This is a genomic window from Micromonospora sp. 067-2 (genome assembly GCF_046549295.1).
Lineage (GTDB): Bacteria > Actinomycetota > Actinomycetes > Mycobacteriales > Micromonosporaceae > Micromonospora.
Map to the genome: position 1 here is coordinate 1 of NZ_JAJPWB010000006.1, position 230,686 is coordinate 230,686.

The 230,686-nt window shown below is 70.9% G+C and carries 198 protein-coding genes, 2 pseudogenes and 2 riboswitches (1 of these 202 cut by a window edge); of the genes and pseudogenes, 85 read left to right on the forward strand and 115 right to left on the reverse strand.

Features of this window, described 5'->3' with window-relative positions; translation table 11 throughout:
• Positions 1-370: polysaccharide biosynthesis protein (locus ACLJN9_RS15330; RefSeq protein ID WP_410812006.1), on the reverse strand; the 370-nt coding region annotated here is incomplete at its 3' end.
• A gap of 303 nt (positions 371-673) precedes the next feature.
• Here ACLJN9_RS15330 and ACLJN9_RS15335 point away from each other — a divergent pair.
• Both ACLJN9_RS15335 and ACLJN9_RS15340 read left to right on the forward strand, forming a co-directional pair.
• Positions 674-2,680, forward strand: a complete 2,007-nt coding sequence (locus tag ACLJN9_RS15335; RefSeq protein ID WP_410812007.1) for a heparinase II/III family protein — start codon at positions 674-676, stop codon at positions 2,678-2,680.
• Entirely contained in the window at positions 2,677-3,864 is a 1,188-nt protein-coding gene (locus ACLJN9_RS15340; protein ID WP_410812008.1) for a glycosyltransferase family 4 protein, read from the forward strand. The genes ACLJN9_RS15335 and ACLJN9_RS15340 overlap by 4 nt, the downstream gene beginning before the upstream one ends.
• Positions 3,865-3,903: 39 nt before the next feature.
• Here the strand turns inward: ACLJN9_RS15340 and ACLJN9_RS15345 are convergent, their stop codons facing one another.
• On the reverse strand, positions 3,904-6,051 hold the full coding sequence (locus ACLJN9_RS15345; RefSeq protein ID WP_410812009.1) for a bi-domain-containing oxidoreductase: 2,148 nt from the start codon (positions 6,049-6,051) through the stop codon (positions 3,904-3,906).
• Positions 6,052-6,251: 200 nt separating this feature from the next.
• Here ACLJN9_RS15345 and wecB point away from each other — a divergent pair, with 200 nt between their 5' ends.
• The 3 genes from wecB to ACLJN9_RS15360 all read left to right on the forward strand — a co-directional run bounded on the left by wecB (position 6,252) and on the right by ACLJN9_RS15360 (position 11,534).
• A complete protein-coding gene (wecB, locus tag ACLJN9_RS15350) occupies positions 6,252-7,334 on the forward strand; it encodes a non-hydrolyzing UDP-N-acetylglucosamine 2-epimerase (protein ID WP_410812010.1) in 1,083 nt (360 codons plus the stop codon).
• 83 nt (positions 7,335-7,417) lie between these two features.
• Positions 7,418-10,525, forward strand: coding sequence for a M14 family zinc carboxypeptidase (locus ACLJN9_RS15355; protein ID WP_410812011.1), 3,108 nt, complete (start codon positions 7,418-7,420; stop codon positions 10,523-10,525).
• Between the two features lie 97 nt (positions 10,526-10,622).
• Positions 10,623-11,534: an NAD(+)/NADH kinase gene (locus tag ACLJN9_RS15360; RefSeq protein ID WP_410812462.1), complete on the forward strand. Its 912-nt coding sequence runs from the start codon at positions 10,623-10,625 to the stop codon at positions 11,532-11,534.
• 46 nt (positions 11,535-11,580) lie between these two features.
• Here ACLJN9_RS15360 and pgm read toward each other — a convergent pair whose 3' ends face one another.
• Positions 11,581-13,227: a phosphoglucomutase (alpha-D-glucose-1,6-bisphosphate-dependent) gene (gene pgm, locus ACLJN9_RS15365; protein ID WP_410812463.1), complete on the reverse strand. Its 1,647-nt coding sequence runs from the start codon at positions 13,225-13,227 to the stop codon at positions 11,581-11,583.
• Positions 13,221-14,453 carry a glucose-1-phosphate adenylyltransferase gene (gene glgC / locus ACLJN9_RS15370; protein WP_410812012.1) on the reverse strand — a complete coding sequence of 411 codons (1,233 nt, stop codon included), beginning with the start codon at positions 14,451-14,453 and terminating at the stop codon, positions 13,221-13,223. The genes pgm and glgC overlap by 7 nt, the downstream gene beginning before the upstream one ends.
• 72 nt (positions 14,454-14,525) lie before the next feature.
• Here glgC and glgA point away from each other — a divergent pair, with 72 nt between their 5' ends.
• A complete protein-coding gene (glgA, locus tag ACLJN9_RS15375) occupies positions 14,526-15,734 on the forward strand; it encodes a glycogen synthase (protein ID WP_410812013.1) in 1,209 nt (402 codons plus the stop codon).
• Positions 15,735-15,747: 13 nt separating this feature from the next.
• Here the strand turns inward: glgA and ACLJN9_RS15380 are convergent, their stop codons facing one another.
• The gene (locus ACLJN9_RS15380) at positions 15,748-16,326 is read right to left on the reverse strand and encodes a dihydrofolate reductase family protein (protein WP_410812014.1); all 579 of its coding nucleotides are present in this window, start codon (positions 16,324-16,326) and stop codon (positions 15,748-15,750) included.
• 70 nt (positions 16,327-16,396) lie between these two features.
• Positions 16,397-17,344 carry an inositol-3-phosphate synthase gene (locus ACLJN9_RS15385; protein WP_410812015.1) on the reverse strand — a complete coding sequence of 316 codons (948 nt, stop codon included), beginning with the start codon at positions 17,342-17,344 and terminating at the stop codon, positions 16,397-16,399.
• Positions 17,345-17,515: 171 nt separating this feature from the next.
• Here ACLJN9_RS15385 and ACLJN9_RS15390 point away from each other — a divergent pair, with 171 nt between their 5' ends.
• Positions 17,516-18,763, forward strand: a complete 1,248-nt coding sequence (locus tag ACLJN9_RS15390; RefSeq protein ID WP_410812016.1) for a DUF222 domain-containing protein — start codon at positions 17,516-17,518, stop codon at positions 18,761-18,763.
• A 60-nt stretch (positions 18,764-18,823) separates the two neighbouring features.
• Here ACLJN9_RS15390 and ACLJN9_RS15395 read toward each other — a convergent pair whose 3' ends face one another.
• Positions 18,824-20,062, reverse strand: coding sequence for an MFS transporter (locus ACLJN9_RS15395; RefSeq protein WP_410812017.1), 1,239 nt, complete (start codon positions 20,060-20,062; stop codon positions 18,824-18,826).
• Between the two features lie 205 nt (positions 20,063-20,267).
• Here ACLJN9_RS15395 and ACLJN9_RS15400 point away from each other — a divergent pair.
• A pseudogene (locus ACLJN9_RS15400) lies at positions 20,268-22,343 on the forward strand (maltotransferase domain-containing protein); the annotation flags it as partial.
• A 170-nt stretch (positions 22,344-22,513) separates the two neighbouring features.
• Positions 22,514-24,616 carry a 1,4-alpha-glucan branching protein GlgB gene (glgB, locus tag ACLJN9_RS15405; RefSeq protein ID WP_410812018.1) on the forward strand — a complete coding sequence of 701 codons (2,103 nt, stop codon included), beginning with the start codon at positions 22,514-22,516 and terminating at the stop codon, positions 24,614-24,616.
• Positions 24,617-24,635: 19 nt separating this feature from the next.
• Here glgB and ACLJN9_RS15410 read toward each other — a convergent pair whose 3' ends face one another.
• On the reverse strand, positions 24,636-25,676 hold the full coding sequence (locus tag ACLJN9_RS15410; protein ID WP_410812019.1) for an App1 family protein: 1,041 nt from the start codon (positions 25,674-25,676) through the stop codon (positions 24,636-24,638).
• 123 nt (positions 25,677-25,799) lie between these two features.
• Between ACLJN9_RS15410 and ACLJN9_RS15415 the strand changes: the two genes are divergently transcribed.
• From ACLJN9_RS15415 to ACLJN9_RS15430, 4 genes are all read left to right on the forward strand, one after another.
• A complete protein-coding gene (locus tag ACLJN9_RS15415; protein ID WP_410812020.1) occupies positions 25,800-27,419 on the forward strand; it encodes an ArnT family glycosyltransferase in 1,620 nt (539 codons plus the stop codon).
• A gap of 67 nt (positions 27,420-27,486) precedes the next feature.
• A complete protein-coding gene (gene yaaA, locus ACLJN9_RS15420) occupies positions 27,487-28,284 on the forward strand; it encodes a peroxide stress protein YaaA (RefSeq protein ID WP_410812021.1) in 798 nt (265 codons plus the stop codon).
• 112 nt (positions 28,285-28,396) lie between these two features.
• A complete protein-coding gene (locus ACLJN9_RS15425; protein WP_410812022.1) occupies positions 28,397-29,089 on the forward strand; it encodes a hypothetical protein in 693 nt (230 codons plus the stop codon).
• A gap of 61 nt (positions 29,090-29,150) precedes the next feature.
• Positions 29,151-30,128 carry a TAXI family TRAP transporter solute-binding subunit gene (locus ACLJN9_RS15430; RefSeq protein WP_410812023.1) on the forward strand — a complete coding sequence of 326 codons (978 nt, stop codon included), beginning with the start codon at positions 29,151-29,153 and terminating at the stop codon, positions 30,126-30,128.
• Between the two features lie 12 nt (positions 30,129-30,140).
• Here the strand turns inward: ACLJN9_RS15430 and ACLJN9_RS15435 are convergent, their stop codons facing one another.
• From ACLJN9_RS15435 to ACLJN9_RS15445, 3 genes are all read right to left on the reverse strand, one after another.
• Positions 30,141-31,577: an ATP-binding protein gene (locus tag ACLJN9_RS15435; RefSeq protein ID WP_410812024.1), complete on the reverse strand. Its 1,437-nt coding sequence runs from the start codon at positions 31,575-31,577 to the stop codon at positions 30,141-30,143.
• Positions 31,578-31,586: 9 nt separating this feature from the next.
• On the reverse strand, positions 31,587-32,243 hold the full coding sequence (locus ACLJN9_RS15440) for a response regulator transcription factor (RefSeq protein WP_410812025.1): 657 nt from the start codon (positions 32,241-32,243) through the stop codon (positions 31,587-31,589).
• A gap of 87 nt (positions 32,244-32,330) precedes the next feature.
• A complete protein-coding gene (locus ACLJN9_RS15445; protein WP_410812026.1) occupies positions 32,331-32,642 on the reverse strand; it encodes a hypothetical protein in 312 nt (103 codons plus the stop codon).
• A 114-nt stretch (positions 32,643-32,756) separates the two neighbouring features.
• Between ACLJN9_RS15445 and ACLJN9_RS15450 the strand changes: the two genes are divergently transcribed.
• Positions 32,757-33,095 (forward strand): DUF952 domain-containing protein, encoded by a 339-nt coding sequence (locus tag ACLJN9_RS15450; protein WP_410812027.1) that lies wholly within the window; start codon positions 32,757-32,759, stop codon positions 33,093-33,095.
• 60 nt (positions 33,096-33,155) lie between these two features.
• Here ACLJN9_RS15450 and ACLJN9_RS15455 read toward each other — a convergent pair whose 3' ends face one another.
• The 3 genes from ACLJN9_RS15455 to ACLJN9_RS15465 all read right to left on the reverse strand — a co-directional run bounded on the left by ACLJN9_RS15455 (position 33,156) and on the right by ACLJN9_RS15465 (position 38,037).
• A complete protein-coding gene (locus tag ACLJN9_RS15455) occupies positions 33,156-34,913 on the reverse strand; it encodes a CDP-glycerol glycerophosphotransferase family protein (protein ID WP_410812028.1) in 1,758 nt (585 codons plus the stop codon).
• 222 nt (positions 34,914-35,135) lie between these two features.
• A complete protein-coding gene (locus ACLJN9_RS15460) occupies positions 35,136-37,202 on the reverse strand; it encodes a DUF6077 domain-containing protein (protein ID WP_410812029.1) in 2,067 nt (688 codons plus the stop codon).
• Between the two features lie 235 nt (positions 37,203-37,437).
• Positions 37,438-38,037 carry a TetR/AcrR family transcriptional regulator gene (locus ACLJN9_RS15465; RefSeq protein ID WP_410812464.1) on the reverse strand — a complete coding sequence of 200 codons (600 nt, stop codon included), beginning with the start codon at positions 38,035-38,037 and terminating at the stop codon, positions 37,438-37,440.
• A 217-nt stretch (positions 38,038-38,254) separates the two neighbouring features.
• Between ACLJN9_RS15465 and ACLJN9_RS15470 the strand changes: the two genes are divergently transcribed.
• The 4 genes from ACLJN9_RS15470 to ACLJN9_RS15485 all read left to right on the forward strand — a co-directional run bounded on the left by ACLJN9_RS15470 (position 38,255) and on the right by ACLJN9_RS15485 (position 43,306).
• The gene (locus ACLJN9_RS15470; protein ID WP_410812030.1) at positions 38,255-39,148 is read left to right on the forward strand and encodes an ABC transporter permease; all 894 of its coding nucleotides are present in this window, start codon (positions 38,255-38,257) and stop codon (positions 39,146-39,148) included.
• A gap of 4 nt (positions 39,149-39,152) precedes the next feature.
• The gene (locus tag ACLJN9_RS15475) at positions 39,153-39,959 is read left to right on the forward strand and encodes an ABC transporter ATP-binding protein (protein ID WP_410812465.1); all 807 of its coding nucleotides are present in this window, start codon (positions 39,153-39,155) and stop codon (positions 39,957-39,959) included.
• A 133-nt stretch (positions 39,960-40,092) separates the two neighbouring features.
• On the forward strand, positions 40,093-41,610 hold the full coding sequence (locus tag ACLJN9_RS15480) for a D-ribitol-5-phosphate cytidylyltransferase (protein ID WP_410812031.1): 1,518 nt from the start codon (positions 40,093-40,095) through the stop codon (positions 41,608-41,610).
• Positions 41,611-41,635: 25 nt separating this feature from the next.
• On the forward strand, positions 41,636-43,306 hold the full coding sequence (locus tag ACLJN9_RS15485; RefSeq protein WP_410812032.1) for a CDP-glycerol glycerophosphotransferase family protein: 1,671 nt from the start codon (positions 41,636-41,638) through the stop codon (positions 43,304-43,306).
• Between the two features lie 4 nt (positions 43,307-43,310).
• Here the strand turns inward: ACLJN9_RS15485 and ACLJN9_RS15490 are convergent, their stop codons facing one another.
• From ACLJN9_RS15490 to ACLJN9_RS15510, 5 genes are all read right to left on the reverse strand, one after another.
• The gene (locus tag ACLJN9_RS15490) at positions 43,311-44,057 is read right to left on the reverse strand and encodes an alpha/beta fold hydrolase (protein ID WP_410812033.1); all 747 of its coding nucleotides are present in this window, start codon (positions 44,055-44,057) and stop codon (positions 43,311-43,313) included.
• A gap of 166 nt (positions 44,058-44,223) precedes the next feature.
• Positions 44,224-45,078, reverse strand: a complete 855-nt coding sequence (locus ACLJN9_RS15495; RefSeq protein ID WP_410812034.1) for a C39 family peptidase — start codon at positions 45,076-45,078, stop codon at positions 44,224-44,226.
• Between the two features lie 233 nt (positions 45,079-45,311).
• Positions 45,312-45,453: riboswitch (cyclic di-AMP (ydaO/yuaA leader) on the reverse strand.
• 285 nt (positions 45,454-45,738) lie between these two features.
• Entirely contained in the window at positions 45,739-46,506 is a 768-nt protein-coding gene (locus ACLJN9_RS15500; protein WP_410812035.1) for a hypothetical protein, read from the reverse strand.
• A 135-nt stretch (positions 46,507-46,641) separates the two neighbouring features.
• Entirely contained in the window at positions 46,642-47,088 is a 447-nt protein-coding gene (locus tag ACLJN9_RS15505; protein WP_410812036.1) for a hypothetical protein, read from the reverse strand.
• Between the two features lie 83 nt (positions 47,089-47,171).
• Positions 47,172-48,377 carry an acyltransferase family protein gene (locus ACLJN9_RS15510; RefSeq protein ID WP_410812037.1) on the reverse strand — a complete coding sequence of 402 codons (1,206 nt, stop codon included), beginning with the start codon at positions 48,375-48,377 and terminating at the stop codon, positions 47,172-47,174.
• Positions 48,378-48,686: 309 nt separating this feature from the next.
• On the opposite strand from ACLJN9_RS15510, the gene ACLJN9_RS15515 reads away from it, so the two are divergent.
• Positions 48,687-49,871 (forward strand): glycosyltransferase family 2 protein, encoded by a 1,185-nt coding sequence (locus ACLJN9_RS15515; protein WP_410812038.1) that lies wholly within the window; start codon positions 48,687-48,689, stop codon positions 49,869-49,871.
• Between the two features lie 131 nt (positions 49,872-50,002).
• Positions 50,003-51,055: a pseudaminic acid synthase gene (gene pseI, locus ACLJN9_RS15520; RefSeq protein WP_410812039.1), complete on the forward strand. Its 1,053-nt coding sequence runs from the start codon at positions 50,003-50,005 to the stop codon at positions 51,053-51,055.
• Positions 51,056-51,178: 123 nt separating this feature from the next.
• Here pseI and ACLJN9_RS15525 read toward each other — a convergent pair whose 3' ends face one another.
• Genes ACLJN9_RS15525 through ACLJN9_RS15540 form a run of 4 tightly spaced genes read right to left on the reverse strand, consistent with a single transcriptional unit; the run spans position 51,179 to position 53,933 of the window.
• On the reverse strand, positions 51,179-51,670 hold the full coding sequence (locus tag ACLJN9_RS15525; protein ID WP_410812040.1) for a hypothetical protein: 492 nt from the start codon (positions 51,668-51,670) through the stop codon (positions 51,179-51,181).
• Entirely contained in the window at positions 51,654-52,409 is a 756-nt protein-coding gene (locus ACLJN9_RS15530; RefSeq protein WP_410812041.1) for an SDR family NAD(P)-dependent oxidoreductase, read from the reverse strand. The genes ACLJN9_RS15525 and ACLJN9_RS15530 overlap by 17 nt, the downstream gene beginning before the upstream one ends.
• Positions 52,402-53,685 carry an AMP-binding protein gene (locus tag ACLJN9_RS15535; protein ID WP_410812042.1) on the reverse strand — a complete coding sequence of 428 codons (1,284 nt, stop codon included), beginning with the start codon at positions 53,683-53,685 and terminating at the stop codon, positions 52,402-52,404. Before ACLJN9_RS15535 ends, ACLJN9_RS15530 begins: the two co-directional genes overlap by 8 nt.
• Positions 53,682-53,933 carry an acyl carrier protein gene (locus ACLJN9_RS15540; RefSeq protein ID WP_410812043.1) on the reverse strand — a complete coding sequence of 84 codons (252 nt, stop codon included), beginning with the start codon at positions 53,931-53,933 and terminating at the stop codon, positions 53,682-53,684. Before ACLJN9_RS15540 ends, ACLJN9_RS15535 begins: the two co-directional genes overlap by 4 nt.
• Before the next feature lie 99 nt (positions 53,934-54,032).
• Here ACLJN9_RS15540 and ACLJN9_RS15545 point away from each other — a divergent pair, with 99 nt between their 5' ends.
• The gene (locus ACLJN9_RS15545; protein WP_410812044.1) at positions 54,033-54,542 is read left to right on the forward strand and encodes a GNAT family N-acetyltransferase; all 510 of its coding nucleotides are present in this window, start codon (positions 54,033-54,035) and stop codon (positions 54,540-54,542) included.
• Positions 54,543-54,651: 109 nt separating this feature from the next.
• On the opposite strand, the gene ACLJN9_RS15550 is transcribed toward ACLJN9_RS15545, so the two are convergent.
• Entirely contained in the window at positions 54,652-56,385 is a 1,734-nt protein-coding gene (locus tag ACLJN9_RS15550; RefSeq protein WP_410812045.1) for a hypothetical protein, read from the reverse strand.
• Between the two features lie 357 nt (positions 56,386-56,742).
• Between ACLJN9_RS15550 and pseB the strand changes: the two genes are divergently transcribed.
• The 7 genes from pseB (at position 56,743) to ACLJN9_RS15585 (ending at position 64,286) form a co-directional block, all read left to right on the forward strand.
• The gene (gene pseB, locus ACLJN9_RS15555) at positions 56,743-57,726 is read left to right on the forward strand and encodes a UDP-N-acetylglucosamine 4,6-dehydratase (inverting) (protein WP_410812046.1); all 984 of its coding nucleotides are present in this window, start codon (positions 56,743-56,745) and stop codon (positions 57,724-57,726) included.
• Positions 57,723-58,880: a DegT/DnrJ/EryC1/StrS family aminotransferase gene (locus tag ACLJN9_RS15560; RefSeq protein WP_410812047.1), complete on the forward strand. Its 1,158-nt coding sequence runs from the start codon at positions 57,723-57,725 to the stop codon at positions 58,878-58,880. Before pseB ends, ACLJN9_RS15560 begins: the two co-directional genes overlap by 4 nt.
• Before the next feature lie 10 nt (positions 58,881-58,890).
• Positions 58,891-59,739 carry a hypothetical protein gene (locus ACLJN9_RS15565; protein ID WP_410812048.1) on the forward strand — a complete coding sequence of 283 codons (849 nt, stop codon included), beginning with the start codon at positions 58,891-58,893 and terminating at the stop codon, positions 59,737-59,739.
• Positions 59,729-61,543, forward strand: coding sequence for a class I SAM-dependent methyltransferase (locus tag ACLJN9_RS15570; protein WP_410812049.1), 1,815 nt, complete (start codon positions 59,729-59,731; stop codon positions 61,541-61,543). The genes ACLJN9_RS15565 and ACLJN9_RS15570 overlap by 11 nt, the downstream gene beginning before the upstream one ends.
• A gap of 65 nt (positions 61,544-61,608) precedes the next feature.
• Positions 61,609-62,331, forward strand: a complete 723-nt coding sequence (locus ACLJN9_RS15575) for a cytidylyltransferase domain-containing protein (protein ID WP_410812466.1) — start codon at positions 61,609-61,611, stop codon at positions 62,329-62,331.
• Positions 62,328-63,491, forward strand: coding sequence for a PseG/SpsG family protein (locus ACLJN9_RS15580; protein ID WP_410812467.1), 1,164 nt, complete (start codon positions 62,328-62,330; stop codon positions 63,489-63,491). The genes ACLJN9_RS15575 and ACLJN9_RS15580 overlap by 4 nt, the downstream gene beginning before the upstream one ends.
• 159 nt (positions 63,492-63,650) lie before the next feature.
• The gene (locus ACLJN9_RS15585) at positions 63,651-64,286 is read left to right on the forward strand and encodes an alpha-ketoglutarate-dependent dioxygenase AlkB (RefSeq protein WP_410812050.1); all 636 of its coding nucleotides are present in this window, start codon (positions 63,651-63,653) and stop codon (positions 64,284-64,286) included.
• A 7-nt stretch (positions 64,287-64,293) separates the two neighbouring features.
• Here the strand turns inward: ACLJN9_RS15585 and ACLJN9_RS15590 are convergent, their stop codons facing one another.
• The 3 genes from ACLJN9_RS15590 to ACLJN9_RS15600 form a co-directional block, all read right to left on the reverse strand.
• Positions 64,294-64,707, reverse strand: coding sequence for a TrmH family RNA methyltransferase (locus ACLJN9_RS15590; protein WP_410812051.1), 414 nt, complete (start codon positions 64,705-64,707; stop codon positions 64,294-64,296).
• Positions 64,708-65,069: 362 nt separating this feature from the next.
• The gene (locus ACLJN9_RS15595) at positions 65,070-67,553 is read right to left on the reverse strand and encodes a DNA topoisomerase (ATP-hydrolyzing) subunit A (protein WP_410812052.1); all 2,484 of its coding nucleotides are present in this window, start codon (positions 67,551-67,553) and stop codon (positions 65,070-65,072) included.
• 22 nt (positions 67,554-67,575) lie between these two features.
• Entirely contained in the window at positions 67,576-69,633 is a 2,058-nt protein-coding gene (locus tag ACLJN9_RS15600; RefSeq protein ID WP_410812053.1) for a type IIA DNA topoisomerase subunit B, read from the reverse strand.
• A 284-nt stretch (positions 69,634-69,917) separates the two neighbouring features.
• Here ACLJN9_RS15600 and ACLJN9_RS15605 point away from each other — a divergent pair, with 284 nt between their 5' ends.
• Complete coding sequence (locus ACLJN9_RS15605; protein ID WP_410812054.1) at positions 69,918-71,174, forward strand: hypothetical protein; 1,257 nt, start codon at positions 69,918-69,920, stop codon at positions 71,172-71,174.
• A gap of 118 nt (positions 71,175-71,292) precedes the next feature.
• Here the strand turns inward: ACLJN9_RS15605 and ACLJN9_RS15610 are convergent, their stop codons facing one another.
• On the reverse strand, positions 71,293-71,463 hold the full coding sequence (locus ACLJN9_RS15610) for a hypothetical protein (protein ID WP_410812055.1): 171 nt from the start codon (positions 71,461-71,463) through the stop codon (positions 71,293-71,295).
• 201 nt (positions 71,464-71,664) lie between these two features.
• Between ACLJN9_RS15610 and ACLJN9_RS15615 the strand changes: the two genes are divergently transcribed.
• Together ACLJN9_RS15615 and ACLJN9_RS15620 are read left to right on the forward strand one after the other, a co-directional pair.
• The gene (locus tag ACLJN9_RS15615) at positions 71,665-72,297 is read left to right on the forward strand and encodes a hypothetical protein (protein ID WP_410812056.1); all 633 of its coding nucleotides are present in this window, start codon (positions 71,665-71,667) and stop codon (positions 72,295-72,297) included.
• 149 nt (positions 72,298-72,446) lie between these two features.
• Positions 72,447-72,815 carry a hypothetical protein gene (locus tag ACLJN9_RS15620; RefSeq protein ID WP_410812057.1) on the forward strand — a complete coding sequence of 123 codons (369 nt, stop codon included), beginning with the start codon at positions 72,447-72,449 and terminating at the stop codon, positions 72,813-72,815.
• A gap of 51 nt (positions 72,816-72,866) precedes the next feature.
• On the opposite strand, the gene ACLJN9_RS15625 is transcribed toward ACLJN9_RS15620, so the two are convergent.
• The gene (locus ACLJN9_RS15625; RefSeq protein ID WP_410812058.1) at positions 72,867-73,802 is read right to left on the reverse strand and encodes a DUF72 domain-containing protein; all 936 of its coding nucleotides are present in this window, start codon (positions 73,800-73,802) and stop codon (positions 72,867-72,869) included.
• Positions 73,803-73,929: 127 nt separating this feature from the next.
• Here ACLJN9_RS15625 and ACLJN9_RS15630 point away from each other — a divergent pair, with 127 nt between their 5' ends.
• On the forward strand, positions 73,930-74,436 hold the full coding sequence (locus ACLJN9_RS15630) for a DinB family protein (RefSeq protein WP_410812059.1): 507 nt from the start codon (positions 73,930-73,932) through the stop codon (positions 74,434-74,436).
• A gap of 24 nt (positions 74,437-74,460) precedes the next feature.
• Here ACLJN9_RS15630 and ACLJN9_RS15635 read toward each other — a convergent pair whose 3' ends face one another.
• A complete protein-coding gene (locus tag ACLJN9_RS15635; RefSeq protein WP_410812060.1) occupies positions 74,461-74,970 on the reverse strand; it encodes a mycothiol transferase in 510 nt (169 codons plus the stop codon).
• Between the two features lie 77 nt (positions 74,971-75,047).
• Between ACLJN9_RS15635 and ACLJN9_RS15640 the strand changes: the two genes are divergently transcribed.
• The gene (locus ACLJN9_RS15640; RefSeq protein WP_410812061.1) at positions 75,048-75,563 is read left to right on the forward strand and encodes a 2'-5' RNA ligase family protein; all 516 of its coding nucleotides are present in this window, start codon (positions 75,048-75,050) and stop codon (positions 75,561-75,563) included.
• 92 nt (positions 75,564-75,655) lie between these two features.
• On the opposite strand, the gene ACLJN9_RS15645 is transcribed toward ACLJN9_RS15640, so the two are convergent.
• Positions 75,656-76,891, reverse strand: coding sequence for an MFS transporter (locus ACLJN9_RS15645; protein WP_410812062.1), 1,236 nt, complete (start codon positions 76,889-76,891; stop codon positions 75,656-75,658).
• Between the two features lie 230 nt (positions 76,892-77,121).
• Here ACLJN9_RS15645 and ACLJN9_RS15650 point away from each other — a divergent pair, with 230 nt between their 5' ends.
• The gene (locus tag ACLJN9_RS15650) at positions 77,122-77,307 is read left to right on the forward strand and encodes a hypothetical protein (protein WP_410812063.1); all 186 of its coding nucleotides are present in this window, start codon (positions 77,122-77,124) and stop codon (positions 77,305-77,307) included.
• Positions 77,308-77,314: 7 nt separating this feature from the next.
• Here the strand turns inward: ACLJN9_RS15650 and corA are convergent, their stop codons facing one another.
• Positions 77,315-78,658 (reverse strand): magnesium/cobalt transporter CorA, encoded by a 1,344-nt coding sequence (gene corA, locus ACLJN9_RS15655; RefSeq protein WP_410812064.1) that lies wholly within the window; start codon positions 78,656-78,658, stop codon positions 77,315-77,317.
• Positions 78,659-78,702: 44 nt separating this feature from the next.
• Positions 78,703-78,813: riboswitch (SAM riboswitch) on the forward strand.
• Between the two features lie 32 nt (positions 78,814-78,845).
• On the opposite strand from corA, the gene ACLJN9_RS15660 reads away from it, so the two are divergent.
• The 4 genes from ACLJN9_RS15660 (at position 78,846) to ACLJN9_RS15675 (ending at position 81,533) form a co-directional block, all read left to right on the forward strand.
• The gene (locus ACLJN9_RS15660; protein WP_410812065.1) at positions 78,846-78,986 is read left to right on the forward strand and encodes a hypothetical protein; all 141 of its coding nucleotides are present in this window, start codon (positions 78,846-78,848) and stop codon (positions 78,984-78,986) included.
• Between the two features lie 103 nt (positions 78,987-79,089).
• Complete coding sequence (locus ACLJN9_RS15665) at positions 79,090-79,971, forward strand: ABC transporter substrate-binding protein (RefSeq protein WP_410812066.1); 882 nt, start codon at positions 79,090-79,092, stop codon at positions 79,969-79,971.
• A 45-nt stretch (positions 79,972-80,016) separates the two neighbouring features.
• On the forward strand, positions 80,017-80,793 hold the full coding sequence (locus ACLJN9_RS15670) for an amino acid ABC transporter permease (RefSeq protein WP_410812067.1): 777 nt from the start codon (positions 80,017-80,019) through the stop codon (positions 80,791-80,793).
• Positions 80,790-81,533 (forward strand): amino acid ABC transporter ATP-binding protein, encoded by a 744-nt coding sequence (locus tag ACLJN9_RS15675; protein WP_410812068.1) that lies wholly within the window; start codon positions 80,790-80,792, stop codon positions 81,531-81,533. The genes ACLJN9_RS15670 and ACLJN9_RS15675 overlap by 4 nt, the downstream gene beginning before the upstream one ends.
• A gap of 11 nt (positions 81,534-81,544) precedes the next feature.
• Here the strand turns inward: ACLJN9_RS15675 and ACLJN9_RS15680 are convergent, their stop codons facing one another.
• Both ACLJN9_RS15680 and ACLJN9_RS15685 read right to left on the reverse strand, forming a co-directional pair.
• Positions 81,545-83,119 (reverse strand): Na+/H+ antiporter, encoded by a 1,575-nt coding sequence (locus ACLJN9_RS15680; protein WP_410812069.1) that lies wholly within the window; start codon positions 83,117-83,119, stop codon positions 81,545-81,547.
• A gap of 110 nt (positions 83,120-83,229) precedes the next feature.
• Positions 83,230-86,589: a BTAD domain-containing putative transcriptional regulator gene (locus ACLJN9_RS15685; RefSeq protein ID WP_410812070.1), complete on the reverse strand. Its 3,360-nt coding sequence runs from the start codon at positions 86,587-86,589 to the stop codon at positions 83,230-83,232.
• A gap of 152 nt (positions 86,590-86,741) precedes the next feature.
• On the opposite strand from ACLJN9_RS15685, the gene ACLJN9_RS15690 reads away from it, so the two are divergent.
• The 3 genes from ACLJN9_RS15690 (at position 86,742) to ACLJN9_RS15700 (ending at position 88,835) form a co-directional block, all read left to right on the forward strand.
• Positions 86,742-87,620, forward strand: coding sequence for an alpha/beta fold hydrolase (locus ACLJN9_RS15690; protein WP_410812071.1), 879 nt, complete (start codon positions 86,742-86,744; stop codon positions 87,618-87,620).
• A gap of 373 nt (positions 87,621-87,993) precedes the next feature.
• Positions 87,994-88,443: a hypothetical protein gene (locus ACLJN9_RS15695; protein WP_410812072.1), complete on the forward strand. Its 450-nt coding sequence runs from the start codon at positions 87,994-87,996 to the stop codon at positions 88,441-88,443.
• Positions 88,440-88,835, forward strand: a complete 396-nt coding sequence (locus ACLJN9_RS15700) for a hypothetical protein (RefSeq protein ID WP_410812073.1) — start codon at positions 88,440-88,442, stop codon at positions 88,833-88,835. The genes ACLJN9_RS15695 and ACLJN9_RS15700 overlap by 4 nt, the downstream gene beginning before the upstream one ends.
• A 23-nt stretch (positions 88,836-88,858) precedes the next feature.
• Here ACLJN9_RS15700 and ACLJN9_RS15705 read toward each other — a convergent pair whose 3' ends face one another.
• From ACLJN9_RS15705 to ACLJN9_RS15720, 4 genes are all read right to left on the reverse strand, one after another.
• Entirely contained in the window at positions 88,859-91,036 is a 2,178-nt protein-coding gene (locus ACLJN9_RS15705) for a hypothetical protein (RefSeq protein WP_410812074.1), read from the reverse strand.
• A gap of 74 nt (positions 91,037-91,110) precedes the next feature.
• Positions 91,111-92,313, reverse strand: coding sequence for a low temperature requirement protein A (locus tag ACLJN9_RS15710; protein ID WP_410812075.1), 1,203 nt, complete (start codon positions 92,311-92,313; stop codon positions 91,111-91,113).
• A gap of 111 nt (positions 92,314-92,424) precedes the next feature.
• Positions 92,425-93,198 (reverse strand): TetR/AcrR family transcriptional regulator, encoded by a 774-nt coding sequence (locus ACLJN9_RS15715; protein ID WP_410812076.1) that lies wholly within the window; start codon positions 93,196-93,198, stop codon positions 92,425-92,427.
• A 74-nt stretch (positions 93,199-93,272) separates the two neighbouring features.
• Positions 93,273-94,901 (reverse strand): MFS transporter, encoded by a 1,629-nt coding sequence (locus tag ACLJN9_RS15720; RefSeq protein WP_410812077.1) that lies wholly within the window; start codon positions 94,899-94,901, stop codon positions 93,273-93,275.
• Positions 94,902-95,143: 242 nt separating this feature from the next.
• On the opposite strand from ACLJN9_RS15720, the gene ACLJN9_RS15725 reads away from it, so the two are divergent.
• The 3 genes from ACLJN9_RS15725 to ACLJN9_RS15735 all read left to right on the forward strand — a co-directional run bounded on the left by ACLJN9_RS15725 (position 95,144) and on the right by ACLJN9_RS15735 (position 98,294).
• Complete coding sequence (locus tag ACLJN9_RS15725; RefSeq protein ID WP_410812078.1) at positions 95,144-96,436, forward strand: histidine kinase; 1,293 nt, start codon at positions 95,144-95,146, stop codon at positions 96,434-96,436.
• Positions 96,424-97,089 (forward strand): response regulator transcription factor, encoded by a 666-nt coding sequence (locus ACLJN9_RS15730; protein WP_410812079.1) that lies wholly within the window; start codon positions 96,424-96,426, stop codon positions 97,087-97,089. Before ACLJN9_RS15725 ends, ACLJN9_RS15730 begins: the two co-directional genes overlap by 13 nt.
• 143 nt (positions 97,090-97,232) lie before the next feature.
• Entirely contained in the window at positions 97,233-98,294 is a 1,062-nt protein-coding gene (locus ACLJN9_RS15735; RefSeq protein WP_410812080.1) for a Gfo/Idh/MocA family oxidoreductase, read from the forward strand.
• Between the two features lie 120 nt (positions 98,295-98,414).
• On the opposite strand, the gene ACLJN9_RS15740 is transcribed toward ACLJN9_RS15735, so the two are convergent.
• Both ACLJN9_RS15740 and ACLJN9_RS15745 read right to left on the reverse strand, forming a co-directional pair.
• On the reverse strand, positions 98,415-98,633 hold the full coding sequence (locus tag ACLJN9_RS15740; RefSeq protein WP_252419515.1) for a hypothetical protein: 219 nt from the start codon (positions 98,631-98,633) through the stop codon (positions 98,415-98,417).
• Between the two features lie 159 nt (positions 98,634-98,792).
• A complete protein-coding gene (locus ACLJN9_RS15745; RefSeq protein ID WP_410812081.1) occupies positions 98,793-99,881 on the reverse strand; it encodes a hypothetical protein in 1,089 nt (362 codons plus the stop codon).
• On the opposite strand from ACLJN9_RS15745, the gene ACLJN9_RS15750 reads away from it, so the two are divergent.
• On the forward strand, positions 99,847-100,593 hold the full coding sequence (locus tag ACLJN9_RS15750) for a hypothetical protein (protein WP_410812082.1): 747 nt from the start codon (positions 99,847-99,849) through the stop codon (positions 100,591-100,593). The genes ACLJN9_RS15745 and ACLJN9_RS15750 overlap by 35 nt on opposite strands.
• Positions 100,594-100,882: 289 nt before the next feature.
• On the opposite strand, the gene ACLJN9_RS15755 is transcribed toward ACLJN9_RS15750, so the two are convergent.
• Positions 100,883-103,543: an AAA family ATPase gene (locus ACLJN9_RS15755; protein WP_410812083.1), complete on the reverse strand. Its 2,661-nt coding sequence runs from the start codon at positions 103,541-103,543 to the stop codon at positions 100,883-100,885.
• Positions 103,544-103,652: 109 nt separating this feature from the next.
• Complete coding sequence (locus tag ACLJN9_RS15760) at positions 103,653-104,759, reverse strand: NYN domain-containing protein (protein ID WP_410812084.1); 1,107 nt, start codon at positions 104,757-104,759, stop codon at positions 103,653-103,655.
• Positions 104,760-104,978: 219 nt separating this feature from the next.
• Between ACLJN9_RS15760 and ACLJN9_RS15765 the strand changes: the two genes are divergently transcribed.
• Positions 104,979-107,015, forward strand: a complete 2,037-nt coding sequence (locus tag ACLJN9_RS15765; RefSeq protein ID WP_410812085.1) for a glycosyl hydrolase family 28-related protein — start codon at positions 104,979-104,981, stop codon at positions 107,013-107,015.
• Positions 107,016-107,060: 45 nt separating this feature from the next.
• Here the strand turns inward: ACLJN9_RS15765 and ACLJN9_RS15770 are convergent, their stop codons facing one another.
• The 5 genes from ACLJN9_RS15770 to ACLJN9_RS15790 form a co-directional block, all read right to left on the reverse strand.
• Positions 107,061-107,696, reverse strand: a complete 636-nt coding sequence (locus ACLJN9_RS15770; protein ID WP_410812086.1) for a CG0192-related protein — start codon at positions 107,694-107,696, stop codon at positions 107,061-107,063.
• 125 nt (positions 107,697-107,821) lie between these two features.
• On the reverse strand, positions 107,822-108,907 hold the full coding sequence (locus tag ACLJN9_RS15775) for a cellulose binding domain-containing protein (RefSeq protein ID WP_410812087.1): 1,086 nt from the start codon (positions 108,905-108,907) through the stop codon (positions 107,822-107,824).
• 131 nt (positions 108,908-109,038) lie between these two features.
• Positions 109,039-110,088: an NAD(P)H-dependent flavin oxidoreductase gene (locus ACLJN9_RS15780; RefSeq protein ID WP_410812088.1), complete on the reverse strand. Its 1,050-nt coding sequence runs from the start codon at positions 110,086-110,088 to the stop codon at positions 109,039-109,041.
• A 63-nt stretch (positions 110,089-110,151) separates the two neighbouring features.
• Positions 110,152-111,246, reverse strand: coding sequence for a hypothetical protein (locus tag ACLJN9_RS15785; RefSeq protein ID WP_410812089.1), 1,095 nt, complete (start codon positions 111,244-111,246; stop codon positions 110,152-110,154).
• 295 nt (positions 111,247-111,541) lie between these two features.
• The gene (locus tag ACLJN9_RS15790) at positions 111,542-112,651 is read right to left on the reverse strand and encodes an RICIN domain-containing protein (RefSeq protein WP_410812090.1); all 1,110 of its coding nucleotides are present in this window, start codon (positions 112,649-112,651) and stop codon (positions 111,542-111,544) included.
• Between the two features lie 367 nt (positions 112,652-113,018).
• On the opposite strand from ACLJN9_RS15790, the gene ACLJN9_RS15795 reads away from it, so the two are divergent.
• The 4 genes from ACLJN9_RS15795 (at position 113,019) to ACLJN9_RS15810 (ending at position 115,997) form a co-directional block, all read left to right on the forward strand.
• Positions 113,019-113,291: a hypothetical protein gene (locus tag ACLJN9_RS15795; RefSeq protein ID WP_410812091.1), complete on the forward strand. Its 273-nt coding sequence runs from the start codon at positions 113,019-113,021 to the stop codon at positions 113,289-113,291.
• A 354-nt stretch (positions 113,292-113,645) separates the two neighbouring features.
• Positions 113,646-114,053: a GntR family transcriptional regulator gene (locus tag ACLJN9_RS15800; protein ID WP_410812092.1), complete on the forward strand. Its 408-nt coding sequence runs from the start codon at positions 113,646-113,648 to the stop codon at positions 114,051-114,053.
• A 67-nt stretch (positions 114,054-114,120) separates the two neighbouring features.
• A complete protein-coding gene (locus ACLJN9_RS15805; RefSeq protein WP_410812093.1) occupies positions 114,121-115,011 on the forward strand; it encodes an ABC transporter ATP-binding protein in 891 nt (296 codons plus the stop codon).
• Entirely contained in the window at positions 115,008-115,997 is a 990-nt protein-coding gene (locus ACLJN9_RS15810; RefSeq protein WP_410812094.1) for an ABC transporter permease, read from the forward strand. Before ACLJN9_RS15805 ends, ACLJN9_RS15810 begins: the two co-directional genes overlap by 4 nt.
• Before the next feature lie 91 nt (positions 115,998-116,088).
• Here the strand turns inward: ACLJN9_RS15810 and ACLJN9_RS15815 are convergent, their stop codons facing one another.
• The 4 genes from ACLJN9_RS15815 to mmsA (ACLJN9_RS15830) all read right to left on the reverse strand — a co-directional run bounded on the left by ACLJN9_RS15815 (position 116,089) and on the right by mmsA (ACLJN9_RS15830) (position 121,461).
• The gene (locus tag ACLJN9_RS15815) at positions 116,089-117,351 is read right to left on the reverse strand and encodes an ROK family protein (protein WP_410812095.1); all 1,263 of its coding nucleotides are present in this window, start codon (positions 117,349-117,351) and stop codon (positions 116,089-116,091) included.
• A 112-nt stretch (positions 117,352-117,463) separates the two neighbouring features.
• The gene (locus tag ACLJN9_RS15820; RefSeq protein ID WP_410812096.1) at positions 117,464-118,564 is read right to left on the reverse strand and encodes a substrate-binding domain-containing protein; all 1,101 of its coding nucleotides are present in this window, start codon (positions 118,562-118,564) and stop codon (positions 117,464-117,466) included.
• Positions 118,565-118,618: 54 nt separating this feature from the next.
• Positions 118,619-119,917: a multiple monosaccharide ABC transporter permease gene (gene mmsB / locus ACLJN9_RS15825; RefSeq protein WP_410812097.1), complete on the reverse strand. Its 1,299-nt coding sequence runs from the start codon at positions 119,915-119,917 to the stop codon at positions 118,619-118,621.
• Positions 119,914-121,461: a multiple monosaccharide ABC transporter ATP-binding protein gene (gene mmsA, locus ACLJN9_RS15830; RefSeq protein WP_410812098.1), complete on the reverse strand. Its 1,548-nt coding sequence runs from the start codon at positions 121,459-121,461 to the stop codon at positions 119,914-119,916. Before mmsA (ACLJN9_RS15830) ends, mmsB (ACLJN9_RS15825) begins: the two co-directional genes overlap by 4 nt.
• Positions 121,462-122,210: 749 nt before the next feature.
• Between mmsA (ACLJN9_RS15830) and ACLJN9_RS15835 the strand changes: the two genes are divergently transcribed.
• Positions 122,211-122,471 carry a hypothetical protein gene (locus ACLJN9_RS15835; protein WP_410812099.1) on the forward strand — a complete coding sequence of 87 codons (261 nt, stop codon included), beginning with the start codon at positions 122,211-122,213 and terminating at the stop codon, positions 122,469-122,471.
• Positions 122,472-122,482: 11 nt separating this feature from the next.
• On the opposite strand, the gene ACLJN9_RS15840 is transcribed toward ACLJN9_RS15835, so the two are convergent.
• On the reverse strand, positions 122,483-122,875 hold the full coding sequence (locus ACLJN9_RS15840) for a PPOX class F420-dependent oxidoreductase (protein ID WP_410812100.1): 393 nt from the start codon (positions 122,873-122,875) through the stop codon (positions 122,483-122,485).
• Positions 122,876-123,023: 148 nt separating this feature from the next.
• Positions 123,024-123,446, reverse strand: coding sequence for a hypothetical protein (locus ACLJN9_RS15845; RefSeq protein ID WP_410812101.1), 423 nt, complete (start codon positions 123,444-123,446; stop codon positions 123,024-123,026).
• Positions 123,447-123,718: 272 nt separating this feature from the next.
• On the opposite strand from ACLJN9_RS15845, the gene ACLJN9_RS15850 reads away from it, so the two are divergent.
• Positions 123,719-124,975, forward strand: a complete 1,257-nt coding sequence (locus tag ACLJN9_RS15850) for a family 16 glycosylhydrolase (RefSeq protein ID WP_410812102.1) — start codon at positions 123,719-123,721, stop codon at positions 124,973-124,975.
• A gap of 174 nt (positions 124,976-125,149) precedes the next feature.
• Positions 125,150-126,172: a DUF4331 family protein gene (locus ACLJN9_RS15855; RefSeq protein ID WP_410812103.1), complete on the forward strand. Its 1,023-nt coding sequence runs from the start codon at positions 125,150-125,152 to the stop codon at positions 126,170-126,172.
• A gap of 74 nt (positions 126,173-126,246) precedes the next feature.
• On the opposite strand, the gene ACLJN9_RS15860 is transcribed toward ACLJN9_RS15855, so the two are convergent.
• Together ACLJN9_RS15860 and ACLJN9_RS15865 are read right to left on the reverse strand one after the other, a co-directional pair.
• Positions 126,247-126,477 (reverse strand): DUF2188 domain-containing protein, encoded by a 231-nt coding sequence (locus tag ACLJN9_RS15860; RefSeq protein WP_410812104.1) that lies wholly within the window; start codon positions 126,475-126,477, stop codon positions 126,247-126,249.
• A gap of 108 nt (positions 126,478-126,585) precedes the next feature.
• The gene (locus tag ACLJN9_RS15865) at positions 126,586-127,242 is read right to left on the reverse strand and encodes a M23 family metallopeptidase (protein ID WP_410812468.1); all 657 of its coding nucleotides are present in this window, start codon (positions 127,240-127,242) and stop codon (positions 126,586-126,588) included.
• A 99-nt stretch (positions 127,243-127,341) separates the two neighbouring features.
• Here ACLJN9_RS15865 and ACLJN9_RS15870 point away from each other — a divergent pair, with 99 nt between their 5' ends.
• Entirely contained in the window at positions 127,342-128,055 is a 714-nt protein-coding gene (locus ACLJN9_RS15870) for a hypothetical protein (RefSeq protein WP_410812105.1), read from the forward strand.
• 53 nt (positions 128,056-128,108) lie between these two features.
• Positions 128,109-128,696, forward strand: a complete 588-nt coding sequence (locus ACLJN9_RS15875; RefSeq protein ID WP_410812107.1) for a TetR/AcrR family transcriptional regulator — start codon at positions 128,109-128,111, stop codon at positions 128,694-128,696.
• Positions 128,697-128,775: 79 nt separating this feature from the next.
• Here the strand turns inward: ACLJN9_RS15875 and ACLJN9_RS15880 are convergent, their stop codons facing one another.
• The 4 genes from ACLJN9_RS15880 to ACLJN9_RS15895 form a co-directional block, all read right to left on the reverse strand.
• Positions 128,776-130,101 (reverse strand): hypothetical protein, encoded by a 1,326-nt coding sequence (locus tag ACLJN9_RS15880; RefSeq protein ID WP_410812108.1) that lies wholly within the window; start codon positions 130,099-130,101, stop codon positions 128,776-128,778.
• 14 nt (positions 130,102-130,115) lie between these two features.
• A complete protein-coding gene (locus tag ACLJN9_RS15885; protein WP_410812109.1) occupies positions 130,116-131,642 on the reverse strand; it encodes an alkaline phosphatase D family protein in 1,527 nt (508 codons plus the stop codon).
• Between the two features lie 145 nt (positions 131,643-131,787).
• Positions 131,788-132,777, reverse strand: a complete 990-nt coding sequence (locus tag ACLJN9_RS15890) for a TolB family protein (protein ID WP_410812110.1) — start codon at positions 132,775-132,777, stop codon at positions 131,788-131,790.
• On the reverse strand, positions 132,774-134,054 hold the full coding sequence (locus tag ACLJN9_RS15895; RefSeq protein WP_410812111.1) for an MFS transporter: 1,281 nt from the start codon (positions 134,052-134,054) through the stop codon (positions 132,774-132,776). Before ACLJN9_RS15895 ends, ACLJN9_RS15890 begins: the two co-directional genes overlap by 4 nt.
• Positions 134,055-134,276: 222 nt before the next feature.
• Between ACLJN9_RS15895 and ACLJN9_RS15900 the strand changes: the two genes are divergently transcribed.
• Positions 134,277-135,653 carry a DNRLRE domain-containing protein gene (locus ACLJN9_RS15900; protein ID WP_410812113.1) on the forward strand — a complete coding sequence of 459 codons (1,377 nt, stop codon included), beginning with the start codon at positions 134,277-134,279 and terminating at the stop codon, positions 135,651-135,653.
• 103 nt (positions 135,654-135,756) lie between these two features.
• On the opposite strand, the gene ACLJN9_RS15905 is transcribed toward ACLJN9_RS15900, so the two are convergent.
• The 18 genes from ACLJN9_RS15905 to ACLJN9_RS15990 form a co-directional block, all read right to left on the reverse strand.
• Positions 135,757-136,746, reverse strand: a complete 990-nt coding sequence (locus tag ACLJN9_RS15905) for a zinc-dependent alcohol dehydrogenase family protein (protein WP_410812114.1) — start codon at positions 136,744-136,746, stop codon at positions 135,757-135,759.
• Positions 136,743-137,597 carry a carbohydrate ABC transporter permease gene (locus ACLJN9_RS15910; RefSeq protein ID WP_410812115.1) on the reverse strand — a complete coding sequence of 285 codons (855 nt, stop codon included), beginning with the start codon at positions 137,595-137,597 and terminating at the stop codon, positions 136,743-136,745. Before ACLJN9_RS15910 ends, ACLJN9_RS15905 begins: the two co-directional genes overlap by 4 nt.
• Positions 137,594-138,550 (reverse strand): carbohydrate ABC transporter permease, encoded by a 957-nt coding sequence (locus ACLJN9_RS15915; protein WP_410812116.1) that lies wholly within the window; start codon positions 138,548-138,550, stop codon positions 137,594-137,596. The genes ACLJN9_RS15910 and ACLJN9_RS15915 overlap by 4 nt, the downstream gene beginning before the upstream one ends.
• Positions 138,551-138,613: 63 nt before the next feature.
• On the reverse strand, positions 138,614-139,978 hold the full coding sequence (locus ACLJN9_RS15920; protein ID WP_410812117.1) for an ABC transporter substrate-binding protein: 1,365 nt from the start codon (positions 139,976-139,978) through the stop codon (positions 138,614-138,616).
• 52 nt (positions 139,979-140,030) lie between these two features.
• Complete coding sequence (locus ACLJN9_RS15925) at positions 140,031-140,792, reverse strand: DeoR/GlpR family DNA-binding transcription regulator (protein ID WP_410812118.1); 762 nt, start codon at positions 140,790-140,792, stop codon at positions 140,031-140,033.
• Between the two features lie 444 nt (positions 140,793-141,236).
• Positions 141,237-142,487, reverse strand: coding sequence for a multiple monosaccharide ABC transporter permease (gene mmsB, locus ACLJN9_RS15930; RefSeq protein ID WP_410812119.1), 1,251 nt, complete (start codon positions 142,485-142,487; stop codon positions 141,237-141,239).
• On the reverse strand, positions 142,484-144,022 hold the full coding sequence (mmsA, locus tag ACLJN9_RS15935) for a multiple monosaccharide ABC transporter ATP-binding protein (protein ID WP_410812469.1): 1,539 nt from the start codon (positions 144,020-144,022) through the stop codon (positions 142,484-142,486). Before mmsA (ACLJN9_RS15935) ends, mmsB (ACLJN9_RS15930) begins: the two co-directional genes overlap by 4 nt.
• 84 nt (positions 144,023-144,106) lie before the next feature.
• Complete coding sequence (gene chvE, locus ACLJN9_RS15940; RefSeq protein WP_410812120.1) at positions 144,107-145,252, reverse strand: multiple monosaccharide ABC transporter substrate-binding protein; 1,146 nt, start codon at positions 145,250-145,252, stop codon at positions 144,107-144,109.
• A gap of 219 nt (positions 145,253-145,471) precedes the next feature.
• On the reverse strand, positions 145,472-146,482 hold the full coding sequence (locus ACLJN9_RS15945; RefSeq protein WP_410812121.1) for a LacI family DNA-binding transcriptional regulator: 1,011 nt from the start codon (positions 146,480-146,482) through the stop codon (positions 145,472-145,474).
• Between the two features lie 202 nt (positions 146,483-146,684).
• Complete coding sequence (gene yjfF / locus ACLJN9_RS15950; RefSeq protein WP_410812122.1) at positions 146,685-147,674, reverse strand: galactofuranose ABC transporter, permease protein YjfF; 990 nt, start codon at positions 147,672-147,674, stop codon at positions 146,685-146,687.
• Positions 147,671-148,747: an ABC transporter permease gene (locus ACLJN9_RS15955; RefSeq protein ID WP_410812123.1), complete on the reverse strand. Its 1,077-nt coding sequence runs from the start codon at positions 148,745-148,747 to the stop codon at positions 147,671-147,673. The genes yjfF and ACLJN9_RS15955 overlap by 4 nt, the downstream gene beginning before the upstream one ends.
• Positions 148,744-150,285, reverse strand: coding sequence for a sugar ABC transporter ATP-binding protein (locus tag ACLJN9_RS15960; RefSeq protein WP_410812124.1), 1,542 nt, complete (start codon positions 150,283-150,285; stop codon positions 148,744-148,746). The genes ACLJN9_RS15955 and ACLJN9_RS15960 overlap by 4 nt, the downstream gene beginning before the upstream one ends.
• 155 nt (positions 150,286-150,440) lie before the next feature.
• Entirely contained in the window at positions 150,441-151,439 is a 999-nt protein-coding gene (locus ACLJN9_RS15965; protein ID WP_410812125.1) for an ABC transporter substrate-binding protein, read from the reverse strand.
• Positions 151,440-151,635: 196 nt separating this feature from the next.
• Entirely contained in the window at positions 151,636-152,424 is a 789-nt protein-coding gene (locus ACLJN9_RS15970; protein ID WP_410812126.1) for an ABC transporter permease, read from the reverse strand.
• Positions 152,421-153,377, reverse strand: coding sequence for an ATP-binding cassette domain-containing protein (locus tag ACLJN9_RS15975; RefSeq protein WP_410812127.1), 957 nt, complete (start codon positions 153,375-153,377; stop codon positions 152,421-152,423). The genes ACLJN9_RS15970 and ACLJN9_RS15975 overlap by 4 nt, the downstream gene beginning before the upstream one ends.
• 41 nt (positions 153,378-153,418) lie before the next feature.
• Positions 153,419-154,264: a DUF4097 family beta strand repeat-containing protein gene (locus ACLJN9_RS15980; protein ID WP_410812128.1), complete on the reverse strand. Its 846-nt coding sequence runs from the start codon at positions 154,262-154,264 to the stop codon at positions 153,419-153,421.
• Between the two features lie 59 nt (positions 154,265-154,323).
• The gene (locus tag ACLJN9_RS15985; RefSeq protein WP_410812129.1) at positions 154,324-154,845 is read right to left on the reverse strand and encodes a hypothetical protein; all 522 of its coding nucleotides are present in this window, start codon (positions 154,843-154,845) and stop codon (positions 154,324-154,326) included.
• 76 nt (positions 154,846-154,921) lie between these two features.
• Positions 154,922-156,136, reverse strand: a complete 1,215-nt coding sequence (locus tag ACLJN9_RS15990; protein WP_410812130.1) for an FUSC family protein — start codon at positions 156,134-156,136, stop codon at positions 154,922-154,924.
• A gap of 230 nt (positions 156,137-156,366) precedes the next feature.
• Here ACLJN9_RS15990 and ACLJN9_RS15995 point away from each other — a divergent pair, with 230 nt between their 5' ends.
• The 5 genes from ACLJN9_RS15995 to prfH all read left to right on the forward strand — a co-directional run bounded on the left by ACLJN9_RS15995 (position 156,367) and on the right by prfH (position 162,795).
• Entirely contained in the window at positions 156,367-158,598 is a 2,232-nt protein-coding gene (locus ACLJN9_RS15995; RefSeq protein ID WP_410812131.1) for a hypothetical protein, read from the forward strand.
• 79 nt (positions 158,599-158,677) lie between these two features.
• Positions 158,678-159,331, forward strand: coding sequence for a class I SAM-dependent methyltransferase (locus tag ACLJN9_RS16000; protein WP_410812132.1), 654 nt, complete (start codon positions 158,678-158,680; stop codon positions 159,329-159,331).
• Positions 159,332-159,540: 209 nt separating this feature from the next.
• A complete protein-coding gene (locus ACLJN9_RS16005; RefSeq protein WP_410812133.1) occupies positions 159,541-160,692 on the forward strand; it encodes an ice-binding family protein in 1,152 nt (383 codons plus the stop codon).
• 259 nt (positions 160,693-160,951) lie between these two features.
• Positions 160,952-162,139 carry an RNA ligase RtcB family protein gene (locus tag ACLJN9_RS16010; RefSeq protein WP_410812134.1) on the forward strand — a complete coding sequence of 396 codons (1,188 nt, stop codon included), beginning with the start codon at positions 160,952-160,954 and terminating at the stop codon, positions 162,137-162,139.
• The gene (prfH, locus tag ACLJN9_RS16015; protein ID WP_410812135.1) at positions 162,136-162,795 is read left to right on the forward strand and encodes a peptide chain release factor H; all 660 of its coding nucleotides are present in this window, start codon (positions 162,136-162,138) and stop codon (positions 162,793-162,795) included. Before ACLJN9_RS16010 ends, prfH begins: the two co-directional genes overlap by 4 nt.
• Positions 162,796-162,894: 99 nt before the next feature.
• On the opposite strand, the gene ACLJN9_RS16020 is transcribed toward prfH, so the two are convergent.
• Entirely contained in the window at positions 162,895-168,504 is a 5,610-nt protein-coding gene (locus ACLJN9_RS16020) for a GH92 family glycosyl hydrolase (protein WP_410812136.1), read from the reverse strand.
• Between the two features lie 182 nt (positions 168,505-168,686).
• The gene (locus ACLJN9_RS16025; protein WP_410812137.1) at positions 168,687-169,166 is read right to left on the reverse strand and encodes a VOC family protein; all 480 of its coding nucleotides are present in this window, start codon (positions 169,164-169,166) and stop codon (positions 168,687-168,689) included.
• Between the two features lie 45 nt (positions 169,167-169,211).
• Here ACLJN9_RS16025 and ACLJN9_RS16030 point away from each other — a divergent pair, with 45 nt between their 5' ends.
• Entirely contained in the window at positions 169,212-170,600 is a 1,389-nt protein-coding gene (locus ACLJN9_RS16030) for a serine hydrolase domain-containing protein (protein ID WP_410812138.1), read from the forward strand.
• A gap of 46 nt (positions 170,601-170,646) precedes the next feature.
• Here ACLJN9_RS16030 and ACLJN9_RS16035 read toward each other — a convergent pair whose 3' ends face one another.
• The 8 genes from ACLJN9_RS16035 to ACLJN9_RS16070 all read right to left on the reverse strand — a co-directional run bounded on the left by ACLJN9_RS16035 (position 170,647) and on the right by ACLJN9_RS16070 (position 179,084).
• Entirely contained in the window at positions 170,647-171,129 is a 483-nt protein-coding gene (locus ACLJN9_RS16035) for a class I SAM-dependent methyltransferase (protein ID WP_410812139.1), read from the reverse strand.
• Positions 171,130-171,466: 337 nt separating this feature from the next.
• Positions 171,467-171,763, reverse strand: coding sequence for a DUF6582 domain-containing protein (locus tag ACLJN9_RS16040; protein WP_410812140.1), 297 nt, complete (start codon positions 171,761-171,763; stop codon positions 171,467-171,469).
• A gap of 113 nt (positions 171,764-171,876) precedes the next feature.
• Positions 171,877-173,127 (reverse strand): MFS transporter, encoded by a 1,251-nt coding sequence (locus tag ACLJN9_RS16045; RefSeq protein ID WP_410812141.1) that lies wholly within the window; start codon positions 173,125-173,127, stop codon positions 171,877-171,879.
• Between the two features lie 354 nt (positions 173,128-173,481).
• Positions 173,482-174,246 (reverse strand): hypothetical protein, encoded by a 765-nt coding sequence (locus tag ACLJN9_RS16050; RefSeq protein ID WP_410812142.1) that lies wholly within the window; start codon positions 174,244-174,246, stop codon positions 173,482-173,484.
• A 173-nt stretch (positions 174,247-174,419) separates the two neighbouring features.
• A complete protein-coding gene (locus ACLJN9_RS16055) occupies positions 174,420-175,973 on the reverse strand; it encodes a polysaccharide lyase family 1 protein (protein ID WP_410812143.1) in 1,554 nt (517 codons plus the stop codon).
• Positions 175,974-176,752: 779 nt separating this feature from the next.
• On the reverse strand, positions 176,753-177,367 hold the full coding sequence (locus ACLJN9_RS16060) for a dihydrofolate reductase family protein (RefSeq protein ID WP_410812144.1): 615 nt from the start codon (positions 177,365-177,367) through the stop codon (positions 176,753-176,755).
• Positions 177,368-177,523: 156 nt separating this feature from the next.
• Entirely contained in the window at positions 177,524-178,669 is a 1,146-nt protein-coding gene (locus ACLJN9_RS16065; protein ID WP_410812145.1) for an RNA polymerase sigma factor, read from the reverse strand.
• A gap of 7 nt (positions 178,670-178,676) precedes the next feature.
• Positions 178,677-179,084: a YciI family protein gene (locus ACLJN9_RS16070; protein ID WP_410812146.1), complete on the reverse strand. Its 408-nt coding sequence runs from the start codon at positions 179,082-179,084 to the stop codon at positions 178,677-178,679.
• Positions 179,085-179,265: 181 nt separating this feature from the next.
• Here ACLJN9_RS16070 and ACLJN9_RS16075 point away from each other — a divergent pair, with 181 nt between their 5' ends.
• The 5 genes from ACLJN9_RS16075 (at position 179,266) to rph (ending at position 184,744) form a co-directional block, all read left to right on the forward strand.
• Complete coding sequence (locus ACLJN9_RS16075) at positions 179,266-179,985, forward strand: hypothetical protein (RefSeq protein WP_410812147.1); 720 nt, start codon at positions 179,266-179,268, stop codon at positions 179,983-179,985.
• Positions 179,986-180,022: 37 nt separating this feature from the next.
• Positions 180,023-180,157: a hypothetical protein gene (locus tag ACLJN9_RS16080; RefSeq protein ID WP_410812149.1), complete on the forward strand. Its 135-nt coding sequence runs from the start codon at positions 180,023-180,025 to the stop codon at positions 180,155-180,157.
• Between the two features lie 13 nt (positions 180,158-180,170).
• Positions 180,171-180,773 (forward strand): class I SAM-dependent DNA methyltransferase, encoded by a 603-nt coding sequence (locus tag ACLJN9_RS16085; protein WP_410812471.1) that lies wholly within the window; start codon positions 180,171-180,173, stop codon positions 180,771-180,773.
• A 132-nt stretch (positions 180,774-180,905) separates the two neighbouring features.
• On the forward strand, positions 180,906-181,841 hold the full coding sequence (locus ACLJN9_RS16090; protein ID WP_410812150.1) for a hypothetical protein: 936 nt from the start codon (positions 180,906-180,908) through the stop codon (positions 181,839-181,841).
• 284 nt (positions 181,842-182,125) lie between these two features.
• Complete coding sequence (rph, locus tag ACLJN9_RS16095; RefSeq protein WP_410812151.1) at positions 182,126-184,744, forward strand: rifamycin-inactivating phosphotransferase; 2,619 nt, start codon at positions 182,126-182,128, stop codon at positions 184,742-184,744.
• Between the two features lie 70 nt (positions 184,745-184,814).
• Here rph and ACLJN9_RS16100 read toward each other — a convergent pair whose 3' ends face one another.
• The 5 genes from ACLJN9_RS16100 to ACLJN9_RS16120 all read right to left on the reverse strand — a co-directional run bounded on the left by ACLJN9_RS16100 (position 184,815) and on the right by ACLJN9_RS16120 (position 189,596).
• Complete coding sequence (locus ACLJN9_RS16100; protein ID WP_410812152.1) at positions 184,815-185,699, reverse strand: ABC transporter ATP-binding protein; 885 nt, start codon at positions 185,697-185,699, stop codon at positions 184,815-184,817.
• Positions 185,696-186,739, reverse strand: coding sequence for a FecCD family ABC transporter permease (locus ACLJN9_RS16105; protein WP_410812153.1), 1,044 nt, complete (start codon positions 186,737-186,739; stop codon positions 185,696-185,698). Before ACLJN9_RS16105 ends, ACLJN9_RS16100 begins: the two co-directional genes overlap by 4 nt.
• The gene (locus tag ACLJN9_RS16110; RefSeq protein ID WP_410812155.1) at positions 186,736-187,524 is read right to left on the reverse strand and encodes a class I SAM-dependent methyltransferase; all 789 of its coding nucleotides are present in this window, start codon (positions 187,522-187,524) and stop codon (positions 186,736-186,738) included. The genes ACLJN9_RS16105 and ACLJN9_RS16110 overlap by 4 nt, the downstream gene beginning before the upstream one ends.
• Positions 187,521-188,543, reverse strand: coding sequence for an ABC transporter substrate-binding protein (locus tag ACLJN9_RS16115; protein WP_410812156.1), 1,023 nt, complete (start codon positions 188,541-188,543; stop codon positions 187,521-187,523). Before ACLJN9_RS16115 ends, ACLJN9_RS16110 begins: the two co-directional genes overlap by 4 nt.
• Positions 188,544-188,648: 105 nt before the next feature.
• Positions 188,649-189,596, reverse strand: a complete 948-nt coding sequence (locus ACLJN9_RS16120; RefSeq protein ID WP_410812158.1) for an Lrp/AsnC family transcriptional regulator — start codon at positions 189,594-189,596, stop codon at positions 188,649-188,651.
• A 70-nt stretch (positions 189,597-189,666) separates the two neighbouring features.
• Between ACLJN9_RS16120 and ACLJN9_RS16125 the strand changes: the two genes are divergently transcribed.
• Positions 189,667-190,449 carry an inositol monophosphatase family protein gene (locus tag ACLJN9_RS16125; protein WP_410812159.1) on the forward strand — a complete coding sequence of 261 codons (783 nt, stop codon included), beginning with the start codon at positions 189,667-189,669 and terminating at the stop codon, positions 190,447-190,449.
• 21 nt (positions 190,450-190,470) lie between these two features.
• Here the strand turns inward: ACLJN9_RS16125 and ACLJN9_RS16130 are convergent, their stop codons facing one another.
• The 3 genes from ACLJN9_RS16130 to ACLJN9_RS16140 form a co-directional block, all read right to left on the reverse strand.
• On the reverse strand, positions 190,471-190,902 hold the full coding sequence (locus ACLJN9_RS16130) for an SRPBCC family protein (protein ID WP_410812160.1): 432 nt from the start codon (positions 190,900-190,902) through the stop codon (positions 190,471-190,473).
• 37 nt (positions 190,903-190,939) lie between these two features.
• Entirely contained in the window at positions 190,940-191,413 is a 474-nt protein-coding gene (locus tag ACLJN9_RS16135; protein ID WP_410812161.1) for a MarR family winged helix-turn-helix transcriptional regulator, read from the reverse strand.
• Positions 191,414-191,619: 206 nt separating this feature from the next.
• On the reverse strand, positions 191,620-191,835 hold the full coding sequence (locus ACLJN9_RS16140) for a DNA-binding protein (RefSeq protein WP_410812162.1): 216 nt from the start codon (positions 191,833-191,835) through the stop codon (positions 191,620-191,622).
• Between the two features lie 998 nt (positions 191,836-192,833).
• Here ACLJN9_RS16140 and ACLJN9_RS16145 point away from each other — a divergent pair.
• Positions 192,834-193,118, forward strand: coding sequence for a hypothetical protein (locus tag ACLJN9_RS16145; RefSeq protein WP_410812163.1), 285 nt, complete (start codon positions 192,834-192,836; stop codon positions 193,116-193,118).
• A 128-nt stretch (positions 193,119-193,246) separates the two neighbouring features.
• On the opposite strand, the gene ACLJN9_RS16150 is transcribed toward ACLJN9_RS16145, so the two are convergent.
• The 4 genes from ACLJN9_RS16150 to ACLJN9_RS16165 form a co-directional block, all read right to left on the reverse strand.
• A complete protein-coding gene (locus ACLJN9_RS16150; protein WP_410812164.1) occupies positions 193,247-194,167 on the reverse strand; it encodes a peptidase inhibitor family I36 protein in 921 nt (306 codons plus the stop codon).
• A gap of 88 nt (positions 194,168-194,255) precedes the next feature.
• Positions 194,256-195,032, reverse strand: coding sequence for a peptidase inhibitor family I36 protein (locus ACLJN9_RS16155; RefSeq protein WP_410812165.1), 777 nt, complete (start codon positions 195,030-195,032; stop codon positions 194,256-194,258).
• Between the two features lie 53 nt (positions 195,033-195,085).
• On the reverse strand, positions 195,086-195,949 hold the full coding sequence (locus ACLJN9_RS16160) for a peptidoglycan-binding domain-containing protein (protein WP_410812166.1): 864 nt from the start codon (positions 195,947-195,949) through the stop codon (positions 195,086-195,088).
• 197 nt (positions 195,950-196,146) lie between these two features.
• Positions 196,147-197,145 (reverse strand): NBR1-Ig-like domain-containing protein, encoded by a 999-nt coding sequence (locus ACLJN9_RS16165; RefSeq protein WP_410812167.1) that lies wholly within the window; start codon positions 197,143-197,145, stop codon positions 196,147-196,149.
• Between the two features lie 293 nt (positions 197,146-197,438).
• Here ACLJN9_RS16165 and ACLJN9_RS16170 point away from each other — a divergent pair, with 293 nt between their 5' ends.
• Positions 197,439-198,455 (forward strand): hypothetical protein, encoded by a 1,017-nt coding sequence (locus tag ACLJN9_RS16170; protein ID WP_410812168.1) that lies wholly within the window; start codon positions 197,439-197,441, stop codon positions 198,453-198,455.
• 323 nt (positions 198,456-198,778) lie between these two features.
• Positions 198,779-199,717: a DUF4394 domain-containing protein gene (locus ACLJN9_RS16175; RefSeq protein ID WP_410812169.1), complete on the forward strand. Its 939-nt coding sequence runs from the start codon at positions 198,779-198,781 to the stop codon at positions 199,715-199,717.
• A 115-nt stretch (positions 199,718-199,832) separates the two neighbouring features.
• On the opposite strand, the gene ACLJN9_RS16180 is transcribed toward ACLJN9_RS16175, so the two are convergent.
• The gene (locus tag ACLJN9_RS16180) at positions 199,833-200,876 is read right to left on the reverse strand and encodes a GlxA family transcriptional regulator (RefSeq protein WP_410812170.1); all 1,044 of its coding nucleotides are present in this window, start codon (positions 200,874-200,876) and stop codon (positions 199,833-199,835) included.
• Between the two features lie 333 nt (positions 200,877-201,209).
• On the opposite strand from ACLJN9_RS16180, the gene ACLJN9_RS16185 reads away from it, so the two are divergent.
• The 3 genes from ACLJN9_RS16185 (at position 201,210) to ACLJN9_RS16195 (ending at position 203,570) form a co-directional block, all read left to right on the forward strand.
• The gene (locus ACLJN9_RS16185) at positions 201,210-201,848 is read left to right on the forward strand and encodes an HD domain-containing protein (RefSeq protein ID WP_410812171.1); all 639 of its coding nucleotides are present in this window, start codon (positions 201,210-201,212) and stop codon (positions 201,846-201,848) included.
• Positions 201,849-201,914: 66 nt separating this feature from the next.
• Entirely contained in the window at positions 201,915-202,853 is a 939-nt protein-coding gene (locus tag ACLJN9_RS16190) for an NADP-dependent oxidoreductase (RefSeq protein ID WP_410812172.1), read from the forward strand.
• 87 nt (positions 202,854-202,940) lie between these two features.
• Entirely contained in the window at positions 202,941-203,570 is a 630-nt protein-coding gene (locus tag ACLJN9_RS16195; RefSeq protein WP_410812173.1) for a VOC family protein, read from the forward strand.
• A gap of 68 nt (positions 203,571-203,638) precedes the next feature.
• Here ACLJN9_RS16195 and ACLJN9_RS16200 read toward each other — a convergent pair whose 3' ends face one another.
• Positions 203,639-204,136, reverse strand: a complete 498-nt coding sequence (locus ACLJN9_RS16200) for a YcxB family protein (protein ID WP_410812174.1) — start codon at positions 204,134-204,136, stop codon at positions 203,639-203,641.
• A gap of 170 nt (positions 204,137-204,306) precedes the next feature.
• Between ACLJN9_RS16200 and ACLJN9_RS16205 the strand changes: the two genes are divergently transcribed.
• Entirely contained in the window at positions 204,307-205,026 is a 720-nt protein-coding gene (locus ACLJN9_RS16205) for an RICIN domain-containing protein (protein ID WP_410812176.1), read from the forward strand.
• Between the two features lie 115 nt (positions 205,027-205,141).
• On the opposite strand, the gene ACLJN9_RS16210 is transcribed toward ACLJN9_RS16205, so the two are convergent.
• Positions 205,142-206,431 carry an MFS transporter gene (locus tag ACLJN9_RS16210; protein ID WP_410812177.1) on the reverse strand — a complete coding sequence of 430 codons (1,290 nt, stop codon included), beginning with the start codon at positions 206,429-206,431 and terminating at the stop codon, positions 205,142-205,144.
• A gap of 33 nt (positions 206,432-206,464) precedes the next feature.
• Here ACLJN9_RS16210 and ACLJN9_RS16215 point away from each other — a divergent pair, with 33 nt between their 5' ends.
• A complete protein-coding gene (locus tag ACLJN9_RS16215; RefSeq protein WP_410812178.1) occupies positions 206,465-206,764 on the forward strand; it encodes a hypothetical protein in 300 nt (99 codons plus the stop codon).
• Between the two features lie 41 nt (positions 206,765-206,805).
• Positions 206,806-207,345 carry a GNAT family N-acetyltransferase gene (locus ACLJN9_RS16220; protein WP_410812179.1) on the forward strand — a complete coding sequence of 180 codons (540 nt, stop codon included), beginning with the start codon at positions 206,806-206,808 and terminating at the stop codon, positions 207,343-207,345.
• Positions 207,346-207,408: 63 nt separating this feature from the next.
• On the opposite strand, the gene ACLJN9_RS16225 is transcribed toward ACLJN9_RS16220, so the two are convergent.
• Both ACLJN9_RS16225 and ACLJN9_RS16230 read right to left on the reverse strand, forming a co-directional pair.
• Positions 207,409-207,801, reverse strand: coding sequence for a nuclear transport factor 2 family protein (locus ACLJN9_RS16225; RefSeq protein WP_410812180.1), 393 nt, complete (start codon positions 207,799-207,801; stop codon positions 207,409-207,411).
• A gap of 107 nt (positions 207,802-207,908) precedes the next feature.
• The gene (locus ACLJN9_RS16230) at positions 207,909-211,250 is read right to left on the reverse strand and encodes a S8 family peptidase (RefSeq protein WP_410812181.1); all 3,342 of its coding nucleotides are present in this window, start codon (positions 211,248-211,250) and stop codon (positions 207,909-207,911) included.
• 223 nt (positions 211,251-211,473) lie between these two features.
• On the opposite strand from ACLJN9_RS16230, the gene ACLJN9_RS16235 reads away from it, so the two are divergent.
• On the forward strand, positions 211,474-212,772 hold the full coding sequence (locus ACLJN9_RS16235) for an MFS transporter (protein WP_410812182.1): 1,299 nt from the start codon (positions 211,474-211,476) through the stop codon (positions 212,770-212,772).
• A gap of 193 nt (positions 212,773-212,965) precedes the next feature.
• On the opposite strand, the gene ACLJN9_RS16240 is transcribed toward ACLJN9_RS16235, so the two are convergent.
• The 5 genes from ACLJN9_RS16240 to ACLJN9_RS16260 all read right to left on the reverse strand — a co-directional run bounded on the left by ACLJN9_RS16240 (position 212,966) and on the right by ACLJN9_RS16260 (position 216,516).
• On the reverse strand, positions 212,966-213,193 hold the full coding sequence (locus ACLJN9_RS16240; RefSeq protein ID WP_410812183.1) for a hypothetical protein: 228 nt from the start codon (positions 213,191-213,193) through the stop codon (positions 212,966-212,968).
• Between the two features lie 361 nt (positions 213,194-213,554).
• Positions 213,555-214,247 (reverse strand): hypothetical protein, encoded by a 693-nt coding sequence (locus ACLJN9_RS16245; protein ID WP_410812184.1) that lies wholly within the window; start codon positions 214,245-214,247, stop codon positions 213,555-213,557.
• 324 nt (positions 214,248-214,571) lie between these two features.
• A complete protein-coding gene (locus ACLJN9_RS16250; protein ID WP_410812185.1) occupies positions 214,572-215,174 on the reverse strand; it encodes a dihydrofolate reductase family protein in 603 nt (200 codons plus the stop codon).
• A gap of 13 nt (positions 215,175-215,187) precedes the next feature.
• Entirely contained in the window at positions 215,188-215,742 is a 555-nt protein-coding gene (locus ACLJN9_RS16255) for a dihydrofolate reductase family protein (protein ID WP_410812186.1), read from the reverse strand.
• A 3-nt stretch (positions 215,743-215,745) separates the two neighbouring features.
• Complete coding sequence (locus tag ACLJN9_RS16260; RefSeq protein ID WP_410812187.1) at positions 215,746-216,516, reverse strand: hypothetical protein; 771 nt, start codon at positions 216,514-216,516, stop codon at positions 215,746-215,748.
• A 74-nt stretch (positions 216,517-216,590) separates the two neighbouring features.
• Here ACLJN9_RS16260 and ACLJN9_RS16265 point away from each other — a divergent pair, with 74 nt between their 5' ends.
• Positions 216,591-217,493, forward strand: a complete 903-nt coding sequence (locus ACLJN9_RS16265; protein ID WP_410812188.1) for a LysR family transcriptional regulator — start codon at positions 216,591-216,593, stop codon at positions 217,491-217,493.
• A 1,936-nt stretch (positions 217,494-219,429) separates the two neighbouring features.
• On the opposite strand, the gene ACLJN9_RS16270 is transcribed toward ACLJN9_RS16265, so the two are convergent.
• Positions 219,430-220,350: an alpha/beta fold hydrolase gene (locus ACLJN9_RS16270; RefSeq protein ID WP_410812189.1), complete on the reverse strand. Its 921-nt coding sequence runs from the start codon at positions 220,348-220,350 to the stop codon at positions 219,430-219,432.
• A 501-nt stretch (positions 220,351-220,851) separates the two neighbouring features.
• Between ACLJN9_RS16270 and ACLJN9_RS16275 the strand changes: the two genes are divergently transcribed.
• From ACLJN9_RS16275 to ACLJN9_RS16285, 3 genes are all read left to right on the forward strand, one after another.
• Entirely contained in the window at positions 220,852-221,265 is a 414-nt protein-coding gene (locus tag ACLJN9_RS16275) for a hypothetical protein (RefSeq protein WP_410812190.1), read from the forward strand.
• A 537-nt stretch (positions 221,266-221,802) separates the two neighbouring features.
• On the forward strand, positions 221,803-222,726 hold the full coding sequence (locus tag ACLJN9_RS16280; protein ID WP_410812191.1) for an AEC family transporter: 924 nt from the start codon (positions 221,803-221,805) through the stop codon (positions 222,724-222,726).
• A 101-nt stretch (positions 222,727-222,827) separates the two neighbouring features.
• Complete coding sequence (locus ACLJN9_RS16285; protein ID WP_410812192.1) at positions 222,828-223,712, forward strand: class I SAM-dependent methyltransferase; 885 nt, start codon at positions 222,828-222,830, stop codon at positions 223,710-223,712.
• Between the two features lie 492 nt (positions 223,713-224,204).
• Here the strand turns inward: ACLJN9_RS16285 and ACLJN9_RS16290 are convergent, their stop codons facing one another.
• Both ACLJN9_RS16290 and ACLJN9_RS16295 read right to left on the reverse strand, forming a co-directional pair.
• Positions 224,205-224,720 (reverse strand): LURP-one-related/scramblase family protein, encoded by a 516-nt coding sequence (locus tag ACLJN9_RS16290; RefSeq protein WP_410812193.1) that lies wholly within the window; start codon positions 224,718-224,720, stop codon positions 224,205-224,207.
• A gap of 141 nt (positions 224,721-224,861) precedes the next feature.
• Positions 224,862-225,131, reverse strand: a complete 270-nt coding sequence (locus tag ACLJN9_RS16295; RefSeq protein WP_410812194.1) for a hypothetical protein — start codon at positions 225,129-225,131, stop codon at positions 224,862-224,864.
• Between the two features lie 123 nt (positions 225,132-225,254).
• Between ACLJN9_RS16295 and ACLJN9_RS16300 the strand changes: the two genes are divergently transcribed.
• Positions 225,255-225,599: a pentapeptide repeat-containing protein gene (locus ACLJN9_RS16300; protein WP_410812195.1), complete on the forward strand. Its 345-nt coding sequence runs from the start codon at positions 225,255-225,257 to the stop codon at positions 225,597-225,599.
• A gap of 307 nt (positions 225,600-225,906) precedes the next feature.
• Entirely contained in the window at positions 225,907-227,010 is a 1,104-nt protein-coding gene (locus ACLJN9_RS16305; RefSeq protein WP_410812196.1) for an FUSC family protein, read from the forward strand.
• Positions 227,011-227,293: 283 nt separating this feature from the next.
• On the opposite strand, the gene ACLJN9_RS16310 is transcribed toward ACLJN9_RS16305, so the two are convergent.
• Complete coding sequence (locus tag ACLJN9_RS16310) at positions 227,294-227,656, reverse strand: VOC family protein (protein WP_410812197.1); 363 nt, start codon at positions 227,654-227,656, stop codon at positions 227,294-227,296.
• Positions 227,657-227,857: 201 nt separating this feature from the next.
• Here ACLJN9_RS16310 and ACLJN9_RS16315 point away from each other — a divergent pair, with 201 nt between their 5' ends.
• The gene (locus ACLJN9_RS16315) at positions 227,858-228,679 is read left to right on the forward strand and encodes an NAD-dependent epimerase/dehydratase family protein (RefSeq protein WP_410812198.1); all 822 of its coding nucleotides are present in this window, start codon (positions 227,858-227,860) and stop codon (positions 228,677-228,679) included.
• Between the two features lie 475 nt (positions 228,680-229,154).
• Here the strand turns inward: ACLJN9_RS16315 and ACLJN9_RS16320 are convergent.
• Both ACLJN9_RS16320 and ACLJN9_RS16325 read right to left on the reverse strand, forming a co-directional pair.
• Positions 229,155-229,541: pseudogene (locus ACLJN9_RS16320) on the reverse strand (VOC family protein); the annotation flags it as partial.
• A gap of 364 nt (positions 229,542-229,905) precedes the next feature.
• Positions 229,906-230,686: the 3' portion of an NADP-dependent oxidoreductase gene (locus tag ACLJN9_RS16325; RefSeq protein ID WP_410812199.1), read on the reverse strand. 113 nt of this gene lie beyond the right edge of the window; only the last 781 of its 894 coding nucleotides appear in the window; its start codon lies off the right edge, out of view — the gene reads right to left on this strand; its stop codon occupies positions 229,906-229,908.

Below are 230,686 nucleotides of genomic sequence, written 5' to 3' on the forward strand. Positions count from 1 at the left end.
TCACCACCGAACTCACACCACTACGCTCAGCGGCCTCCACCACATTCGCCGAACCCAACACATTCGTCCGCACCGCCTCCAACGGAAAAAACTCACACGACGGCACCTGCTTCAACGCCGCAGCATGGAAAACAAAATCCACACCACGACACGCCCGCACCACCGAGTCATAATCCCGCACATCACCCACGTAATACCGCACCCGCTCATCACCGAGCACCCGCCGCATCACATCCTGCTTCGCCTCATCACGACTGAGCACCCGCACCTCACCCACATCACGATCAAGCAAACGCCCCACCATCGTCCGACCAAACGAACCCGTACCACCAGTGATCAACACCCGGCGCCCAGCAGCCGAAAAAGTCAACACCACTCCTCAACGTCACCAATCCACACCGACCACGTTTCACCACACGACACACCGATGACCCGCCCCAACACACCCGCAACGACCCCACAACCACCCAGGAAGCGGATGGAACGTCCCGATTGTCCTAGCATCGCCCGTCTGTGGACGCACGGGTGCAGTTGAGATGAACTAGGTTAAACATCACTATTAGCCTGATATGGTCGCTCGCATTGCCTCGGGTCGCTTGAGCTCAATTCCCGAAACAACCTCGAATTCCGGCAGACCGCGACCGCCTCCGTCGCCATAGCCAAGGGGAATCTGATGGTAAGAACCGATCTGCGCGGCATCGCGACGGACATGCGTGCCCTGGGTCTGTCGGCACCGCTCCGTGCGGCCTACGAGGCATCCAAGCGCAGCGGGTTCCACGCCGTTCTGTTCCGCGACCGGACGCAGCGCCACCGCCCGGCCACGCTGGTGCCACTGACCGGCCTGATGCCCGTCAGCGACGAGGCACAGCGACGCTGCCTGGACGACGCCGGCACCGTGCTACGCGACGGACTGCGGGTCTTCGGGCGCCGGGTGGCGACCGGAGTGTCGGCGCCCTGGTGCACCGACCCACTGACCGGGCGGCGGTGGACGGCGGACGAACCGTGGTGGCGGATCGACATCCGTTCCAAGGCGCGCCTGTCGGACGTGAAGCACACCTGGGAGGCGGCACGCCATCGTGACCTGGTCGTCCTGGCGCGCGCCTCCCGTCTCGACCCGGCAGGGCCGTGGTTGGACGGGCTCAGTCGCCTGCTGCGGTCCTGGTGTGCGGAGTCCCCACCGGAGCGCGGCGTCAACTGGTACTCCAGTCTCGAACTCGCGCTGCGTGCCATCGGCTGGAACCAGATCCTCACCCTGGCCGGCGAGCGGCTTCCCCGCGACACGGTGACCGCCATGGAGCGGCTGCTGCTGGCCAGCGCCCGGCACCTGGTGGTCGAGCTGCCCTACACGGTGAGCAGCATGCGCAACAACCACATGCTCGGCGACGCGCTCGGGCTGATCCTGCTGTCGCGCATGTTTCCCACCGCTGGACGAGCACGATGGTGGGCGCGTACCGGCGAGAGGATGTTCGCGGCTCAGCAACGCCGGCACATGGCACCCGACGGTCGGATGATCGAGGATTCGCTGTCGTACCACCGCTTCGTCCTCGAAATGCTCGTCATTCGGGTGCTGCTCGGCGACGCGCCGACGGCCGTACACCGTGATCTGCATGCCGCGAGCCTGCACCTGGCCCGGCTCGGAGTGTTCGACGGCGACATCCCGCAGTACGGCGACTGGGATGAGGGACGCGTTCTGGCGTCCTCCGGCGACCCGCTCGACGTGGCCGGCTCCACCGCACTCGGCCTCGCGCTGTGCGGCGAACGGCTACCGACCCAGTGGTACTCCGCCTTCGACGAGCTGGCGTGGTACGCGCCGACACCTGCGTGGGAGGCGACACCGGACGGCGCGGCCGCGTCCAACCGGGTCCGGTACGCACCGTCGACGTCCGGCGGCATAGCGCCGGTCGAGCGCGGGCCGTGGCGGGTCTGGTTCAAGGTGGACGGCGGCCCCTCGCACGGCCACGCCGACCTGACCTCCGTCTGGATCAAGCACAGCGACCGGTGGTTGATCGCCGACCCCGGCACGGGCACCTACAACGGTCCGCTGGAGGTCCGCAACGGGCTGCGCACCTCCGCCGCCCACCCCGTGCGCCGTCCGGACGGGCAGGACCAGCTCGTACCGCACCGCGCCTTCCGCTGGATCCACACCGCCCGCGGGTACGTCGGGCCGCCGCTCGTCCTGCCGGACCGCACCATCGTCTTCGGTTGGCACGACGCGTACGCGCGCGGCGAGCACCCGGTACGCGTCGGTCGGGCCGTCGTGGTGGCCGACGAGTACGTGGCGATCGTCGAGTTCGCCGACCCGCCGGATGCCGCCAGATCCTGGTCGCTCACGATCCCGCTGCATCCCGACGTCACGGTGGAGAACGACACGCTGGTCGTCGGCGACAGCAAGCTCGGCCTCTTCGGGTTGGACGGCTCTGAGCCGGTGCGCGGGCGGGCGGCGCCGTTCGCGGGCTGGCACAGCCGGACGTACGGGCGCTGGGAGCCAGCAACGTGGATCACCTGGGAAAGCCCGGCCGACACCGTCGTCTGGGGGCTCGGCACCGTACCCGGATCGCGGCCCGAGCCGAACGTGCTCGACGGTCTCGGGTTCGGCGTCACCTGGAGCGACGCCGACGCGTCCCTCACCGTCACCCACCTCGGATCAGGGGAAGTACACCACGTGAGAGCGCCACGATGACGCACCGCAGAGTTCTCGTCCTCAACCACTTCGCCGTGTCCCCGGGCTATCCGGGCGGCACCCGGCACGTCGAGCTGTTCAGCCGGCTGACCGGATGGTCGTATGTGATCATCGCGGGCCGACGCAACATGATCAGCGGAAAGCCGCAGCGCGCGGAGCCGGGATTCCTTCCGGTCGCCGTGACGCCGTACCGGCGCAACGGCCCTGGCCGGGTGCTCAACTGGGCCAGCTACGCGGTGACGGCCACGGTCGCCGGCCTGCGGCAGCCCCGCCCCGATGTCGTGTACGCGTCCTCGCCCCACCTGTTGGCCGGCCTCTCTGGCTGGGTCGTGGCGTCGCTCCGGCGCACGCCGTTCGTCCTGGAGGTCCGGGACCTCTGGCCACGAGTTCTTGTGGACATGGGCACTCTGTCGGAGACGTCCGTGGCGTACCGGACGCTGGAGCGCCTGGCACAGTTCCTCTACCGACGCTCCGACCGCATCGTGATCATGGCGCCCGGCGTGCGGACGGCGATCGAGCGTACGGGCATTCCGGCCGAAAAGATCGTCTTCATTCCCAACGCCGCCGACCCGGACGACTTCGTGCCCGGCGCCGACCGCGACGAACTGCGGCGGCGGTACGGATTCACCCGCCGCACCGCCGTCTACGCCGGGGCGCACGGCCCGGCCAACGGGCTCGACCTGCTTCTGGCCGCCGCCAGGGCGGTGCCCGAGATCGATGTCGTGCTGGTCGGGTCGGGTGTCGAGAAGCCGCGCCTGCAGACAGCGGCGCTCGGCGTCGCCAACGTCCGCTTCCTCGACCCGGTGCCGAAGACCGAGATCCCCGACCTCCTGCACGCCGCGGACGTCGGCGTGCACGTGCTCGCCGACGTCGACATGTTCCGCTCGGGAGTCAGCCCCAACAAGGTGTTCGACTACATGGCCGCCGGACTGCCGATCGTGACCAACAGCCCGGGGACCGTCGGCGACCTCGTTCTGGGTGCCGACTCCGGGTACGTGACCCTGCCGGGCCACCTCGCCCACGGCCTCGGCCAGACGGTGCAGGCGAGCCCGGACGAATTGGCGAAGATGGGCGCGGCCGGCCGGCGCTGGATACGGGACAACCAGTCCCGCACCGCCATGGCCCACGCCCTCGGGTGCCTGCTCGCCCCGCTCGTCGACGACCCCGGCGAGGCAGCGTGCTGACCCACGTCCGCGCGCCCGGCGGGCTCTGCCCCTACCGCATCAGGAGTTGAACGCGGCGCTCACGCTGGTTCCGGGATCCACCTGCGTGGGCAGCCGCGACGCCTGTTCCTCGATGCCCGCCAGGGCAGCGATCGCGGACAGCGCCGCCCTCGTCGCGCCGAAGGAGGCTTCGAGCTCCAGCTTGTCGGGCGCCTCTCCGGTGATCACCGCGCGCACGTGGGTGAGAAGATCCTGATGCCCCTTGCCGGTGGGTGCCCGCTTCACGTCCCGGCCGTCGATCTCCAGGCACCGGAAGTCGTCGATCACCACGGTGTGCCCGCGGCCGAGGATCTCCAGGCGTTCCTTGGAGGTACGCCGGTGCCCGCGGGTGCAGTACGTGATCGTCGCCGTCGAGCCGTCCGGGTATCCCAGCAGGACACTCACGTCCTCCTCCAGCCCAGGCTCGCCGCGGCCACTGCCGTACGCGTGCACGACGCGGGGCTGCTCGCCCACCAGCCACGACGCGAGGTCGATGAAGTGGCACACCTCGCCGCGCACCCGGCCGCCCTGGCGCCGGTCGTGGTACCAGTGCGAGTCGGGCAGCGACCCGGCGTTGACCCGGTAGGCGATGGTCACCGGCCCCGAGCCGGCCTCCAGGACCTTCTTCGCCTGCACGACCATCGGCGCGTACCGGCGGTTGAACCCGACGAACAGGTGACCCGAGTTGCGGTCGTACGCGGCCACGACGTCGTCGAGTTCATCCTGCGTCAACGCGAGCGGCTTCTCCACGAACACGTGCTTGCCGGCGTCGAGCGCCCGCACGACCAGGTGGGCGTGCGAATCGTGGCGGCTGAGGATGAACACCACGTCGATGTCGTCGCGGGCCAGCAGGTCCTCGGCGGTCGGTACCACGACGGCGATGCCGTTGCGCTCGGCGGCGTGACGCGCGGACAGCCCCTTGGCGGACGTGATGGCGACGAGATCGTCCGCCCAGCCCGCCGCCCTGAGCGCGGGCAGGAACGTCGCCTTGGCGTAGTTTCCGGCGCCGACCAGCCCCGCACGCGTCGACACCGAACTGCGGCGCGGCCTGATCGTGATCGTGCGCCGGGACGGCTGCGCGGGAGCGGAGTAGCTGAGCTGCACCGCGAGTGCGCGGGGGTCGGCGGCCAGCACCTCGTACGCCGACAGGGCGCGCTCCACGTCGAAGACGTGCGTGACCAGGTCGTCGACCGTCACCCGACCACCGGCCACCAGGTCGAGATAGGCCTCGATGTTGCGCCGCGCCGTCCACCGCACGTGCCCAACCGGATAGTCGATGCCCCACTCCTCGTAGCTACGGTCGTAGCGACCGGGCCCGTAGCTGCGGGCGAACCGAAGGTCCAACTCACGCTCGTAGAACCGCCGACGGTCGAGGTGCAGACCGACGTCACCGACAACGACCAGCCTGCCGCGGTCACGGGTGATCTCGGCGCTGCGCGCGACCGGCTCCGACGAGGGTGTCGCCGCGGTGATCAGAACGGCGTCGACGCCTCGGCCGCGGGTCAGTTCCAGAATCTGTTCCGTTGTCGCCGCGCCGGCCTCGACGAGGCCAACCGCACCGCCGGACCCGGCCAGGTCCGCGGTCCACTGCCGCAGGTCGATGCCGACGACGGTGAGCCCCGAGGCGAGCGCCAGGCGTACCGTCAACTGTCCGACCAGGCCCAGGCCGACGACGGCGACCGAGCCGCCCACACCCACCTCGGCCTGACGCAGACCCTGCAGAGCGATGGCCGCAACCGCGCCGAAGGCGGCGGCCTGGTCCGACACCGGCTCCGGGACGGGCACCGCGAGCAGACCCGGCACCGCCTGGTACTCAGCGTGGCCCACCGACGCGGTGGCCACGCGCATCCCCGGTCTGATGCCGTCGGTCGCGGCGCCGGCGGAGACGACGACGCCCGCCGCGCTGTAGCCGAGCGGCATGTCCTCGTCGAGCCGACTGCGCACGGCGGCGAGTGTCGAACGGACACCCCCGGTGCGAGCCCGGTTGATGACCTGGCGGACCAGATCCGGCCGCGCCCGGGCCTTGGCCAGCAGACTCGCCGACGCCAGCTCACGCACGGCTCGCTCGGTTCCGGCGGAGAGCAGTGACCTGCGCGTCGCGACAAGGACTTCGGTGGCACCCGGCTCGGGCTGCGGAACCTCCACGATCCTCAACTCGCCGTCGGACACGGATTGGACGATCTGCTTCACAGGGGCCTGCCTGCCTTCGGGGAGTAAGAACATCGCTCACGCGGCAGGTCGCCCTCAGGCAGCGCACACCGCGGCACATCCAGCAATCGACATCGTATAGCGGTTAGGGGCATCAAACCGCATAACTTGTACTATTGGCGCGCCCCCTCTGATTCGCGCCGAATTCCACGAGGAGACACATGTCAGCCGACGCCGTTCTGCACGTCGCGGGTGCACGCCCGAACTTCCCCAAGGCAGCGCCCGTGATCCGCGCGCTCGACCGGCACGGCGTCCGGCAGCGCCTCATCCACACCGGACAGCACTACGACGACCGGATGTCGGAGGTCTTCTTCCGCCAGCTGGGCCTGCCCGAGCCCGACATCAACCTCGGTGTCGGCTCGGGAAGCCACGCGAGCCAGACCGCGGCCGTCATGACCGGTCTCGAGGAGCTGATGCTCGCCGCCCGCCCGGCGCTGACCGTCGTGTACGGCGACGTCAACTCTGCGCTCGCCGCGGCCCTCGTCGCGGCCAAGCTGGGCGTGCCCGTCGCCCACGTGGAGGCGGGGCTGCGCAGTTTCGACCGCTCGATGCCGGAAGAGATCAACCGTATCGTCGTCGACCACGTGTCCGACCTGTTGTTCGCCACGAGCCCCGACGCCGTGACCCAGCTCGCGGACGAGGGGATCGCGGCGGAGAAGGTCCACCTGGTCGGCAACCCGATGATCGACACTCTGCTGGCCAACCTCGACCGCTTCGACGTCGACGCCATCCGTACCGCGCTCTCGCTGCCCGACCGCTACATCGTGGCGACGCTGCACCGTCCGGGCAATGTCGACGACGCGGCGGACGCGGTCGACCTGGTGAAGGCGATGCACGCCGTCGCCGACCACCTTCCCGTCATCCTGCCGCTGCACCCACGCGGCCGGGGCCATCTGGAGAACGCGGGGTTGCTGTCGCACCGGGCGCTACGGGTGGTCGAGCCGCTGGGTTACCTCGAGTTCGTCAGCCTGGTCCGCGGCGCGGCGGTCGTCGTCACCGACTCCGGTGGGGTGCAGGAGGAGACGACGATGCTCGGCGTACCCTGCCTGACGCTGCGCCCCAATACCGAGCGCCCGATCACGATCACGCACGGCACCAACCACCTCGTGACCCGGGCGGCGCTCGCCGAGACGGTGGCGAGCCTGGTGGCAGCCGGACGACCCGCGGTGTGGCCCACGCCGCCACTCTGGGACGGCTCCGCCGGCGAGCGCATCGCGCGGGTCATCACGGACCTGCTCAGGTAGGCGACCAGGCCTATCGAACTATTGACATCCATCACGCCTACCCGAAGGCTCGCCGCTAGAGGTCCTTCACTCGAGGAGGCGCGATGAGACCGAGACGACTGGCGATGGCCGTCGTGGTCACCCTGGTCGGCGCACTGGCGCTGACCTCACCGGCGAGCGCGCGACCCCCGTCCGATCCGGGCGCCCGCGACGCTCTCGAGGTGTACGTCGGCACGTTGGACGCCCAGCAGCTGGACCAGCTCCGCGCGGCGGGGGTGGACCTCGGCCACGACGCGGCAGCGGATGCCTCCGGACACACCACGGTCGAGACGGTGCTCAGTCGCCGGCAGGCCAAGCGGCTGACCGACAAGGGCGTGCCGCTGTCGGTGAAGAAGGTGCGCGGCAAGGACGCCTCCCAGCTGCTGCGGGAGCAGTCGGCGGCCGGTTGGTCGGCATTCCGCTCGTACAGCGAACCCGGTGGCATCCGCGACGAGATCACCGCGACCGCGGCGCGGTTTCCCAGGCTCGCGAAGGTCGAGACCATCGGCCGGAGCCAGCAGGGCAAGCCGATCCTCGCCGTGAAGGTCACCAAGAACGCCCGCACGGTGCCCGACGGCCGACGACCGGCGGTGCTCTACGCCGGCGCGCAGCACGCCCGAGAGTGGATCACGCCGGAGATGAACCGTCGGCTGCTGCACCACGTGCTCGACAGCTACGGCAGCGACAGGGAGATCACCCGTCTCCTCGACACCACCGAGCTGTGGTTCCTGCCGGTGGCCAACCCGGACGGCTACGACTACACCTTCACCCCCGGCAACCGGCTGTGGCGCAAGAACCTGCGGGACAACGACGGCGACGGGCAGATCGGCCCCGGCGACGGCGTCGACCTCAACCGCAACTTCAGCTACAAGTGGGGGTACGACAACGAGGGCTCGTCCCCTGATCCGAACAGCGAGACCTACCGGGGCCCGGCCCCGAACTCGGAGCCGGAGACCAGGGCGCTGGACCGGCTGTTCCGCCGGGTCGGCTTCGAATTCCTCGTCAACTACCACTCGGCGGCCCAGCTGCTGCTCTACGGAGTCGGCTGGCAGGTGAGCACCCCCACCCCGGACGACGTGATCTATCAGGCGATGGCCGGTGACGACGCCCACCCGGCGGTGCCCGGCTACGACCCGGACATCTCCGCCGAGCTGTACACCACCAACGGTGACACCGACAGCCACGCCACCGTCAAGTACGGCACGTTGGGCTTCACGCCGGAAATGTCCACGTGCGAGTCCGCCTCGGCGGTCGACCCGGACGACCAGTGGCGCCCGGAGGACTGCGTCAGCGACTTCATCTTCCCCGACGACGAGAAGCTGATCGCCGGCGAGGTGGCCAAGAACCTGCCGTTCGCGCTGGCCGTGGCGAAGTCGGCGGCGGACCCGGACGACCCGGTGTCGGTGGTCGGCCGGAGCACACCGGACTTCGTGGTGGACGCCTTCGACACGTCGTACGGGCGCACGCAGCAGGTCGCCTCGGTCACCCGGCGGGCGCTGAAGGACGTGCGGATGCACTACGTGGTCAACGGCGGCCGGCCGAAGACCAGCAAGGTCCGCGAGTGGCGCGGCGGTGAGCGGTACGGCGACACGAACGACGACTACTACGCCGAGCTGCGCGGCACGGTCACCGGCACGAAGCCGGGCGACCGGGTCGAGGTGTGGTTCACCGGCCGCAAGCCCCGTGCCGGGGTGGTGGCCAGTGAACACTTCACCTACCGGGTGCACGACGACATCGGCGGCGACGTGCTGGTCCTCGCGGTGGAGGACGTCACCGGGCTCAGCCCGACACAGACCGGCACGACCGCGAAGTACGCCGACGAGATCGCCGCGTCGCTGACCGCCGCCGGGCGCACCAGCGACGTGTACGACTTCGACGCGAGAGGGCGCAAGGCACCCCATCCGCTCGGTGTGCTGTCGCACTACAGGGCGGTGGTCTGGGAGACCGGCGACGACATCATCCCGCGCTCCCCCGGCCAGGTCGGCGGCACCGCGGCCAAGGCGGCGTTGGACACCGAGCTGGCCGTCCGCGACTACCTCAACGAGGGTGGGAAACTGCTGGTCAGCGGCCAGTACGCGCTGTTCGCGCAGGGCGCCAACGGGTCGTACCTGTACCACCCGGACGCGCCGCCGGAGTGCACCGACGCGGAGGATCCCACCTGCCTGCCGCTGTTCAACGACTTCCAGCAGTACTGGCTGGGCGCCTTCACCTACGTCAGTGACGGCGGCACCAGCCCGGAGGGCGACCCGTACCCGGTCGCCGGTGACGACGGGGCGTTCACCGGGTTCGGCGGCCAGCTCAACGCGCCGGGTTCGGCGGGGAACCAGGCGCACACCGCCTCGTTCCTGACCACGTCGAGCTTCCTGCCGCCGGACCAGTTCCCGCAGTTCGCCAGCTCCGCACCGGTGGGCTGGGTCCGGCCGGGCGGCGCGCCGTTCGATCCGCGTACGGGCGACTGGTACCTGTACAGCGGCCAGGCGGACGAGTCGTACAAGCGGCTCACCCGCACCGTTGACCTCACCGGGGCGAGCAGCGGCGAGTTGCGCTTCTTCACCTCGTACGACGTGGAGGAGAACTGGGACTTCCTCTTTGTCGAGGCGCACGAGGTGGGCACCGACAACTGGACGACCCTGCCGGACGCCAACGGCAAGACCGGCACGGTCACCGGGGAGAGCTGCGCCGGCGGTTGGGTGGAGCAGTTGCACCCGTTCCTCGGCCACTACCAGGGGGCGGACTGCTCCCCCACCGGCAGCACCGGCAGCTGGAACGCGGCCACCGGCGCCTCCGGCGGCTGGAAGGAGTTCGTGGTCGACCTGTCCGGCTACGCCGGCAAGCAGGTCGAGCTGTCGATCTCGTACGCCTCGGACTGGGGCACGCAGGGTCTCGGCGTGTTCCTGGACGACGCCCGGGTGGTCGTCGACGGGTCCACCGTCGCAGAGACCTCGTTCGAGTCGGCCGACCTGGGCGGCTGGGCGGTGGCCGGCCCGCCGGCCGGCTCCGGTGGCAACGTCACCGACTGGTCACGCAGCCAGCAGGCGTTCGAGGAGGGCTGCGCGGTGACCACCGCGGACACCGTGTACCTGGGCTTCGGTCTGGAGGGCCTGCCCCCGGCGGCGCGCGACGATCTGGTCGCCCGCTCGCTGAGCCACCTCTTCGGCCCGGATCGCCGCTGAGCGCGAAGGTGCGCCGGCGGCTCCGGGCCGTCGGCGCACCTTCGCGGTACGCCAGGCACGGCTGCCGCCGATGTGGTGAGCTGTACGGGTGTCGGGGCTGGGTCTGGTGCTGCACCCCACCCGGGATGTCACCGAGGTGGTCGGAATCATCGAACGGTGGGCGACGCGCCACCACAAGTCTCTGGTGGTCCGTGCGGAGGACAAGCACCGCGTGCCGGCGAGCGTCGAGCCGGTGCCGGCGGACGAGGTGGCCGCCCGCGCCGACGCGTTGATCAGCATCGGTGGTGACGGCACGATGTTGGGAGCGCTGCGCTCGGCCATCCTCGACCCGAAGCCGGTGCTGGGCGTGCACCTGGGCCGGCTGGGGTTCCTCGTCGAGGTCGAGCCACCGGAGCTGCCCGAGGCGCTGAGCCGGTTGCTGTCGAAAGACTTCACCATCGAGTCGCACGCCTGCCTGGCCTGCGACGTGTGCGGCGACGACGTGGTGGCCTTCAACGACATCGCGCTGGTCCGCAAACCTGGACGCAGTTTCGTCAGCGCCACCCTGGCCATCGACGGCCAGCAGTACGGTTACTACCGCTGCGACGCCATCGTGGTCAGCACGCCGACCGGCTCCACGGCGTACAGCTACGCTGCCGGCGGCCCGCTGGTCTCCCCGGCGGCGGACTCGGTGGTCATCACCCCGTCGGCGCCGATGGCCGGCATCTCCCGGTCGGTGGTGCTCTCGCCGCAGGAGAAGATCCGGCTGGAGTTGGAGCCCAACTCGTCGGAGGTCGTGGTGGAGATGGACGGGTTGATCTTCCGCGACGCGGCAACCGAGGGTGCCGTGGACATCAGCTACCGCCGCAACGCCGGCCTGGTGGTCCGCCTCGATGCGCTGCGCTACCAGGAACGCAACCAGTTGAAGATGAGCCTGCTCGACCTGCCGTTCCTGCCCGAACAGTTGCGCGAGCTGCTGCCCGACGAGCTGCGGCGACGCAACGATCGCGAGATACCGCCGCCCTGCTGACCGGGCCACCGCCCACCCCCGACGGGTGGGCGGTGGCGACCTGTGCTCAGGCCTGCGCGAGCACTCCGTCGACCAGGTCCTTGGCCTCCTGCTGGATGCGCGCCAGGTGCTCGGGGCCCTGGAACGACTCGGCGTAGATCTTGTAGACGTCCTCGGTGCCGGAGGGCCGGGCAGCGAACCAACCGGACCGCGTGCTGACCTTGAGGCCGCCGATCGGCGCGTCGTTGCCGGGGGCGCTGGTCAGCGTCGCGGTGATCGGCTCGCCGGCCAACTCGGTGGCGGTGACCTGCTCCGGTGAGAGCTTGCCCAGCACGGCCTTCTGTTCCCGGGTGGCCGGGGCGTCGATACGGGCGTACGCGGGCGCGCCGAACCGCTCGGCCAGCTCCGCCCAGTGCTCGCTGGGGCTGCGCCCGGTGCTGCCCAGGATCTCGGCGGCGAGCAGGCAGAGCAGGATGCCGTCCTTGTCGGTGGTCCAGGTGGAGCCGTCGCGGCGCAGGAACGACGCGCCGGCGCTCTCCTCGCCGCCGAAGCCGACGGCGCCGTCCAGCAGCCCGGGTACGAACCACTTGAAGCCGACCGGCACCTCCAGCAGCGGCCGGCCGAGGTCGGCGGCGACCCGGTCGATCATCGACGAGGAGACCAGGGTCTTGCCGACCGCGGCCGACGGACCCCAGGCGGTGCGGGTGCGGAACAGGTGGTTGATCGCCACCGCCAGGTAGTGGTTGGGGTTCATCAACCCGGCGTCGGGGGTGACGATCCCGTGCCGGTCGGCGTCCGCGTCGTTGCCGGTGGAGATCTGGAAGTCGGCACGGGCGGCGATCAGCGACGCCATGGCGTTCGGCGAGGAGCAGTCCATTCGGATCTTGCCATCGCCGTCCAGGGTCATGAACCGCCAGGTCGGGTCGACCGTCGGGTTGACCACGGTGAGGTCCAGTCGGTGCCGCTCGGCGATCTCACCCCAGTACGCCACGCTCGCCCCACCCAGCGGGTCCGCGCCGATCCGGATGCCGGCGTCGCGGATGGCGTCGATGTCGATGGCGGTGGGCAGGTCGTCGACGTAGTGGGCGAGGAAGTCGTACTCCCCGGTGGTGTCGGCGGCCCTGGCCCGCGCGTGGGTGATCCGGCGGACCTCCTTGAGCCCGGCGGCGAGGATCGTGTTGGCCCGGTCCTGGATCCATCGGGTGACGTCGGTGTCGGCCGGCCCGCCGTTGGTGGGGTTGTACTTGAAGCCACCGTCGTCCGGCGGGTTGTGCGACGGGGTGATGACGATCCCGTCGGCGAGCCCGCTGGTGCGCCCCCGGTTGTGGGTGAGGATCGCTTGCGACAGCGCCGGGGTGGGGGTGTAGCCGTCGCGGCTGTCCACCAGCACGGTGACGCCGTTGGCGGCGAGCACCTCCAGGGCGTCCACCGCGGCCGGCGCGGAGAGCGCGTGCGTGTCCCGGGCGAGGAAGAGCGGGCCGTCCAGGCCCTGCTCACGTCGGTAGTCGCAGAGCGCCTGGGTGACCGCCAGGATGTGGTCGGAGTTGAACGCGTTGCGCAGGCTGGAGCCCCGGTGACCGGAGGTGCCGAAGGAGACCTGCTGCGCCGGGTCCGCCGGGTCGGGGTGTTCGGCGTAGTAGGCCGTCACCAGACGCGGCACGTCGACCAGGTCGGCGGGCTCGGCCTGCTGGCCGGCACGGGGATGCGTCACGATTCCACCTTCTGGCCCTTGCCGATCACCACGATGCCGTTGTCGGAGACGGTGTAGCGCTGCCGGTCCTTTTCCAGGTCGACGCCGATCTCGGCGCCCTCCGGGACGAACACGTTCTTGTCGAGGATGGCCCGCCGGACCACCGCGTGCCGGCCGACCTCGACACCCTCCATCAGCACGGAGCCCTCGACGTGCGCCCACGAGTGCACCCGCACCTTCGGCGAGACGATCGAGTTCTCCACCAGCGAGCCGGAGATCACCACACCCGGGGAGACCATCGACCCGACCGCACGGCCAACCCGCTCACCCCACTGGTGTACGAACTTCGCCGGCGGCCACGGCGGCTGCTCGGTGTAGATCGGCCAGTCGAAGTTGTACATGTTGAACACCGGGTGCACGTTGATCAGATCCATGTGCGCGTCATAGAACGAGTCGAGCGTCCCCACGTCACGCCAGTAGCCGCGGTCCCGGTCGGTGCTGCCCGGCACCTCGTTGTCGCGGAAGTCGTAGACGTTGGCCTCGCCACGCTCGACGAGCATCGGGATGATGCTGCCGCCCATGTCGTGCTTGCTGCTCTTGTCCTCCGCGTCGCGCTCGACCGCCTCACAGAGCGCCCGGGTGGTGAAGACGTAGTTGCCCATCGACGCGTAGATCTCGTCCGGCGCGTCGGGCAGGCCGACCGCGTCGGTGGGCTTCTCGCGGAACGCTCGGATCCGCTTGCCGTCCTCGCCGACCTCGATGACGCCGAACTGGTCGGCCATCGACAGCGGCTGGCGGATGCCGGCGACGGTCACCGCGGCGCCCGAGGCGATGTGGTCCTCCACCATCTGCCGCGGGTCCATCCGGTAGATGTGGTCGGCGCCGAAGACGATCACGTAGTCGGGCTGCTCGTCGTTGATGAGGTTGAAGCTCTGGTAGATGGCGTCGGCCGAACCGGCGAACCACCAGGGGCCGCGACGCTGCTGCGCGGGCACCGGGGTGACGTAGTTGCCGAGCAGCGTGGACATCCGCCAGGTCTTGGTGATGTGTCGGTCGAGGGAGTGGGACTTGTACTGGGTCAACACGACGATCTTGAGATAGCCGGCGTTGGCCAGGTTGGAGAGGACGAAGTCGACCATGCGGTACATCCCGCCGAACGGGACGGCCGGCTTGGCCCGGTCCGTGGTGAGTGGCATCAGGCGCTTGCCCTCCCCACCCGCCAGGACGATCGCGAGCACCTTGGCAGCCATGCCCCGACGCTATCCACCCGCGTCCCACTTCACCACTCGTACGGGCACGTTTCTGCACTAGGGTGCGGGGTCATGACGGAACCCACCCCGCTGCGCGTCGACCTGCTCACCCGCGAGTACCCGCCGGAGGTCTACGGCGGCGCCGGCGTGCACGTCGAATACCTGGCCCGGGAACTGCGTCGCCTCGCCGACGTGCGGGTGCACTGCTTCGGCCTGCCGCGCACCGAGCCGGGCGTCACCGCGTACCCCGAACCGCCCGGCCTGACCGGCGCGAACGCCGCGCTGCGCACGATGGGCGTGGACCTGGAGATGGCCGCCGGAACGGCCGGAACCGACGTGGTGCACAGCCACACCTGGTACGCGAACCTGGCCGGGCACACCGCGAAGCTGCTGCACGGTGTGCCGCACGTGATGACCGCGCACAGCCTGGAGCCGCTGCGGCCGTGGAAGGCCGAGCAGCTCGGCGGCGGCTACACGCTCTCCTCGTGGTGCGAGCGCACGGCGGTGCAGGCCGCCGACGCGGTGATCGCGGTCAGCGGCGGGATGCGCCGCGACGTGCTGACCGCCTACCCGGAGGTCAACCCCGACAAGGTCCGGGTTGTCTACAACGGCATCGACACCGTCCAGTACGCCCCGGACGCGGGCACCGACGTGCTGGATCGGCTCGGCATCGACCCGTCCCGCCCGAGCGTCGCGTACGTGGGAAGGATCACCCGCCAGAAGGGTCTGCCCTATCTGCTGCGGGCCGCCCGGGAGCTGCCGGCGGACACCCAGCTGGTGCTGCTCGCCGGCGCACCGGACACCGCCGAGATCGCCAGGGAGGTCGAGGAGCTGGCCGCCGAACTGCGGGCCAACCGCTCCGGCGTGGTGTGGGTGGCCGAGATGCTGCCCAAGCCCGAGGTGATCCAGGTCCTCACCCACGCCACCGTCTTCGTGTGCCCGTCGGTGTACGAGCCGATGGGCATCGTCAACCTGGAGGCGATGGCCTGCGAGACGGCGGTGGTGGCAACCGCCACCGGCGGCATCCCCGAGGTGGTGGCCGACGGCGAGACCGGTCTGCTGGTGCCGATCGAGCAGGCCGGCGACGGGTCCGGCCGGCCGCTGGATCCCGAGCGGTTCGTGGCCGACCTGGCCGCGCGGATCAACGAGCTGCTGGCCGACCCGCAGCGCACCGCGCGCTTCGGCCTGGCTGGCCGGAAGCGGGCGGTGGAGCACTTCTCCTGGGACGCGGTGGCCCGGCAGACCCTGGAGGTGTACCGGTCGGTCGGGGCGACGGGCTAGGGCTGTGACCGGCTCACCGGGGGGTGGGGCGGTAGACGAGTTCCTGGGTGTGGCCGTCGAGTGTCCGGCTCTCGAGCAGCTCGAGGTCGACGTCGCCCGCACCTGCGAGGATCGGGCTGGTCCCGGTTCCTCCGGAGATGGCGGGAAAGATCGTCACCTGCAGGCGGTCGACCAGGCCGGCGGCCATCAGTGCCCAGTTGAGCGACAGGCTGGCCTGCGAGCGCAGTGGCAGGTCCGACTCCTCCTTCAGCCGGGCGACGATGTCCACGGCGTCACCGCTCACGATGGTGGCGTCCGGCCAGCCAAGGGTGTCCCGCAACGTCGAGGAGATCACCGTCGCCGGCATGCGCATCGCCCGGACGTTCCATTCGTCGAGCGTGTGGGGATCGATGCCTGAGGACATGATCTGGGCGTTCTCCCGGAAGGTGGTGGCCCCGAAGACCATCCGCTGCTCGGTGCCGAAGAGGGCGGCGCGGTGTTCGAGCAGCTCGGGGCCCTGCTTGCCCCAGTAGCCGCCCCAGTCCGCGCCGTCGGCGTAGGAACCGTAACCGTCAAGGGTGGAGAAGACGTCCCAGGTGTACACGGCGGTCATGTGAGTTTCCTTCTCTGATCTGCGGTCATGGTCAGCTCGGGTACCAGACCCATACCCGCGATGAACCCCTTCAGATCGCTGCGCCGGGCGGGGACTTGAGCAACGAGGCCGCCTCGGCCAGATAGCCACCGCGCCCGTCGCGGAGCGCGCTCGCTGCCAGGCGTACCAGATCGATGGTGACGCCGGCGGCGCCGCTCGGGTCGTGCACCGTCAGTTTCACGTCGAGGCTCACCGCCGTCTCGGCCCATCCCTGCGCCTCGATGTTGAGGTGCGCCACCTTCTGCGATCGCAGCTGCGACAGGTATCCCAGTGGAGCCACCTGCACCTTGTCGTCGGCCGCCGACAACGCGTTGAGCTTGGACCGCGCCTTGGTGTTGGGGTTCTCGACCAGGTTACGGAAGTCCTCGGTGCCGCCCAGGTTGACCTGGTAGGAACTGGTCAGGGTGAGGCCCCGCTCCGCGAGCAGCCGCAGCAGCGCGTTGTGCACCACCGACGTGCCGAACTGGCTCGCCAGGTCGTCGCCGAGCAACGGCAGACCGGCCGCCTCGAACCTGGTCAACCAATCGGGATCGCGGGCAAGCGCGTCGGACGTGGTGTTGATGAAGGCGACGCCGGCTCGGCAGGCGGCCTCGGCGTAGGCCCGGACCGTTTCCGGCCGGCCGCTCGGTGCCGAGTAGAGCAGCACCTCCGCGCCGGCCAGCTCCGCCGCGATCCGGTCCACCCCGCCCGCATCGACGAGACCCCTGGTCACCGGGACATTCGCCGTGGGCAGATCGCAGTCCAGGCGGGGGAAGTTGTTGGGCGGCAGGAAGATCGCCTCGGTCAGGTCCCTGCCGATCTTCTCCGCGGAGGTGGCGAAGGCCGCGACGATGTCGACGTCACCCACCCCGAGCCCGTCGATGATCGGCCGGCGGACACCCACCAGGCTGCCGGTCCGACCGTGGAGAGCGATCCCCTGCACCAGTGCCGACGTGTTGTTGCCGACCCCCACGACCGCAACCCGCACCCGCTTGATCACGGACGACAGATTACGTCACGTCGCCGGATCCGTTCGCCGCCGAAAAGGCGAGCCCGCCCTCCGCGGCGCATTCGACAGGGGCGGAAGATCCACGAGACCGGCCGCGGGTGTCCCCTCGGTGGCCGCCCAGGAGACCCGATTCTTGTCGTACGTCTGTTCTAGTCTCGGTTGGTGGTCGAAGAGTTGGCGCAGGCAGAAGCCGCGGTGGCGGCGTGCGTCGACGCGGGCGCCTGGGCCAGGTCGGAGTCGGATCTGGTTGCGGCGCTCGACACCGCGCACCGGTTGGAGCAGCGCCTCGCGGCGGTGCGGCTGGCCCTGGTGTGCGAGTTGGACGGGCGGGGCACGGCGGTCGCGCAGGGCGCGTCGTCGACAGCGGTGTGGCTACGCGAGCGGCTGCGGCTGACCATTTCCGCTGCCCGCCGAATGGTCGACCTGGCCGCCGCTCTGGACACCGGCGCCTCGGGCGTGCGCGACGCGCTCGCCGAGGGGCGCATCAGCGCCGAGCATGCCCGGGTCATCACCGACGCGGCCACGACCGTGTCGGCATCGGCCGGTGTCGAAGCCACCGACAAGGCCGTCGGCCTGTTGATCGACTGGGCCGGGCAATTCGATCCGGCGCTGCTGCGCAAACTCGGCGGCCGGATCCTCGATCATGTCGCTCCCGACGTCGCCGACGCCGCCGCCCTGGCCGCGTTGGAGGCCGACGCCCGCCGCGCCGCCCGTGACCGGCACCTCACCCTGTCCGAACAGACCGACGGGCGGCTGCGCCTCACCGGCATCCTCGACACCGAGGCCGCTGCGCTGCTGCGCGCCGCGATCGACCCGCTCACCGCACCCACCGGCGACGACACCCGCACCGCAGGGCAACGCCGCCACGACGCCCTCGCCGACGTGTGCCGCCTTGCACTCCGCACCAACGACCTCCCCGAACACGGCGGCGATCCCGCACAGGTCGTGGTCACCACCAGCTACGACACCCTGCGCCAGCACCTCGACGCCGGCGCCCTCGACACCGGCCTCCCGCTCACCCCCGAGGCGGTGCGCCGCCTCGCCTGTGACGCCACCATCCTGCCCACTGTGCTCGGCAGCACCGGGCAGATCCTCGACGTCGGCCGACAACGCCGCCTCATCACCGGCCCCCTCCGAGGCGCCCTCGTGCTACGCGACCGCGGCTGCGCCTTCCCCGGCTGCGACCGCCCACCCCGCTGGTGCGACGCCCACCACATCCAACACTGGGCCGACGGCGGCCCCACCAGCCTGGCAAACGCAGTCCTGCTCTGCGGCCACCACCACCGACACCTGCACCACAGCGACTGGGTGGTGCGACTCGCCGGCGACGGCCACCCGGAATTCGTTCCACCGGCCTGGCTCGACCCGGACCAGCTACCCCGGCACAACCACTACCACCGACGCACGTGAGCCCCGGTCCACCGCCCGTCGCCCGCCATCTGGGTAGCTGCCCTGACTTGCCGGAGCGATTCACACCCGGGCTTCTACGGGTTGCGGGGCGGCGTCGAGTGGCAGGTCGCGCAGCCGACGGATCGGGGTCGACAGATAGATGATCGGGGACAGCACGGTGAGCGCCCCGACGATCAGCAGAGTGGTGCGGGCGCCGATCGGCCCGGCCAGGGCGCCGGCGAGCAGGCTGCCGAGCGGGATGGCGCCCCAGGAGACGAACTTGACCGTGGCGATCACCCGCGAGAGGAGCTCTGGCGGGCTGGCGAGCATCCGGTAGGTGCGGGTGGTCACGCTGAGCACCACCGTGGAGCCGGCGAAGATGAGGTTGCCGGCGGCGAAGGCGAGGTAGGCGGCGGTGCCGGTGCCCAGCGGGATGATCAGCGCGCCGCCCACGCCCACGAAGGCCGCGACGATCAGGCCGCGTGCGGTGCCGACCCGATCGGTGAACCAGGTGGTCAGCGCGGCGCCGACGAGCGCGCCGAGGCCGTCGGTGGCCACCAGCAGCCCGACCGTGAGCGGCGAGGCGTGCAGCTCGCGCACCAGGTAGTACGGGAAGAGGGCCAGCATCGCGCCGCACACGAAGTTCGTCGCGGTGGCGTCCCACATGGCCGGCCCGATGATCGGGTGTCGGATCACGAAGTGCCAGCCCTCGCGGATCATCGTGACCATCGGTGGCCGTTCGGCCGGTCGCTGCACCCGCCGGGCCGGAAGGGTGCGCAGCAGCACGGCGGAGATCAGAAAGCTGACGGCGTCCACGAGGAGCGTCGGCACCGCACCCAGCAGCTGCACCGCGAGCCCGCCCATGGACGGCCCGCCCAGCTGGGTGGCGGCGTGCGTGCCGGAGTTGAGGCTGTTGCGGGCCTGCAGCTGCGCGGCCGGCACGATCTCCGGCAGGAAGGTCTGGTTCGCCACGTCGAACAGCACGTTGGCGAAGCTCACGACCAGGGCGACCGCGACCAGCTGGGCCACCGTCAGGGTGTCGAACCACCAGGCCAGGGGCACGGACGCGATCGCGAGGGCGCGAATGAGATCCAGGGCGACCTGCATGCCGCGCAGCGCCACGCGCTGCACGATCACCCCCGCCGGCAGGCTGATCAGAAGGTACGCGAGATAGCCGGCCGCCGTGATCAGGCCCATCTCGAAGGCCGATGCGTCCAGCACGGTCAGTGCGGTCAGCGGCAGGGCCAACCCGCCGACCGCCGAGCCGAGCTGACTTGTCGTGCCGGCAACCCACCAGCGCCAGAAGGCAGTAAGTCTCATAATGGAACTGACTATAGTGGTGGGTGGGCGGCGAGACGACCCCGCCGATGCGGAGCGAGATGCGAGTGCACCGGGGCGAGGGCTGGTTCGTGGCACCGGAGCCGCCGCGACCCGGAGCCGCCACGACCCAGAGCCGCCGCGACCCAGCGTGTGCGGACCCTCGCCTTGCCGCGCGCGAGACGATCTCGCACAGTAGGTTTGCGGGGTGACTGGACGGTTCCCGATCGAAGACGTCTCCCCCGTCGTCTCGTGCGGGCGGTACCCGGCAAAGGCGGTGGTCGACGAACCGGTTCCGGTGTCGGCCCGCGCCTACCGGGAGGGGCACGACGCGCTGGGCTGCAACGTGATCTGGACCGGCCCGGAGGGCACCACGAGACCGTTCACCCGGATGCGTCCGGGTCAGCCCGGCCAGGACCGCTGGCACGCCACCATCCACCCGGACGCGGTCGGCGCCTGGACCTTCACCGTCGAGGCGTTCCAGGACCCCTATCTGACCTGGCAGAACGCGGTGACCAAGAAGGTCGCCGCCGGGCAGGGGCCGGCCGAGTTGGCCAACGACCTGGCCGAGGGCGCGCGGGTGCTCACCGCCGCCCGTGACCTCGTTCCGGCCGCCGACCGGGCCGGAGTCACCGCGGCGCTCACCGCGCTGGTCGACACCGACCTGTCGCTGCCGCAGCGCGTCGGCCCGGCGCTGGGCCTGGCCGACCTGCTCTGGGCGTACCCGCTGCGCGAGATGGTCACCGCAGGTGACACGTACACCCTCTGGGTCGACCGGCAGCGAGCCCTCTTCTCCGCCTGGTACGAGTTCTTTCCCCGCTCCGAAGGGGCGGCGGGTGGTCGCTCCGGCACCTTCGTGACCGCCACCGAGCGGCTGCCGGGCGTGGCCGCGATGGGCTTCGACGTGCTCTACCTGCCGCCGATCCATCCGATCGGCCGGGTCAACCGCAAGGGCCGCAACAACGCCCTCACCGCCGGGCCGGACGACGTGGGCTCGCCGTGGGCGATCGGTGCCGCCGAGGGCGGCCACGACACGATCCACCCCGACCTGGGTACGCCGGCAGACTTCCGGGCCTTCGTGACCGCCGCGGCGGCGCAGGGCCTGGAGGTGGCGATGGACCTGGCGTTGCAGTGCGCACCGGACCACCCGTGGGTCACCGAGCACCCGGAGTGGTTCACCACCCGGGCCGACGGCAGCATCGCGTACGCGGAGAACCCACCGAAGAAGTACCAGGACATCTACCCGGTGAACTTCGACAACGACCCCGACGGCATCCGGGCCGAGGTGCTGCGGGTGGTGCTGCACTGGGTCGGCGAGGGCATCCGGATCTTCCGGGTGGACAACCCGCACACCAAACCGTTCGACTTCTGGCACCGGCTGATCGCCGAGGTGAAGGCCGTCGACCCGGACGTGCTGTTCCTGGCCGAGGCGTTCACCCGGCCCGCCATCATGCACGGCCTCGGCAAGATCGGCTTCACGCAGTCGTACACCTATTTCACCTGGCGCACCACGGCCGCCGAGATGCGGGCGTACTGCGAGGAGCTGGTCGTCGCGGCCGACTACATGCGGCCCAACTTCTGGCCGAACACGCCGGACATCCTGCACGAGTCGCTGCAGCACGGTGGCCCGCCGATGTTCAAGATCCGGGCGGTGCTGGCCGCCCTGCTCTCGCCCTCCTGGGGCCTGTACGCGGGCTTCGAGTTGTTCGAGCACGTGGCCCGGCCGGGCGCCGAGGAGTACCTGGACAACGAGAAGTACGAGCTGCGCCCCCGGGACTGGGCCGGTGCCGAGGCCCAGGGCCGCTCGTTGGCCCCGTTCCTGGCCACGCTCAACCGCGTACGCCGGAACAACCCGGCGCTGCACCAGCTGCGCAACCTGCGCTTCCACGACATCGACAACCCGGCGCTGCTCTGCTGGTCGAAGCACGACCCGGAGACCGGCAACGCGGTCATCGTGATCTGCTCGTTCGACCCGCGAGCCGTGCAGTGGGGCAACACGACGCTGGACATGCCGGCCCTCGGCTTCGACTGGCACGAGCGGTTCACCGTGCACGACGAGCTCACCGGCACCACATACGACTGGGGTCAGCGCAACGCGGTGCGTCTCGACCCGTACCTGCAACCGGCGCACGTGCTGACCGTGCGCCGCCCGAGCACCCCGACCGTGCCGGAGCCGGCGGGCGTCGAGGCGGCGGACCTCACCGTCGCCGAGGTGCCGGACGACCTCTCCGGCGGCACCGCACCGACCGGTCCCGCGCCGGCCGACGGCGCCCCGGGCGAAGCCGCCCCGGGCGAGGCCGGTTCGAGCGAGGCCACCCCGGGCGAGGCCGGTTCGGCCGCCGCGGCGCCGGAGGCAGCCCCTCAGGTCATGCCCGTCGGGAAGCCGCCGCAGCGGTCCAAGCCCAAGACCAAGATCAAGCAAACCCCGCCCCGCCGCGGCCGGAAGGATCCCCGATGAACGAGCTGATCAGGGGCGTCACGCACGACCCGCACGCGGTGCTGGGCGCGCACCCCGCCGAGGGGCAGACCACCATCCGCACACTGCGGCGTGGGGCCGGCGACGCGACCGTACTGGTCGACGGCGACCGGCACCCGATGAAGCGGGTCCACGACGTCGGCCTCTTCGAGGCGGTGCTGCCCGGCGAGGTTCTCGACTACCGGGTCGAGGTCGACGGCACGGTCCACGACGACCCGTACCGCTACCCGCCGACCCTCGGTGAGCTGGACCTGCACCTGATCGGTGAGGGCCGGCACGAGCGGCTCTGGGAGGCGCTCGGCGCCCGGGTCTTCGACGAGGGCGTGGCGTTCTCCGTGTGGGCGCCCAACGCCCAGGGCGTCCGGGTGGTCGGCGACTTCACCGGCTGGTCACCCGACGACGGCTGGCCGATGCGCTCGCTGGGCTCCAGCGGGGTGTGGGAACTGTTCGTCCCCAATGCCCGGGTCGGTGCCCGCTACAAGTACCGGGTGCTCGGCGCCGACGGGCGGTGGCGGGACAAGGCGGACCCCCTCGCCGCGTACGCCGAGGTGCCGCCGGCCACCGCGTCGGTGGTGCACCACTCGACCTACCGGTGGTCCGACGCGGACTGGCTGGCCCGCCGCGCGCAACGGCGGCCGCACCAGGAGCCAATGAGCGTGTACGAGGTGCACCTCGGCTCGTGGCGGCCCGGACTGAGCTACCGCGAGCTGGCCGAGCAGCTCACCGCGTACGTCACCGAGCTGGGCTTCACCCACGTGGAGTTCCTGCCGGTGATGGAGCATCCGTTCGGCGGTTCCTGGGGCTACCAGGTCAGCGGCTACTACGCGCCGACGTCCCGATTCGGTGACCCGGACGACTTCCGGCACCTGGTCGACCAGCTGCACGCCGCCGGGATCGGCGTGATCCTGGACTGGGTGCCGGCGCACTTCCCGAAGGACGAGTGGGCCCTCGCGCGCTTCGACGGCACACCGCTCTACGAGCACCCCGACCCGCAGCGTGGCGAACACCCCGACTGGGGCACGTACGTCTTCGACTTCGGCCGACGCGAGGTCCGCAACTTCCTGGTCGCCAACGCGCTCTACTGGTGCGACCAGTTCCACGTCGACGGGCTGCGCGTGGACGCCGTCGCCTCGATGCTCTACCTCGACTACTCCCGGGAGGAGGGCCAGTGGTCTCCCAACCGGTACGGCGGTCGGGAGAACCTGGAGGCCATCGCGCTCATGCAGGAGGTGAACGCGACCGTCTACAAGCACCACGCGGGCGTGCTGATGATCGCCGAGGAGTCCACCGCCTGGCCGGGAGTGACCCGGTCCACCGCGGAGGGCGGGCTGGGCTTCGGGTTCAAGTGGAACATGGGCTGGATGCACGACAGTCTCCTTTACACCTCGAAGGACCCGATCTACCGCCAGCACCACCACCACCAGCTCACCTTCTCCCTGGCGTACGCCTGGAGCGAGAACTACGTCCTTCCGATCAGCCACGACGAGGTGGTGCACGGCAAGGGCTCGCTGGCCGGCAAGATGCCCGGCGACACCTGGCAGCGGCTGGCCAACGTGCGGGCGCTGCTGGCGTACATGTGGGCGCACCCGGGCAAGCAGCTGCTCTTCATGGGCTCCGAGCTGGCCGACGACCGGGAGTGGAGCGAGGAACGCGGCCTCGACTGGTACCTGCTGCACGACCCGGCCCGCGCCGGGGTGCAACGGCTCGTCGCCGACCTCAACCGGGTCTACCGGGCCACCCCGGCCCTCTGGGCGCAGGACACCGAACCGGCCGGGTTCCGCTGGATCGCCGGCGACGACGTCGCCAACAACACGGTGGCGTTCGTGCGGATCGCCCCGGACGGCTCGACGCTGGTCTGCGTGGCGAACTTCTCGGCCCAGCCGCTGCACGACTACCGGGTCGGGCTGCCGGCCGGCGGTGTCTGGACCGAGGTGCTCAACACCGATGCCCGGCACTACGGTGGGTCGGGGGTGGGCAACCTGGGCGAGGTACGCGCGCAGGACGTGCCGTGGCACGGGATGGTCGCCTCCGCCGCCCTCCAGGTGCCACCGCTGGGCGCCGTCTGGCTCCGCCAGAACTGACCTCGCCCGCTGCGCGGCGTCAGACCAGGCCGGCGTCGCGCAGCAGCATCCACAGGCCTGCGCCGTCCGGTGCGGAGAGCCACTGCTGCCCCACCGGTCCCGCCGACGGGCGACCGGCCGGCGCGGGCAGAACGCCGGCCAGCACCGACTGGGTCGGGGAGAGCCGGCGGATCGCCACCCCTGCGACGTTCTCCGGGTGGGCGGCGGCGAACTCCCGGTAGATCTCCTGGTCGTGCTGGCCGTCGTCGCCGACCAGCAGCCAGCGCACCTCGGGAAACTCCCGTGCCAGCCTCGCCAGGGTGGACCGCTTGTGCTCCATCCCGCTGCGGAACCAGCGGTCGGCGGTCGGACCCCAGTCGGTGAGCAGCAGCGGCCCGGCCGGATAGAGGTGCCGGGACAGGAACCGGGTCAGCGTCGGCGCCACGTTCCACGCGCCGGTGGAAAGATAGAAGACCGGCGCGCCGGGGTGCGCGGTGACCAGTCGCTCGTAGAGCACCGCCATGCCGGGAACCGCGTTGCGGGCGTGCTCGTCCAGCACGAACGTGTTCCACGCGGCGAGCAGCGGCCGGGGCAGCGCGGTCACCATCACCGTGTCGTCGATGTCGGAGAGAATGCCGAACGTGACGTCCGGGTCGAGGATGCGCACCGGCGCGTCGACCGGTTCGGCGTCCGGGACGCTGAGCCGGATGGTGCCCCAACCGGGTGACAGGTCGGCCTCGACCAGCGTGTCGACGAAGCCGCTGCGGTCGGCCCGGGTCTCGTGGCGTACGCCGCCGGCCTCGATGGTCACGGTGACGTGCTTGGCCGGCAGGGTGGTGAAGCTACGCCAGCCGCGGACCTTGTCCAGCCGGCCCCGCTGACGCGTGTCCGGTCGGCCGAGCAGCACCCGGCACATCACCCGCACCCAGCCCGGTGCACCGTAACCGGTGTAGGCGACGATGTTGACCCGCCAGCCCGTGCGCCGCAGCCGACGCTCCACGAGCTGGTGCACGGCGTCCTCGATCCGCGCGGCCCGGTGCAGGTTCGGCACGGCCAACTGGCCGGCGGGAGTGGGTGGCACGCGCCAACCCTGCCACACGTCGACGGCCACGGCCACGCGAGCCGGCGCCCGCTGCGCCGAACCACCTCGACCGGCCTGCCGTCCGTGAAACACTCCGGACGGGACGACGACGGGGGCGCGGTCGTGTCGACACCAGAGCAGCACCGTGGGCGACGGCGCCCGCGACTCGACCGACCGGCGCTCGTCGCGCTGCTGTTCGGGCTGGCCGGCATCGCGTACAGGCTGGTCCTCACGCTGTACACCGTGCCGGTGTCGAACAGCGACGAGGCGACCTTCGGCCTCGCCGCCCTGCACATCGGGCAGGGCCGGGCGCATCCGGTCTTCCTCTACGGCCAGCACTACATGGGGATGCTCGAGTCGTACCTGGCCGCGCCGCTGGTCGCGCTGACCGGGCCGAGCTGGCCGGTGCTGCGACTGCCGATGCTCGCGCTGTACGCGGTCTTCCTCTATCTGATCCACCGGCTGACCCGTCGGCTCTGCGCGCCGTGGTTCGCCACCCTCGTCGTCGGCCTGCTGGCGCTCGGCCCGGAACGGGTGGTGCGCGATCAGCTCAGCGTGGTCGGCGGCCGGCCCGAGGTGAAGCCGGCGGTGCTGCTGATGCTGCTGATCACCGTGGGGCTGGCGGCCGGCACGGTACGCCGTCGGCGACTCGCCGTCGCCCTGTTCGGCCTGCTCGCCGGGTTGGCCACCTGGTCGGACTGGCTGATCCTGCCCTACCTGGCGGTGGCCGGGCTGGCGCTGGTCTGGGCGGTGCGGCGGGAGCTCCTCGGCTGGTCAGGCGTGCTGCTGGTGGCGGGTTTCGTGGTGGGGGTGGCGCCGATGCTCTGGGACAACCTGCGGGCGGCGCCCGGTGACGATTCGCTGTCGGTGTTTCGCGAGATCAGCTCGAAGGCGGGCCCGGTGCCTGGATGGTCGGACCGGATCCGGGGCGGCCTGCTGGAGGGGGTGCCGCTGGCGCACGGGCTCTGCCCGGTGGACGGGTGCGGCCGCTGGCAGCAGTTGTTCGGTCTGCTCTACCCGGTGCTGCTGGTGGGCGCCGGGGTGCTCGCGGTGCTCGCGTACCGCCGGGCCGCGGGCGCGCCGCGCGGGGAGCGGGTCCGGCCGGTCGTGCAGCTCGCCCTGGTCGTCGGCGCCGCGTTGACCCTGCTGTCGTACGTTCGCACCCCGCTCGCCGCGACCAGCCCGCTGGAAAACGCCCGCTACCTGTCGGTGCTGCAGCTGTCCCTGCCGGCAGTGCTCTGGCCGCTCTGGGTGGCCGCGGTCGCCTGCTGGCGCGGCACGGTCGGGGCGCTCGGTCGGCTCACCGGCGCGCTGGCCGCCGCCGTGCTGGCCGCTCTGACCGCGACCACGCTGGTGGTCACCGTGCTCTTCGCGACCACCGGCTTCCGGGCGTCGCGAACTGAGGAGCGCGAGGCCCGTCAGTTGGCCTCCGCGCTGCGCACCAACGGCCCACACGAGGTGTACGGGGACTACTGGACGTGCAACCGTCTGATCTTCAACACCGACGAGTCGGTGGTCTGCGGGGTGCTCGACAGCGACCTGTCCCCCGGGCAGAACCGCTATCCGCCCTACTGGCGGCAGGTCGGGCGGGCGCAGCGGCCCGGCTACGTGGTGGAGGTCGACTCACCGATGGAGCGGCGGCTGCGGCGGCTGCTCGCCGACCGGCTCGACGCCACGCCGGTGCGGCAACTCGGCGGCTATCGCGTGTACCACCCCGACACCCCGGTGCGGCCCTGGCGGTAACGGCGGGTCGTACGCTGGCCCGGCCGGTGCAGCGGAGCGCCGCCGTCCCGCCCGTCGAGGAGATCCGATGCTCATCCTGCTGCCGCCCTCGGAGGGCAAGGCCGACGCCGGCACCGGGCGACGGTGGGACCCGGACCGGCTCGCGTTGCCCGAGCTGAACCCGGCCCGGGAACGGGTGCTGGACGCCCTGGTGACGCTCAGCGCCGGCCCCGATGAGGCGGCGGCGCTGACCGCGCTGGGGCTCAGCGAGGGCCAGCGCGGCGAGGTGCGCCGCAACGCCCGGCTGCGGGTGGCGGCCACCGCGCCGGCCGCACAGGTCTACACCGGGGTTCTCTACGAGGCGCTGGAGCTGGCGTCGTTGCCGGCGGCGGCACAGCGGGCGGCCCGACGATCGATCCTGATCAGCTCCGGCCTGTGGGGCGCGGTCCGGCTCGCCGACCGGATTCCGCCGTACCGCTGCCCGATCGGCGCCCGACTGCCCGGCGTGGGGGCGCTGTCGGCGTACTGGCGGCCGCTGCTGGCGCCGAGGATGGCGGTCGCGGCAGGCGCCGGACCGGTGCTCGACCTGCGCTCCGGCGCGTACGCGGCGATGTGGACGCCGCGCGGAGAGCTCGCCGAGCGGACGGTGACCGTGCGGGTGCTGCACGAGCGGGAGGTCGACGGTGTGCCGGTCCGCTCGGTGGTCAGCCACTTCAACAAGGCGACCAAGGGGCGGCTGGTCCGTGACCTGCTGGTCGCCGGCGCCCGACCGCGTACCGCGGCGGAACTGGTCGGCACGCTGCGCGAGCTGAAGCACACCGTCGAGGAGCACGCCGGCCCAGCCGGCCGGCCGCGACAGGTGGATCTCGTGGTCACCGACCTGTAGAGGCGCCGTCGCCCAGCCGCAAGATTTCCTCAAGGCTGGGCGGGATCGGTTCCGCAACGGCGGCGCAGGGGTCACGGTAGGGGCACCCAGACTCCGACAAGGGAGCACCTCGTTGGCCCGCGAACCCGCCCTGCTCGACCGGCCCCGCTCGCCGGCGACGCCACCCCCGCTGGACTGGCTGACCCTGGGCGACGCGTTCGAGGCCGCCTGCCTGCTGCGGTGCACGCCCCCGCCGACCGCCGCCCGGCCGGGCGCGACGCTACCGGCACACTCGCCCGGGGTGGAGTTCAACCGCGAGGACGCCGCGCAGCGGATGCGGCAACTGCTGGCCCGACTGGACATCCCGGTCAGTCACGAGGCCGCCGTGGGCGGCCTCCGGCGCCGCTACGAGCTGCACCGGCTCTGGGTGCCCCGGGAGCACCACGGCGCGTACGCCCGGATGCTCGACGCCGGCTGGTGGCAGGGGCGTCGGGAGTTGCTCGGCGGGCCGCTCCCCGGCGCCTCACCGGCGCGTCGGCGATGGGTGTCCCAGCTCGCGGCGGCGGCGTGGCGATCGGCGCTGCTGGCCGGCGGGAGGCATGTCCGCCGGCACATCCTCGGCGTACGGCTCACCGACCGGGAGTTGGCCGCGGTGCTGATCCGTGGCGCGGCCGTCCTCGACGTGCCGGCCGTGCTCCGGCCCGGCACGGGATGTTTCCTGGTCAGCGTCGCCGACGGGCCGGACCGGCAGCGGATCCTGCGCAGCGCGGCGATGGAGGCGGCCCGGGGCGCGGCGCCGGAGCGCGCACGCCGCCCGGCCTGCTGATCCGGTGCTGCCGCGCCGCCGACCGAAACGGAGCTTGCGCGCGGGAGTCCGACGGCGCACAGTGCACCGCGTGAGTCGTACCTCGTCCGGCCGGTCCGCCCACCGCCACGCGGGGACGGCGGCGCTGCTGGTACTGCTGCTGGCCACGACCCTGACCGGTGCCGCCGGCTGCCGGGACACCCCGGCCGCGCCGCTGCCGATCCGGATCGCCACCGGCAGCCCGACCGCCGTGTACTACGCCTTCGGGCAGTCCCTGGCGGCCATCCTCAACCGGGAGCTTCCCGACGAGGTACGGGCCACGGTGGTGATCACCGCTGCCTCGGCGGAGAACGTCCGGCTGGTCGGCTCCGGTGCGGCCGAGCTGGGCTTCACCCAGGCCGACGTGCTGCCCGCGACCACCGGGGGCAGCCCGGCGTTCGACGCGATCGCCCGGGTGTACGACGACCAGCTGCACCTGGTCACCACGGGCGGCGGACCGATCCGCACGGTCGCCGACCTGCGCGGCCGGCGGGTGTCCGTCGGCGCCCCCGGATCGGGCACCGAGATCACCGCGACCCGGCTGCTGGAGGTGGCCCGGCTCGGCGGCGACGAGGTACGCCGGGAACGGCTCGGGTTGGACGACTCGGTGGCCGCGCTCCGCTCCGGGCGGATCGACGCGTTCTTCTTCTCCGGTGGGCTGCCGGTGCGGGGCATCGCGGACCTGGCCTGGCGCAGCGCCACCCGGATCGTGGACCTCAGGGAGTGGACGGAGCCGCTGCGATCCCGCTACGGCCAGGTCTACGTCTCCCGGGACATCCCCCGCTCGGTGTACGGCGTGGATCCGGTGACCACGGTTGCCGACCCGAACTACCTGATCGTGCGGGCCGACCTGCCGGAGTGGTTGGTCCGGGAGGTGACCCGGCTGCTGATGGAGCGTCGGGCCGAGCTGGGCGCCGCACATCCGGCAGCGGGGCGGATGAGCCCTCGCTCGGCGATCGTCACCGCGCCGCTGGCGCTGCACCCCGGCGCCGCAGCCTGGTACCGCGCGGCCAAACCCTGACGACCCGGCTCGCTACCGGGCGGGGGCGGGCCTGCGCTCGGTGGCTGGCTCCTCGTGCGCCGGACCGGCTTCGGGGCCGGGCGGGAATGCCGGAAACCACAGGCCGGCGACCAGCCCGCGGGTCTCACCCGGGCGCATGGTGAGTCGCCCGTCGGAGGCGTCCACCAGGACAGCGGCGATGGTCAGGCCGAGGCCGGCGCCGTCGACGTTCTGCGCGTCCGGCGCCCGCCAGAACCGCTCGGTGGCCTGACCGAGCTGACTCTCGGTCATACCCGGGCCGGTGTCGCGCACCTCCAGAGCGACCCCGTGGTCACGCCGGGCAACGGTCACGGTCACCGCCCCGCCGGCACCGCTGAACTTCACCGCGTTGTCGATCAGCGCGTCCAGTGCCTGGTCGACGGCCGTCGGCACGGTCAGCGCGTACGCCGGAGCGTCGGTCGTGGCGAGCCGCAGCGCGACCGACCGGTGTCGGGCCAGCGGCGCCCACGCGGCGACCCGGGACGCGGCCACCGCGGCGGCGTCCACGGTGACCCGCTCGTTCTCCTCGCGTTCGGCGCGGGCCAGGGTGAGCAGCGCGTCGAGCACCAGCGCCAGCCGGTCGGTCTCCTCCAGGGCCAGCCGGTGCTCGGAGCGCCCGTCCGGGTCGGTGAGGTGGGGACCCAGCTCCTCCACCCGCAGCCGCAGCGCGGTCAACGGATTACGCAACTGGTGACTGGCATGTGCCACGAAGGCGCGCTGCCGGTCCATCACGTCGGAGACCACATCGGCCATGTGGTTGAAACTCGCCGCGAGCCTGCGCAGCTCCGGCGGACCGAGCCGGTGCAGCACGCGCGCGCCCCGGTCGCCCTCGGCGATCTCGTGGGTGACCGCGTCCAGCTCGGTGACCGGGCGCAGCACCCAACCGGCCAGCCCGAACGCGGTGAGCACGCAGGCCAGCATGGCGAGCAGACCGGCCAGGGCGAGCAGCACCCACCAGGTGGCGACGGCCTGGCGGATCGCGGTGGCCGGGGTCACGATCACCACCGCGCCGAGCACCTCGCCACCGTCGTTGATCGGCACCGCCACCACCACCGGGCCCGCCGTCCACGGCCAGACCGGCCCGGGAGCGCTGGTCTGCTGCCCGGACAGCGCGATGTCCAGGGCGGTGGTGGTCCCCGGGACGGGCTGCCAGCTCGCCGAGGCGACGACGGTGCGCCGGTCCCGGTCGATGACCGCCGCGCCGATGGCGTACAACTCGTCGTAGCTGCGCAGCTCCGCCTCGAGGGGATCCGGCCCGCCGCCGCGCAGCGCCGGCCCGGCCAGCGAGGCGAACCGGGTGGCGTCGGCGAGCCGGTCGGCGCGTACCCGGTCGGTCTCGCGACTGGCCAGGGTTGCCGCCAGCGGAGTCTCCAACGCGATGAGGACGAGCACCATCAGCAGCAGGTAGCTGATCACCAGTCGACGGCGCACGGCATCCCCTCACGCATCGCGTAGCCGGTAGCCGACCCCGCGAACGGTCTCCACCAGGCGGGCGTCGCCCAGCTTGCCGCGCAGGGACCCCACGTGCACCTCGACGGTGTGCCGGTCGGCCCAGGTGGTGCCCCAGGCGTCGAGCAGGATGCGGTCACGGGGCACCGCCACCCCGGGCTGGCGGGCCAGCGAGAGCAGCACGTCGAACTCCTTACGGGTCAACGTGACCTCGCGGCCGCCCACCGTCACCGTCCGGGCGGCCACGTCGATGCGTACCGCACCGGCCTCGATGTGGTGCCGCTCGGGTGCGGCGTTCGCGGCCCGGCGCAGCACCGCCTCGATCCGGGCCTGCAGCTCCACCATCGAGAACGGCTTGACCACATAGTCGTCGGCGCCGAGGCGCAGGCCGAGCACCCGGTCACGTTCCTCGCCCCGCGCGGTCACCGCGATGATGCCGAGCTGGCTGCTGCGTCGGCGCAGCTCCCGGCACAGGTCGGTGCCGTCCCCGTCGGGCAGGGTCAGATCGAGCAGCACCAGGTCGCACGGTGCGGCGGCGAGCGCCGCGGCGACGGTGGACGCGTGCTCGACCTGGTATCCGCGGCGGGTGAGGGCGGAGGAGAGCGCGGCAGCGACCCGGCGGTCGTCCTCCACCAGCAGGATCCGCACCCGTACCCCCGTCCACTCGCAGCGCCGTCCTGCGAATGGTGGCAGAAGCCCGCCGCGAGCGGGAGTGCCGCCTGCCCGGCCGTCCTCCTAGAGGCCGAACACGTCGTCGGCGACGGCGTCCCGGACGCCGTCGCTGAAGCCCCGGAAACCCGGGTCGTCGTGGCGGGCCGGCACGCTGGTGACGTTGACTCCGCTGGCCTGGGTGACGGCGTCGACCAGGGGCGGATAGTCGATCTCGGCGTCGGTGAAGGCGTCGTCGTCCGCCTCGGCCAGGTTGATCACGTGCTGTACGTCATCGGACGGCGTGTCCGGGTCCTCGGCCCACTCGCCGCCCGCCCGGTAGCACTCGTCGTACAGCCCGCGCTGGCTGTCGGTCCAGTCGTCGTCGTAGCTCGCCATCGTCCATCCCTCCGCGGCCGCTCCACCTGAGCATGCCCGCTGGGGGGCGACGACCGCGGCGGTACCGGCGAAAACCGGGCGGGGGCCTCGGGGTCGCGCACGTAGGCTGCCGTGGTGATCTACAAACTGCTGCCGAGCACGGAGTGGGACGACGCGCTCGCCGCCGGTGCCTTTTCCGGCACGGCGATGGACCGCGACTCCGGGTTCATCCACCTGTCCGGTCCCGACCAGGTGGTCGAGACCGCCCGGCGGTACTTTGCCGGGGCGATGGGGCTGACCCTGCTGAGCGTCGACGACGACCAGCTGGGCGAGGCGTTGCGCTGGGAGCCGTCGCGGGGCGGGCAGCAGTTTCCGCACCTGTACGGTCCGTTGCCGGTGACGGCCGTGGCGGCGGCGCGGTCACTGCCGGCGGACGTTCCGGTCGCTGACGCGTTGGCTGCCCTGCTGGGCTGACACGGCCGCGCCCGGCCCGACGGGTGTCCGGGCCGGGCGCGGAAGGTCGAATGCGAGGGCTCAGCGGGAGAGGCGGCCGATCTCCTCCTGGAACCGGTCCATCGGGTTGGCCTCGGCGGGGCCGAGCAGGTAGGTCTTCAGCTCCCGGCGGGCCTCGGTCATCGGGTCGTCACCGGCCCGGGTCACCGCCACGATCTTCTCCAACTCGCCGCAGTCCCTGGAGAGCAGGTACGCGGCCCGCGCGGTCGGGTACTCCCGGCGGAACTCGTCCTCGGGCAGGCCGGCCGGGTTGGCCACCACGTACGGTCGTTGGCTCTGCACGAAGTCGGAGACCACACTCGACACGTCACTGACCAGCAGGTCGGTCTGGTTGAAGCAGTCGAACAGCGCCGGCGTGCGACCGGTGACCACCAGGTGGGCGGTCCCGTCCAGGGAGGTCGCGTTCGGGTTGCCGCCGGCTGCCCGGATGGCGCCCACCACCCGCTCGTGCACGACGGCGGCCGCCCTGGACCGGGACCCGGTGAGCGGGTGCGGCTTGTAGATCAGACGCACCCGGGGGTTGGTGGCCAGCAGCCCCTTGACGATTCGCTCCCCCATCAGCACCAGCGAGGTGTGGTACGGGTCGTCGTCGAGCCAACCCTCCCAGGTGGGCGCGTAAAGGACGGTGAACGGCCGGTCCACCGACTCGGCGCCGAAGGTGTGCACCCCGGCCAGTTGCGGTCGGCCGATCTCGACGATGTCCGAGTCGAGCACCCCCACGCCGGCCCGTGCGTACCGCTCCCGGCCCGCCAGGCCGGCGACCCAGACCTCGTCGTACACCTTGCTGTACGGGTTGACGCTGGCCTGCTTGTCGCTGTCGCCGTGCCCGACGAAGACGTGCTTCATGCCCGGATCGCGGAGCAGGTGGATGTTCGCGCCGACGTTCGCCGAGTAGAGCGCCGTGCGGACGCTGGTGAACTCGAGGTTCATGAAATCCACGCCGGCCGGAACGCAGATCACCGGTAGCCGCGTGTCGGCCAGTTCCAGGAAGGCATCCCGGTTGCGCATCAGCACCACCGCGCGCTGGTCCAACGCCTCAGTCGGCGCGAGCCACATGTTCGCCTGGTAGACGTCCTTGGCGGGGCCGGCGAAGTAGAGCGCGACCTCGGGCCGGTGGGTGTCCAACCACCGCTGGACGGCGGGCAGCAGCGAGCTCTGTTCCGCACCCCGTCCACGGACCCAGGTCAGCGCGATGATCGCGCCCACCACGCCGGTCAACGCCACCGCCACGACGGCGGCGACGAAGAACGGCGTCGCGTCGTGCTGCACCGCGGCGGCCACCGCGGCCGGCACCAGCAACACGTTGAGCAGGGGCATCCGGTCGCCGGCGACCGCCGCCGCCCAGATCGGTGGCTGGGGGGCCGAGCGCAGCGGACCCAGGTCGATGTTGCGCACCATGGCGGAGAGCGGGTCACGACGCTCGATCATCGTGGAGAACGCCCCGGCGAATACCGAGACGACCCATACCGTGGCCGGAAGAACGAGCAGCACGGTCCGCTCGGCACCGGTGAGCGGCACCTCGGCGGTGACCAGCAGCACGGCCGAGAGGTCCCGGGTCAGCTGACGGTACGACCAGTGCAGGCCGACCTTCTCCAGCAGCAGCTGCGACGTGGGTGACCAGCGGGCCACGGCGAACTCACCGAGCACCGCGACCAGCCCGGCGACGGCGAACAGGCCAATCCAGCCGAAGGTGCCAGCGACGAGCATGACCAGGTAGGACAGCACCAGTAAGCCGCTTTGGGCGGCAACTCCGATACGTCCTGTCAACGTGCCGAACAAACGAGTTCGCTCCCTACGAGATTGGCGACCGGCGTGAGCTGGTGAAATCTCCGAGGCCGGAGGCATTGGGCCGACGGTCGGGGCCGAACTCCTGGATTGCGGTGTCGCACGCCTGCCCGACGCGCGGCTGGCCGACCTCCGGCGCGTGACTGCGACCTTAACGCGAGACGGCGCGGAGGCATCGGCCGGGTATCGGCTGACATTCCGGTCAAACGCCGGTGGTCAGCCGCCGTTGGCGGTCGACCGGGTCGTCGTGGTGCGGTAGCAGATCATGCCGCCTGGCGACTTGCGTGAGGCGACCTTCACGAGGCCCAGGGCGGGCGCCGCGGCGTTGGCGGCCGTGTTGACCCTCCACAGACACACCGCGCTCACGTCGACCCGGCGCAGGGCGGCGTCGACCTCGGCAACGGGTACCGGTTTGGTGCCGTCGGCGAAGTCGCCCAGTAGCAGCCGGTCCTTGGCGAAGGGAGTGTCGATGCCGTAGTCGGTGAGGTAGAGGTCCCTCGCCATCACCACCCGGACCCGGGTGGTGACCTGCGGCATGGCCCGCATGACGGACGTGGGAGCGAGCACCAGACCCTGCGGCAGGTCCTGTCTGGCGATCCAGAAGGACACCTCCTTGCGCGTCTCCGGCATCCGCCAGCTCGGCTTGTCCCGAAGGACGTTGCCCGTCCACATCGGCTCGCCCAGGGTGGCGAAGCTGAGCACCAGCGCCACCGGAAGCCCGACGGCGAGGACCCGGTTCGCCCAGGTCAGCCGGGGCAACCGGGGCAGTCGGATCGCCGCCAGCAGGCCGACGAGCAGGGGCACCGGAATGATCCACGGCACCCGCCACAGCACCGCCGCCAGCCCGGTCAGCTCGGCCCCCACGACCAACACGCCGGGGATGAGCAGGATCGTCACGGTCAGCGCGGCGCTGGCGCTGAGCAGTCGCGGCACACCGCGCCGGAGCAGCAGCGGGGAACCCCACAGGGCCAGGCCGCCGATGACACCGAGCACACCGAGCCACAGGCTGAACTCGTAGACGGTCCGCGGGTCCTGCACCTCGGTGTACGTGGCGATCACGTTGTCGAGGCCCTTGGTGGTCAGCCGGGTGAGCAGGCCGGCCAGGAGTGGGTAGGCCGCGGCGGCGGCGAAGCACAGCGCCGCCTCACGGGGTCGCCGCATGACCAGGAGCGCGGCCGCGGCCGTCGCCGCCAGGAGTGGCAGCAGGATGACCGCGGTGGTGGTCAGCCCGACGGCAGCGACCGAGAGCAGCGCGAGCAGACCGAGGGCACGCCGGGATCGGGTCTCCAGGAAGTCCGTGAGGTACACCCAGGCGAGGGGGACGAGCGCGTGCACGAAGACACCCTTGCCCTGCGTGAGCCGGGGCAGGTGGTAGGTGTTCAGCGCGTCCGGTGCGCCCGCCACCAGGACGATGTAGGCCAGCGCCACGCCGAAGACCAGCAGCGGGCGCCTCGGTGCCCAGCGCAGGACCAGCCGCCACAGCGCGAAGATCACGAAGACGGCCAGCACCGGAAGCATGAGGTACCAGGTCGCCGAGGCGGCGTGCACGTGCAGGGCGCGGGCCAACGCCCCGATGAACACCTCGAAGGAGGGGATCGGGGGGTTCGCCGTTCCACCGGGGAGGACACCCTCGGTGAACAGGAAGTCCCGGAACGGGATCTCGTCGCGTTCGGCCACCCAGACCGACTTACCGACGTAGAAGACGTCGTCGAGGGACACCCGGGCGATCAGCGTTGCGAACCATGCGGCGGCCAACGCGACGACGGTCACCACGTACCCCTGCAGCGGCGTGGTCGTCGGACCGTCCGCGGCGGCGGAACCCGCCGGCTCGGAGGTGCGGGACCGGGCCGTGGCGATGTGCACCCGCAGGGACGCCCACGCGGAGACGACCGCGACCGCCCCGAGGGCCATCGCCAACCACCAGGTGAGTCGACCGCTGCCGAGGGCGGCGAGGATGGCGGCGGCGGCCGTCGCACCGACCGGGAGGGAGTAGCGCCGGAGCAGTGCCGGCCAGCTGGCCCCGGGCGACTCGGCCGACCCGGCCGACCCGGCGACCGCCCCGGCGGTCGACGTTTTCGGGTGGACGGTGCGGCGCGCGCGCAGCCGCCACCCGACGACCACCGTGATCACCATGGTGACCACCCAGGCCACGAAGACGACGGAAGGGCGCAGGTCGAGGGCCAGGTTGAGGTGGTACAGGAGTGTCCAGAGTGCGAAGGAGACGATTGCACCGTCGGTGAGGACGACCGGCAACGCGGCCACCGCGGCGTTGATCCGTCTCATCGGGCCACGACCGGGATCCGATCGGCGGTCTCCCGGCGCCCAAGGCCCCGCCCGGTCGGCTGACGCGGGCGCCTCAACAACCTCTTGGACTTCCGTCACGAGCCGTCCTTGTCGTCTGTCCGTACACGCAGGGGGCCGGACCGCCCTGGCATCGGCACGGGATGGTCTCCGAATTGGCGGGTGCATCTTACCGGGCGCACACCGGACAAGCGGGGACGCCCGAGGGCAGCGCGAGTCACGTCCCGACTGCCATGTCGTGCTGGCGGGGTAGCGCGCTCTCCCCTCCGAGCCCCGCGGCGACCGACTCCACCAGACGATCCAGGTAGCTGTCGGTCAGCGGGAGTCGGGCGATCGCGAGTCGCCAGTAGAGCGGACCCACGATGAGGTCGACGGCGGCGTCCGGGTCGGTGTCGGCGGGCAGGTCACCCCGCTCGACGGCGCGCGTGACCAGCCGGCCGCCGATCTCCTGCTGCCGGGCGTACAACACCTGGCGCAGGCTCTGGTCGATGCTGGGGTTGCGAGCGGCCTCGGCCAGCAGGTCCGGGATGATCTGCGCGGCCAGCGGATGGCGCAACGCGTGCGCCACCACCTGGAACAGCAGCGCGAGGTCGCCGCGCAGGCTGCCGGTGTCCAGCGCCGGCAGTTTGCCGTGCGCCGCGGCGGCGACGACCTCCAGCACCAGGTCGAGCTTGGAGTTCCACCGCCGGTAGACCGCCGTCTTGCTGACGCCGGCCCGGCGGGCCACCGCCTCGATGGAGAGCCGGCCGTAGCCGACCGCGGCGAGCTCCTGCATGAGCGCGCGCCGGATGGCCGTGGTGATCTCACCACGGAGCACCGCCGCGCCGGCCGGGGCGCGCCTCTTCTCGGTGGTCAACAGGGGCTCTTCTCGCAGGTCACGACGGCCAGAGTAGCGCAACGACGGTACGGTTGCGTCGCGACGTGTTTCGGACTACTGTCCCTGCAGCGACGAGGCGGCGCTCCGCGCACGGTTCCCACTAGGATCCCATCGTCGCGAGCAACCCGTCGTCCCGAAAGATCGGAGCGCCATTTCCATGGCCACCACCGCGCTGGTCGACCCCGAAACGGGCCTGACGCAGGCGCAGCTGGCCGCTCGGCATGGTCTACGGGTCGCCGGTGAGCGTCCCAGCCTCGCCGAGTACAGCCGCCGACTGTGGGCCTACCGGCACTTCATCGCCGCGTACGCCAACGCCAAACTGGTCGCCTCGTACAGCAACGCCAGGCTGGGTCAGCTCTGGCAGGTGCTCACCCCGCTCACCAACGCGGCGGTCTACTACCTGATCTTCGGGGTGGTGCTGAGGCAGAACGAGATCCCGAACTTCATCGCCTACCTGACCACCGGGTTGTTCATCTTCAACTTCACCCAGAGCGCGGTCCTGGCCGGCACCCAGTCGATCAGCAGCAACCTGGGGCTCATCCGGGCGCTGCACTTCCCCCGGGCCAGCCTGCCGCTGTCGACCACGTTGACCCAGTTCCAGCAGCTGCTGGCCTCGATGGTGGTCCTGATCGGCATCGTGCTGGTCACCGGCGAGCCGATCACCGCGAAGTGGTTGCTACTGATACCGGCGCTGCTCCTGCAGGCGGTGTTCAACGCCGGCGTGGTGCTGCTGGTGGCCCGGATGGGCGCCAAGGCGAGCGACCTGAAGCAGGTCATGCCGTTCATCATGCGCACCTGGATGTACGGCTCCGGCGTGCTCTACAGCGTCAGCCTCTTCGATCGGCTGCCCGCCTGGGCGACCACGCTGGTGCAGTACAACCCGATGCTGGTCTACATCGAGCTGGCCCGGTACGCGCTGCTGGAGCAGGCGCCACTGCTCAACGAGTCGGCCACCCAGCTCTGGCTGGTCGGCGGGGGCTGGGCAGTGGTGGCCGGGATCGGTGGCTTCATCTACTTCTGGCGCGGCGAACAGGAGTACGGCCGTGGTTGAGCACATGCACGTCGCCAACGAGGCGACCGCGACACTGACCGCGGCGCAGGAGCGCATCCCGACCGTGGTGGTGGACGACGCGCACATCATCTACCGGGTGCACCAGGGCGCCGCCGGTGGCACCACGCCGGTGGCCGCGCTGCGCCGGCTGGTCAAGCGCACCAACGCGCCGAACGTCCGCGAGGTGCACGCGGTGAAGGGGGTCTCGTTCACCGCGTACCGGGGTGAGGCGATCGGGCTGATCGGCAGCAACGGCTCCGGCAAGTCGACCATCCTGCGCGCCATCGCCGGCCTGCTGCCGGTCAACGGGGGCGCGATCCACACCCAGGGGCAGCCGTCGCTGCTGGGTGTGAACGCGGCGCTGCTCAACGACCTCTCCGGTGAGCGCAACGTCGTTCTCGGCTGCCTGGCCATGGGGATGCATCCCGACGACGTGGCCAAGCAGGCCGAGGGGATCATCGAGTTCTCCGGGATCAACGAGCGGGGCGACTTCGCGAGCCTGCCGATGCGGACGTACTCCTCCGGCATGGCCGCCCGCCTGCGCTTCTCCATCGCCGCGGCGAAGAAGCACGACGTGCTGCTCATCGACGAGGCCCTCGCCACCGGTGACAAGGGCTTCCGCAAACGCAGCGAGCAGCGGGTGCGGGAGCTGCGGGAGGGTGCCGGCACCGTGTTCCTGGTCAGCCACCAGCTCTCCTCCGTCCGCGACACCTGCGAACGGACGATCTGGCTGGAATCGGGCGTCCTACGGATGGACGGGCCGACCGACGAGGTCATCCGGGCGTACGAGGAGTACGCGAACAGCAAGTAGGCAGCGGCATCGACACGGCGCCGTCGACCGCGTCGCCCCCGTTGGGGCGGCGCGGTCCGCGCGTTAAGGTTCATTCCGTCGCCGCTCGGGCGGAACCTTCCGTTAACGCATTCCTGAGAGTGAGGATCCGGCAATGACGCAGGACCAGACCACTGGCCCGGACGCCGCAGCGGAGACCCCGGCACCGTGGCGGCCCTCGCGGACGGTGGCCGTGGTGCTGGCTGGCGGCACCGGGACCCGGCTGGGCCTCGGCATCCCGAAGCAACTGCTGAAGATCGCCGGTAAGCCGATCATCGAGCACACCCTGGCGGTCTTCGAGGCCGCACCGGAGATCGACGAGATCATCGTGCTGATGGCCACCGGGCACCTCGAGGACGCCCGGCAGATCGTCGAGAAGGCCGGCCTGCGCAAAGTCACCAAGGTGATCGAGGGCGGCGACACCCGCAACGCCACCACCCGGATCGCGCTGGACGCGGTCGGCCCGGCGGACTGCAACATCCTCTTCCACGACGCGGTACGCCCGCTGCTCAGCGGTCGGATCGTGCGCGAGTGCGTCAACGCCCTCTGGACCTACGACGCCGTCGACGTGGCCATCCCGTCCGCGGACACGATCATCCAGGTGGACGAGAACGACTGCATCACCGACATCCCGGTGCGTTCCCGCCTGCGTCGCGGGCAGACTCCGCAGGCGTTCCGCTCCCCCACCATCCGCGAGGCGTACCGGGTCGCCGAGGGTGACCCCGACTTCGCCGCCACCGACGACTGCGGCGTGGTGCTGCGCTACCTGCCCGGCACCCCGATCAAGGTGATCGACGGCTCGGACGAGAACATCAAGGTCACCCATCCGGTCGACGTGCACCTCGCCGACAAGCTCTTCCAGCTCGCCGCGGCGCAGGCACCCCGGCTGACCGACCACCGCAGCTACAGCGAGGAACTGACCGGCCGCACCATCGTGGTGTTCGGCGGCAGCTACGGCATCGGCCACGAGCTGAGCGAGCTGGCCCAGCGCTATGGCGCGCAGGTCTTTCCGTTCAGCCGCTCGAGCACCGGCACCCACGTCGAGCGCACCGAGGACGTCGAGGCCGCGCTGAAGACCGCCTTCGAGGCCACCGGCCGGATCGACCACGTGGTGGTCACCGCCGGGATCCTGGAGAAGGGCGCCCTGGCCGAGATGGACGAGGCGACGATGGATCGCGTGCTCCAGGTCAACTTCGTCGGCCCGGTCACCATCGCCCGGCAGGCCCTGCCGTACCTGCAGCAGACCAAGGGCCAACTGCTGCTCTACACGTCCAGCTCCTACACCCGGGGGCGTGCCCGCTACGCGCTCTACTCGGCCACCAAGGCCGCCCTGGTCAACCTCACCCAGGCGCTCGCCGACGAGTGGGCCGAGTTCGGCGTACGAGTCAACTGCATCAACCCGGAGCGGACCGCCACCCCGATGCGGACGCGGGCCTTCGGCGAGGAGCCGGAGCACACCCTGCTCGCCGCGGAGGCCGTCGCCCAGTCGTCGCTGGACGTGCTGATCTCCGAGCTGACCGGTCAGGTGATCGACGTACGCCGGTCGCCCGGTGAGACTGCGCCGCCGACCGTGCCGGTCCAGTCCGTTCCGGGTCTCCTCGCGGCGCCGGCCGGCGCGACCTCCGCGAGCTGACGCCGACCGCGGCGAACGGAGCGACATGCGGGGTGACCTCGTCCGCAAACTGGCGGCGCGATGCCTGAGCACCGGCCTGGCCGTGCTGGCCTTCGTCGTGGTGGCGCTGACCGGCGCCACCGGATGGGGGCTGGCTCTCGCCGTCGCCGCGCTGGTCGCGGCGGCCGCTGAACAGCGAATCCGGCCCGGCGCGGACCTCGTCGCCGAGACGGCGCTGATCTCCGCCGCGGTCCTGGTCGGCTACTCCCGGCGGCTGGACGACGGGCTCGACCCGGCGCTGGTCGCCACGGCGCTGGTCCTGCTGGGGCTGGTCCTGCTGGTGGGGCCGCTGCGGACCGCCGGCAACCTGGAGATCCGCGCCGCCAACCTGCCGGTGCGCAGCTGGGCCCCGGTGCTGGCCGACCACCTCGGCGCCGTCCTGCTCGGGCTGCTCGCCGTGGTCGGCCTGGCCGCCGCCCTGGCCCTGCCGGTAGCCGTGGCGCTGGTCGCCAGCGTGCTCGTGGCCGCCGGAGCCGGGGCGGTCGCCCTGGACCTGGCCCGGCGGCGGTTCCGGCCGACCGCCGGTGGTGGGGCGGTCGGCCGCGCGCTGCGCCGGCACCAGCCGGAGTTCCTGCTCTACTTCTCCGCGCCGCCCGGCTCCGAGTACCAGGTCACCATGTGGCTGCCGTACCTGGAGCGGATCGGCCGACCGTTCCTGGTCGTGCTGCGCGAACCGGAGTTCCTGGCGTCGATCGCCGCGGCCACCGACGCACCGGTGGTCTACTGCCCCACCCCGCGGACGTTGGACGAGGCGCTGGTCCCGAGCCTGCGGGTGGCGTTCTACGTCAACCACGGTGCGAAGAACAGCCACTGCGTCCGGTTCACCCAGCTCACCCACGTGCAGCTGCACCACGGTGACAGCGACAAGGCCCCGAGCGCCAACCCCGTGTCGGGGATCTTCGACCGGATCTTCGTGGCTGGTCCGGCCGCGATCGACCGGTACGCCCGAGCCGGGGTTCGGATCCCGGCGGAGAAGTTCGTGGTGGTGGGCCGCCCGCAGGTCGAGTCGATCGAGGTACGCCACGAGCCGGTGCGCGGACTGGCGCACCCGACCGTCCTCTACACCCCGACCTGGACCGGGCACCACGCCGACGCCGACTACTGTTCGCTGCCGGTGGCGGAGGATCTGCTGCGGCGTCTGCTGGAGCGGGGCGCCACGGTGATCCTGCGGGCCCACCCGTACACCGCGCAGAACCCGGCCTCGGCCCGGCAGCTGGGCCGGCTGACCGACCTGCTGGCCGCCGACCGGGCCCGTACCGGGCGGCAGCACGTGCTGGGCGCGGCGGCCCGGGAGCTGACCCTCGCCGAGTGCGTCAACCGCTCCGACGCGCTGGTCTCCGACGTGTCCGGGGTGATCTCCGACTACCTCTACTCCGGCAAGCCGTACGCGGTCACCGACATGCGCGACGAGGGCGACCAGTTCGTGGAGCGCTTCCCGCTGGCCGGCTCGGCCTACGTGCTGCACCGCAATCCGTCCAATCTGGACGAGGTGCTGACCGCCCTGCTGGACACCGACCCGCTGGCCGAGACGCGCTGGGCCACCCGCCGCCGCTACCTGGGTGACTTCCCGGCCGAGTCGTACGCCGAGGCCTTCCTGACCGCCGCCCGCCGGGAGCTGGTGCCGGCGAGGCCGCTGGCCACCTCCACCCCGGTGTAACGGCTCACCGGTACGCGTCCAGCAGCGCCGACACCGCCGCCGGGTCCTCCACGTGCGCGTTGTGCCCGAGCCCGGGCAGCGTGGCGACCGGTACGCCGAACTCTGTGAGCTGCGCGTCAGTGACCATCGGGTCGTGCTCGCCCCGGGCCAGCACCACCGGCGCGTCCGTCGCCGCCAGCAGCCCGGCGAGGTCGGGCTCGCCGACGGCGAACGCGGTCGGGTCCATGGCCAGCCGCCACCGGCCGTCGACCTGGCGCAGCCCGGCGTCCACCACGGGGTCATCCGGCGGGATCAGGCCGGTGAGCCCCGAGACCCGTAGGTAGCGGCGAGCCGCCTCGGCGCGGCTGGCGAACCAGCTGACCGGGCGGGCCGCGAGGTCGGCGGCGCGGGTCAACTCGTCGGGTGACCAGACCGCCTTGATACCCAACCCGACCACCGCGTCCACCGGCGTGCCGGCGGCGCGGGCTGCCAGCGCCAGGCCGACCACCCCGCCCAGGGAGTGCCCGAGCACGACGACGCGGTCGTCCGCGGCCAGGCCGTGGCCGATCCGCTCCGCAAGGCCGTGGAAGGAGTACGACGGCAGCGGTGCCGACCAGCCGTGACCCGCGAGGTCAGGTGCCAGCCACCGCCCAGGCCAGTTCCGCTCCAACAGGGGAACCCAGGGCAGCCAGACTTTCCCGGTCGCCCCCATTCCGTGCAGCAGCAACAGAACCGGTCCGCGACCTGCTCGACCACCTGGATCGTCCACCACGGCCGCAGTCTCCCACGGTTCGCCGGGCGGTACGAGCGTCGTCACCGGCGACGAAGTCCCGCCACCAGGCCCCGTACGGCGTCGTCAGCCACCGATCGCATCTCCGGGAACGCCGCGGGCGCCGGCCCCTCGTGGGGGGACGGCGCCCGCGGCGTCTGCGCCCGGGTCAGGCGGAGTAACCCCGACTGGCGATCCAGTTCGCCAGGTCGATCGTGGTGACCCAGTACGCCGGGTCGGCCGCGTTCGCCGAGTCGGCGATCCGCACGGTCCGGCCGCTGTCCTTGTAACCCACCACCGCGATGTAGTGACCGCCTCCGTAGGAGTGCCAGCCACCGTCGGTGTCGGTGGCGTCCCCGACGACGTTGGCGACCACGCCGCGACCGTCGGTGATCGCCCGGACCACGTCGGCCTGGAGCTGGTCCATCTGGGCGGAGCTGGGCGCGCCGTCGAACATCCGTGTCCGGTACGGAGAGCCCTTGACCTCGTCGTTCAGCGCCCGCGTCGTGTCCAGGGCCGAGTTGGTGCCCATCTCGGTGGTGCCCAGCTCAACGGCCAGCTCATCCTGGGTGCGATCGATGCCGGTGGCGCTGAGGGCGTTGCGGGTGGCCGCCGGACCGCAGTTGTAGAAGGTGTTCTGCGCCTCGTAGTCGTAGTCGAGCACCTTGGTGGCGGGCGGCTTCGGCGGCTGCGGCTTACGGGTCAGATCCGGGTTGCTGCTGGCCTTGGCGGCGGGCGACGCGGCGCTGGTGGCCGGCGCGGGCGCCACGGTGGTCGCCGCGGCGCTGCCCGAGGGGGTTGCGACACGCGCCTCGCCACGGGAGGCAACGGTGCCGCTGCGCATCTCGGCGGCCGTGGTCGTGGTGTGCTGGCTCGCCGTGGCGTCATCGGTGCCGGCAAGCAGGGTGCCGGTGGTCGTCGCGACGGCGAGGGCCGCGACGGCGGCAGCGACGATCTGGTACGGACGCTCGGTGCTGAGGCGGCGGAGCTGACGCTTGAGGGTGTGCTTCACGGGGTCCTCCACGGATCAGGGGGAGAGCGGCACACCGGGGCCGGACCGGTATCCGGGCAGGCGCCAACGCGCGGACAGTGGTCCGCGGCTGATGAACCGCTCAGGGGAACGCCCGGCGCGGCCGGGCGGAGGGGCGGTGACCCGGGGGGGTCAGCTCACCGTCACCGGACAGATGAGCGGGGGCACCGCGGCGCCGTGGAGGCGGGGGAACAACCGAGGGGTGGAGAGTTGCTGCACGAGGAGGGAGCTCCTTCCGACACCGCCTACCGGGTTAGCTGACGGATTCGGGCGGGAAGATCGCCCTACCGCGGGCCGTGGCTCGCGGATTCACCCCGGACTTGCTGATGGGTCCCCGGTTCGTTCATCACGATTGAGCGGGTCGGCGCGGCGTCGCCTCTTGCGAACGGTAACCGCGCCAGACGGGACGACACTACTGGTCGACTCGCACCCTGCCAAGCAAGGTTCACCTGCGTAAACCCGAGCTGGTGCAGCGATTTCTGCGCGTACTGCCACTGACGTGACTCGATGGGACAACCGGTTACGACGGCGCCTGCGGGCGGGAACCGGACAGGCCGTCGGCAACGGTGCCGAATTCGCGGGAACAATCCCGTCATTCGCGCTGCGCGACCGATTTCGAGCAGGCGTGACCGGGCTCACATACTAATTCGAGACTCAGCCAATCCGGGCCGGCCGCCACCACGTGCTGACCGTCGGACGGAGCGTCGCGGTTCTCGTTCCACGAGCCGGCACCGGATCCGGCCGCAGCCGGGCCGCCGCCGCGTACGCCTCCTCGGCGAGCGTCCGGGCCGAGCACGCGGCCAGTTCCGCGTCCCGCCACGCCGACCGCTCCCGCCCGGCGGCGGCTCGGTGGTCGGCCAGCCTCGCGTCCCGGACGGCCCGGCTGAGCAGCACCTCCTGCTCCACCGGATGCAGGCGGGGATCCCAGCCGTGCCGGTGCCCGAACACCTCACCGAGCTGCCGCATGGACAGGTCTCCGCGCCAGTGCGCCGCCATCGCCGCACGATGCAGGTAACGCTCCCGGGCGGCGTACTCCGCCGGGGTGTTGGGCGTACGCGGAGTCGGTAGCGCACCCGCGCCGGCGAAGCGACGCGCGGCGGCGTCCGCCTCGTCGTACCCGGCCCACGTGCTCTCCACCTGCTCCTGAGCGGTCAGCCAGTCGGCACGCCGCCGCCGGGCGGTCTGCGCCGCCCCGGCGGCCGCGACGGCCACCTCCTCGGCGTACCGGCGCAGGTCGGCGGCCTCGGCGGCGGCCGCCTCCCGGGCGGTGGGCGCCGGGGCGGCGTCGATGGCCGGCCGTTCGTGCTCGGGGCGGGCGACCAGCACGACGAGCATGGTCAGCGCGAGCAGGAACAGGGCGGACCAGATGGCGGCGGCCCGCGGCACCTCGGTCAGGAACTGGTAGAAGACGACGGTCTCCATGGTGTGCACCTCGGGAGGAAGCGATGCGATGGGATCCGCCAACGGGCCACCGGCGACCACAGCGGGGTCACGGGTCGGCGAGCGCGGAACGAAGAGGTCGACAGGCGCGGCGGGCGGGACGTTCGTCCCGGTGGCTCAGCGCCCGGGTGGGGCCCGGGACGCCCGGCTGACCGGGCCGTCGCTGCGGGGCAGCCGGTCGGAGTCGACGGCGTGCGCCGGTTCGGTGCCAGCGCGGACGGCCTGGGCGCCGGGGGGTGTCGCCTGCCCATCGGTCGACCGCGTCGGGCCGGCCTGCCCGGCGGCGCCTTCGTCGGCCGCCGGGTGCACGAGGCCGTCGACCGGCACGGCACGGCACGTCGACGTGGTCGGCCCGGCGGTGAACGTCGACGGCCCGGCGGTGAACGTCGACGACCCGGCGGTGACGGCGGACGACCCGCTGGTGATTGCGGCCGGCGTTGGCAGCCCGGCGGGCGACGTGCCCGCGCCGAGCGCCAGGGCGGCCACGACGGCGAGGCTGGTCAGCACACGTGTCGCCCAGCGCGCCACCCACCACAGCGGACAGGTGAGCGCGACCGGAAGCACGTTTCCACGCTACCGCCGTGGTCGAGTGGGCGCATCGACGACGGGCGTGTCGGCCCGCGCCGCGCCGACCAGGGTGGACGGTGTCAGCGCGAGTCGACGTAGGCCGGGCGGTCGCCAGGTGCGCCCGTCTCGTCTGCCCCCGCGTCGCGAGTCACCTCGGCGTCGCCGGTCCGCTGTCGGGGAACGGCCGCCGGGCGTGCCGGGCGACGCGGCGCGAGCCGGCGCATCAGCGGCGTCTCGACGAAACGGTGCAGCAACCCGGCGAGGAGCAGGTTCACCAGCAGGAATCCGAGCACGGCCGCCGGGCCGCGCCAGCCGCCGAAGCCGGTCCCCCAGTTCCCGCCGGAGCGCAGAACGGTCGTCATCACCAGGACGTGCACCAGGTAGAAGGCGAACGAGACCTCGCCGAGCCACACCAGCGGACGGGACCGCCACGGCGAGCGCAGCCCGCGCACGTCGGCGTCCGCGGCGGCGGTGATCACCAGCAGGTACGCCACCGCGAGCAGGGTGGTCCACAGCTCGGCGCGGATCCACTGGGTGGCGGCGAACCAGGTGGCCACGAAGATCACGCTGGCTCCGGTCAGCCCCGGTCCCCGCCAGAGGCCGCGGCGCATCAGCTCGGCCGCCACCGCGCCCAACCAGAACTCCAGTGACCGCACCGGCGGGAAGACCTGGGTGAACCACCAGCGGCTCACCTCGGGCACCAGGTGCTGGGCCGGCCAGAGCGCGAGGATCAGCAGCGGCATCGCGACGACCAGCGTCCAGAGCACCGCCGGCCGGGCCCGGCGCAGCAATGGCAGCGCCAACGGCAGGCAGAGGTAGAAGAAGATCTCGCAGGACAGCGACCAGCTCACCGTGTTGATGCTGTAGAACCAACCGGGCCGGGGATCCCAGGCCTGCAGCAGCAGCAGGTTCTCCAGCGCGGCGGCGGGCAGCACCGGGTCGGCGAACCACCAGGCGACCAGCAGCGCCGCCGCCCACAGCACCAGGTGGTTCGGATAGATCTTGGCGACCCGACGCCGCCAGAAGGTCCGCCGGGAGTCCCCGGGGCGGGCCGACCAGACCAGTACGAAGCCACTGAGAATGAAGAAGAACTGCACCCCGGACAGGCCGAGGGTGAACAGCGTGTCGATCCACGTCTTGTAGTCGGGCTCGTTGATGATCCGCATGGTGGCGGCGTGGAAGCCGAAGACCAGCAACGCGGCGATCCAGCGCAACCCCGTCAGCGACGGTAACCGGGCGGCGGTGGACGCGGGCCGGGCCGCCGGTTCGGCGACGGCGCTCGTCACGCCGGGGTCCCGGCGCTGCGAAGGATCACCAGCACGTGTGTCTTCTCCTCGGCACGGCGCCGGACGACGCGACGGCGACGCCCACGACGGCCTGGCGGGGCCGCACCGGGGCACACTACCGGGTCACTCCAGGCTCAACCGGACGTGTCCCAAAGCTGCCGGACGTGCGCAGGCCGGCGCGAGCGCCCAGCGTCGGTGCCGGTCGGTGGGCTGGCGTTAACCTCCCGCTCCGCGCAAGTTCAGGGACTCCACCTTCGTCGGCCACGTCAGGTTCCGGGGCCGGTCACCCGGATCGTCGAAGGTGGCGGCGTGGTCAATGAGCCGACGCCCGCACCGCTGCTGAGCATCGTCGTGCCCGTGTACGGCGTCGAGGCATACCTGTACCAGTGCCTGGAGTCGATTCGGGCCGACGTACCGGCGGGCGAGGCGGGCTCGGTCGAGCTGATCGCCGTCGATGACGCCTCCCCGGACGGCTGCGGGGCGATGCTGCGGTCGTACGCCGGTGGCCGCGACGGGGTCAGCGTCGTCCACCTGAGCAAGAACGTGGGCCTGGGCCTGGCCCGCAACGCCGGCCTCGACGTCGCCACCGGTCGGTACGTCTGGTTCGTCGACAGCGACGACTGGCTGCCGCCGGGGACCATCGCGGCGGTGCTGGACCGGCTGCGGCAGCACCAGCCCGACGTGCTGATGCTGGACCACCTGCGGGTGCACGAGGACGGCCGGCGCGAGGTCGACGGCAGCAGTCACCTGCTGCGCGGGATGCCGGGCGTGGCCCGCCTGGCCGACCAGCCGCAGCTGCTGCGCGTCCAGCACACGGCGTGGAACAAGGTGATCCGCCGCGCCTTCCTGGACGAGCTGGAGCTGCGGTTCTTTCCCGGCTGGTACGAGGACATCCCGTTCAGCCACCCGCTGCTGATCGGCGCGGAGAAGATCTCCGTCCTCGATCAGGTCTGCTACCTGTACCGGCAGGGTCGGCAGGGTGCGATCACCTCCACCCGCAGCGGCCGGCACTTCGACGCGTTCGCCCAGTACGAGCGGCTGATGGACTGGGTTCAGCGGCGGCATCCGGACCAGCAGTTGCAGGCCGAACTGTTCGAGCTGATGATCAGCCACCTGTTGGTGGTGGTCGGCAACGACGATCGGCTGCACCCGCACCTGCGCCGGGCCTTCTTCCACCGGGTGGCCGAGCAGCACCGCCGCTACCTGCCCGCCGGTGGCTACGCGGTCCCGCCGGGCGTGGCCGGGCTCAAGCACCGCCTGGTCGGTCGCGGTGACTACCTGGCGTACTCGGCGCTGCGCCAGGCGCATCGGGTCGCTGGCCGGCTGCGGCGCACTGGCCCGGCGGGGGGCGCGGACAACGGTGCCGGGCCAGCCCGCACCGGCGATGACCCGGCGCGACCGGCCGACCAGACGACCGCGACGGGCGACGGACGCGCCGCCGCAGACGCGGAGGCGGACCGGATCGACGCGCTGGCCGGGCGCCGCCTGCCGTGACATCCACCGCACGCCACGCCGGGAGCCGGGTCGGCTTCCGGCACCCTGGTTTTCCAGGTCCTCCGCCCGCAGGGCGGACGACGACAGCACCACCGCACCTCGGTGCGGGCGTAGATTGAGCAGAGGTCGGAATGACGGCGACAATCAAGATCGGACCGCACGCGGTAGGTGCCGGCGAGCGGCCCTTCGTGGTCGCGGAGATGTCCGGTAACCACAACGGCGACCTGGACCGGGCGCTGGCCATCGTCGACGCGGTGGCCGAGAGCGGGGCACACGCCCTCAAACTCCAGACGTACCGGCCGGACACGATCACCATCGACGTCGACACCCCTGCGTTCCGCATCTCCAGCGGGCACGAGCTGTGGGGCGGGGAGAACCTGTACCGCCTCTACGAGCGGGCCCACACCCCGTACGAGTGGCACGCCGCGATCTTCGAGCGGGCCCGCGCACGCGGCCTGACCGTCTTCTCGTCGCCGTTCGACGCGACCGCCGTGGAGCTGCTCGAGTCGCTGGACGCGCCGGCGTACAAGATCGCTTCATCCGAGCTGGTGGACCTGCCGCTGATCCGGCTGGTGGCGAGCACCGGCAAGCCGATGGTGATCTCCACCGGAATGGCGACGGTCGCCGAGATCGACGCCGCCGTGCGGACCGCCCGGGACGGTGGCGCGGCGGGCATCGTGCTGCTGGCCTGCACCGCGTCCTACCCGGCGCCGCCGGCCGACAGCAATTTGCGCCGGTTGCCGGTGCTGGCCGGCGCGTTCGACGTGCCCGTCGGGCTCTCCGACCACACGCCCGGCATCGGCGTGGCGGTCGCCTCGGTGGCCCTGGGTGCCTGCTTTCTCGAGAAGCACGTGACGCTGGACCGGGCCGACGGTGGTGTGGACTCCGACTTCTCCCTGAACCCGACGGAGCTGACGGCTCTCGTCGAGGAGTCGGGGCGGGCGTACGCGGCGCTGGGCGGCACCGCGATCGGCCCGACCCCCGCCGAACGGGAGGGACTGCGGTTCCGCCGTTCGCTCTTCGTGGTCGAGGACGTACGGGCCGGTGACCCGGTCACGGGGCGCAACGTCCGCTCCATCAGGCCGGCCGGCGGGCTGCCCCCGATCGAGATCGACCGGGTGCTGGGCCGCACGTTCGCCACCGACGTCCCACGGGGCACCCCGCTGAGCTGGGACCTGATCTGACGGTCGAGCGCCCGGCACGATGGTGACGGAGCGCCAGCGTCCGGCGCGCGTCGCTCAGCGAACCACGCCGGCCCTGCGCCGGATCGCGCCGGACCCGGTGGGCGTACCGCGCGGGGCCGGTGCTCAGCAGGCGGGAGCGAAGCCGACGGTGACCACCAGGTCGGCCACCCACAGGGTGCGCCAGAGCGCCGCGTTGTTCGCCGGCGCGCCCAGCCCGTGGCGGCGCCACCAGGTCGCCATCGGTACGCCGGCCAGCTTGCAGCAGCACTCGGCGCGGGTCCACCGGGCCCAGAAGTCCGCGGCGCCGAACCGTCGTGCCAGCGCCGGGGGCACCGGGGCGTCGGCGCGCTCCGCGTCGATCGCCACCCGCCACCCGGGCGCCGGCGGGCCGTACCAACCCACGCAGCGGCCGTCGTCGAGGTGACTGCGGGTGATCGCGTCGGCCAGCACAGCCGCCGGGCCGATACGCAGGTGCCGTTCGGCGGCGACCAGCAGTCCCGGTACCGGGCGGGGCCCACCAGCCCCGTTCGGGCTCGACGGTGCGGCCGGGACGTCGGCAGACGGCGGCCCGGCCGCTTCCGGCGCAACCTGGCGGCGGTCAGATGGAGGCGGCACCGTCCACCACGATGACCTGGCCGTTGATGTTGGTGTGCGCCCGGAGCAGCATCCGGACCACCGGTACGACCTCCACCGGCTCGGTCAGGTGGCCGGTCGGGGTGCGGCGCACGATCTGGTCGAGCTGGGTCGGGCCGAGCACCGCGGACATCTCCGAGGCGAAGAAACCGGGAGCGACCGCGTTGACCAGCATCCGACCACCCAACTCGCGGGCGAGCGAACGGGTGGCGGCGTCCATGCCGCCCTTGGTGGCCGAGTACGCGACCAGGCCCGGAAAGCCGCGCTGCGCGCAGATCGAGGTGATGTTGACGACCCGGCCGCGGATCCCCCTGCCGAGCATCCGCCTGATCACCAGCCGGGTCAGCTGCAACGGGGCGGTCAGGTTGGTCTCGATGATCCGGGCGATGTCGTCGGTGGCGGTGTGCACGTGCAGGGAGTCCTGCCCGACGGCGGCGTTGTTGACGATGCCGTCGATGGTGCCGAGGCGCTGCTCCACCTCGCGGACGAAGACCTGGGCGGCGCGCAGGTCGGTGACGTCCACCGAGCCGACGTGCACCCGGTCGGGGTGCTCGGCGGCGAGCTTCTCCAGTTCGGGGGTGACCGTACGGGCGAACGCGGCCACCCGTACGCCCTCGTCGAGCAGGTCGGTGACGATGGCCAGGCCCAGCCCCCGGGAACCGCCGGAGACGAGGACGACGGAGCTGGGCGGGACGAGCTGGGTGTCGGCGAGGTCAGACATCGCTCTTCAGGGTCTCCTTGACGGGGATCTCGGTCAGCACGCGGATCCGGCGTGGCACCGCGTGCTCGGGCAGCCGGTCGGCGCACCAGCGGACCAGTGCGGCCTCGTCGGGTACGCCTGCGGCGGTGTCGCCGGACTCCTCGGCGGGGGCGAGGACCACCTCGGCGACCACCATCCGGCCGAGCACCGGCGCGCGCCGGCCGGTGACCCGGGCCCAGACCACCCCGGGATGACCGGTCAACACACCGCGGACCATCCCGGCGGAGACCTTGCTACCGCCAACGTTGATCTCGTCGGTGTCCAGCCGCCCGGTGATCAGCACCCGGCCGTCGGCCACCTGCACCCGGTCGCCGGTGCGGACCGGGCCGGCCAGCCCGACCCCGTGGTACGGCGAGGTGACGACCAGTTCGTCGGCACGGACCGACAGGGTCGGCCGGCCGGGGGTCTCCCGGTCCAGCCAGCCGACCGGGAACCCGGCCCGCCCGTCGTGCACCACGATGGACGCCCCCACCTCGGAGGACGCGTAGATCCAGGAGATCCGGGCGGCGGGAAAGATTTCCCGCAGCTGGTCCAGGATCGCCTGGTCCACCGGCTCCCCGCCGAGGGTGATCTGGCGCAGCGGCACCCGGGCAAGCGCGGCGGCGTCCCGGTGGAGGGTGCGGCGCCAGAAGGTCGGCGTACCGGACGCGGCGTCGACGCCGTGCGCGGCGGCGACGGCGGGCCAGTCGTCCAACTCGTCCGGCTCGACGACGACGAGGTGCTGACCAGGCTGGGTCAGTGACAGGGTGACCACCTGCCACCAGGCGTACGTGCCGGGGGCGTACGGGCAGAGCCAGGTCCGGTCCGGCTGGTCGGCCCGCACCGTGGTGAGGGTGTCCAGGGTGTGCCCGACCCGCTTGGGACGGCCGGTCGAGCCGGAGGTGAGCAGCCAGAGCCGGCCGGGCTCGGCGGCGCGCGGACGCGACGGCGCGCTGGTGTGCGCGCCGTCGTCGTCGAGGACGGTCACCGTGAACCCGGCCTCCAGCAGGTCCGTGCGCATCGCCGCGTCGACCCGGCTCGCAGCGCTGAGCAGCAGCTCCGTACCGTGCCGTGCGTGCTGCGCAGCGGCAGCGAGCGCATGACCGGCGGAGTACGCGAGCACGGCGGCGGGATCGGGCAGCGTCGGCTTCGGCACCGTCCGCCAGGTCAGCGCGGTGCCGCCGACGACGAGCCGGTTGTCGACGCCGGACGGTTCCGGGGGCGCGGCGGCCGGGGGGCGAGGTGTCGCGACGGTCACTGGTGCTGCAGCTCGACGAGGAAGTCGAGGACGTCGGAGACGGTGGCGATGCGGCGCAGGCCGGGGGCGTCGAAGTTGAGCTCCTCCCCCGTCTCGTCCTCTACCCGCAGGGCCAGCTCGGAGAAGTCCAGCGAGCGAAAGCCAATCTCCCGCAGCTGCGCCCCGTCGTCGTCGGGCAGCTCCTTGTCCTGGTTCTTCAGCACCTGAGCCATGAGGTCGCGGATCTGCGCGCGACTCAATTCGTTCATGCGCCGGAGTCTACAACCCCGCTAATGGATATTCGATTTCCCGGTGCGCCCGGGTAGGGTGCCGGAACGGACGTGAACAGGTCGGAAAGGAAGAGGCACGTGCTGCGCGAAGCGACGGTGGACGACGTTCATCTGATGTTGTCCTGGCGTAATCAGGGAACCAACCGTCAGGTCAGCAAGACCAGTCACCACATCACCGCCGACGAGCACGCCCGGTGGTGGTCGACGGTCGCCGCGGACCCGTCGCGGCGGGTGCTGGTGTACGTCCGCGACGACCTGCCCTGCGGGGTGGTCACCTTCTTCGACCTGCGTCTGGACAGCCCTCGTACGGGCGCCTGGGGCTTCTACCTGGACGCCGACGGGCTGGCCGAACGGAACGAGACGTTGCCCGCCTGGCTGGCGGTCATGCGGGAGGCGGTGGAGTACGCCTTCGACGGGCTGCACCTGGACCGACTCGACGGTGAGGTGTTGGCGCACAACACCGTCGTACGGCAGATGAACCGTCGTTTCCGATTCGTCGAGGGCACGCCGCGCCAGGAGCGTTCCGATGGCCGGGAAATCACCGTCATCCCGATTTCCCTGGCCCAGGCCGACCGCCGTCGGCGCTGACCACCCGCACCCATTCCGATAATCGTCCGAAGCCATTAACCGCCCGTGCCTCCGGTGGACATCCCCCGTTAACGAAAATTGATGTCCACCGGAGCGCGGGAGCTGCGGATCAGGCCCGCCGCCAGGCCGCCCAGTGCTGACCCACGTTGCCGCCGAGCCGCACGAAGCCGTACTTCGCGCCGTCCCAGTCGTCGGGTTGACCGGGCGCCCAGCGGGCGAACACGACCTGCGCCGCGGCCGGCGGCTGCTCGCGGAACCACCGCACGTCCGTCCAGGTCACCTGATGGCTGAGGTTGAACCGCTGGATGTAGTGCACACCGGTGGAGGCCCACACCCGCTCGCCGGGACGCACCCCGACGTCGGCCACCCAGGGGGTCGGCGCCGTGCTCGCCACCATCGGGCGCACCAACCGCTGGTCGATCACCTGCATGGTGGCGAGGTTGACCACGACCAGGGCGCCGAGCATCGGCAACCGCAGCCGGCGTACCCGGAGGGCCGCGACGAGCAGTACGCAGCCGGCGATGCCGATCAGCGACCCGACGACCGGTCGAAACTCACGCCAGCCTCCGGTGAGCGCCATCAGGTCCGGCGCGCCGAAGCCGCCGTAGCGCAGCGAGTGACCCCGGCTGGCCACGTACGCGAGCCGGACGGCGACCAGCGCGCCGCCGGCGACCAGCAGCGCCACCGCGACGGCGGCCCGGCGCAGCACCACCCGGCGTCCGGCGGTGAGCAGCACCCCGAGCCCGACCAGCAGCCAGAACGGCGCCAACATCTGCACGTAGCGGCCGTAGATCGCGTCCAGCGGCTTCCCGGTGATGCCGGCCAGGATCAGCGACGCGCCGCTGGCCACCCCGACGCTCACCACCAGTGCCACGCCCATCGTCCAGCGGGTGGCGTCGCCACGCCGGGGACGCCACAGCTCCCGGACGGCAGCGGCCCAGGCGACCCCGGCCATTCCGAACGTGATCACGACGAGGTACCAGAGCTGGGTGGTGACCGCCGCGCCGACCCGGACCACCCCCGCGCCGGAGGCGACCGCGTCGAGCATGCTGCCGCCCGGGGTGCTGCCGAGCAGGTAGACCTTGGTGCCGAGCAACCGGATGCCGGCCTCGTTGACAAGTGCCATGGCGAGCACCGGCAGCAGCGCGGCGAGCACCACGGCCGGCGTGATCCGGCGGCGGATCAGCAGCAGCAGCACCAGCCCGGCGTGCACCGCCACGATCACCAGTCCGCGGGAGTGCAGGAGGTGGAACGCGCCGACCAGCAGGCCCACGGTGGCCGCGGCGAACGGCCCGGGCCGCTCGATCCAGCGGTGCACGGCGAGCAGCCAGGCGACCACCAGGGGCGCCATCACCGCGTCGATCATGGCGACGTTGGCGTAGAAGGCGGTGGCGGGCAGCGTCGCCGCCACCACGGCCCCGAGCAGCGCGTACGACCGACGTAGCTGCAGCAGTCGCCGGCCGAGCAGGTACGCCAGGGGCAGCAGCGTCGAGTTGGCCATCGCGTTGATCAGCTGGACCAGGCGGTAGCTGTCGCTGAAGTCCCGGTGGCCGAGGAACGCGGGCGAGATCAGCATCGGGTAGCCGACCCGGCGCAGCAGGTTGTTCTCGCTGCTGAAGCCGCCCGGCCCGCCGGCCAGCGCGCGGGCGGTGTTCAGATAGCTGTCCTCGTCGGTGTGCGCGATCGGCAGCACGATGTGCCGGGACAGCCACATCCGCCAGGCGACGCTGAGCACCCAACCGAGGAGCAACAGCACCGGGACGAGCCAGCGCCGCGCGGGCGCGGGCGGCTGCGTTCCGGCCGGGACCGCCGGCCGTTCCATCACGTCGCTGCCGGATGCCATTCGTCGCCTCCTGAATTCGCCGGCCTGACCGGTTCCGCGCGGACCGGTGGGCACGCCGGTGACGCTCGGGGTGAACCTTTCGCACCGGGCCGGTGCGAAGAACGAGGAAACGCGGCAACCGGCAGCGCGCAGAGGCGGACGGGTCGCTCGCGCGGCCACTGTAGCGGCCCGATCGAGCCTGGTCAGGCCGCTTCGCGGACGGACGCAAGTGTTCGCCCAGCCGGTGCCCGGCATTCACGGGGGCAGGGGAAGCGGTTAACCCGCGAGCGTCGGTCCGTTAACCCGCCGCGGTTAGCGTCTCACCCCGGTCGGCCGGCCGAGGGCCGCCGATTCATCCACGATCACGGGAGCGCCAAATTGAGTGAGTTGAATGGGTCATCCATTCTGATCACCGGAGGAACGGGTTCCTTCGGCAGGACCTTCCTCCGGCACATCCTCACCGAAGCCGACCCCGCCCGGGTGGTGGTGTTCTCCCGCGACGAACTCAAGCAGTACGAGCTGCGTCAGCAGCTCGGCGACGACCCTCGGCTGCGCTGGTTCATCGGTGACATCCGGGACCGGCACCGCCTCACGCGGGCGATGCACGGCGTGGAACACGTGGTGCACGCCGCCGCCCTGAAGCAGGTGGACACGGCGGAGTACAACCCCTCCGAGTACATCGCCACCAACATCACCGGCTCCCAGCACGTGGTCGACGCCGCGATCGAGGCCGGCGTCCGGAAGGTCATCGCCCTCTCCACCGACAAGGCCTCCAGCCCGATCAACCTGTACGGCGCGACCAAGCTGGTCGGTGACAAGCTGTTCGTCTCGGCCAACCACTACGCCGCCCACCACCGGACCCGGTTCGCGGTGGTCCGCTACGGCAACGTGGTCGGCAGCCGTGGCTCGGTCGTCCCGCTGTTTCGTCGACTGGCCGCCGAGGGCAAGAGCCTGCCGATCACCGACAAGCGGATGACCCGTTTCTGGATCACGCTGGACCAGGCCGTCCAGTTCGTACTGGACTCGTTCGACCAGATGCAGGGCGGCGAACTGTTCGTGCCGCGGATCCCCAGCATGCGGATCCTCGACCTGGTCGAGGCGGTCGCCCCGGAGGCCACCACGCACGAGATCGGCATCCGGCCCGGCGAGAAGCTGCACGAGGAGATGATCGCGCCGGACGACAGCCGGCGGACGCTGCGCGCCAAGGACCGGTACGTCGTCCAACCGACCATCGCCGGCTGGGGCTACCAGCCGCCGGTCGACTGTGAGCCGGTGCCGGACGGCTTCGCCTACCAGTCGGACACCAACGACGAGTGGCTCAGCGTCGACCAACTGCGTGAGATGCTCGGCCTCACGGCATGACGGGAATGCTCCCGTACGGTCGGCACTCGGTCACCGAGGACGACGTCGCGGCCGTGGCCGGCGTCCTGCGCGGCGACTGGCTCACCACCGGGCCACAGGTCGACGCGTTCGAGGCCGACCTCGCCCGATGGACCGGCGGCGTCGGCGTCACGACCGTGTCCAACGGCACGGCGGCGCTGCACGTGGCGTACGCCGCCGCCGGGGTGGGTCCGGGTGACGAGGTGGTCGTGCCGCCGATGACGTTCGTGGCGACCGCCAGCAGCGCGACCGCCCTCGGCGCGAAGATCGTGTTCGCCGACGTCGAGGACGAGACCTTCTGCCTCGACCCGGCTGCGGCCGCCGCCGCGGTCACCTCACGGACCAGGGTCGTCTCCGCGGTCGACTACGCCGGCCACCCGGCCGACTACGACGCGCTGCGCAAGTCCATGGTGGGCTCCGACGCCCTGCTGCTGGCCGACGCGGCGCACTCGATCGGCGGGACGTACCACGGCCGACCGGTGGGCTCGCTTGCCGACCTGACCACGTTCTCGTTCTTTCCCACCAAGAACCTGACCACCGCCGAGGGCGGCGCCGTCGCCGCGCTGGACCCGGCCGTGCTCCGGCGGGCCCGCCGGTTCCGCAGTGTCGGGGTGGTCCGCGAGGGCGACGACCTGCGGTTCCCCGACGAGGGCGGCTGGCACTACGAGGTCCACGAGTTCGGGCTGAACTACCGCCTGCCGGATGCGCTGTGCGCCCTGGGACGCAGCCAGCTGCGCCGGCTCGGCGAGTTCAAGACGCGGCGGGCCGCCCTGGTCGCCCGCTACGACCAGGCACTGGCCGACCTGGACGGCGTACGACTGCCGACCCGGAAGTCATGGGCCGACCCGGCCTGGCACCTCTACCCGATCCGCGTGCTCGACGGACGCCGCCGCGAGGTGTACGACAGGATGCGCGCCGCCGGCATCGGCGTGCAGGTCAACTACATCCCCGTACACTGGCATCCGGCCTTCGCCGACCTGGGCTACCGACGCGGATCCTGCCCGGTGGCCGAGTCGTTCTACTCCCAGCAGCTGTCGCTGCCGCTCTATCCGGGACTCAGCGACACCGACCAGGACCGCGTCATCGACGCGCTGACCGCGGCCCTGCGGGCCGGCTCGGTGCGTTCCGCCGCCTGATGGGAACCTGATGCACCACGCCAACCACTTCTACGGCCACGCCCACGTGCTGGCCCGGTACGCCGGCCTCGGCGACCGGCACCCACCCCGGATCAACGGGTACGTGCAACACGGCTGGAACATCGGCGACGGCCTGGCCCCCGGCCACCCGTACGCCGATCGCACCCCGAGCCTGCTCTGGTCCGAGCAGACCCGCCGCCGGGCCTGGTCGGTGGGTCGACGCAACGTGGTCGTGATCGGCGCCCCGTTCGTCTACCTGCTGGCCATGCGGCCGGAGGAGCCGCCGGTCGAGGAGCGGGAGGGCACCATCTGGTACCCGTTCCACGGCTGGGAGGGCCAGCACGTCAAGGGTGACCACCGAGCCCTGATAGCCCGCATCCAGAACACCGAGCCGGGCCCCGTCACGGTCTGCCTCTACTGGCACGAGTACCGGATGCGCTCCGTCCGCCGCCTCTACGAACGCGCCGGATTCCGGGTGATCTGCCACGGCTACCGGGGGCACTGGTGGAAGGACACCGACCCCGAGTTCCTCGACAACCAGCTGACCGAGCTGCGTCGGCACCGCCGGGTCGCGTCCAACCGGCTGACCAGCGCCATCTTCTACGGCATCGCAGCCGGCTGCGAACCGGCGGTCTACGGCGACCCGATGATCCTGTCCAATGAGGATCCCACCTTCGGCGGGACCGCCCGGATCCGGCGGCAGTGGCCGGAGCTGCACTCCGCCGAGGTCGACCTGCCCACCGCGATCGAGATCGCCCGCGCCGAGCTGGGCACCGACCACCGCTGCACGCCGGCCGAGCTGCGCGAGCTGCTCGGCTGGGCGGACCTCCAGGAGGAAGAGGAAGACCGTGACGACTGAGACGGCATCCGCCGGCCGGATCTCCCTACCCGGCGGCGAGATGCTGGCCTGGTCCGACCTACCGACGCAGCGGTTGGCCGACGGGGGGCCGCTGGCCGCGCTGGCCGCCCGGATCGTGCCGGCCGGTGCCCGGGTCCTGTTGGCCGGGCCGCACGAGCCGGCGCTGCTGAACAGGCTCGCCCACGCCGAGGTGACCTGCCTGCTGCGCAGCCACCCGGACGCGGTGGCGCTGGCCCAGCGGGCCGCCGCCGTTGTGGTGGGTGGGCCGGGCGGACTGCCCGACGACACGTACGACGTGGTGATCGCCGGCGCGGGGCTCGACGCGGTGGAGTCGGTGGAGGGCACCCGGTTCGGCTGGAACGGGGTGCTGGCACGCCTGACCGCCGCGGTACGGCCGGGTGGCGTCCTGCTGCTGCGCCTGGACAACCCGCTCGGCCTGCACCGTCTGGTCGACACCTCCGCGTGGTACGCCGACCGGAACGACTCCGCCTGGGCGATCGGCGGGGTGCTGGACCGCGCGCACCCTGCCAACCGGGAGCAGCTGCGCGACCGGCTCACCGACGCCGGGCTGCTGCCGACCGCCTGCTGGGCCGCGTACCCCACCGTCGGCAGCCCGACGGCGCTGCTCGACGCCGACCAGCTCGACCGGGACGCCGGGTCGGGGCTCTTCGACGCGGTGCTGCACGGCGCCTGCGCGGGCGGCTCCACCACCGGGCCGGTGCTGCAGGACCCGGCCCGACTGGCCGTGGACGCGCTGCACGCCGGGCGCGCCGCCGACCTCGCGCCGGGCTGGCTGCTGCTGGCCCGGCGACCCGGCGGCCCAGCATCCCCGGCCGCCGACGGGGAGCTGCCGACGGTGCTCGCGCAGACCGGGCCGCCCGGGATCGGCGTCCTCGAGGTGCTCTCCGGCCCGTCCGGCTGGCGATGGGGGCTCGCCGCGCCGACCACCTCGAACGAGCCGGCCGCCGCGCCGTTCGCGAGCCGCGAGGCCGCGTACCGGGACGCCGACGCGCTGTCCGGACCGGTGCCGTCCGGACGGCTACTGCGCACCGTGCTCCTCGACGCGGCCCTGCGCCGCGACCTGGCGACGCTGCGCGCGCTGCTGCGCGGGTACGCGGGCTGGCTCGCCGGCCAGGCCGACGACGACGGCCGGATCGCCGGAGCGGCCGCGCTGGCCAGCACCGACAACGTCGTCGTCGACGGGGACCGCTACGCGGTGCTCGAACCGAGCTGGCGGGCCACCGCCGCGCTGCCCGGCGACGTGGTGCTGGCCCGCGGGCTGTGGCGCTTCGCGGCGGACCTGCTCACCGGGGGGTACGCCCACCCGTGGTCGTCGACGCTCGACGTGGCGGGCCTGACCGTGGTGCTGGGCGGGCTGGCTGGCCACGACCTGGCCCGGGAGACCGTGGCGCAGGCGGTGGAGGCCGAGGCGGCGATCAGCGCGGCGCTGCACGGGCTGGACTCCGACAAGCGGGGCGACCTCGCCACCAGGCTGCACGGCATCGAACCCACCGACCCGCCGATCGGCGCACACAGCTATCAGCAGCTGCGGGAGGCGTGGCTGCGCCAGCGCGAGGAGATCAGCCGGCTCACCTCCCTGTCCAGGTGGAACGACGAGCTGCTCACCTCGCGGGAACGGGCGCTGCGCCGGGCCGAGACGACAATCGGCCTGCTCAGCGGGTCGCTCAGCTATCGCGTCGGTCGGCTCGCCATCACCCCGGCCCGGCTGGCCAAGCGGGGCGCCCGAGCCGCCAAGCGGCGGGCCGTCTGGGCACTCGCACCCAGGCAGGAGGAGCAGCAGTGAGCAGCCACGACAGCGCCCCGGACGCGGCACCGGCCCCGGGTGCCGTCGACGGCGGCGGGCCGCGGATCGTCGGAGTCGTGCAGGCCCGGATGGGGTCCGCCCGACTGCCCGGCAAGGTGCTTCGCCCACTCGCCGGGCGTTCCGTGCTGGGCCGGGTGGTCCGCGCCGCCCAGGAGAGCGCCGTTCTGGCCGACCTGGTGGTCGCCACCAGCACCGATCCGGTCGACGACGCCGTGGTGGCCGAGTCCGCGCGACTGGGCGTGCCCTGCCACCGCGGGCCGGTCGACGACGTGCTGGGCCGCTTCGTGGGCGCGTTGGCGGCGCACCCGGGCGACGCCGTCATGCGGTTCACCGCCGACTGTCCGCTCCTCGACCCGGAGATCATCACGCTGGTCGCCTCGGTGTACCGCGCGGTGCCCGGGCTGGACTACGCGAGTACGTCGATCGCGCGCACCCTGCCCCGCGGGCTCGACGTCGAGATCATCCGCGCGGAGACACTGCGTACTTTCGACCGGCTCGCCACAGGTCACCACCGGGTGCACGTGACCTCGTACGCGTACACCCATCCGGAGCTGTTCCGGGTGCTCGGGGTGACCCTCACCCCGGATCGCTCGGCGCTGCGGCTGACCCTCGACACCGAGCAGGACTGGGCGCTGGTGAACGCGGTGATCAGCCATTTCGGCGATGTCAGCGTGCCCTTGGCCAAGCTCGCCGACTGGCTCGACGGCCGACCCCGGCTGCGCGCCCTCAACGCCGACGTACGGCAGAAGCGACTGGAGGAGTCCTGAGCACGCTACGGGTCGGGCTGCGCTGCGACGCCGGGCCGGCGCGCGGCGTCGGGCACCTCGTCCGCTGTCTGGCGCTCGCCGAGGAGTTCCTGGCCCGGGGCGCCCACGTCGCGGTGTTCGGCGCGGTCGAGCGGCTCGACTGGGCCACCGCCGAGCTGGCCGCGCGGGGCATCCCCCTGCATCCGGGCCCCGAGACGCCGGCTGAGCTGGTCGAGGCCGCCCGTCGGCACGAACTGGACGTGCTGGTCCTCGACTCCTACGAGCTGGACCCGGCCGGCGCGGGCGCACTGCGCGCGGCCGGCGTCTACACCCTCGCCCTGATCGACGGGGACAGTCGGGGCCAGGACGCGGACCTCTACCTCGACCAGAACTTCGGTGCGGAGCTGCCCGGGCTGGGGTCCGGAGCGGGGCTGGGTTCGGCAGCGGGGCTGGCTACCGGGGCGGGGCCGGCTGCCGGGGCGGGGCCGGCTGCCGGGGCGGGGCCGGCTGCCGGGGCGGGGTTGCCCGGCCGGTTGCTCGCCGGGAGCGGGTACGCCCTGCTGCGCGACACCGTGATCAGCGCCCGGCCGCCGGTCGCCCCGCCTGCCACGGCGGTCAGCCGCCCCCGGGTGCTGGCCTTCTTCGGCGGCACCGACGCGGTCGGCGCGGCCCCGGTCCTGACCCGGGTGCTGGTGGCCACCGGTCACCCGATGGACCTCACGGTCATCGTCGGGCGACCCGAGATCGAGGCCGAGGTCGAGGACGTCACCCCCGGCCGGGGGCAGATCATCCGACCGGTCCCACCCACCACCACGCTACCGGCACTGATCACGGAAGCCGACCTGGTGGTCAGCGCCGCCGGCACATCCACCTGGGAACTCTGCTGCCTCGGCGCACCCAGCGCACTGGTCTGCGTGGTCGACAACCAACGTGCGTCGTACACCCGGGTGGTGCGGCACGGCCTGGCCGCCGGCCTCGGCGAGTTGCCGGAGCTGACCGCTGGCGGCGTCGCCGGGCGGGCCGCCCGCGCGACGGCGGCGCGGACCCTGCACGGGCTGCTCAGCTCGCCGCAGCGGCGCGCGACGCTCGCCACGCGCGCCTGGTCCACCGTCGACGGGCAGGGCCGGGCACGGGTGGTGGACGCGGTGTTCGACGCCGTACGCGCCGCCGTCGCCGGCTGATCGCAGAAGGTCGAGGTCACGCTCGATCCTGGAAACAGTCCTCTCGAACCGCGCGAGAGGCCACCGCATCCAGGATCGAGCACGATCGTGGCGAGGAGGAGCGGGCGGGCACGGTCCACGGCTAGCACGGGTGTACGAAAGTGCTGCTAGGGTGGCTGCATGACGCAGGCCGCCTACCAGCCGTCGATGCTCGACCTGGCCGACGCCGGGCCGACCCTGGGGCCGCTGCCCGGCCAGATCCGCCGGCACCAGCTCAGCCGGGGCGCCTGGGTCGACCACCTCCCCGGCTGGGTGCGCGGCTCCGACACGGTCCTCGACACCCTGCTCGCCGAGGTGCCGTGGCGTGCCGAACGGCGCACCATGTATGACGCCGAGGTCGACGTGCCTCGCCTGCTCTGCTGGTACGACGGCGCAAGGCAACTCCCCCACCCCGTGCTCACCGCCGCGCGGGCCGCGCTGACCGGGCACTACGCGTCCGAGTTGGGCGAGCCCTTCGTCACCGCCGGCATGTGCCTCTACCGCTCCGGGCGCGACAGCGTGGCCTGGCACGGCGACACCATCGGCCGCTCGGCGCACACCGACACGATCGTCGCGATCGTCTCCTTCGGAGCACCCCGACCGCTGCTGCTACGCCCGCGCGGCGGCGGCGAGAGCCTGCGCTTCCCGGTGGGCCACGGCGACCTGATCGTCATGGGCGGCTCCTGCCAACGCACCTGGGAACACGCCATCCCCAAGACCACCCGCCCCGTGGGCCCGCGAGTCAGCGTCCAGTTCCGTCCCCACAACGTCGCCTGATCCGGGGCTAGAGGAGGCCGGCCAGTTTGTAGAGGACCAGGGAGCCGGCTACCGCGACGTTCAGGCTGTGGCCATGGCCGACCATCGGAATCTCCACCGCCGCGTCCAGCTGGTCGAGCGCCTCGGGCGGGATGCCGGTCGCCTCGTGCCCCAACAGCACGACGGTGCGGCCCCGAGCGGCGGGCAGATCACCGAGCCGAACGGCCTCGTCAGCCAGTTCCACCCCGAGGACCCGGGTGCCGGCGGCCCGTTCGGCGGCCAGCCAGCGCAGCGGACTGCCGACCCGGTGGACGCAGCCCGGTTGGCGCAGGGTGTTGCCCCGGGCCACGGCCTCGTCCACCCAGCGGAATGGAGGCACGGCGAGGCAGGCACCGACCGCGTCGCACGTACGTAACAGGGTGCCCAGGTTCGCGCCGTGCATCGGCCAGAGTGGGGCGGCGATCAGGTGACCCCAACAACGGTGTGGCCGGGGACGACGGGCGGCGCGCAACTCACGCCTCGGTCGGACCCGGATGGCGGCGCTCACGCCGCGCCGGCGACTCCGCCGGACAAAGCTGAAATCATGTTGAGGGGTGCTTAGCGGCGCACCCAGACCCTCACCGACGACAGAGCCGCCACCATACCGCGCTGGCGGACGCCCCAGTTGGCATGATCGTGCTCGATCCAGGATCGAGTGGAATCACCGCGTCTGCGATGCCACTACTTCCAGGATCGAGCACGATCTTCGGCGGGCCGGGCACGCCGAGCGCGCCCGGGGACGGCGCGACAACCCGAGGCGGGGGGTTAGTCGCGTTCGATCAGGTGACCTACCACCGTTGGGCCGAGCATCACCGCGAAGCCGGAGCCGTCCCGACGCGGGTCGGCCGCCGGCAACTCCACCGGCTCGCCGGTGCCGGTGGCGCCGACCGGACGCGGCCCCACCCAGGCGACGGCCACGTCCGTCTCACCCTTGAGGAAGCGATGGGCGCGCACCCCAGCGGTCGCTCTTCCCTTCGCCGGGTACGCCCGGAACGGCGTCACCTTGACCGTCGCCCCGGTGGAGGTCACCACCATCGGCTCACCGTGCCCCGGATCGTCGGTGCGTACCGCGCCGAAGAAGGCCACCCGCGCCCCGGGGGCCAGATTGATGCCGGCCATGCCGCCACCCTTGAGACCCTGCGGGCGGACCAGCCCGGCGGCGAACCGCAGCAGCGACGCCTCAGAGGTGACGAAGGTCAGCGTCTCGGCACCGTCGGTCAGCCAGGTCGCCCCGACCACCTCGTCGCCGTCGCGCAGGCCGATCACCTCGAACTCGTCGGAGCGCACCGGCCACTCCGGCACACAGATCTTCACCATGCCCTGCCGGGTGCCCAGCGCCAGCCCGGGTGAACCGTCCGCCGGCCCGCCGAGAGGGGCCAGGCCGACCACCGTCTCTCCCGGCGCCAACGGCACCAGCTCGGCGGCGGACATACCGCCTCGCAGCGACACCGTGCCGGCCTGCTCGGGCAGCACCGGCAGCGGAAGCACGTCGACCTTGAAGGCCCGACCGGCGCTGGTCACCAGCAGCACCCGACCCCGGGCGGTGGAGTGCGCGATCGCGCGTACGGTGTCGTGCTTGATCCGGCCGTTGCGTCGGCGCCCCTCGGCGCTCTCCTCCGACTCGGCCGCGGTCCGGGCGACCAGCCCGGTCGCTGAGAGGATCACCTGACACGGGTCGTCGGCGACCTCCAGCGGCCCGGCCGGCGCGGACGCGGCCAGCACCTCCTTGAGGTCGCCGTCGACCAGCGTCGTCCGCCGTTCGGTGCCGAACTGCTTGACCACGGCGGCCAACTCGTCGGAGACCAGCTTCTTGAGCACCCGCTCGTCGTCCAGGATCGTGGACAGCTCGGCGATCTCGGCGCGCAGCCGCTCCTGCTCGGCCTCCAGCTCGATCCGGTCGAACTTCGTCAACCGGCGCAGTGGAGTGTCCAGAATGTAGGTGGCCTGGATGTCGGAGAGGCCGAACCGGCTCATCAGCCCGTCCTTGGCGGCCTGCGCGTCGTCACTGCTCCGGATCAGCCGGACGACCTCATCGATGTCCAGCAGTGCGATCAGCAGGCCGTCGACCAGGTGCAGCCGCTCCTGGCGCCTACGCCGGCGGTACGAGGTGCGCCGCGTGACCACCTCGTACCGGTGGGCCAGGAAGACCTCCAGCAGCGCCTTCAGCCCGAGGGTACGCGGCTGCCCGTCGACCAGCACCAGGTTGTTGACACCGAAGGACTGCTCCAGCGGGGTCAACCGGTAGAGGTCGGCGAGCAGAGCCTGCGGGTTGACCCCGACCTTGCACTCGACGACCAGCCGGGTGCCGCTCTCCCGGTCGGTGAGGTCCTTGACGTCGGCGATGCCGGTCAGCCGCTTGGTCTTGGTGACCTCGTTGGTGATCGCCGCGATGACCTTCTCCGCGCCCACGCCGTACGGCAGCTCGACCACGGTGATCGCCTGGCGGCCACGGCTGCCCTCCAGGGGGCCGATCTCCACCTTGCCGCGCATCCGCACCACGCCGCGCCCGGTCTCGTACGCCCGGCGCACCTCGTCCAGGCCGAGCAGCACGCCACCGGTGGGCAGGTCGGGGCCGGGAACGTACTCCATGAGCTTGTCCAACGTGGCGTCCGGATGGTTGATCAGCCAACGGGCGGCGGAGACCACCTCGCCGAGGTTGTGCGGGATCATGTTGGTGGCCATCCCGACCGCGATGCCGGACGCGCCGTTGACCAGCAGGTTGGGGAAGGCCGCCGGAAGCACGGTCGGCTGGGTCAGCGAGCCGTCGTAGTTGGGCTCGACGTCGACGGTGTCCTCGCCCAGCTCGCCGACGAGCAGCATCGCCTCGCGCGACATCCGCGCCTCGGTGTATCGCGCCGCCGCCGGTCCGTCGTCCGGGGATCCGAAATTGCCATGCCCGTCGATGAGCGGCACGTTGAGCGAGAAGTCCTGCGCCATCCGGACCATCGCGTCGTAGATCGCGGTGTCGCCGTGCGGGTGGTAACGACCCATCACGTCGCCGACGACCCGGGCCGACTTGACATGCGACCGGTCCGGACGGAAACCGGCCTCGCTCATCGCGTACAGGATCCGTCGGTGCACCGGCTTGAGGCCGTCGCGGGCATCGGGCAGAGCGCGGGAGTGGATGACCGAGAACGCGTACTCCAGATAGGAGTCGGACACCTCGGTGACCAGCGGGTTGTCGAAGACCCGCGCGCCCGCCTGGTCGAACGAGGAGAGATCGACCTTGTTTTCCTTACGGCGTGCCATGGTTCAGCTCTTCCTTCTGCCGTCAGGCGTCGATGGCGTCGCGGTCGACCCGGTCGGCGGAGTCGATGAGCCAGTTCCGGCGCGGCTCGACCTTCTCGCCCATCAGCAGTTCGAGGATCCGCTCGGCGGCGTCCACGTCGTCGAGGGTGATCCGACGGACGGCGCGGGTGGCCGGGTTCATCGTGGTGTCCCACAATTCGTCGGCGTTCATCTCACCGAGGCCCTTGAAACGCGGAATGGGGGTGACGATCTGCTTGCCGGCCTTCTCCAGCTTGCGGACCGTCGTCTCCATCTCTGCCTGCGTGTAGGTGTAGACGGTCTGCGGGTTGCGCCCCCTCGTTGTGATCTTGTGCAGGGGCGGCATCGCGGCGTAGAGCCGGCCGGCCTCGATCAGCGGGCGCATGTACCGGGCGAAGAGGGTGATCAGCAGCGTCCGGATGTGCGCGCCGTCCACGTCGGCGTCCGCCATGATCAGCACTCGACCGTAGCGCAGGGAGGTGAGGTCGAACGTACGCCCGGAGCCGGCGCCGAGCACCTGGACGATCGCCGCGCACTCGGCATTGTCCAGAACCTGCTGGAGGTTGGCCTTCTGGACGTTGAGGATCTTGCCTCGAATCGGCAGAAGCGCCTGGTATTCGGACGATCGTGCCATTCTGCTCGTTCCGAGGGCGCTGTCGCCCTCCACGATGAACAGCTCACTACGTGCCACGCCGGTGGCTCGGCAGTCGACCAGCTTCGGCGGCATCGACGCGCCCTCCAGGGCGGTCTTGCGCCGGGCGGCGTCCTTCTGCTGCTTCTGGGTGAGCCGCACCCGCGCCGCGTCGACCACCTTCTGCAGGACGGTGCGCGCCTCGGCCTTGGTGCGCCGGTCCTCCAGCCACGCCTTGATGTGTGCCTCGACCAGGGTGTGGATCACCTTGGTGATGCCGGTGGTGGAGAGCTCGTCCTTGGTCTGCGAGGTGAACTGCGGCTCGGGGATGCGCACGTGCACCACAGCGGTCATCCCCTCCAGCACGTCGTCCAGGGTCGGCGGCTCCTCCTTCGCCTTGAGCAGCCCCCGGGTGTTGCGGACGGCGTCGGCGATGGTGCGGACCAGTGCCCGCTCGAAGCCCTTGCGGTGGGTGCCGCCGTGCGCGTTGCGGATGGTGTTGGTGAAGCACTCCACGGTGCGCTCGTAGCCGGTGCCCCAGCGGAACGCCACCTCGACCTCGGCGCGGCGCTGCACGTTGGACTGCATGACGCCGTTGGCGTCGGCGGCGTTCTCCCGGTATGTCCCTTCGCCGGTCACCAGCAACATTCCGGAGACCGCCCGGTCGCCGGCCGGAGCGATGAACTCCACCATGTCGCTGAGCCCGTTGGGATAGTGGAACCGCTCCTCGGCGGGCGCCTCCCCGGTCAGGTCGCGCAGCAGATACTCCACGCCGGGAACCAGGAAGGCGGTGTTGCGCAGCTTCATCCGGACCGCGTCGACGTCGAGCGCCGCGCCGGTCTCGAAGTAGCGGGCGTCGTGCCACCAGCGGATCGAGGTGCCGGTGGCCTGCCTGCGCTTCATCGCGCCGACAACCTGGAGCCCGGGGCCCGCGGTGAACGGCGCGTCCGGGCCGTCGCCGTCGAAGATCCCCGGCACGCCGTGCCGGAAGGACATCGCGTGGATCTTGCCGGCCCGACGGACGGTCACGTCGAACCGGCGGGACAGCGCGTTGACCGCTGACGCGCCGACCCCGTGCAGGCCGCCGGAGGTCTTGTAGCCGGAGCCGCCGAACTTTCCGCCGGCGTGCAGCCGGGTGAGCACCAGCTCGACCCCGGAGATGCCGGACTTGGCGTGCACGTCGGTCGGAATGCCCCGGCCGTCGTCGTCGACCTGCACCGAGCCGTCGACGTGCAGCGTCACCTCGACGTTGGTGGCATGACCGGCGACACCCTCGTCGGTGGAATTGTCGAGGATCTCGTTGACGAGGTGACCCACGCCACGGCTGTCGGTGGAACCGATGTACATGCCGGGCCGCTTGCGGACAGCGTCCAGCCCCTCGAGGTGCGTGAGGTCATCGGCCCCGTACAGGGTGTCAGGCTCTGCGGTCAACTGGTCGTACTCCCCGGTCTCGGCGGTGTGCTGCCGCTCACCGGCGAGATCAGCCGGCGTGGCGCGCCGCAGCGAGCCTAGCCCGAGGTTGGGACAACTCCTGGAGCACCTACGCGACCCGCCGCGCGCCAGCCCCCGGACGTGAGCCACGGAACAGCTTTGTCGCCGTGAGCGTCGCAGCAGTGATCGAACGATTCTGGTACGGGGCATTGACGCCCTTGACGCCGGGGTGATCTGATCGCGCTCTCAGAGAATCTTTCATCTTTCGATGGATGGGAGCCCCCATGTCCAGGTTCCGGCGTACCGCGCTCGCTGCGGCACTCACGATCGTCACAGCCGCGCTGTCGACCGCCGTCGCACTGCCCGCCCCCGCATCCGCCGCGCTGCCCACCGCGGCGGTGGCCCTCGGCGACAGCTTCATCAGCGGCGAGGGCGCCGGGGCGTACACCCCGGTGGTCGACGTCAACGGGGTCGCCCAGGGCTTCCCCGGCTGGACGGCGCCGAACAACAACGCGTACTTCTGCCACCGCTCGGCAAACGCGTCGCTGAACCAGGCCGACCTGCCGGGCATCCAGAACCGGTTCAACCTGGCCTGCTCCGGCGGCCAGCCACACGACATCGCCACGGCGTCGGCGGCGCGCGAGAAGGGCCGCACGGTGGCCGCGCAGATCGACCAGCTCCGCGCCGTCGCGCAGACCCAGGACATCGATCTGGTGCTGCTCGGGCTGGGCTCGAACAACAGCTCGTTCACCTTCGGCAGCGTCGCCGAGAAATGCGCCAACCGGTTCATCGCCGACGCCTGGACCGGCTGGTGGGAGTTCTGGGCGTACCTCGGTGGTCCGGTGGAGCAGAAGCCGTGCACCGACGCCGACCTGGCCACCGCCGCACAGTTCAGCGCCGCCACCGCGGAGACCACCGCCGCGGTACGCCAACTGCTGGCCACCCTGGACCAGGTGGACGCGGACGGTCAGCACCGGGTCGTGTTCCAGGACTACACCAACCCGCTACCGCTGGACCTCGAACCGACCTTCCACACCCAGGACGGCCGCGACGACACCCGGGACAAGTTCCGCGACCTCGGTGCCGAGCGGTACGCGGCCGGCTGCCCGATCCACCGGGCCAGTCTCGCGCCCGGGCACCGCTTCTCGCAGGGCCTGGGCACCCTCGTGAAGTCGACCCGGGACACCCTGGCCGCCGAGTTCCCCGGTGCCGACCTGGTCTATCTCAACGTGCAGCGGGCCTTCGACGGTGCCCGGCTCTGCGAGTCGCCGGCCAGCCCGAGCGGCGCGCTGGCCACCCCGATCCGTCTGCAGGACGGCGCGAACGGCACCTTCGTCACCAGCCTCTCCGGCAAGGACAAGATCGCCATTCAGCGGATCGCCAACACCTGCGTCAGCTACTTCCAGACCTGCCAGGAGTCGTGGCACCCGAACGCCACCGGGCACCAGGTGCTCGGCCAGTGCCTGAGCGGCGCCGCCACCACCAGCGCACGATCGGTGGCCTGCGTCCGCGCCGGCGACGGGACGATCTCCGTCTCCTGAACCGGTCACGTGTCCGGAGGCCCCGCCACCCGGCGGGGCCTCCGTCGCGTCGAAACGGTGCCAACCGCTCGAACCCGCCGGACCGTGCCGACCGGTCGCCCGGCGGGACCGGCCGGGCTCACTCGTCCTGATCCAGCGGCACCAGCTCGCCGTCGCGCTCCACCCGAACCTCACCGGGGTCCTTGCGCGGGGCGACCTCGGCGGTGGTCCTGTGCGGGTCGTTATCCGGATGCATGAGCACCGCATCGGTCTTGGCGGTCTTCTCCCGGCTCTCGTCCGGCTGCGACATCCCGTTTTCCCCTCTCCGTCAGCGTCCCTCCGGCGTCTACCCACCACCGACCGGACGACTCCTGCCGGTGGCCGCCCGGTACGGCGACGACCCGGATGTCCCCGGCGTGCCGGGGCGACCTCGGATCGGCCGGCACGGGCCGGGGTTAGCGGCCCGGGCGGTGGGTAAGCCGCAGCGCCCGACACGGCGGAAGGGGATCACATGTCCGAACGGCACACCGCACTGCGCTCGATGCACGATCTGGGCCTGGCGGCCTGGTTCGGCGGCTCCCTGATGGGAGCCTTCGGCGTCAACGGCGCAGCGGCGAAGATCAGCGACTCGACCCAACGACTTCCGGTCGCGTCGGCCGGATGGTCCAAGTGGACCCCGGTCAACGCGGCCGCGATCGGCGCGCACCTGGCCGGGGCCGTCGGCGAGTTGGTGACGGAGAGCCCACGGGTCGCCAGCCAGGCCGGAGTGGCCCGGGCCAGCACCATCAAGACCGCGCTGACGATCGGCGCGCTCGCGGTGACCGGTTACAGCCGGTTGATCGGCATGCGGTTGGAGAAGGCGGGTGCCCCGCCGGTCAGCGGGGCCACCGAGCCCAACCACCAGACCCCGGCCAGCGTGGCCTCCTCGCAGCGGCAGATGAAGCTGCTCCAGTGGGCGATTCCGGCGCTGACCGGAAGCCTGGTCGTGGTCACCGCGTACATGGGCGAGCAGCAGAAACCCGGCCAGGTGTTCCGGGGAATGCTCGGCCGGGCCGGCGGTCTGTTCAGTGCCCCGAAGGGGATGGCCAAGATGGCCGGCATGAGCATGGGCGGCAAGCGTCAGATGGCGATGGCGGGCCGCTGAGGAACGGACCGGACGGCCATTGCCCCGCCGCTCCTGTTCGGCGGGGCGATGGTCGACCGGCCGCAGGGACCGGTACGCCACGGGGAGGGCATCGGCCCTGACCCGCGCAACCGTCCGCCGGTGGCGGCGGACCGACGAGCGAGGTGGCCATGACGGCGTACGAGGGACGCAGCGGCGGTGACCGGCTGGAGCCGGAGGCGGTTCAGCCGTGGAAGACCGAGGACGGCTTCGACGCCGAACCGCCGTGGGGCGCGGGCGAGGACTCGCCGATGGACGAGGGCAGCGAGACGACGGCGGTGCCCGAGGGTCGACGCGGAGAGCGGGGCGCGGGCGCACCGGCGGGCCGGACCAACCCGGCCGGTCGGCACGGCTTCGGCTCGGTCGAACCCACCCGGACCACGGCGGCCGGCCCGGGCGCGCCGCCGGACCCGGCACCCAGTGGACGGTCCTTTCCCGACGACGCGGACATCAACGAGCGCAGCCAGGACGCGCTGCGCACCCGCGGCCGGCGATCCTGACACCATCCGCGACGCTCATCCGGGCTAGGTGACACCGACGGCCGGCACGGATCACCTGGTGGACGCGACCCGGTCGGGCACGGTCGGCCGGTCGACACCGACCGCCGGCCGAATGATCGTCTCGGTCAGCAGCTGCGCCAGCCGGGTCGCGTCCCGTTGGGCCTGACCCGCGCAGCAGTTGTTGAACAGCACGTGCAGTTCGTCGGCCGGACCGGCCAGCTCGGCCAGCAGCCCGGACCAGTGCCGCAGCTCCTCCTCGGCGTACGCATAGCGGAATTTGTCCTGTTTGTCACCATCGTGCCAGGCGTCGCTGTGGCCGTGGAACCGGACGATCGCCGGCTCCGCCGTGGTGGCGAGGATCGGTGGCACCGACGACGGATGCCCCTGCGGCATGTCGACGCAGACCAGCGAGAGGTCGTGTGCGCGGAGCAGGTCCAGGGTGTCCACGGTGGCTCCCGCGTCGAACCAGGACCCGTGTCGCAGCTCCACCGCGACCCGCCACGGCCGGCACCGCTGCGCCAGCTCGACGATCCGGCGCTCGGCGGCGGCGCCGCGCACCAGCCACGGCGGGAACTGCAACATCACCACCCCCAGCTTGCCGGCGGCCGCGATCGGCTCCAGCGCCGCCCGGAACCGGGACCACAACTCGTCGTACGCCCGCTCCGGCAGGTCGCGGCGGCGGATCCGGCTCGGGCCGGTGGCCGGGCGCAGGTCGCGGGGCAGCGCTGCGACCGGCGTCGGGTGACCCGTGAAGAGGCTGAACGCCTTGACGTCGAAGGTGAACTCGGGCGGCGTGGCGTCGACCCAGCCCTGGGTGACCTCGGGCACCGGGATCGCGTAGTAGGAGGTGTCCACCTCGACCAGCGGAAACCGACCGGCGTAGAAGCCCAGCCGGCCGGCCGGCGTGTTGGCCGAGCGCGGGTACCACCCGGAGCGCAGCAGCGACTGGTCGGCCCACGAGGACGTGCCCACCCTGATGACAGCCATGTCACTCAGTGGACCGCCCCGTGCTCGGATCGGCAACCGCTGGCGGCGGCGCGTCGTGTCGGGCCTGGACTGTCGGTGCATCGCCCTACGCTGACACCGAAGCGGACCGTGACGGAAGGGGCGGCACATGACCAGCACCGAGCAGCAGCTCACCGGGGAGCGGGCCGACCTGCTGCAGACGCTTCGCCGGCACCGGGGTTTCCTGTTGCAGACCGTGGACGGGCTGTCCGACGAACAGGCGGCCACCCGCAGCACCGTCAGCGAGCTCTGCCTGGGCGGTCTTGTCAAGCATGTGGCCGGCACCGAGGAGCGGTGGATACGTTTCGCCGTGGGTGGCGCGGAGGCGATGCAGCGCGAGGACGTCGACTGGACCGGTCAGTTCCAGATGGCGTCGGGCGAGACCCTGGCCGGTCTGGTCGAGCGGTTCCAGCAGGTGGCCGACCAGACCGACGAGTTGGTCGTCACGCTCGATCTGGACGCGGCGCATCCGCTGCCGCAGGCGCCCTGGTTCGAGCCGGGGGCGAGCTGGACGGTCCGCCGGGTGCTGCTGCACGTGATCGCCGAGACGTCCCAGCACGCCGGGCACGCCGACATCCTGCGCGAGGCGATCGACGGCGCCAAGACGATGGGGTGACGGCCCTCGCCGGCCGATCGCCTGTCAGTCCGCCCCGATGAGGCCACGGATGTAGGCGGCCTGGCCAGCGTGCTGCAGGTCGTCGTCGACGACGCTGACCAGTCGCACCCCGAGGGTGACGGGAGGATCCCACGACTCGTCGACAACCCGGTCCAGATCCGCCGGCCGCAGCCCGGCCAGGAAACGCCCGGTCCGTGCCGCGACCGCGTCGTAGTAGTCGACCAACACCTGTGCGCTCTCCGGTCGCACCGCCGCGACCTGCTCGGCCGAGTAGCCGTAGCCGGTGTCGTCCGGGTCGGTGGCGAGCCCGAACCGGCCCGCCCAGTCGCCACTGGCCCACACCTGGTCGGCGTCGAGCAGGTCGGCCACGTGGTGGTCCTGGATCCTGGTCAGGTGCCAGACCAACCAGCCGATCGAATTGACGCCGCCGCCGGGCGTCCAGCGCAACTGCTCGGGGCTGAGGCCGTCGACCGCCGCCCGGACGAGGTCGGGCAGCCGGTCGTACGCCTCGGACAACAGGTCACTCACGTCCACGGTTCACGCCTCCTGGTTCGTCCCCGATCAGGTACCGCCGACGCGGGCGGCCAAACCTCGGCCGCTACGGTGATCAAGTGGTCGCGGCGTTGGAGCTGTATCTGGACCCGGACGCCACCCGGCGGATCCGGGCGCTCTGGGACGCGCTGGAGGCCGAGGGCGTGCAGAGCATGCGCTCGCTGCTGGAGCAACGCCACCGTCCGCACCTGTCACTCGCGGTGGCACCCCGTTTCGACCCCGAGCAGGTCGCCACGGCTCTGCGCGGCACGGTCGTGGCCGCCCCGCTACGACTCGACTTCCAGCACGCCGGCCAGTTCGTCGGCCGGGTGCTCTGGCTCGGCCCGGCGCCCACCCCGGAGCTGCTGGTTCACCACCGACTGGTGCACGACCGGCTCGCCGCCGCCGGCATCACGCTGGTCGAGCACTACCAGCCGGGGCGCTGGGTGCCGCACTGCACCCTCTCCATGCGGGTGCCGAACGCGCTGATGGCCGCCGCGGTGCGCCGCTGCCTGGAGGTGTTGCCGCTGGCCGCGACCGTGGTCGGCGCGGCGCTGACCGACCACGCCCGCGGCATCGCCCACCCGCTGCCCTGACCGGTCGCAGCCCTGACCGGTCGCAGCCCTGACCGGTCGCAGCCGTGGGTGAGGTGCTGCGGCCGGCCGAGCGCAGACAGTGTCCATCCAGGTCAGGGGTTGCGCCGCCGTCGAGCGGCGACGGCGGCGCTCAGCGCGGCGGTGAGCGTGACCGTCGCTCCGGCGAGCAACAACCGGCGAGGGCCCTGGGGGGCGAGCGCCCCGGCGAGTCCGGTGCCGAGCGACGCGGCGGCCACCTTCAGCGCGGCTGTCGACACGAACACCTGCGCCCGCGCGGAGTCCGGCGCGTACGCCGACCGGGCGGCCAGGGTCGCCGCGAAGAGCGGCGCACTCGCCGCCCCGGCCAGCGCGAAGGCGACGACCGCCGTTCCGAACCCCGGCACGGCGGCGCAGAGCGCCACCGCCACCGCACCGAGCACGGCCCACCGAACCGTGATCCGTTCCGGCTCACCCCGCAGGGGAAAGGCCGTGACCAGCAGCGAGGCGGCCAGATTGCCGCAGCCGTAGGCGGCGGCGAGCACCGCGCCGGAGACCGCCTCCCGGCCGAGGTTTGCGGCCAGGGCGACCGCGAGCACCGACACCGCGCCACCGGTGAGCGCGGCGACGGTGGTGACCCCGGTGACGCGCCTCAGCGGTCCCCTTCCGAGCACGGCCCGGAACACGCCACGGTCGCGCGGGACACCGGGCTCGGCCGGGCCGTTCGCCGACGCGTCCGGTGGAGGCGCTGCCGGCAGCGTGCGCACCAGGGCTGCCGCGAGCAGGGTGGCGACGCCCAGCCCGAACAGGGACATCCGGGGGCCGGCAATCGCGGCGAGGGCCGCCACGACCGCCGGGCCCGCACTGCCACCCACTCCGTAGGTCACCGCATCCCAGCCCTGCCCACGCCGTTGTGCCCGCTCGCCCGGGTCGAGCAGCGCGGCCAGTCGGCTGCTCAGCCCACCGGTCAGCAGCGGCCCGCAGGCACCGGCAACGATCAACAACGCCGCGGACACGCCAACCGGTGCCCGGCCGAGAAGCAGCGCAGTGGTCGTGACCGCGCCGGCATAGGTGGCGAAGGCGACCGCGAGCAGGCCCCGACCGTCCCGCGCCCGGTCCAGCGCCCGGGCGAGCACCGGCCCGAGCAGGTGCGGCGCGGTCAGGCAGGTGGCGAGCAGCCCGCCGAGCAGCGCCGGGCGGTGCGCACCGACCTCGGGAAGGGTGGCCAGCAGCACCACCCCGACGGCCGCACCGGCATCCGCGCCCCGGGCGAGCGCCGCCGCGACGAGGTAGCGCGGCAGCGCCCGAGGGCCGCGGTGGACCCGCGCCGTCGTGCCGAGACATGCGCTCACCCCTTCCCCGCTACCCAACTCGCCGCGGAACGCAACCTCGACGCGGCGTGCGACCGGCCCGACGACAGTCGGGAAACCGAAAACAGGCGGTGCCGAGGCGCCCGACTGTGGGATGGTGCGAGGTGGATGTCGTTCCCGGTGGCCGCCTGCCCACGCGCGGCGGCCCGGCCGGTGGCGCGGGCGCACGGTGGCGCCGCCCGGAACGGCTTCGACGACGAGAGGCGTTGCCCATGCAGGCTCAGCGCAGGCCACCGCGGACGGAGCGGAGCCAGACCAGGGACGACCGGACCGGCGGGGGTATGACCGGGGCGGCCACGCCACTGACCATCTGGGCCGCTGCGGTCCTGCTCGGCCGGATCGGCGCCGGCGAGGACGACAGCGAGGACGAACGGCACATCCTTCGCGGCATCGAGTGACCCCCGGTCACAGCCAGCCGCGCCGCTTGAAGATCAGATAGAGGGTGCCGCAGACCAGCACCATCAGCAGCAGCGCGAACAGGTAGCCGAAGCGCCACTGCAACTCCGGCATGTGGACGAAGTTCATCCCGTACACCGTGCCGATGAGCGTGGGCGCGAACAGGATCGCCGCCCACGAGGAGACCTTCTTCAGCTCCTCGTTCTGTGCGTAGCTGGCCGCCGTGAGGCTGCGCATGTCCTCGTTCTGCTGCTGCGAGACGAGGGTGGCGTTGACGGTGAGGATGTTCTGCAACAGGTGCCGGAAGCCGTCGACGCGTTCCACGACCTGGGTGAGGTGGTCGATCACGTCGCGCAGATAGCGGCGCAGCTCCTGGTCGGGGCCATAGTTGCCCGCGCCGGCCGCCAACGCGTCGAGCACGTGGAGCAGCGGGCGGGCAGCCCGCTGGAACTGGATGACCTCGCGGCTGAGCCCGTAGATGCGCCGGCTGGCGTTCGGGTCGCCACCGAAGACTTCGGTCTCGATCTCGTCGATGTCGTTCTCCAACCCGGCCACCACGGGCGCGTAACCGTCGACCACCTCGTCCAGGATGGCGTACAGGACCGCCTCCGGGCCCTGACCGAGCATCTGCGCGTCGGCTTCCATCCGCCGCCGCACGGCGGCCAGATCCGGTGCCTCGCCGTGCCGGACGGTGACGACGAACCCCGGCCCGATGAACAGGTGCAGCTCGGAGAACTCGACCTCCTCCCGCACGTCGTCGTAGCGGGCGGCCCGCAGCACCACGAAGAGGGTCTGCCCGTACCGCTCCAGCTTGGGCCGCTGGTGGGCGTTGATGGCGTCCTCGACCGCCAGGTCGTGCAACCGGAACTCCCGCGCCAGCGAGGTGATCTGCCCGATGTCGGGTCGGTACAGACCGATCCAGGCCATCGCCTCGTCCTGCTCCTGGAGGCAGCGGTATGTCTCGGCGAGACCGGCCGGCGACGCGAAACGATGGCCCCGGATGTAGATGGCGCTGTCCACCAGGCCCCCGGTGGCCGACCCGGCCGGCTCCTCGCCCGGCGGCTCGCTGCCGCGCGTCTCGTGCTCGTCGAGCTGGCGGCCGAAGCCTTCGCCCGGGCGGAACCGACGGCCGCCGACCATGATCCGCTCCCTCCCCGGAGGCATCCACCGGCGGTTGCCCGAACCGCCCGGCGGTGGGGGCAGGGACGCCGGGAGGCGCTGCTTCCCCCGTGCCCGGAGACCGAAACCCACCGGGGCGGCGGTGATGCCGAGCGTCACCGGAGCCGCCGCCCACACGTTCACGCGGGTTGACCCGTCGGTCGGGACGTCGTCGCTGAACGTGAGCGTGATCATAGCGACTGGACGATACGTCGGTTCCGGCTGCTAGCCTCGTGTCAGGTCATGAGCGCCAGCGCGAAGCCCCGGCTCGCTGGCCGGCAACCCTCCTCCGCGGTGGGGTGCCCCGGGTGAAGACCAGGCACCGACGGACGTCGGTGCAAGCGTGGCCTGGCACCCAGGTCAGCACAGACCCGGGAGAACCATGCGAATCCTCAGCACCGCCCCACCGGCCGACGCCGCGGACATCCGCGCCGGTCGGCTCTCGCCGGCACTGACCCGGCGACGGCACGTGGACATGATGCGGGTGTGCAGCGCCGCCTGTCGCTGCCACGCCGCGCGCTAGCGCGCCCCCTCCCCAGACCCATCCCAGCGGTACGCCCACCGGGCGCACCGTTCGGCGGCGCACGCCTGTGCCCGCCGGAACGAAACTCATTTCGGAGACACCTGTGCGAATCCTTCCTGCCCTGACCCGTGCCGCTGCCCTCGGCGCGGCCACGATCCTCGCCGCCACCGCGCTCACCGGCTGCGGCGGCGACGACACCTCGTCCGACGCCACCGCCAACCCGTACGGCCTGACGCAGGCGGGCGTGCTGCGCGCCGGCACGCTCACCGACGCCCCGCCGAACGTGTACCTGAAGGACGGTAAGTTCACCGGCTTCGACAACGACCTGCTGACCGCGGTGGCCGGCAAGCTCGGCCTGAAGGTCGAGTTCGTCGGCACCGACTTCTCCGCGCTGCTCTCCCAGGTCAACAACCGCAAGTTCGACGTCGGCAGCTCCTCGATCACGATCACCGAGGCGCGGAAGAAGACGGTCGACTTCGGCAACGGCTACGACTTCGGCTACTTCGGCCTGGACGTTCCGGCCGGCTCGCCGATCACCAACTTCGACCAGCTCACCGGCAAGCGGGTCGTGGTGGTCCAGGGCACCGTCCAGGACGACTACGCCACCGGCAAGCAGCTCAACCCGGTGCGGGTGCCGGACTACAACGGCGCGATCAACCAGCTGAAGGCGGGCACGGCCGACGCGTGGATCGCTCCGGCGGAGATCGGCGAGAAGTCGGCTGCCGACAGCAGCGGGAAGATCACCGTGGCGGCCAAGCAGCTCAGCCCCGCACCGACCGCCTTCGCGGTCGCCAAGGGCAGCGACAAGCTCCGCGAGGCACTCAACAAGGGCCTCGACGAGGTCATCGCGGACGGCACCTGGAGCCGGCTGCAGTCGCAGTACTACCCGGGCCGGCCGATCCCGGCGGACTTCAAGCCGGGCAGCGGCACGGTGGCGGTGCCGGCCGCACCGTCGGCGTCCGCGTCCGCGTCCGCAGCGTCCTGACACACCACCGGTGACGAACGAGCAGGGCGGTAGGAGAGGCAACCGATGGATCCGTTGAGCACCCTCTGGGAGACCTTCTTCGACTGGGACTCCATGCGCGAGGCGCTGCCCGAGATGCTGACCGTCGGGCTGCCCAACACGCTGATCCTGGCGGTCTCCGCCGCCCTGCTCGGTTCGGTGCTGGGTCTGCTGCTGGCCGTTGCCGGCATCTCCCGCAGCCGGTGGCTGCGCTGGCCGGCGCGGGTCTACACCGACGTGTTCCGGGGGCTGCCGGCCGCGGCGACGATCCTCCTGATCGGCGTCGGGCTGGCGCCGCTGGGCATGGAGATCTGGGGGCCCGAGCCCTACCCGCTGGGCATCCTGGCGCTGTCGCTGATCGCGGCGGCGTACATCGGGGAGATCTTCCGCTCCGGCATCCAGTCGGTGGAGGCAGCCCAGTTGGAGGGCGCGCGGGCGCTCGGCTTCTCGTGGGCCGACTCGATGCGACTGGTGATCATTCCGCAGGGCATCCGGCGGGTGCTGCCGGCCTGGGTGAACCAGCTCATCGCGCTGATCAAGGACTCCAGCCTGGTCTACTTCCTCGGCCTGGTGGCCAGCCAGCGGGAGCTGTTCCGGATCGGGCAGGACTATGCGGCCACCACCGGCAACGAGTCCGCGCTGCTGCTGGCCGGGCTGTTCTACCTGGCGTTGACCGTGCCGCTGACGCACGTGGTCAACTGGATCGACCGGCGGCTGCGCCACGGCCGGCCGGCGGCTGCGCCAGCCGACGAGGACGATACCGATCTGACGCTGTCCGGCTCGACCGAAGGGGTCCAGCGATGACCACCGGCACGACCACCTCGGTCAGCGTCGACGTCCGGGACGTGCACCTCGCCTTCGGACCGAACCGGGTGCTGCGCGGGGTCGACCTGACCGTGCCGCGCGGCGCGACGGCCTGCGTGATCGGCCCGTCCGGGTCGGGCAAGTCCACCCTGCTGCGCACCATCAACCGGCTGATCGAGCCGGACCACGGCGACGTGCTGCTGGACGGACGCAGCGTGCTGCGCGACGACCCGGACGCGCTGCGGCAGCGCGTCGGCATGGTCTTCCAGCAGTTCAACCTCTTTCCGCACATGAGCGTGCTGCGCAACGTCACCCTGGCACTGCGTCGGCTGCGCAAGCTCGACGAGGACGAGGCGGTGGCGGTCGCCCGGGCCCAGCTGGAGTTGGTGGGGCTGGCCGGCAAGGTCGACTCACGGCCCGTGCAGCTCTCCGGCGGCCAGCAGCAGCGGGTGGCCATCGCCCGGGCGCTGGCGCTGCGGCCGGAGGTGATGCTCTTCGACGAGGCCACCTCGGCCCTCGACCCGGAACTGGTCAAGGGGGTGCTCGCCGTGATGGCCGACCTGTCCGCCGGGGGCATGACCATGGTGGTGGTCACCCACGAGATGGGCTTCGCCCGGCAGGTCGCCGACACCGTCGCCTTCATGGACCGGGGCGTGGTGTTGGAGGCCGGCCCGCCGGAGGCCGTCTTCGAGCGGGCCGAGCATCCACGGCTGCGCCGATTCCTCGATCAGGTGCTCTGAGCCGCCGGGGCTCACTCGACGCTTCCGCGGCCCAGCAGCCGGATCTCCTCGTTGTCCAACGCGGCCTGGAGGTCCTGCAGCACCAGGTCGTCGATCTCCCGCCTGTCGCGCAACCGGGTGACCTCCCGCCGCTTGTGGTCGAGGACGCCGAGGCGCAGGAGGCGGTCCAGGCGGCGTTCCTCCGTGGTACCCGCGCCGCTCTCGTTGACGTCATCGAGGTGCCGCTGGTACTCGGCCTGCAGCCTGCGTACCGTCTCCTCGCCGGCGCCGACCTCGGCGGCGACCTGCGGTAGCGCGGCCAGGCCAACCTCGGCGGCCCGCTGCCTGGCCTGTCGCAACTCGTCGGCCCGCTCGGGGTCGCCGGTCAGTCCCGCCCACCGCACCACGAGCGGAAGGGTGGTGCCCTGCACGAGCATGATCATCACGATCACCAGTGCGGTGACGAAGATGATCAGATCGCGTTCGGCCACCGGTCGGCCGGCGACGGTCACGGTCGGGACCGCCAACGAGGCGGCGAGGGAGACGGCACCACGGAAACCGGACCAGCCGGCCACGGTCCCCACCCGCCAGCTGGTCGGCCCGCCAAGTTGGTCCACCGGCCGGTTGGGCAGCAGCCGCGCCGATTCCACCGTCAGGTAGACCAGGACCAGCCGGGTGCCGACGACAACCACGGCGACCACCACCGCGATCAGCAAGGCCCTGGTCGGTGAGGTGCTGGCGATGCGCCTCACCGCCTGGGGTATCTGCGTACCGAGCAGGACGAACAGTCCTCCGTTGATGAGAAACGTGGACAGGTCCCAGAACGCGTACGCCAGCACCCGGGACCGGGCGCGGATCACCCGTGGGCCGGCGTAGGCCAACACCAGGCCGGCGACCACCACCGCCAGCACACCACTGGCGTGCACCGAGTCGGCGAGCAGGAACGCGGCGAACGGCGTCAGGACACTCAGCGCGCCCTCGCGCAGCGGATCATCGAGCCGCCTGCGGATCAGCACCGCGATGCCGCTCACCAGCAGGCCGGCGATCACGCCGCCGGCGGCGGCGCCGAGGAACTCCTCACCGATGCCGAGCGCGCCCGGCGCCGCGCCACCGGTGAGCAGACCCACCGTCACCGCGAACAGCACCAGGGCGGTGCCGTCGTTGATCAGGCTCTCCGCGTGCAGGGTGGTCAGGAGCTTGCGCGGCAGCTGCTTGGCCAGCCCGGTGACCGCAGCGGCGTCGGTCGGTGCGAGGACCGCCCCGAGCACCCAGGCGGCGGCGGGGTTCACCCCGAACGCCTGCGCGGTCAGCGACACCGTGACCATGGTGAGCACGACCAGCACCACGGCGAGCAGCCCGATCACCGGAAGGTTGGCCCGGATCTCGCGCAGGCTGAGGGTGAGGCTCTCCCGGTAGAGGATCGCCGGCAGGAAGATCAGCAGCACCAGATCCGGTTCCAGGGTCAGCTCGGACAGCGGCGGCACCAGCCCGAGCAGCACCCCGAACGCGATGAGCAGGACCGGCGGCGCGACGCTGTACCGGCCGCCGAGCGTGGTGCCGACCAGGACGGTGACGCCCAGCACCACGATCAGGACGAGCACCTCCACGGCGTACCCCCTCGATCCCTGGCCGACGGTGGCCGCGCCGGTGGTTCCATCTGACCGCACCCACAGGCCCGGTTCGCGGGAAAGCGGCAAGTCGCCTGAGGTGACGGTGCTCAGGCCGGGGACGCGGCGCGGCGTGCGCGGGCGGTGACCACACCGGCGGTACGGCGGTGCGCGGCCGCCTCGTCGGCGCGGCCCAGGGCGGCGGCCAGGTCGGCGAGGTGCCCGGCCACCGGGCCGAGGGTGAGCACCCCGCTGCCCGCGGCCAGCTCGGCGGCGGCCGGTCGAAGCTCGGCGGCGACCCGTTCCATCGTGGCCCGGTCGTCCAGGGCGAGCGCGGCCCGGGCGGTGAGGCAGAGCCGTGCCTCCCGCAGCAGGTCGTGCGGCCCGATCGGGAGTGTCCGCAGGGCCGCGCCGGCGGCGACCCACTCGCCGTCGGCGAGCAGCAGCAGCGGTCGGACCCACGGCTCGTGCGGGCCCCAGTCCAGGCCAGCCCAGTCCCCGCCACCGAGAGCCGACATCGGCCCGTCGTCGCCGCCGGACCCGGCGCGGTTGTCGTCAGCGGCGTCGGCCAGGCGCAGGCCGAGCAGTGCGAGCGGAAGCAGCCCGCGGCTCAGGCCCGGCATGCCGTCGGCGGGCAGGTGGTCGGCGGCCGCCCGGTAGGCGTCCGCCGCGGCGGCCGACTCGCCGTCCAGCGCCAGGCGCAGCGCGGCGTACCACCGGGTGAAGAGGCCGACCAGTGGCAGTTCGTACCGCTGCGCGAGGCGGTCGGCGGCGCGGGCGTGCGTGTCGGCGCCAGCCCGGTCGGCCGTCGCGCAGCAGGCCTGCACCCGGACGAGGTGACCCAGCACCTCGAAGGTCACCAGGTGCTCCCGGGCGGCGACATCGATCAGGTCGGCGCCGATCCGGGCCCGTTCGTCGGCCATGCCGACCCGGTGGAAGGCGTGCATGAAACGGGCGTTGAGTGCGAAGGCCAGCAGCCCAGGGTCGCCGATGGCGCGTGCGATGGCCTCGGCCTCGTCCGCCGCCCGGCGGCCACTGTCGGTGGTGGTACCGCGCAGCTCCAGCGCCAGCGTGCTCAGCAGTCGGCTGCGCTGAGCCGAGCCCTGCCCCGCGGGTGCGGCCAGGGCGCGCTCGGCGGCCCGGGCGATCCTCCCGGCGAGGCCGTCGTCGTCGTTGCGGGTCCAGATGGCCGGCACGACGAAGCCGGCCAGCACCTCCCCGATCAGATCGGGGTCGCCGACGGACTCCGCGTCGTCGATCGCCTCGGCCCGCCGTCGCCGCGCCTCGGCCAGTCGGCCCGTCACGGCCAGCGCGCGCCCCAGGCCGAGCACCGCACCGAGCCGCTCGCGCCGGTCGGCCCCACCGCAACGGTCGTACGCGTCGATCGCCTGCCCCCACAGGCGCGCCGCCTCGTGCGGGTTACCACTGCGCTCGGCCTGCTCGGCGGCGACGCGCGCGTACCCGGCGGCGCGGCCTGCGGCGACCGGTCCACCGGCGCGCAGCAGGTGGTGCGCGAGCGTGGCGGGCTCGGCGTGCCGCCGTTGTCCCAGCGCCTCGGCGACGGCGGCGTGCCAGGCGGCGCGCCGCGGCGCGGACAGGTCGGCGTAGAGCGTGTCGCGGACCAGGATGTGGGTGAAGCGCAGCCGCCCGTCGACGCCCTGCTCGGTGAGGAAGCCGGCTTGCAACGCGCGGTCCACGGCGTCGAGCAGGGTCGTGGGATCGTCGGTGAGCGTACCGAGCACCTCGGTGTCGAGGTCCCGGCCGAGCACGGCCGCCTGCCGCAGCACCGTGCGGGTCGGCGGGGGCAGCTGCGCCAGCCGGTGCCGGATGACGTCGCGTACCCCCGGCGGCACGGCCGCCAGCGCCAAGCCACCCTCGGTGGCGTACAGCTGGGCCAACTCTCGGACGAAGAACGGGTTGCCGCCGCTGCGGTGGTGGATCAGCCGCACGGTGGGTGGGTCCAGCTCCGGCCCGGCGACGGCGCGGGCCAGCTCCCCGGTCGCCGGCGCGGACAGGCCGGCGAGATATTCCCGGACCGGCTCCAGCCCGGCCGCCCGGGCCAGCGTTGCGGTGAGCTCCGGGCTGATCTCGGTGGCCCGGTAGGTGCCGAGGAGCAGCACCGGCCCGCTGACTGGCCGGGCGCCGGTGAGCAGCGCGGTCAGCAGGTCCAGGGTGTCCCCGTCGGCCCGGTGCAGGTCGTCGAGGACCAGCAGCACCGGCCCCCGGTCGGCGACCACCGAGACCAGCGATGCCACCGCGCGGTGCCGGCGGAACCGCGCCACGGCGGGATCGCCGGCGCCTTCGGTCGCGTCTGCCGTGACGGAGCCGTCCACGATCGGGTCTGCCGCTCCGGCGAGCGTGTCGGTGATCTGCGTCCATGGCCAGGCTGCCGGTGCGCCCTCGTACTCCGGGCTGCGCCCCCACGCCGTGGTCCAGCCCTCGGCGGCCAGGCGCCGGGTCAGCGTCTCGGCCAGCGCCGTCTTGCCGGCGCCCGGGTCCCCGCTGAGCAGGGCGAGCGTGGGTCGGCCGTTCCGAGCGGCTGCCCCAGCGGCCCGCCACAGACGGTCCAGCTCCGCGTCGCGGCCGACGAACGGTCGCTCCTGCGCCGGACCGCCCGGTCCGACCGGTCCGGGCAGCTCCGTCCGGGCGGCGACCTGGGCCGCGGCCGGCTCGGCCTCCAGGGTGAGATGTGGCGCCTGCGCGAGGATGTCGGCTTCCAGCCGCCGCAGTTCGGGCCCCGGGTCCACACCCAGCTCGGCCACCAGGACGTTCCGGGCCTGACGCAGCGCGGCCAGCGCCTCACCCTGCCGGCCGGAGCGGTACCGGGCCATGGCGAGCAGCCGCCAGGCGTCCTCGCGGAGCGGATGGCCGGCGAGGTGGGCCGGCAGTTCGGCGGCGGCCTCGTCGGGCCGACCCAGCGCCAACAGCGCCTCCGCCCGCCGCTCGACGGCGAGCAACCTCAGCTCGTCCAGCCGGTTGATCTCCGCGATCGCCCACGTCTCGCCCGCGACGTCGGCGTACCCGGGGCCGCGCCAGAGCCCCAGCGCCACGTCCAACCCGGCCAGGGCCGGTGCCGGACGTCCCGTCGTCAGCAGCCGGCCCGCCTCGGCGACCGCCGTCTCGAACCGATCGGCGTCCACCGCCTCCGGGGCGGCCCTCAGCACGTACCCCGGAGGCTCGGTGACCAGGAGCCGGGGTGGCTGCCGGGGCGGCCGGTCGGGCTCCAGTGCCCGGCGCAGGTCGGCGACGAAGGTGCGGATCGCGCCGACCGCCCCCTCCGGGGGCACCTCCCACAGGTCCTCGACGAGGCGGTCCACCGGCACCATCCGACCCCGGGCGACCAGCAGCCGGGCCAGCACCAGGCGGTGCCGGGGTCCCCCGAGCCGGACCGGGCCACGCCCGGTCGCAGCGGTCACCGGTCCCAGGACGCCGAAGGTCACCGCCACGGGTGCCGTCGGCTGCCTGGTCATGGCACCAATCTAGGCAGGTCCACGTGGTGGACCGCAGCCGCCGGCACTGATCGGACACTGACCGGTTGCTGATCTCCACGGGGCAGGCTCGACGTCGGACGACGACGACGGGCACCGCCCGGCGCCGGCCCTCCCCCTTCAGGAAGGTTTTCATGGACCCCAGCATCAACGGATTCGACTACCGACGTGTCGCCGTCGCCGACGGCGTGACGCTCAACGTCGCCGTGGGCGGCTCCGGGCCCGCCGTCGTGCTGCTGCACGGCTTTCCGCAGACCCACCTCATGTGGCGGCACGTCGCGGCGGACCTGGCCGCCGACCACACGGTCATCTGCCCCGACCTGCGCGGCTACGGCGACAGCGACAAGCCCGTCGACATCGACGGCGACGTGTACGCCAAGCGCACCATGGCCACCGACACCGTGGCGCTGGCCGCCGCGCTCGGTCATGAGCGCTTCGCGCTGGTGGGGCACGACCGGGGCGCCCTGGTGGCGTTCCGCGCCGGCCTCGACCACCCGGATGCGATCAGCCACCTCGCCCTGCTCGACGGGTTGCCCACCCTGGACATGTGGGAGGTGCTGCACGGCACCACCGCCGCGGTCGCCTTCCACCTCTACCTGATGGCGCAGCCGCCCGGCCTGCCCGAGGAGCTGATCGGCGGGAGCCCGGACGCCTTCTTCGGCCACTTCCTCGACGTGTGGAGCCGCGACCCCGGGGCGCTGCCGGCGGACGTGCGGGCCGCGTACCTGCGCGCGTCCCGGGCCGCGGTCACCTCGATCGTCGCCGACTACCGGGCGTCCGCCGGCGTCGACGTCGCCCACGACACCGCCGACCGGGCGGCCGGTACCCAGCTGCGGATGCCGGTGAGCGTGCTGCAACAGGACTGGGGCGCGGCGCTCGGCTACGACGCGGCCGGGGTGTGGCGAGCCTGGGCGCCGGACCTGGAGCACCGGACGGTCACCTGCGGGCACTTCATGGCCGAGGAGGCACCGGCGGAGGTGGTCCGGGCGGTCCGCGCTCTGCTCGCCCGCTAGTCAGACGACCGGCCGGTCACCATGCCACAAAAGTAAGATTTCCGACACCGGCCGTTACTCCGTGGCACGGTGGCCGGCCGGCAGGCCCCTCGTCCGCCCGGAGCGCGATAACCGCTACCGCATTCCTGGAAAACGCCCCTGACCTGCGGATATGTGACGTTGCACAGGTGGACGCACAGTGTGCGCGGGTGATACACAGGCAGTAACCGGCCAGCCAACGGCGGCGAGTCGACCCCTCTTCGACCCACGACCGTCCGCACCCACCGCCACCAGGGGCCTTGCCGCTCGGACCGCAACGAACAACGTGATCCCCGTACGGCACGACCCACCAGCCACCGGCGGGTGAACGAAGGTCCCCGACCAAGGAGTTGCCGTGGGAATCCTGCGCATCCGGTCCCGGCACCAGCCGTTCGAGATCGCCGCCCTGTCGATGGCCCCCGTCTGCGGTGTCCTCCTGCTGCTGCTCGACGTCCGACCCACCTCGGTGCAGATGTCCATGCCGGTGCCGATCCAGATCGGCTGGGAGAGCAGCCTGATCCTGGTCGGTGTGGGCGGCCTGTTGGGCATCCTGTGGCCCGGCCGGCTCGCCACCGGGCTCGGCATCGAACTCGCGTCGGTGCTGGTGCTGGGCACCATCAGCGGCATGTACACGACGGCGCTGCTGGTCGCGGCGGGCCGGCAGGCCGTCGCGGCGGCGTCGTTCATCGCCGCACTCTCGATCGGGTCCCTGTGGCGGGCCGCCCAGATCGCCGTCGACCTGCGCCGGCTGGCCCGGGCAACCCAGTGCGTGGGCGGCGCGTCCGTCAACGGCGGTGCGTCGTGATCTCTGCACCGGCACCCAACGCACCCGCGTGGCTGCAGATGGCGCTCAGCGTGTTCGGCATCCTCGGCGGCTCCACCGGCCTGGCGGCCATCGCCACCGTCGTGGTGCAGCGGGGCAAGTTCAAGGCGGACGCCGCCGACACCCTCACCGAGGCCGCCCTCACCCTGGTGCAACCGCTGCAGACCCGGATCACCGAGCTGGAGGACCAGGCGTTGAGCGCCCGGTCCGAGCTGGGGGTGCTGCGCGAGCAGGTCAACCAGCTCCAGTTCGTGGTCCGGGTGCTGACCCGGACGCTGGACCGGTGGCGGGCCGCGATCCGCGCGCCGGACGCCACCCTGCGCAAGGTACGAACGGTGGTCGCGGAGTCCGAACGCCTACCGGAGGACCGGTGACGAGCGCGTCCGGACGGCCGGTTTCAGCTACGACCCGGATCACGTAGACGCCCGGCGAGCTCGCGCACCGCCGCCCGGAACTCCGGATCGGACTCGCCCGGCTGGTGCCCCCGCAGTGGTGACGGCCGACGCTCCCCCGCCGCCGGCGCCAGGTCACTCGGGTCCCGCAGCCGCCGATCGACCCGCCCGGCGGGGTCGGTGGTGTCCGGCGGCGGATCGCCGGGCCGGCGCGCGGCGAAGATCCAGCCGCCGACCGGATCGGTGTCCCGCCACAGGTTCAGCCACCGCCACCCGATCCGCTCCCCCACCTCGCGGAGCACCTCGTCATTCAGGTACGCCGGAAACAACCGGGCGTACAGCCGGCCCAGCGGGGACCCGTACGTGAGCAGCGCGACCCGTGCGCGCACCTCCGAGGGCAGCCGCAGCACCGCGAGGGCCAGCAGCGCCGAGCCGTGGCTGTGCCCGCAGAGCAGCACCCCGGCGTGTCGCCCGGCGAGCTCGGTGATCCGGTCGACCAACTCCGGCACCGCACGGTCGGCGTAGCTGGGCGGCGCGAACGGGTGGGCCGCCCGGGGCCAGAAGGTGCCCAGGTCCCACAGGATCCCGACGTGCCGACGGAACCACGCCGTCCGGTAGGCGAGAATCCCGCCCAACAGTAGGGCGAACACCACGCCGGCGGTGAGGTAGCTGCCCACGGCGAGGCCGACACCGACGGACCCGGCGGGCAGCCCGAAGAGACGCCACGCCAGCCCGTCCGGTTCGAGCCCGAACAGCCCGAGAACGCTCGTGGCCAGGCCGATCGTCGCCAGCACCGCGTATGCGACGGCGAGCGTTCCCCACCACTCGGTGAACCGCGCCCGGGCGATGGCCCTCGTTCCCATTCGTAGATCCTGCGCAGCACCCGGCGGGGGTGCCGGGAAGTCCCGGGCGGTGATCGTCCTCGCGGCACGCCACCGTGGTCGCCGCGACGTGAGCGTCATCGCGCCGCCCAGCACCACGGCCGCGCTCACGTGGAGGAAGAAGGCCAGGATCGTCCACTGGTACGGCAGCGGCGGCTCGCCGTCACCCTGGTAACCGTCGAGCAGTTGCCCGCTCTGATAGACCAGATCAGCGAAGAACGCGCCGGACAGGCCGACCGCGATCGCCGCGATGACCGCCGCACCGAGTCCATGCGGCAGCGGGGCGCGGCGGTCCCCCCGAACGTGGTGCCACAGCACCGATCCGCTCAGCACCACCAGCAGTGCCATCTGACCGAACGCTGCCCAGTTGACGATCCGGTCGTAGCCCGGCAGCGCGTCCGACGACGGCCAGTCCCGCCCGTCCAGGGCGACGACGGCGAGAGTCGCCACACTCGCGGCGTACGCCACCGTTCGTAGCGTTGCGGCGGTGCGGACGGCCGCCCCCGCGGTCGCCGCGCCGTCCAGCAGCCCGGGAACGGCGAGCAGGCCGACGCCGACCACCAGCACCGCACCGCTGAGCGCCAGCAGAACGGTCGTCCAGACCGTCGGACCGCCGCTGGAGCGGGCCGTGAGCAGCGTCAGGTCCAGCACGGCCAGCGCCACGGCCACGTGGATCGCGCGCAGCCGTCCCACCAACGGCTCGACCGCCCACAGCGGGTGGCGGGGCGGACGGGGTCGGCGGGTGCCGAGCAGGCGGACGAGGACGACGGCGGCCACCGGCAGCAGAGCCAGCACGGCCAGTCGCTGCCCCGTCTGCCGGCCGTCGAGCTCGGCCGATCCGGTGGAGGGAGCCGCGCACCGGGCGGCACCGAGACACCGCCAGGCGAGCAGGTCGAGCGCGACACCGGCGGTCGACAGCACGTACAGCGCGGTGAGGTTGAGCGCGAGGAGCCGGCACAGCACGGTGACCCCGGCGCCGATCCGCCGGCCCGCCGGCCGCATCCAGACCGCGACGTTGCTGAGCATGAACGGCAGCAGGAAGACCAACGAGAGCGTCCGGCCGGCGGTGCCCGAGGGCAGGTCACCCCACCGGTACGCCTCCACCGTCACTCCGTCCGGGTCGGCGTCGCCGAGGCGCTCGGGCACCGGGCGGTGGAAGCCGCCGCTGGGGTCGCCGGCCACCTGCCGGACGTGCGCCCGGTAGAGGATCCGCTCCGGGCGTGCCCCGGAGATACCGTGCACGCGCAACTCCACGATGTCGTGCCGCCCCGGCCCGTCGCGGCGCCGTGACCCCTCAGACATCACGTCGCCGTTCCCGCGCCGCACGACCAGCGGTCCGTGGTCGACGAGGTGCCGGAGCCGTCTGCCCCGGGTGGCTACCCATGCCGCCGCCGGTCGGCGGCTGTGCCCGCGTCGGCAACTCGGCGGCGGTGCCTCCGGTCGAGCCGCGTCTCGGTCACGATCATCAGCAGGAGCAGGCCGGTGATGAGCGTGGCGGTGCCGAGCAGCGGCAGTTCGGCGCTCGCGAAGCCACCCACGACGAATATCGGCAGCCCGATCAGTCGGGGCCTGGAGAGGCTCCCGTCGACCACCGCCGAGAGCAGGAGCTGGCCGAGCAGGAACAGCGCCGGGCCGGTGACCAGGAGGGCCCGGGGAGCCGCGTCGTCCGACCGCGGGTTGGCGATCATCAGCTCGATGCCGATCGAGGTGGCCAGAACCCCGGCGATCATGACGAGGTGCAGATAGCCGGCGAGCAGCGCCAGACGACTGCCGGGCGGCCCTGCGGCCTCGATGGCAGCGCCCAGCCGGCCGCCGGTGGGCCTCAGGTAGATCCGGGCGAGGGCCGCCGCAGCCACGAACGCCACGGCGAACGCCGAGGTGCTGTCCGGGTGGAAGCCGGCGTTGCCGTAGGTGATGCCGGACATCAGGATCAGCTCGCCCAGCGCGATGATGAAGATCTGCTGGTAGCGCTCGGCGAGGTGCTCGCCATTCACCTGGAGGTCCGGCCACGAGCTACGGCCCAGCCGGGGCGTGGGCCAGCCGAGCCCGGCCAGGGCGTACTCCATGACCAGGGCGAGCGCCCAGAGCACCTCCCGGGCCGGGGCGACGGCCGCCCCGAGCACCCAGAGCACCCCGGAGACGGCGAACCAGAGCGCCACCCGCACGCTGCGTCGCTGCACCGGGTGCCCCCGCAGGGCGGGGATCAGCAGGGCCCCCCGACCCAGGTGGATGGCCACGTAGGCGACGGCGAACACCAGGGCCTGTCCGCCGAACGCGGTCGGCACGGCGGCGGCCATCATCAGGCCGCCGAACATCACCCCGAGCAGCAGGACGACGATCAGCGGGGCACGCGGGTCGAACCAGTCGGCCGACCAGGCGGTCACGAACCACACCCACCAGATCGCCGCCAGTAGCAGGAGCACCCGGAAGCCGCCGTTGAGACTGAGGTCGTCGAGCAGAGCCCTGGACAGCCGGTTCAGCGCGAAGATGATGGCCAGATCGAAGAACAGTTCCAGGAACGACGGCCTTCGAGGGTTCTCCCTGCGCTGCAGCAGCCGACTGGAAAACCCGCCAGCCATCGCCATCCTTCCGACCTCCGATGCCACCGCCGTCCCAGTCGTACCACCCGGTTGGACGCCCCGGGCGGGCTTGGCTGATCGGACGACGCCGGGCGGGTGGATCGGGTCGGGCTAGGGCCGCCCGGCGGCCGCCCGTTCGGCGACCACCACCGAGATGCCGTCGAGGACGCGTTGCAGGCCGAACTCGAAGGCGTACTCCGGCCCGTACGCGGCGCCGTGCTGCTGACCCGCGGCGGTGCCGACCCGCGCGGCGGTCGGGTAGCTGCCGGCCGTCATGAACGTCTCCAGCCAGGGTGCGTGCGACTGCCACCACTGACCGTCGGTCATGCCGGTCTCCCGCTCCAGGTCGACCACCTCGGACGCCGCGCGCGCGGCGCTCTTCACGTGCCCGAGGACGAGGGTGAGCACCGCGTCCATCTCCACGTCGGTGAGCCCGATGTCGGCGACCGCGGTGAGCTCGTGGTCGTACTTCGCCAGCAGGTGGGGGCCGAGCACCGGCCGGGTCGTCTCGGCCCGCAGCATCCAGGAATGGCGCTGGTAGAGGGCAAGATTGTCCCGGGCGACGCGCTCCAGCCGGGCCCGCCAGTCCCCGGCGACGGCGGCGCGGGTCATCTCGCCGTAGACCGAGTCGATCATGACGGCGACGAGTTCGGCCTTGCCCGGCACGTAGGTGTAGACCGACATGGTGCCGACGCCGAGCCCCTCAGCGACCCGGCGCATGGTCAGCGCGTCGAGGCCCTCGGCGTCGGCGATGCCGATGCCGGCGCGGACGATCCGGTCGACGCTGAGCCCCGGCCCGGCGCTGCGGCTGGTCGGCTCCCGGGTACGCCAGAGGATGGCCAGGCTGCGGGCCGGGTCCGCGGTGGCCTTGCGCTCGCTCGCCATAGTGCCGTCATGCTAGCCGCACGCGCCGGAGGTCGTACTCGACCGCCTGAGCGCTCGCCGGCAACGGCGTCGGATCACACCGCCTCGTGATCGTCGCGCAGCGTCGGGCCGGCGGCGGCCGGCACCAGGTGACGCACCACCGGTACGCCGTCGGTCAGCTCCCGGGCCCGATCCTCGGCCCGGCGGTCCTCGTCGGTCAGTCGGCCGCCGTGCTGGCGCAGGTGTTCGTCCCAGGACGGCACCAGGTACACCTCCACGAACCGGTCGGTGGTCTCGGCCGGCCGGAACAGCCCCCACCGCATCGCGCCGGTCCGCTGGCGCGCACCACGCACCAGGTCCATCGCCGCCAGGAACGGCTGTGCCCGCTCCGGCGCAACCGTGTACTGCACCATCACCAGCACCGGCCCCACCCAGGGATCCGGCTCGCGCGCCAGGTGCAGTTGCGGCCAGTAGGCCGCCGGGTCACGGTTCACCGCTATCCGCAGATCCGGTAACGGCCAGATCAGGCTCGTCAGCGTGCCGACCAGCATCAGCGCCGCCGCCGCGAGATAGGCGAGCACCAGCCCGGCCATCTCGGCCACCAGCCCCCAGATGAGCGCGCCGGCCGCCTGCCCGCCGGCGAAGCACACCTGGTAGACGGCCAGACCGCGGGCCCGTACCCAGCTCGGCAGGAAGAGCTGCATCTCGGCGTTGACATTGGCGAGCACCGTCACCCAGGCCATTCCGGCCGGAAGCAGGGCGACGAGCACCAGTGGCACCACCCGCACGGTCGCGACCACGCACAGCGAGATGATGAACAGCACCCCGGCGATGACCAGCAGCTGGTTGGCCGGCAGACGGGTCCGGATCACGGCCAGCAGCAGCCCACCAGCGACGGCCCCCACCCCGAGGGCGGCCAGCAGCAGCCCGTACCCGCCGGAGCCCAGGCCGAGCATCCGGTCGGCCACCAGCGGCAGCAGCGCCCAGAGCGCGCTGGCCGGAACCACGAAGACCAGCGCACGGCGAAGCAGCCGACGCACCGTCGGGGAGTGCCGCACGTAGCGGCTACCGGCGCGAAGCGCGGCCGTGAAACGCTCGGGCACCTCGACCGCTCGGGCGTTGCCCGGCCGCCAGCGCACCAGGGCGTACGTGAAGATCAGGAACGCGATGGCGTTGAGCGCGAAGACCGGGGCGACGCCGGTCCGCGCGATCAGGACGCCGGCCAGCGCCGGCCCGACCGCCCGCGCCACGTTCACGCTGATCGAGCCGAGCGCGGACGCCGACCGCAGCTGGTCCGGTGGCACCAGCTCCGGGATCACCGCCGCCCAGGCCGGAAGGGTGAGCGCCTGCCCGACCCCGAAGGCGAAGGTGAGGGTGAGCAGCAGCGCCGGCGGCATCCGGTTCGTGACGGTGAGCAGGGTCAACGCCACCGCGACGGCCACCAGGAACAGCTGCACCGCGATCAGCAGGTGCCGGCGGTCGACGTTGTCGGCCAGCACACCGGCGGGAAGTGCCAGCAGCAGCACCGGCAGCAGGCTGGCGGTCTGGACCAGGGCCACCAGGGTGGAGGCGTTGGAGTGGTGGATCAGCAGCCACTGCGCACCGACCGTCTGCATCCAGGTGCCGACGTTGGCGGCGAGCAGGGCCAGCCACAGGTTGCGGTAGGCCGCCGTCCGCAGCGGCGCCCACGTCGAGACCGGACGCTCGGCCGCCGCTGTCACCACCGCCCGTCCGTGCACCGCACGCGCCGGCCACCGACCAGCACGAACGTCTTGGCACCCATGTCACTCCAGCCGCCACCAGCGCAGGTCGCGCGGTGCCGCGCGACGGCCCGTTCTTCCCCATTCCGGCCGTGACACACCCGTTCCCGCGCCGGTGTCCGGCCGAGAGGTAGGGCTGGGCATACCTCAGAAGTGGTTCTGGACGGCTGGGTCGACGACGGCGCCGGCGATTAGCGTCATGCGCCATGACCCCGGAACACCCTCGTCACCTGGCCGACGCGCTGCGCCGCCGCGGCTGGCTGATCTCCGCCTGGCCCTGGCGTGCGCTGCTCTACCTGGTCAGCACCATACCGATCGCCGGCGTGGTCGCCGTCGGCCTGCTCGTCATCGTCGCGCCGCTGCTGGCGGCCCTCAACGGCATCTGGCTGCGCGGTCGGCCGCCGGAGGTCGGGCTCCTGCTGTTCCTTGCCGTCGGCAGCCTCACCCTGCTGGCGCTGGCGCCGATCGCGAGCTTCCCGGTGGCCGCCGTCGAGCGGTGGCGGCTCGGCCTCGTGGACGGTCGACCGTTGCCGCCGTCACCGTGGCAGGGCCTGGCCGCCCGCTACCGCAGCACCGCCGGCTGGCGGGAGGTGGCGTACGTGTTCTGGCTGGGCGGGTTCGTACCGGTCGCGTACTGGGTCTTCCTGTTGCTGGTGCTCCTCGACCTCGGGCTGGTCGCCAGCCCCTGGCTCGCCGGCGACGCCGACGAGGTCATCGTGCTCTGGGGCACCGTGGACACCGGCGGCGAGGCCGTCCCGTACGCGATCGTGGGGGTCCTGCTCCTCCCGGTGCTCTGGTACGTGGCCGGGCTGCTCGCCGCCGCCCAGGCCGCCGTGGCCCGGTGGGCGCTGACCCGGCCGGTCGACGCGGCGGCGCTGCGGGAGGTCGCCCGGTCGCGGACCCGGCTGGTCGGCGCGTACGAGGCCGAACGTCGTCGCATCGAGCGCGACCTGCACGACGGCGCGCAACCCCGGCTGACCAGCCTCACCCTCCAGCTGGGTCTGGCCCGGCTGGACGTGCCCGAGGACTCCCCGGCGGCCCGGCCGCTCTCCGTCGCCCACGACGAGGCCCGGGCTCTGATGGTGATGCTCCGGCAGCTGGTGCACGGCATCCGGCCGCAGAGCCTCACCGATCTCGGTCTGGCCGGTGCGGTACGGGAGCTGGCCGACGCGTCCACCATCGCCGTCACCCTGCGCGCCGACCTGGACGGCGAGTTGCCGGAGATCGTCGAGACCACCGCCTACTTCGCGGTGTCCGAGGCGCTGGGCAACGTGGCACGGCACGCCGGGGCGAGCCGCGCCGAGGTCCGCCTCGTCAGGGCCGGCCCGAACCTCGTCGTCGAGGTCTCCGACGACGGTCGTGGCGGCGCCGATCCGGCCCGGGGTACCGGCCTGACCGGTCTCGCCGACCGGGTCGCCGCCGCGGACGGTCGGCTGCTGCTGGCCAGCCCGGCGGGCGGGCCCACCCGTGTGCGGGTGGAGCTGCCGTGGCGCCGGTGACCCGGGTGGTGCTGGCCGAGGACGAGGTGCTGCTGCGCGAGGGTCTGGTCGCGCTGCTGACCCGCTTCGACTTCGCGGTGTGCGCCGCCGTCGGCTCCGCGCCGGAGTTGCTGGACGCGGCCCGCGCCCACCGCCCGGACCTGGTGCTGACCGACATCCGGATGCCACCCGGCCGGCGCGACGACGGGCTGCGCGCAGCCGTCGCGCTACGCGCCGAGCGGCCTGAGCTGCCGGTCGTCGTGCTCAGCCAGTACGTGCAGACCGGGTACGCCGCGGCGTTGCTGGACAGCGGCGACGGCCAGCGGGTGGGCTACCTACTCAAGGACCGGGTGGCGGAGGTCACCGACTTCGTCGACACGCTGCGTCGGGTCGTCGCCGGTGGCACCGCCATCGATCCGGAGGTGGTCCGGCAGCTGCTGCACCGTCCGCGCGACCCGCTGGCCGCCCTCTCCGTCCGGGAACGTGAGGTGCTGGCGCTGCTGGCCGAGGGCCGGTCCAACGCGTCGATCGCCGCCCGGCTGTACGTCACCGAGGCGGCGGTCGGCAAGCACGTCGGCAACATCCTGCTGAAGCTCGACCTGCCGCCCAGCGACGACACCAACCGCCGGGTGCTCGCGGTGCTCACCTATCTGCGCGCCGATCCGGCCAGCTGACCAGCGCGCTGGCGCCGCCGAGGGCGACTGGTCCGGGCCGTCGTTGCCAGGCCGGGCACGGGTCCGGCCTGACCGGCCTGGGCGTAGATTCGCTCAGCGGGGCCGCCGTCACCGGGACGCGGACCGGAAGACGGGAGTACGGCATGGCGGAGGCGCTGCGGGTCGGTCTGCTGGGTTACGGGCTGGCGGGCCGGGTGTTCCACGCACCGCTGGTCGCCGCGACCCCCGGGTTGCGGCTCGACGCCATCGTGACCCGGGATCCGCAGCGACGCGGGCAGGCCCGACACCATTATCCGGACGCCCGCCTGGTCGACGACGCCGACGACCTGTGGCGTAGGCCCGACGCGCTGGACCTGGTCGTGGTGGCGACGCCGAACCGGCAGCACGTGCCGATGGCCCGGGCAGCGGTGGCCGCCGGCCTGCCGGTCGTCGTCGACAAGCCGTTGGCCCCGACCGCCGCCGAGAGCCGGGCACTGGTGGAGGACGCCGACCGTCGGGGTGTGCCGCTGACGGTGTTCCAGAACCGCCGCTGGGACGGTGACTTCCTGACCGCCCGCCGGCTCGTGGAGCAGGGCGAGTTGGGGCGGGTGCTTCGCTTCGAGTCCCGGTTCGAGCGTTTCCGTCCGACGATCAAGCCGGGCTGGCGGGAACTCGCCGGTCCCGAGGAGGCCGGCGGCGCCCTCTTCGACCTTGGCGCCCACCTCGTCGATCAGGCCGTGCAGCTCTTCGGCCGGGTCGACCGCGTCTACGCGGAGGTGGACCGTCGTCGCGCGGGTGCCGCGGTCGACGACGACGCGTTCGTGGCGTTGACCCACGCCAGCGGGGTGCACTCACACCTGTGGATGGGCGCGGTGACCGCTCAGCTCGGTCCGCGGCTGCGGGTGCTGGGCGATCGGGCCGGCTACACGACGTACGGGCTGGACGTGCAGGAGGCGGCGCTGCACGACGGCGGCCGTCCGGGCCAGCCGGGCTGGGGCGAGGTCCCGCCGGAGCGGTACGGCCTGCTCGGCGTCGACGGCGACCTACGGCCGGTGCCCACCGAGGCGGGCTCCTACCAGAGCTTCTACGGCCAGGTGGCTGCGGCGCTGCGGGACGGCACGCCGATGCCGGTGGATCCGCGCGACTCGGTCGCCACCGTCGAGCTGATCGAGCTGGCGCACCGGTCGGCGGTCGAGAGGGCGGTGCTGACGGTCCCAGCCGTCTGACCGCACGGCGTCGACGTCAGCCGGCTGGCTGGAGTGTTGGGGACGGGACCGAGCGCCGGGCCGGCCGATGAGCGCGCCGGGCTGGTGCCCGGGGCGTCGCCGGCCCGGCCCGGTGCCGGATCAGCGCTTCAGTTCGCGCCAGGAAGGGTGGGTGCCGCGCCAGGCGTCGGCCAGGATGGCCGCCGAGGCCCGGCTCGGGCACTGCTGCACCCGCTCACGACCCGACGCCCCACCGATCTGGGCGCGGACCTCCCAACCCTGCCCGTCGGTGCGGATGTACACGTCCCGACGCCCGCGCGGGGTCGTGTCTCCGTTCCACCAGTGTTCCTCCACCATCATTCGCCGACCGTATAGCAAATTCCGGCCAAGGGGTACGTCGCAGGTGGGCTGTTACCACCTCAATACCCGCAATTCAGTCACATTTCAGTCCGGCCGCCGATGGGGAGGAACCGTCCCGGCAGGTCCTCCCCATCCTGAGCGGCGGATCAGCTCCGCGGATCAGATACCGTTGAGCACACCGGCCAGTGTGTTGGCCAACTTGTCCTGCCCGGAGGGGCTGGGGTGCGGCGAGCCGCCCTCCGCGGTGACCTGGATGTCGCCGGGGGTGAACGGCGGTGGGAACGCCACCCGGACGGCCGGGTCGAACGGGACACCGAGTTGCACGGCCCAGTTCACGTCGCTGATCACACCCCGGACGGTGCCCACCCAGAGCGGGTCGATCAGCGGTTGCAGTGTCGACACCGGCGCCGCCGGCAGGTAGGAGTGCGTCCCGGTCGGCAGCCAGGACCTGAGCTTTGCCCAGGCGTACTGGCCGATGTCGACGTTGGCCGGGGTGATGTCGTAGTAGAGCATCCACACCACCTTGTCCGCCCCGGCGGCCAGCAGCGAGTTGACGATCGCCGTGGCGTCCGCGGTGATGCCGGCGTACTGGGCCGGGCCGTCGTAGCGCGGCACCCCGACGTTGATGTAGTAGTCCTCGCCGACCGGCAGGTCGAGCCAGAAGTTGCAACCGCCGCCGTTGGTGACGATGCCGCCCTTGCCACCCACGGCCGCCCACTCGAAACGGAACACGCCGTACGGGTTCAGTGTCTCCGCCGCGAACTCGAGGGCGCGACACATGGTCAGTCGGGTCAGGACGGTGGTCCAGTTGGTGTTGTTCACCCCGCCCGTGGTGGCGTGGTAGGCGTTGTGCCCGTCGGACTTGGCCTTGGCGATGCGGGCGGTGGCCAGGCCCAGTGGACTGGCCACCCGCGCCCACGCGTTGCCGCACGCGTCGGGGCCGGCGCGACCGGTGATGATGTCGCCCGTGCCGTATCCGGTGCGCGCGTAGTTGTCGTAGTCGACGATGCTGCCGTTCATGTCGAAGTAGCGCCGGGCGTAGCTGTAGACACCGTTGTTGCCGGGCATGCCACGGTCGTCGAACGAGGTCATCGGGCAGCCGGGGCCCACGCCGAAACCGAACTGGTGGTGCGACGAACTGACCGAGTCGCCGGTGACGGTGAGCACGGTGTCATCCTCGACCGTCTGCACCTCCCGGCAGCGGATCCGGTCCTTGTTCGCGTCCACCAGCGTGGGGTTGCCGTTCACCGTCGGGCAGCCGGTGGGCGGCGGGGGTGGCGGCGGAGGCGGTCCCCCGGTCGGCCCGTCGGTCGGGTCCGGCGATTCGGTCGGCTCCGCCGAGCCGCTGCCGCTGGGCGACGCCGAGCCGCTCGGCGAGGCACTGTCGGACGGCGACGAACTACCCGACGGCGATCCGCTGCCCGACGGAGACGCGCTCTCCGACGGAGAGGCGCTGTCCGACGGCGACGCGCTGTCCGACGGAGAAGCGCTGTCCGACGGCGACGCGCTGTCCGACGGCGACGCGCTGTCCGACGGCGACGCGCTGTCCGACGGAGAAGCACTGTCCGACGGAGAAGCACTGTCCGACGGCGAAGCACTGTCCGACGGCGACGCGCTGCCGGACGGCGAGGTGCTGCCCGACGGCGACGCGCTTCCCGACGGACAGGGCGAGTCGGTGGGCGAGGCCGTCGAGGTGGGTCCGGTGCCGGTCGGCTGCGGGGCGGTGGCGGTGCCGGCCGGTGCCCGCCCGGCGACCGGCTCGAGCGTCACCGGCGGCCGGGTGGCCCGGGTCGGCGACCCGGAGGTCGAGGCCGACGATGAACCGGTCGGGTCCGGACAGTCCTCGTCGGCTGTCGCCTTCTGGCTGCGGATCTTCGCGAGCCGCGCCTCGACCTCTGCGGGAAGCTTCCCGCCGGGCTTGACACACGGATCCAACAGCCAGGTCGTGCCCTCCAACTGACGGGTGCACGGCGGCGACTGGTACGACACCGCCTCGGGTCTCGCGGCGGCCGGGGCGGCTGGGGCACCGCCGGCGGTCGGGGCGATCACGGCGCCGGCCACGGCCACCACCACCGCCACCCCGGCGGCGAAGAGAGCGTTGTGGACGTGCGGCGACCTGATGGGTCGCGATCCTGGTGGCCCGTTCGGATTCGATTGGCTCATGCCGTCCTCCAGGGACTGAGTGCACCGGTAGGTGTTACCGCACGGTAGGCACGAGTACGGGAGCCCGGTAGATCAGTCGTCCTTACCTACTGTGGAGGATGGATCGCGTCCGGTGACCCGTCCGGCACCGCCAGCCGCTCGTGCCCGAGCACCACGGCCAGCTCACGACGGTTGCGCACGCCCAGCTTCGCGAAGACCCGGGCCAGGTTGTTGTTGACGGTGTTGACCGAGAGCCCCAACCGGTCGGCGATGCTGCGGCTCGGCAGGGTCACGGCGAGCTTCGCCACGTCCTGCTCCCGCCGGGTCAGCGACGCCTGTTCGGTGCCGGGGGCGGTCGAGGTGAGCAACGGTGTCCGGACGGCCGCGCAGCCCCGGGCCAGCGTCGCGGCCCGCTGCGCCACCGCCAGCCGCGGCCGGCCACGACGGGCGTACGCGCGGGCGGCGGCCCCGAGCGCCTCGGCGGCGAGCAGGGTGTGGCCGCGGGAGACGAGATCGTCCGCGGAGGTCTCCAGAGCCGGCCCGTCATCGTGGATGAGCCCGTCGGCGGCGCTGGCGAGCGTCGACGCCAACCCGCCCAGCCGGTCGGCGAGGCCGGTCAGCCGGTCCCGCACCGACTCCGGCGCACCCAGCCGCGCGCACTCGTAGAGCGCCACCGCCTCGATCGTGGGTTGTTCGCTGCCACTGGCCAGGTCGGCCGCGTGCCGGGCGGTGCGGGTCGCCGCGGTGAGGTCGCCCTCGGCCACCTCCACCCAGGCCCGGTTCAGTTCCACCCACGGGTGGAAGATCCGGTTGGCGGTCCGCTCCCGGGCGTCGGCGGCAGCCAGCCAGTGGCGGGCGCCGGGCAGGTCACCGAGGAGGGCACGGACGCCCGCCAGCTCGGCCCAGTACGTCCGTACCAGGTGATACTGGTCGTTCTCCTCCACCAGCGCGATGGCCTCGCGCAGGTCGGCCTCGGCGGCGTCGAGCCGGCCCTGGGCCTTGGCGATGATCCCCCGGAACCCGGCCCACACGGCGGCCATGCCCCTCGCGTCGCTGGCCACCGCGGCGCGGTAGCCGCCGTCGGCGAGCACGGCGGCCCCGGTCAACTCACCCGCCGCGTACCGGGCGTAGCAGAGCCCGAGCCCGACCTGGGCCTCGTTCCACGGCATCGGTTCGGGCTCGGCGGCCAGCACGGCGCGGCCCTGCCGCGCCAGCTCCTCGGCGAGGCCGAGGCGGCCGAGCATCCCGGCCGCCGACGCGGCGCCCATGGTCGCCCAGCTCGCCGCGCGCACGCCGGTGTCGGCGCGGGCCAGCACGGCCTGGCCGACGTCCAGCGCCGCCTGGCACCGGCCGTCGTAGAACAGCACCCAGGACCGGGTGGCCTCGGCCAGGTCGTGGCCCGGTGAGTCGGTCGGCACCATCCGCAGCGTCTCGTGCGCCTCGTCGATCCGGTCCAGACCCCAGTAGAGCAGCCCGGCGCGGGTGATCGCCCAGATGGCGAGGCGCTTGCTGCCCGGCGGCGGGGCCGGCGGGAGCATGTCGAACGCCTCCTGACTGCGCGCCTGGTACTGCAGGACCCGGGCGAGCAGCCACTGCGCCTCCCAGCCCTGCCCCGCGTCGTACGCGGTCCGGGCCAACCGCTCGGCCAGGTCGATGTCGAACCGGTCGATCGCCTGACGGGCGGCGGCCAACGCGATGCCGGGATGCCGGACGCTGCCGGAGCGCAGCTGCCAGATGCCCGCGACCAGCGCGTCGTCGCGACGGCGTAGCGGCATGTTGGCCAGCACGTCGGCGAGCTGCCCGAAGACGGTGCGGGACCGGCTGGCCGGCATGCTGGCACGCAGCGCCTCGCCGTAGAGCGGGTGGGCCATCCGCAGCGCCGTTCGGCCGCCGGAGCGCTCCGCGACCGCCATGCCGCTGCGCTCGGCCGCCTCGGTGGCAGCCGGGGCGGCGATCCGTTCCAGCACGGCCAGGGAGAGCGGTTCGCCGCAGGCCACCACCTCCAGCACCTGACGGGCGGCCGGTTCCAGCGCCCGCAGCCGGGCGCTGACCAGCTCGGCCAGCCGTGGGCTGCCCGACGCCGTGCCACGCCAGCGCCAGATCCCTCCCGACTCGCGTAACCCTCCGGTGTCCAGCGCGTCGGCCAGCAACTCCCGCAGCAGCAGCGGGTTGCCGTCGGCGAGGTGCAGGAGCCGCCGGCGGCTGATCGCGTCGAGCGGCCCCGGCGCCGCCTCGTCGAGGAGGTGGTCCACCGCGGTGGCCGGCAGGGGGTGCACCTCCAGCCGTCGACCCGACCCGCTCCAGAGCGAGGTGAGGGCGTCGGAGAGTGGTTCACCGGCCCGGACCGTGGCCACCGCCACCGCCAGGCGGTGCACGGCAAGCTGGTGCAGCAGCCCGGCCGAGGGCTCGTCCAGCAGGTGTGCGTCGTCGATGCCGATCACCACGGGTCGGCCGCCTCCGCGCCGGGCGAAGTCGCGTTCCACGGTGGCGACCAGCCCCACCGAGTCCGCGCGTGGCCGGATCGGCGCGGGTATGAGGTGGGAGACCGCGCCGAACGGGATCGACCGCGCCGCGCCGGTCGCGGAGACCCAGTGGCACTGGACCCCGTCGTCGGCGGCCCGGGCGAGGGCCTCCCGCAGCAGCCTCGTCTTGCCCACCCCGGCGTCACCGACCAGGACCAGCCCGGGCAGCTGCGACGACACCACGTCCCCGATGGTCTTCAGCTCGTCGTCGCGGCCGACGAGTGTCCATTCGCCACGTCCCGGCATGCCGACCCTCACCTCGCCTCCGGGGCAGCCCCACCACCACCCTAGGGGCTCACCCACCACCTCCGCTCGACAGTGGTCGATGGCCGGCGGCGTCGGTCGGAGCCCGAGCTCATCCCCGCGCGCTGAGCAGGTAGTCGTCGGCTTCCGGGCTCCAGCGCAGGTCGACCACGCCAACGGTGGCGGCGGCCTTGCAGAACTGGAGGAAGCTGCGGTAGCCGAGCTTCTTCTCGCTGAAGTCGGGGCGGGCCCTGCGCAGCTGGTTCTTCAGCCCGGACAGCGCCACCGGGTTGCCACCGCTGCCGAGTTCCGCCACGACACCGCGGAGCAGGCCGAAGGCCACCTCACGGTCGCCGTGCTCGGGCAGCGAGACCTCGGGATCGCCCTTCGCGGGGCCTTCGGCCAGCTCGATGACGTTGTTGCCGGCGAGGTGACGCAGCAGTTCGCCGAACGTACGGAACCCGTAGTCGGACTCGCTGAACGTCGGGTCCTTGCGCAGCAGGGTGCGCTTGAGCCGGGAGGCCGTCACGTCACCGCTGGCGCTACCCTGCAGGCCGGCCACCGTCTGGGCCACCAGCACGGCAAGGGCGTCCACGTCCCGGGCGGGCTCCTCCCCCACCGGCCGGCGGTCCACCTCCCGCTCCGGCTCCCGCTCCACCTGCTCGCGCTCCGGCTCGGACGGTCGCAGGTCCGGGCCGGACTGCCGCGCCGGGCGACCGCGACGGCTGCTGGTCGGCGGGATGTCCACACCCTCCAGCCGGTCGTAGTAGAGGAACTCGTCGCACGCCGGCGGAAGCAGCGCCGAGGTTGACCCCTCGACACCGACGCCGATGACCCGCTTGTTCAGCTCGCGGAGCTTGTGCACCAGCGGGGTGAAATCGCTGTCACCGCTGCAGATCACGAAGGTGGAGATGTAGTCGCGCTCGAAGGCCAACTCGATCGCGTCGACCGCCATCTTGATGTCGGCCGCGTTCTTGCGGGAGGCGCCCATCCGCTGCGGGATCTCGATCAGCTCGACGTGCGACCTGGTGAGCATCCGGCGGTCCTCGTCGAAGTACGACCAGTCGGCGTACGCCCGCCGCACCACCACCCGCCCCCGTTCGGCCAGCGCGTCGGCGATGGGCCGGAAGTCGAAGGCTGCGCCGCCACGGTTGTCGCGCGCGCCCAGGGCGAGGTTCTCGTAGTCCAGGAAAAGGGCGATACGGTCTTCTTGATCCACGCCGGCCAGCGTACGCCCGGTGGAACCGGCCCGGGCACAGCCGACGAACGACACGGCAATTCGATGACCGTTCAGTTCTTGCGATCAAACTGTCGCTTCTTTTCGCCGTTCGATTGGCGTCTTGCAGCAACATGTTCGATGCTGGCATCATGGCGATCAATGTCGGGCGCGGGGGGCGCCGGGCGGACCTCCACCACCACCCACACAGGAGGGTCACCGATGTTTCGGAGCAACATGGCGGCACGGGGACGTCCAGGCCGACCGGCCGCCGCGGTGGTCGCGCTCGCGACCGCCCTCACCACGCTGGTCGCCGGGTCCACCACGGCCGTCGCCGGTCCACCCGCGTCCCCCGCGGCCGCGCCGGTGGTCACCCGGGCCGCGCTCGACCCCGCGCTGGTCGCCGGGCGCGGCGCCGACGTCGACTTCGTCGAACAGGAGGCGGAGAACGCCCGCACCAACGGCGAGATCATCGGCCCGGACCGGTCGGCCTACACGCTGCCCGCGGAGGCCTCCGGCCGCCGGGCCGTCCGGCTCACCCCCGGGCAGTACGTGGAGTTCGTCCTGCCCAGCGCGACCAACGCGATCAACGTGCGGTACAGCATCCCGGACGCGCCGCAGGGCGGCGGGATCACCGCGCCGCTCGGTGTCGCGGTCAACGGCAGGCACGTCCGCAGCATGACGCTGACCTCGCAGTACTCGTGGCTCTACAACCAGTACCCGTTCTCCAACGACCCCCGGGCCGGGCTGCTGCACCCGGACTGGTGGATCACCGAGTGCTCGTGCGTCCCGTCGACCACCACGCCGTACCCGACCATCAGCACCCCGTTCCGGCCCACCCACTTCTACGACGAGCAGCGCCTCCTGCTCGGGCGCACCTACCGGGCGGGTGACCGGATCCGGCTCACCGCGCCGAGAGGCAGCGCAGCGGCGTGGACCGTCATCGACCTGCTCGACAGCGAGTTGGTGGCGCCGCCGCACGTCCGGCTGCTCGCCGCGAACGTGCTGGCCTTCGGCGCCGACCCCACCGGCCGGCGCGACTCCGCCGACGCCCTGGACCGGGCCATCGCCTTCGCCCGCCGCACCCACCTGACGGTCTACATCCCGCCGGGTGTCTACCAGGTCAACCGACACATCGTCGTCGACGACGTGACCATCGAGGGTGCCGGCAGCTGGTACACCGTCATCAAGGGACGCGAGGTGGCCCTGCCGACACCCGCCCCGGACGGCTCGGTGCACACCGGCGTCGGCTTCTACGGTCGGGACGCCGCCGACGGCGGCAGCCGCAACGTCCACCTCTCCGGCTTCGCCATCCAGGGCGACGTCCGGGAGCGCATCGACACCGACCAGGTCAACGCGGTCGGCGGGGCGATGAGCGACTCGACCATCGACGGGCTCTACCTGCACCACACCAAGGCCGGCCTGTGGTTCGACGGGCCGATGACAAACGTCCGCGTCACCAACAACATCGTCGTCGACCAGATCGCGGACGCCCTCAACTTCCACACCGGTGTCACCGACTCGCTCGTCGCGCACAACTTCGTCCGCAACACCGGCGACGACGGCCTGGCGATGTGGTCGGAGAAGACGGCCGACTCACGGAACACGTTCGACCACAACACCGTGCAGTCCCCGACGCTGGCCAACGGCATCGCCATCTACGGCGGCACGGACAACACCGTCTCGCACAACCTCGTCGCCGACCCGGTCCGCGAGGGCAGCGGCATCCACGTCGGTGCCCGTTTCGGCGCGGAGCCGTTCGCCGGGCACCTGTGGATCACCAACAACACCACGGCCCGCGCCGGCACGTACGAGTTGAACTGGAACATCGGCCTCGGCGCGATCTGGTTCTTCGCCCTGGACCGGAGCATCGACGCGACCATCGAGGTGGTCGGCGACGCATACCTCGACAGCACGTACAACGCGATCATGCTGGTCAGCGACTGGCCGGTGAAGGACCTCTACTCGATCACCAACGTGCACTTCCGGGACATCCGGGTCGACGGCACCGGCACCTCGGTGGTGAGTGCCCGTTCGGCCGGGTCGGCCTCGTTCGCCAACGTGGACGCCCGCAACGTGGGGGCGGTCGGCGTCAACAACTGCGGGTCGTTCCACTTCACCCCGGCCGGCTCGGAGTTCGCGCTGGCCGATCTCGGCGGCAACGACGGCGGCTGGCTGGCCCCGTGGTTGCTGCCCAACACCATCACCTGCAACGACCGGCCGCCGGTCTCGCCGCCGCCACCGCCGGCGCGGTGGTGAACGCGGCGGGCGGCCCGACCTCTCGGGCCGCCCGCCGCCGTGGCGTCACACCGGTCGGGCGTACGCCAGCGGCACGCTCGCCGTCTGTCCGTTCCAGCTGCCGCTGAGGGTGGCCCCGGAGGCACCGGCGTCACCAGTTCCCGGCCGGCGGATGACGAGCAGCTCGACGGAGTCGGTGACGATCAGCGCGGTGTCCTCGTCGACCACTCGTCGCAGGGGGCCGACCGGGGCCAGGTCGGTGTCCCCGGCGCCGCTGACGGAGACCGTCATGGTCGGCTCGCGCACCTCGCGCCGGCCGTCGACCTCGAAGTACTGCTCCGCCTGACCGGTGCCGGTGAGGATGGCCAGGGCCAGGGCCACGGCGTACGCCGGGTCGGCGCAGCCGTCGTAGACCCATCGCGTGCCGAGCACCGAGTGTTCGGTGGTGCCCACCAGCGACTCGTCGGCGCCGTGCAGGGGCGCGGCCCGGTAGGTGAGCGGGACCTGGTGGACCGGGCCGTCGGTGGTGCCGACCAGCATCGTCTCGATGCCGACCTCGTCAGCCGGGTCATCGAGGCGGTAGGCGGCCTGGATCAGCACGTCGGCATCCGCCGGTCCCTGATACCAGGGTCGGCTGGGCAGCCAGGTCGTCAGCAGGTCGAGCTTCGAGGGGCGCAGTGTCGCCCGGTGCAGCAGTGCCATTGCGCCAGCCTAGGGACGACTGGCCGTCCCGGCACCCCCCGGTTCGCGGCCGCCGGTCGTCGCCGGAGAGCACCGGTCGACGGGGGCCGATGGTCGTCGCGGAGGCCCCGCCGCCCCGCGCGGGGTCACAGGCCCGCGCAGGGAGCGCCGCCCACGGTGCAGCCCTCCGGTTCCCTGGCCTTCGGCCGACTGTCGCGCACGTCGAAGCGGAACGTCTGCGACCCACCGGCCGGCACCGCCGACCCGGTGAACGTGATCGCCGGCCCGTCCTGTCGCCAGTCCGCGCCGTCGACGTCGTCGACGCTGCTGCCCTCGGCGAGGGTGACCACCACGGCCCACTGCTCCGCCGGTGCGCTGCCCGGGTTCTCGACCACGACCTCGCCGGTGAAGCCGAACAGACGGCCGGATTCGGTGTCGTAGCGGGCGGTCAGCGGCGGCGGCGGGGGTGGCGGAGCCGACGCCGCGGTGCGGGAGGGCCTCGCCGTGGGGGTACGACCTGGACGGGCCGTCGGCGACGCGGTCCGCACCGGACGCGCGGACGCCGCGCTCGGGGTGTCGGCGGGCGTGGCGTCCGCAACGGTCGACGTCGGCGAAGCCGCCGGAGGAAGCGCGGCGGCGCGGTCCTTCTCGGCCGGCAGAATGACCCACGCCGCCAGCCCGGCCAGCGGTACGGCCCCGGCCAGCACGGCGACCACGGTGCGGCGACGGCGACGCGCGCGGGCGGTTTCGTCGCCGAGTGGGCCGATCGTCGGCAGTTCGGCCGTCAATCCGGCCGCACCTCTACGGAGGTCGACCTGTTGGAAGGCGAGCCAGTCGAGAATGGCCGGCAGGCGCACGGTCAGCGACTGGCGGATCTGCTGCTCGCGCGGCTCGAGCTGCTCGGTGGGCCAGACACCGTGCGTCGTGACCTCCCGGACCGCCAGCCGGCAGCCCTCCCTTGTGGCGGTGAGGCCACAGGTCAGCTCGGTGAGTCGGCCGGCCTCGTCGCAGCGCAGCGCCAGCAGCTCCGGCTCCCGCCGCTCGGTGACCTCGACCTCGACGTCCGCGTCGAACCCGGGCAACCCGGCCGTCTGCAGCACCAGCCGATCGGGTACTCCCGCCACCGTCTCGGCCTCGGCGAACCACCGACCGAGCAGTTTCCGGTCGGTGAGTGCGAGCCAGACCCGGTCGGGCGGGTGGGACAGGTCGACCTGCGCGCCGATCTCGATCACGGCGCGACTCTACGGGTTTCGCGTCCGGCCCGTCCGGCCCGCCCAGGTCTCCGGCGCCCGCCCGCCGGGGTCTCCGTCGGCCGCCCGTTCCGCCCGCCGTCGGCCGCCCGTCCCGCCGCCCGGTCGTCCGGTCAGCCCCAGTGTGTCGACCGCTCGGCCGCCGTCGCCAGCGCGGCCCGGGCGTCGGCGCTCAGCTCGGCGATCAGCTCGGCCGCCGGCACCTCGCGAGCCAGCGGGTGTGCCTGCCCGGCCCAGAGATTGGCCACCGAGGCGTCACCGTCACGCCGGGCGGCGGCGAGCAGCGGGCGGGTCAGGTGCAGCACCTGCGGGTAGCCGGGCGGCGCCGCCGCGTCGTGCCGGCGCAGGAACTCGTTGACCACACCACGCGCTCGTTTGCCGCTGTACGCCCGGGTCAGGGCGGTCGGAGTCGAACTGGCGACCGCCGCCCGGTGCATCGGTGAGCTGCCGGCCTCGGGGCAGCGCAGGAAGGCCGTGCCGAGCTGGGCGCCCGTGGCGCCGGCGGTCAGCACGGCCGCCAATCCCGGACCGTCGACGATGCCGCCGGCGGCCACCAGCGGGCGGTCGCAGACGGCGGCCGCCAGCCGGAGCAGCGGCAGCAGCGCGTAGTCGTCGTCGTCCGGCACACCGCCGCGGTGCCCACCGGCCTCGGTGCCCTGCACCACCACGACGTCCACACCGAGCTCTGCGGCGGTCGTGGCGGCATCCGGTCGGGTGACGGTGGCCCACACCTCGGTGCCCCGCTCGCGCAGGGCGGCCACCGCGGCACGATCGGGCAGCCCGAACGCGAACGACACCACCGGAATCGGGTCGGCGAGCAGCGCGGCCAGCTTCTCCGGGTACCCGTCGTCGTCGCCCACCGGCTCGCCCAACCTCACCCCGCGCTGGCCGGCCTGCGGGGCGAGCCGGTCCGCGTACGCCCGGATGGCAGCCTCGTCCACGCCGCTGGAACCGGGCAGGAAGAGGTTGACGCCGAACGGCCGGTCGGTGCGTGCGCGGACCTCGGCGATGTCTGCGGCAAGCCGCCCGGTGTCGATCATGCCGGCCGCCAGGAAGCCCAGACCACCCGCCCCGGAGACGGCCGCCACGAGCGCTGGCGTGGACGGGCCGCCGGCCATCGGGGCGGCGACGATCGGGTGGCGCAACGCGGACAGCACGGACATCCACCCATCCTGTCGCATCGGCCCGGTCCAACGGGTCGAGGTGTGCCCTGCCCGGGCCGGCGGTCAGCGGTTGTCGGCGCGCCGCCAGCGCAGCACTCCGGCCAACCCGAGCACCGCCAACAGGATCCCGGCGCCTGCCACCACCGGCCAGATCCGGTTGACCGTGTCGACCATGTGTCCGGCCGCCGGGCGGCCTGGGGCGGGTGCCACCGGGCCCGCGGTGGTGGGCTCCGGCGGCCGCGGGGACGCGGACGGTGCCGTGGTGGTGGGGTACCGCAGGATCGCCGGGCGGGTGCCCGACGGCTGGTCGGCTGACTCGGAGATGGTGAGCAACCACCGACCGTCGCGGCTGTAGGTGATCGACTCGCCCTGGGGCTCGTCCGGCAGCGGGGTGATCCGCGCGGTGCCGGTGGTCAGCGCGGCGACGACGTCGCCGGCACGCACGTCGTACTCGAAGGCGTCGGCGTAGCTGCGCAGCACCACCCGCCGCCCGTCCGGCGCGCTCGCCGCACCGGTGACCACACCCCGACCGAGAAAGGAGTACGGGTTGCTGGTCGTGCTGGCCGGTAGGGCCACCCGGCCGACCGGGGCCAGCGGCGTCGTCGCGGCCGGCCGCAGCGCGGTGGTCGGCGCGTACAGGCCGACGGTGCCGCCGCCCCCCTTCGTGATGATCAGCGGCCGGCCGGCCGAGTCGAGCAGCAGAGCCTCCGCGTCGTGCGGGCCGTCCGGGTAGGTCATCCGGTGCAGCACCGGCTGGTCCGCGCCCGGCGCGAGTCGCCACAGCGCGATCGTCTGCCGGGTGCGGTCGTTGTCGCCGATGTCGGCGACCCAGACGGTGCCGTCCGCGCCGACCGCCAGGTCCTCGGTGTCGCGGGGACGGGAGGGATAGGCGATCGTCCGCACCACGGTGCAGCGCCGGTCGAGGAAGAAGATGCGGCGGGCGGCCTCGCTGTCGGAGCCGTCGTTGACCACGACGTAGCCGGTGTCCGTGGCGACCATCCCGGAGATCTCGTTGAGTCGCTCGTCGCGTACCTCGCAGACCGGAGTTCCGGCTCCCGGCGCCACGGCGACCGCCGCGCCCGGGGCCAGCGCCACCGCGCCGACGACGATCGTGACCAGCGCCGCCCCGGCGCGAGCATGCCGCTTGCGTACCCCCATCGCCCGCTCTCCTCGTCGTGGCCGTGGCCCGGCCGTCCCGTCAATCCTGGCTGATGCCGGCGACAGGTGTCGCGCATCAACGGGACACGACCCGATCCTTGCCCACGCCTCGGTGATCTTTCCACTCACTGATCACCTGGTTCGGGCTGGGCCAGCCGGCGGCCTCCCTCCTCTTCCTGGTCGGCGCACGTGTGCACGCTGCCCGCGTCGGAGCTGGCCGCAGAGCCCCGCCAGGACCGGTCGTCGGTGGCGCTGATCGGTTGACGCGCCGGCCGGGACCGGTCCTGGCGGTCCGCTACCGCACCGACCAGCGCTGGGCACCGGTGCCGTTGCAGGTCCAGAGCTGGACCTTCGTGCCATTGGCGGTGCCGGAGGACGCCACGTCCACGCACTTGCCGGCGGCGCTGAGCACGATCGCCCCGTCCGCACCGAAGGTGAAGCGCTGGGCGGCGGTGCCGTTGCAGGTCCAGATCTGCACCACGGTGCCGTTCGCGTTCGCCCCGCCGGCCACGTCCAGGCACCGGTCGCCGTAGACCCGCAACTCCCCGGCGGCGGTACGCGTCCAGCGCTGGTTGGCGCCGCCGTGACAGTCCCAGATGATGGTCGGGGCGCCAGCGCTGGTGCTGGCGCCGGAGACGTCCAGGCAGCGACCGGAGTTCGGGTTGACCAGGCCGACCGGGGTGCCGACCGGTGGCCCGCCCAGCGGGGTCAGGCTGCCGGGCACCGACCGCAGCGCGTCGTACCAGCGGGCTGCCATCTTGTCGTACCCGCCGGCGTTGGGATGGACGCCGTCGGCGAGGTCGGCGGTGCCGAGCGCCGCGTGCATGTCGACCAGGTGCACCCGGCTCCCCTTCTGCGCCACGATGCCGGGGATCGCCGCGTTGTACGCCTGCACCCGCGCCTCCCGCGTGGCGTCGGTCTCCGGCGTGATGGTGGCGACGAAGACCTCGACCTCCGGCGCCGTCGACCTGATCTTGTCGAGCAGGGCGGCGAGCCGGGCCGGCGCATTGGCCAGGTCGTAGTTCTGGTTCACGTCGTTGGTGCCGATGTGCAACAGCACCGTACGAGGAGTGGTCGCCTGCAACCACGCCACGATGTTGGCGTCGAGCTGATCGATCCGCCAGCCCGAGTGCCCCTCGTGATCGTGGTCGCCGAGGCTGGCCGGCCCGTTGAAGCCCGAGCCGACGAAGTCGACGGTGTAGCCGCCGCCGGCCAGCCGTTGCCACAGGTCGATCCGGTACCCGCCGGGCACGTTGAAGCCGTCGGTGATCGAGTCACCGAGCGGCATCACCCGTACCCCGCCGTTCGATTCGGCCTGGGCGGGCGCGACCTGGGCCAGCGCCAGCACGGCGCCGAGGACGAGCCCGAAGCCGCCGGCGGCGGCTCGTCGTGCGTTCCATCGCATGGTTGATCCCTCTCGTCGCCGGTCGTCCAGGGACTTCGGTGGCGGTGCCGTCCGCCGATAACGAGCACCGCAACTGGACGATTCCATTGATGATTAGCGATTGATGGGGTGGTCCGGACCCGGGTCGGCACGGGCGCGAGCCGAACGCCGCGCTGGCTGCGCCGAACGGTCCCGGAGACCACCCGTCCTGCGCTGAACCGCCAGCAACGAGGGTGCCCAATCCTCGAAGCGTCACCCCGTCGAGATCTGCGCAGGCGCGGTTGGTGGACCAACACGCCCAGCGCGTGGGGTGGCAGGCGTGCGGAGGCGCGGGGCGGGTAGGCAGCGGCCGGGCGGTGTGGTCGACATCGCCGGGCAGGAGGCCGCGATGAGCACGTACCGGGACGAGCAGAGTGATCCGGTTCCCCCGCCGGAGGCAGACGCCCTCGAGCAACGGCAGGACGCCGTCGACTACGGGCCGCCGGACCGGATGTCGGGCGATGTCGACCCGGAGGCATCCGAGGCCGACCTGGCCGAGCAGGGCGCCCTGCCGGCGGGCACCCTCGAGGAGGTGACGTCGCTGCCGGCCGACGCCAACCCGGCCGACGCCCTCGAACAGCGCCAGGAGATCCCCGCCCGCGACGAGGGCCGCCGGACGTGACCGCGCCGGCCGCGGCCGCGTGAGCCCCGCCCCGCAGCAACGGGCCGCGTAAGCCCGGCAACCGATGGCGTACGCCGTCAGCACCTCGCACCGGCCCGGCAACGGGTCGCCTCCGGGGGCAACAGGTGAGGTGCGGGTCGTCCACCAGGCTGCCCGTCAGGTCGCGCCCGCCGCCTTCCCGGCCCATTGACCCGCGGGTGCCGACGTGTGGCCCCGTCGGTGCCGGCACCGCCACACCCCGGTCAGCGGACCCGATCGCAGGAAATTCCCGAGTCGCCCTTGACAGCGGCCAGTCTCCCGATGACGCTGTCTATTAGTCCTACTGTCGTAGGACAACAGGAGGGAACGTCTCGAGTGATCGAGTTTGTGCTGGACAGCCGGTCGAAGGTGAACACCTACATGCAGCTCGTGCAGCAGGTGAAACAGGCGCTGCGGGTCGGCCTGCTGGTGCCGGGCGACCAACTACCGAAGGTGCGGGACGTCGCACAGTCGCTGGCGATCAACCCGAACACGGTGCTCAAGGCGTACCGGGAGCTGGAGATCGAGGGCCTGGTCGGCGGCCGACCGGGGGTGGGCACGTTCGTCGAACGCACCCTGGCCGGCGCTTCGCTGCCCAACCAGGCCGAGTTGCGCGAGGACCTGGTGGCGTGGCTGCACCGGGCGCAGGCCGCCGGCCTCACGGCCGAGGACGTCGTCGCCCTGGTGGAGACCACGCTCCGGGCCACCCTCGCCGACGACACCCCGCAGAGGGAGCCCGCGTGAACGAGCACAGCAGCAGGCGCCCGCGCCACCGCGAAGCGGCGGCGCGGGCGGAACGAGAGGACAGAGGATGGACATGATCCTGGAGGCCGACCGGCTGGGTAAGCGGTACGGCCGGACCTGGGCACTACGGGACTGCTCGCTGCACCTGCCGGCCGGCCGGATCGCCGCGCTGGTCGGGCCGAACGGTGCCGGCAAGAGCACGCTGCTGCACCTGGCCGTCGGGCTGCTCAGGCCCGACGCGGGAACGGTACGGGTGTTCGGCAGGTCGCCGTACGGCGACACGGAGTGCCTGGCCGACATCGGGTTCGTCGCACAGGACACGCCGCTCTACCGGGACTTCAGCGCCGCCGAGCTGGTCACCGCTGGCGGCAAGCTGAACAAGCGGTGGGACGCCGAGCTGGCCCGGAACCGGCTGGCCCAGCTGGGCATTCCGCCGGACCGGCCGGTCGGCAAACTCTCCGGCGGGCAGCGGGCCCAGGTGGCGCTCGCCCTGGCACTGGCCAAGCGGCCCCGGCTGCTGCTGCTCGACGAGCCGGTCGCCAGCCTCGACCCGCTGGCCCGGCGGGAGTTCCTCCAGTCGCTGATGGGCAGCGTGGCGGACTCCGGGACCACCGTCCTGCTCTCCTCGCACCTGCTGGCCGACCTGGAGCGCGTCTGCGACTACCTGATCGTGCTCAACGCCGCCCAGGTGCAGCTCGCCGGCACCGTCGACGACCTGGTGTCCGGGCACCGGCAGCTGATCGGCCCGCGGCACGACGGCGGCCCGATCGGGGGCGTCGCCGCCGTCGTCCGGGCCAGCCACACCGACCGGCAGTCCACGCTGCTCGTCCGCGCCGACGGCCCGGTCACCGATCCGGCCTGGACGGTGCGGGAGGTCGGCCTGGAGGACGTCATCCTGGCCTACCTGGCCGACGGCGACACGCAGACCAGTCACAGCGAGTGGGGGGTGCCGGCATGATCTGGCTGACCTGGCGGCAGCACCGCAAGCAGGCCCTGTTCACTCTGCTGGGCTTTGCCGCGCTCGCCGCGCTGATGGTGCCGATCGGCCTGTCGATGCGGCACACCTTCGCCGACCTCGGGCTGACCGAGTGCGTACGCCAGCTTGCCGGTACCGACGTGGCGGAGGCCACCCGGGAGACCTGCGACGAGGGCTTCCGCCGTTTCGGCAACCGGTACGGCAGCCTCAATCTGTTGGCCGTGCTGCTGCTCACCCTGCCGGCGCTGGTCGGCCTGTTCTGGGGTGCCCCGTTGGTTGCCCGCGAGGTGGAACAGGGCACGCACCGGTTCGTCTGGACCCAGGGCGTCGGCCGTACCCGCTGGGCGTTGGTGAAGTTCGGGCTGGTCGGCGCCGCCGTGATGGTCCTCGCGGTCGGCTATGGGCTGGGCATGTCGTGGTGGGTCGAGCCGCTGACCGAGGCCGCCCGGGAGGGTCGTCTCGGCCTGATCGTCTTCGACCTGCAAGGCATCGTCCCGATCGGCTACACCCTCTTCGCCGTGGCGATCGGCGTCTTCGCCGGCACCGTCTGGAAGCGCATGCTGCCCGCCATGGGCATCACCCTCGCCGGGTACATCGGCGTACGGGCGGCGGTGGAGGTGTTGGTGCGACCGCACTACCAGCCCGCCCGCACCCTCACCTTCCCGATCGAGGGGAGCACCGAGGAGGCCACGAGCCGTGGCGACTGGATCCTCACCCAGGGCATCCGCAACCCCGACGGAAAGATGATGGCGGAGAACACCCGGATCATGTGCCCGCCCGGTGCTGCTGAGGCGAAGGGTCGGGGCTGCGGCGCCGAGCTGGGCCTCGAACCGGGCGCGTACAACTGGCAGCTGTACCAACCTGCGGACCGGTTCTGGCTGTTCCAGGGCATCGAGACGGGGATCTTCGTCGCCCTCGCCCTGCTCCTGCTCTATCTGGCCGTCCGCCGGGTCCGCCGGATCGCGTAGCTCGGCGACGGGTGATCGCCGGGGCCCGCGGACCCCGGCGGTCACCCGTCAGCGCAGAAGGCGGAAACGTGGCGCATCGAAGGCCCTCCGGCTACGCCGGGTCGGTGGTCCCCACCTGGCCGACGACGCCGACGTTCAGCGGATCGGCCAGCAGCTTGTCGAAGGCCAGCTCGGCGGCACCGATCAGGACGGCGTCACGGCCGAGTGCCGCCGCCTCCAGACGCAGGTGCTCGCGGGAGACCGGGAGCGGCATGGCGTCCAACCGGCTGCGGACCGTGTCCGCCCCGGCGATGAAGATGTCGCGCAGCGAGCCGCCGAACACCACGGCGTCCGGGTTGACCACGTTGACCAGGTTGGCGACGCCGAAGCCGAGCCAGTCGGCGACCCGCTCGACGGCCTGACGCGCCGTGGTGTCGCCGAGCGCCGCCGCGCGCAGCACCTCGGCCACCGCTTCGCGCTCGTCCGGATCCCGACCGGCGTGGCGCAACAGCGCGGCCTCACCGATCTCGGTCTCCCAGCAGCCACGTGAACCGCACCCGCAGGGCAGCCCGTTCGGGTTGACCACCATGTGGCCGACCTTGCCGCTGTGGCCCCGGTGCCCGATCATCAGTCGGCCGCCGATGATGAGGCCGGCGCTGATGCCGAGGTCACCGTGCAAGTAGATGAGATCGTCGATACCGGCCGCCACGCCGCGGACGTGTTCGGCCAGACCGGCGATGTCGGCCAGATCGCCGGTCACGAAGCCGGGGCCGGCGGAGAACTCGGCCGCCAGCGCGGGGCCGAGGGTCTCGTCGACGCCGGCGATCAGAATCCTGCCGTCCCGGTCACGGGTGGTGTCGGTGACCGCGACCGCGCCGCCGACCAGCAATGCGTCGGCGGCCACGGACCGTTCCATGTCGCGGACGAGGTCGGCCAGCGGTCCGACGGCGTCGACCGCGGACATGCCACTGGGACGGGCGACCTCGCGCAGGTCGAGGATGCTTCCGCCGAGCCCGATCCGCGCGGCGCGCAGCCGGTCCGCGTCGATGCTCAGCGCGTGGGCGTAGACCCGGTCGGAGCGCGGGCTGACGACGAGTGAGGGGCGACCGGCGCGACGGGCGGTGGTCGGTGCCTCCTCGGTGACCAGGCCGCTGGCGACCAGGTCCGCCGCGAGGGCGCCGATGGTGCTGCGGTTGAGGCCGAGCCGGCTGGTCAGTTCCGCCCGGGACGTCGGCCCGTGCAGGTGCACGAAGCGGAGCACGGCGCCCAGGTTCTGCCGCCGGATCTCCTCCTGGCTCGCGCCGGGGACCGAGGGCTGCGGGGATTCGGGGTTGCGGCCGACGCCGGTTGGCCTGGACCGGACGGGTGTCGCCACGGTCAGACCTCCTTCCGGGGCGGTGCCGCGTGGAGCGGGAGTGCCAGGACGACGATGGGTCCCGGACGAAGAGATCCGGGACCCATCGGCGTTGCTGCCTACCGAGCGGTGATTACTTGGTGAGCGGCGCGAGCTTCGGGTCGTTGGCGTACGCCTCGGCCGCGTTGGCCTTGGTGACGGCGACCGGCGGGAGCAGGTACGTGTCGACGACCTTGCTGCCGTTGTTGTAGGACTTGGTGTCGTTCACCTGCGGGGTGTTGCCGGCCTGGAGGGCCTTGACCATGTTGATGGTCTCCTTCACCAGGTTCCGGGTGTCCTTGTTGATCGTCATGTACTGCTCGCCCTGCATGATCGACTTGACGGACTCAACCTCGGAGTCCTGACCGGTGACGACCGGGGTCGGCTTGCCGGCACCCTTGACCGAGGTCAGGATGGCGCGGGCCAGGGTGTCGTTCGGGGAGAGGACGCCGTCCAGCTCCTTGCTGCCGTAGGTCGAGGTCAGCAGCTGGTCCATGCGGGCCTGCGCACCCTCGGCCTTCCAGCCCTGGATGGCGGTCTGCTTGACGTCGGTCTGCTTCGAGGCGACGACCAGGTTGCCCTTGTCGATCTCCGGCTTGAGCACGCTCATCGCGCCGTTGAAGAAGACACCGGCGTTGTTGTCGTCCGGCGAGCCGGAGAACAGCTCGATGTTGTACGGGCCGTTCGGCTTCTTGGCCTTCAGTCCGTCCAGCAGGGCCTGGCCCTGGAGCTGGCCGACCTTGAAGTTGTCGAACGCGACGTAGTAGTCGAGGTCCGGCGTGTTGGTGATGAGCCGGTCGTACGCGATGACCTTCACGCCCTGGGCGTGGGCAGCGGCGACCTGGGTCGAGAGCTGCGCGGCGTCGGTCGCGCCGATGACGATGACCTTGGCGCCCTGGGTGACCATGGCGGTGATCTGGTTCTGCTGGTCGGCGACCGTGGTCGACGCGCCGGCGTACTGCACCTGGCCCTTGAAGCCGGCCTCCTTGAGGCCGTTGGTGAACAGGTCACCGGCGAGGACCCAGTTCTCCGAGGTCTTGGCCGGAAGCGCGACACCGATCACGGAGTCGGCAGCGAAGCCCTTGGCGTCACCCTTGGAGCCGGACTCGTCGTCGCGGCCGGAGCCGCAGCCGGCGAGGGCCAGCATGGCGGCGGCACCGATGGCCACCACCGACGTGCCAAAGAATTTACGCATGGAGGTTACTTGCCTTTCTGGAAGAGGTGATGCGGGGTGTGCGGTCGGTGGCCGTCAGCCGGGCACCGACGCCGTGGCGGGCTGGCGCTCCGCGTCCGGCTGTCCATCGGGGGTCGTGGGTGTGTCCCGGCGGAACGGGCGCGTGATGCTCCCGATCACCGAGAAGCGCCCCTGGCTCTTGTTGTAGACGTCGATCGCGACGGCCAGCAGCAGCACCAGGCCCTTGATGATCTGGACCTTGTCGGTGCCCACGCCCTGGAGCTGGAGGCCGTTGTTGAGCACGGCCATGACGAGACCACCGACGATCGAGCCGCTGATGGTGCCGATACCGCCGGCGACGGCCGCGCCGCCGATGAAGACCGCGGCGATCGCGTCAAGCTCCCAGCCGTTACCGTCCTGCGGGCCGGAGGCCGCCGAACGGGCCACGAAGATCATGCCGGCCAGGGCGGCCAGGACGGACATGTTCATCATGACGAAGAAGTTGACCCGCTTGAGCTTCACGCCGGACAGCTCGGCCGCCCGGGAGTTGCCGCCCACCGCGTAGATGTGCCGGCCACCTGCCGTGTTGCGGGTGTAGAAGGAGTACGCGATGACCAGGGCCAGCAGGATGAGGCCCGAGATCGGGAAACTGGTGCCGACGCGACCGCTGGCGAAGCGCAGCGCCGCGAAGGCGATCACGCCGACCATGACGGCCATCCGGAGGATCGAGATCCACAAGGGGGCCGGGTCGGCGTCCATCGCCCGGCGGGTCTTGCGCGCCTGCAACTCGCGCCACACCACCGCCACCGCCGCGGCCAGACCCAGCAGCAACGTCGCGTTGTTGTAGCCGGTGTCCGGCCCGAACTCGGGCAGGAAGCCGGAGCCGATCTCGCGGAAGCCCTCCGGCACCGGGATGGTGCTGGCGTTACCGATGAACTGGTTGCCGCCGCGGAAGAGCAGCATGCCCGCCAGGGTGACGATGAACGCGGGCACCCCGATGTAGGCGACCCAGAAGCCCTGCCAGGCGCCGATGATCGCGCCGATCACGAGGCCGAACAGGATCGCGGCGGGCCAGGGCAGGTCCCACTCGGCCATCGACTTGGCCACCAGGATGCCGGCGAACGCCGCTACCGAGCCGACCGACAGGTCGATGTGCCCGGCGACGATCACCATCAGCATGCCGATGGCCAGGATCAGGATGTACGAGTTCTGCTGGAACAGCGCGATCAGGTTGTCCGACCGCAGTGTCAGCCCGTCGGTCCAGATCTGGAAGATCAGGACGATCACCACGAGTGTGAAGATCATCCCGAACTGACGGGCGTTGGAGGTGGTGCCTCCAAACAGGTTCTTCTGAAGGTCCTTGATACGGCTCATCGGGTGGCCAACTTCTTCGTCGAGGTCATCTGCTTCATGAGGGTCTCCGGATCCGCGTCCGCCCGGGCGATCTCGCCCGTGATGGTGCCTTCGAACACGGTGTAGATGCGGTCGCAGAGCCCGATCAGCTCAGGCAGCTCCGAGGAGATGACGACGACGCCCTTCCCCTGGTCGGCGAGCCGCTGGATGATGCCGTAGATCTCGTACTTGGCACCCACGTCGATGCCGCGCGTCGGCTCGTCGAGGATCAGCAGGTCCGGGTCGGTGAACATCCACTTCGCCAGGACGACCTTCTGCTGGTTGCCGCCGGAGAGCTTGGAGACGCCCTCGTCGACCGTCGGGGCCTTGGTCCGCAACTCCTTGCGGTACGCCTCGGCCGCCTGGTATTCCTCGACCTCGCTCAGGACGCCGTGGTGCCTGATCTTGGACAGCTTGGCGGCGACCGTCGACGCCTTGATGTCGTCGAGCAGGTTGAGGCCGATCGCCTTGCGGTCCTCACTGACGTACGCAAGCCCGTGGTGGATCGCGTCCGCCACCGACTTCAGCACGATCTCCTTGCCGTCCTTGATGATCGTGCCCGACTCGAACACCCCGTAGGAGCGGCCGAACACGCTCATCGCGAGTTCCGTGCGACCCGCGCCCATGAGGCCCGCGAAGCCGACGATCTCGCCACGGCGCACCACGAAGCTCTCGTTCTTGCAGACCTGCCGGTCGGCCGAGATCGGGTGCCGGACGTTCCAGTTGCGGACCTCGAAGAAGACTTCACCGATCTTCGGGGTGTGGTCCGGGAAACGGCTGCTCAGCTCGCGGCCGACCATGCCCCGCACGATCCGGTCCTCGTCGACGCCGCCCGCCTTGACGTCCAGCGTCTCGACGGTCTTGCCATCGCGGAGGATGGTGATCTGGTCGGCGATCGCCTCGATCTCGTTCAGCTTGTGCGAAATCATGATCGAGGTGATGCCACGCGACCGGAAGCCGCGCAGCAGGTCCAGCAGGTGCCGGGAGTCGGCCTCGTTCAGCGCCGCCGTCGGCTCGTCCAGGATGAGCAGCTTCACGTCCTTGGCGAACGCCTTGGCGATCTCCACGAGCTGCTGCTTGCCGACCCCGATGTCCCTGACCAGGGTGTCCGGGTCCTCCTGCAGACCGACCCGGGCCATCAGGTCCAGCGCCATCCGGTTGGCGGCCTTCCAGTCGATCGCGCCCCGCTTGCGCGGTTCGTTACCGAGGAAGATGTTCTCGGCGATCGACATCCCCGGGATGAGCGCGAGCTCCTGGTGGATGATCACGACCCCGGCGTTCTCGCTGGCGCGGATGTCGGAGAACCGGGTCTCCGCGCCCTGGTAGATGATCTGGCCGTCGTAGGTGCCGTGCGGGTAGACCCCGCTGAGGACCTTCATCAGCGTGGACTTGCCCGCGCCGTTCTCGCCGCAGATGGCATGGATCTCGCCGGCGCGAACCACCAGGTTGACGTCGGAGAGGGCCTTGACTCCGGGAAACTCCTTGGTGATGGAACGCATCTCAAGGAGGATGGGCACGTCGCTCATCGCTCGTACCACCTCGCCAACGTCATCGGTGCCTCCGGAAGGTTTGACCTTCACTTGGTTTTGTTGTTGACGGCAACGTATTGCGGTGGCAGGGTCATCCGCAAGGCGAGGGCCTGTTGAAAATGTAACAATCCGGCAATATAGATGTGACCGAGTGTTCGCCTGTCACAGCGGTCCCGGCCGCCCCTGACGGCGTCCTCCGTTCGGCCGCCGCACCCCTGCCGCCCCCGGCCCGCGCCATGATCGACACCGGCCGTTGCCCCTGGCGCCGCCAGCAGGGCTGATCTCACCGGGACCCGTCGGAGGCTAGCTCCGCCGGGCTGCCTCCCGCCACCGGCCGCCCACGATCACAGATCTCCCCCCGAGGCGCCGCACGGCCAACCGGCACGGCCGTGTGATCCGCACCTCCGCCACCGACGCAGGCCCGTCCACGACCAGGTCGCGGTGTCGGAAAACGCCCGGCTCGCCCCGGCCAGCACCCGGACCGTGCGACGCGTCCCGTTCCCGCGCCGCCGTCCCGCGCGTGATCTTCGTGTCGGAAGCGCCTGTTACGGTCGCGCCGCCGTTGCCGCTGTCGAGCCGGAGGTTGACGTGATCAGCTCGCGCGTGTCGTCGTTCGCTGGGCTGCCGGTGCTGGCCTTCACGCCGGTCACGCAGGTGCCGGAGATCCGTCGGCGGTGGCCTGGCGACCGGCATCGAGGAGTACGACGGCAGGCAAGATCGCTTCAGCGGTCGCGGAGTGAGCGGCGGTGCCCTGCCACGCCGGGGAGACGGCCATCTCCGTCGTCGGCGACGGCACCGTCCGCCGCTGCCACTTCATTCCCACCCCGATCGGCAATCTGTACGACGGGTCGTGGCGGGCCGCGTTGACGCCACGCCCGTGCGGCACCGCGATCTGCGACTGCCACATCGGGTACGTCCACCTCAAGCCGCTGGGGTTACGGGACGTCTTCGCCGGCGGGGTGCTCGAACGCATTCCCGCCGGCTGGCCACCGACCACCGGCCGGTGACCCTGCGTCGGTCAGCCCATCGCGTGGAGCCGGTCGGCCTCGATGGTGAGGATGATCCTGACCTGGTCGCGGCCACCGAACCACGGGTACGGCCCGCCGAGGTAGCGGTGGGACAGCCGCTCGATGTGCTCCTCGGCGCCGTCGGTGCTGATGCCGACCACCCGCCCCCGGACCTCGTGGTAGCGACCCGGCTTCTCCGGGTCCGAGACCGCCACGGCCACCCGCGGGTCGCGTCGGACGTTGCGCGTCTTCTGGTGGGTCTCCACCGTGTTGATGAGGATGTGGGTGCCGTCGGTGTCCACCCAGGTCTGGGTGAGCTGCGGTGAGCCGTCCGGCATCAGCGTCGTGACGTAGCAGGTGCTCGGCTCGCGCATCAGCGCGAGCAGGTCGTCGGGCAGGTTCACGTGCCGATCCCTCCGTTGGTGGCCGATCCGTGCGATGGTTCCCGGTCAACAGTCGCACGGAATGATCACCCATGCCCGGCAGATCCGCGCGGTCAATGTCCAGGGTGACTGGCAGCGGTCGATGGAGGACGAGGACGGCCCGCTGAACCTATCTGGAGCGTGACGCCACGACCGGTTCGCTGCCGCCACCCCGGCTGCGCTGCTGAGCGGTCTCCTCCATGAAGGGGAACCGGCTGGTGAGCTCGGCGAGCGTCAGCCCGGCCCTCCAGTCCGAGGCGAGTTGGGCAACCTGCACGAGATCCATGGCGTCGCCGCGGGCCTGGACCTCGCCGGAGACCCGCAGGTCGACCATGAAGTATCGGGCCTGCGAGCCCAACCCGACGCAGACCACGCCCTGGTCGGAGTGCAGCTCAGCGCAGGTGAACCGGCTTCGCCCCTGCTCCGGGGCGCTCACCCGGCCGAGATCGAGCTGGTGCCGGGCGGCGATCTCGATGAGCGCGGGGGCCAGACCACCCCGCTCGACCAGGTCCGGATAGAGGCGCACACCCAGCGCCGTCGACACGTCGCTCATGACTGACTCCCACTTCCTCGTGACAGAGACCAGCAGCACGCAGGTTACGGGGATGTTTCCGGCGAGCCTCGTCATCCTGTCCCCCTTGGACGCCCCACGGCAATAGGAAGGGTCGGTTCGACCGCTATCGGGGTAGCTCGTGGTCGCGGTCCGCAGGCCGTGGCAGAGTCTTGACAACGTGTCGCCATATTGACAGTCTTCGTTGAAGAGAGCGCTCTCCCACATTCCCCGGGCCACGCCTCCGCCACCCCCCCGACGCTGAGGAGCCTCCCGTGTTCACAGCCTTGCCCAGCCCTCGCCTCCGACCGTTCGTCCTCGCGGCGGTCTCCCTTCTCGCCACCTCCGTGGCGCTCGCCCTCCCGGCCCAGAACGACCGGGCCGAGGCTGCCATCGGCCCGATCAGCTGGCAGGACGAGTTCAACTCCCCTGCCGGCGCTCCCGTCGACCAGAACAAGTGGCGGTTCGACATCGGCGGCAGCGGCTGGGGCAACAACGAACGGCAGTACTACACCAACAGCACCAGCAACGCCGTCCACGATGGCCAGGGCAACCTGGTCATCACGGCCCGCCGGGACAACCCCGCCAACTACCAGTGCCACTACGGGCGCTGCGAGTACACGTCGGCGCGGTTGCTGACCGCGTCCACCTTCACCCAGACGTACGGCCGGTTCGAGGCCCGCATCAAGATCCCGCGCGGTCAGGGCATCTGGCCCGCGTTCTGGATGCTGGGCACCGGCGGCGGCGGATGGCCCACCATCGGCGAGATCGACGTCATGGAGAACATCGGCAGGGAGCCCAACACCGTCTACGGCACCGTGCACGGGCCCGGCTACTCCGGCGCCGGTGGTATCACCGGCAGCCGCACCCTCGGCGGACCGCTCGCCGACGGTTTCCACACCTACCGGGTGGACTGGGAGCCGAACCTGATCACCTGGTACCTGGACGGGGTGGAGTACCACCGGGTCGACCCCGCCCGGCTCGGCGGCAACCGTTGGGTGTTCGACCACCCCTTCTTCGTGATCCTCAATGTGGCTGTCGGCGGTAACTGGCCCGGCTACCCGGACGCCTCCACGCAGTTCCCGCAGCAGATGCTCGTCGACTACGTCCGGGTGTCCAGCTACACCTCCGGCGGCGGCCCGGCACCCGGCACCAGCAGGATCAGGGGTGCGCAGAGCGGGCGCTGCATCGACATCCCCGGCGCCAACCCGGTCGAGGGCGCCAAGCTGCAGATCTGGGACTGCAACACCACCGCCGCCCAGGCCTGGACGTTCGCCGCCGACTCGACGGTCCGGGCGATGGGTAAGTGCATGGACCCGGCCTGGGCCGGCACCGCCAACGGCACCGAGGTCAACCTGGTCTCCTGCAACGGAAATCCCGCCCAGCGCTTCACGCTCAACGCCGCAGGCGACCTGGTCAACGTGAGCGCCAACCGATGCGTGGACGTCCGGGACGTCAACCCCAACAACGGGGGCAAGCTGCATCTGTGGGACTGCACGGGCGCCGCCAACCAGAAGTGGTCCCGCATCTGACGACGCCGGTAGCCACCACGAACGTGGGCCGCCCGAGAACGGCTTCGGGCGGCCCACGGCCGTGTGCTGCCGATCCACCCACCCATCGGATTCGGCCCGAAGACGCGAGGACCAGACGTACGCCCACTATGTTCGGATTAATCCAACAAGTCGGGCATTTCTGGGAGTGAACTCATGTCGCACCACCTCGACACCCCCCTCGCCGCCCAGGGCGGCCAGCTCTACATCGACGACCTCTACGTGTTCGACGGCGACCGCGCCACGGTGTTCGTCATGGACGTCAACAGCTCGGTGACGAAGGCCGACATCAAGCGCGGTTTCCACGCCGAGGCGCGCTACGAGTTCAAGATTCACATCAACGGCGGGGACCTGGAGGACCTGACCTACCGGTTCGCCTTCGGCGAGTCGAACGGCGACGGCAAACAGGCCCTCCAGGTGTACGAGCTCACCGGGGCTGATGCCCGCGACGACGCCGCGATGGGCACTCCCGTCGCCGAGGGGCGGACCGGCGAGGTGTCGACCGGCGGCAACGTCCGCACCTGGGCCGGGCGGATCACCGACCCGTTCTTCGTCGACCTCGACGAACTCGCCACCATCAACGGCGCGATCACGAACGGCGCCAGGGTGGACCGCTCAGCGTGGCGAGCCGACCAGGCCAAGAACAGCTTCGCCGGTACCACCGTCGAGTCGATCGTCCTCGAGGTCTCCCATGACGAGCCGCTGCTGCGCGACGGCACCGAGATCGGCGTGTGGTGCCGCACCCTGCTGGCCACCGATGCCGGCGGATGGCGACAGATCAACCGCGCCGGTCACCCCATGATGTGGCCGATCTTCTGGCCGCACGACACCGACTTCTCGAACCCGGCCAACACCCGGCACCCCGGCGACGATCTCCGGGAGGACGGCGAGGAGATCGCGAGTGCGGTCGCGGGGGTCGTCGCGGCGAACGGCACGGCCCCGGATCCCCGGGCGTACGGCCAGAGCGTCGCCCGGCAGCTCTACCCCGACCTGCTGTCGTACAAGATCGGCACTGCCGCGAACTACGGCTTCGCGATCCGCAACGGCCGCACCATGGCTGACAACGCGCCCGAGGTGATGTTCTCCCTGGTCCTCAACACCGCCACCACCTCGGGCCTGACCTCGGACGTCAACAAGAACGCCCGCGCGAAGACCTTCCCCTACGTCGTGCCGGCCTGATCGGGCCCACCGGTGAAAAGCGAACTGACCTCCCCGGCCGCGCCGAGGAGGTCATTCGCGTGCGGCGATGGCGGTCAGCCCTCGATGTCTCGTGGGTCGCGACTGCGCGGGTAGGTGTTCTTCTCCCCGATCGTGCCGTCCTGCTTCTTGATCACGTGCTCCACGCCACGGTCGGCCGCCATCTCGCGGCCCTCGGCCTGCGCGTCGGCCTTCACCTCGTGCGTGCTGCTGGCCCGCTCGTTGCCCTCCGGGCGGTTCTTCCACTGCCCGTCCTCGTGGTACGTGTCGACGTCACCCTTGGCCATGGCGGCTCTCCTCCCAGCGTATGAACTGTCCACCGGATCAGTGCCCCGGGTCACGCGGAACAAAACCCGGCCCACGCCCTCCTCGGGAGACGGTGGGGCCGCCCGCGGTCACCCGGGGACGCAGTTGTTGCTGGCCCGCTTGATGATCTGTTCGCGATCGTCGGTGGTGATGCCGGACGGCTCCCCGTCGAAGTGGGTCTCGACCTTGTCCCAGCCCCGGCGCTGTTCGTAGTGCAGGTGCGGCGCTCCGGAGTTGCCGGTGCTGCCGAGCCGCCCGATCTGGTCGCCCTGGGCCACCCGCTGGCCAACCCGGACCAGCGGGGGTTCGAGCAGGTGCAGGTACTGCGTCTCCCACGTACCACCGTGGTCGATCTTCACCCAGTAACCGCCGCCGCGACCGCGCGGACCCTCCGGGTTTTCCGGGTTACGCCCTCCCAGCGAGCCGTTGACGCCGGACACGGTGACGGTGCCGGCGGAGGACGCGAGCACGGGCCGTCCCCATGCCTCACCCTCGGTCGGAAACAGGTCGACGTCGTAGTCGTCGTGGCCGGGGTAGGTGCTGAGCTGCCAGGTCTCACCGCACGGGACCGGGAGTTGAAAGAGCGGTCGGGGACCGGGCGACCGCAGCATCGGCACGATGACCAGCGCGACGCCGACGACGGCCATGACCGCGAGGAGTGCAAGGAGTACGCGGGCGGTGCGGCTGCGGACGCGGCGATGGGTGCGGACTCTGGTGGGGTGGCCGGTCGTCACCGCCCCGAGCATGGCAGACGTCGACAAAGCCGCCCGTCCGGGTCGCCGTGGGCGTTGACATTGCAGTCGTATCGCCATCCGGGTACGGTTGATGCAATGCAGTTGCATTGCATGGAGACACGCAAGCACCTGCACGCGTTGTCCGAGGCGACCATCGATTGCGGGGACGACATGACCGACACGAAGGCCCCGACCGGGGCGAAGCTGGGCCCGCTGTTGCGCCGTGCGGCCGAGATGGAGGCGGCGATGTGGCGCAGCCTCTACGTGTGGGTACGCCGCACGCCGCTCCCCCTGGCGCCGGGCGACGAGCCGTTCGGCTACCTCGGTGTGGTCAAGCCGATCCTCGGCATCTTCATCGGCCTGTCGATCGTGGAAATCCCGATCTTCGACCTCGTCGTCGCCAACGTGGTGCCGTGGAGGCCAGCCCGCTGGATCGTGCTCGGCCTCGGCATCTGGGGTCTGCTCTGGATGGTCGGGCTCTTCGCCAGCATGACGATCAACCCACACGTCGTCGGTGACACGGGCCTGCGGGTGCGGTCGGGGTCGGGGATCGACATCTGGATCCCGTGGTCCGACATCGAGGCCCTGCGCAAGCGTCACCGGTCGCTGCCCTCCAGCAGGTCGGTGCAGGTCGAGCAGGAGGGTGACCGTCGGGTGGTGTCCATCTCGGTCGGCAGCCAGACGAGCATCGACGTCCTGCTGCGCCATCCGACGACCTTCGACCTGCGCAAGGCCGGGTCCGAGCCGGTGCATGAGCTGCGGCTGTACGCCGACGATCCCGACGGCCTGCTGCGCAGCGCGCGCGGCGCACCGGTCAGCCGGTAACCGCAGCCCGCCGGCCGGGAACCCGGCCCACCGACTGTGAAACGATCGAGGTCATGCCCAAGAAGGTCGATCACCAGGAGCGACGCACACTCATCGCGGGCGCGCTGATGCGGGTCGCCGCCGACCAGGGTCTGGAGGCCGTCAGCCTCCGTCACGTGGCCGCCGAGGCCGGCGTCTCCGCCGGGCTGGTCCAGCACTACTTCCGCACCAAGGACGAGATGATGGCGTTCGCGTTGACCGTGGTCCGCGAGCGTGGTCAGACCCGGGTCACCGAGGCGTTGGCGCGCCTGGGCGAGGACCCCTCCCCCCGGCTGTTGCTGCGCACGATGATCGCCGCGCTGTTGCCGCTGGACGAGCGGGCTCGCGACGACGGGCGGGTGGCGCTGGCGTTCCTCGCCTACACCGCGGTGCGACCGGCGGCCGCGCCCAGCCTGCGCGAGGACACCGTGCAGCTGACCGGGTTCATCGCGAGCATGCTCCCTGCCCAGGACGCCGACGCCGCCGCCGCCGCGGCCGGCCTGTTGGCGCTCATGGAAGGCCTGGGCGTCTATCTGCTCGGTGGGCAGTACACCGCCGAGCAGGCGTTGGGTGCCCTGGATGCCCAGCTCGACCTGCTGTTCGGCGCGCCGGCCGGCCCCTGAGCCTGGACTGCCGCACGACGACGGCTTCGGGGGCCACTTCCCGGCGTCGGAAAGTGGCCCCCGATCCGCCCCTGACCGCTCAGCGAGGAGCTGCCGCTGCCCGCGCCTTCAGGCGACGCAGCTCGTCGGCGGACATCAGCCAGGTGGAGTTCGTCGCTCCGAGACCGAGGAGCACCTGGTCGAAGGCGTTGCCGTCGTTGTCGTCGGTGTAGCAGAGGCTCACCTCGCCCCAGGGCGAGGCTGCGATGGCCAGCTGGTCCTGCCGACCCGTCGTGGTCTGGCTCAACGCCTGAGCCGCCAACCGGCCGGTGGACGTGCCGTCGGGGTTGAGACCGCGGGCCCAGACGTCCGGATTGGCACCCGACACCGTCCATCCCACCACCGCGTTGTCCTGGTCGTCGATGCCGACGCCGGGTGCGGTGGCTCCGGTGCCGGTCGAGACCTGGACCTCGTCGTGCCGTGGGGTGCCGGCGGCGGTGAACGAACGCGCCCAGACGCCGCGCGTACCCGTGTGGTCGGATTCCCAGCCGACGGTGAAGTCGCCGGCGAAGTTCGCCGCGACCGAGGCGCGCTGCTGCTGTCCGCCGCTCTGCGCGTTGGCCGTCCGCCGTGACAGCACCACCGCGCCGTTGGACCGGGCCAGGCGGGTCAGCCCGATGTTGTACGAACCGTTCGCGTCGGCGTCCTCGTCCCAGACCACCAGTGCCTCGCCGCTGGCGGAGACCGCCACGTCGGGGCGGTGGTGCGCGCCGGTCGTCTGCGAGGCCGTCACCTCGTACGCCTTGGTGGTGGCGGCGGTGAAGCCGGCGGCCTTGACGGTGGCCGGGGCGGTCCCCTGCACGTCCTCCCAGACCACGGTGAAGCCGACCGCGGCGGCGTTGTTGGGCGCGCCGTCCGGGTCCACCGCGACCTTCGGCCAGATCTGCTGACCGGCGTCACTGGCGTTGGCCTGCCCCGAGCCGAGCACCGCGCCGGTGGGCGACACCACCCGGTACTGGATGTTGTAGACGCCGTTGCCGTCGCCGTCGGCGGCCCAGGCCACCACGGCGTTGCCCCGGTCGTCGAGGCCCACGTCCGGGCTGATGTGCCGCCAGGCCGCGCCGCTGGTGCCGCCGGTGGACAGCTTCAGCTCGTACCCGGGGATGCCGTCCCGGAAGAGGCGCAGGAAGACCTCGGTGTGGGTGTCGTCCTCGGGGGCGGTGCTGTCCCGGTCGTCCTCCCACACGACCGCGACCTGTCCGTTGCGGTTCATGGCGATGCCGGGCAGGTCCTGGTCGCCGGTCGCGACGCTGTTGGCGGTGGTCCAGGTGACGGCGTCGGCGGTCATGGCGGTGGGTGCGGCGGCGGTCGTGAGCACGCCCGGGGCCAGCATGGACGCGGCGAGCAGTGCGGTGAACGCGGTCATGGTTGGCACTCCCTCTACCCGGCCTGCAGGCCGGGCTGGCCGTCGAGGATGACGAACGAGCGCAGCGTGGACGCCGCCGCGTCGTGCTCGGTCACCGTGTTGACCGCGCGGAAGTCCGCGCGGACCTGGCTGCGACTGATCGTGGTACGGACGTAGCCACGTCGATCCGAGTAGAACTTCAGGTGCGGGTTGGTCGCCACGTTCGGGATGGTGGTGCTGCCGGTGCCGTTACCGGTCGAGCTGATCGAGGTGCAGACCAGCTCGGTGCCGATGGTCGCCGAGGACGGGTTCGCGTAGTCGGCCTTGAGCTCGTTGGCCCAGCCCCGGTGCACGTCGCCGGTGAGGACCAGCGGGTTGCGCACCCCACGCTGCTGCCAGCCGGTCTGGATCCGACTGCGCGACGCCCGGTAGCCGTCCCAGGCGTCCATGCTCGCCGCCCCGCTCGCGTCGAACTGTCGGGCGAAGAAGACCTGCTGGCCGAGGATGTCCCAGGTGCCGTAGTGCTGTGCCAGACCGTCGAGCAGCCAGGTCTCCTGCGCGGCGCCGGTCAGTGACCGGGAGGCCAGATCCGCGTCGGCGCAGACCTTCCAGCCGTCACCACATGCCTGGTCGTCGCGGAACTGCCGGGTGTCGAGCATGTGGAAGGTGGCGAGCTGCCCCCAGCGGACGCGGCGGTACAGCGGGATGCTGTTGCCGCTCGGCGCGGAGGTCGGCCGCAGCGGCATGTTCTCGTAGTACGCCCGGTAGGCGGCGGTCCGCCGGGCGGTCCACTGCGCGGCGGTCAGCGTCGGGCTGCTGTCGGCGCGGACCATGTTGGCGTAGTTGTTCTCCACCTCGTGGTCGTCCGGCACCACGAGCCAGGGCGCCGCCGCGTGCGCGGCCTGCAGGTCCGGGTCGGACTTGTAGAGCGCGTACCGGCGGCGGTAGTCGGCCAGTGACACGATCTCGGCGCCGACGTGCTGCCGGACCCCGGAGGCGCCGACACCACCCTCGTAGATGTAGTCGCCAAGGTGCAGGATCAGACCCGGGTTCTCCTCGGCCATCCGCCGGTAGGCGGTGTAGTAGCCGTTCTCGTAGTGCGCGCAGGAGGCGAAGGCCATCACCAGGTCGCGGCCGAAGGTGCCCGGCGCGGGTGCGGTCCGCGTCCGTCCGACCGCCGAGATGTGGCCCTGCGCCCGGAACCGGTAGTAGTAGTCGGAGTCGGCGGCGAGCCCACCGGCGATGGCGTGCACCGAGTGCGCGTCGGCGTAGCGGGCGGCCACCGAGCCGGAGGCGACCAGCGAGGTGAACCGGTCGTTGGTCGACACCTGCCACTCGACGGTCACGTCGGCGTTGGCCATCCCGCCCTGCCCGTCGGCGTTGAGCGGTGCGGGTGCCAGCCGGGTCCAGAGGACGACGCTGTCGGGCGCCGGGTCACCGGAGGCCACACCGAGTTTGAAGGGATACGGCACCGCGGCCTGGGCACTCTGCCAGGGTGCTACCGCGGCGCCGGCGGCGGCAAGTCCACCGAGGACGAAGATGCGACGGCTCAGCCTTGTCATGGTCAACACCCTGGGCGGCGCCGATGAACGGCACTGGGTGCGGCGTGGAATCCGACATGACGCGATGCTGTCCGGGCCAAGGCGGTTAGGTGTCCGACCCACCGGCGGTCCCATTCGATCCATGTTCGACGATCCGTTGGTGTGGTCAGGTGAGTGGCGATGGCGATTCCGCGCCGGGCAGCACCAGCTTCGGCGTACCGGAGCCGTCCGCCGGGACGGTCCAGACGTCGGGCTGGCCGTCGCTCTGGCGCAGCGTGTAGGCCAGTGTGCCGGTGCCAAGCCAGGCCGCCTGGTCGTCGACGCTCGCCGTCTCGGCCGTCGCTGTCACCCGCATCGTGGCGAGGTCGAGGACCGACAGCCGCCAGCCCTTGGCCGGATCGGCGTCGACCGCCTCCTTGAAGGCGATCCGGGTGCCGTCGGGCGACAGCGACGGGCACTCGACGTTCTCCTTCAACGTCTCGACGGCACGCCTGGCGACGTCGCCGCGGACGAGATACCGCCTGCCGCCGGTCGACATCGTCGCGTAGAAGAGGTTGTCGTCGGCGGTGAAGGTGACACCCCAGTAGTTGACGTCGGGGTTCCGGTAGGCCCGACCGTCCCGCTTGATCGCGAATTCCTCGAGCGAGGTCACCGTGACGCCGGTGGCGGTGTCGATGATGCCGGTGCGGGTGGAGAAGCCCGCGCTGGTGTAGGAGTCGCCACCGACGAACGTCGTCCAGGAGACCATCCGGCCGGAGGCCGAGACCCGGGCGCGGTTGGGCAACCCGGGCACACTGAGCGTCCGCGTCGGGCGCAGCGCGGCGTCGAGCACGACGACCTGGTACGTCCAGGCGGTGTCCGGTCTCAGGCAGACACCGGTGCCGGCTGCCGCGTACACCCGGAGACACTCCAGGCCGGAAACGGAGCGCGAGCCCGTGGGGTCGGCCGTGGCGACGGACGAGACGTGCCGGTCGGTGATCGCCAGCAGGCGTGGCCCCGGCGTCAGGGTGACCGCCTGGTCCCCGGTCGCCGCGGCGGATACCGGGCTCGGGGCCGGCTCCCTGGTCGTGGCGGCGTAGCCGGCCGCCACGGTCCCCAGCAGCACCGCCGAAGCGGCCACCACGCCCAGCTTCGCTCGGGTCGAGAGCGCGGTCATCGGGGCACCTTCCGGGTGACGAGACGGGACGGGGAGACCAATAGGAGCACCGTGACCACGAGGACGCCGGCGGCGACCGCCGCAGCGGCCCGGACAGCGTGCTCCGGACCCCATGCCTGCCACGCCAGACCGAACAGGACCGAGGAGACGAGGTACGCCAGCGCCTGTCCGGTCTGCACGAGGGCGATGCCGGTGGTCCGCAGCCGCGGCGGCAACACCGGCCCGGCGAGCGCGATGAGCACGCCGTCGGTGGCCGCGTAGAACGCGCCGTACAGCGTCAGCGTCACCGCGAGCAACGGCCAGCCGTGGACCGGGCCGGTCAGCAGCAGGTACGTGGCGCCGAGGGCCACGTACCCGCCCACCACCACCGGGAGGCGGCCGATCCGGTCGGCCAGCACACCCAGCGGGGCGGCCAACACCAGGTAGGCGAGGCTGGTCCCCACGGCGAGCAGCGGGAACCACCGCAGGCCGAGGTCCTCCCGACGTTGCAGCAGCAGGTAGACGAAACCGTCGCCGATCGTGGCGAGCCCGAGCAGCGTGGCGGCCAGCAGCAGACGGCGGACGGCCCGGCTGCGCAGCAGACCGAACGCCTCGTGGACGGAGACCTTCGGATCGTCGGGGCCGACCACCGGCGCACCGGGCGGGCGCTCCCGGACGAAGAGCACCAGCACCACGAGGGCCAGGGCGGCGACGCAGAAGCTGATGACGAAGACCGCGTCGTAGGACTGCCCGACGGCCAGCAGGACCGCGAACGCGGCGAGCGGCCCGAGGAACGCCCCGACGCTGTCCATCGCCCGGTGCACCCCGAAGGCCCGGCCCAGCGATTCCGGTGGTGTGGAGAGCGTGATCAACGCGTCGCGTGGCGCACTGCGCACACCCTTGCCGAGCCGGTCGACGGCGATGACGGCGCCGATCATCGGCACCGAACGGCCGGCGAGCAGCAGGCCGAGTTTGGCGACCGCCGAGAGGGCGTAGCCGACGCCGGCGACCAGCTTGCGCCGCCGGAACCGGTCCGCCACGAAGCCGCCGACGACCCGCAGCAGCGCGGTGGCCCCGGTGTGGACGCCGTCGAGCACGCCGAAGGCCACCGGGCTGAGCTGCAGGCCCAGCACCAGGTACAGCGGCAGGACCGCGGCCACCATCTCGGCGGACACGTCGGTGATCAGGCTGACCGTTCCGAGGGCCACGACGTTGCCACTGACCAGGGCGAGCCGGCGGCCGGTTCGCCCGTGGGTGGGCGGGTCGGTGACCGGTCGGGAGACGGTCGACAGGTACACGAGCATCTCCTCGGGTCGCTGGCTGACGGTCAGCAATCGTGGCGACTGATCGGAGGGAGGAACAAGGGTCCGTCGGGGGCCGGCAGACATGCGGCGGGTGAACGTGCGGCAAACATCGAGAAGTTTAACTGCCTGAGCGTACTGTTCATATGGCCGTGGCCTACGGGCCCATCGACCCTCCTACATTCCTTGCGCTCCCCACCCGCAGAGAAGGGGTCCTGGATGGACATTCGATTTCCCCGGCCGTCGCTGACGATGGGGACGGCCGTTCTGCTGGTCGTCGCCACCGCCACCGTCGTCCTGACCAGCTCGGGCGTGGCCTCGGCGGCGAGCGTGACCTTCACGCCGGTCGCCGACACCTACGTCCAGAACGACACGGCGTCCACCAACTACGGCACGTCGACGCAGGTCGTCGTCGACAACTCCCCGGTCCGGCGGACGTTCCTGCGCTTCACGGTGAGCGGCGTCAGCGGCACGGTCACCAGCGCGAAGCTGCGGCTGCGCACCATCAGCGGCAACAGTGGCAGTGACGCCGGCGGCACGTTCCGGCGGATGTCCAACACGACCTGGTCGGAGACCGGCACGACCTGGAACAACCAGCCGACCATCGACGGGGCCACCCTCGGCACGATCGGCGCGGTCAGCGGCAACACCTGGTACGAGATCGACGTCACGGCCGCGGTCGCCGGAAACGGGACGTACAGCTTCGGTGCGACCTCCGCCAGCGGCGACGGCGCCTACTACGACACGCGCGAGAGCGGCGCCGACGCCCCGCAACTGGTGGTCACGACCGGGACCACGCCGCCGCCCTCCGGGGACCCGGTATTCGTCGGGGTCGGCGACATCGCCAACTCGGGCTCCGGCGACAGCGCCACCGCCACGCTGCTGGACGGGATTCCCGGAACGGTCTTCACCACCGGCGACAACGTCTACGACAACGGCACCGCGGCCGAGTTCGCCAGCTACTACGAGCCCACCTGGGGCCGGCACAAGTCCCGCACCCGACCATCGCCGGGCAACCACGACTACAACACGTCCGGCGCGACGCCCTACTACAGCTACTTCGGCGCCCAGGCCGGCCCGAGCGGGCGTGGCTACTACTCCTACGACCTCGGCAACTGGCACATCGTGTCGCTGAACTCGAACATCAGCATGTCGGTGGGCTCGGCGCAGGAGCAGTGGCTGCGGACGGACCTCGGCGCCAGCAGCAAGCCGTGCACGCTGGCGTACTGGCACCACCCGCTGTTCACGTCCAGCTCCAACCACGCGCCGTCGACGTCGACGCGTCCGCTGTACCAGGCGCTCTACGACAACAACGCCGACGTCGTGGTGTGGGGCCACAACCACGTGTACGAGCGGTTCGGGCCGACGAACCCGGCCGGAGGCGCCGACGCCAGCCGGGGCATACGCAGCTTCGTCGCCGGGATGGGCGGTGCGAGCCACTACACCTTCGGCACCATCCAGCCCAACAGCGAGGCCCGCAACAGCTCGGCGTACGGGGTCCTGAAGTTCACCCTGCACGCCGGCAGCTACGACTGGCAGTTCGTACCAGTAGCCGGCCAGTCCTACAACGACAGCGGCACCGGCACCTGTCACTAACGGCCCAGAACCAGCGTCGGTCTAGGGCGAATCGCCGTGGATGAAGATCATGTCACGATGATTCACCCTAGATCGACGGGTCAGGCGACGGGCGGGGTGGGGGTTAGGGGCGGACTTGGATTTTGCGGCCGGTTCCGGCGGCGAAGCGGTTCAACGCCTCGGGGTAGCTGTCCAGGCTCAGCCGGTCACTGATGAAGACCTCCGGGTCGAGCACGCCCTGCGCGAACAGGTCCGCGGCGCGTTCGAAGCTGTGCAGCACCGCCATCGAGCCGGTGATGGTGATCTCCTGGTTGTAGATCCGGTACGGCTCGATGACCGCTCGGGCCGCGTAGTCGGCGACGCCGAACTGCAGGAAGGTGCCGCCCTTACCGACCCGGGTCAGGCCGTCCTGGATGGCGGCCGCGTTCCCGGTGGCGTCCACCACGAGGTCCCATCCGCGCGGCTCGTCGAGCTCGTCAGCGCCGGCGGCGGTACGGGAGACACCGAGGGTACGGGCGGTGGTGAGGCGCTCGGCATTGAGATCCAGAACGTCGACACTGGCCGCACCGGTGCGCTTGGCCAGCTGGAGCATCATGAGCCCCATCGTGCCCGAGCCGTAGATGAGCACGTGCGCGCCGAGTTGGGAACGCAGCACGTCGTAGCCCCGCACCGCGCAGGACAGCGGTTCGATCAGCGCCGCGTCCTCGGTGCGGACGTGTTCGGGCAGCCGGACGCAGTTGGCGACCGGTGCGACGGCGTACTCGGCGGCACCTCCCGCGACGGTCACCCCGATCGCGGCCCAGCGCTCGCAGAGGTTGCTCCGGCCGAGCCGGCAGTAGTGGCATTCGTGGCAGTAGAGGGAGGGGTCGACGGCGACCCGGTCCCCCACCGCCAACTCGGTGACATCGGCGCCGATCGCCGCCACCTCACCGGCGAACTCGTGGCCGGGCACGACCGGCAGGGTGGGCGCGAACTCACCCTGCAGGATGTGCAGGTCGGTCCCGCAGAGGCCACAGGCGGCGACGCGTACGACAACGTCACGGCGACCCGGGGTGGGATCCTCGACGGTGGTGACCTCGACCTTGCCCGGTGCGGTGATCACTGCGGCTCTCACTTGACGGCTCCCAACGACAGTCCCTGCACGAGTTTGTCCTGCGCGGCGAACCCGGCCGCCAGCACCGGTAGCGAGATGACGGTGGCCGCGGCACACACCTTGGCCAGGAACAGGCCCTGGCTGGTGACGAAGCTGGTGAGGAACACCGGCGCGGTGCCGGCCACCACACCGGTGAGCACCCGGGCGAACAGCATCTCGTTCCAACTGAAGATGAAGCAGATCAGCGCGGTCGCGGCGATCCCGGGCGCGGTGATCGGCAGGATGACCCGCCGCAGGACGGCCGGCAGTCGGGCGCCGTCCAGCTCGGCGGCCTCCAGGATCGCCACCGGCACCTCGGCCAGGAACGAGCGCATCATCCAGACCGCGATCGGCAGGTTCATCGAGGTGTAGAGGATGACCAGCAGCCAGATGTTGTCCAACAGGCCGGCGGTCTGGGCGATCAGGTAGAGCGGCAGCAACGCGGCGACCACCGGCAGCATCTTGGTGGACAGGAAGAAGAAGAGCACGTCGGTCCACTTCTGGACCGGCTTCACGGCGAGGGCGTACGCCGCCGGAATGGCCAGCGCGAGCACGATCAGGGTCGACGCGACGCTGGCCGTGACCGAGTTGAGCAGCGGCGGCCACGGGCTGGCCCCGCTGGAGGCGCCGAAGAACTCCCGGTAACCGTCGAGGGTCAGCGGCGCGGCGAACGCGGGCGGGTTGCTGGCCGCGTCCGACTCGCTGTGCAGCGAGGTCAGCACCATCCAACCGACCGGGACGAAGAACAGCAGGCCGAGCAGCCAGGCGAGCAGGCCGAGCAGCGGACCGCTGCGGCTGCGCGGCGGCCGGACGGCGACAGCAGGGGTGGTCATCGCGTCGTCTCCTCCCGGAACAGGGACAGCACCACCCGCAACGCGAAGGTGGCGATGATGATCGAACCGATCACCACCACCACCCCGGCCGCCGAGGCACGGCCGTAGTCGTGCGCCTGGTAGAAGGTGGTGTAGATGGTGTACGGCAGGTTCGCGGTGCCCAGACCACCCGAGGTGATGGTGAAGACGGCGTCGAAGTTCTGCACGATGTAGATCGAGCCGAGCAGCGCACCCAGCTCGAGATAGCGGCGCAGGTACGGCAGGGTCACGTACCGGAATATCTGCCAGGCCCCGGCACCGTCGACCCGGGCCGCCTCGAGCGCGTCCAGGGGACGGCTCTGCAGGCCGGCCAGCAGGATCAGCATCATGAACGGGGTCCACTGCCAGACCAGCGAGGCGACAACCGCTGGCAGCGGGAAGTTCGAGATCCAGTCCGGCTGTGGCGCGCTGACCCCGAACCAGTTCGCCACCGTCGCGAGCAGGCCGTTGAACAGGCCGTACTCCGGGTTGTAGAGGGCGTGTTTCCAGAGCAGCGCCGCGGCGACCGGCACCACCAGGAACGGGGCGATCATCAGGGTCCGGACGACACCTCGACCGGGGAAGGAGCGATCCAGCAGGAGGGCCAGCCCCAACCCGATCAACAGGCTGATGATCACTACCAGGACGGTGAGCAGGACGGTGGTGACCACCGAGCCACGCAGCACCCGGTCCGAGGCGACCGCCACGTAGTTGTCGAAGCCGGTGAACCGCCGCTCGTCGGGATAGAGCGAGTTCCAGTTCAGGAACGAGATGACCAGTGTCGCCACGAACGGCAGCTGGGTCACCGCGATCGTGAAGATCAGCGCGGGCAGCAGCGGAGCGCGGCGGACCCACCGCTGCCGCTGCCCCCCGACTCGGGGGGAGTTGGTGGTGGGTGCGGTCGCCGACGCGGCCCGTACGTCAACAGCGCTCATCGCTGCCTCCAGTTCTGAGATGGGAGCGCCGGCCCCGCTCGGCGGGACCGGCGCCCACCCGCGTCACTTGCCGCGGTACTTGCTGGCGACCTGCTCTGCCAGTCGTTGGCCGTCGTCCAGCGCCTTCTGCACAGAAGTCCGGCCGGCGATGGCCGAGCTGACGCCCTGCGAGACCTGGGTACCGAGGTCGGTGAACTCCGGTACGCCGACGAACTGGATGCCGGGCGCCGGTCGGGGCTGCACGCCGGGGTTGGCCGGGTCGGCGGTGGTGATCGCCTGCTCGGTCACCTTGTAGAACGCGGCTGCCGCCTGCTGGTACTGCGGGTTCGCGTACAGCGACGCCCGTTTGCCGTCGGGCACCTTGGCCCAGCCGAGCTGGCTGCCGACCAGCTGCTCGTATTCCGAGCTGGACGCCCAGGAGATGAACTTCCAGGCGTTGTCCGCGTTCTTGCTGGCCTTCTGGATGCCCCACGCCCAGGTGTAGAGCCAGCCGGAGCTGGGCGTCTTGTCCACCGGTGCCAGGGCGTAGCCGGCCTTGCCGGCGACCGGCGAGCCGGTGGCCTCGATGGAGCCGGCGGCGGAGGTGGCGTCGTACCACATGGCGACCTTGCCCTGGACGAAGTTGTTCAGGCACTCGGTGAAGCCGGCCTGCGGCGCGCCTGCCTCGCCGTGTTTCTTGACCAGGTCGACGTAGAAGTTGGTGGCCCGCACGAACTCCGGGGCGTTCACCTGGGGCTGCCAGTCCTTGGTGAACCAGGTGCCGCCGAAGGTGTTCACCACCGTCGTCAGCGGCGCGAAGAGCTGACCCCAGCCCGGCTGACCGCGCAGGCAGATGCCTTTCATGCCGGGCTGCGCGCCGTCGGCCTTGGCCGCCAGGTCGGCGACCTGTTGCCAGGTCGGCTTCTCCGGCATGGTCAGGCCCTTGGCGGCGAAGACATCCTTGCGGTACATGAGGAAGGAGGACTCGCCGTAGAACGGCTCCGCGTACAGCTTGCCGTCGGCCGCGGTCAGCGACGTGGTCATCGGCTTCAGGATGTCCGCCTGGTTGAACGCGCTGTCCTTGCCGACGTAGTCGTCCAACGGTGTCAACCAGCGGTTCTTGGCGTAGAACGGCACCTCGAAGTTGCTGATGGTGGCGACGTCGTACTGGCCGGCCTGGCTGGAGAACTCCTGACTGATCTTGTCCCGGACGTCGTTCTCCGGCAGCACCGTGTAGTTGACCGTGATGCCGGTCTTCTTGGTGAAGTTGTCCGCGGTCAGCTTCTGGATATCCAGCATCTGCGGGTTGTTGACCATGAGTACGTTGATCGTCTTTGCGCCGCCGGCACCACCACCTCCGCCACCGGCGCCGCTACAGCCGGCGGTTGCCAGGACGGTGGACGTGGCCGCCAGGACGGCGACGGCGACTATTCGGGCACGATGCGGCACAACGAACCTCCAGGATGGCGATCGGGTGAGATGGCGGTGATGCGTGCGGGGGTCAGACTCGGATGACCTGCGGCCCCAACACGGAGTACCGGTGCGCCTCGGCGGTACCGAGGTGGGCGTCGGTGACGATGGTTTCCAGATCGGCGATGTCGGCGAAGCGGCAGAAGCTGCTCGCACCGAACTTGGTGTGCAGACCGACGAAGACACTGCGCCGGGCGGCCTGCATGGCCCGGGACTTGACGTGGGCGACGGCGGGGTCCGGCGTGGTCAGGCCGTGGTCGCGGGTGATTCCGTTCGCGCCCACGAAGGCCAGATCGATGACGAAGCCGGCCAGCATGTCGCCAGCCCAGTGGTCCACGGTGGCCAGTGTCCGTCCGCGGACCCTGCCACCGAGCAGCAGCACGGTCACCGCCGGAACGGTGGCCAGGCCGGCGGCGGTGATCAGCGACGCGGTGATCACGGTCAGTCGCCGGTCCCGGGGTAGCGCCTCGGCGATCAGTTGAGGTGTGAAGCCCTCGTCGATGAACACCGTTTCCGCGTCCTGGAGCAGACCGACCGCGGCCGCGGCGATCCGGCGTTTGTCCTGCACCCGCCGGGTCGTACGCACTGCCAGGCTGCTCTCGAAGCCCGCGCTCTCCACCGGGTAGGCCCCGCCGTGCGTACGCCGGACGAGCCCGTGCTCCTCGAGAACCCGCAGGTCCCGACGGATCGTCTCGGGAGCTGCGGCCAGTTCGACGGCGAGCTTGGCGACCAGCACCTGACCCTCGGCGCGGACCAGTTCCAGGATCCGGTGCCGCCGCTGCTGAGCCTGCATTCCGCACCTCCTCGACTGGCCTCGTTGCGTCTGCGTCCTGTCTAGCACCGACACATCGATGTGGCGAGGTTCACAGCTGTCGCACCGATGCCCGGCATGTGCCCGGTTCAATCGCCCGTCACAGCGTTACGACCTGACATCTGGTGATTCGGCGCCGGGGTGCGGTGACCGGATCGGCCCGATCGTCGGCCCGATTCGTGACCGATCTTGGGGGAACCACCTCCCGGCATGCCCGGTGTCATCGCTGACGGCACACCGGCGAGCGGAGGAAGAAGTCGATGGCGGCGGCCACGGCGGCAGCGCGCACCGGTGGACAGGCCCAGTACGGCCGCGCGGCCAGCGCAGTGAGGGCGAACAGCTCAGAAGCGTGACGCAACGGGCGCCCGGCTACGCACAACCTGCGCTCGGCTCACGACCGGTTGAGGTCCACCGGCGACGCCAGGGTCAGCGGGCCGCGCCGGCGCGGCGCTTGTTGTAGACGTCGAAGGCCACCGCGACGAGCAGGACGAGCCCCTTCACCACCGACTGCGCCGACTGGTCGACGCCCATCAGCTGCATGCCGTTACTCATCACCGCCATGATCAGACCGCCGACCATCGCGCCCACCACGGTCCCCACCCCGCCGGTGACCGCCGCACCACCGATGAAGGCCGCGGCGATGGCGTCCAGCTCGAACATGTTGCCGGCGCCGGGCTGCGCGCCGTTGGACCGCGAAGAGTAGATGACGCCGGCCACGGCCGCCAGGAAGCCCATGTTGACGAACATCCAGAAGTTGACGGTACGGACCTTCACTCCGGACAGTGCCGCCGCCGAGAGGTTGCCACCGATCGCGTACACCTGGCGGCCGAACACGGTACGCCGGGTGAGCAGCCCGTAGACCAGGACGAGGACCGCCAGGATGATCAGCACGATCGGGAGGCCGCGGGCGTGCGCCAACTGCCAGGCGAAGTACATGATGACTGCCCCGACCACGGCGACCCGGGCGACGAACAGCGGGAACGATTCGACTGGCTGCTGGTAGCGGATGCGTGCGACCCGGGTGCGGAAGACGCTCACGCCGTACCCGGCCACGGCGATGGCACCGATGAGCAGCGTGAACGCGTCGAAGCCCTGCCCGCCGAGCAGCCCGTTGAGGAATCCCGCGGCGACGCGCTGGTATTCGGCCGGGAACGGCGACAGCGAGATGTTGTCGAGCACGCGCAGGGTGAGACCTCGGAACAGCAGCATGCCGGCCAGGGTCACGATGAAGGCGGGGATGCCGGCGTACGCCACCCAGAACCCGTGCCAGGCGCCGACCGCGACGCCGACGGCCAGCGCGGCCAGGACGCCGACCCACCACGGGTAGCCCTGCCGGATCACCAGAACGGCCGAGACCGCTCCGGTCAGCGCGACCACCGATCCCACCGACAGGTCGATGTGACCGCCGATGATCAGAATGACCATGCCGATCGCGAGCACCAGGATGTACGAGTACTGAAGGACGATGTTGGTGATGTTCCCGGGGCTCAGCGACACCCCGTCGGTGAGGATCGCGAAGAGCGCCACGATGACGACCAGCGCGACGTAGATCCCGCTCTGGCGCAGGTTGTTCAGCACCAGGGCCCGCAGGTCGCTCGTCCCGGTGTGCAGGGCGGCGGCCGGCGCGCTGTCCGAGGGTGTCGGGCGCTGCGTCGAGGGGGTCTTGATGCTGGTCATCGGACGAGCTCCTTGTCCATGGTCATCAGCTCCATGAGGTTCTCCTGGGTCGCCTCACCCACCGGCTTCTCGCCGGTGATCCGCCCGGCCGCGAGGGTGTAGATGCGGTCGCACATCCCGAGCAGCTCCGGCAGCTCGGAGGAGATGATGATCACCGCTTTGCCGTCCGCCACCAGCCGATTGATGATCGTGTAGATCTCGTACTTGGCACCGACGTCGATCCCGCGCGTCGGTTCGTCCAGGATCAGCACGTCCGGGTCGGTGAAGAGCCACTTCGACAGCACGACCTTCTGCTGGTTGCCCCCGGAGAGCTTGCCGACCGTCGCCATCACACTGGGGGCCTTGATGTTCAGTTCCCGTCTGCTCGCCTCGGCGACCTTGATCTCCTCGTTGCCGTCGACCCAGCCCAGGCGGGACAACCGGTCCAGGGCGGCGGCGGAGACGTTGCGACGGACGTCGTCGATGAGGTTCAGGCCGTACCGCTTGCGGTCCTCGGTGACGTAGGCGATGCCGATGCCGATCGCCTCCGCGACGGTACGGGCGGTGACCTCCCGTCCGTGCACGAACAGCCGGCCGCTGATGTCGCGGCCGTACGACCGGCCGAACACGCTCATCGCCAGCTCGGTACGCCCGGCTCCCATCAGCCCCGCGATACCGACGACCTCGCCGGCCCGCACCGACAGGCCGACGCCCTCGGCGACCGTCCGGTCCTGGATCGGGTGTCGCACCGTCCAGTCCTCGAGCCGGAGCACCTCGTTCCCGGGGGATGACACCCGGTCGGGATAGAAGCTGTCCAGGTCGCGCCCGACCATGCCGCGGATGATCCGTTGCTGGGTCACGCCGTCGGCCCGCATGTCGAGCGTCTCCACCGCGCGCCCGTCGCGGATGACGGTCGTCGAGTCGGCGATCGCGGTGATCTCGCTCAGCTTGTGGGAGATCATGATGCAGGTGATCCCCCGCTCTCTGAGCTGGCGCAGGAGGCTGAGCAGGTGAGCCGAGTCGACGTCGTTGAGGGCGGCGGTCGGTTCGTCCAGGATGAGCAGGCGCACCTTCTTCGACAGCGCCTTGGCGATCTCCACGAGCTGCTGCTTGCCCACCCCGAGCTGGATGACCGGCGTGACCGGGTTCTCGTGCAGTCCGACGGACGCCAGCAGCTCCGCGGCCTCGGCGTTGGCCCGGTTCCAGTCGATGAGCCCGCCGCGGCCGCGGCGTTCGTTGCCGAGGAAGAGGTTCTCGGCGATCGACAGGTACGGCACCAGCGCGAGTTCCTGGTGGATGATGACGATGCCGTTGGCCTCGCTGTCCCGGATGCCTCGGAACTGCATCGGCGCACCGTCGAAGAGGATCTCACCGTCGTACGAGCCGGTGGGGTGGACACCGGACAACACCTTCATGAGGGTCGACTTGCCGGCGCCGTTCTCGCCACAGATCGCGTGGATCTCTCCCCGGCGGACGGCGAGGGTGACGTCCTGCAGCGCGGTCACCCCGGGGAATGTCTTCGTGATGCGTCGCATCTCGAGGATGGTGTCGTCCATGGTCAGTGTCCTCATCCTCTGCTCCGGACGCGAAGGGGCCGTGCGGCCGGGCTCTGCGGTGCGCGCCGAGCCCGGCCGGCCGGCTCAGCCCTTGGCCTGGCCGGAGGCTACCTCTTCCGCTGTCCAGTAGCCCGAGTCGATCAGCGTCGTCTTGATGTCGTCCTTGTAGACGGTCGCGATCGGCAGCAGGTACGACGGGACGACCTTGGTGCCGTTGTCGTACGTCTTCGTGTCGTTGGCCTGCGGCTCCTTCTTCTGCAGGAACGCCTCGGCGGCGTTCACGGCCTGCTCGGCCAGCAGACGGGTGTCCTTGAAGACGGTGGAACTCTGCACCCCGTCGTTGATCAGCTTGATCGAGGCGATCTCCGCGTCCTGGCCGGTCACCACCGGCATCTTCTTCTTGCCCGCGCCACCGTAGCCGGCGTTCTGCAGGGCAGTGATGATGCCGCGGGAGATGCCGTCGTACGGCGAGAGAACCCCGTTGACCGGCGCGCCGTCGTTGTAGCTGGAGGTGAGCAGGTCCTCCATCCGCTTCTGCGCGGTCTCCTGCTGCCACCGCAGGATGGCCACCTGCTCCTTGGTGGTCTGGCGGGACTTCACCTTCAACGTGCCCGCGTCGAGGAACGGCTTGAGGGTGTCCATCGCGCCGCCGAAGAAGTACTGGGTGTTGTTGTCGTCCAGCGAGCCGGCGAACAGTTCCACGTTGAACGGACCGGTCGCGGTGCCCTTCGAGCCGTCCTTGTTCTGCAGGCCGAGGCCGACCAGCAGTGCGGTGGCCTGGGCAACACCGACCTTGTAGTTGTCGAAGCTGACGTAGAAGTCGACGTTCTTGCTGCCGCGGATCAACCGGTCGTACGAGATGACCGGGATCTTCGCGTCGGCGGCGGCCTGCAGTTGGCCGGTGAGTGCCGTGCCGTCGATCGCCGCGATGATCAGGACGTCGGCGCCCTGGGTGATCATCTGATCGACCTGCTGCGACTGGGTGGGGATGTCGTCACCCGCGTACTGGAGTTCGACCTTGTAGCCCTTGCTCTCCAGCTTCTCCTTGACCGCCTTGCCGTCGGCGATCCACCGCTCCGACGTCTGGGTCGGCATCGACACACCGATGGTCAGGTCACCGGGCTTCTTCGCGCTGGTGTCGCCGCCGCTGCCGGCACCTCCACCACTGCAGGCCGTCAGGCTCACCGCCAGCGCCGTGGCGCCGAGAGCGGCCAGGAATTTCCTGCCCATAGGCTTTTCCTCTCTGGACTCCCCCGTCGACCGCCGGGGCCAGCTGTCACCTTTCGGGTAGTGTTAGCGCTCACAACTGGTACGTCAACACGTACCCCGCAATACCGATGTCACGGTCTCGTAACGGAGGCCGCAGGGAACGGAGGACTCGCGCTCCACCTCGGACCGCCGCCAGCGGTCACACTCGACCTCGGCCGCATGGTGGCCGGAGCGGAGTCGTCAACGGGGTGGTGCGGCGGCAACGCTGTCGCGGGAGACCAGTGTCGGGGCGATCGTCTGCCGCAGCGCCCCGCCGGTGCCCGTCTCGATCTGGCTCAGCAACATGCGGAGGCTGGCCCGCGCCACCGCGTCGAAGTCCGGCCGGACGGTGGTCAGCGGGGGGATGAAGTACGCGGCTTCGGGAACGTCGTCGAAACCGACCACGCTGATCTCCTCCGGCACCCGACGACCCATCTCGTGCAGGGCCCGCAGCACGCCGAGCGCGAGATGATCGTTGGCAGTGAAGATCGCGGTGACCTCCGGCATTCGCGCCAGAAGTTGTCCCGCCCGGTATCCCGATGCCGCGGACCAGTCGCCCGGTAGCAGCGGCGGCGGGTCCACTCCGGCGGCCAGCAGCGCCTCCCGCCAGCCCTGGATCCGACCGGCGCTGTCGAACCAGTCGGACGGCCCCGACACGTGCCAGACACTGCGGTGCCCGGCATCCAGGAGGTGCTGGGTCGCCGCCCGCGCACCGGCCACCTGGTCGACCGTCACCAGCGGCACCGGCCGGCGCGGGTCACCGTCGACCGTGACCAGCGGGACATCCTTGGGAAGCCGTTCCAGCGCCTCACCGGCCGACTCGACCGGCGCGATGACGACGATCCCGGCGACCCGGTGCGACAGGTGCCGCTCCACCGCCGCCGAAATCGAACGGTGGTCCAGGTTCCGCACGCTGCCCACACTGACCGCGAAGCCTCCCTCCGCGGCGGTCTGCTCGAGCGCGGCGAGCAACGACGCCGGGCCGTACAGCGTCGTGTTCTGCGCGACCACCCCGATGACCTGCGATCGGCCGGTCACCAACGTCCGCGCCGCGCCGTTGGGCCGGTAACCGAGCTCGGCAATCGCGGCCCGCACCCGCAACCGGGTCTGCTCGCGAACGTTGGGGTGCCCGTTGAGCACCCGCGAGACCGTCTGATGGGAGACCCCGGCCAGACGGGCGACGTCCGTCATCGCCGGGCCGTGTACGGCCATGTCACTCCCCCCGCCCACGTCACCGACATCGCGTCCCGTCGACGGAACGCGAACCGACACGATGCCCGCACGCCACCACGTCGCCGACGGATCCCCGGTGACCAGCGCCGAATCGCCGACAGTCTACGCCCGCGCTCCTCGGGATCCGGACGAGGCCGAGCGGGCGCGACGCCGGATTCCCGTCGCTCACGAGAGGCAACGGTCACCGGTAGCGGATACCGATGAGGCGCTGGAGAAGGATGAAGGCGAAGAGCAGACCCCCGATCACTATCTTGGTCCACCAGGAGTTGAGGCTCCCGTCGAAGGTGATGAGGGTCTGGATCACGCCGAGGACCAGGACACCGAGCACCGTGCCAAAGACGTATCCCGCGCCCCCGGTGAGCACGGTTCCCCCGATGACCACCGCGGCGATGACGTCCAGTTCCATGCCGACGCCGATCAGTGGCGCACCGGAGAGGGTGTAGAAGGACAACAGGATCCCGCCGATCGCGGAGCACAGGCCACTGATCGTGTAGACGGCGATTCGCGTACGGGCCACCGGCAGACCCATCAGCAGCGCCGACTGCGGGTTACCGCCGATGGCGTACACGTTGCGTCCCAGCCGCGTGTACGCCAGCGTGTAGGCGGCGACCGCGACCACGACGAAGGCGATGAGCACGCTGATCGAGACGAAGTTGCCGCGGGGATCGCCGACCCTGTCCTGCGACATCCTGGTCCAGAACCCGTCGGTGATCGGGATGGACGACCCGGAGATGAACGTGCACATACCCCGGGCGAAGAACATGCCCGCGAGCGTGACGATGAACGGCTGGATCTCGAAGAAGTGGATGGCACAGCCCATCAACAGACCGAGCGTCGGGCCGATGAGCAGCGCGATGACGAGGACCACCGCCGCCGGCACGCCGTGGCTCAACAGCGAGGCCGACACCATCGCCGTCATGGCGACCACGGAGCCGACCGAGAGGTCGATGCCGCCGGTGAGGATCACGAAGGTCATCCCGACCGCGACGACCAGCAGGAACCCGTTGTCGATGAAGACGTTGAAGATGACCTGCACGTTGGAGAACGCCTGGTACTGGGACACACCGATGCCGTACATGACCAGGAGCAGGACGAGAGTGGCCAGGACCGGTACCTGCCGCCTCGGCAGCCGGACCCGGGTGCGGCCGCCGGTGAGCGTTCCGGTCGTCATGCCGGCACCTGCACCTTCGGCGGGTCCGTCCGGGTGGCGGCACGCGGCGGCGGCGCACCGCCGCGGCGGCGGCGCAGCCGGGCGCGGAAGGCCGGCGCCTGGATGAGGCAGACAGCGATGACGACGACCGCCTTGAACAGCAGGGACGTCTGCGGTGAGATGTTCATGGCGTACACCGTGGTGGTCAGGGTCTGGATGATCAGCGCGCCGAGGATGGTGCCGCTGAGGTAGAACCGGCCGCCCGCCAGGGACGTTCCACCGATGACGACAGCGAGGATGGCGTCGAGCTCCACCCACAGGCCGGCGGCGTTGCCGTCGGCACTGGAGACGTTGGCGGTCAACATGAACCCGGCGACCGCGGCGCAACCGGCACTGAGCACGTACGCGAGGAGGACGACCCGCGCGGAGCGGATGCCGGCCAGTCGGCTGGCCTCGGCGTTACCGCCCACCGACTCGATGATCATGCCGAGCGCGGTGCGGCGGGTGAACGCGGCGACGAGCAGTGCCGCAGCCAGCGCGATGAAGATGGCCAGCGGCAGGGTCAACAGATGGCCCAGACCGATCGACCGGTACGGACCGGAGTTGATGGTGATGATCTGACCCTCGGTGATCAGCTGTGCGAGCCCGCGGCCGGCCACCATCAGGATCAGGGTGGCGATGATCGGTTGGATGCCGATCACGGCCACCAGTACCCCGTTCCAGGCGCCGAGCACGAGCGCGACCCCGAAGGCCGTCGCGATGGCGGTCGCCACCACGGGGAGACTGTTCTGGTCGGGCTGCTGGCTGATGTACAGGCAGGCGGTCGCTCCACTGATCGCGCAGACCGAACCGACCGAGAGGTCGATACCGCCGGTCGCGATGACGACGGTCATGCCCAGCGCGACGAGGATCAGGGGCGCGCTCAGCCGCAGGATGTCGATCGGCGTGCCGTACAGGTGCCCGGCCTTGACCTCGATGGAGAGGAACCCGGGCCGGTAGACCGTGTTCGCGGCGAGCATGACGACGAGCACGGCGGCGGGCCAGAACAACCGGTGACCGATCATCGCCCGAGCGCGGTCCAGGTACTCGTTCATCGGTCTGGCTCCTCCCGGTGGGACCCACTGGCGATGGTCTGCATGACGCGGTCGGCGTCGAGGTCGTCGTCGTTGGCGAGCTGCGCGACCAACCGCCGCTCGCGCATGACCGCCACCCGGTGGCTGAGCCGCAGCACCTCCTCCAGCTCGGCGGAGATGAACAGCACGGCCGTGCCGCCGTCGGACAACTGCGCCACGATCTTCTGGATCTCGGTCTTCGCGCCGATGTCGATGCCCCGGGTGGGTTCGTCGAGGATCAGCAGCCGCGGTTCGGTGATCAGCCACCGAGCCAGGAGCACCTTCTGCTGGTTGCCGCCGGAGAGGTTGCGCACCGGCACCTCCGGGTCGGCCGGTCGGATGCCCAGCGCGGAGACGTACTTCTCGACCAACTCGTCCTGGCGGCGGCGCGGAACCTGCCGAAGCCAGCCGCGCGCGGCCTGCATGGCGAGGATCATGTTCTCGCGGATCGACAGGTCGCCGACGATGCCTTCCGTCCGGCGGTTCTCGGAGCAGAAGCCGAAGCCGTGGTCGATGGCCTTGGCGGGGGTGCGCAGGGTGGTCGGTTCTCCGTCGACCGTGATCTGTCCGCCGTCGGACCGGTCGGCCCCGAACAACAGTCTCGCGACCTCGGTGCGGCCGGAGCCCAGCAGACCGGCCAGACCGACCACCTCACCGGCGTGAATGGTGAGGTTGAATGGCTCGACCGCTCCCGCCCGGCCGACGTTGGAGGCCTCCACGAGGGCAGCCCCTTCCGTACGGACGGCCACGTCCCGGTGGGAGTGCTTGTCGATTCCCTCGAGCACGTCGAGTTCCTTGCCGATCATCTTCTCCACCAGGGCGAGCTGAGGCAGCTCGGCGGTCTTGTACTCACCGACGAGTCCGCCGTTACGGAGCACGGTGATGCGGTCGGCGACTCCGTAGACCTGGTCGAGAAAGTGGGTGACGAACAGGATGGCGATGCCCTCGTCGCGCAGGTTGCGCATGATCCGGAACAACTGCGCGACCTCGACCGCATCGAGGCTGGAGGTCGGCTCGTCGAGGATCAGCACCCGGGCCTGGATGTCGATGGCGCGGGCGATGGCCACCATCTGTTGGATGGCGAGCGAGTACGTCGCGAGCGGCGCGCTGACGTCGAGGTCGAGGTCGAGGCGGGCCAGGAGCGCACGGGCACGCCGACGAACCTCACGCCAGCGGACGGCGCCGAGCCGGCGAGGTTCCCGCCCGATAAAGATGTTCTCCGCCACCGAGAGATTGGTGCAGAGATTGACCTCCTGGTAGACGGTGCTCACCCCGGCGGCGGTGGCCTGCATCGGCCCGCTGAAGGACACCGGTACGCCGCTGAGGGTGATCACGCCGTCGTCGGTGCCGTAGACACCGGTCAGCACCTTGATGAGGGTCGACTTGCCGGCGCCGTTCTCGCCCATGAGGGCGTGCACCTCACCGGGGAAGAGCCGGAAGTCGACGTCGTGGAGTGCACGCACCCCGGGAAACGCCTTGCTGATCCCGGCCATCGTGAGGACCGGGCGGCTGTCCGTCATCCGATCGGACCTCCTCGGGTTGTCTACGGGGATCGACTGCGGCGCTCGTTCCACGACTGGGCTACGAACGTGTGCTCGCGGGCCGGGCCGGTCGTTTCGGGACGTCACGTGACGCGGTGGGGTCGCCGCGCGAGCGCGGCGACCCCCGACGTCGATCAATACTTGCGGTTCGGCAGAACCTCCTTGGCCTGCGTCTGCGTGAAGGTGGTCTCCTCGGTCTCGATCCGGGCCGGCACCTCCTGGCCAGTGTGGACCTTCTTGGCGAGGTCCATCAACTGTGGGCCGAGCAGCGGGCTGCACTCGGCGATGAAGTTGAACTTGCCGTCGGCGAGCGCCTGCATGCCGTCCTTCACGGCGTCGACCGTGATGATGGTGATGTCCTTGCCGGGCACCTTGCCGGCCGCGGTGATCGCCTCCAGGGCGCCCAGGCCCATGTCGTCGTTGTGCGCGAACAGCACGTCGATCTTCGGGTTGGCCTTGAGGAACTGCTCCATGACCTGCTTGCCGCCAGCCCGGGTGAAGTCGCCCGTCTGGGAGGCGACGATCTTCAGGTTGGGGTTGGTGGCGATCGCCTCGGCGAAGCCCTTCTTGCGGTCGTTCGCCGGTGCCGAGCCGGTTGTCCCCTGCAACTCGACGATGTTCACCGGCCCCGTCGCCGACTTCTGGTTGTCCACCAGCCACTCCCCCGCCAGCCGGCCCTCCTTGACGAAGTCGGAGCCCAGGAAGGTCTTGTACAGGGACTTGTCGGCGGAGTCGACCGAGCGGTCGGTCAGGATCACCGGGATCTTGGCGTCCTTGGCCTCCTTGAGCACCGTGTCCCAACCGGACTCCACCACCGGCGAGAAGGCGATGACGTCGACCTTCTGCTGGATGTAGTTACGGATCGCCTTGATCTGGTTTTCCTGCTTCTGTTGGGCGTCGTCGAACTTCAGGTCGATGCCCGCGGCGGAGGCCGAATCCTTGATCGAGGTGGTGTTGGCGGTACGCCAGCCGCTCTCCGCACCGACCTGGGAGAAGCCGAGCGTGATCTTGCCGTCGTCGGCGGCGCCGCCGGTGTCGCTGTTGCCGCAGGCCACCAGACTGCCGGCGAGCAGCACGGTGGCGAGGACCGCGGCGACGCGCCGTTGAGCTGCGGGCGTTCGCGTCTTTCTCATCGGATCTCCTTCGCTGGTGGGGTGGGTGCGCGCCGACGGCGTCCGGAGTGGCCGGTGGTTCGTCAGGAACCCGCCGATGTGCTCGGTTGGTTACGTCCACCTCCGCCGATGACATCGTCAGTGTTAACGCTCACATCCAGAACCGTCAAGACGTCGATCCATCCCGTCGTGGTAGATCGGCCGCGCCCGCCGGGTTTCAGCCCGCGGGCTTGCGGTTGTAGAGCGACCTGGCCCAGAAGAAGCAGAGGACGGTGATGACGGCGCACCAGGCGACGGCGAGGATCCCGTTGGTGCCGATCCCGGTGCCGAGGAGCAGCCCGCGGAGGGTTTCCATCACGGGCGTGAAGGGCTGGTAGTCGGCGAACCACCGTACCGGCGTCGGCATGGAGTCGGTGGGGACGAACCCGCTGCCGAGGAACGGCAGGAGAACCAGCGGCATGGGCAGGTTGCTCGCCGTCTCGACGCTCCTGGTGACCAGGCCGAGGGCCACCGACAGCCAGGTGAGCGCAACAGTGATCATGACAAGGACGCCGATTGCGGCGAGCCATTCGATCGGGTTGGCGGTGGGCCGGAATCCGACGAGCAGGGCCACTCCGGTGACGGCCGACAGGCCGAGCAGCGTCTGGATCAGGCTGCCCAGGACGTGGGCGGTGAGGATCGAGGGATGGAAGATCGCCATGGTGCGGAAGCGGGCGACGATGCCCTCGGTCATGTCCATGGCGACCGAGATGGCGGTGCCCTGTGCCGCGCTGGTCACGGTGATGAGCAGGATGCCGGGGGTGACGTAGTTGGCGTAGTCGGCGCGGTCGCCGGTGGGCCCGAGGCCGGCGCCGAGCGTGCCACCGAAGACGTAGACGAAGACCAACAGGAGGATGACCGGGATGCCGACGAGCATGAGCGTCATCGACGGGTAGCGCCGCATGTGCAGGAGGTTGCGCCGCAGCATCGTGCTCGAGTCGCGGACGGCGAGGGTGAGAGTGGTCATCGCGCGATGGCCCTTTCGGTGTCGGGTTGGCCGGTGAGGGCGAGGAAGACGTCGTCGAGATCGGGGGTGTGCACGGCGAGACCGGCGACACTCACCGAGGCGCGGTCGAGCTGGTCGAGCAGGGAGCGCAACGACCCGACCCCGCCGTCGCTCGGCACCTGCAGGGTGAGCGCCGCGTCGTCGCGGGTGGCTGCCGCGAGCGCGCGGGCGGCGGAGTCGAGCTCCGCCAGGTCGGCGAACTGCACCACGACGTGACCACCGGGGATGAGCCGCTTGAGCTCGTGCGGGGTGCCCTCGGCGATCAGGCGGCCGTGGTCGAGGAACGCGACCCGGTCGGCGAGTTGATCGGCCTCCTCCAGGTATTGGGTGGTCAGGAGGACGGTGACGCCGCCGGCGACGAGGTCGCGGATGATCTGCCACATGGCGCGGCGGCTGCGTGGGTCGAGACCGGTCGTCGGCTCGTCGAGGAAGATGACGCGGGGTTCACCGACCAGCGTCATCGCGAGGTCGAGGCGCCGACGCATGCCCCCGGAGTACGTCGCCACCGGCCTGCGCGCAGCCTCCGTCAGGTCGAACCGGTCGAGCAGCTCGGCGGTGCGTCGTCGGCCGGCCGCTCTGTCCAGGTGGCACAGGTCGGCCATCAGGCTCAGGTTCTCCTGGCCGGTGATCAGATTGTCGACGGCGGAGAACTGGCCGGTGACGCCGATCAGCTCGCGTACCGCGGCGGGTTCCCGGGTGAGGTCGTGGCCGGCGATGCGGGCCTGGCCGCTGTCGGCGGCTATCAGAGTGGACAGGATCTGCACGGTGGTGGTCTTGCCGGCACCATTGGGGCCGAGCAACGCGAAGATCGTCCCCTCGGCGATCTCCAGGTCGATGGTGTCGAGCACCACCTTGTCGCCGTAGGACTTGCGCAGGCCGGTGGCGATGATCGCGGGCCGGAACGGGCTGGTCATGGTCTCCTCGATTCGTGGACGTGGTGGCCGTACGCCGTCGGTCAGGCGCGGCGGATCAGGATGTCGCCGTAGGACGTGCTGGCCCGTACCTCGACCGTCTCGTCGGTCGGCGGCGGGCCGTCGGACGTCTCGAGCGCGTTGTGCACCCGGCCGTGGCGGGAACCGACGTCCAGCCACGCTGCGGTTCCACGCCGGATCCCGACCTCGATGCCGCCGTACGAGGTGTCCACCGCGATCACCCCTCGTGCGACCTCGCCCAGCCGCACGTTGCCGTAGGCGGTGCGGGCCGTCACCGAGGCCGCCGTCCGGTCGACGGTGATGTCGCCGTAGGCGGTGTTGACCCGTACCTCGCCGGTGCTCTGGCCGATCCAGCAGTCGCCGGAGGAATTCTTGATCTCCGCCGTGCCGTCGACCGCGCCCAGTCGCACCTTGCCGGAGGACGCCCGCACCCGCACCGGACCCTGGACAGCCTCCACCGCGACCTCGCCGTGGCTGGTGTCGATGTCCAACGGGCCGGTCCGGTCGAGCCGGATCGCGCCGCCGGTCTTGAAACGGCACTGCCCGAGCTGCCCCTCACAGCGGAACGCCGCCCACGACGCCTCGGCGTGTACCCGCGAGCCGGTCGGCACCTCGATCAGGATGTCGACCGAAGGCCCGGAGCCGAACAGGCTGTAGCGACGCCAGGTCTTTGGCGCCCGGATCAGCAGTTGACCGGCGGCGTACTCGACCGTGGTCTGCTCCGCGGCGCTCACGTCGGCCCTGCTCGACGGGTCACGGGGCCGCATCTGCACCACCGTGTCCGTGCGGTCGGTCGCGGCGATCCAGACGTCCCCGACGGGAAGATCGACCTGGACGGTGATCGGTTCTGGTGTGGCGAAAACAGGCATGGCGGTCTCCCGGGATGTGGTCTGCGGGTGGGCGGGGAAAAGACGAGGGAGTACGGGGGTCAGCGCGCCCAGCCGGTGACGTGCCGACCGGACCGCGGCTCCGGCCGGCCCGGGCGACGATCCGACCCGCCCGCCCCGATCGCGCCGGCGACGGCTCGCACCAGCCAGGCGTTGACCGACAGGCCGGTCTTTCCGGCGGCCCGCTCGACGCTGGTCTTCAGGTGGTCGGGGAGGCGGAGGTTGATCCGTGAGGTGCCTCCGTCGTCGCCCTCGGGTGTGACGATCGGTGCCGGCACCGTGGTCGAAGCGGTGTCCCCGCCCGGGTGGTCGGCCGGAGGGCTGGCAGGTGTGACGGCGAACTCTGGCTCCCGCCCGCGTAGCCGCACGTGCACCGACCCGGGGGCGAGTTCGCGGGTGATCTCGTCGGCCGCGTCGGACAGCGCGTCGAGCAGGGTGAGGCGGGTCGCGGCCTCCAGTTGGGGAAAGAGCCGGTCGGCCAGCGCCCGGCCGTCCGGGTCGGCGCTCTGGGCGGCCACGGCGAACTCGTTGCGGAGGCTCTCCACGTACGACCTCAAATCCATGACACCATCATGGCACCATTTTGGCTCACCGTGCAACACCATCCGGCTCACGATGATGCCATCGTGGAAACCATGGTCAGCCCCGGCGGCCCCCGATGGGCGACGTCAGCTCACCGAACACCCGCCGGACCAGGCTGTTCGCGTCTTCCTGGTCCAATCCGGTGGCCACCAACAGGTCGCTGACGGTCGTCCGGACCTGTGCGACGACGACGGCGCCGGAGAAGCCCACCCCCTGCCGGTAGGCGTCGCCCGCCCTGCAGACCGCCCGCAGCGCCTTGTCCCGCGCGTCCCTGGGTTCGTTGCCGGCGGCGAACTGCCGCTTCAACAGCCGGACCGCCTCGGCGAGACCGGCGACCGCCGTCGGCAGCGACTCCGGAATGGGTTCGCCGTCCTCGATCAGGGTCACCGTCCGGCGGATCAACGTGCCGCTGTTGCGCATCGCCCGGTCGATCGGCTCCGCCGCCTGCGCGTACCGGCTCACCGGCCCATGCCGCTCATGCCAGTGCAGGGGCGACAGGGTGCTGGCCTCCCGCGCACCCTGGGTCGCCTCGACCAGGGCCTTCAACTCGTCCTTGTTCTGCCGCAGTTCGACCATGGCCGTACGCGCCGGAGCGGCGTCGCGGCGGACCAGCGCGCCAGCGGCGGCGTCGAGCTGGGCGCTGAGCAGGTCCAGCGCCGGCCGCGCGGCCCGGTTGAGCACCCGCAGCGGGTTCAACGGCAGCAGCACCGCGGTGACCAGCAGCGCCGCCGCTCCCCCCACCAGGGCGTCCACGAACCGGGGGATCTCCAGGTCACGCACGGATGGACTGAGCGTGGCGATGAGCACCGCCGTGGCCCCGGCCTGGACCACCACCGCCGCACTACCGGCGAGCAGCACGGCGACGACGATCGCCAGCACGACCATCAGGGCGAGCTGCCACCACCCGGTGTCGATCACGGCGAGCAGCAGGTCACCGATCACCACCCCGACGGTGACACCGATGATCAGCTCGACGGTACGGCGCAGGCGTTGGCCCACCGACGCGGCCAGGGTCGACACCGCGGAGATCGGCGCGAACACCGGTTGCGAGACGTGCAGCACCTGGTGCACCACCAGCCAGGACAGCGCCGCGGCCAGCCCGGCCTGCACGGCGAGCCCCCCGAAGGCGCGTACCCGATGCGACCGGTCGCGCAGAGCAGCCACCGCACGGCCGCGGAGCCGGGCGGCGGTCCCCGCCAGACCGGCGTGGGCGGTGCCATCGGCCCGGCTCGGCGCGCCCCCGTCCGACCCGTGCCGACCGGCATCGACCATGGCGGCACCTACCCCGCCGTGCCCGGATCAATCCTGGCCGGCCCGAGCCGGTGTGCCAGCGGTCGGCCGCCCCGGTCGCCGGGCCGCACGTGGCGACATTGCGCCGATTGCGCCGTCTCAGGCGGGGTAGACCGCCGTCTGCCACGTCGGTGGCGGGCCGTCCTCGGCTGGACGCGTGGCAGGGGCTGCCGGAACGCCTCGGGGGGGCGATGTCGGACGGATCAGCGCGGTTGAGCGGGCCAGGCAGCTCCGGCGGCGTCGTGGAGTTGCGGGTGCACGGGGTCTCCAGCGCGAGCGCCGAGCAGGTGTTGGACCTGCACCAGACAGCGCAGGTCGCGGGAGACCGCAGCGGGGGCTTCTACCGGCTCCGCCCGCAGGGGTCCGACACCAGCGGTGTACGCGGGGTGACGATCGAGGCGTACCGCTGGGGTGATCTGCCCTCCGGGACCGTGACCCGCACTGTGGCACTGGTCTTCCTGCTGCCGTTCATGCTGGCCAACGTGGCGATCTGGATGCGCCCGGCGAACCGTGGCTCGGAGGCGGTGGTCACGTCCCTGTGCCGGGTGCTGGCGCTCACGCTCACCGCGCTGTACGTGCTCGCCGTCGCCGGCGTCGCCCTGGACCTGATCGCCTGGAAGTGCATGGGGTCGCCCCGCTGCCTGGCCGGGCGCAGCTGGCTGTCCTGGCTGGGAGGGCAGCCCACCGGGCTGCGGCTGGCGGTCCTCGCGCTTGTCCCGGCCACCGCCATCGGCCTGCTCTGGCGGCTCAGCACCCGGCCGGGGAGGACCTTCGAGGCGTTTCGTGCACCCGAGCGGGAGGTCTCCGGTCAGCCGCTCAGCGCGGTCGGTCAGTGGGACGCCGAGCCGCTGGTGGGCCGGCTGCGCTCCATCCACGTCGCGGCGGCGCTCGCCACGCTGAACGTTCCCCTGCTCGCCGCCCGAGCCGCAACCGGTGTCTCCGCCGGCACGTTCGCGCTGGCCGTGGTCACCGGGACGGTCCTGGCCGCGTGCGTGCTCCTGCTCTGCACTCCCCCGCTGATCGACCGGGCCGCGACCCAGCGACGGCTCGACGCGATCACCAGCACGCTGCGGACGACAGCCGTCATCCTGACCGTGGTGGTCGTGGCCCACCTGCTGGCCGACCCGGCACCCTGGGCGACGAGGGCCGGCCTGCCCGGCTACGAGGCGATCCTGGCCTGCCTCTTCGTCGTCCAGACGGCGCTGCTGGTGGCCCTGGGCGTGGTGCTGCTCCTGCGTCGCAACCGACGGCGGGACGTCACCCCGATGTTCGGGCTGGGAACGCTGGTGATGGTGGCCGTCGCGATCAGCCTGGCGGTCGCGTACTCCGCCGAACTGGTCTACCGGGTGGCGGACCTCCTGGACCGCGACGCGCCCACCGGGCAGGCCCTGGCCGCGGGGCCGCCCCGGGCGTACACCTGGGCGATCTTCGGCTTCTTCCGGAGCGTGGTGATCACCTTGATCGCCGCGGGCCTGGTCATCCTGATCTCCCGCCGCGGCCGGTACCGTGCTGCGGCGGCGATCGTGGCACGTGACCACCCGGATGCGCCCGCCGCGGCCGGCCCCCGCCTGCGACAGGTACGGCAGGCGGTGGCGCGCGCCCTGTTCACCGAGCGACTGGTGCCGTTGGCCGTGGTCTACGGCTGCCTCGCCGGGCTCGGCACGGCCACCACCACCATCGGCCTGCTGGGGCTGTTTCCGAGCGACGTCGTGGAGGGTTTCCTCGGCATTCCGGCCGACGTGGTCACCTTCGGCATCGCGTTCGGCAGCTGGGTGATCGCGGCCATCATCCTCGGTCTGATCCTCGGCGGGATCTTCGCCTACCGGACCATCCCGTTCCGACGGCACGTCGGCGTCCTCTGGGACCTGGGCACCTTCTGGCCCCGGGCCGCCCACCCGTTCGCGCCGCCCTGCTACGCCGAACGGGCCGTGCCGGAGCTGGCCCGGCGAGTCACGTACCTGGTCTCACGTGGCGACGCGGTGCTGCTCACCGGGCACAGCCACGGCTCGGTCCTGGTCGCCGCGACGGTGCTCCAGTTGCCACCGCAGGTCAGCAGCCGGGTCGCCCTGCTCACCGGCGGGGCACCGCTGCGCCGGCTGTACGGGCGGCTCTTCCCCGCCTACCTCAACGACGCGGTACTGCGCGAGGTCGGAGGCCGGGTCGGCTGGCGGTGGGTGAACCTGTGGCGCGACACCGACGCGATCGGCGGTTGGATCTTTTCCGGCCACCGGCCGGGTGAGCCGGCGACCGTCGATGGCCCGGCGGCGGACGTGGACCAGCGACTGCGAGATCCCTGCGGTGTGGTGACCCCGCCCGGTGACAGCGTCCCGCCACCGATTCAGGCGCACTCGCCGTGCGAGTCCGACGAGCGGTTCACCCGCGCGGCTCGGGAGCTGGTGGAACGTCTCGGCCGGCCGACGGATCCGACCGGCGGCGCGCCGTAGCGCGCCCCGGGCGTCCCACCGGTGATTGCGTACGACGTGCAGGATGGGTGACGGCCTGCCAACGCGTCCGGAGGTCGCCATGGCGACGGTGTCCCACCCGGTGTTCGCCCGGGTCTACGAGCGGCTCAGTGTGGCCATGGACCGCTCCGGCATGGTCGAGTTCCGACGGAGTCTGGTCGCCGGCCTGTCCGGCCGGGTGATCGAGATCGGCGCGGGCAATGGCCGCATGTTTCCCCACTACCCACCGGGGGTGACCGAGGTCGTCGCGGTCGAGCCGGAACGACGCCTGCGTGCCGCCGCCGTCAGGGCGGCGTCGAGGGCGCCGGTGCCGGTCACGGTCGTCGACGGTCTGGCCGAGGCACTGCCCGTCGGGCAGGGCGAGTTCGATGCGGCCGTGGTCGCCTTGGTGTTGTGCACAGTGCCCGACCAGCCGGGTGCCCTCACCGAGGTCGGCCGGGTGCTGCGTCCCGGCGGCCAGTTGCGTTTCTTCGAGCACGTCGCGGTCGAGGAACCCAGCGGCATGCGTCGGGTCCAACAGCTGCTCGACGCGACACTGTGGCCGAAGCTGTTCGGCGGTTGCCACATCGGCCGCGACACCGTCGCCGCCATCGCGGGGGCCGGATTCGCCATCGAGGAGCTGCGCCGCTTCAGGTTTCCCGCCAGCAGCAACGGCCCGTCCTCGCCCTGTGTCCTGGGTCGCGCGATCAGACCGGCCCCGCCGAGTCTTCGATGAGAAACAGCAGCCGCCGGCTGACCTGACCGAAGATGTGAAGACCGGCCTCTACCACCAGGCATTTTTACTTATTGTTCTATTTCGGTCCCATGAGCACACCCTACGTGATGTGGTGGTCACCGCATTTGTCTGCGCCACACAGGCGGCTCTGCGCAGGAAGCGGCTCGCGAGACGCCTCCTGCGAGTAGTGCCCACGGAGGGGTGTTTCTGTGACAGCTAAACCCAATTCTCGTCTACGCAGGACGGCTCTGCCGGCACTGGCGGCTTCCGCGGCCGTCGCTGCGGCAGTCAGCCTGCTGCTCTTCAACTCGACCGCGGCCAACGCGCAGGAAGCACCGGTGAACCTGGGGACGGCGGCCGACTTCTCCGTCCTCGCCGGGGCCGAGCCCACCAACACCGGCCCCAGCTTCCTGGCCCAGAGTCTCGGGCGGTTCCCGGGAAACACCGCGGCGGGCTTCGGCACGGCAACCATCGGCGGCGAGGTCCACCTCGGTGACGCGGTCGCCCTGCAGGCCCAGAGCGATTTGACCATCGCCTTCAACGACGCCGCCGGTCGAACCCCGTTCACCAACCTCCCCGCGGAGCTCGGCGGCAACACGCTCAACGCCGGCGTGTACCGGATCGGGGCCGCGCAGCTGACCGGGACGTTGACGCTCAACGGCCAGGGCGACCCGTCGGCCGTCTTCATCTTCCAGGTCGACTCCTCGCTGACGACGGCGTCGAACAGCAGCGTCGTCCTGATAAACGGCGCGTCGTCCTGCAACGTGTTCTGGAAGATCGGCAGCTCGGCGACGATCGGCACGGGCACCAGCTTCGTGGGTTCCATCCTGGCGCAGGCCTCGATCACGCTGGCCACGGGTGCGACGCTCCAGGGCCGCGCGCTGGCGAGAACAGCCGCCGTGACGCTCGACACGAACGTCATCACCGCACCTCTGTGCGCAGGCCCGAGCGGCCCACCCGGGCCGTCCGGCCCCGCCGGACCATCCGGCCCCGCCGGACCATCCGGCCCCGCCGGACCATCCGGCCCCGCCGGACCATCCGGCCCCGCCGGACCATCCGGCCCCGCCGGACCATCCGGCCCCGCCGGTAGTCCCGGCGCGCCTGGGAGCCCCGGCGCCCCCGGAGCCCCTGGTAGCCCCGGAGCGCCCGGTAGCCCCGGAGCGCCCGGCAGCCCCGGAGCGCCCGGCAGCCCCGGAGCGCCCGGCAGCCCCGGTGCTCCTGGCAGCCCGGGAAGCAGGTCCCCGATCCTGCCGGTGACCGGTAGCGGTCCGGTCCCGGCAATGGCGGGCATGGGAAGTGTGTTGGTCGCCCTGGGCGGGATCGCGTTCTTCCTCGCGCGGCGTCGAAGCCAGGAGTCCTGACTGGTGGGCCCGGTCGACGTTCTGTCGGCCGGGCCCGCTCCGGGTGCGACACCCCGTCCACGAGGACGGTCATCTGCGCATCGACAGCACCGGCGGCACAGATGGCGAACGAAACTCGCTTGCCGGGATGCGGTGGGCTCCACCAGAGTGGCGCCCATGACGTACTGACGGACAACACCCCTCTGCTCCGAGCCCCGGCGGCGTCGCCCCGGGGCCGTGATGCCGTCCGTTCCCACGTCTGCGCGAGAAGCGAGCATCCTTGTCCCAGCACCACTCCCGTCGGGAGCCGCTGCCCCGATCGACCCCTGCCAGCGTCACCGTTTTCGCCTCCCCGGCGAGCTGGGTCGAGTCCGACGCCCTTGCGCAGTGCCAGCAGGTGGCCGCTCTCGAGGGCATGATCCACGTCGCCGCCATGCCCGACCTGCATCCGGGCAAGGGCGCACCCATCGGCGCCGCCATGGCGTCGACCGTGTTGTACCCGTTCCTGGTGGGCTCCGATATCGGCTGCGGCATCGCCGTGTTCCCCGTCCGGCTCAAGCGCGCCGTACCCGAGAGGCTCGCCGCCCGGTTTCCCGACCTCGACCGCGCGCTGGACCCCGCGCTGGACGCCGACGACCCGGCGTGGGCCGTCGTGTCGGACGACATCCCCGCCGGTCACCTGGAGGGCCTCGGGACCGTCGGCCGGGGTAACCACTTCGTGGAGCTCGCGCGCGTGCGGACCGTCCTCGACCCGGGCCACGCGCGCCGGCTCGGGCTTGACGCCGGCGACCTCGTCCTCATCGTCCACAGTGGGTCCCGGGGTCTGGGTGAGCGCATCCTGCGCGAGCACACCGCTGCCCACGGCGCCGGCCCCGCCCCCGATCCGGAGGCCTACCTGGCGGCGCATGACGACGCCGTGCGGTGGGGGTCGCTCAACCGCCGGCTGATGGCCGCCCGCGTCGCGCACGCTCTCGGGGCCGAGCCCACCGCACCGATCGTCGACCAGTGCCACAACCTGGTCGAGGTTCGCGACGGGGTCTACCTGCACCGCAAGGGCGCCGCGCCCGGAGACGGCCGCGACGTCCTCATCGCGGGTACGCGAGGTACGGCTTCGTACCTCGTGGCCGCGCACGCCGGCCCGGACGCCAACCACTCGGTGGCGCATGGCGCGGGCCGCAAGATGTCCCGCGCCGACGCCCTGCGCCGGGGGCGGGCCAAACACACGGTGGAGGAGCTGCGTCGCACGTCGGTGGGTTCGGTGGTGGTGTGCGGCGACCGTCAACTGCTCTTCGAGGAGGCGCCCACGGCGTACAAGCGCATCGAGCAGGTGATCAGCGACCTGGTCGACCACGATCTGGCCACTCCGGTGGCCGCCACCACCCCGCTGGTCACGTACAAGACGCCCGACCTGGGGTCCGTGCCTCGACCGGACCGCCGCGACCAGCGCCGTGGGCGGGGCCGGCCGTGAGTGTTCTGCTGTTGTTGTCGGCGGGGCGTGGTCCGCGGGAGTGCGCCTGGGCGCTGACCCACCTGTTGGGCCGTCTGGAGGACGACGCCCGCCGGCAACGCCTGACGACCCAGCGGGTCCAGGCTCTGCCGGGTGACCGTCCCGACACCCACCGATCGGTCCTGATCCAGATCCGCGGTGCCGGCGCCGAGGCGTTCGCCGCCTCGTGGACCGGCACCCTGTGCTGGCAGGCCCCCAGCCCCTACCGGTCGGGCACCGGCCGGAAGAACTGGTACGTCACCGCCCAACCTCCCCCGCTCGACGCCGCGCCGACGAGGTTCGTGGAGGCGGATGTGGAGATCGTCGCCTGCCGTACCGGTGGGCCCGGCGGTCAGCACCGCAACAAGGCCAGCACGGCGGTCCGGGCGACCCACCGGCCGTCCGGCATGGTCGTGGTGGTGGACGACGAGCGGCAGTTCAGCCTGAACCGTCGCATCGCTCTGCAGCTGTTGCGGCAACGTATCGAGCACGGCGACGAGGCGGCCCGACGGGCCGTCACCACCGCCCGCTGGCGGATCCACGACGAGGTGGTCCGCGGCGACCCCACCCGTGTCGAACGTCCCGAACCGTCCGACCGCGACCCGGTCCCTCATCGGCGTCCGCACCCGCGACGGTGACAGGTCGACGAGCGGTGCGGCCCGTCGCATTTTGCAGCGGAACCGCCGTGGGCGGGCCGGAATCCACGGCCCGCCCACGACGGCTCTGTCATTCCCGGGTCATCGCGCGGCGGTGACCGTGAAGGGCAGCGGAACCCGCGTCGTCGACGTGGCGCCCACCAGCGTGATGGTGGCCGAGCCGGCCTTCGCCGCCCCCGGAACGCTGACGGTCGCACCGGAGACGACGCCGTCACCGTTGGCACGAACGGTGCTGACCGCGAGGCCGCCACCGAAGGTGATCGTGACCGCCTCGTTCGGAGCGAACCCGGAACCGTCGACCGTGATCGAGGTGCCGCGAGGTCCCGCCGTGGTGGTCAACGCTGCCGCCGGTTGGTACGTCGGCGCCTCCCGCTGCTCGACCACCTGGACGGTGGCCGTCGCCGGAGTGCGCGACGACGCGCCGGTGGCGGTGACGGAGTACCGGCCGGGCTGCGCGTCACCGGACGTCGCCACCGAGGCTCGTACCGCTCCCGCCGCCGTCGCCGCGACCTTCATGGTGCGGGCCGGGCTGGTGCCGACAGTGACGGTGACCTGCTCGCCGGCAGCGAACCCGCTGCCGTCGACGGTGATCGTGTCACCGGTGGTGGCGGACGCGGACACCGCGATCGCCGGCTGGCGGCGGGCACCCGCGACGGTCACGGTGAACGTGACGGTGCTGCTGGACAGCGTGTCCCACGTGGTGACGTGCACCGTGTAGGTGCCGGCCCGCGCGTAGGTGTGCTGGCCGCTCATCGCACCGGCCTCGCCGACCGGAACGTCGGCGGGAACCGTGCCGTCACCCCACTGGACGCGGGCACGGTAGCCCGTGGCGCCGGGGACGCCGCCGCGCACCGAGCCGAGTGCCGCCGCGAGGACCTGGCCGGCGTTCACCGTCTGGTCCTTCGGCGCGACGGTCGCCAGCGCGGGGGCGGGCGTGCCGTCGTCGGCGATGGCGAACACGTGGATCCTGCCCTCCGAGCCGGGGTTGCCGGTCTGCGTCGGAAGGGTCACCGAGACGAGCGTCTTACCCGCCGGAATCTGGTAGGGCGCGGTGGCGAACAGGAACGGCTGCGCGCCGTCCCGGCTCGTACCGAGAAGCCGGTACGCGGACCTGGCGACGACGATGTTGCCGTAGGACGGCGTGCCGTTGGCGTTGCCGCCCAGCGTCCAGTCACTCATCTGGATCGGGATGCTGGTGGTGCTGCCGTCGCTGAACGTCGCGGTGCCGGTGGTGCTCTGGTTGCCCTGGGTGCCGGCGCCGATGAACGAGACGCTCCGGGCGTCGGCCGGCAGGCTGAGAACCACCGTCCTGCCGTTGCCCGTGGCACTGTCCGGCTGGCCCGCCGGGATGACCGGCAGCGTGAAGTTCAGCGCCGTTCCGGGCACCTGCTGCCGCTGGCCCTGGGTCACGCCGGCCGCGGTGAGGGCGGCACGCGAGTACGCCCACGACTTGGCGTCGCAGTTCGCCGCGACGGCGCCCTCGTCGCCGACGCAGACGGTGTCGAATGCCGCGGTGAGCCCGGAGCTCGGCGCGTAGGCCACGTCCACGCCGACCGTCACCGCGCTCTGGCCGGTGCCGTCGGTCACCGTGACGCTCGCCTGGTGGTGACCCGGTATCGCGTAGGTGTGTGACCCGCTGACGCTGTAGACGGCCCGCGAGCTCAACGTCAGGGTGCCGTCGGTGACCTCGGAGCCGTCACCCCAGTCGATCGTGGCCCGGTAGTCGCTCGCGGCGCCCCCGGTCACGGTCGCCAGCGGCACCGACACGGGTACGCCGGACGTCGCGTGCACGCTGCCCGCGGCGGTCACCGTGATGTCGCCGCCACCCAGCTCGAGGTCGCCACCGGCGAGCAACTCGATCTCGGCGAGGTTCGTCTGCGCGGCGCCGACGGTCTTGGTCACGACGAGTCGGAACTGCCGGTACCGGCCCGGGTCGCTGATCGCGAACGGGCGGGTCTGGCTACGCCACGGAAACACCTCGTCCCTGCGGGAGTCGACGGTGCTCCAGGTGATGCCGTCGTTGGAACCCTGTAGCCGCCAGGCCGCGGGATCGCCAGCGGCCGCACCGGAGGTGATGGTGTAGTACTTCGGTTTCTGCTTACCACCACCGAAGGCCCAGCTGACCTGCGGCGTCGCGGTGGAGAACGTCAGCTGCGTGGTCGACGAGTCGTCGAACAGCTTCGACGCGTCCTGCCCGTCAGCGGCGGTCGCGGTGCCGAGACCCGGGCCGGTGGTGTCCTGCAGCGGCTTGGGCGCCTCGTCACCCTTGGTCAGTGACGGCGGCGCGTCGTTCTTGCCGCTACCCCAGGACGACGGGTTGGAGCCCATCTCGAAGTCGATGGTGCCGCCCTTGGCGAGCGCCGACACGTCGAGGGACACCTCACGCTGCTTCTTACCGTTGACCTTGACGCTCTGCACGTAGACGTTCTTCGTGCTGTTGTTCGGCGCGTTGACGACGATGTCGCCGCTCGTGCGGTGGACCGTCATCCTGGTGAACTGCGGCGAGCCGATGGCCCAGTGCTCCGAACCGGCCTGCAGCGGATAGATGCCCAGGGAGCTGAGGACGTACCACGACGACATCTCGCCGTTGTCCTCGTCGCCCAGGTAGCCCTGGCCGATCTCGCTGCCGACGTAGAGGCGCTGCAGGATCTCGCGCACGAGCGCCTGCGTTTTGGACGGCGCGCCGGCGACGTCGTACATGTACGGGATGTGGTGCGACGGCTGGTTGCTCATGCCGAGCTGACCCATCCGTACCGCCTGCGCTTCGAGCATCTCGTGGATCGTGCCGCCGTACCCGCCGGGACGGTCGGCCTTCTCCGGGGTGGAGAAGAAGCGGTCGAGCTTGTCCCGCAGCGCCTTCTGTCCGCCGTACAGGTTGACCAGCCCCTGGCCGTCCTGCTGCGCGGTGAACGCGAAGTTCCACCCGTTGGTCTCGGTGTAGACGCCACCCCAGTCCAGCGGGTCACCGGCGAGGAAGTTGCCGGCGGCGTCGCGGCCCTGGAAGAGCTTCGACGTCGGGTCGAAGAGGTGGACGTAGTTGCGGGCCCGCTCCAGGAAGTACCGCGACTCCTCCTTGAGTCGCCCGCGCTCCGACTTCGGCGTGGCGGGGTCCTTGGCGAGGGCCGCGCCCATGTTGCCGATGCCGTAGTCGTTGATGAAGCCCTCCAGCGCCCACGACACCGACTCGCCGGTCGAGGTGGGCGTGTAGCCGAGGAACAACGAGCTCTCGATGCCCTTGCGGCCGACCGCGCTGCGCCCGGACGCGACGGTGGCGTCCTTGACCGCCGCGTCGTACGCCGCCAGCGGGTCGGGCAGCTTGACCCCGGTGAGGTACGCCTGGGCCAGTGCCACGTTGGCGCTGGTGCCGGTCATCAGGTCGGCGTAGCCGGGCGACGACCAGCGGGCGATCCAGCCGCCGTCACGGTAGTGCTGGACGAACCCGTCCGAGATCCTGGCCGCGACGTCCGGGTACAGCAGCGCGTAGGCGGGCCACACGGTGCGGTAGGTGTCCCAGAAGCCGTTGTTGACGTAGATCTGCCCGTCGACGATCTTCGCGCCGGTGTGGGTGGCGGTCGACGTGCCGGTCGGCGCCGACACCGGGCTCGCGTACTGCCAGCGGGGCGCGGCGGCGGTGCCGGTGTTCTCCGACTGCGAGTTCGGGTACAGGTTGAGCCGGTACAGGTTCGAGTACATCGTCACCAGCTGCGCCTCGGTGGCGCCGCGTACCTCCACCCGGCCGAGCCGGTCCTTCCAGGCCGCGGTGGCGGCGGCGTGGACCTGGTCGAAGCTCTTACCGGTGACCTCCAGGCCGAGGTTGCGGTGGGCCTGGTCGACCGAGAGGAACGAGGTCGCGATGCGCATCGTCACCTGACGGTTCGCGACGACGTCGAAGCTGGCGGACGTCGCGGAGGACGCCGTCGGCGCGCGGTCGAAGGCACCGGCAACGAACATGCGGGTACGACCGGCCGACAGTCCGCTTCCGTTGTCGACCCAGCCGGTGAACGTGCCGTCCGCACCGATGGCGAACGTTCCGTTGTGGAAGACGAGGCTTCCGGTCGCCTGCCCGGCCGGGAAGGTGAACCGCAGGATTCCGGCGTGGTCGGTCGGCGCCACCTCCGCGGTCAGACCGTTCTGCAGGGCGACGCGGTAGAGGTCCGGCTGCGCCGTCTCGTCGTCGTGGCTGAAGGCGAGCGCCCGGCTGGCCGGCGGCCCGGTCAGTGGCCCGTCGCCCGCCACCGGCATGACCGACATCTGGTTGCGGTCACCCATCCACGGGCTGGGCTCGTGGGAGATCGCCAGACCCTGCAACGTGGGCAGGTTGGCCTCGTTGTTGACCCGGTGGTACTGGTACTCCCACGAGTCCGAGGTGGCGTCCGTGACCGGCGTGAAGAAGTTGAAGCCGTTGGGCACCGAGGTGATCGGCAGGTTGTTGCCGCGGGAGAACCCGCTCGTCGAGTTGGTGCCACGCCGGGTGTCGACGTAGTTGGTCAGCCGTGTGCCGTCGATCGATGCCGGCGAACCCGTCACCTGGACGTCGTCGAGCCAGCCCTGGAACCGGGTCTGCCCGGTGGCCTGCGGGTTGTCGTAGGCGAGCAGGATCCGGTCGATCGTCTTGCCGCGCGCGACGGTGCCGAGGTCGGTCTGCACCGCGTTCCACTGATCGGCGTAGAGCACCTTCGACGCGCCCTGTCCGGCGGCGGTGAGGGCGAAGCCGTGCTGGTCGACCGGGGAGCGCCCGCTCAGGTAGCTGCCGTCGGTGAAGTGCAGGTCGACCGCCGCGTACGTGGACGGGTACTGGCCGTCCTTTCCGGTGAACTCGGGAAAGATCTTGTAGGACAGTCGGGTCTTCGGGCCCACCGGGATGTCGACGTCGAACAGTTTGTTGGTCGCGTACGAGCGGCCGTCGCCTTCGGCGCCACCGGAGTAGCGCAGCGCGGCCAGCCCGGTGAAACCGACGCCCGGCTTCGTGGTGTAGCCGCCGTCCGGACCGGCACCGACGTCGCTCACCATGGGGGTGGCCGGCGGCCTGACGTTCGACCCGTCGCTGATGTTCCAGTCGGCGAGCTGGACCAGGGAGTCACCGGAGTTCGCGGTGACGCTGAGCCGGTAGTAGCCGTAGGCGGTCGTGTTGGCGAAGCTGTAGATCTTGGTGGCGAACCGTCCGCTGAACGTCTCACCGGCCCGCCTGTCGAGGTCGGTCCAGCTGCTGCCGTCGTTCGAGCCCTGCACGACGAAGTCCCTGGGGTCGCGGGTCGGCGCGTCGTCCGCTGAGGTGAGCGAGTATTTCGCCACCGCCGCGGGCTGTGCCAGCCGGTAGGTCACCCAGCCGGTCGAGGCGAAGACCAGCCACTTCGTCGCCGGATCGTCGTCCTTGAGGTTGGCGGCGACCTCGTTCGGCGGGTACTCGGCGCTCGCGGTCACCGCCTCGACACGGTCGAGCAGGCTGCCCGGCAGCGTGGTGGCCGTTCCGCTGAGGTTCGCCTGGACGGGCTTTCCGCTCGGGCCGACCTCCACAGTGCTGCCGGCGGGTCGCGGGTCGGCGGACTCGAACGAGGAGCCGAAGGTGCCGGGCGGTGGCGTGGTGGGCGCGGCTTCGGCCAGGGGTGCGGCGACGAGCAGCCCGACCGGGAGCAGGACCGCGGTTGTCGCGGCGAGCAGACGTGGGGAGCGCGCGAAGGGGGAATACGACATAGGGCAGGGCCTTTCGCCTCGAACCAGGTCGAGTACGTGGAACGTTCGGGCAGGGTGGTGGTGTCGGTGGTCGGTGGTCGGCCTTGACATCGTTGTCATCGGAGTTCGTGAGCAACGAGGCAGGCCCGGGGGAAACTGCCGCTGATAGTTCCGGTCAGGGCACAGCCCTGTCAACGGGTGCCTCAGGCGACGAAGATGCAGAACGGGTGGCCGGAGGGATCCGCGAGGACGAGAAGCGGCTCGGTCGCGTGGTCCGAGCGGTCCAGCAGCAGGTGCGCTCCGAGCGACTCCGCCCTCTCGCGCTGCCGCCACAACTGCTCGACACTGGACACGCTGAGGTCAAGATGCATCTGCATCGGGACGTCATGCTCGGGCCACGTCGTACGCTCCAGGCGCTCCACCTGCTGAAACGCCAACCTGCGGGCGTCGCTCGCGTCCACGAGGACAAGCCAGTCCGCGTCGTCCGCCGCACCGTCGGATCGAGGCTCGTCGCCCTGTCGGTAGCGCAGCCCCAGCAGTTGCCGATAGAACTCGGCAAGCTTCCGGGCCTCGGTGGTGTCGATGACCGTGTGCAGCAGATGCGGATACTCAACCATTTCCGCATTGTTGTGCACGGCGCCGTCGTCCGCCCGTCGACGGCGGCGCCACCGCGGGTCCGTCACGATCCCGTGCTGTTGTCCCGCCCGACGGGATGGCATGATTCCGCCGTGCGTATCGATCGTCGTTCGATGCTTGGCCTCGGGTTCTCCGCTGCCGCTGCGGCGCTCACCGGCTGCCAGGCCAAAGCCCCCGCGGAGCAGGCCGGCACGTGGCAGGCCCCGACCGAGGCCGCGGCCGGGCAGGGCGGCGCAGCGGCGGTCGACCCCCTCCTCCGCACGTCGAAGGTCAGCCAGCGTCTGACCAGCGTGCTGAACGTGCACCTGCAGCCCACCAGCCAGAACCCCTCGCACCCCGCGTACGCGGGTGCGGTGGCGTTGACCCTCGTCGGCGGGCAGGCGGGTGGGCAGGCGGCCGTCGGCGAGGCGCTCCGCTTCGGCGCCGGGCCGGTGCTGCTGCCAGCCGCGCAGCGCGTCCGGATGCGCCCCGACTCCATCTTCGACCTCGCGTCGATCACGAAGGTCTACACGTCCATCCTCGTCCTGCAGCAGGTCGAGCAGGGTCGCCTCAACCTGGACGCCCCGGTGGTGAGCTACCTGCCGGAGTTCACCGGCGCCGGCAAGTCGGCCGTCACCGTGGCGATGCTCCTGGCGCACACCAGCGGCCTGCCCGTGGGCGCCACCGTGACGGGCCACCCCACCCTCGCCGAGAAGTGGAAGGCGGTCCTGGCCACCCCGTTGGTCAGCGGCGGCGTGCCCGGTCGGGTCTTCCGTTACTCCAGCGTCGGCCTGATGGTCGCCGGCAAACTCGTCGAGAAGGTCACCGGTCAACGCCTCGACCAGGCCCTGAAGACCGGGCTGACCGACCCGCTCGGCCTGCGATGGACCGGCTTCAACCCGAACACCTGGATCAGCGGCACCGAACGCGCCGCCCGGATGGTCGCCACCGACGCCCGCACCTCACGCGGACTCCTCCGCGGCGTCGTGCACGACGACGTCGCGAACCACCTCGACGGCATCGCGGGGCACGCCGGCATCTTCAGCACCGCCCAGGAGGTCGCCGTCATCGGTCAACTCCTGCTCGACGGCGGCACCTACGGCGGGCGCCGGATCCTGGCCGAGAGCACGGTGCGCCGGATGATCGCCAACGCCAACGCCGGCCTGCCCGCCGTCGACGCCGAGCGGCCCGGCCGCACCGCCGACCACGGGCTCGGCGTGGTGCTCAACCAGCCCTGGTTCATGGGCAGGCTCAGCGGTCCGACGACGTTCGGGCATACCGGTTTCACCGGTACCTCCCTGCTGGTCGACCCCGCCCACAAGCTCGTGTTCGTCCTGCTCACCAACCGCGCCCACCCCAACTGGAGCTGGGCCAACCCCGACCCGGTACGCGTCGCCACCGCCGACGAGCTGGCCCGCTGGTATGCCACGGCGGCCACCGGCCCCCGGCGGCCGGTGCGTCCGAGACCGGTGACACCGTCGCCGCCGATCCGCCGACGTTAGACCGCGGGAAGCATCCGGCTGCGCAACTCCGCGATCGGCTACCGGCTCACCGGATCGGCGTACCGGTGACGCAGGTGAACAGGCGACTCTGGCCCCGCGCCACGATCGACCGTGTCGTGGCGAACCCGTGTGCGCGGAGCAGTCGTTCGGTTGACAGGACGTTCGCCTCGGCGTTCGCGGCCGTGGGCCGCTCTCCGAAGATGTAGAGCACGCCCCCCGGGGCCAGGAGGTTTCGGATCCGCTCGATCTGCGCCGTCGCGGCACCCAGCCAGAACACGCTGACGTTCACCGCGAATATCTTGGTGAAGTGACCAGCCGCGAGATCGGCGGATTCGAACCCCGTACCTCGGATCTCGGCCCGGCCGGCGCTGATGTGGCTCGCGTTGCGGTCGGTTGCGAGCCGCGCCATCGTCGCGGCACGGTCGATCGCCACGATCGTGCCGGTGGTGAGTCGTTCCGCGACCAGTGAGACCGCTGTTCCTCGGCCACACCCGATCTCCAGCAGGTGATCGTGCGGAGCCACCGCCATCGTGTCCACCGCCCACCGCTGCCGGTGTGCGGCCGCGGTGGTCCGTGCCGGTTCGTGCGTCGGAACGGGCCTGCCACCAGCACGGCCCGGCTGCCGGGTGGGGAGCTTGCACCTCACGACGTCACCCGCCGAGCCATGGCCGAAACCTCCGGGTTGCACCGACTGGACCTGGACCCTCGGCCCGGGCTGGGCTGTGCGGGCTGGTGCGACGACCGAGCGCGGATGCCTCGGCGAGCGGGCAGAGACGTGGCACCGGAAGATTACCCTGCCGTACGAACAGGTCGAGGTCGACAAGCACCGCACAGGTACCCCGCCACGTCGTCGACGGTGGGTCGACTCAGTGGGCGGGATTCGGCGTGTGGGGCAGCCGACCCAGCTGGTGCCAGTCGGTCTCCACGACGTCGACGCCGTAGTGCGCGGCAGCGGCGAGGATGTTTCGAAACGCCAGGTCACGGTCGTCGTCGTCGACGCCCTGCACCTGATCGAACCGGGCGACGGCGTTCCGGACGTGCGCCGCGTCGGTCAGTGGCTCCTTGCGCTTGCCGGGAAAGGCGAAAACGCTCTCCGGCAGCTCACGCTTGTCCTTCTCCGACAGGGTGCCGTTCTCCGCGTGGGGCTTCCAGGTCGACTTCATCGCCCACGATTACCCACTCTGCACCCGGCAGCACTCCGACGTCGGAAAATTTCGACCCCGACCCGCCTGACACCGGAAGTGGTCGTGCGGCCCTGGTCGGACCTGGTCCGCACTCACTTCTGAGGAGCGACCACCGGTCGGGTACGACCGGCAGCGTGCCCACCCACCAGGCGCGGCACCAGTATCGAGCCGCCCACGAACAGCAGTCCGGCGATCGACAGCACCACGCCGACCCAGGCCGTGGCCAGGTAGCCGTAACCGCCCGTGATCACGACGCCGCCCAGCCACGCCCCGATCGCGTTGGCCAGGTTGAGCGCGGAGTGGTTCGATGACGCCGCCAGCGCGGGCGCATCGGGTGAGGCTTCCATGAGCCGAATGGTGAGACCGGCGCCAAGCACCTGGCACACCAGCCCGATCGCGAAGATGAGCAGCACGGCGGCGATGGGCGAGGAGGCGGTGAGGGCGTAGAGCGCCAGGACCGCGGTCATCGCGACGAGCGAGCCGATGAGCGTGCCCAGCGCCGAACGGTCCGCCAGCCGCCCGCCGAGCAGCGCGCCGACGGTCATCCCCAGGCCGAAGACGGCGAGGACCCACGGCACCGCCCCGATCGGCAACCCGGCGACGTCGGTGAGGGTCGGCGCGACGTAGCTGTAGACCGCGAACATGCCGCCGAAGCCGACGGTTCCCGTGAGCAGCGCGATCCACACGTGTACGCGGCGGAACGCGCCCAACTCCCGTCCGATGCTGGCTCCGTCCGCGGCGGCGACGGGCGGCACCAACCGTCGCACGGCGAGGATCGTCACGACGCCGATCCCGGCCACCAGCGCGTACGAGACGCGCCAGCCGAACACCTGTCCGGCGAGCGTGACGAACGGTACGCCGATGATGTTGGCCACGGTCAGCCCGACCATGACACGTCCCACCGCCCGGCCCTTGCGGTCCGCCGGAACGAGCCCGGCCGCCACGACGGAGGCGATGCCGAAGTAGGCACCGTGTGGCAGACCGGTCAGGAACCGGGCGCCGACCAGCGTCCAGATGCCCGGCGCGAGGGCGGTCAACGCGTTGCCTCCCACGAAGGCCAGCATGAGCACGAGCAGCAGCCCGCGCCGGGGCACCCGGGCCGCGAGGGCCGCGATGACCGGCGCGCCAACCACGACACCCAGCGCGTACGCGGTGATGGCGTGCCCCATCACCGGGATTCCGACGTGCAACTCGTCGGCCATCTGGGGCAGCAGACCCATGGTGGCGAACTCGGTGGTCCCGATGCCGAAGCCCCCGATCGCCAGCGCGAACAGCGCGGCCCCCGCCGGACGGCGCGCGCCGAGCGCCTGCCGCCCCAGGGGTCGGACGTCGGTGGTGCTCATGATGGTGTCTCCGCTCGTCGTGGCGTGGTCGCCGTCTGGGCACAGGACCGGCCTCTTCCGGCGGTGGGGAGGCGGGGCCCGGGGCCATGGTGCCCCTCGCGTGTTGCCATCGACCTACCGACAGGTGGCCGAGGTGACGCGGATTACCTGCCACGACAGGCTGCGTGTGCACCGGCGCGGACATCCGTGGCGGCACGACCGACCCGGGCCGAGCCTCGTGGCCCATGACCGCCCTGCGCGACGGCGGTGCACAAGCGGACAGACAGGAGATGGTGACGCAGCCGGCACGAATCATCGGACACTGCCCTGCTCGTGCCCGGTGCCGTTCGACGAGCTTCGCCCGGTCAGCCGCTCTCAGCCACCCACACCGAGCTGCGGATACAGGGCGTCGGGGGCCGCCACCGCTCCTTCTGGTCGGATGACCTCGAGTGATACGCCGAAGTCGCTGTAGCGCAGGGACGCGTTCGGCAATCCGTCGGCCGCTGGCATCAGGAAACTGACCAGCCGACCCTCGGCATCCAAGCTGGCGTGGAATGCATGGCTGCGCGCGCTCTCGGGAAACGAGCCGCCCGGACCGGGGCGGAAGCTCAACCCGATGCCGATGCCGATCCGGTTGACGTCCAGCGTTCCGGTGATGTGAGAGCCGTCCGCTTGTGCGCTGACGACCGCGTCGATGAGGCGCGCCGAGCCGCCGGGATCGTTCCTACCGGCGGCGAAACTCGGAGCAAAGTCCGACGGTACGCGGACCGGGTCGAGCCTCATCCACCCACGGCCGACGCCGGCAGGGTCCAGGGTCGACGTCATGTACAGCTCGGTGTCGATCATCCGGATCTCGATGACCCCATTGGCCGCCGACAGCACGGCGACGGCGCGCTTGTGGACGACGTCGGTGTGGATCCGCGCCGTGACCTGGCTGGCGATGTCGGAGTCGACACGGAAGCTGGTCCGGTCGATGAACTCCGTGCCCGAGCGCAGCAGAGCTGTCGCATTGGCGGTGGTGGCGGCGTCACCGCTGGCGGTTGGCACCGGGGTCGGTTCGTCTTCCGTCCGCGCGCCGACGGACCAGAGCAGCAGGAGAACTGCTCCTGCGGCAGTGACAGCCACCGCGGCTCGTCTCATGTCCGTACGGTAGGCCGCAGGGTCAAGGTGATGGCCGGTTCGGGACGCCGGGCCGCGGTGGGCGAGCCGACCCGCCCGGGTAGCGCGCGACCACGCCCACATGGTGGGCCGGCACCCCGAAGCCCTGAGCGGGGCGGGGTGGCAGTGTCTGCCGTCCCCGCCCCACCCTGCTGTCAGCTGGCGTACGTCTCGAACTCGCCGACCCGCGGCACACCGCCCGAGCTGTTGATCCTGAAGGTGATCTTGCTCGATGAGGTCGCGGAGAAGCTGATGGGGCCAGCCCCGCTGCCGGAGGCCAGGACGCCTCCGGTATCGGAGTTGACGAGCTGCCAGGACCCGATGGAGCCCTGGGTTCCCGACGGCTCACGGATGATCACGCGGGAGACCCGGGTGGCGGAACCCCACTTGACGGAGATGGAGCCCGTCGATCCGGCCGGCGACCAGTAGGTGCTGATGCTGCCGTCCTTCACATTGCCGAAGCTCGTCCCGCTGGCCTTGCTGGAACCATCGGCACCGGCACCGAGGCTGAGGTTGGTCCCGCTGGGCGGGGGCGGGGTGGTCGGCGGAGGCGTGGTGGGCGGCGGCGTGGTGGGCGGCGGCGTGGTCGGCGGCGGCGTCTGCGGCGAGCAGCTGCCGTTCGACACCTTCAGACCCGTGTTGGCGCCTGCCGTCTGACGGACGACGCCCGGCACGCAGCTCGCCCCGTCGAGGCTGTACGAGTACGGAATGCCGACCGTGGTGTTGGACGTCGGGTTGGGGCCGGCGGGGTAGTTCTCGTTGCCGGCGGTGGACCAGGTCACGTTGTCGAAGGTGTTGCCGCTGACCTGCCAGAAGCCGCGCTCGTTGGTGTAGAAGGTGCCCAGGACGTCCTTGGAGTTCTGGAAGTAGTTGTTCTCCACCCTGGCCTTCGCGCCGGCCCGGGAGTTGATGCCGGACTCGCGGAGGCTCACGTAGTGGTTGTTGTAGATGTGCGCGGTGCCGCCGCGCAGCAGCGGCGTACGGGAGTCGATGTTCTCGTACAGGTTGTGGTGGTAGGTGATGAAGCTGTTCGAGAGGTCGCTCTCGCTGGACCCGACGAGGCCGCCCCGACCGGAGTTGCGCAGGGTGCTGTAGGAGAGCGTCACGTACTGGGTGTTGTCCTTCATGTCGAAGAGGCCGTCGTACCCCTCGGATTCCCCACCCGAAGCCTCGAGGGTGACGTGATCGACCCAGACGTTGCGGACCGTGCTCTCCATGCCGATGGCGTCTCCACCGTTGGAGGTGGGCGAGCCCGACTTCTTGACGTTCCGGATGGTCACGTTCTGGATGATGATGTTGCTGGAGTCGCGAATGTGAATGCCGAGCTGGTCGAAGACGGCTCCGCCGCCGACCCCGAGGATGGTGACGTTGCTGATCTGCTTGAGCTCGATCACGCCGGCCGCGGTGTTGCAGCTGGAACCCGACACCTTGCTGGTGTTGCCGTGGTTGATGGTCCCCGTGACCTCGATGACGATCGGGGTGCTGCTGCTGGTCCGACCACACAGCGCCGCATGGATCGCGGTTCCCGTGCTGGCCCGGACCGTCTGCCCGCCCGCGCCGCCGGTGGTTCCGCCGTTCTGGGTGGCGTACCCGGTGGCGCTGCCGACCGCCGCCGACGCCTGGGGGGTCGGCAGGGTCACCACGATCGCGATCCCGACGGCCGCCGTGGCCAGCGTTGCCTGTAGTCGCAGTGCGACTGGTCTTCTCATCACGCCTCACCTCAGTATGGGAATGGTTCTGCCGGGGCGGTCGTCGTGACCGCTCTCCTGTCGGTGCGGGACACCCTCTCCACCGATCAGCAGCAGCAGCCGACAATCAAGAACCGTGGTCCACGGAAACTTTCCATTGCCGTGCAGCCCAAAGGGGAGCCCGCGCAAACAACATGACAACAGTGGCGTTGTTCGATGTATATTCGCTTGACTCAGATAAGAAACATCGATGTGACGCAATCCTAGGAAAGCGGTTTCCCTGAAGGCAAGGGTTAGCGCTTGCAGGTTTTTTGCAGTGGGCCGCCGGGTGGCGGGTCGGCAGCCACCGGACCTAGCGCGGTCAACCGTCGGCAGGACGACGGGGCAGGCGCCGTCGCAGCCCACGGTGAAGAGGTCGGTCGTGCCGTCGATGCCGACCTGCACCGAGGCGTTCCCCGGCCCAGTCCGGAGATCGGGTGGTGGCACGGACAACCAGCCGGCGGCGTCGGCAGCGAGCACGGGCCGCATCCGTGGCGTGGCGGCGTGCTGCCACATCCACGCCATCGCAGTCGGGCCGGCCCGGGCCGACGCGCTCGAATCGACGACGCCGCCGACCGGTGCCGCGACAATCAGAATAGAACCAGGCCGATGCCGTGCACGTCTTGCTGAAGCCGGCCACCGACAACTCTTCGTCGTCGAACCGGATCCCGTGCTCGTCCATCAGGCTCACGCGCCCTACGCCGATCGGCGCGGCGCGCCGATCGGCGTAGGCGCTGCGGTAGCGCCCGACCCGGAGCCGACTACCTGCCCTCGGGCAGTTGGTCCTTGACCTCGTCGTAGCCGACCTTGGCGGGTGCCACGGTCGGCGAGTAGATCACGCGGATCACGCCGGTCGGGAACGCCTCCGTCGCCGTCACCCGAAGGTGGTACGGCGCATCGCCGTCGTCGAACAGCCTGCGGCCCTTACGCGCAGCCACCGGATGCACCAGCAGGCGCAGCTCGTCGACCAGCCCCGCGGCGAGCAGCTGCTGCACCACGGAGATCGACCCCGGGATGAGGATGCCTCCGATTCCGGCGTCGGCCTTGAGCGCGGTGACGACGTCGATCAGATCGCCCTCGCCCAGCTCGGAGTTCCGCCAGGAGAACTCCAGCGGCTGGCGCGAAACGACCACCTTGCGGATATCGCCGAGGTGCTTGGCGAACGATGCGTCCTCCCCGCCCGCCTCCTCACGCCCGGGCCAGGCCCCGGCGAAGCTGTCGTAGGTCTCGCGACCGATGAGCAGCACGTCAGCGGTGTCGTAGTCCGCACTGACGGCGCGACCCATGTTCTCGTCGAAGTAGGGGAAGTGCCATTCCGGATCGACCTCGGCCACACCGTCGGCCGAGATGAACAGCGTGGAGATGACCTGTGCCATCGTGATCCCTTCGAGTCAGCTGCTGGCGATTGGTGGACCGGCGCATCATCCCAGAGTCAGGGGGTGGATCGTCAGACCGACGGTGCGTACCGCCTGTGGTTGCACTCCACCCGCATGCCGTACCTGTGCAGCCGCCCCGAGCTGTGTGACAACCCCTCAGCGGTGTCGGCGGGCGTTGAGCCGGGCCGCCTGGCGTGTCAGGTGGTCGCGTTCGGCGAGGTTGGGTGCCTTCTGGGCCGCCTCGACGTACAGGCGTGCCGCCGTCGCCAGGTCGCCGTCGCGTTCGTGCAGGTACGCCGCCACCGCCGTGTGGCGGGGCAGTGTGTCGTCCAGCGCCGCGAGCGCCGCCAGTCCGGCGCGCGGTCCGTCGGCCTCCCCGACGGCAACCGCCCGGTTGAGCCAGACGATCGGGTTGTCGGTGAGGCGCGCAAGCTCGTCGTACCAGTCGACGATCTGCACCCAGTCGGTCTCGTCCGCGGTGGGCGCGTCGGCGTGCAGCGCCGCGATGGCGGCCTGAGCCTGGAACTCGCCGAGCCGGTCGCGGGCGAGGGCCGCCTGCAGGATCTCGACGCCCTCGGCGATCGACCGGGTGTCCCATCGGCTGCGGTCCTGCTCGGCGAGCGGCACGAGGCCGCCGTCGGGCGCGGTACGGCTCGGGCGCCGGGCGTGGTGCAGCAACATGAGGGCCAGCAGCCCGGCCACCTCGGGGTGCTCGATCGCTACCGCGAGCTGCCGGGTGAGCCGGATGGCTTCGACGGCGAGGTCGACGTCGCCGGAGTAGCCCTCGTTGAAGACGAGATAGAGCACGCGCAGCACGGTGGCGACGTCGCCCGGCTCGTCGAACCGCACAGCGGAGACGGTGCGCTTGGCCCGGCTGACGCGCTGCGCCATGGTCGCCTCGGGCACCAGATATGCCTGGGCGATCTGGCGGGTGGTCAGCCCGCCAACGGCCCGCAGCGTGAGCGCTACCGCGGACGACGGCGTCAGCGACGGGTGGGCGCACAGGAAGTAGAGCTGGAGCGTGTCGTCCACCGCCGATGCGGTCCCGGGCCCCGGCTCCTCCTCGACGAGGTCCTCACGCCGGCGGCGGGCCGCGTCCGCCCGGGCCGCGTCGAGGAACCGGCGCCAGGCCACGGTGACCAGCCAGCCCTTCGGGTCCCGCGGCGGGTCGGCCGGCCAGACGCGGACCGCCTCGACCAACGCGTCCTGTACGGCGTCCTCGGCCGCCGCGAAGTCGGCTCCGCGGCGGACGAGGACCCCGAGCACGCTCGGCGTGAGGCCCCGGATCAGCGCCTCGTTCACCTGGAGGTCATTCCGTGATGGTGGGCGAATCGGTCAGGAACGGGCGCAGCTCGAGCCACTCGTGGATCGGCTTCCCGCCCTTCCCGGGGGCGGCGGACAACTCCCCGGCCAGTTCGACGGCGCGCTCGTAGCTGTCGACGTCGATCACCATCCAGCCGGCGATGACGTCCTTGGTCTCGGCGAACGGCCCGTCGGTGACCGGCGGGCGACCCTCCCCGTCGTACCGGACGAACGCGCCGTCGGGGGCGAGTGCCTGACTGTCGACGAACTCGCCGGACTTCTCGAGCCGTGCCGCGAAGTCGTTCATGTACGTCATGTGCGCCGAGATCTCCTCCGGCGTCCACTGGTCCATCGGTACGTCGTTGACCCCTTTCGGGCCACCGCGGTAGTGCTTGAGCAGCAGGTACTTGGCCATCGTGTATCTCCTCGAAGCAGGTGGCGGACCCATTCTGGTCGCGTTCACCCCGGGGACGGAGCCGGCCACCGGTTCTCGACATCGCCACGGGAGAAATTCAGACACCCCCATGAGCGTACGAGTGAGCCGCGACGCACTAGCATTGCCGCGGTCCGGGACGGGACTGCTGAAACGAGGCGAAATGGGTTGGCTCCGACGGTTGCTGGGCGGCGGGCGGGTCCAGCTCGATGCGGGGCGGCAGCAGGCGCTGTTGCGGAACGTCCAGGACGGATACGGCACCGGCCCGCAGATCGGGTTTTCCGAGCAGGTCGAAACGATCATCGCCCTGCTCGACGGCGACGGCGACGACGGTGTGGTGGTGGCGGCCCGGATCGTCAGCCAGGTCGCCGACGAAGCCCATGCCGACCTGCTGGCCCAGGCCCACGAGGTACACCGACGGACGGGCCGACGGCTCCTGGTGCACCGCCGGAACTACCGGCCGTTGTGGATGGAGGCCGGTCCGGCCCTGCGGTGGCCACTGTTCACGTTGCCGTGCGGCTTCCACCCGTACGCGCAGGTGGCCGCCGCCGTCGCGGTGGTCGGCGGCCAGGCACGCCGGCTCGACCGGGTGACCGACCCGAACCCGCTCCTGACCCACGTGTTCGAGCTGCTCGACCTCACCACCGTCGGTTGGGAGTACGGCCGGGTACGGGTGGACACCGACGCCGCCGCCCTGGCCGATCGACTGATCTCCAGCGCGGCGCAGGTCCTCGCAGCCATGGACGATCCGCCCCGACTGCCGCCTGCGGTCCGTGAGCTGATGCGCCGCAACAACACTCTTGCCGTGCACGATCCGACCGGCCCTCGTGCCGTCGGTGGAGTCAACCTGGGCGCGATGATGCGGGAGCGCCTTCTCGCCTGACAGCACCACCCCCCTCGTCCTCTCCTCGGGAGACAGCATGTCGATGCATCTACATCCGGGCGAGGCGTGGTCCCACGCCACCATGATCGTCGCCGGCCCTCCGCAGATCGACCACGACCGGGACACCGAACTGGTCGTCGCCTGCCCTACCCGGTCCGAGCGTCTCCTATAGTCCTGCGGTGGGCATGCAACAGGTTCGGCAGGCATACGCGTCCGTCGCGGAGCTCTACATCGAGCTGTTCGGGACGAGCCAGAAGGTACACCCCGACGACCTCGCCCTCATCGGGCGACATCTGGGGGGCCGGCCTGGCACGGTGCTCGATCTGGGCTGCGGCCCTGGCCACATCACCGGCCACCTTCGCTCGCTCGGCGTCGACGCGGTGGGAATCGACCTGGTCCCCGAGTTCATCGCCCACGCGCGGACAACCCATTCGACCGGTAGGTACCACCTCGGGTCGATGGAATCCCTCGACGTCGCCGACCACTCCGTCGCCGGAATCCTGGCCTGGTATTCGTTGATCCACTTTCCGCCGCAGAGTCTCGACGGCGTGCTCGCTGAGTTCCGGCGAGCAATGGCCCCGGCCGCAACGCTGGTACTCGGTCACTTCGACGGGGACGAGGTCGCCGCCTTCGACCACAAGGTGACGACCGCCTACCGCTGGCCCGTCGACGAACTTTCGCAGCGATTGGCGCGAGCCGGCTTCGCTGAGGTTGAACGCCTGCGGAGGCCCGGCGACGGCACGCAGCGACCGCACGCCGCCATCGCCGCGATCACAACCGGCGACTGAGCTGAGTCGGCGAACCGCCATGCTCGCTCAGTGGCAGGCCCGAACGCGGCGTCGGCAGGTCACCCCCGCGAGGTAGGCCTCTCCCTCGCCGGCGGGGGCCGCCCACCGCGTGGCGGCGCGAGGATCGGGTGCATGACGACATCGGCATCGACCGCTCGCGGGACGGGCCGCGGCCTGACGTACGCGGTGCTCGGCTGGGCCGTGGCATACGGGGGTGTGCGTCTGGCGTGGACCGTCGGTGAGGCTCCGGAGTTCCGGCCTTACGGGTCGGACCTGCTCGGTTTCACCGGTTGGCGGTCGGTGGCGTTGTGCGTGACCGCCGGCGTGGTGGCGGTTGCCCTGGACCGGGCGGCGACGTGGCGGCCGGTGCTTGCGGGTGTCGCGTGGACGGTCGCCGGGGCAACGGTCGCGGCGGCCGCGATCCTGCTGCCGGAGTTGGTGGGTTTCCTGCTGTTCGCGGTCGGCCCGTACCTCGACCCGGTGGCGTTCGCCAGCCGCCTCGGCTGTGTCAGCGGAGCGGTCCTGCTCGGTCTGGCCACCGCCCGCTATCAGCGGCGCACCAGGGGCGACTGCCCGGACTGCTGCCGGACGGGCCGACCGGGTCCGCGGCGCTCAGCACCTGCGCGGTGGGCGCGCTGGACCGCGTACGCCGCGGTAGCCGGCCTCGCCGTCCGCTTCGCCGCCCAGGTCGCGGTGGGACCCGACGGCCTGACGCGGGACGCGTCCGTGATCGGGTTGGAGATCGGCCTTCTGCTGGCTGGGGTGCTGCTGCCGCTGGCACTGGTACACCGCTGGGGCGAGATCTGGCCGGGGTGGGTGCCGCTGCTCGCCGGCCGCACGATCCCCCGTCTGCTGCTGCTGGTGCCCGGCTTCGGGCTCGGGGCGGGCATCGTGGCCTACTTCGGCGTGGGACTGGTGCAGCTGGCGTCGGGATCGATCAGCCAGTTCTCCGACACGTTCCTCTGGGTGGCGTTGTCGGCGTACTGCGTGCTGGGGCTCGGCCTTCTCTCGGCGTCGAGCGACTACCACCTGCGTACCCGGGGCGCGTGCAGAACCTGCGCCCGCTGACAGCGTCTCGGACGACACCGTGTGCGGAAAACGTCTCAGCCCGCAGCGGGGTGTTCCATTTTCAACGTATATCGCACCCGGGGTCTTGCCGCAAGGCCCGGGTCTTGCCGCACAATCGTCGGCCGGACCCAGGAACAGAACGAAGAAGTGGGGCACGACGTGCGTGTGCTGTTGTCAAGCTGTAGACGTCCGAACGCGCCGTCCGACGGAGCAGATCGGCCGGCCGACAGTCCGCGCGAAAGACAGGCAGGAGTCCGGAGGCTCGCTGCGTCGGAGGTCTGGCGGTGAGCGAGCAGTACGTGTCCGGCCTCCACGAGGTCGACGAGACGCAGGTCGCAGTAGTCGGCGGCAAGGGCGCCCACCTGGGGGCGTTGTCGCGGATCGACGGCATCCGGGTGCCGGCTGGCTTCTGTGTGAGGACGACGGCCTTCCAGCAGATCATGGCCGCAGCTCCGTCGATGAACGATCGGCTCGATGAGCTGTCGCGCCTCAACGCGGACGACCGGGAGGCGATCCGCTCACTCAGTGCGGAGATCCGCAGGACCATCGAGGCGATCGTCCTCCCCGACGCTGTGGTGGCGGCGATCACCCGGGCACTCCTGCCGCTGGGTGAGCGAGCTGCCTACGCCGTCCGATCAAGCGCGACGGCGGAGGACTCGCCCACGGCCTCCTTCGCGGGCCAACAGGACACCTACCTGAATGTTCTGGGGCCGGCGGCCGTCCTCCGACACATCAGCCGGTGCTGGGCCTCGCTCTTCACCGAGCGGGCGGTGACCTACCGTCAACGCAACGGCATCGACCACCGCGCGGTTCAGATGGCCGTCGTGGTGCAGCGGATGGTCTTCCCGCAGGTGGCCGGCGTCCTGTTCACGGCCGATCCCGTCACGTCCAACCGGAAGGTCGCCTCCGTGGAGGCCAGCTTCGGCCTGGGCGAGGCTCTGGTCTCCGGGCTGGTGAACGCGGACGCCTACAGGGTGCGCGACGATCTGATCATCGACAGGGCGATCGCCACCAAACGGCGTGCCATCCACCCCCTGCCGACCGGCGGGACGGAGGAACAGACGGTCGACTCAGAGCGGCAGGGACAGCCGGCGCTGACCGATGCGCAGGTCGTGCGGTTGGTGCAGCTGGGCCGGCGGATCGAGACACACTTCGGCCATCCCCAGGACATCGAGTGGTGCCTCGTCAACGACGACTTCGAGATCGTCCAGAGCCGACCGATCACCACGTTGTTCCCCGTTCCCGAGAGCGGCGACGGAGCGAACCACGTCTACGTCTCCGTCGGTCACCAGCAGATGATGACGGACGCCATGAAGCCCCTGGGGCTCTCGGTGTGGCAGCTGACGGCCCTCGCGCCCATGCTTGACGCCGGTGGGAGGTTGTTCGTCGACGTCACCCGGCTCCTGGCCTCACCCGCGAGCCGCGCCGGGCTCCTGACGGTGATGGGGAGGGGTGATCCGCTGGTCAGGGATGCGCTGGAGACCATCCTCGACCGCGGCGGCTTCATTCCGTCGCTCTCCGATCAGGGCATGGCAGGCCCTGATCGCGGCCCCGCAGGCCCGCCGGTTGGCGGCCCGCCCGCCCCGATCGAGACCGATCCGGCGATCGTCACCGAGCTGATCGAGCGCAGCCAGGGCTCCATCGCCACCCTGCGGCGTGACATCGCGACGTTGACCGGACCGGCGTTGTTCGACTTCCTGCTGAAGGCCTTTGAGGAGCACAAGCGAGCCCTCGGCGATCCGTTGAGCATGCAGGCGATCATGGCGGGGATGGAGGCCACCTGGTGGCTCAACGACCAGTTGGAGGAATGGCTGGGTGAGAAGAACGCGGCCGACACCCTCACGCTGTCGGCACCCGGCAACGTCACGTCGGAGATGGGACTGGCGCTGCTGGACGTCGCCGACGTCATCCGTCCGCATCCGGAGGTGGTTGCTCTTCTACGGGAGGTCGAGGACGAGGGCTTTCTGGACGAGATGGTCAAGCTCCCCGGCGGCCAGGAAGCGCGAGACGCGATCCGGGACTACCTCGACAGGTACGGCATGCGCGGCGTCGGCGAGATCGACATCACGAGGCCACGGTGGAGCGAGCGACCCAGCACGCTTGTGCCCGTCATCCTCGACAACATCAGGAACTTCGCGTCGGGCGCTCGCGGGCGGCGCTTCGAGCAGGGCCGCCAGGAGGCGGAAGAGAAGGAACGCGAGGTTCTGTGGCAGTTGCGGGCGCTGCCGGACGGGGAGCGGAAGGCCGGGGAAACCAAGCGGATGATCGATCGGGTCCGCACCTTCATCGGGTACCGGGAGTATCCCAAGTACGCCATTGTCAGCCGCTACCTCGTCTACAAGCAGGCCCTGCTCGACGAGGCCGAGCGTCTCGTGCGGGCCACCGTGCTCCAGGACAGGGAGGACATCTTCTACCTCACGTTTCAGGAGCTTCATGATGTCGTGCGTACGAACCGGGCCGATGATCAGCTCATCCTCCGGCGGAAGGACGCGTTCAGGTCGTACCAGACGCTCGCACCGCCCCGGGTGCTCACCTCGGACGGTGAGGCAATCGCCGGGGCGTACCGACGGAACGACGTGCCGACCGGCGCGTTGGTCGGCCTCCCGGTGTCCGGCGGAACCGTCGAGGGGCGAGCTCGCGTCATCCTGACCATGGCCGAAGCCGATCTCGAGGTGGGCGACATTCTCGTCACCGCCTACACCGACCCGAGTTGGTCGCCCCTGTTCGTGGCGATCGCAGGGTTGGTCACGGAGGTGGGCGGCCTCATGACCCACGGAGCGGTGGTCGCCCGGGAGTACGGCCTGCCCGCCGTCGTCGGTGTGGAGCATGCGACCAGGCTGATCCGGGATGGGCAGCGGATTCGCGTGCACGGATCCGACGGGTACATCGAGATCCTGCCATGACACGACGACGGTCGACCTGGGCACTTCGGCGCTGGCAGCAGCAGCTCCAGCACCGCCCGGTGCACGTCGGTCACGCCTCCTCCCGCCCGGCGGTCGCGCCCCTGCGGTACCGGATCCGGGGCCGGCCGTCAGCGTCGGTCTCGACGTCCGTGTGCACCTGGTAGACCTGCTGGATCCGACTCGCGGTGAGGACCTCGGCGGGCGTACCCGCCGCGACCACTCGGCCGCCCGTCAACAGCACCAACCGGTCGCAGTACTGGGCGGCAAGATTGAGATCGTGCAGCGTCACCACGACGGTGCTGGCCGACTCCGCGAGAAGGTGCAGCAGCTCCAGCTGATGCCGGATGTCCAGATGGTTGGTCGGCTCGTCGAGCAGCAGCAGGTCCGGCTCCTGCACCAGGGCGCGGGCCAGGTCCACCCGCTGCCGCTCGCCGCCGGAGAGGCTGGACCAGCGCCGCTGCTCGAAGCCGGCCAGGCCAGCCTCGACGAGCGCACGCCGGGCCAGCTCCAGATCGGCGACGCCGATCCCCGCGAGGCGTGGCCGGTACGGGGTTCGGCCCAGCAGAACAACCTCCAGTGCGGACATCTCCACGTCGGTGGCCACCTGTTGGGTGACCACCGCGATCCGCCGGGCCACCGCACGCCGGGGTATCGCGCCCAGCGCGACGCCGTCGAGCAGCACCCGCCCTGAGTCGGGTCGCGCGAGCCCGGCCAGCAGCCGCAGCAGGCTCGACTTGCCCGAGCCGTTCGGCCCGAGCAGCCCGACCGTGGCGCCCGGTTCGGCGGTGAGCGCCACCTCGGCCAGGATGCGTACGCCGGCCACACCCCATCCGACCGCGTCCGCCTGCAGCCGCGCCGGCAGAGCACCCACCGGGTACGCGGCACCGATCCCGCCACCGCCGGTCGACCGATCGCTGTCTCCGCCGTCCCGGCCGGCGGTGTCCGGGCCGGTCACGGCGTCCCCGTCCGGCGTCGCATGACCAGCGCGAACACCGGCACCCCGAGCAGCGCGGTGAGCACACCCACCGGCAGTTCCTGCGGCGAGAACACGGTCCGCGCGGCGGTGTCCGCCCAGATCAGGAAGATCGCGCCGATCACCGCGCAGGTGGGCAGCAACGTGCGATGCCGTGAGCCGAAGAGGAACCGCACCGCGTGCGGCACGGTCAGCCCGACGAAACCGATCGCTCCACTCGCCGCGACCAGCGCGGCCGCCACGAGAGCGGTGACGCCGAACAGCAGCAGCCGGGTACGCCCGGGAGAGAAACCGAGTGAGCGTGCGGTGTCGGTGCCGAACGCGAACGCGTCCAGCGCCGTCGCACTGGCCCAGCAGACCACCAGGCCGACGCCGACAACCACTGCGCTCAGCGCCACCGCCGGCCAGGAGGCAGCCGTGAGCGAACCGAGCAGCCAGAACGTCACGCTACGGGTGTCCTGGGTGTGCGCGTCGGAGATCACGATCAGGCTGGTCACGGCGCTGAACAGTTGCGAGACGGCAACGCCGGCGAGCACGATCCGGGTCGGCTCGCCGGCGTGTCGACCGGCCAGCAGCAGAACCGCGCCGAACGCCGCCATGCTGCCCACGAACGCGCCGGTGGTCAGGTCGACCGGGCCGGCGCCGATCCGGATTCCGAGCACCAGCACCGCGACCGCTCCGGTGGAGGCGCCGGAGGAGATGCCGAGCAGGAACGGGTCGGCCAACGGGTTGCGCGTGAGCGCCTGCAGCACGGCGCCGCACACCGCGAGCCCGGCACCGACCAACGCGGCCAGCAGCACCCGGGGCAGCCGAAGATCCCACACGATGCTGTCCGGCAACGGTGACAGCGGCTGGATCGGCAGGCCCAGATGGCTTCCCACCGCGCGCAGCACGCTGCCGACGGGCAGATCGGCCGAGCCCACGGTGACCGCCGCGGCAATGCTGACCAGCAGCAGGAGCACGGCCAGCGGCAGGACGTACCGGCCGACTCTCGAGATGCCGGGCGGGGAAGACGTGTTCATCGGCGGGCGAACACCACGTGGTCGTCGAGGTACTGCCAGACCGTGCCGACCTCGGCGAACCCGGCCGTGCGGAGGGCGGCCAGGTGGAAGTCCAGCGGAGCCAGGGCCTGCGGCGGTCGGTCGGCGAACCGTCGTTCCCGCTGTGCGGCCAGCTCGGCCAGTTCCGGATGACGGGCCGCCTCGGCGTACCAGGCGGAGTAGTCGAGCGCGCCGGCGGCGAACGTCTCCTGCTGCACCCGCGCGTCGTGCCGACTGGCGATGTCGCGCAGGGTGGGCGCCGATCCGTCGTACCGGAGGTGGTCGGCGTTGAGCAGCACCCCACCGGCCGGCAGCAGGCGTGCCAGGGTGGTGTAGACGCGCAGCAGCTGCTCCGGTGCGAGCCAGTGCAGTGCCGTCGAGGTGAGCACGGCGTCGACGCTCCGTCCGGCCAGCGCCTTCTCCCAGCCGTCGGCCACCAGGTCCACGTCGTGGACCTCGGCCCGCGAGCCGTACCGGTCGAGCGCGCCCCGTGCCACCCGGAGCAGGATCGGGTCGTAGTCGACCGCGACGGCGGTGGCCTGCGGGAAACCGGCCAGCACCCGGTCGCTGATCGCGCCGGGACCGCAGGCCAGATCCAGGATCGTCAGGTCGTCGGGACAGTGCAGCCGCAACACGTCGGTCATCGCCTCGAACCGCAGGTCACGGTGGGCCACATAGGCGGACTGCTGGTCGTCCCAGAGGTGGAGGAGATGCCGCGCGGCGGCCTGGTCGAACACGTTGACGTCGGTGACGTCCGGCGCGGTCATCGGGCGGTCCCGCGCAGGCCCGTGCCGACCAGTTCCGCCGCCTGGACGCTGCGGATCGACGGATCCATCGACGATCCGGGCACGGTGACGAACCGCCCGTCGAGCACCGCCTTCAGCTTCGACGTCACCGGGTTGCGGCGCAGAAAGTCGATCTTCGACTGGGCGCTGTCGCCGTCGCCGCCCCGGGTCAGGTCGGCCAGCACGATCACGTCGGGGTTACGTTTGGCGATCTCCTCCCAGTTGCCGGCGGGCCACTTCTGGCTGGCATCGGTGAACGTGTTGCGGACGCCCAGCAACGAGCTGATCGCATCCGGCACGCCGCCGTGTCCGGCCACGTACGGGGTGCTGGTGCCGGAGTAGTACCAGAGCAGGGACTCGCCGGTGCCCGGTTGCCCGGTGGCGTTCGGCGTGGCCGTCGGCGCGGCGCCCCGGGCGGCGTCCAACCGGCTCTGTTGCTCGCGGATCAGCTTGTCGGCCCGCTCCGGCACGCCGAAGACGCTGGCGATGTCGCGGATCTCGTCGGAGATTCCATCGAAGGTGACCGTCTGGTTCGTGTCCGCCGGGTTTTCGCAGGCGAACTCGGAGAGGTACGCCGGTACGCCGAGTTTGGCGAGATCGGCGCGCGAGCCGGCGGCGTCCGGGGCGAACGCGGACGTGTAGGTCGAGTAGACGAAGTCCGGGTTCGCCGCGCGGACCGCCTCCCGCGACGGGTAGAGCTTGGCCAGCACCGGCACCGTGTCGTACGCCGGGCGCAGGTCGGGCAGCACCGGGTCGGTCTGGTAGCTGGTGCCGACCATCCGATCGGCGAGACCCAGGCTGAGCATGATCTCGGTGGCGTTCTGTTCCAGGGTGATCGCCCGCTGCGGCGGCGCGGTGATGCTGACCGGCTGCCCGCAGTTGGTCAGATTGACCGGGCCGGCCAGGTGGCTCTGCGCGTTCGGTGTGGGGGCACCGCCGTTGGAGCATCCGGCGGCGGCCAACACCACACAGAGGCTAGTTGCAATGAAAACGGTTTTCATGAAGGGACCGTATCAACAGCTCTCCGGTGGCGCGACAGGCGGGGTGCGCAGTGCCGCCGCGCCACCCGGGGGCGGCGGGTCGGTCGCTCGGCGCCGGTCGACCCCCTAGCGCCCCGCGGTCCCCGGGCGCTTGGCGGCCGACCCGACCAGGACGGTGTCGACCCCGGTGATCGGGTAGGCGGCCAACTCCTCGGTGAGAAACCGGTAGAGGTCGTCGAGGTCACGCAGCCAGACGGCCAGGTGCAGGCTGGCCGGACCGGTGACGGCCAACGCGCCGTGCACGGCCGGATGTGCGGCGAGCGCCCTGCCGGTCGCGTCGAGGTGCCGGGCCGGCAGCGTGATCCAGAGGTTGGCGTCGACGTGCAGCCCCAGACGGCGTGGGTCCACGGCGACCGTCGTCTGCAGCTGACCGCGTCCGAAGAGGACGGCGACCCGTCGCCGTACCGTCGACTCGGGCACCCCCACACGGGCGGCGAGGGCGACGGCGCTGGCCCTGCCGTCATCGGCCAGCAGCGCGGCGATGGCCCGGTCCGTCTCGCCGGTGATCCGCGTGGCGGGTTCGGCCGGCCGGGGCACGGTCAACGCGGCCCGCTCGGTGGCGGTCAGCACGTCCACGCGCCAGTCGTGCGCCTCCGCGTAGACGTGCAGGACCGTCTCGGCCGCGACGGACGTGACGGCGGTCGTCGCCGGCAGTTGCTGGAAAACCAGCCTGTTGTGCTGTCCGGGAGCGGTGAGCAGGACAGCCGAGAGCTCGTCACCGCTGGCCGAGACATCGATGAAGGGTACGTCCTCCCGAGCCGCGAGGGCGGCGGTGATCGTGTCGATCCTGCCGCTCAACACGCGGATCCGGAGCAGCATCGCGCCCAGGCCCGGGGCGCGCGGCGGCGTCGCGGACACCCGCACCGTGCCGTCCGCGAGAAGCGCACCGATCCGCTGCTGTGCCACCCGGGAGTCCAGCCCCAGCACCTCGCCAGCCCGGCGGGCACTCAGCCTGCCGTCGCACTGCAATGCGGCGATCAGTCGCTGGTCGGTTTCGCTCAGATAATCGGCCATGCTCGCCATCTTCGCTCAGCCTGTCGGCCATGACGGCGTTGTGGGCGCCGATGCTGACCATCATGGGTGCATGACCGAAGCTGACCTCCTCGACGCCATGACCGACGCCGCCCGCGCTGCCGGCGAGAGCCTCCTGCGTACCCCTCGCCCTGCCCGGCCGACCACCCTCGCTGAGTTCCGCCGCGTCTTCGACGAGGTCGAGAAGCCGGTCGTGGGCGCGCTGGCCAACGCTCTGGAAGGGGTCCGCCCCGGCAGGCCGTGGGCCGACGAGTTCGACACCGCGCTGCCCGAGCGTGGCGAGCGGTGGATCGTCGACGCCATGGACGGCGCCGTTCAATACCTGCAGGGTCTGCCCCAGTGGTGTGTGAGCCTCGCGTTGATGCGGGACCGTCGTCCCGTCGCCGTCGTGCTGCACAGCCCGCTCCTGGAGGAGACCTACACGGCGGCCGCCGGAGGTGGCGCCCAGCGCAACGGGGTGACGGTCACGCCGACGACGAAGGCGGAGCTGGCCGCCACCCTGGTCGCCACCAGCCAACCACCGTTCGTCGGTGACGAGCCCGGCGCCGTACGCGAAGCAGGTCGCGCGCTGGCGGCGGCGCTCCCGGTGGTCGGCGCGGTCCGCAACCTCGGGCCCACGTCGTGGCAGATCGCGGACGTCGCGGCCGGCCGGATCGACGGCTTCTGGCAGTACGGCCGTGACGACGCCAACCTGCTCGGTGCCTCGCTGATCGCGACCGAAGCGGGCGTGCTCGTCACCGACACGTCCGGCCGACCGTGGGCCGCTGGTGCCTCGAGCATTCTGGCCGCGCCACCATCGCTGCACGGACAGCTGCTCGCCACGCTGGGTCGGTGAGCCGGCCTCCGGAGGCTGCTGTCACTCCAGGAGCTGTTTGAGCGTCCCGAGGTTGTCGCGCATCCCGCCCTTGAAGAGCCTCTCGGCAAGCGGTCCGAGGAGTGCGGCCGGACCGCTGAGCCCGGATGCGCTGATCGTGCCCTCAAGGATGAGTCGCGTCGTGTCGCGGGAAGGCTGGACGAGGTAGCGGTAGGTGAACGGGGTCGGCCCGCTCAGCGACGTGAAGGTGACCTCCGCACCCTCCGAATATCCGGTGATCGCCACGTCGTTGAGGGCGCGGCCACCGGGCAGATCTCGATACACCCGGTACCGGGTGCCCACACCGGAGACGCCTTCGACGAGTTCCACGCGTTGCACCGCGGAATACCACGTCGGCATGGTGGTGAAGTCAGCGACGAATCCAAAGACTTTCTCTGCCGGAGCAGCAATGTCCAGGTCCAACTGGAAGGTCATGGGATCTCCCGTGTGCGTGTCGCATTCGGCGACGCGGTCATGTCGTTTGTCCTTCTTCTGCGGCGCGCCGGTTCGCGAGCGCGAGTCCCGCGGGTGATCGTCGGGTGAAGCCGTGCAGAAATCTGATGAGGGCACCGATGTCCGTTCCCTCGCTGGCCTGGTCGAGCAGGTCGTACAGCTGGTTCTCGATCTCGACGACGCGCAGAGCTGTGTCCCGGCCGCGCGTGGTGAGTCTGAGCCTGACCTGTCGCCGGTCGTGTTCGCTGGTGGTTCGTTCCACGAGATCTGCGGCGACAAGTCGATCGACTATGCGGCTGGGGCTGGTGCCGGTGTCGCAAACGAGCATGTCGCCGAGTTCCCTGAGTGCGAGCGGTCCGTGGTCGGCGATGATGCGCAGTGCTTCTGACTGCGCCGGCGTGACGCCGATCTCGGACAGCATCGCGGTGAGCTGGCGGTTGCCCTCTCGTTGCGCTGCGAGGATGAGGTAGCGGAGTTGCTCGGCCGTTCTCACGTCAGCGCCGCGCCCTGTTCCCGCGACGCCGTCGCCGGGGGCCCAGCCGCTGCCGGGTCGTCTGCGGCGACGCAACCTGCCTGATCAGCTCCACCACGACCTCCTCAAGTGTCGTGACATGCATGTCACGACACGGATTAGATGCCACAGCGGCGTCCCCTGTCAAGGGGTGACGAAGGTGCGGTGCGGCAGGTGGGGTCGCCCGCCTACGAAGCGGCAAAGGCGAGGCCACGCTCGGCCAGCGCGGCGGCCAGGATGTCGACCGCCTTCGGCCCAACTCCGTGCAGGGCCAACAGATCGCGGCGGCTGTGGGTGGCCACCTCCGCGAGCGTCGTGATGCCGGCTTCGAGCAGGGCGTTGTTGGCTGGTCGCCCCACCGGCGGCAGGTCACCGATCTGAGCGGACGTCCGGCGAGTATTCACGGCAACACGATAGTCCTCGCCTGCCGCAGACATCGACGAAAGGTGTAGCCCGAGTTGCCCTGGGGCAAGAACCCTCGCATGGACGGAACGGCAGGGGGCGAGGAGCAGATGCTCGGCCGGCGGCACCGAACCGGTGTGTCGGACCGGGCAGGGCTGGCGACACGACTGTCGGCAGCCTCCGTGTGATGCGGCTCAGGCACAGCCTGCCGGCGGTGGCGCTCGGGGCGGTGGCACTCGGCGCAGCCCTGGGCGCCGACCCCGCCCGTGCCGACCCTCCATTGCGGTTGTCGAGCAGTCCCCAGCCGGTGGTAGCTACCGTTACCCCGAAGATCACTAAGGCTCTGCTGCCCGACGGGGTCGAGGCACGGCCGGTCGTCCCCCTCCCCGTGCCGTCGGCCATTCCCCTCCCCGTGCCGTCGGCCATTCCCCTCCCCGTGCCGTCGGCCATCCCCCTTCCTCGGCTGCCGGCCAAACCTCCCATCGCCATACCGACTCGACTGCCCGACACACCCCTGTCGTCGTCGGCCGCCGCACCCGTCCCGTCGGCCTCGGCTTCCCGGGCCACACGCCTCAAGCCGTCGCCGTCACCGTCGTCGCCTCCAAGTCCGTCGCCTCCAAGTCCGTCGCCCTCACCGCCGAGTTCGGTGACGGTGAGACCGTCCCCTGGCAACCCCCAGGGCGCCGCCGACGGTCGGGCAGCGGATCGGGCGCCGGCCGCCGTCGCAGCGCCGACGCCCCGCCCGCCTGCGCCTCCCGCGCCGGGACTACCGGCGCTCGTGCTGACGCTCGCGTCCGCACCTGCCGGCGCCGGAACCGGCGGTGTGGATACACCGACGTCAACAACAGAGGGTCCGCCGACGATCTCGCCGTTGCACCGAGGGCTTACGGTCACCGCCGTCGACATGCGCGCTGCCGGTCGGCCCGTGGAGCGGGGTCCCCCGCCGCCACGGCAACTCCTGATCACTCACCCGCGTCCACGACGTTGATCAGGAGAGGTCATGGAGATAGCCGTCATCTGGATCCCCGCAGATATCGAGCCGTCGGAGCCCGCCGTCGCGATGTGTCTCACGCACCTTCGCCGACATGCCTACCGAATGAAGGGCATCATCCGGGCACCGTGGGAGACCGTCGAGCAGGCCATGGTCGACGGGGAGGTCGACGTGGTGGTGATCGCCGACCTCGCCCATCTTCCGCCGGATCGGTCACCCCGAATCGAGGTGGCCACCGCCCCGGCGTCGACATCCGACGAGGACCGAACGGTTCCCGACACACCATTCGACTGACACGACCAAGCGCCCCGTCCGCTGCGGACGGGGCGCTTCGTCGACCTGAACCCGTCGTGTGCCGACACGTGCCGCAGCCGCGCGCGCCGCCCGCGCAGATGGGCGGGCGGCGCGGTTGGCGCGTGACGTCAGGAAATGGCCACGTCGCTGTAGTAGCGGCGCAAGATCGCCTGGTAGCTGTTGCCCGCGTTCGCGAGATCACGCGAGCCGTACTGCGACAGCCAGTCCCCGTCCACCCAGCCACCACAGGCGGTCGCGGTCGCGCAGTAGTGCGCCTGCAGGATGTTGCCACTCCGGGTCATCCGGGTCGACCAGGTGCCGTCCACCGCGGAGGACGTCGGGGCCTGCGCCGACGACGGCCGGTAGACCTGGTCGGCGGTGTCGTCACGGACGTCATAGCACTGTCCGCCGGGAGTCTTCCGGGTCGAGTGCAGCGCCCAGTACCAGCCGTAACTCTTGACGGCAACGGCACCGGACTCCAGCGAGGCGCGCGGCCAACTCGTCACCCACTCGTTCGGAAGGACGTTCTTGACGTACGTCTTGAAGTCGACCCGGTCGACTCGCCCGAGACCGACCCGGTAGACCAGGATGGTGCTCGGCAGTCTGCTGTTGGTGCCGTCGGTACTGCAGCCCGTCGACCCGCTCAGCAGTTCGTGCGAGGCGTTGTTGTTCTTCAGCGTGGCGTTGAGGTTGCCCTTCGCCCCGGCCGCGAACGACTGGCTCGCTCCGCCGAAGTTGCTGTTGAAATAGACCTTGACGGTCTTGCTGGTGCGGTTCCACACCGACGCGGCGTTGTTCTTGACGCACAGGCCCCTGCCTGCACCCGCACCCTTGAAGTCGTAGCAGGTGGGCTGCGTCGTGCCGTAGCCGTCCAGGGAGTCGGTGAAGTCGGAGACCGAGCCGGCCTGGTTGCTGTTGTAGTAGTAGCAGAACTCACCGGGGTCACAGCCCCCGTCGCGGTCGGCGGCGGACGCCGCGCCCGGCGCCACGGCGACGCCGACGAGCGCCGCCACCAGGACGGTCAGAATGCCAGGGACTCTTCTCAGCATGGTCATCCGCCGCCGCCGATCAGACGTGGGTCGCGTGCGGGGAGGTGACCTGGGCACCGTTCGCGTGCACGTGCGAGCGCATGCCGGGTCACCAGCCGCTCGGGACGTACGCCCAGCCCAGGTAGTCGGACCGGTCCCGGAACGAGTTGGTCTGGTAGACGGTCGGTCCGGTGCTGATGGCGCTGTTGCCGCCGATGGAGAGCATGACGTGCCCGGCCGACGTGGTGGACGTGAAGAACACCGCCGTTCCTGCAGGCGGCACCGAGCCAGTGTGAATGCGCCCGTTGTTGCGCTGCCACTCGTAGTGCGCCCGCGCCGTGAGGAACCGCCCGCTGGTGCCGAACGCCCGCTCGACGAACAGCTCGCACTCGTTGTTCCAGTCGGTGTGCCCGAGCCGCGCCCTCGCGAACGCGACAGCCTCGGACGCCCGCGGGTCGGCGGGGTAGGCCGTCGTGCCGCCGATGTCGTGTGAGGCGTTGTTGTTTTTCAGCGTGGCGTTGAGGTTGCCCTTCGCCCCGGCCGCGAAGGACTGGCTCGCTCCGCCGAAGTTGCTGTTGAAATAGACCTTGACGGTCTTGCTGGTGCGGTTCCACACCGACGCGGCATTGTTCTTGACGCACAGACCCTTGCCTGCGCCCGCGCCCTTGAAGTCGTAGCAGGACGGTTGGGTGGTGCCGTAGTCGTCGACCGACCCGGTGAAGTCCGAGATCGAGCCCGCGTAGTTGCTGTTGTAGTAGTAGCAGAACTCACCGCTGTCGCAGACCCCGTCACGGGACGCCGCCGACGCCGGCGAGGCGAAGCTCAGGATGGACGTGGTCATGGCGAGCGCGGCGCCGACGACGGCGAGGCTCCTGCGGATGTTCATGGTGTCCTCTCGGGAACGGTGAGCGGTGGTTGGTCGATCCGGTCGGGGGCGGGTCACAGCGCGCGCTGGTACTGCTCCCAGGTTGTGATCGGAATCCGGGGACCGTCGTCCGGACCACGGTTGGCCAGGCCGTTCAGGCCGAGGCAGTAGTCGCCCACCTGGTGTTGTGCCTGACTGGACAGATCGGTGTCGTTGATCGCCGTGGCGTGGATGTGCCACGGCCAGTCACCCTGACTCGGGTCGCGGGTCCAGGCGGCGAAGCCAACCTGGCGCAGGGTCCGAACGACGGCGGTGCGCCTGGCCGCCGTCATGCCGGTGACGGCGATGTCCACCACACCCCCGCCGTCGTGCGTACCGGCCGAGGTCGGGTCGCCTCCAGGGTTGTAGGAGCCCTGCGTGAGCACCAGGGTGTGACCGGACAGGCGCTGGGCCTCGGCCAGCATCGCCTGAGTACGGGCGTCGACGACGTACCCGTCACGCTGGACCTTCGCGCCCGGGCCGATCGCGTTGCCGACGGTAAAGCGGTTCTGCCCGAGCCTCGTCAGCGACGTCGTGCCGGGCAGCCCGTTCGCGGCCAGCCCGGTGTAGCCGAGCGAGCGTTGGTAGGCCGCGTACGCCGAGACGGTCTCGGTGCCGAAGTAGCCGTCGACCCACTGGGCGTTCAACAGGCTCCGGGCCTGGAGCGCCTGCTCCACGGCAAGCACGGAGTTCTTCGCGCCCGGGGTCAGTGTGTGGTCGGCGCGTCGGGGATCGATCTGGGCAGCCAGGACGGTGACCTCCATGTCCACGACCGGCCGCGCGACCGTGCTGGCGGTCGGCTGCGCTGTGGAGCCGGTTGTCGCGGCCCACGAGTGGGCTGGGACGCCGACGGCCACGCAGAGCGCGGCCAGCCCGACGGCGGACCAGGGACGGCGCATGGTCGATCCTCCTCGTGGGTGGTCAGTCGCGATCGGATCGGACACCACCCTGCGACAAGGAGGCCGCTGTTCGGTACCCCCGCTGTCCTGTCAGATCCGTCAGACCGTCACCGACCTCGATGGATGTGGTGTTGTCAGATTGGGTGGCATCCCGGACTGACGGCTCGACGGCCTGACGCGGCTACCGCCTGGAGCGTTCACGAGGTGACGGTGACCATGAAGTACACCGGCCGGCGACTGGGAAAGTATTCCTTTCCGTGCTCGTCGACCATCTTCCAACTGACCCAGCACCTGCCGGGGCGGTTCGGCGCGGTGACCTGGACACTGATCATCACCTGCTCGCCCGGTGGCGTGTCGCCGATAGCCACCCGATCCGGCACCTGACAACCGTCATCGTCACCGGCGGGGTTCGTCCGCGCCAGGTAGCGGTTGTGCCAGTCGATCCTTCCGACGTTCTGGAGCGCCCACACCTTCACGAAGCGGGAGTTCACCCTCACCTGCGTACCGTCGGGGATGGTCACGTCGGCGACGAACTGGCTCGAGTCTCCGGGGATCAACGCGTCCGAGAACCCCGCCGACGACGGCGTCGCCGGCGCGGCGCCGGAGTCGTCCGGGGACGAACGACCGCGGACGGTGAGGTTCAGGATGGCGATCGCCGCCACCACCACCATCACCGCGGCGGCGGCGGCGAGCCACGGCAGGCGGTGCCGGCGCGTGCCCGTGCCGTCGTCCTCCGCCGCGGCCCGTGGGTGCGCCGCGAACCGCAGCACACGCCGGCCGTCCGGCGCGACGTCCGACGACCCGGCCACGCCGGTTCTTCCCGATGCCGCAGTGTCCACGACGGTAGACGTCTCGGCGGCCACGACACCGGTCGCGACGGGTTCCACAGTGGCCGGAGCATCGACCTCAGCCGCGGAGTCGGTGTCGACCGGGGCCGTGTCGCCGGTCGGGACGGCGGGGACCACCCCGGGGCGCTGAGCGTCCTCCCATCGGCGCCGCCACTGGACCACGTCCGCCTCGCAGGCCCGGACGAACTCGCGCGTGGTCTCCCACGAGGGAAACCTGGTCCCGGCGGCGGCCTCGTGAAGCGTCGTGTGCGAGATGCGGCCCGACCGCCCAGCCATCTTCCGGAATGACGGGTCGCCCGCGGCGGTCCGCAGTGCCCGCAACTGCTCGGCGAACCCTTCGGCGACCATTCGGTCCTGAGACGACTGGGCAGCAGCACGCCGGTCCTTCACCTGTCCCCCATGTCAGACACCGTCGTCAGGCGTTGTCAGAGCGTGTACGAGGGTACCGATGGTCCCCGGAGGCAATCAATGTGGTGGATGACGACACCGGGCACGGCGGTCCCGTTGCGTGGAGGACCTTCACCGGACGCCGGCAGGGCAGCTGACCGACGGTGACCGGTTAACCGTGCCCTCCCCCGTACACAATCGGGTTGTTCTTCGGCGGTGCGCGGGCGACCATGGTCGGCATGGCGGGAGCCGGTGTGAGATCGCCTCTTCAGGGTGGGCTACCGCCGAGAGACGCGGTGGTCGGCCCCGTCGTGGAAATCGCCTGCGACGAGTCGGGATTCTCGGGCACCAACCTGCTGCACTCGACCGCGCCAGTGATCACGCACGCGAGTGTCGACCTGGTCGACGACGAGGCCGTCGCGCTCATCACCGCGCTGCGCTCCGGGTTCCGGTTCTCGCCGCACGAGCTCAAGTCCGGGCAGTTCCTGCGCCGCTCGGGTGCGGACGAAGCTCTGCGGTGGTTCCTGGCAGCGCTGACGGGCCGCGCACACGTCCACCTGATCGACAAGGAGTTCTTTCTCGTCACCCGGATCGTCGACTTCCTGTTGACCGAGCCGTCGTACGCCGCTGGCACCCGCCTGGCTCGCGACCGCCGTCCGGCCGCTCTCGCGATCTACGAGGCCGGACGCTCGACCGGAGGCGACTGGCATGACTTCCTGGCAGCGTTCGTCGATCTCGTCCGGACGAAGCGGCGGTCCCCGGTTCACCGGACGGCGCAACGTTTCTTTCAGGCCCGGGATGCGCTGCTGCGACACAAGCTCGGCACAGCGGCCGACTCCGTCCTCAACGGGCTCGGCCCCAGCCAGGTTGGGGCCCTGGTGGCGCGGCTCGACAACGACGACCGGTCGGTCCCCCCACCGCTGGAGCCGCTGCTGCCGGCGCTGGCGGAAACGGTCCTGGCCTGGAGCGGCGGCCAGCGGCAGGTGCTGGTGACCCACGACGAGCAGAGCGCCCTGACGGCTGACCGGCTGACCCGCCTCCAGCGGACGTTGGCAGCCAACGCCGGCGGCGCATCGGCGGCAGGTGCCGACGAGGCTGGGGCATTACCGGACGGAGTGTCTCCCCTGGCGGGACTGGTCATGGTCGACTCCCGCGACGATCCGCGCGTCCAGGTCGCGGACCTCCTAGCGGGGGTGGCCCGGCGATTGCCGTGGATCATCGACGACGCGCTACGGCAGCCCCCGCCCTGCCCGACGACCCCGCATCCGTGAGCCCTCGGCTGGGCCAGCGGTGACCCCGACACCATCGACCTCGGTGACGGCGGCGCGGAGTACGTCGTCTGGGCTCTGACCAAGCGCCGAGGACCAAGCGCCGAGGACGCGGGTCGAAGCGCCCCCGCCGTCCCGAGCTCAGCGACTGCACCCTGAGTACAGAAGATGCGAAAGTCGGAGGAAATGACGAAACCCGACAGGCATGTCGGATCGCCCGTCCATAGGCTCTGACCAGGGAATTCATCCCCGCACCGGCACCGCATCAGGCGTCGCGCCCCCGCTCGCGGAGCCCGTCGGTGCGCCTGATCAAGGAAGGGCTTCCCATGCACCGTGCGCTCCGCCGAGCACTACTTCTAGCCACGACGATTGCCGTCGCCAGCGCCGGGTTCACCTCGGTGCCAGCCAACGCCGCCAGCCAGTCGAGCACCACCACGCCATCACGCATCCCGAGCCTCGACCTCCCGTCGTTGACCGGCGGGCCCTGCAACCTGCTCTGGGACCTGGCCAACGCGGGCGGCCGCAACGGGCTCCTTGCCGTCGGCCTCACCGCTGATCAGCAACTGATCAAGTTCGCCGCCAACCGACCCCAGTTCGCCTGCACCATCGGCTCCGTCGACCTGCCGGGCAGCGAGTTCCTCGTCGGAATCGACTACCGCGTCCAGGACGGCAGGCTCTACGGCGTCGGCAGCGTCGGCGGCATCTACGTCCTGAGCACCCGCAACGCGGTGGCGACGAAGACCAGCCAACTGACCGCCGCCCTGGCCGGCACGTCATTCGGCGTCGACTTCAACCCCGCCGCCGACCGATTGAGGATCATCAGCGACACAGGCCAGAACCTGCGCCACAACGTCAACCCTGGCGGTACGACCATCGTCGACAACCCCCTCATCTACCCACCCTCCACCAGCGCTGTGGGGGTCACCGGCGCGGCCTACACCAACAACGACCTCAACCCCAGCACCGCCACCACCCTGTTCGACATCGACACCGCCCTCGACCAGGTCGCCGTGCAGTCCCCCGCCAACTCCGGGCAACTTGTCGCCACCGGGGCACTGGGCGTCAACGCGGGCCCGCAGGCGGGCTTCGACATCTACAGCCCGCTACGTGGCGACCGGGCCGTGGCCAACAACGCCTACGCCGTCCTCAACAGCGCCGGCGCCTCCCGGCTCTACCGGATCGACCTGCTCAGCGGCGAAGCCCAGACCACTGGCACCTTCGACGATCATGTGGTGCTCGATCTCGCCCTGCTCCTGCGGCAGTAGCCGCCTGAGCGTTGACGACGCTCCGACAGGCCGCCATCAAGACCGCAGCCTGTCGGAGCGACGTGATCTGGCAGCCCGTCCAGCCCGGCGCCGCGACCCCGGTGGTGTCGACTGCTCACCGGGAAATCGTCCGCGGCAAGCTTGAACTCTTCGGAGTCGGCTTCCGCGTCGAAGCCGATCCCGCGTTGGCGCGGCGCGTCGTGCTGAACCGGCGTTGGTAGGCAGCGGGGCTGATCGACAGTTTCCTGGCGAAGACCCGTCGCATGCTTTCGTAGCTGGGGAAACCGGCGAGGGTCGCGGCCTGCGTCGCGGTGTGTCCTCGGTCGAGCAGTGCCCTGGCCATGTCGAATCGGATGTTCTCCACGTAGCGCGCCGGTGTCGTGGACAGCTCGTCGCGGAAGAGCCGGGCGAGCTGCCGGGTGCTCACAGTGAGGTGTTTCGCGAGTTCACCGAGCGAGTGGTCCCCGCCGGGATCCGCCGTCACCAGGTCGGTGATCCTGCGGAGTGCCGGGGAGCGGGGCGGTGGTCCTTGCAGCGGTGCCGAGAACTGGGACTGGCCGCCGGCGCGCTGCATGTACACCACCAGGGCGCGTGCGACGTCGCGCGCCAGGTCGGGCCCGTGGTCCTCTTCGACGAGAGCGAGCGCCAGATCGATTCCGGCAGTCACGCCCGCCGACGTGTACGTGGTGCCATCGCGAACGTAGATCGCGTCGGGCTCGACGTGGCACGCCGGATACCGGGCGGCAAGCTCGTGCGCGACCTGCCAGTGAGTGGTCGCGCGCTTGCCGTCGAGGACGCCTGCGGCGGCGAGGACGAACGCCCCGGTGCAGATCGACGCGACCCGGCCGGCCACAGCCGCCGGTACCCGTACGGCGTCCGCCAGGTCGGCGGGGACAGGGGCGCGCGGAAAGAGGTCGGACCCGGCCACCAGTAGCGTGTTGGGTGCCGGCTCCGAGGTGACGGCATCGGCGACCGTCATCCGGATCCCGAGGTTAGACGTGACGTCCGCGCCGGTCGGCGACAGCAGCACGATGCGGTAGTCGGCACCGAACCGGTTCGCCTCCTTGAACACCTCCGCTGGGCCGGCGACATCCAGTAACGTCACGCCGTCGTAGACCAGGACCGCGACGCGATGGGGGCCGACGGCTACCGCTGCCACCCCTTCGAGGCCGAAGCCGGGCCGCGAGCGGCCGGAACCCGGCGGCAGTGACCGTCGTGGGATCGGCGAAGCAGCAGGCGTGGACACCGTCAATTGGTAGCACGCCATTTCCGGGAATTGCCGGGATCATCGCGGGAGGGGTTCGTTCACGAAACGCCGGAGCCGTTGCGGGGCTGGACCTGGCTGAGGGACGTGGTGGAGCACACAACGCGACTTCGCCCGTCCGGATTTAGGTGAATCCTGGCCCGACGAAGGCGGTGCCGTACGACGATCGGTGGGCAGCATGGATGTCGGACACACGGTCCCCAGACACTGCCTGGAAGGTCAGAGATCATGCCAGAGGTCATCGCAGGGTTGGAGATTCCTGAGACAGCGGCGGTCGCCGAAGCGACCAGGCACATCCGGGAAACGACCACCCCTCTCATCTACCACCACTCCCGACGGGTCTTCTTCTTCGGCCTGATCCACGCTCACAAGCTTGGCGTCGAACCGGACCCGGAGCTGCTCTATCTGGCTGCCATGTTCCACGACACCGGCCTCCTGACACCGTTTTCCGACGTCGAACAGCGCTTCGAAGTCGATGGCGCCGAACACGCGCGCACGTTCCTTCTGGACCGGGGCTTCTCAACCGCCGCCGCCGACACCGTCTGGACGGCCATCGCGTTGCACACCACGCCGGGCATCCCCGACCGGATGGCCCCGGAAATCGCGACCACGTACCTCGGTGTCCTGACCGACGTGCTCGGCCTGGGTCTGCACGGACTGGATCCCGATCAGCTGGGCGAAATTCTCGCCGTCCATCCACGAGGAGACTTCAAGAACGAATTTTTGCGAACCTTCGTCGACGGGCTGAAGAACCGCCCCGAAACCACGAACGGCACCGTGAACTCCGACGTGCTCGAACACTTCATCCCGGGCTTCCAGCGCGTGACGACGATCCAGCGCATCGTCGGCTCGCCATGGCCGAGCTGACCTGACGTTCCACAGAACCCGCGACGACCGGCGTGGGTCGACGAACGTTCCTGAGGAGGATCGAAAATGCGAGCGATCACCGTACGAGACCGTGACGCGGGTGTCGGCGGGCTCACCCTGACCGACATGCCGTACCCCCACGCCGCGGAGAACGACGTCATCGTGCGTGTGCACGCCGCAGGCTTCACTCCCGGCGAGCTCGACTGGCCGGCTACGTGGTCAGATCGCGCCGGCCACGATCGCACACCCAGCATCCCCGGGCACGAGCTGGCCGGAGTTGTGGTCGAGCTCGGCTATGGAACCACCGGCCTCACGGTGGGCCAACGGGTGTTCGGACTCACCGACTGGGCCCGCAACGGATCCCTGGCCGAATACACGGCGGTGGAGGCTCGCAACCTCGCCCCCCTCGCGGCCGACATCGACCACACCGTGGCCGCCGCGCTGCCCATCTCCGGACTGACCGCGTGGCAGGGACTGTTCGACCACGCCCACCTCACGACCGGCCAGACCGTCCTCATCCACGGCGCCGCTGGCGGCGTCGGCTCGATTGCCGTCCAACTCGCCCGGGAGGTGGGCGCCCTCGTCATCGGAACCGGCCGAGCTGAGGACCGCGACGTCGCACTCGGCCTCGGCGCGCAGGCCTTCCTCGACCTGGACGCCGACGATCTGCAGCACGTCGGCGAGGTGGACGTCGTATTCGACGTCATCGGCGGCGACATCCTCGATCGGTCGACCGACCTGGTACGCCCGGGTGGCATCCTCGTCACCATCGCCAGGCCGCCCACCGCGCAGCCCAAGGACGGCCGAGCCATCTTCTTCGTCGTCGAGCCTGATCGAGCCCGGCTGACCGACCTCGCCCAGCGCACCCGGAACAATCGACTCAACTCCATCGTCGGCGCTGTGCGGCCGCTTTCCGAAACGGCCTCCGCGTTCGCCCGTCACCGCCGCACGCCCGGCAAGACGATCATCCAGGTCACGGACGATCAAGGTACGCAGCACTCGTGACCAGTGTGCGAGTGCCGGGCCGGTCATTTCGGGCCGCCGCCGAGCGCGGTGGCCGCGGTTCGCGCCGTCGATGTTAAGTTCGCCGGCATGACGGTCCAGATCACGGCCCGGCAGTTCCACGCGGCCGAGGGTGTGGAGGACTGGCGCTCTCTCTACCACGTGGTCTCTGCCCGTTTCCCCACCGAATCGTTGGACGAGGGCATCGCACTCGTCGATGCGATCGGCCGGCTCGCCGACGAGGCCGAACAGCAGTTTCTCACCATCGACCTGCGCGGTGCCGGCGTCATGGTGTCCTTGTCTCGGCGCGACATCGGGCTGGCCCGGCGGATCTCGGCCGCCGCCAAGGCGCTGGACATTCCCGCCGATCCGACCGCCGTGCAGGTCATCAACGTCACCCTTGACGCGCGTGTCAGCGCGGATGTGCTGCCATTCTGGCGGGCGCTGCTCGGCTATCACCAGATTGGCGACGACTACCTGTTCGACCCGTCGCGCCGTGGCCCGGGCTTCGGTTTGCAGCAGATGGAGGCGACGCGCCCGCACCGCAACCGCATACATCTGGATGTCGCGGTCCCGCACGATCAGGCCGAGGCGCGCATCGCCGCCGCCCTGGCCGCCGGCGGCCACGTGGTCTCCGATGCTCACGCGCCGATGTGGTGGGTCCTGGCCGATGCCGAGGGCAATGAGGTGTGCGTCGCCACCTGGATCGGCCGCGAGTAGCGGCCCATTCGGGGACGCAGCCACCGTCGCGCGATACCGCATCGATCGGATCGTCGTGCCGAGATCGGCTACCGAGGTCGGAGCAGCCCACGTTTGGCCATGAAGGCGCGCAACGTCTCGGCATCCGAGACGGACATCAGCCGGCGCGGGATGACGGTCGCCGGCATCCGGCCGACGTACACGATCCAGAACTCAGCGGTGTCCCTTACCTGGGCGACTCCGTCCCAGGCGATGCCACCGGACTCCGAGCCGCTGCGCATCATGATGTTGTCATCGGTGATGTCGTAGGCACCCTCGACGGCGTATTGACTGGAGCGACGCCGGGCGCGCAACCGCACCCACGGCCAGTAGAGCGCCAACAGCACGCCACCCACGACCATCGCCAACCACAGCGGCGAAATCTGCTCGCCCCACGCAGACCCCCGCGAGACGCCGAAACCGGTCGCTCCGACCGCCGCCAGCACCGCGCCGACATAGCCGTACCTGCGCAGACGAACACTGCCGAGCGCAGCGGCGACCCGACCCGGGTAGGCGGGATCGGCTGGGACGTCAAATCGGATGTGCACCCTGGAACGATAGTGCCCCACCCGCCCGCTGGCAGCGCCTGACTCCCTTGGTCGGATCGCCGAGCGCCTGGCGGACCACCGTGCCAGAGGCCGAAGGCATCCAGAGGCGCCTTTCAGGCTCAGTGAGCAGGTGTCGCCGACCAGGGGGCGCGCAACGGCTGGTGCTGCCGATGGCGATTCGGTGGACGTGGTCGATCACCGCCCTGCTCAAACGAGAGCTCCGAGCCCGCGCCGCCCGGTTCCTGTTCTGGTTCGTCGTGTCCGCGATCCCCTGGATGATCGGCGGGTTGGTCACCGGCTGGGGCCGTTCGGCTGGTGGACGCTCTGTCCGATATCCAACACCGCTGATGGGAGGCGTGAAGTACTTTCCGCACATGCCGATATCGCGGATCACGCTGGAGTTGAAGCTGCCGTTCCTGACGATTGGCGTCGATGACGTACGGACTGTGTTCAGGAGGCGACGCAAGGAGGCAGGCCCGTTCGTCATTGTTGCGCGCTCCTGCGGACGATGCCTTGACACGGCACACGCCGCCGATCCCAATCACGGCGTCATCGTCTGGGCGGCGCACGGGAAGCCGCAGCAACTGTGGACGGTGAAGCCGAGCGGCGTCAAGGGCGAGATCCTCATCGTCTCCGCGTCCAACGGCTTGGCCCTGGACGCCGCACCACATCCTGAGATGCGTGAGCCCGATGGTTCTCCTTCGCAGCGGTGGCGGCTGAGCGGCACGCCGGACGGCGTCGGATACACCGTTCAGTCGATGAGTAACCAACTTTTTCTTACCACGAACGAGGATGCTGAGAACGGCTGGCAACCCTGGTTCGAGCCTCGCCATGGGGGCATGTCGCAACAATGGCTGTTCGCTCTTCCCTACGGCATCCCACAGGGCTGATCACCGCCGTTGGGCAAACTCGCCGGTCGGCGAGGGATTCCGTCGCGCTGGTAGCCGAGTTTGCGCGAAACGCCCTGCGAGGAATGGTTGCCCTGCCCTGGAAGACCCTGGTCGGTCAGGCGCGGGCGGCTGGTTCGGCGGGCTCCGGGCTACCGCCCGGTCCACCGTCGGTTGGCTCGGTCTGCGCCGCCTCGGCAGCGCGGGCGGGGGCTACCGCCCTCAGCTGGCGGACGTCCCGGCTGGCCAGCATGCCGAGGACGGCAAGCACCACCAACGTCGCCATGATGAGCAACGTCTGGCGGGTGCCGGTCGCCGCGGCGACCGGTCCGACCGCAATCTGGCCGAATGGAATGGCGACCCATGACCCCAACATGTCGTAGGAGTAGACGCGGGCAAGTCGATCGGTGGGGATGTGCTGCGCGATCGACGTTTCCCAGGCCACCGCGAACTGCTCGACGGCGATGCCGACCGCCACGGCGGCCGACAACAGCACGACGATGGTGGGTGCCAGGGCGAGCCCCAACAGCAGGATCGACTCAGCGAACATGCAGGCCACCCCGAGCAGCAGCAGCCGACGAACCCTGAGCCGCAGGGCGATCAACCCACCCACGACCATGCCGGCGGTTTCCGCCGCCAACACCAGGCCCCAGGCGCTACGGCCGATGGTCTCCTCCGCGACGGCCGGGCCGAGCACGTTCACGCCGCCCGCGAGTGCCGCATTGAGGATCATGAAGCCAAGCACCACCACCCAGACCCAGGTCCGCGCCGTGAATTCCGTCCAGCCCTCTCGCAGGTCGGCGACGATACTCGTGCGGGTGCTCTTCGCAGGCGAGGCAGCGACCCGGACTCCGGTGAACGCGACAGCCGCAACAGCGAAGGTGAGCGCGTCGACGGCAAGACCCCATCCCGGTCCGACGGCGGCCACCAGGAGGCCGCCGAGCGCAGCGCCTCCGATCATGGCCGCATTGATGCCGAGCCGGATGAGCGCGTTGGCCGGCAGGATCAGCTCCGGCGGCACGGTCTGCGGCGTCGCAGCGGCCGAGGCTGGCTGGGACAGGGCACTCACGATGCCGTTGGCCGCACCGAGGGCCAGCAGCAGCGGGATCGTCGCGGTGCCGGTGAGCACCAGCGCGGCCACCACCGCCTGGGTCAGCGCACCCAGCACATTAGAGCCGACCAACACCAGCCGGCGCGGAATCCGATCGGCCACCACCCCGCCGAAGAGCACGAACAGCACCGTCATCAGCGATCGCGCGCCGACCACCAGGCCCAGGTCGCGCACCGAGCCGGTCAGATCGAGTACGGCGAAGGCCAGCGCGATAGGGGCGACACCATTGCCCAGCATGTTGACCAGCCGACCAGCAGCCAGGTATCGGAACGCGCTATGTCGCAGCGGAGCCAGCATCGGTCCTCCGAACAGATCAGGGCAACGAATGACGTGGAGCGGTTCGACGAAACCAAGCCGATCGGTCTCCACGAGGACACCCTCGGTTCAGGTCTCGAGCCCGCAGGGGTCGAAGGCTGCGGTGGCTCACGCGCGGTTGATGCAAGGGGCAAGGGCACCCGTAATGATCGGCTTCTGGTGCGCGTTGATCGAGCCATTCTCTCAAGAGCAGAAACGGCGGTCGCTCATGGCGGCGTAGGTGCCATCCCTGCTGCCCTGCCGTTCGTCGGCACGATCGTTCAATGCGCCGGCACGCAAACCGTGCGGCCAGCCGAGGATGGTGCCCCGGTCTAATCCGTTCGTGGAGCCGCATGCCGGCTGTTAGCGTCGGTGGCATGTTCGCCACCGACCGGGTTCGACTGCGCCCGCCCACGCCCGACGACGCGGCAAACATGTTCCGTCTGCACGGTGATCCCGAGCTGCACCTGATCACCGACGGCGAGCCGTTCCTGCCGCGTCACGTCGGCCAGGTTCGGGCCCGGCTGGAGAAACAGGTCACCGAGCCGCCCGATGGCCGGACCGTGGTGTCGCTGCTGGCCGAAACCGTGGCCGACGGCACGTTCATCGGTGGCGGCACGCTGTGGGGGATCAACGCGTTCAATCGGTACGGCCACCTCGGCGTCTCGCTGCTTCCCGAGGCGCGCGGCCAGGGGTACGGGACCGAGGTGATCGGGCTGCTGTGCCGTTACGGTTTCCGCAACCGCAACCTACGCCGCCTGGAACTGGAGACGCTGGCCAGCAACACGGCCATGCGGCGGACGGCGGAGACGTGCGGCTTCACGCACGAAGGCACCCAGCGGGAGCGGGAGTACGACGGCAACGGCTTCGTGGACATGGTGATCTACGGTCTGCTACGGCGCGACTGGAAGCCATAGCCGAGCCGGCGCGCCTGCGTCCGGTCGCGGTTGGGCGGCTCACCCGTCCAGCCGCGGTACGCACTAGCCGGCGATGGCCTCACGCTGGATCTGCTCGAATTGGGCAGCCATCGCGGTGGCCAGGGTCTGTGCGGCGGACAGCGGACGAACCATGACCGTGAGCTCGTCGATCAGGCCGTTGTCGTCCAGGTGCAGGAAGTCGCAACCCTCGACGGCGACGTCACCCATCCGCGCCTCGAACACCAGCGCGTGATCGCGACCGCCGTCGCCGCTCAGCTCACGGACGTACCGGAAGTCCTCGAACACCCGCAGCACGCCGCGCAGGATCGCCGCGGTGACTGCCTTGCCCGGATAGGGCTTGAACGCCACCGGGCTGCGAAACACCACGTTGTCGGCCAGGGTCGCCGCGACGGCGTCGAGGTCGCGTGCTTCGACGGCCGTGCGAAAGTCGATCACTGCGCCAGCGTACGGGATTTTCCCCACCGCAGGACGCCGGTACTCGTCGAGCCGGCGCCGGTGACCCGGACGCGGCGGCACGGGGGCGCCGCGTCCGGGTCACGCGATCAGTACCGGTAGGCGCGGATGACGGTCTGCTTGACCGTGTTACCGCTGGTGTCCGACGCGGCGGCCCGCAGCGAGACGAAGCCCGTGCCGGTCGGGTTGTGCACCCAGGCGACGGCCTTCTCACCGGACCGCAGCACGGTCAGCTTCCGCCAGGTCTTGCCGTCGTCGAAGGACGCCTCGACGGTCAGGGTCCTGGTCCGCCCCGGGGCGGCGCCGACCTGCCGGTCGAGCGAGACCGGGATCGCGAACAGCCGGCCCGCCGGCGCCCGGTTGTCGATGTCGAGCGCCGGGGTGTACCGGATCGCCGTCATCGGCAGCTTCACCAGGTCGCCGTCGCCGACGTGCCCGGACGTGAAGGTCCACTCCGCGTCGACCACCGTCGACAGGGTGAACGCAGGGTCGCTGCGGAAGGTCGCGGCCAACCGGTAGTTACCCTTCTCCGCGGGCACGTCCCACGACCAGGGCGCCTGGACCGCGTCGCCGACCTTCACCCCGTTGCGGTAGAGGTCGACCTGCACACTGCCGCCGACGATCTGCCGGAAGCCCATGTGCCCGCTGCCGTCGCCGTGCAGCGGCCCCGGCCCGCCAATCGTGTCGCCCCAGTAGCGGGTGGCGAACTGCTGGCCGAAGCCCGGCTGCGGGAACACCGGCCCGGCCACCGCGTTGGCCCACTTCACCGAGTACGTGCGCCCAGGTCGGAAGCTGGCCCACGGCGACTGGTAGTAGGTGTACCCCCACTGGGCAGACGTCGACTGCCACACGGCCTGCTTGTCCTGGTTGTAGTACTCCGTGATGGTGTTCGGCACGTCGTACGTGAAGCTCGGCGGGGCAATACGCCCGTCGGTCGACCGGGTGATCGGCGAGTTGCCGGGCGCGTGCGCGAACGCGAGCCGCGACACCGGCACGCCGGCCACGTCCGCGCTGATCTGGGAGCGGACCGTGGCGAAGTCGCCCGCGCGCAGCTTGCGGGTCAGCCCGGTCATCATCTTCAGCGGTTCGTACAGGTAGACCCGGTAGACGTACGGGCTGTTGTGCAGGCTGCCGTCCTGGGCCTGCCGGCCCCACATGCCGTTGACGTAGGAGACGAAGCCGGGCGTCGTACCGGCCCCGATCTGGGCGGTCCGCACATGCTCGAACGGCACGTTCATCAGCACGCCGTACGGGTCGTTGCTGCCGTAGATCTGCGGCTCCTCGGTCCGGATCGTCCAGCCGGACTCCTGAAAGACCGCGCTGGCCTTGGGGTTCGGCACCGACACCGTGATCGGCTTCGCCAGGCGGGCGTCGATGGTGAGCGCCTGGTTCCTGCTCAGGTCGAGGCTCGGACGCACCAGCGACGTGATGTCCGGGGCGAACGGGTCACCGGTCACGAGGTAGGTCTGGACCAGGTAGCGGCCCGCGCGGATCCGGTACCTGGTGATCGTGGGGTCACCGAGCACCAGGATGGTCTGCCGATCCAGGTCGGTCAGCACGGTCACCCAGTCCTGCCCGGCCTTGGGCGCACCACCGTCCGGCCCGACGAGCGTGAGGGCCAGCTCGTGGCGGGCGACGTCGAGCGCTACCGGGGTCTGCACCTGCGCGCCGCCGCCGGTGGCGGTCACCTCGCCGCCGAAGTAGCGGTCGGGCAGGTCGGCGCCAGCCTGCACGGTGACGGTCACGGTCGCCGTGCCGCCGGCCGGGATCGTCACCGAGGAGGCGCTGAGGCGGAACAGGCCCGCCGGTGCCGGGACGCCGTCGACGTCCTTGGCGTCGAGAGAGACAGCCAGGGTACGCGCGGCGGGGCTGCTGTTCGCGTACGTGATCGTGCTCTTCTGCGCGGTGGTGGTCCTGTCGAAAGCGACGCTGACCGGGCTCGCCGTGACGGTCTGCTGGATGGCCCGGGCGACGTTGAGGAAGCCCGCGCCCTGCTCGTACACACCGATCGTGGCGCTGGGCTGTGCGGCCGCCATCAGCGTCGACTTGATCCGCTCCGGCGTCCACTCCGGGTGCTGCTGGGTCAGGATCGCCGCCGCGCCGGTCACGTGCGGAGTCGCCATCGACGTGCCGGAGAGGCTGGTGTACTGCGGGTTCTCGTCGTCCGGCCACAGGTCGGAGGTCGAGCTGCGGGCGGCGACGATGCCGACGCCCGGCGCGGTGATGTCCGGCTTGACGCCGGCGTCGTCCGTGCGCGGACCCCGGCTCGAGAACTCCGCCAGCTCGCCCGTCTTGCTCACGGCACCGACGGTCAGGGCCTCGTCCACGGTGCCGGGTGAGTTGATCGTCGACTCTCCGGCCAGGCCGGTGTTGCCCGCGGCGACGACGAAGAGCACGCCGTAGCGGTGGGTGAGGTCGGCCACGGCGGCCTCGATCGGGTCGGTCCCCGGGGTGTCCGGGCCGCCGAGGCTCATGTTGGCGACCTTCACGCCCTGCTGTGCCGCCCACGTCATGCCGGCGAGGATCGCCGATTCGGGGCAGCCGTCCGCGATGCAGACCTTCGCGCTGTAGAGGGATGCGCCGGGAGCCATGCCCTTGTAGCGGCCCTGCGAGGCGGCCGCGCTGCCGGCGATGGTGGAGGCGACGTGGGTGCCGTGACCGACCCGGTCGAGGTTGTCCGACTCGTCGGTGAAGTCCGCCGCGGCGGCCACGTGGCCAGCCAGGTCGGGGTGGGTCTGGTCGATGCCGGTGTCGATCACGCCGACCTTCACCCCCGTCCCCGTCCAGCCGGCCTGCCAGGCCTCCGGGGCGCCGGTCAGCGGAACGCTGACGTCGAGGGTGGGATGGCGTAGCCCGTCGAGCCAGATCTTGTCGAAGCCGGGCCGCAACTGGCGTTCGGTGCCACCCGCGGTGGCGGTGACGGTGTTCCAGAAGGACACCGCGTCCTTGCGGTCCTCCGCGACAGCGCTCGCCCCGGAGAGCTCCCGGGTGGTCCGGGCGCCGGCGAGGCCCGCGGGCGTGACGTTGCTGTGCTGGACGATGAGCGGGAGGGTGGCCCGCGAGTCGTCGTAGTTGAAGCTGACCAGCAGCGAGATGTCGAACAGCCGCTCGTCGAGCTTGCCCCGGTTGAGCAGGCTGACGGCGTCGGCGGGGATGACCCGTACGTCCTTGCCGGCGCTGTGGGTGATGAACGGGATCCTCTCCCGTCCCTTACCCGGCACGACGTCGACAGCCGTCTGACCGTCGACGGTGCTCACGTGGACGGTGTCACCGGTGAGCAGGGTTACCGCCCGGGCCTTGGACGCGACCGGGGATGTGGTCGCCGGCTTGGCGGCCCGAGGCTGTGCCGACGCCGGCACACCGCCCGGAGCCACCGCCGAGACGCCCAGCACCAACAGTGCCAGCGCCGAGATCTTGCGAACTACGCGCATCGTTCTCCCTGAATGAACGCGAAGGGGTATCCGAGTGCACCGAAGGCGACCCGGGGTCATATCTTCTCCGGATCGATCTGGATCACTCGTTCCAGGTGCTCACCATGGTCGTCCGGTCCCGGCGGATGGAGCCGCAACGCCACCAGCCGCACACATGACGTCACCCGTCACGCTCCGGCCCTCGCTACGTCCACGCCTTGATCCCGCGCCGTAGCGTGACAGGATGGCAGCACCCCGCATGGCACCGCCGTCGGAGATGAGCTGCCGGCTCACGTTCCTGTTCGCGGTGGCGGCGGGAGTGGCCATCGGCAACCTGTACTGGGCGCAGCCGCTGCTCAGCTTCATCGCGGGCGATCTACACGCCGCGACCGCGACGGCCGGCTGGCTCATCACCTCCACGCAGGTGGGCTATGCCGTCGGCGTGCTGCTGCTCGTGCCGCTCGGTGACGTCCTCGACCGCCGCCGGCTCGTTCCGGTGATGCTGCTGGCCTCGGCCGGCGCACTGCTGCTGTGCGCGCTCGCGCCGTCGATCGGCGTACTCTGCCTCGCACTCGGTGTGCTCGGCATGACGACGATTTCCGGGCAGGTCCTCACGCCGCTCGCCGGGGACCTTGCCGGAGACGCCCACCGCGGTCGGATCGTCGGCACCGTCGGGTCCGGGACCCTCACCGGCATCCTGGCCTCACGCACGATCAGCGGGTTCGTCGCCGACGCCGCCGGGTGGCGCACGATCTTCGCCCTCGCCGCGCTCGTCGCCGTCCTGCTCGCGGTTCTGCTCTACCGCGCGATTCCACCCCTGGCACCCCGAACACGCATGCCGTACGCGCAGCTCATCGCCTCGGTCGGCGGGGTGGTCATGCGCGAGCGGGCGGCCCGGTGGACGCTGGTCCTGGCCGCCACAGGGTTCGCCGCGTTCTCGCTGTTCTGGACGGCGCTGACGTTCCTGCTCAGCGGCCCACCGTTCCGCTACCCGGTAGCGGTGATTGGCATGTTCGGGTTGGCTGGCCTCGCCGGTGTCCTTTCCGGCCTGCACGGCGGTCGTCTACACGATCGCGGTTGGTCGCTTCCGGCCACCGGCGCCGCCTGGCTACTGGCCCTCGGCGCCTTCGTCGTCGCGGCGTTCGCCGACCGGTCCGTCGTCCTCATCATCATCGCGATCATCACGATTGATGTCGCCCTCCAGACGCAGGCCCTCCTCAACCGGGCGCGGCTGTTCGCCCTCTCCCGAGAGGCCCGCAGCCGGCTCAACACGGCACTAGCCGCCGGCAACTTCGTCGGCGCTGCCATCGGCTCCGCCGCCGCGACCACACTCTGGTCCGCGGGCGGCTGGAGAGCGGTCACGATCACGGGATCGGCGCTCTGCTGCTTCGCGCTCAGCGTGTGGACACTGGGACGTCGTGGTCCACTCGTGATCCGCTCCGCCGTGATGGACGGCGCTGCAACGGATCGCGGTGAAGGCGTCCCCAACCGCGCGACTCTCGCACGTGGTGCTCGTCGTGCTCCAGATTCGAACCCGCCGTGACGCCCTCGTGCACAGTCCGCGTGCCCGCCGGGATCATGCCAGCCAGCCTGCATCCACCGCTGCCCGCCAAACACCACCTCGGGCGGTGGGAACAGCCCACCTCCCTGCCGCCGCGACCGGCATGGTGGCCCTGACGTACGCGGTCGGTGTGCTGGCGCTCGTGGCGGACATCGGGCGGCATTCCACCAACGGATCAGCCGCTTCGCCGGTTACCCCACTGGCGCGGGCTCTGGACCGAGCCGCGGCCGCCGAGGTGCTGACCTTTTCCGTGCGGTTGAGGCGAGGCGACCTTGCCCTTCGCGCGTCGGGCAGCCCGATTTGCGTGCACGGCAGGCTGGTCGGTCTCGGTCTCGGCCTCGGCCTCGGTTGAGGTGTCGGCATCCGCCAAGTGGTCGTCGTGGACGGGCTCTGGCTCCGGCATCGGTATCTCCCTGGGTTCGTGGGGCGCCCTGTGGGCCATCGATAGCCGACGGGCGCGGACTATTCGACGCCGGTGTCGGCGCCTTGACGGTATCGCAACGCCCAGTCCGCCCGATCGACGGTTACGGTGACCACTGCGCCGACCTACACCTCATCTGCTCCCACCGCAACGGCCAAACCATCAGAAAGGTCGTGACCGGCCTGATACGGCTCGCCCGATCGGGAGCACCACGGCTGATCTTCGGAGCCGCCGAAAAGGTATTCGGGCCGAAGAGCCTGCGCAGGGCGTCGGCTCACGCTGGAGGGCGGTCGCCCGTACCCGCGCTTGCGTCGTGTCGGCCGCGCGCCGCTCGATCGAGCGGTCAGCCGGCTGCATCAAGCCACCGTCGCCAGCTCGTACGGGTGGTGGCTTGCTCGGGGTGCGTGGCCACGTAGAGGACGAACTGCGCTCGGAGCCGGACCAGGGGATCATCGGCGGACGTCATCATCTCCACCCCGTGGAGGAGCAACGGGTCGTCGAGATGACGGACCAGGCAGGCGTACAACCAGTCCTTGCACCGATACGGTCGCCCGAGTGCCGCAAGAATCAGCTCAGCGACCTGAGGCTGGACGACCCGCGGGAGACCGCCCCGATCGAGCCGGCGAAGAAGTCCCTCCTTGGTTCCCCATCGGGACCACATCCACGACTCCGGCGCTCCCCACTCGTCGGGATATTCAGCCTCCCACCGCAGATAGAGGGCGGCGAACGGCGCCCAGAGCGCGCGGGCCGCACGATCGCCGTCGGTAGCCTCCCGGAAGGCATGGAGAGGTCCGTAGATTGTCTGCTGCTCATGCCACCGGAAGTCGGCGCGCGCCTGGTCTACCGCCGCGGCGAGCCGGGTCTGGCTGGACCTTGACCGGTAGTGCGCGGCCCACAGGCCATTCGACCGGTGCAATGCGTCGCTCGCCGCGGCGATCAGTGCCTGATGACGGGCAAGCGCATGGTGGCGGGTGACCGGATCGATCGCCACCAGGTCGAACAGCCAGGAGTAGTCGCCGCGTGGCTCCGCAAACACGAAGGCAGCTTGCCATCCCGACCCAAGCGGGCACGATCAGCATTACGGGGATCGCCTCGCGCGGCCCGCGGCGGGGTTGCAGGGAACGCGGTAGATCCGGTTGGCTGCTGAGCCGCGCGAAATCAGCACGGCAGAGCAGTGGGCTTGACCCGTTTCGACGGACGGGGTCCGCGCAACGGCAGCGATCCAGTCTGATCTTCCTACCTCTGGGGCTGGGTAACCGCATCGGGATCTGTCTACTTCACCGAGCCGCTACAAGGCGCCCCGCTGAGGCAAGGGATTCGACTTCTCGTCGTCGTACGGGGTCTCGGCTACGGATGACGGTCACCGCAACACTGGAAATACGAGGTGCGTGACCCGGTTGCCCTGGACGCAGACGGTGGGGTTGTCGAGCAGGGCGTTCTGTGCGGGAAGGTTACCGAAGAAGGGACGGTTGCCCTCGCCCATCACGACCGGGACGAGATCGACGGCTACCTCGTCGAGCAGCCCCAGTTCGAGGCATTGTCGGGCAATGGTGCCACCGGTGACCGCGACGACGCGGTCGCCAGCGAGCGTCTGTGCATGAGCGACCGCGGCCGCGACACCGTCTGTTACGAAGGTGAACGGTGCCTCGGGGTGTGCTGCTACCCAATCTGTGGGGACGCGGTGCGTCACGACGACGACGGGGACGTCTAGCGTGTGACGACCCTGCCAGCCCTTCGCCACCTCGAACAACGTCCGGCCGCATACCAGTGCGCCGAGTGGGGACACCCACCGCCGCCAGTATTCCGAGCTCGGCGGCGTCAGGTGGACGTCGAAGTCGCCGGCGGGAGTCGGGATCTCGATCTCGCCGTTCTGTAGCCAGTCGAACAACCGGCCGATCGTGTTGTCGCGCTTGGCGACGTACCCGTCGAGCGACATGATCGCTTGCGCCACCACCTTGCCCATGGTGCCTCCTTGCTCAGGTGTGCTGCGGCCGGTAGACGTGCACGACGATGCCGTCGGGGAACGGCAGGGCCTCGATCAGGTTCATGTGCCGTGAGTCCGGCAACTGGCCGAAAAGGGCCAGTCCTCGACCCAGGACCAGCGGCTGGACCAAGAGGCGGTACTCGTCGATCAAGTCGGACGCAGCCAGAGCGCCGGCGAACCGTCCGCCGCCCCAGACGATGACGTCCGGGCCAGGCTCGGCCTTGATTGCGGCGATCTCGGTCGCGAGGTCGCCGCGCGCGACCGTGGTGACCGGCCAGGTCGCCTCGGCGTCGCTCAGCGTCCTGGCGAAGACGACTTTTGGGATGTCGTTCATCGGTGCCGCGTACGGGTCGTTCGACTGCGGCCAGTACGACGACATCTGCTGATAGGTCACGCGGCCCATGAGGTGTGCACCGGCCCTGCTGATGCGGTCGAGTTTCCACTGCTTGAGTTCGGCGCCCTCCGGAATCGCAACGCCAGGGTTTCCACGGTCGCTGTCGACGAACCCGTCCAGTGACATCGACATGTACAGAATGACGTCTCTCATGACCTATCTCTCCCTTGTCTTGATCCCGGCGGGTTGACGGTCGAACAATTTTCCGAATCCTTGGACGGCCATCGATACTCCGGCGTTCTTGAGGACGGACCACAACAGGACCTGATTCGCCTCCAGAACCAGGCGTCCGGTCCGGCGCTCCAGGTCGTGGACGGCGCGAGCCGCTTGGAAACCGTTCCCGCCAATGAAGAGTGCTTCGGCGCGGTCGCAGAGGTGCTGTGCGACCCACTCGACCACCATGGCCGGCTTGATGTGACTCGGATCGTCGGGAAGGTCCGCCAACCGGGCATCGACGACCTCGAAGCCCTGGCTGTGGAAGTATTCGGCGCCGAGCTCGTTGAGCAAGAGCCCAAACCACGGCGGGTGGACGAGACTTATGCGCTTGACGTGTCGGGACCGCAGCGCCGACACCACGGACAGGGACGCGGAGCACACCGGCATGTTCCACCGCTCGTGGAGCCGCTTCACGAGCGCCAACTCCTCGTCATGGCCCAAGACGTACCCCGAGGTCGTCGACGCGAAGGCGAGCACATCTACGGCGGGCAGCAGCGCCACCGCCTCGTCGAGAAGCGCCGGCCGCGCCTGTCTGCGTAAGTCCTCCGCCGAGGTCGACCCGGCAGTGCCAGAAGTGCCGGATGCAGCGTTCCGGATCCTTGAGACCTCGACACGGACCCGCCCCGGCGCCATGTTCGGCATCTCGACGTCCGGACCGGGCGTCGCGTGAGGCGTGAGCACACCCACTGTGAGCGTCTCGCTGAAATCCATGGCTCAACCTTCGCCGTGGGGACGGGCAGCATCAACAGCGATCTGCTACGCGGAACGTGTAGCATCGATTCACGATGCCAGATGTGGACCTGCGAGATCTGCGCCTGTTCCTCGTTCTCTGCGAGGAACTGCACTTCGGTCGCACGGCCGAACGTCTTGGTCTCACCACCTCGCGCGTCAGCCAGACCGTGCGTGCACTTGAGCGGAAGCTCGGCGATCAACGGTTGTTTCGCCGCACGAGTCGTATGGTCGAACTAAGCGAGGCCGGGCGGGCGCTGCGCGCCGAGCTCGTCCCCGCAGTCGCCGGCCTTGACCGAGTGCTGCGGACAGCCGCGTTTCGAAGCCGCGGGCCAGGCGTGGTTCGCGTGGGGCTGCTGAACGCAGCCTCCGGGGTGGACCTCCTGAGCCGGGCCTTCAAGCGCTTCGAGGCGACGTACCCCGGCGCCACGGTGCAGCTGAGTACGACACCGTTCGACGACCGTCTCGGTCCCCTACGCCGTCGCGAGGTCGACCTCGCCGTGACGCGTCTGCCGCTCGACCAGCCGGACATCATCGTCGGCCCAGTGCTGAGCGCCGCTGACCAACGCGTGGTGATGCTCGGCCGGACCCATCCCTTTGCTGACCGTGCCGATTTGTCCATCGAGGACCTGGCGGACCACACCGTCCGGCGACCCTACGGGCTTACCCCGGAGCAGGCCGAAGCGACCTGCCCGGCCAGGACACCGTCCGGGCGGCAGATCCAGTTCGTCGACGCGCCAGTTGACGACAATGCCGCACTCCTCTACCTCCTCGCCCGGGGCCGCCTCGTACACCCGACGGTGGCGCCGTTCGCGGAGCACTTCCAGCACCCCGATGTACTCGTCATCCCGCTACGCGACCTGCCACCCTCCATATGTGCGCTAGCCGGACTGAAGGATGTCATAGACCCAGATCGCGACGCTCTGCTCGACATCGTCGAGGAACTCTCCACAAGCTGACTGCTCGCCGCGAATTCAACCGGACGGCTTCGATCCATTCCGTGACGGTCCCTGGTCATGTGGACGCGCGTTGCGGCGCAGCTCCCGACTCACCGTCGACCGGTGCCCTGCCCAACTGCTCAGCGATCGCCCTGATGGTCAGGGCCCTGCCTGCGCAGGGTCGCGATCCGCTGCCGCTCCACCACTGAGCTATGCCTTGACCCTGACCTGGTGGCTCTCGCAGGCAGAGATCATGCGGGGAATAGCTCGACCCAACTCGGCACGGGCAAGGTCAGCTCCAGGGCCGGTGTTGCGAGCGTCTTGCACCCGCTGCACCATTCCGGCCGCGAACACGCCAGCGGACTTCAGGTCATCGTGAGCCGAGCGTTCGAACAGGGCACCCACCCGCTGAACTTCGTCGGCGGGCACAACGTCCCCCTGCCCGGCCCGAACGAACACCCCAGCCGACCGGCACCCCGTCAGTCCCGGATCCTCATCCCCACGGTTAGCGAACTGCCAATAAGCGGCTCCGCCGCCTAGCAGGGCCAGCAGCACGACGGATGCCGCTGCCACCCCCACCCATCGGCGCGGGGGCTTCGAGCCTGTGGAGGAACCAGTCTCGGTTTGGGAGTCGATCACGCCAAATCTCGATTCTCGTCAACGAAGGGGCCGGTAAGTTACCACCAGCTGAGCGACCAGAGCCGGAGCACGCCCACGATCGCCGCGCCTTCTCAGCGGCCGACAAGTGCGGGTGATCGTGCGAAGCACTCTCTGCCGGTGGCACTATGCCTCAATGAACGAGAACGCCGGTTGGCGCTCTACCGAGCCCGCGTCGACGCCTACCCCGACGTAGATGCGCGATACGGGGAACGCTGGCGCAGCTGGTGCCGGCTTCTACTGTCCCTCGGTGGTTCCCTGGTAGTCCCGCCACGCGGCCCCGAGGTGGACCTTGAGGCCCTCCTCGCGCACGGATCCCGCATGCGCCTGCAGGTGCATCAAACGCCGGGAGAGCCTGGCGAGTGCCATCGCAACGTCGCGGCCCTCTGGATCGACGGGACATTCGAGTCGATCGGCACGGGTTACGCGCTCTCCAATGACCAACTCTGGCGCCAACACTCGTGGGGCCTGACTTCCGGCGGTGGGTTGGTGGAGACGACAGACCAGAGGAGCGCCTACGTGGGCGTCACACTGCCGTCCAGGGCAGCGAGTATGCGGGGCATGGGATCCTGGTCGGTCGTCGAGCTCGCGGTTCCAGATCCGTTGCCAGCGGTCGTCCGCCGGGGCGGCATCCCAACACGCGGCGGGGCCGTCCGGATGGACGCCACAGTTCAGGCATGCGCGGCCGGGGCGGCGCCGTTCGTCGCCGCATGCGAGGCAGTGTGTGTCGGAGCTGATTCCGGCGGCGTAGCTTCGAGGACCGCCCGCACGACCGTGGCTAGAGGTGCCGTCGGGTGGTGCTCAGGGTCAGGGCAGTAGGCGATCTGGCACCAGCCCACGAGTTCCAGGGCGGTGGCGTCCGTGGCGTTCTCCTGCCAGTCGATTTCTCTCGACGCCGCTGGGCGGCGTACTCCTGTGCACTCGGCAGGACCACCTCGCGAGCCCGCTGCAGTTCGTCGGCGGCGCGGACGAGTGCGCCGCGGTCATCGGTCGGCCTGCGTGGGATACCTGCGGGAACAATCAGGTGGTGCCAGGTGGCGCGGAATCCGTAAGGAGCGCAGCGCAGCGTGCACTCCCGCAACGCGCAGAGCCGACGCTGTGGCGAAAGGGTGCGTCCTGAACTCGGCGCACCTGCGCAGGGAAACTCGTCACCGAGCCAATGGTGGCCCTGTCCGGCACGCCGCACCAGCACGTCTCGGTGCCCGGACGAGCCACGACGCAGGACGAGGCACCACCGATCGACTGATGCGGCACGACACCATCTCCGCGGCAGATGCCGACGATGGGCGGGCCGGGCCCGTCAGGCGAGAAAGTGCTGCAGCGCAGCGGTCAGGTCGTCGGGGTTCTCCTCCGCGACGTGGTGTCCGGACTCGATCGGGCGGCCACGGAGATCGTCGGCCCACGCCCTCCAGATGGTGAGCGGATCACCGTACAGGTTCTCCATGTCGTCCCTGCTCGACCACAGGAAGAGCGTTGGGCAGCCTACGGTACGACCGGCGCGCTGGTCGGCTTCCTCGTGCTCCCGGTCGACTCCGAGACCGGCGCGATAATCCTCCAGCATTGCCCGGACGGTGGCGGGGTCGTGGATGGCCTTCCGGAACTCCTCGTAGTTTTCGGCTCCCATGCTGTCAGGTCGCGCCTTGCTGGCGTACCAGGCGTCGGGATCGGCGGTGATCACCCGCTCTGGCGTGTCAGGCTGGGCGAAGAAGAACCAGTGATACCAGTCGCGGGCGAACGTGGCGTCGCAGCGAGCGAGGGCCTCACTGATGGGAACACCATCGATAACGACCAGGCGGCTGACCGCGTGGGGATGGTCCAGCGCCAGGCGCAGCGCGACGTAGGAGCCGCGGTCGTGCCCGACGGTGGAGAATGTCGGGTGGCCGAGGGCGTTCATCAGCCGGACCAGGTCCGCTGCCACGGCCCGCTTGGACTGCTGGGAGTGGTCGGAGAGGATGCGCGCCTTCCCAGACTGCCCGTAGCCGCGCATGTCAGGACAAACGACGGTGAACCCGCGATCCACCAGCTGCGGTGCGACTCGATGCCACGTCGACCCGGTACGTGGATGGCCGTGGATGAGAAGAATCGGTGGGCCCTGCCCGGCGTGCCGGACTCGAAGTTCCACCTCTCCGACGTCGATCCGCTCGTCCGTGAAATCAGGGAACACGAGAGACAAGTGTCCAGACGACCCATCGGGCAAACGTCCGCTCATCTGCAGTTCCACACATACAGGCTACGTGAAGAGCCCACGCCATTGCTCGGCAACGATCTGGCAGCACGCACGGTCGACGACAGAATCGGAAACGGCAGAAGGCCTCGACACCCACGGTCGAACACGTGCCGACGAGGGCGAACTGCTCTCTTCGTGCATGGACGGCCGCCGCGGGGCACCGATTGCCAATTGGTCAGTCGTCGCTATCGTCAGGCTCGCCCGACGGGCCGTAACTCCCCACCTCTCGCCCACTTTGTGATCGGTGTGATCTGCGGTACGAGCAGCGAGGCTAACCGGCCACCCGGATCGCCGCCATAGCCGCCGTGGGCGCGATGATCAGATCGTCCACCGTGACCGTCCGCCCGATGCCTCTCAATGTCTCTGGTCGTCCACAATGTAAAACAGACTCGTTTTGCGTTGCCTACCGGCCGGGTCCAATCGCGCTCACCCACGACATCACTCGGCGGTTGATACACCATGTCAAGAAAAAGGAGACCGCGGCCTTCTCCCGCGGTGGCAGAGGCGCGCCAGCCGGTGGAGGCGTCGAAGACAGCCTGGGACCGATTCATCAATAAGCATGCCTTCCTCTATGCCGCAGCGTTGACCGCGCTCGTCACCGCCGTGGTGACCACGCTGATCACGAACGTCCCAAAGACTGTGGAGTCCGTCTTCGGCGGGGACGAGCCCAAGATCAGCGTCGAGGACGACAGTATGTCGCTCACCGACCTCTCAATGGTGTACGCGGACGAGATCGACCGTCCCACCGGTGGGATGAGCACCGATCTGCCCCGCGGCGGCGTGAAGGCCAGCGGTGCCGCCCTGATCGCCCCACAAAACGCCGGCCATGCCGACGTGCCCGGGATGGTGCCCCGCCACCACAGCTTGCCGTCGGTCCAGTCCGGCAACTGCGGACCGGGGTCCGGCTGAAACGCCGACACCAACACGTCGACGATGCGACTGAACGCGTACAGCCCCTCCGGGGCCGTGTAGTGGTTGCCCTCGCGCGGTACGCGCACCCGGCGGCTGTCCGGACGGCCCAGCTCGTGCAACTCCGCCACAAGCTGAGGACGCCTATCAAGCCACGGCTGCAACACCTCGCCACCCCAACCCGCAACCGGACCATCCCGCAGCTCTACGAACAAGTCCTGGAACTCCCACAGCGTCGACGGCACGCCGCGCACGGTAAGCCACCCGCACCGCGGCGACAACCGGCTTCTGACCGGACGCGGCCGGCATCGCATGGTCGTTGCGCGTACGACTGCGCCGCCACAGCCCCTCTTGAGTTCGTGACGCTGAGTAGCGAGCGGTTTGCGGCAGATGTGCACGTTGGGGATGACCGCGTGAAGTTGCAGGTCGATGACATCCTCGCCCAGTGGAGATTGTCGCCGAGTTGCTCGACTCGTACGCCCCGGACGCCCGCCAGTACCTGAGTCGGCACGACGCCCGACCGCCGGTGACGCCCGTATGAGCTTGGTGTCGGCGTTCGTACCGATCTGGATCCTTACCGTGGTCGGCTACGCGGCCTGTCGGTGGGGCCTGCTGGGCGAGGCGGTGGCATCGGTGCTCGGCCGATTCGTGTTCCATCTTGCGATGCCGTCGGCCCTGTTCCTAGCCCTGTCCCGAATGCCGCTCTCCGGATTCGCCGGGCGCTCGCTGCTCGCCTTTGGGGTGAGCACGGCCGCGGTCGTCGGGTTCGGGTGGGTCGGCGCGAGCCGGCTGTTCGGTCGCAAGCCCGGCGAACGGCCGATCTCGGGCATGGCCGCCGGGTACGTGAATTCGGCGAACCTCGGCATCCCGATCGCCACGCAGGTCCTCGGCAAGGTGTCGTTCCTGGCGGAGGTGGTGCTGCTGCAGGTGCTGGTGGTGACACCCGTGATCCTGATCGCCCTGGACCGGCACAGTGACCCGGTCGGGCGGGTACGGGTCCGCCGTATCGCCTCCCTGCCGGTACGCAACCCGGTGATCCTGGCGTCGCTGCTCGGTGTCGCGTGCTCGGCTGCCGGCCTGCATTTGCCGTCGGCGGCCGGCGCGTCGCTCACCCTGCTGGCGGGCGCCGCGGTTCCGGCCGCCCTGGTCGCGCTCGGCGCGTCGCTGCACAGCACGGCGCCGTCGCGGGCAGAGCCAGCCGAGCTGGCCGAGTTGGCCGTGATCACCGTGCTGAAGCTCGTCGCACAGCCGGTGATCGCGTACGCGGCCGGGCTGGCCTTGCACCTATCCGCGCCGCAGTTGCTCGCCGTGGTGGTGTGCGCAGGCCTGCCGACAGCGCAGAACACGTTCATCTTCGCCCAGGAGTACGGCGTCGGCGAGGCGGTGGCCAACCGGGCGGTGGTGGTGACCACGACGCTGTCGCTGGCCACCCTGGCCACGGCGGCGACGCTGCTCGGGTAGGTCCGTCAACTGACTCGTCCAGTAATCAGCGACAGAACCGAGCGCCGCGGCCAAGGCCCGTATACGAGTGTCCGTCTATCCGTCGGGCCTACGATGATCCGGTGGCGACGGACAAGTGGGCACAGTGGCTCTTGACCCGCCGGGACGGCAACAGCGCGGACTTGCGCGCCCGCAACGCCCGAGATCTGGCGGCGTTCCGCGACGGCGTCCTTGAGGGAGCTGGCCTGAAGGCCGACGACGTGGTCCTCGACGTGGGCTGCGGGACGGGACTGATCGGTTTCGGCGCGCTGGATCGACTCGGCCCGGACGGTCATGTCATTTTCAGCGATGTCTCACCGGATGTGCTCGACGAGTGCCGGCGCACCGCCAATGGCGACGCACGGTGCAGCTTTGTGGAAGCGTCGGCCGATGATCTCACCGGAATCGCTGACGCCTCTGTCGACGTCGTGACCACTCGGTCGGTGCTCATCTACTCCGATCGCAAAGCCGCCGCCTTCGCGGAGTTCTTCCGGGTCCTGCGGCCAGGCGGGCGGATTTCCCTGTTCGAGCCCATCAACGGTTTCGCGCTGCGGCTTCGGCCCGATGATCTGTTCGGCGTGGGCACCGCGCCCGTGCACGACTTGATCGCCAAGGTGAGCGACGTCTACCGGGGCACCACCGAGGAAACCACGCGACCGATGATGGACTTCGACGAGCGTGACCTCGTCGACTGGGTGGTGACCGCCGGCTTCGGGGCGGTGGAACTGGACTACCGCGCCCAGATCGACGCGCCCGCCGACCCCATCGGGGACTGGGAGACACTCAAGCGCACGGCGCCCAACCCCTTGGTCCCCACGTACGGCGAAGCGATCGCCGCCGCCCTGACCGACGACGAACGCGGGCGTCTCGACACGTACATGACCGCCCTGGCCGCGGCCGGCACGCCAACGCGGCGCACGATGGCCACGGCGTTCCTTCGCGCACGGCGTCCGCGCGGGAACCGCTGAGGACGTACCGCGCATTCAAGACCTGGCTCACCGTACGGACCGGCAACGCCTGGGTACACGCGTGGGCATACCAAGCCTTCGCGCCACACACGATGCACGACGCCGGGTCGATAGTTCGGATCTTCCGGCTCTGACATGTGCGGCTCTGCCGCCGGCGGGTCGCAGTACCGTAGATCGGTCATCGCCACCCGCTCACCCATCCTGCTGGCCGCTCACGGACCCGGATCCTTGAGATCGAACCCGACGGCACCAACCCACGGCGTTGGCCACACAACAGCGACCACCCGCGCGGTGATCGCTGGCGTGCTCACGCCGTCATCGGTGTGCCGAAGGGCGCGGCCGGCGTGGAGCGTTGCCCGCCGCGCCGAGCTGGGCTGCGGCGAGCGCACCGAAGCGGCCCTGCCGGCCGGTGAACCGATCCGCGGCCGGTGAACGCGGTGAACCGCCCCGGCTGCGATCCCGATACCAAGCAAGGCCGCTGCCGCCGAGGGCTCAGTCCTCGTCGTTTTTCTTCTTGTCGTCCTTCTTCTTGTCGCGATTCGTGGCCAGGTCGAGCGCGAGAACGCTGCCGATGATGAGCAGCGGGTCGACGCCAGCACTGACTTGCACGGCGTAGGTGTCCCGGATCGTCAGCCACCGCTTGGAGACCACGGCCACCTCGGTCCCGTCGCGTTCGATCACGTACTCGTGGTCGAGCAGATCACCCTTCATCTCCAGGTCGTCGGGCCCCGGAACGTCGATCGTGAACTTGTCGCGGAACGGCGTGAGCAGGTTCTTGCGGACTTCCGCGGCCTTCTCGCCGCCGATCCGGATCTCGTACGTGGGACGCAGCGCCACCAGGTGCCGGTGCAGCGTGGCGACCTCACCGCCGGAGGCGTCCTCGATGACGACCTTGTTGCGGACGCTGAGCACCTTGCCGTCGACGTGGAAGACCTTGGTGCCGTGCTCGTCGAGCACGTCGAAGTCGTCGCCGATCGAGAAGAACCGCTCCTTGATGACAAACATCATTCGATTCTCCCCCAACGTTGCGGGCAGTGCAGGCCGGGCGACTCGGTCGACCAGCCGTAGTCGCAGCGGTCGTCCATCCATCCAACAGCGGCAACCCCGCGCCAAGGGACTCGGCGGCGCGGCTCACACGCGAAGTGCCCGTCACCGCAACTCGCTGTCCGGCTCTCCGCCCTCACCGCCGGCCCGTTGCAGCCGGTTCAGCCGCCGTCGTGCGTGCACGTCGTTCTGGCCAAGGGCCGCAAGTTCATCGTGCCGTCCGGCCTGGGCAAGCAGGTCCAGGTGCCACAGGTGGGCGTTATGCCGTACAGGACCGGAGCTGTAACACTCTGCTACAGCGCTGACCATCGCGATGGCTTGGACCCAGTCGCTACGCTCCTCGGCCATACGCACGGCTTCGTACCAGTGGAGCATGAAAGCCATGGTAGGCCTTAGCGCAATTGCCACTGTCGGCTTGGGAATCGGGTTGAGTCACGTCCGGTGGGCGCAGTGCCTGCTGTTGGTGGAGGGCTGGACGACCACGCTACGGTTCGCGGAATGAGCATCCTGCCCGGCGCGACGAAGAAATCGTTCGCGGGTCGCGATCTTCGGCATCGCACGCTTGATCGGTACTTGTTCAAGTTGTGTGACTTCCGTGGCCTCGACCTCCGGGGGGACTCCCTCCGCGGTGTCAGCTTCGCTGGCTGCGATCTGCGGGATGCCGACCTGCGTGACACGGATCTGTCCTACGCGCGGTTCAGCTACGTCGTGACGCACGACCCGGAGTACGGACGCACGGACACCGAGGCCCGGTGGAACGGGGCCGACCTTCGAGGCGTCATCGCCGAGCGCGTCATTGGGTGGCCGCGCGGCCTCCCAGTCTCCGGGGATACGCCCGGTTGACGTGTCGGCACCCCCAACTCAGCTGGATCACGTCCACCTGACTCGTGGATCCGACAACACCCTTGCCCTCGGCGTCCACAGGAGATGTAGGACGACGCCGAGTCCGCTGAGCCCCTGGATGAAGCGACCTAACGCAACCGAACACGGCATCGGCACGCGCGGATCGGGGCAGCCGTGGGTGGCCACCCGTTCCGGGTGCCGCCCGCCACCCGAGCGATTGAGCAGGTCACAGGCGGGGTAAGGGCCCTCCTCGCAGAAGATCAATCGGCGGCCGGTCCCGGTCCGCACGGCGAGAGGGGCATCACCGGTGCGGAGGTGGGGGCGCGACGCCGTCGCGCGGTTGCGGGACGACGGGATGACCGTGGTCGAGTTGACCGCCGCCGCGGTGGTCGCCTGGATCGTGGCGGCGGTGGTTATCGGTCACCCAGACCCGTTCTTCGCCCCGACCGCCGCGCTCGTCGTGCTCGGCGAGTCCCGCGGGCGACGGCTGCGGCAGACCGTCGAGATCCTGCTCGCCGTGGCCGCCGCCGTACTCGTCGCGGAACTGCTGGTGTACGCGCTGGGCCCGGGCACCGGCACGGTCCTGCTGGTGTTGTTGCTGACCACCACGACGCTCGTGGTGATCGGGGCCCGCCGTGCCCTGGTCGTGCAGGCCACCGTCTCGGCCATGTACCTGGTCGTCGTCGCCGCGCCGAGCGGAACGCTGATGCCGTTCCGCTTCGTCGACGCGCTCATCGGCGGCGCGGTGGCGCTGGCCGCCAGCCAGCTGACGGCCGCCCGCGACCCGCTGGCACCGCTGGTGGCGCAGGCCCGGTGCAGCTACACCGACCTGGCCGACCTGCTCGACCAGGTGAACGCGGCGCTGGAGGGCTGCGACGAGGATGCCGCCCGCGCCGCGCTGGACCAGGCCCGGCAGGTAGACGACTGCGTCGCCCAGATGCAGGCCGCAGTGCTCGCCACCGGTGAGACGCTGCGGTTGGGACTGCGCCGCCGGCAACTGGGCAAGCTCGTCGACGTGGAGGCGACGCTGCGGCAACTCGACTACGCCGCCCGCAACATCCGGGTCCTGGCCCGGGCCAGCGTGACCCTGACCCGCCGGCACACCGAAACACCGCCGGAGCTGGCCGCCGCGATCGGCGCGCTGACCGCCGCCGTACGGTCGGCCGGGGAGGCTCTGGCCCTCGACCTCAGTGGCGCCGACGCCGATCGGCACGCGCACCGGGCCGACGCGGCAGCCCTGGAGGCGGTCCGGATCGCCGCGGGCCTGCTGCGGACCGATCCGCCGCTGCCGGTCACCATGATCGTCGGGCAGATCCGGGCGACCGCGATCGACCTGCTGCGCGGCGTCGGCCACGACGACGTGACGGTGCTGGACCGGGTGGACGAGGCGCTCGGCCTGAGTCGGGCGTGACGTCCGGCGGATACAGTTGAGCGCCGTTCGGATCTCGCCCCGGGCCGCCAACCGCCGACCGATCGTGGGCTGCCGGCCAGTGTTTGGTTGGCGCCAGCGCTGGCTCCCGCAGCCACATCGGTCGATCGGCCAGCACGCTCACGATCGCCGCGCCTTGTCAGCGGCATAAGAGTGTGTCGACGGCTCCACACTCTCGCGGCCGCGTGTGATCAGTGTGCAACGACGACGGTGCGTAACGACGCCATCAGCAGGTCTCGGATGCTCGGTCGAAAGCCTAACCAGATCACACTCGGTAGTACTGCACGACGCAGAACTCGTTGTCCTCCGGGTCCGTCATGACGAGGACTGCGCCCTCTTGGTAGTCATGCCGTTCACCTGTCCACCGCCCGCCCAACATCCCGATCCGATCGACCGCTTCGTCAACGTCGGTAACGGCAATGTCGAGGTGTAGTCGCGTCTTGCCGGCCTTGGGCTCCGGAACCGGCTGGAACGTCAGCACCGGGCCGCCCTCCGCGACAGTGACGCGCCGCCAGCCGGGAAGGGACTCCGTCACGCGTCCTCCAAGCACCACGGACCAGAAGTCAGCCAGTCGCTGCGGATCCCGGCAGTCGACCGTGACTCCGGCAAGTCGGCCCAGTGTCTCCACGACACCGACCATAGCGACGATGTGCGGCCCGCTCCCACTGCACTCATCTCGGCACGTCCGGATGCCCCATCCCGTGCCGGCCGGCTACGTTCCGTGACTCTCGGTCCGCGGCATGGGCGGACGTTCGATGAGCGAGCAGGGCCTGTCGCTGTGATATCGATGATGATCATCATGTCGGTGCGTGCTGCCAGAATCTCGGCCATGAGTTCAGTTCTGGGCACGGTAGTAGTCACGGGTGCGGCAGGTCGGATTGGATCGACAGTGCGCCAACACCTGCGTGACGAGGTTCGCCAACTCGTGCTAGTCGACAGGGTTCCGGTGCATCCGCAGGCTCCGACAGAGCGGGCGTTGCGACTGGATTTGGCAGACCTCGACGCCGTGGTCGGCGCCCTGGAGGGGGCGGACGCCGTGGTGCACCTGGCCGGGCTCCCGGACGAGGCGCCCCTGGCTGGCCTACTGGATAGCAACGTGCTGGGCACGTACAACTTGTTGGAGGCAGCCCGCCGACAGGCGGTGGGACGAGTTGTCCTGGCCAGCAGCAACCGTGTCACTGGCTTCTACCCGGTCGGGCAGGTTGTCGCACCGGACGCACCGGTTCGGCCCGACGGCTTCTACGGGGTGAGCAAGGTCGCCGTCGAAGCACTCGGGCGCCTGTACGCCGACAAGTTCGGGCTATCGGTGGTGTGCCTGCGGATCGGCAGTTTCGAGGAGGAGCCGGCCGAGGCCCGATATCTGGCGACCTGGTTGAGCCCGCGCGACGGCGTCGGCTTCATCCGTGCGGCCATCACCGCGTCGGACGTGCACTTCGTGACGGCCTACGCCGTGTCCGCCAACACACGCGCGTTCTGGGATACCGCCGCCGGGGCGCAGCTCGGCTATCTGCCCGTAGACGACGCGGAGGATTATGCCGCTGGGGTGCCCGGTTCGGATACCCCGATCGAGACCGCGGCCTTTCAAGGCGGTGCCTACACCAGCGCTGAATATTCCCTGCGATACGTCGTAGCGCCCCCTGCCCCATCCTGAGGACGAGTTCTGCCCAACCGCGCTGACATCCGCTCATCGGCATGTGCGGACGCCGCCCGACCGCCTCCGCAGGGCGCCAGCGCCGACGCCTTCGGACCCGCCGAAGAGGTCTCCCAGCAAGAAGCCTTGGTCAGAAGGCTGCTGGTGGGATTTGAGTCTCGGCTTCCGGGATCCATACCGACAGCAGCACGGACGGCCCAGAGCGGTACGTCGATGGGGCCGACTCTCTTCAACAGGCGCCTGAGGACTGCACGACGACAGCCGGCACCGGCAAGGTGGGGAGCAGCGAAGGTTGACCGCTCCCCACCTGCTCCCCTAAACCGGGCTCACACTGGGCCGCCGACCAATTGTGAGCTGCCGGCCCAGCACCTTGATTGGCACCAGCGCTGTCTCCCGCGGCCGCATCGGCGGGTGAGCTGACCCGCGTCCGTGCCGTTGCTCTCAACCCGTTGGCAACGTGCTGGCCTCCGGTGCCGCCGAGGAGGTCCCAGCGGTTGCCGGCGATGTCGAGAAAGACCGCGACCCGGCCATAGGGTTCGGTCCGCGGTTCCCGGACGACGGTGACACCGGCCTGCACGACGCGCAGGTAAGCGGCGTCGAAATCCTCGACGCGGAGGAAGAACCCGACCCGGCCAGCTACCTGGTTACCGACTGCGGCACGCTGGTGTTCTCCGTCCGCGCGGGCGAGCAGAAACCCGGTCTGGGCACCCGGCGGCCGGACGACGACCCAGCGCTTGGGTCGCCCGTCATTGGTCAGCGACGGGGAATCCTCGACGAGGTCAAACCCGAGCACGTCGGTGAAGAATGTGATCGCAGGGTCGTACTCGTCGACGATCAGCGCAACCAGGTCGATCTGCACCACCGCAGCGTACGCAGGGGGTGGCTTCCTGCTCGTCGCTCACGCGTCTCGACAGCGGCACATGTGCGTACGGACCTCTGCGACCGCGTCGGCAAGGGCTCCCATTCCGTCAGTGATGGTGCGTTCGGTGCGGGTGGTCCAGCCCAGCGAGTCCTGCGGGGCTCAGGCGGTACCGGGAGACGCCGTGCTGGACCGGGAGTGGCCCAGCCGGCTTGGTGAAAGAACACCTCGACGAACGTCGCGGTGATCTGCCCAGACGGGGCGTCGGTAGCTGAATCGCCCATCCTTGTCGGTGAGCGGCGGGAAGAACGTCACCATCGCTGCCGATTTCGGCGATACCGGGCCGTGGGTGTGCGCAAAGGTCGTCTCAAAGGGCCACGACCCGGCGCCCGCGCGTGTGACCGGCTTGACTGTCGACGTGTGCCTGCGCGGCTTCGGCGAGCGAGTACGACCTCTCAACCGGAATGTGGAGTTTTCCTCGTGAGATGAGGTCGGCGGCCTCGGCGAGCGCCTCGAACATGCTGCCACCCGCTCCAGAGAATCGGACACCGAATTCTGGCGCGCGGAGATCGGCGATGGAGATCACCTTCCGCGGATCTCTGGTCAGCTCGACGAGCTCGCGGATCACGCCCGAGCCCGCCAGATCGAGAGCCGCGTCGGCGCGGCCGAGCTGCCGCACCCGCTCGACCCAGCCCTCGCCGTACGTCGTGGCGAGGCCACCCAGGCTCCGCAGGTAATCCTGGTTCGCGGCCCCGGCCGTGCCGATCACCGCGATGCCCCGGTCGCGGGCGATCTGCAGCACCGCCGACCCGACTCCCCCCGACGCGCCGCTGACCAGCAGCGTCTGCCCGGGCTGCACGCCGACCTGGCGGATGATGCGCAGCGCGGTCTCCACCACGGAGGGATAGCCAGCCGCCTCTTGAAAAGACAGACCCTCCGGCATCCGGGCCCAGGACGTCAGCACGGCGAACTCGGCATAGGTGCTTGAGCCCCTACCGAAGACCTGGTCGCCGATTTCGACCCCTTCGGCGCCTTCGCCGACCTCGTCCACCACGCCGGAGGCGTCCTGCCCCACCCCGGCGGGCAACTCGATCGGACGGGCCTTCTGGAACTGGCCTTCCCGGTTCCTCCAGTCGACCGGGTTCACC

Bases quoted from the DNA above. Each gene is read 5' to 3' on its own strand.
- ACLJN9_RS16105 (WP_410812153.1), bottom strand. From the start codon at position 186,739: ATGAACACGTCTTCCCCGCCCGGCATCTCGAGAGTCGGCCGGTACGTC.
- ACLJN9_RS16205 (WP_410812176.1), top strand. From the start codon at position 204,307: ATGGCGATTCGGTGGACGTGGTCGATCACCGCCCTGCTCAAACGAGAG.
- ACLJN9_RS16050 (WP_410812142.1), bottom strand. From the start codon at position 174,246: ATGAGACGAGCCGCGGTGGCTGTCACTGCCGCAGGAGCAGTTCTCCTG.
- ACLJN9_RS16130 (WP_410812160.1), bottom strand. From the start codon at position 190,902: ATGACCTTCCAGTTGGACCTGGACATTGCTGCTCCGGCAGAGAAAGTC.
- ACLJN9_RS16055 (WP_410812143.1), bottom strand. From the start codon at position 175,973: ATGAGAAGACCAGTCGCACTGCGACTACAGGCAACGCTGGCCACGGCG.
- ACLJN9_RS15855 (WP_410812103.1), top strand. From the start codon at position 125,150: ATGTCGCACCACCTCGACACCCCCCTCGCCGCCCAGGGCGGCCAGCTC.
- ACLJN9_RS15820 (WP_410812096.1), bottom strand. From the start codon at position 118,564: ATGCGTAAATTCTTTGGCACGTCGGTGGTGGCCATCGGTGCCGCCGCC.
- ACLJN9_RS15550 (WP_410812045.1), bottom strand. From the start codon at position 56,385: ATGGCATCCGGCAGCGACGTGATGGAACGGCCGGCGGTCCCGGCCGGA.
- mmsB (WP_410812119.1), bottom strand. From the start codon at position 142,487: ATGACCAGCATCAAGACCCCCTCGACGCAGCGCCCGACACCCTCGGAC.
- ACLJN9_RS15530 (WP_410812041.1), bottom strand. From the start codon at position 52,409: ATGTCTGACCTCGCCGACACCCAGCTCGTCCCGCCCAGCTCCGTCGTC.
- ACLJN9_RS15785 (WP_410812089.1), bottom strand. From the start codon at position 111,246: ATGGGGGTACGCAAGCGGCATGCTCGCGCCGGGGCGGCGCTGGTCACG.
- ACLJN9_RS15860 (WP_410812104.1), bottom strand. From the start codon at position 126,477: ATGGCCAAGGGTGACGTCGACACGTACCACGAGGACGGGCAGTGGAAG.
- ACLJN9_RS16080 (WP_410812149.1), top strand. From the start codon at position 180,023: ATGTCGATGCATCTACATCCGGGCGAGGCGTGGTCCCACGCCACCATG.
- ACLJN9_RS15675 (WP_410812068.1), top strand. From the start codon at position 80,790: ATGACCACCGGCACGACCACCTCGGTCAGCGTCGACGTCCGGGACGTG.
- ACLJN9_RS15970 (WP_410812126.1), bottom strand. From the start codon at position 152,424: ATGACCACTCTCACCCTCGCCGTCCGCGACTCGAGCACGATGCTGCGG.
- mmsB (WP_410812097.1), bottom strand. From the start codon at position 119,917: ATGAGCCGTATCAAGGACCTTCAGAAGAACCTGTTTGGAGGCACCACC.
- ACLJN9_RS16145 (WP_410812163.1), top strand. From the start codon at position 192,834: ATGGAGATAGCCGTCATCTGGATCCCCGCAGATATCGAGCCGTCGGAG.
- ACLJN9_RS15770 (WP_410812086.1), bottom strand. From the start codon at position 107,696: ATGGCACTGCTGCACCGGGCGACACTGCGCCCCTCGAAGCTCGACCTG.
- ACLJN9_RS15885 (WP_410812109.1), bottom strand. From the start codon at position 131,642: ATGACAAGGCTGAGCCGTCGCATCTTCGTCCTCGGTGGACTTGCCGCC.
- ACLJN9_RS16185 (WP_410812171.1), top strand. From the start codon at position 201,210: ATGCCAGAGGTCATCGCAGGGTTGGAGATTCCTGAGACAGCGGCGGTC.
- ACLJN9_RS16195 (WP_410812173.1), top strand. From the start codon at position 202,941: ATGACGGTCCAGATCACGGCCCGGCAGTTCCACGCGGCCGAGGGTGTG.
- ACLJN9_RS15340 (WP_410812008.1), top strand. From the start codon at position 2,677: ATGACGCACCGCAGAGTTCTCGTCCTCAACCACTTCGCCGTGTCCCCG.
- ACLJN9_RS15380 (WP_410812014.1), bottom strand. From the start codon at position 16,326: ATGACCGCCGTGTACACCTGGGACGTCTTCTCCACCCTTGACGGTTAC.
- ACLJN9_RS15690 (WP_410812071.1), top strand. From the start codon at position 86,742: ATGGACCCCAGCATCAACGGATTCGACTACCGACGTGTCGCCGTCGCC.
- ACLJN9_RS15810 (WP_410812094.1), top strand. From the start codon at position 115,008: ATGATCTGGCTGACCTGGCGGCAGCACCGCAAGCAGGCCCTGTTCACT.
- ACLJN9_RS16060 (WP_410812144.1), bottom strand. From the start codon at position 177,367: ATGGCACAGGTCATCTCCACGCTGTTCATCTCGGCCGACGGTGTGGCC.
- ACLJN9_RS15705 (WP_410812074.1), bottom strand. From the start codon at position 91,036: ATGTCTGAGGGGTCACGGCGCCGCGACGGGCCGGGGCGGCACGACATC.
- ACLJN9_RS15615 (WP_410812056.1), top strand. From the start codon at position 71,665: ATGTCCGAACGGCACACCGCACTGCGCTCGATGCACGATCTGGGCCTG.
- ACLJN9_RS15955 (WP_410812123.1), bottom strand. From the start codon at position 148,747: ATGAACGAGTACCTGGACCGCGCTCGGGCGATGATCGGTCACCGGTTG.
- ACLJN9_RS15710 (WP_410812075.1), bottom strand. From the start codon at position 92,313: ATGGCTGGCGGGTTTTCCAGTCGGCTGCTGCAGCGCAGGGAGAACCCT.
- glgC (WP_410812012.1), bottom strand. From the start codon at position 14,453: ATGGCTGCCAAGGTGCTCGCGATCGTCCTGGCGGGTGGGGAGGGCAAG.
- glgA (WP_410812013.1), top strand. From the start codon at position 14,526: ATGACGGAACCCACCCCGCTGCGCGTCGACCTGCTCACCCGCGAGTAC.
- yjfF (WP_410812122.1), bottom strand. From the start codon at position 147,674: ATGACGACCGGAACGCTCACCGGCGGCCGCACCCGGGTCCGGCTGCCG.
- ACLJN9_RS16115 (WP_410812156.1), bottom strand. From the start codon at position 188,543: ATGAAAACCGTTTTCATTGCAACTAGCCTCTGTGTGGTGTTGGCCGCC.
- ACLJN9_RS15780 (WP_410812088.1), bottom strand. From the start codon at position 110,088: ATGTCCGTGCTGTCCGCGTTGCGCCACCCGATCGTCGCCGCCCCGATG.
- ACLJN9_RS16265 (WP_410812188.1), top strand. From the start codon at position 216,591: ATGCCAGATGTGGACCTGCGAGATCTGCGCCTGTTCCTCGTTCTCTGC.
- ACLJN9_RS15900 (WP_410812113.1), top strand. From the start codon at position 134,277: ATGGACATTCGATTTCCCCGGCCGTCGCTGACGATGGGGACGGCCGTT.
- ACLJN9_RS15870 (WP_410812105.1), top strand. From the start codon at position 127,342: ATGGAGACACGCAAGCACCTGCACGCGTTGTCCGAGGCGACCATCGAT.
- wecB (WP_410812010.1), top strand. From the start codon at position 6,252: ATGTCAGCCGACGCCGTTCTGCACGTCGCGGGTGCACGCCCGAACTTC.
- ACLJN9_RS15395 (WP_410812017.1), bottom strand. From the start codon at position 20,062: ATGAGACTTACTGCCTTCTGGCGCTGGTGGGTTGCCGGCACGACAAGT.
- ACLJN9_RS15980 (WP_410812128.1), bottom strand. From the start codon at position 154,264: ATGCCTGTTTTCGCCACACCAGAACCGATCACCGTCCAGGTCGATCTT.
- ACLJN9_RS15620 (WP_410812057.1), top strand. From the start codon at position 72,447: ATGACGGCGTACGAGGGACGCAGCGGCGGTGACCGGCTGGAGCCGGAG.
- ACLJN9_RS15915 (WP_410812116.1), bottom strand. From the start codon at position 138,550: ATGAGCGCTGTTGACGTACGGGCCGCGTCGGCGACCGCACCCACCACC.
- ACLJN9_RS16085 (WP_410812471.1), top strand. From the start codon at position 180,171: ATGCAACAGGTTCGGCAGGCATACGCGTCCGTCGCGGAGCTCTACATC.
- ACLJN9_RS16075 (WP_410812147.1), top strand. From the start codon at position 179,266: ATGGGTTGGCTCCGACGGTTGCTGGGCGGCGGGCGGGTCCAGCTCGAT.
- pseI (WP_410812039.1), top strand. From the start codon at position 50,003: ATGACGGCGACAATCAAGATCGGACCGCACGCGGTAGGTGCCGGCGAG.
- ACLJN9_RS15765 (WP_410812085.1), top strand. From the start codon at position 104,979: ATGTTTCGGAGCAACATGGCGGCACGGGGACGTCCAGGCCGACCGGCC.
- ACLJN9_RS15735 (WP_410812080.1), top strand. From the start codon at position 97,233: ATGGCGGAGGCGCTGCGGGTCGGTCTGCTGGGTTACGGGCTGGCGGGC.
- ACLJN9_RS15945 (WP_410812121.1), bottom strand. From the start codon at position 146,482: ATGGCCGTACACGGCCCGGCGATGACGGACGTCGCCCGTCTGGCCGGG.
- ACLJN9_RS15740 (WP_252419515.1), bottom strand. From the start codon at position 98,633: ATGATGGTGGAGGAACACTGGTGGAACGGAGACACGACCCCGCGCGGG.
- ACLJN9_RS16020 (WP_410812136.1), bottom strand. From the start codon at position 168,504: ATGTCGTATTCCCCCTTCGCGCGCTCCCCACGTCTGCTCGCCGCGACA.
- ACLJN9_RS15880 (WP_410812108.1), bottom strand. From the start codon at position 130,101: ATGACCGCGTTCACCGCACTGCTCGCCGCGTCCATGCTGGCCCCGGGC.
- ACLJN9_RS16280 (WP_410812191.1), top strand. From the start codon at position 221,803: ATGAGCTTGGTGTCGGCGTTCGTACCGATCTGGATCCTTACCGTGGTC.
- ACLJN9_RS15445 (WP_410812026.1), bottom strand. From the start codon at position 32,642: ATGGCGAGCTACGACGACGACTGGACCGACAGCCAGCGCGGGCTGTAC.
- ACLJN9_RS15875 (WP_410812107.1), top strand. From the start codon at position 128,109: ATGCCCAAGAAGGTCGATCACCAGGAGCGACGCACACTCATCGCGGGC.
- ACLJN9_RS15890 (WP_410812110.1), bottom strand. From the start codon at position 132,777: ATGACCGCGCTCTCGACCCGAGCGAAGCTGGGCGTGGTGGCCGCTTCG.
- ACLJN9_RS16260 (WP_410812187.1), bottom strand. From the start codon at position 216,516: ATGGATTTCAGCGAGACGCTCACAGTGGGTGTGCTCACGCCTCACGCG.
- ACLJN9_RS15715 (WP_410812076.1), bottom strand. From the start codon at position 93,198: ATGGCGAGCGAGCGCAAGGCCACCGCGGACCCGGCCCGCAGCCTGGCC.
- ACLJN9_RS16250 (WP_410812185.1), bottom strand. From the start codon at position 215,174: ATGGGCAAGGTGGTGGCGCAAGCGATCATGTCGCTCGACGGGTACGTC.
- ACLJN9_RS15790 (WP_410812090.1), bottom strand. From the start codon at position 112,651: ATGCGATGGAACGCACGACGAGCCGCCGCCGGCGGCTTCGGGCTCGTC.
- corA (WP_410812064.1), bottom strand. From the start codon at position 78,658: ATGATCACGCTCACGTTCAGCGACGACGTCCCGACCGACGGGTCAACC.
- ACLJN9_RS16165 (WP_410812167.1), bottom strand. From the start codon at position 197,145: ATGGTCGCCGAAGGGTTCGCCGAGCAGTTGCGGGCACTGCGGACCGCC.
- ACLJN9_RS15485 (WP_410812032.1), top strand. From the start codon at position 41,636: ATGCGGGGTGACCTCGTCCGCAAACTGGCGGCGCGATGCCTGAGCACC.
- ACLJN9_RS16235 (WP_410812182.1), top strand. From the start codon at position 211,474: ATGGCAGCACCCCGCATGGCACCGCCGTCGGAGATGAGCTGCCGGCTC.
- ACLJN9_RS15605 (WP_410812054.1), top strand. From the start codon at position 69,918: ATGTCCAGGTTCCGGCGTACCGCGCTCGCTGCGGCACTCACGATCGTC.
- ACLJN9_RS15355 (WP_410812011.1), top strand. From the start codon at position 7,418: ATGAGACCGAGACGACTGGCGATGGCCGTCGTGGTCACCCTGGTCGGC.
- ACLJN9_RS16210 (WP_410812177.1), bottom strand. From the start codon at position 206,431: ATGCTGGCTCCGCTGCGACATAGCGCGTTCCGATACCTGGCTGCTGGT.
- ACLJN9_RS16045 (WP_410812141.1), bottom strand. From the start codon at position 173,127: ATGAGCACCACCGACGTCCGACCCCTGGGGCGGCAGGCGCTCGGCGCG.
- ACLJN9_RS16160 (WP_410812166.1), bottom strand. From the start codon at position 195,949: ATGCGCCGTCCCTGGTCCGCCGTCGGGCTGGCCGCGCTCTGCGTGGCC.
- ACLJN9_RS15660 (WP_410812065.1), top strand. From the start codon at position 78,846: ATGCGAATCCTCAGCACCGCCCCACCGGCCGACGCCGCGGACATCCGC.
- chvE (WP_410812120.1), bottom strand. From the start codon at position 145,252: ATGGGCAGGAAATTCCTGGCCGCTCTCGGCGCCACGGCGCTGGCGGTG.
- ACLJN9_RS16300 (WP_410812195.1), top strand. From the start codon at position 225,255: ATGAGCATCCTGCCCGGCGCGACGAAGAAATCGTTCGCGGGTCGCGAT.
- ACLJN9_RS15985 (WP_410812129.1), bottom strand. From the start codon at position 154,845: ATGGATTTGAGGTCGTACGTGGAGAGCCTCCGCAACGAGTTCGCCGTG.
- ACLJN9_RS16175 (WP_410812169.1), top strand. From the start codon at position 198,779: ATGCACCGTGCGCTCCGCCGAGCACTACTTCTAGCCACGACGATTGCC.
- ACLJN9_RS15685 (WP_410812070.1), bottom strand. From the start codon at position 86,589: ATGACCAGGCAGCCGACGGCACCCGTGGCGGTGACCTTCGGCGTCCTG.
- ACLJN9_RS15475 (WP_410812465.1), top strand. From the start codon at position 39,153: ATGCACGTCGCCAACGAGGCGACCGCGACACTGACCGCGGCGCAGGAG.
- ACLJN9_RS15560 (WP_410812047.1), top strand. From the start codon at position 57,723: ATGACGGGAATGCTCCCGTACGGTCGGCACTCGGTCACCGAGGACGAC.
- ACLJN9_RS16255 (WP_410812186.1), bottom strand. From the start codon at position 215,742: ATGAGAGACGTCATTCTGTACATGTCGATGTCACTGGACGGGTTCGTC.
- ACLJN9_RS16120 (WP_410812158.1), bottom strand. From the start codon at position 189,596: ATGGCCGATTATCTGAGCGAAACCGACCAGCGACTGATCGCCGCATTG.
- ACLJN9_RS15845 (WP_410812101.1), bottom strand. From the start codon at position 123,446: ATGAGCGACGTGTCGACGGCGCTGGGTGTGCGCCTCTATCCGGACCTG.
- ACLJN9_RS15960 (WP_410812124.1), bottom strand. From the start codon at position 150,285: ATGACGGACAGCCGCCCGGTCCTCACGATGGCCGGGATCAGCAAGGCG.
- ACLJN9_RS16110 (WP_410812155.1), bottom strand. From the start codon at position 187,524: ATGACCGCGCCGGACGTCACCGACGTCAACGTGTTCGACCAGGCCGCC.
- ACLJN9_RS16220 (WP_410812179.1), top strand. From the start codon at position 206,806: ATGTTCGCCACCGACCGGGTTCGACTGCGCCCGCCCACGCCCGACGAC.
- ACLJN9_RS16125 (WP_410812159.1), top strand. From the start codon at position 189,667: ATGACCGAAGCTGACCTCCTCGACGCCATGACCGACGCCGCCCGCGCT.
- ACLJN9_RS15610 (WP_410812055.1), bottom strand. From the start codon at position 71,463: ATGTCGCAGCCGGACGAGAGCCGGGAGAAGACCGCCAAGACCGATGCG.
- ACLJN9_RS15470 (WP_410812030.1), top strand. From the start codon at position 38,255: ATGGCCACCACCGCGCTGGTCGACCCCGAAACGGGCCTGACGCAGGCG.
- ACLJN9_RS15805 (WP_410812093.1), top strand. From the start codon at position 114,121: ATGGACATGATCCTGGAGGCCGACCGGCTGGGTAAGCGGTACGGCCGG.
- ACLJN9_RS15480 (WP_410812031.1), top strand. From the start codon at position 40,093: ATGACGCAGGACCAGACCACTGGCCCGGACGCCGCAGCGGAGACCCCG.
- ACLJN9_RS15755 (WP_410812083.1), bottom strand. From the start codon at position 103,543: ATGCCGGGACGTGGCGAATGGACACTCGTCGGCCGCGACGACGAGCTG.
- ACLJN9_RS15335 (WP_410812007.1), top strand. From the start codon at position 674: ATGGTAAGAACCGATCTGCGCGGCATCGCGACGGACATGCGTGCCCTG.
- ACLJN9_RS15565 (WP_410812048.1), top strand. From the start codon at position 58,891: ATGCACCACGCCAACCACTTCTACGGCCACGCCCACGTGCTGGCCCGG.
- yaaA (WP_410812021.1), top strand. From the start codon at position 27,487: ATGCTCATCCTGCTGCCGCCCTCGGAGGGCAAGGCCGACGCCGGCACC.
- mmsA (WP_410812098.1), bottom strand. From the start codon at position 121,461: ATGAGCGACGTGCCCATCCTCCTTGAGATGCGTTCCATCACCAAGGAG.
- ACLJN9_RS16295 (WP_410812194.1), bottom strand. From the start codon at position 225,131: ATGCTCCACTGGTACGAAGCCGTGCGTATGGCCGAGGAGCGTAGCGAC.
- ACLJN9_RS16155 (WP_410812165.1), bottom strand. From the start codon at position 195,032: ATGAACATCCGCAGGAGCCTCGCCGTCGTCGGCGCCGCGCTCGCCATG.
- ACLJN9_RS15460 (WP_410812029.1), bottom strand. From the start codon at position 37,202: ATGAGACGGATCAACGCCGCGGTGGCCGCGTTGCCGGTCGTCCTCACC.
- ACLJN9_RS16040 (WP_410812140.1), bottom strand. From the start codon at position 171,763: ATGAAGTCGACCTGGAAGCCCCACGCGGAGAACGGCACCCTGTCGGAG.
- ACLJN9_RS15585 (WP_410812050.1), top strand. From the start codon at position 63,651: ATGACGCAGGCCGCCTACCAGCCGTCGATGCTCGACCTGGCCGACGCC.
- ACLJN9_RS16090 (WP_410812150.1), top strand. From the start codon at position 180,906: ATGACGACATCGGCATCGACCGCTCGCGGGACGGGCCGCGGCCTGACG.
- ACLJN9_RS15590 (WP_410812051.1), bottom strand. From the start codon at position 64,707: ATGCACGGCGCGAACCTGGGCACCCTGTTACGTACGTGCGACGCGGTC.
- ACLJN9_RS16315 (WP_410812198.1), top strand. From the start codon at position 227,858: ATGAGTTCAGTTCTGGGCACGGTAGTAGTCACGGGTGCGGCAGGTCGG.
- ACLJN9_RS16230 (WP_410812181.1), bottom strand. From the start codon at position 211,250: ATGCGCGTAGTTCGCAAGATCTCGGCGCTGGCACTGTTGGTGCTGGGC.
- ACLJN9_RS15990 (WP_410812130.1), bottom strand. From the start codon at position 156,136: ATGGTCGATGCCGGTCGGCACGGGTCGGACGGGGGCGCGCCGAGCCGG.
- ACLJN9_RS16000 (WP_410812132.1), top strand. From the start codon at position 158,678: ATGGCGACGGTGTCCCACCCGGTGTTCGCCCGGGTCTACGAGCGGCTC.
- mmsA (WP_410812469.1), bottom strand. From the start codon at position 144,022: ATGGACGACACCATCCTCGAGATGCGACGCATCACGAAGACATTCCCC.
- glgB (WP_410812018.1), top strand. From the start codon at position 22,514: ATGAACGAGCTGATCAGGGGCGTCACGCACGACCCGCACGCGGTGCTG.
- ACLJN9_RS15925 (WP_410812118.1), bottom strand. From the start codon at position 140,792: ATGCAGGCTCAGCAGCGGCGGCACCGGATCCTGGAACTGGTCCGCGCC.
- ACLJN9_RS15865 (WP_410812468.1), bottom strand. From the start codon at position 127,242: ATGCTCGGGGCGGTGACGACCGGCCACCCCACCAGAGTCCGCACCCAT.
- ACLJN9_RS15500 (WP_410812035.1), bottom strand. From the start codon at position 46,506: ATGGAGACCGTCGTCTTCTACCAGTTCCTGACCGAGGTGCCGCGGGCC.
- ACLJN9_RS15670 (WP_410812067.1), top strand. From the start codon at position 80,017: ATGGATCCGTTGAGCACCCTCTGGGAGACCTTCTTCGACTGGGACTCC.
- ACLJN9_RS15725 (WP_410812078.1), top strand. From the start codon at position 95,144: ATGACCCCGGAACACCCTCGTCACCTGGCCGACGCGCTGCGCCGCCGC.
- ACLJN9_RS15625 (WP_410812058.1), bottom strand. From the start codon at position 73,802: ATGGCTGTCATCAGGGTGGGCACGTCCTCGTGGGCCGACCAGTCGCTG.
- ACLJN9_RS15965 (WP_410812125.1), bottom strand. From the start codon at position 151,439: ATGAGAAAGACGCGAACGCCCGCAGCTCAACGGCGCGTCGCCGCGGTC.
- ACLJN9_RS15540 (WP_410812043.1), bottom strand. From the start codon at position 53,933: ATGAACGAATTGAGTCGCGCGCAGATCCGCGACCTCATGGCTCAGGTG.
- ACLJN9_RS16070 (WP_410812146.1), bottom strand. From the start codon at position 179,084: ATGGCCAAGTACCTGCTGCTCAAGCACTACCGCGGTGGCCCGAAAGGG.
- ACLJN9_RS15595 (WP_410812052.1), bottom strand. From the start codon at position 67,553: ATGGCACGCCGTAAGGAAAACAAGGTCGATCTCTCCTCGTTCGACCAG.
- ACLJN9_RS15650 (WP_410812063.1), top strand. From the start codon at position 77,122: ATGCAGGCTCAGCGCAGGCCACCGCGGACGGAGCGGAGCCAGACCAGG.
- ACLJN9_RS16190 (WP_410812172.1), top strand. From the start codon at position 201,915: ATGCGAGCGATCACCGTACGAGACCGTGACGCGGGTGTCGGCGGGCTC.
- ACLJN9_RS16150 (WP_410812164.1), bottom strand. From the start codon at position 194,167: ATGCTGAGAAGAGTCCCTGGCATTCTGACCGTCCTGGTGGCGGCGCTC.
- ACLJN9_RS16290 (WP_410812193.1), bottom strand. From the start codon at position 224,720: ATGATGTTTGTCATCAAGGAGCGGTTCTTCTCGATCGGCGACGACTTC.
- ACLJN9_RS16035 (WP_410812139.1), bottom strand. From the start codon at position 171,129: ATGGCGGTGGCTCCGCACGATCACCTGCTGGAGATCGGGTGTGGCCGA.
- ACLJN9_RS15910 (WP_410812115.1), bottom strand. From the start codon at position 137,597: ATGACCACCCCTGCTGTCGCCGTCCGGCCGCCGCGCAGCCGCAGCGGT.
- ACLJN9_RS16240 (WP_410812183.1), bottom strand. From the start codon at position 213,193: ATGCCGGAGCCAGAGCCCGTCCACGACGACCACTTGGCGGATGCCGAC.
- ACLJN9_RS15975 (WP_410812127.1), bottom strand. From the start codon at position 153,377: ATGACCAGCCCGTTCCGGCCCGCGATCATCGCCACCGGCCTGCGCAAG.
- ACLJN9_RS15795 (WP_410812091.1), top strand. From the start codon at position 113,019: ATGAGCACGTACCGGGACGAGCAGAGTGATCCGGTTCCCCCGCCGGAG.
- ACLJN9_RS15630 (WP_410812059.1), top strand. From the start codon at position 73,930: ATGACCAGCACCGAGCAGCAGCTCACCGGGGAGCGGGCCGACCTGCTG.